The 212,394-nt window shown below is 72.7% G+C and carries 198 protein-coding genes, 1 rRNA gene, 6 pseudogenes and 1 riboswitch (1 of these 206 cut by a window edge); of the genes and pseudogenes, 116 read left to right on the top strand and 89 right to left on the bottom strand.

Annotation, left to right across the window (positions count from 1 at the left end; translation table 11 throughout):
• Positions 1–169: 169 nt before the first annotated feature.
• The 11 genes from rrf (at position 170) to ACFXGI_RS01955 (ending at position 10,595) form a co-directional block, all read left to right on the top strand.
• Positions 170–286, top strand: a 5S ribosomal RNA gene (gene rrf, locus ACFXGI_RS02005).
• A gap of 121 nt (positions 287–407) precedes the next feature.
• Positions 408–998 (top strand): CDP-alcohol phosphatidyltransferase family protein, encoded by a 591-nt coding sequence (locus ACFXGI_RS02000; protein ID WP_099893875.1) that lies wholly within the window; start codon positions 408–410, stop codon positions 996–998.
• A 100-nt stretch (positions 999–1,098) separates the two neighbouring features.
• On the top strand, positions 1,099–3,594 hold the full coding sequence (locus tag ACFXGI_RS01995; RefSeq protein WP_384701789.1) for a sugar phosphate nucleotidyltransferase: 2,496 nt from the start codon (positions 1,099–1,101) through the stop codon (positions 3,592–3,594).
• A gap of 108 nt (positions 3,595–3,702) precedes the next feature.
• On the top strand, positions 3,703–4,611 hold the full coding sequence (locus tag ACFXGI_RS01990; protein WP_384701786.1) for a DUF881 domain-containing protein: 909 nt from the start codon (positions 3,703–3,705) through the stop codon (positions 4,609–4,611).
• The gene (locus ACFXGI_RS01985; protein ID WP_030158423.1) at positions 4,608–4,940 is read left to right on the top strand and encodes a small basic family protein; all 333 of its coding nucleotides are present in this window, start codon (positions 4,608–4,610) and stop codon (positions 4,938–4,940) included. The genes ACFXGI_RS01990 and ACFXGI_RS01985 overlap by 4 nt, the downstream gene beginning before the upstream one ends.
• A gap of 5 nt (positions 4,941–4,945) precedes the next feature.
• Entirely contained in the window at positions 4,946–5,812 is an 867-nt protein-coding gene (locus ACFXGI_RS01980) for a DUF881 domain-containing protein (RefSeq protein WP_384701782.1), read from the top strand.
• 130 nt (positions 5,813–5,942) lie between these two features.
• Positions 5,943–6,839, top strand: coding sequence for an FHA domain-containing protein (locus ACFXGI_RS01975; RefSeq protein ID WP_078861325.1), 897 nt, complete (start codon positions 5,943–5,945; stop codon positions 6,837–6,839).
• A gap of 45 nt (positions 6,840–6,884) precedes the next feature.
• Positions 6,885–7,655, top strand: a complete 771-nt coding sequence (locus ACFXGI_RS01970; protein ID WP_384701778.1) for a MerR family transcriptional regulator — start codon at positions 6,885–6,887, stop codon at positions 7,653–7,655.
• Between the two features lie 63 nt (positions 7,656–7,718).
• Positions 7,719–8,192, top strand: a complete 474-nt coding sequence (locus ACFXGI_RS01965; RefSeq protein WP_030009777.1) for a bifunctional nuclease family protein — start codon at positions 7,719–7,721, stop codon at positions 8,190–8,192.
• Positions 8,193–8,384: 192 nt separating this feature from the next.
• On the top strand, positions 8,385–9,023 hold the full coding sequence (locus tag ACFXGI_RS01960; protein WP_384701775.1) for a MerR family transcriptional regulator: 639 nt from the start codon (positions 8,385–8,387) through the stop codon (positions 9,021–9,023).
• A 78-nt stretch (positions 9,024–9,101) separates the two neighbouring features.
• Positions 9,102–10,595, top strand: coding sequence for a DNA polymerase IV (locus ACFXGI_RS01955; RefSeq protein WP_384701772.1), 1,494 nt, complete (start codon positions 9,102–9,104; stop codon positions 10,593–10,595).
• On the opposite strand, the gene ACFXGI_RS01950 is transcribed toward ACFXGI_RS01955, so the two are convergent.
• Entirely contained in the window at positions 10,592–10,963 is a 372-nt protein-coding gene (locus ACFXGI_RS01950) for a PRC-barrel domain-containing protein (RefSeq protein WP_384701769.1), read from the bottom strand. The two genes, ACFXGI_RS01955 and ACFXGI_RS01950, sit on opposite strands and share 4 nt — an antisense overlap.
• Positions 10,964–11,076: 113 nt before the next feature.
• Positions 11,077–11,175: riboswitch (glycine riboswitch) on the top strand.
• Between the two features lie 196 nt (positions 11,176–11,371).
• Here ACFXGI_RS01950 and gcvP point away from each other — a divergent pair.
• Positions 11,372–14,257, top strand: a complete 2,886-nt coding sequence (gene gcvP / locus ACFXGI_RS01945) for an aminomethyl-transferring glycine dehydrogenase (protein WP_384701766.1) — start codon at positions 11,372–11,374, stop codon at positions 14,255–14,257.
• 111 nt (positions 14,258–14,368) lie between these two features.
• Here the strand turns inward: gcvP and ACFXGI_RS01940 are convergent, their stop codons facing one another.
• Positions 14,369–14,575, bottom strand: a complete 207-nt coding sequence (locus tag ACFXGI_RS01940; protein ID WP_308284656.1) for a DUF5999 family protein — start codon at positions 14,573–14,575, stop codon at positions 14,369–14,371.
• A 311-nt stretch (positions 14,576–14,886) separates the two neighbouring features.
• The gene (locus ACFXGI_RS01935) at positions 14,887–15,507 is read right to left on the bottom strand and encodes a hypothetical protein (protein WP_384701763.1); all 621 of its coding nucleotides are present in this window, start codon (positions 15,505–15,507) and stop codon (positions 14,887–14,889) included.
• Between the two features lie 494 nt (positions 15,508–16,001).
• On the opposite strand from ACFXGI_RS01935, the gene ACFXGI_RS01930 reads away from it, so the two are divergent.
• Positions 16,002–17,537, top strand: coding sequence for a glutamate-cysteine ligase family protein (locus ACFXGI_RS01930; RefSeq protein ID WP_384701760.1), 1,536 nt, complete (start codon positions 16,002–16,004; stop codon positions 17,535–17,537).
• A gap of 99 nt (positions 17,538–17,636) precedes the next feature.
• Positions 17,637–18,434: a CPBP family intramembrane glutamic endopeptidase gene (locus tag ACFXGI_RS01925; protein WP_384701758.1), complete on the top strand. Its 798-nt coding sequence runs from the start codon at positions 17,637–17,639 to the stop codon at positions 18,432–18,434.
• A gap of 86 nt (positions 18,435–18,520) precedes the next feature.
• Here ACFXGI_RS01925 and ACFXGI_RS01920 read toward each other — a convergent pair whose 3' ends face one another.
• A complete protein-coding gene (locus ACFXGI_RS01920; RefSeq protein WP_384701755.1) occupies positions 18,521–19,339 on the bottom strand; it encodes a PhzF family phenazine biosynthesis protein in 819 nt (272 codons plus the stop codon).
• Between the two features lie 180 nt (positions 19,340–19,519).
• On the opposite strand from ACFXGI_RS01920, the gene ACFXGI_RS01915 reads away from it, so the two are divergent.
• A complete protein-coding gene (locus ACFXGI_RS01915) occupies positions 19,520–20,128 on the top strand; it encodes a PadR family transcriptional regulator (protein WP_384701753.1) in 609 nt (202 codons plus the stop codon).
• An 88-nt stretch (positions 20,129–20,216) separates the two neighbouring features.
• On the opposite strand, the gene ACFXGI_RS01910 is transcribed toward ACFXGI_RS01915, so the two are convergent.
• Positions 20,217–20,645, bottom strand: coding sequence for an SRPBCC family protein (locus ACFXGI_RS01910; protein ID WP_384701750.1), 429 nt, complete (start codon positions 20,643–20,645; stop codon positions 20,217–20,219).
• A 171-nt stretch (positions 20,646–20,816) separates the two neighbouring features.
• Here ACFXGI_RS01910 and ACFXGI_RS01905 point away from each other — a divergent pair.
• Together ACFXGI_RS01905 and ACFXGI_RS01900 are read left to right on the top strand one after the other, a co-directional pair.
• Positions 20,817–21,788: pseudogene (locus ACFXGI_RS01905) on the top strand (DMT family transporter).
• Between the two features lie 164 nt (positions 21,789–21,952).
• Positions 21,953–22,993 carry a DMT family transporter gene (locus tag ACFXGI_RS01900; RefSeq protein ID WP_384701747.1) on the top strand — a complete coding sequence of 347 codons (1,041 nt, stop codon included), beginning with the start codon at positions 21,953–21,955 and terminating at the stop codon, positions 22,991–22,993.
• Here ACFXGI_RS01900 and ACFXGI_RS01895 read toward each other — a convergent pair.
• On the bottom strand, positions 22,975–23,670 hold the full coding sequence (locus tag ACFXGI_RS01895; RefSeq protein WP_384701865.1) for a pyridoxamine 5'-phosphate oxidase family protein: 696 nt from the start codon (positions 23,668–23,670) through the stop codon (positions 22,975–22,977). The two genes, ACFXGI_RS01900 and ACFXGI_RS01895, sit on opposite strands and share 19 nt — an antisense overlap.
• A gap of 64 nt (positions 23,671–23,734) precedes the next feature.
• On the opposite strand from ACFXGI_RS01895, the gene ACFXGI_RS01890 reads away from it, so the two are divergent.
• The 4 genes from ACFXGI_RS01890 (at position 23,735) to ACFXGI_RS01875 (ending at position 27,414) form a co-directional block, all read left to right on the top strand.
• Positions 23,735–25,066, top strand: coding sequence for an aminotransferase class I/II-fold pyridoxal phosphate-dependent enzyme (locus tag ACFXGI_RS01890; RefSeq protein ID WP_384701744.1), 1,332 nt, complete (start codon positions 23,735–23,737; stop codon positions 25,064–25,066).
• Between the two features lie 291 nt (positions 25,067–25,357).
• Entirely contained in the window at positions 25,358–25,681 is a 324-nt protein-coding gene (locus tag ACFXGI_RS01885) for a hypothetical protein (protein WP_384701740.1), read from the top strand.
• A gap of 3 nt (positions 25,682–25,684) precedes the next feature.
• Positions 25,685–26,980: an amidase domain-containing protein gene (locus tag ACFXGI_RS01880; protein WP_384701737.1), complete on the top strand. Its 1,296-nt coding sequence runs from the start codon at positions 25,685–25,687 to the stop codon at positions 26,978–26,980.
• Positions 26,980–27,414: a hypothetical protein gene (locus ACFXGI_RS01875; protein ID WP_384701734.1), complete on the top strand. Its 435-nt coding sequence runs from the start codon at positions 26,980–26,982 to the stop codon at positions 27,412–27,414. The genes ACFXGI_RS01880 and ACFXGI_RS01875 overlap by 1 nt, the downstream gene beginning before the upstream one ends.
• Here ACFXGI_RS01875 and ACFXGI_RS01870 read toward each other — a convergent pair.
• On the bottom strand, positions 27,411–28,370 hold the full coding sequence (locus ACFXGI_RS01870) for a DMT family transporter (protein ID WP_384701731.1): 960 nt from the start codon (positions 28,368–28,370) through the stop codon (positions 27,411–27,413). The two genes, ACFXGI_RS01875 and ACFXGI_RS01870, sit on opposite strands and share 4 nt — an antisense overlap.
• Before the next feature lie 74 nt (positions 28,371–28,444).
• On the opposite strand from ACFXGI_RS01870, the gene ACFXGI_RS01865 reads away from it, so the two are divergent.
• On the top strand, positions 28,445–29,347 hold the full coding sequence (locus ACFXGI_RS01865) for a LysR substrate-binding domain-containing protein (RefSeq protein ID WP_384701728.1): 903 nt from the start codon (positions 28,445–28,447) through the stop codon (positions 29,345–29,347).
• Positions 29,348–29,359: 12 nt separating this feature from the next.
• Here ACFXGI_RS01865 and ACFXGI_RS01860 read toward each other — a convergent pair whose 3' ends face one another.
• Positions 29,360–29,818, bottom strand: a complete 459-nt coding sequence (locus ACFXGI_RS01860; protein WP_384701725.1) for a pyridoxamine 5'-phosphate oxidase family protein — start codon at positions 29,816–29,818, stop codon at positions 29,360–29,362.
• A gap of 76 nt (positions 29,819–29,894) precedes the next feature.
• On the opposite strand from ACFXGI_RS01860, the gene ACFXGI_RS01855 reads away from it, so the two are divergent.
• The 8 genes from ACFXGI_RS01855 (at position 29,895) to ACFXGI_RS01820 (ending at position 36,686) form a co-directional block, all read left to right on the top strand.
• A complete protein-coding gene (locus tag ACFXGI_RS01855) occupies positions 29,895–30,506 on the top strand; it encodes an isochorismatase family protein (RefSeq protein ID WP_384701722.1) in 612 nt (203 codons plus the stop codon).
• 42 nt (positions 30,507–30,548) lie between these two features.
• Positions 30,549–31,388, top strand: coding sequence for a HipA family kinase (locus ACFXGI_RS01850; RefSeq protein ID WP_384701719.1), 840 nt, complete (start codon positions 30,549–30,551; stop codon positions 31,386–31,388).
• Complete coding sequence (locus ACFXGI_RS01845; protein ID WP_384701716.1) at positions 31,385–31,768, top strand: DUF3037 domain-containing protein; 384 nt, start codon at positions 31,385–31,387, stop codon at positions 31,766–31,768. The genes ACFXGI_RS01850 and ACFXGI_RS01845 overlap by 4 nt, the downstream gene beginning before the upstream one ends.
• Positions 31,769–31,947: 179 nt before the next feature.
• Positions 31,948–32,709 (top strand): 3-oxoacyl-ACP reductase FabG, encoded by a 762-nt coding sequence (fabG, locus tag ACFXGI_RS01840; protein ID WP_030860786.1) that lies wholly within the window; start codon positions 31,948–31,950, stop codon positions 32,707–32,709.
• A gap of 19 nt (positions 32,710–32,728) precedes the next feature.
• On the top strand, positions 32,729–33,502 hold the full coding sequence (locus tag ACFXGI_RS01835; RefSeq protein WP_030860785.1) for an SDR family oxidoreductase: 774 nt from the start codon (positions 32,729–32,731) through the stop codon (positions 33,500–33,502).
• Between the two features lie 152 nt (positions 33,503–33,654).
• Positions 33,655–35,238, top strand: coding sequence for an ABC transporter substrate-binding protein (locus tag ACFXGI_RS01830; protein ID WP_384701712.1), 1,584 nt, complete (start codon positions 33,655–33,657; stop codon positions 35,236–35,238).
• A gap of 159 nt (positions 35,239–35,397) precedes the next feature.
• Positions 35,398–36,066, top strand: coding sequence for a uracil-DNA glycosylase (locus ACFXGI_RS01825; RefSeq protein ID WP_384701862.1), 669 nt, complete (start codon positions 35,398–35,400; stop codon positions 36,064–36,066).
• A gap of 95 nt (positions 36,067–36,161) precedes the next feature.
• A complete protein-coding gene (locus ACFXGI_RS01820; RefSeq protein WP_384701859.1) occupies positions 36,162–36,686 on the top strand; it encodes a hypothetical protein in 525 nt (174 codons plus the stop codon).
• A 31-nt stretch (positions 36,687–36,717) separates the two neighbouring features.
• On the opposite strand, the gene ACFXGI_RS01815 is transcribed toward ACFXGI_RS01820, so the two are convergent.
• Complete coding sequence (locus tag ACFXGI_RS01815; protein ID WP_384701710.1) at positions 36,718–37,281, bottom strand: hypothetical protein; 564 nt, start codon at positions 37,279–37,281, stop codon at positions 36,718–36,720.
• Between the two features lie 172 nt (positions 37,282–37,453).
• Positions 37,454–37,978: a DinB family protein gene (locus tag ACFXGI_RS01810; protein ID WP_384701707.1), complete on the bottom strand. Its 525-nt coding sequence runs from the start codon at positions 37,976–37,978 to the stop codon at positions 37,454–37,456.
• An 82-nt stretch (positions 37,979–38,060) separates the two neighbouring features.
• On the opposite strand from ACFXGI_RS01810, the gene ACFXGI_RS01805 reads away from it, so the two are divergent.
• Positions 38,061–38,966, top strand: a complete 906-nt coding sequence (locus tag ACFXGI_RS01805; protein WP_384701704.1) for a Gfo/Idh/MocA family protein — start codon at positions 38,061–38,063, stop codon at positions 38,964–38,966.
• Here the strand turns inward: ACFXGI_RS01805 and lnt are convergent.
• The 5 genes from lnt to ACFXGI_RS01780 form a co-directional block, all read right to left on the bottom strand.
• Positions 38,911–40,527, bottom strand: coding sequence for an apolipoprotein N-acyltransferase (gene lnt / locus ACFXGI_RS01800; RefSeq protein ID WP_384701701.1), 1,617 nt, complete (start codon positions 40,525–40,527; stop codon positions 38,911–38,913). The two genes, ACFXGI_RS01805 and lnt, sit on opposite strands and share 56 nt — an antisense overlap.
• Before the next feature lie 66 nt (positions 40,528–40,593).
• Complete coding sequence (locus ACFXGI_RS01795; RefSeq protein WP_384701698.1) at positions 40,594–41,064, bottom strand: nuclear transport factor 2 family protein; 471 nt, start codon at positions 41,062–41,064, stop codon at positions 40,594–40,596.
• A 69-nt stretch (positions 41,065–41,133) separates the two neighbouring features.
• The gene (locus tag ACFXGI_RS01790) at positions 41,134–41,310 is read right to left on the bottom strand and encodes a hypothetical protein (protein WP_099893904.1); all 177 of its coding nucleotides are present in this window, start codon (positions 41,308–41,310) and stop codon (positions 41,134–41,136) included.
• A 124-nt stretch (positions 41,311–41,434) separates the two neighbouring features.
• A complete protein-coding gene (locus ACFXGI_RS01785; protein ID WP_384701695.1) occupies positions 41,435–42,313 on the bottom strand; it encodes an undecaprenyl-diphosphate phosphatase in 879 nt (292 codons plus the stop codon).
• Positions 42,314–42,361: 48 nt separating this feature from the next.
• On the bottom strand, positions 42,362–43,087 hold the full coding sequence (locus ACFXGI_RS01780; protein ID WP_384701692.1) for a TVP38/TMEM64 family protein: 726 nt from the start codon (positions 43,085–43,087) through the stop codon (positions 42,362–42,364).
• 49 nt (positions 43,088–43,136) lie between these two features.
• Between ACFXGI_RS01780 and ACFXGI_RS01775 the strand changes: the two genes are divergently transcribed.
• The 5 genes from ACFXGI_RS01775 (at position 43,137) to ACFXGI_RS01755 (ending at position 47,176) form a co-directional block, all read left to right on the top strand.
• Positions 43,137–43,853: a DNA alkylation repair protein gene (locus tag ACFXGI_RS01775; protein ID WP_384701689.1), complete on the top strand. Its 717-nt coding sequence runs from the start codon at positions 43,137–43,139 to the stop codon at positions 43,851–43,853.
• A gap of 52 nt (positions 43,854–43,905) precedes the next feature.
• Entirely contained in the window at positions 43,906–44,073 is a 168-nt protein-coding gene (locus ACFXGI_RS01770) for a hypothetical protein (protein ID WP_384701687.1), read from the top strand.
• A 93-nt stretch (positions 44,074–44,166) separates the two neighbouring features.
• Positions 44,167–45,348, top strand: coding sequence for an elongation factor Tu (tuf, locus tag ACFXGI_RS01765; protein ID WP_384701684.1), 1,182 nt, complete (start codon positions 44,167–44,169; stop codon positions 45,346–45,348).
• A gap of 107 nt (positions 45,349–45,455) precedes the next feature.
• Positions 45,456–46,301, top strand: coding sequence for a patatin-like phospholipase family protein (locus ACFXGI_RS01760; protein WP_384701681.1), 846 nt, complete (start codon positions 45,456–45,458; stop codon positions 46,299–46,301).
• Between the two features lie 83 nt (positions 46,302–46,384).
• Positions 46,385–47,176, top strand: a complete 792-nt coding sequence (locus ACFXGI_RS01755) for a spermidine synthase (RefSeq protein ID WP_384701856.1) — start codon at positions 46,385–46,387, stop codon at positions 47,174–47,176.
• On the opposite strand, the gene ACFXGI_RS01750 is transcribed toward ACFXGI_RS01755, so the two are convergent.
• Entirely contained in the window at positions 47,163–48,488 is a 1,326-nt protein-coding gene (locus ACFXGI_RS01750; RefSeq protein WP_384701679.1) for an MFS transporter, read from the bottom strand. The genes ACFXGI_RS01755 and ACFXGI_RS01750 overlap by 14 nt on opposite strands.
• A gap of 95 nt (positions 48,489–48,583) precedes the next feature.
• The gene (locus ACFXGI_RS01745; RefSeq protein ID WP_384701676.1) at positions 48,584–49,624 is read right to left on the bottom strand and encodes a hypothetical protein; all 1,041 of its coding nucleotides are present in this window, start codon (positions 49,622–49,624) and stop codon (positions 48,584–48,586) included.
• Positions 49,625–49,719: 95 nt separating this feature from the next.
• Between ACFXGI_RS01745 and ACFXGI_RS01740 the strand changes: the two genes are divergently transcribed.
• The 4 genes from ACFXGI_RS01740 to ACFXGI_RS01725 all read left to right on the top strand — a co-directional run bounded on the left by ACFXGI_RS01740 (position 49,720) and on the right by ACFXGI_RS01725 (position 53,854).
• Positions 49,720–50,172 carry a DUF4442 domain-containing protein gene (locus ACFXGI_RS01740; protein WP_181382609.1) on the top strand — a complete coding sequence of 151 codons (453 nt, stop codon included), beginning with the start codon at positions 49,720–49,722 and terminating at the stop codon, positions 50,170–50,172.
• A 137-nt stretch (positions 50,173–50,309) separates the two neighbouring features.
• Complete coding sequence (locus tag ACFXGI_RS01735; protein WP_384701853.1) at positions 50,310–50,510, top strand: DUF2191 domain-containing protein; 201 nt, start codon at positions 50,310–50,312, stop codon at positions 50,508–50,510.
• Between the two features lie 122 nt (positions 50,511–50,632).
• Positions 50,633–53,149 carry a beta-glucosidase gene (locus tag ACFXGI_RS01730; protein WP_384701673.1) on the top strand — a complete coding sequence of 839 codons (2,517 nt, stop codon included), beginning with the start codon at positions 50,633–50,635 and terminating at the stop codon, positions 53,147–53,149.
• Positions 53,150–53,206: 57 nt separating this feature from the next.
• Positions 53,207–53,854: a DedA family protein gene (locus ACFXGI_RS01725; RefSeq protein WP_384701670.1), complete on the top strand. Its 648-nt coding sequence runs from the start codon at positions 53,207–53,209 to the stop codon at positions 53,852–53,854.
• Positions 53,855–53,885: 31 nt separating this feature from the next.
• Here ACFXGI_RS01725 and ACFXGI_RS01720 read toward each other — a convergent pair whose 3' ends face one another.
• Positions 53,886–54,437, bottom strand: a complete 552-nt coding sequence (locus ACFXGI_RS01720) for a gamma carbonic anhydrase family protein (protein ID WP_030860740.1) — start codon at positions 54,435–54,437, stop codon at positions 53,886–53,888.
• 137 nt (positions 54,438–54,574) lie between these two features.
• On the opposite strand from ACFXGI_RS01720, the gene ACFXGI_RS01715 reads away from it, so the two are divergent.
• Complete coding sequence (locus ACFXGI_RS01715) at positions 54,575–55,354, top strand: acyltransferase (RefSeq protein ID WP_384701666.1); 780 nt, start codon at positions 54,575–54,577, stop codon at positions 55,352–55,354.
• Positions 55,355–55,372: 18 nt separating this feature from the next.
• Here ACFXGI_RS01715 and ACFXGI_RS01710 read toward each other — a convergent pair whose 3' ends face one another.
• Together ACFXGI_RS01710 and ACFXGI_RS01705 are read right to left on the bottom strand one after the other, a co-directional pair.
• The gene (locus tag ACFXGI_RS01710; protein ID WP_384701851.1) at positions 55,373–56,239 is read right to left on the bottom strand and encodes an EamA family transporter; all 867 of its coding nucleotides are present in this window, start codon (positions 56,237–56,239) and stop codon (positions 55,373–55,375) included.
• A 93-nt stretch (positions 56,240–56,332) separates the two neighbouring features.
• Complete coding sequence (locus ACFXGI_RS01705; protein WP_384701663.1) at positions 56,333–56,737, bottom strand: CoA-binding protein; 405 nt, start codon at positions 56,735–56,737, stop codon at positions 56,333–56,335.
• A 148-nt stretch (positions 56,738–56,885) separates the two neighbouring features.
• Here ACFXGI_RS01705 and ACFXGI_RS01700 point away from each other — a divergent pair, with 148 nt between their 5' ends.
• The 3 genes from ACFXGI_RS01700 (at position 56,886) to ACFXGI_RS01690 (ending at position 61,809) form a co-directional block, all read left to right on the top strand.
• A complete protein-coding gene (locus ACFXGI_RS01700; protein WP_384701660.1) occupies positions 56,886–57,512 on the top strand; it encodes a YigZ family protein in 627 nt (208 codons plus the stop codon).
• Positions 57,513–57,634: 122 nt separating this feature from the next.
• On the top strand, positions 57,635–58,801 hold the full coding sequence (locus tag ACFXGI_RS01695; protein WP_384701658.1) for an exonuclease SbcCD subunit D: 1,167 nt from the start codon (positions 57,635–57,637) through the stop codon (positions 58,799–58,801).
• Positions 58,798–61,809, top strand: a complete 3,012-nt coding sequence (locus ACFXGI_RS01690; protein ID WP_384701655.1) for an AAA family ATPase — start codon at positions 58,798–58,800, stop codon at positions 61,807–61,809. Before ACFXGI_RS01695 ends, ACFXGI_RS01690 begins: the two co-directional genes overlap by 4 nt.
• On the opposite strand, the gene ACFXGI_RS01685 is transcribed toward ACFXGI_RS01690, so the two are convergent.
• Positions 61,799–62,245: an Lrp/AsnC family transcriptional regulator gene (locus tag ACFXGI_RS01685; protein ID WP_384701652.1), complete on the bottom strand. Its 447-nt coding sequence runs from the start codon at positions 62,243–62,245 to the stop codon at positions 61,799–61,801. The genes ACFXGI_RS01690 and ACFXGI_RS01685 overlap by 11 nt on opposite strands.
• A gap of 94 nt (positions 62,246–62,339) precedes the next feature.
• Here ACFXGI_RS01685 and ACFXGI_RS01680 point away from each other — a divergent pair, with 94 nt between their 5' ends.
• Positions 62,340–62,879, top strand: a complete 540-nt coding sequence (locus ACFXGI_RS01680; protein ID WP_384701649.1) for a rhodanese-like domain-containing protein — start codon at positions 62,340–62,342, stop codon at positions 62,877–62,879.
• Between the two features lie 84 nt (positions 62,880–62,963).
• Here ACFXGI_RS01680 and ACFXGI_RS01675 read toward each other — a convergent pair whose 3' ends face one another.
• The 4 genes from ACFXGI_RS01675 to ACFXGI_RS01660 all read right to left on the bottom strand — a co-directional run bounded on the left by ACFXGI_RS01675 (position 62,964) and on the right by ACFXGI_RS01660 (position 69,115).
• Positions 62,964–64,691 (bottom strand): DUF885 domain-containing protein, encoded by a 1,728-nt coding sequence (locus ACFXGI_RS01675; RefSeq protein ID WP_384701647.1) that lies wholly within the window; start codon positions 64,689–64,691, stop codon positions 62,964–62,966.
• Between the two features lie 160 nt (positions 64,692–64,851).
• Entirely contained in the window at positions 64,852–66,327 is a 1,476-nt protein-coding gene (locus ACFXGI_RS01670) for a GNAT family N-acetyltransferase (RefSeq protein WP_384701645.1), read from the bottom strand.
• Between the two features lie 234 nt (positions 66,328–66,561).
• The gene (locus tag ACFXGI_RS01665; protein ID WP_384701642.1) at positions 66,562–68,157 is read right to left on the bottom strand and encodes an alkaline phosphatase D family protein; all 1,596 of its coding nucleotides are present in this window, start codon (positions 68,155–68,157) and stop codon (positions 66,562–66,564) included.
• Positions 68,158–68,263: 106 nt separating this feature from the next.
• Entirely contained in the window at positions 68,264–69,115 is an 852-nt protein-coding gene (locus ACFXGI_RS01660) for an alpha/beta fold hydrolase (RefSeq protein ID WP_384701639.1), read from the bottom strand.
• 277 nt (positions 69,116–69,392) lie between these two features.
• Here ACFXGI_RS01660 and ACFXGI_RS01655 point away from each other — a divergent pair, with 277 nt between their 5' ends.
• Positions 69,393–70,166 (top strand): GntR family transcriptional regulator, encoded by a 774-nt coding sequence (locus tag ACFXGI_RS01655; protein WP_384701637.1) that lies wholly within the window; start codon positions 69,393–69,395, stop codon positions 70,164–70,166.
• A 282-nt stretch (positions 70,167–70,448) separates the two neighbouring features.
• Here ACFXGI_RS01655 and ACFXGI_RS01650 read toward each other — a convergent pair whose 3' ends face one another.
• From ACFXGI_RS01650 to ACFXGI_RS01640, 3 genes are all read right to left on the bottom strand, one after another.
• Positions 70,449–71,606, bottom strand: coding sequence for an ROK family transcriptional regulator (locus ACFXGI_RS01650; protein WP_384701634.1), 1,158 nt, complete (start codon positions 71,604–71,606; stop codon positions 70,449–70,451).
• Positions 71,607–71,707: 101 nt separating this feature from the next.
• A complete protein-coding gene (locus ACFXGI_RS01645) occupies positions 71,708–72,358 on the bottom strand; it encodes a response regulator (RefSeq protein ID WP_384701631.1) in 651 nt (216 codons plus the stop codon).
• A gap of 4 nt (positions 72,359–72,362) precedes the next feature.
• Positions 72,363–73,538: a sensor histidine kinase gene (locus tag ACFXGI_RS01640; RefSeq protein WP_384701628.1), complete on the bottom strand. Its 1,176-nt coding sequence runs from the start codon at positions 73,536–73,538 to the stop codon at positions 72,363–72,365.
• Positions 73,539–73,645: 107 nt separating this feature from the next.
• Here ACFXGI_RS01640 and ACFXGI_RS01635 point away from each other — a divergent pair, with 107 nt between their 5' ends.
• From ACFXGI_RS01635 to ACFXGI_RS01625, 3 genes are read left to right on the top strand one after another with little or no spacing between them, the layout of a single operon-like run.
• Positions 73,646–74,557: an ABC transporter ATP-binding protein gene (locus tag ACFXGI_RS01635; RefSeq protein ID WP_384701625.1), complete on the top strand. Its 912-nt coding sequence runs from the start codon at positions 73,646–73,648 to the stop codon at positions 74,555–74,557.
• Between the two features lie 29 nt (positions 74,558–74,586).
• Positions 74,587–75,336, top strand: coding sequence for an ABC transporter permease (locus tag ACFXGI_RS01630; protein WP_384701622.1), 750 nt, complete (start codon positions 74,587–74,589; stop codon positions 75,334–75,336).
• 40 nt (positions 75,337–75,376) lie between these two features.
• Positions 75,377–75,811: a hypothetical protein gene (locus ACFXGI_RS01625; protein ID WP_384701619.1), complete on the top strand. Its 435-nt coding sequence runs from the start codon at positions 75,377–75,379 to the stop codon at positions 75,809–75,811.
• Here the strand turns inward: ACFXGI_RS01625 and mug are convergent.
• The 5 genes from mug to ACFXGI_RS01600 all read right to left on the bottom strand — a co-directional run bounded on the left by mug (position 75,808) and on the right by ACFXGI_RS01600 (position 81,105).
• Entirely contained in the window at positions 75,808–76,371 is a 564-nt protein-coding gene (gene mug, locus ACFXGI_RS01620) for a G/U mismatch-specific DNA glycosylase (RefSeq protein WP_384701848.1), read from the bottom strand. The genes ACFXGI_RS01625 and mug overlap by 4 nt on opposite strands.
• Positions 76,368–77,801, bottom strand: a complete 1,434-nt coding sequence (purB, locus tag ACFXGI_RS01615; protein ID WP_384701616.1) for an adenylosuccinate lyase — start codon at positions 77,799–77,801, stop codon at positions 76,368–76,370. Before purB ends, mug begins: the two co-directional genes overlap by 4 nt.
• Positions 77,802–77,872: 71 nt before the next feature.
• A complete protein-coding gene (locus ACFXGI_RS01610; RefSeq protein WP_384701613.1) occupies positions 77,873–78,664 on the bottom strand; it encodes an SGNH/GDSL hydrolase family protein in 792 nt (263 codons plus the stop codon).
• A 69-nt stretch (positions 78,665–78,733) separates the two neighbouring features.
• A complete protein-coding gene (locus ACFXGI_RS01605; protein ID WP_384701610.1) occupies positions 78,734–79,759 on the bottom strand; it encodes a hemolysin family protein in 1,026 nt (341 codons plus the stop codon).
• Positions 79,756–81,105 carry a hemolysin family protein gene (locus ACFXGI_RS01600; protein WP_384701607.1) on the bottom strand — a complete coding sequence of 450 codons (1,350 nt, stop codon included), beginning with the start codon at positions 81,103–81,105 and terminating at the stop codon, positions 79,756–79,758. The genes ACFXGI_RS01605 and ACFXGI_RS01600 overlap by 4 nt, the downstream gene beginning before the upstream one ends.
• Before the next feature lie 206 nt (positions 81,106–81,311).
• Here ACFXGI_RS01600 and ACFXGI_RS01595 point away from each other — a divergent pair, with 206 nt between their 5' ends.
• Entirely contained in the window at positions 81,312–81,734 is a 423-nt protein-coding gene (locus ACFXGI_RS01595) for a GNAT family N-acetyltransferase (protein ID WP_384701604.1), read from the top strand.
• Positions 81,735–81,739: 5 nt separating this feature from the next.
• On the opposite strand, the gene ACFXGI_RS01590 is transcribed toward ACFXGI_RS01595, so the two are convergent.
• Positions 81,740–82,405, bottom strand: a complete 666-nt coding sequence (locus ACFXGI_RS01590) for a class I SAM-dependent methyltransferase (RefSeq protein ID WP_384701601.1) — start codon at positions 82,403–82,405, stop codon at positions 81,740–81,742.
• Between the two features lie 198 nt (positions 82,406–82,603).
• On the opposite strand from ACFXGI_RS01590, the gene ACFXGI_RS01585 reads away from it, so the two are divergent.
• Positions 82,604–83,221: a hypothetical protein gene (locus tag ACFXGI_RS01585; protein ID WP_384701598.1), complete on the top strand. Its 618-nt coding sequence runs from the start codon at positions 82,604–82,606 to the stop codon at positions 83,219–83,221.
• Between the two features lie 87 nt (positions 83,222–83,308).
• Here the strand turns inward: ACFXGI_RS01585 and bioD are convergent, their stop codons facing one another.
• From bioD to bioB, 3 genes are read right to left on the bottom strand one after another with little or no spacing between them, the layout of a single operon-like run.
• Positions 83,309–84,028, bottom strand: coding sequence for a dethiobiotin synthase (gene bioD, locus ACFXGI_RS01580; protein ID WP_384701595.1), 720 nt, complete (start codon positions 84,026–84,028; stop codon positions 83,309–83,311).
• A 1-nt stretch (position 84,029) separates the two neighbouring features.
• Positions 84,030–85,343: an adenosylmethionine--8-amino-7-oxononanoate transaminase gene (locus ACFXGI_RS01575; RefSeq protein WP_384701592.1), complete on the bottom strand. Its 1,314-nt coding sequence runs from the start codon at positions 85,341–85,343 to the stop codon at positions 84,030–84,032.
• A complete protein-coding gene (gene bioB / locus ACFXGI_RS01570) occupies positions 85,336–86,589 on the bottom strand; it encodes a biotin synthase BioB (protein ID WP_384701589.1) in 1,254 nt (417 codons plus the stop codon). Before bioB ends, ACFXGI_RS01575 begins: the two co-directional genes overlap by 8 nt.
• Before the next feature lie 156 nt (positions 86,590–86,745).
• Between bioB and ACFXGI_RS01565 the strand changes: the two genes are divergently transcribed.
• Positions 86,746–87,918: an 8-amino-7-oxononanoate synthase gene (locus ACFXGI_RS01565; protein ID WP_384701586.1), complete on the top strand. Its 1,173-nt coding sequence runs from the start codon at positions 86,746–86,748 to the stop codon at positions 87,916–87,918.
• A gap of 4 nt (positions 87,919–87,922) precedes the next feature.
• Here ACFXGI_RS01565 and ACFXGI_RS01560 read toward each other — a convergent pair whose 3' ends face one another.
• Both ACFXGI_RS01560 and ACFXGI_RS01555 read right to left on the bottom strand, forming a co-directional pair.
• Positions 87,923–88,153: a DUF397 domain-containing protein gene (locus ACFXGI_RS01560; protein ID WP_384701583.1), complete on the bottom strand. Its 231-nt coding sequence runs from the start codon at positions 88,151–88,153 to the stop codon at positions 87,923–87,925.
• 12 nt (positions 88,154–88,165) lie between these two features.
• Positions 88,166–89,053 (bottom strand): helix-turn-helix domain-containing protein, encoded by an 888-nt coding sequence (locus ACFXGI_RS01555; RefSeq protein WP_384701580.1) that lies wholly within the window; start codon positions 89,051–89,053, stop codon positions 88,166–88,168.
• Positions 89,054–89,249: 196 nt separating this feature from the next.
• Here ACFXGI_RS01555 and ACFXGI_RS01550 point away from each other — a divergent pair, with 196 nt between their 5' ends.
• The 8 genes from ACFXGI_RS01550 (at position 89,250) to ACFXGI_RS01515 (ending at position 96,510) form a co-directional block, all read left to right on the top strand.
• Positions 89,250–89,699, top strand: coding sequence for an ATP-binding protein (locus ACFXGI_RS01550; RefSeq protein WP_384701577.1), 450 nt, complete (start codon positions 89,250–89,252; stop codon positions 89,697–89,699).
• Positions 89,700–90,013: 314 nt separating this feature from the next.
• Positions 90,014–90,316, top strand: coding sequence for an urease subunit gamma (locus ACFXGI_RS01545; RefSeq protein WP_384701574.1), 303 nt, complete (start codon positions 90,014–90,016; stop codon positions 90,314–90,316).
• Positions 90,317–90,330: 14 nt separating this feature from the next.
• Entirely contained in the window at positions 90,331–90,642 is a 312-nt protein-coding gene (locus ACFXGI_RS01540) for an urease subunit beta (RefSeq protein ID WP_384701571.1), read from the top strand.
• Positions 90,635–92,356, top strand: coding sequence for an urease subunit alpha (locus ACFXGI_RS01535; RefSeq protein WP_384701568.1), 1,722 nt, complete (start codon positions 90,635–90,637; stop codon positions 92,354–92,356). The genes ACFXGI_RS01540 and ACFXGI_RS01535 overlap by 8 nt, the downstream gene beginning before the upstream one ends.
• 30 nt (positions 92,357–92,386) lie before the next feature.
• On the top strand, positions 92,387–93,061 hold the full coding sequence (locus tag ACFXGI_RS01530) for an urease accessory protein UreF (RefSeq protein ID WP_384701565.1): 675 nt from the start codon (positions 92,387–92,389) through the stop codon (positions 93,059–93,061).
• 35 nt (positions 93,062–93,096) lie between these two features.
• Positions 93,097–93,783, top strand: coding sequence for an urease accessory protein UreG (gene ureG / locus ACFXGI_RS01525; RefSeq protein WP_384701562.1), 687 nt, complete (start codon positions 93,097–93,099; stop codon positions 93,781–93,783).
• Between the two features lie 125 nt (positions 93,784–93,908).
• Positions 93,909–94,655: an urease accessory protein UreD gene (locus ACFXGI_RS01520; RefSeq protein WP_384701846.1), complete on the top strand. Its 747-nt coding sequence runs from the start codon at positions 93,909–93,911 to the stop codon at positions 94,653–94,655.
• A 190-nt stretch (positions 94,656–94,845) separates the two neighbouring features.
• Positions 94,846–96,510: an alpha/beta hydrolase gene (locus ACFXGI_RS01515; protein WP_384701559.1), complete on the top strand. Its 1,665-nt coding sequence runs from the start codon at positions 94,846–94,848 to the stop codon at positions 96,508–96,510.
• Between the two features lie 35 nt (positions 96,511–96,545).
• Here ACFXGI_RS01515 and ACFXGI_RS01510 read toward each other — a convergent pair whose 3' ends face one another.
• From ACFXGI_RS01510 to ACFXGI_RS01485, 6 genes are all read right to left on the bottom strand, one after another.
• Positions 96,546–97,256, bottom strand: coding sequence for a lysophospholipid acyltransferase family protein (locus tag ACFXGI_RS01510; RefSeq protein WP_384701556.1), 711 nt, complete (start codon positions 97,254–97,256; stop codon positions 96,546–96,548).
• A 189-nt stretch (positions 97,257–97,445) separates the two neighbouring features.
• The gene (locus tag ACFXGI_RS01505) at positions 97,446–97,604 is read right to left on the bottom strand and encodes a hypothetical protein (protein ID WP_030860651.1); all 159 of its coding nucleotides are present in this window, start codon (positions 97,602–97,604) and stop codon (positions 97,446–97,448) included.
• A gap of 32 nt (positions 97,605–97,636) precedes the next feature.
• Entirely contained in the window at positions 97,637–98,599 is a 963-nt protein-coding gene (locus ACFXGI_RS01500) for a cytochrome c oxidase assembly protein (RefSeq protein WP_384701553.1), read from the bottom strand.
• Positions 98,600–98,707: 108 nt separating this feature from the next.
• On the bottom strand, positions 98,708–99,733 hold the full coding sequence (locus tag ACFXGI_RS01495; protein ID WP_030860648.1) for a 6-phosphofructokinase: 1,026 nt from the start codon (positions 99,731–99,733) through the stop codon (positions 98,708–98,710).
• Between the two features lie 214 nt (positions 99,734–99,947).
• Positions 99,948–100,676 (bottom strand): type 1 glutamine amidotransferase, encoded by a 729-nt coding sequence (locus ACFXGI_RS01490; RefSeq protein ID WP_384701549.1) that lies wholly within the window; start codon positions 100,674–100,676, stop codon positions 99,948–99,950.
• A gap of 31 nt (positions 100,677–100,707) precedes the next feature.
• Positions 100,708–101,946 (bottom strand): MurT ligase domain-containing protein, encoded by a 1,239-nt coding sequence (locus tag ACFXGI_RS01485; protein WP_266669266.1) that lies wholly within the window; start codon positions 101,944–101,946, stop codon positions 100,708–100,710.
• A 122-nt stretch (positions 101,947–102,068) separates the two neighbouring features.
• On the opposite strand from ACFXGI_RS01485, the gene def reads away from it, so the two are divergent.
• Complete coding sequence (gene def / locus ACFXGI_RS01480; protein ID WP_384701546.1) at positions 102,069–102,635, top strand: peptide deformylase; 567 nt, start codon at positions 102,069–102,071, stop codon at positions 102,633–102,635.
• A gap of 21 nt (positions 102,636–102,656) precedes the next feature.
• On the opposite strand, the gene ACFXGI_RS01475 is transcribed toward def, so the two are convergent.
• Positions 102,657–103,301: a TetR family transcriptional regulator gene (locus tag ACFXGI_RS01475; protein WP_030860645.1), complete on the bottom strand. Its 645-nt coding sequence runs from the start codon at positions 103,299–103,301 to the stop codon at positions 102,657–102,659.
• Positions 103,302–103,494: 193 nt separating this feature from the next.
• Between ACFXGI_RS01475 and ACFXGI_RS01470 the strand changes: the two genes are divergently transcribed.
• Positions 103,495–104,727, top strand: a complete 1,233-nt coding sequence (locus tag ACFXGI_RS01470; RefSeq protein ID WP_030860644.1) for an acyl-CoA dehydrogenase family protein — start codon at positions 103,495–103,497, stop codon at positions 104,725–104,727.
• 47 nt (positions 104,728–104,774) lie between these two features.
• On the opposite strand, the gene ACFXGI_RS01465 is transcribed toward ACFXGI_RS01470, so the two are convergent.
• Positions 104,775–105,527, bottom strand: a complete 753-nt coding sequence (locus ACFXGI_RS01465) for a hypothetical protein (protein WP_384701543.1) — start codon at positions 105,525–105,527, stop codon at positions 104,775–104,777.
• Positions 105,528–105,905: 378 nt separating this feature from the next.
• Here ACFXGI_RS01465 and ACFXGI_RS01460 point away from each other — a divergent pair, with 378 nt between their 5' ends.
• The gene (locus ACFXGI_RS01460; protein ID WP_030158228.1) at positions 105,906–106,091 is read left to right on the top strand and encodes a DUF5999 family protein; all 186 of its coding nucleotides are present in this window, start codon (positions 105,906–105,908) and stop codon (positions 106,089–106,091) included.
• 144 nt (positions 106,092–106,235) lie between these two features.
• Here the strand turns inward: ACFXGI_RS01460 and ACFXGI_RS01455 are convergent, their stop codons facing one another.
• Together ACFXGI_RS01455 and ACFXGI_RS01450 are read right to left on the bottom strand one after the other, a co-directional pair.
• Positions 106,236–108,338 carry an ATP-binding protein gene (locus tag ACFXGI_RS01455; RefSeq protein WP_384701539.1) on the bottom strand — a complete coding sequence of 701 codons (2,103 nt, stop codon included), beginning with the start codon at positions 108,336–108,338 and terminating at the stop codon, positions 106,236–106,238.
• Positions 108,339–108,422: 84 nt separating this feature from the next.
• Positions 108,423–109,373, bottom strand: coding sequence for a fibronectin type III domain-containing protein (locus ACFXGI_RS01450; RefSeq protein WP_384701535.1), 951 nt, complete (start codon positions 109,371–109,373; stop codon positions 108,423–108,425).
• Positions 109,374–109,559: 186 nt separating this feature from the next.
• Between ACFXGI_RS01450 and ACFXGI_RS01445 the strand changes: the two are divergent.
• The 4 genes and pseudogenes from ACFXGI_RS01445 to ACFXGI_RS01430 all read left to right on the top strand — a co-directional run.
• Positions 109,560–109,799, top strand: a pseudogene (locus ACFXGI_RS01445) (ABC transporter permease); the annotation flags it as partial.
• A pseudogene (locus ACFXGI_RS01440) lies at positions 109,796–110,146 on the top strand (ABC transporter ATP-binding protein); the annotation flags it as partial. The pseudogenes ACFXGI_RS01445 and ACFXGI_RS01440, both read left to right, overlap by 4 nt.
• 98 nt (positions 110,147–110,244) lie before the next feature.
• On the top strand, positions 110,245–110,439 hold the full coding sequence (locus tag ACFXGI_RS01435; RefSeq protein ID WP_384701533.1) for a hypothetical protein: 195 nt from the start codon (positions 110,245–110,247) through the stop codon (positions 110,437–110,439).
• Between the two features lie 154 nt (positions 110,440–110,593).
• Positions 110,594–112,162 carry a hypothetical protein gene (locus ACFXGI_RS01430; RefSeq protein WP_384701531.1) on the top strand — a complete coding sequence of 523 codons (1,569 nt, stop codon included), beginning with the start codon at positions 110,594–110,596 and terminating at the stop codon, positions 112,160–112,162.
• A gap of 7 nt (positions 112,163–112,169) precedes the next feature.
• Here the strand turns inward: ACFXGI_RS01430 and ACFXGI_RS01425 are convergent, their stop codons facing one another.
• Both ACFXGI_RS01425 and ACFXGI_RS01420 read right to left on the bottom strand, forming a co-directional pair.
• Positions 112,170–112,859, bottom strand: coding sequence for a cytochrome b/b6 domain-containing protein (locus ACFXGI_RS01425; RefSeq protein WP_384701528.1), 690 nt, complete (start codon positions 112,857–112,859; stop codon positions 112,170–112,172).
• Positions 112,843–113,508 (bottom strand): molybdopterin-dependent oxidoreductase, encoded by a 666-nt coding sequence (locus ACFXGI_RS01420; protein WP_384701843.1) that lies wholly within the window; start codon positions 113,506–113,508, stop codon positions 112,843–112,845. Before ACFXGI_RS01420 ends, ACFXGI_RS01425 begins: the two co-directional genes overlap by 17 nt.
• Positions 113,509–113,789: 281 nt before the next feature.
• On the opposite strand from ACFXGI_RS01420, the gene ACFXGI_RS01415 reads away from it, so the two are divergent.
• A complete protein-coding gene (locus tag ACFXGI_RS01415; protein WP_384701525.1) occupies positions 113,790–115,025 on the top strand; it encodes an acyltransferase family protein in 1,236 nt (411 codons plus the stop codon).
• Between the two features lie 535 nt (positions 115,026–115,560).
• On the opposite strand, the gene ACFXGI_RS01410 is transcribed toward ACFXGI_RS01415, so the two are convergent.
• The 4 genes and pseudogenes from ACFXGI_RS01410 to ACFXGI_RS01395 form a co-directional block, all read right to left on the bottom strand.
• Positions 115,561–116,709 (bottom strand): acyl-CoA dehydrogenase family protein, encoded by a 1,149-nt coding sequence (locus ACFXGI_RS01410; RefSeq protein WP_384701522.1) that lies wholly within the window; start codon positions 116,707–116,709, stop codon positions 115,561–115,563.
• Between the two features lie 149 nt (positions 116,710–116,858).
• Positions 116,859–117,086, bottom strand: a pseudogene (locus ACFXGI_RS01405) (SCP2 sterol-binding domain-containing protein); the annotation flags it as partial.
• A gap of 390 nt (positions 117,087–117,476) precedes the next feature.
• Positions 117,477–118,044 (bottom strand): annotated as a pseudogene (locus ACFXGI_RS01400) (transposase).
• 45 nt (positions 118,045–118,089) lie between these two features.
• A complete protein-coding gene (locus ACFXGI_RS01395; protein ID WP_384701519.1) occupies positions 118,090–118,758 on the bottom strand; it encodes a DUF6445 family protein in 669 nt (222 codons plus the stop codon).
• Positions 118,759–118,902: 144 nt separating this feature from the next.
• On the opposite strand from ACFXGI_RS01395, the gene ACFXGI_RS01390 reads away from it, so the two are divergent.
• Positions 118,903–119,562, top strand: a complete 660-nt coding sequence (locus tag ACFXGI_RS01390; RefSeq protein ID WP_384701517.1) for a DUF2278 family protein — start codon at positions 118,903–118,905, stop codon at positions 119,560–119,562.
• 11 nt (positions 119,563–119,573) lie between these two features.
• Here ACFXGI_RS01390 and ACFXGI_RS01385 read toward each other — a convergent pair whose 3' ends face one another.
• Positions 119,574–119,852: a hypothetical protein gene (locus ACFXGI_RS01385; protein WP_384701514.1), complete on the bottom strand. Its 279-nt coding sequence runs from the start codon at positions 119,850–119,852 to the stop codon at positions 119,574–119,576.
• Positions 119,853–119,982: 130 nt separating this feature from the next.
• Positions 119,983–120,387, bottom strand: a complete 405-nt coding sequence (locus ACFXGI_RS01380) for an LPXTG cell wall anchor domain-containing protein (RefSeq protein WP_384701511.1) — start codon at positions 120,385–120,387, stop codon at positions 119,983–119,985.
• Between the two features lie 178 nt (positions 120,388–120,565).
• Here ACFXGI_RS01380 and ACFXGI_RS01375 point away from each other — a divergent pair, with 178 nt between their 5' ends.
• Genes ACFXGI_RS01375 through ACFXGI_RS01365 form a run of 3 tightly spaced genes read left to right on the top strand, consistent with a single transcriptional unit; the run spans position 120,566 to position 123,251 of the window.
• Positions 120,566–121,801 carry a histidine kinase gene (locus tag ACFXGI_RS01375; protein ID WP_384701508.1) on the top strand — a complete coding sequence of 412 codons (1,236 nt, stop codon included), beginning with the start codon at positions 120,566–120,568 and terminating at the stop codon, positions 121,799–121,801.
• On the top strand, positions 121,789–122,442 hold the full coding sequence (locus tag ACFXGI_RS01370; RefSeq protein WP_384701505.1) for a response regulator: 654 nt from the start codon (positions 121,789–121,791) through the stop codon (positions 122,440–122,442). Before ACFXGI_RS01375 ends, ACFXGI_RS01370 begins: the two co-directional genes overlap by 13 nt.
• A gap of 50 nt (positions 122,443–122,492) precedes the next feature.
• Positions 122,493–123,251: a hypothetical protein gene (locus tag ACFXGI_RS01365; RefSeq protein ID WP_384701502.1), complete on the top strand. Its 759-nt coding sequence runs from the start codon at positions 122,493–122,495 to the stop codon at positions 123,249–123,251.
• Between the two features lie 188 nt (positions 123,252–123,439).
• Here the strand turns inward: ACFXGI_RS01365 and ACFXGI_RS01360 are convergent, their stop codons facing one another.
• Together ACFXGI_RS01360 and ACFXGI_RS01355 are read right to left on the bottom strand one after the other, a co-directional pair.
• Positions 123,440–124,270, bottom strand: a complete 831-nt coding sequence (locus ACFXGI_RS01360) for a hypothetical protein (RefSeq protein ID WP_384701499.1) — start codon at positions 124,268–124,270, stop codon at positions 123,440–123,442.
• Positions 124,270–125,550: a VWA domain-containing protein gene (locus ACFXGI_RS01355; protein WP_384701496.1), complete on the bottom strand. Its 1,281-nt coding sequence runs from the start codon at positions 125,548–125,550 to the stop codon at positions 124,270–124,272. Before ACFXGI_RS01355 ends, ACFXGI_RS01360 begins: the two co-directional genes overlap by 1 nt.
• A 152-nt stretch (positions 125,551–125,702) precedes the next feature.
• On the opposite strand from ACFXGI_RS01355, the gene ACFXGI_RS01350 reads away from it, so the two are divergent.
• Positions 125,703–125,981 carry a hypothetical protein gene (locus ACFXGI_RS01350; protein ID WP_384701493.1) on the top strand — a complete coding sequence of 93 codons (279 nt, stop codon included), beginning with the start codon at positions 125,703–125,705 and terminating at the stop codon, positions 125,979–125,981.
• A gap of 92 nt (positions 125,982–126,073) precedes the next feature.
• On the opposite strand, the gene ACFXGI_RS01345 is transcribed toward ACFXGI_RS01350, so the two are convergent.
• Positions 126,074–129,574, bottom strand: coding sequence for a M28 family peptidase (locus tag ACFXGI_RS01345; protein WP_384701840.1), 3,501 nt, complete (start codon positions 129,572–129,574; stop codon positions 126,074–126,076).
• Between the two features lie 160 nt (positions 129,575–129,734).
• Between ACFXGI_RS01345 and ACFXGI_RS01340 the strand changes: the two genes are divergently transcribed.
• Positions 129,735–130,694, top strand: a complete 960-nt coding sequence (locus tag ACFXGI_RS01340; RefSeq protein ID WP_384701490.1) for a LysR family transcriptional regulator — start codon at positions 129,735–129,737, stop codon at positions 130,692–130,694.
• A 38-nt stretch (positions 130,695–130,732) separates the two neighbouring features.
• On the opposite strand, the gene ACFXGI_RS01335 is transcribed toward ACFXGI_RS01340, so the two are convergent.
• The 4 genes from ACFXGI_RS01335 to ACFXGI_RS01320 form a co-directional block, all read right to left on the bottom strand.
• On the bottom strand, positions 130,733–131,362 hold the full coding sequence (locus ACFXGI_RS01335; RefSeq protein WP_384701488.1) for a TetR/AcrR family transcriptional regulator: 630 nt from the start codon (positions 131,360–131,362) through the stop codon (positions 130,733–130,735).
• Between the two features lie 108 nt (positions 131,363–131,470).
• Positions 131,471–133,534 (bottom strand): discoidin domain-containing protein, encoded by a 2,064-nt coding sequence (locus ACFXGI_RS01330; RefSeq protein ID WP_384701837.1) that lies wholly within the window; start codon positions 133,532–133,534, stop codon positions 131,471–131,473.
• 217 nt (positions 133,535–133,751) lie between these two features.
• Positions 133,752–134,945: an aromatic amino acid transaminase gene (locus ACFXGI_RS01325; protein WP_384701485.1), complete on the bottom strand. Its 1,194-nt coding sequence runs from the start codon at positions 134,943–134,945 to the stop codon at positions 133,752–133,754.
• Positions 134,938–135,924, bottom strand: coding sequence for a DMT family transporter (locus ACFXGI_RS01320; protein WP_384701482.1), 987 nt, complete (start codon positions 135,922–135,924; stop codon positions 134,938–134,940). Before ACFXGI_RS01320 ends, ACFXGI_RS01325 begins: the two co-directional genes overlap by 8 nt.
• 138 nt (positions 135,925–136,062) lie before the next feature.
• Between ACFXGI_RS01320 and ACFXGI_RS01315 the strand changes: the two genes are divergently transcribed.
• The 7 genes from ACFXGI_RS01315 to ACFXGI_RS01285 all read left to right on the top strand — a co-directional run bounded on the left by ACFXGI_RS01315 (position 136,063) and on the right by ACFXGI_RS01285 (position 144,366).
• Positions 136,063–136,521 (top strand): Lrp/AsnC family transcriptional regulator, encoded by a 459-nt coding sequence (locus ACFXGI_RS01315; RefSeq protein ID WP_030860603.1) that lies wholly within the window; start codon positions 136,063–136,065, stop codon positions 136,519–136,521.
• A gap of 71 nt (positions 136,522–136,592) precedes the next feature.
• Entirely contained in the window at positions 136,593–136,964 is a 372-nt protein-coding gene (locus ACFXGI_RS01310; RefSeq protein ID WP_384701479.1) for a DUF6193 family natural product biosynthesis protein, read from the top strand.
• 291 nt (positions 136,965–137,255) lie between these two features.
• Positions 137,256–138,764, top strand: a complete 1,509-nt coding sequence (locus ACFXGI_RS01305) for an aldehyde dehydrogenase family protein (protein WP_384701476.1) — start codon at positions 137,256–137,258, stop codon at positions 138,762–138,764.
• Positions 138,761–140,287: a GMC family oxidoreductase gene (locus tag ACFXGI_RS01300; protein ID WP_384701473.1), complete on the top strand. Its 1,527-nt coding sequence runs from the start codon at positions 138,761–138,763 to the stop codon at positions 140,285–140,287. Before ACFXGI_RS01305 ends, ACFXGI_RS01300 begins: the two co-directional genes overlap by 4 nt.
• On the top strand, positions 140,284–141,372 hold the full coding sequence (locus ACFXGI_RS01295; protein ID WP_384701470.1) for a glycine betaine/L-proline ABC transporter ATP-binding protein: 1,089 nt from the start codon (positions 140,284–140,286) through the stop codon (positions 141,370–141,372). Before ACFXGI_RS01300 ends, ACFXGI_RS01295 begins: the two co-directional genes overlap by 4 nt.
• Complete coding sequence (locus ACFXGI_RS01290; RefSeq protein ID WP_384701467.1) at positions 141,372–143,345, top strand: ABC transporter permease; 1,974 nt, start codon at positions 141,372–141,374, stop codon at positions 143,343–143,345. The genes ACFXGI_RS01295 and ACFXGI_RS01290 overlap by 1 nt, the downstream gene beginning before the upstream one ends.
• Before the next feature lies 1 nt (position 143,346).
• Positions 143,347–144,366, top strand: coding sequence for an ABC transporter substrate-binding protein (locus ACFXGI_RS01285; protein ID WP_384701464.1), 1,020 nt, complete (start codon positions 143,347–143,349; stop codon positions 144,364–144,366).
• A 12-nt stretch (positions 144,367–144,378) separates the two neighbouring features.
• Here the strand turns inward: ACFXGI_RS01285 and proC are convergent, their stop codons facing one another.
• Both proC and proB read right to left on the bottom strand, forming a co-directional pair.
• On the bottom strand, positions 144,379–145,188 hold the full coding sequence (gene proC, locus ACFXGI_RS01280) for a pyrroline-5-carboxylate reductase (protein ID WP_384701461.1): 810 nt from the start codon (positions 145,186–145,188) through the stop codon (positions 144,379–144,381).
• Between the two features lie 55 nt (positions 145,189–145,243).
• Positions 145,244–146,371: a glutamate 5-kinase gene (gene proB / locus ACFXGI_RS01275; RefSeq protein ID WP_384701834.1), complete on the bottom strand. Its 1,128-nt coding sequence runs from the start codon at positions 146,369–146,371 to the stop codon at positions 145,244–145,246.
• Between the two features lie 255 nt (positions 146,372–146,626).
• On the opposite strand from proB, the gene ACFXGI_RS01270 reads away from it, so the two are divergent.
• From ACFXGI_RS01270 to zapE, 10 genes are all read left to right on the top strand, one after another.
• Positions 146,627–147,640 (top strand): pyridoxal-phosphate dependent enzyme, encoded by a 1,014-nt coding sequence (locus tag ACFXGI_RS01270; RefSeq protein ID WP_384701458.1) that lies wholly within the window; start codon positions 146,627–146,629, stop codon positions 147,638–147,640.
• A gap of 61 nt (positions 147,641–147,701) precedes the next feature.
• Positions 147,702–148,901 carry an acetyl-CoA carboxylase biotin carboxylase subunit family protein gene (locus tag ACFXGI_RS01265; protein ID WP_384701455.1) on the top strand — a complete coding sequence of 400 codons (1,200 nt, stop codon included), beginning with the start codon at positions 147,702–147,704 and terminating at the stop codon, positions 148,899–148,901.
• Complete coding sequence (locus ACFXGI_RS01260; RefSeq protein WP_384701452.1) at positions 148,898–150,094, top strand: MFS transporter; 1,197 nt, start codon at positions 148,898–148,900, stop codon at positions 150,092–150,094. Before ACFXGI_RS01265 ends, ACFXGI_RS01260 begins: the two co-directional genes overlap by 4 nt.
• Positions 150,087–151,271, top strand: coding sequence for an ATP-grasp domain-containing protein (locus ACFXGI_RS01255; protein WP_384701449.1), 1,185 nt, complete (start codon positions 150,087–150,089; stop codon positions 151,269–151,271). Before ACFXGI_RS01260 ends, ACFXGI_RS01255 begins: the two co-directional genes overlap by 8 nt.
• 84 nt (positions 151,272–151,355) lie before the next feature.
• Positions 151,356–152,363 (top strand): RimK family alpha-L-glutamate ligase, encoded by a 1,008-nt coding sequence (locus tag ACFXGI_RS01250; protein ID WP_384701446.1) that lies wholly within the window; start codon positions 151,356–151,358, stop codon positions 152,361–152,363.
• A complete protein-coding gene (locus ACFXGI_RS01245; protein ID WP_384701444.1) occupies positions 152,360–153,691 on the top strand; it encodes a hypothetical protein in 1,332 nt (443 codons plus the stop codon). Before ACFXGI_RS01250 ends, ACFXGI_RS01245 begins: the two co-directional genes overlap by 4 nt.
• Before the next feature lie 63 nt (positions 153,692–153,754).
• Complete coding sequence (hisG, locus tag ACFXGI_RS01240; RefSeq protein WP_327131119.1) at positions 153,755–154,597, top strand: ATP phosphoribosyltransferase; 843 nt, start codon at positions 153,755–153,757, stop codon at positions 154,595–154,597.
• Between the two features lie 217 nt (positions 154,598–154,814).
• The gene (locus ACFXGI_RS01235) at positions 154,815–156,371 is read left to right on the top strand and encodes an alpha/beta fold hydrolase (RefSeq protein ID WP_384701441.1); all 1,557 of its coding nucleotides are present in this window, start codon (positions 154,815–154,817) and stop codon (positions 156,369–156,371) included.
• A 78-nt stretch (positions 156,372–156,449) separates the two neighbouring features.
• Entirely contained in the window at positions 156,450–157,994 is a 1,545-nt protein-coding gene (locus tag ACFXGI_RS01230) for an alpha/beta fold hydrolase (protein WP_384701438.1), read from the top strand.
• Positions 157,995–158,252: 258 nt separating this feature from the next.
• On the top strand, positions 158,253–159,350 hold the full coding sequence (zapE, locus tag ACFXGI_RS01225; protein WP_384701435.1) for a cell division protein ZapE: 1,098 nt from the start codon (positions 158,253–158,255) through the stop codon (positions 159,348–159,350).
• A gap of 20 nt (positions 159,351–159,370) precedes the next feature.
• Here zapE and ACFXGI_RS01220 read toward each other — a convergent pair whose 3' ends face one another.
• On the bottom strand, positions 159,371–160,894 hold the full coding sequence (locus ACFXGI_RS01220; RefSeq protein ID WP_384701432.1) for an aldehyde dehydrogenase family protein: 1,524 nt from the start codon (positions 160,892–160,894) through the stop codon (positions 159,371–159,373).
• A 55-nt stretch (positions 160,895–160,949) separates the two neighbouring features.
• The gene (locus ACFXGI_RS01215; protein ID WP_384701430.1) at positions 160,950–162,275 is read right to left on the bottom strand and encodes a GAF domain-containing protein; all 1,326 of its coding nucleotides are present in this window, start codon (positions 162,273–162,275) and stop codon (positions 160,950–160,952) included.
• Positions 162,276–162,490: 215 nt separating this feature from the next.
• Between ACFXGI_RS01215 and ACFXGI_RS01210 the strand changes: the two genes are divergently transcribed.
• Positions 162,491–162,673 (top strand): hypothetical protein, encoded by a 183-nt coding sequence (locus ACFXGI_RS01210; RefSeq protein WP_030860521.1) that lies wholly within the window; start codon positions 162,491–162,493, stop codon positions 162,671–162,673.
• 31 nt (positions 162,674–162,704) lie between these two features.
• On the opposite strand, the gene ACFXGI_RS01205 is transcribed toward ACFXGI_RS01210, so the two are convergent.
• Positions 162,705–163,160, bottom strand: coding sequence for an SAM-dependent methyltransferase (locus ACFXGI_RS01205; protein WP_384701831.1), 456 nt, complete (start codon positions 163,158–163,160; stop codon positions 162,705–162,707).
• Positions 163,161–163,203: 43 nt separating this feature from the next.
• On the bottom strand, positions 163,204–163,998 hold the full coding sequence (locus tag ACFXGI_RS01200) for a hypothetical protein (RefSeq protein WP_384701427.1): 795 nt from the start codon (positions 163,996–163,998) through the stop codon (positions 163,204–163,206).
• Positions 163,999–164,133: 135 nt separating this feature from the next.
• Here ACFXGI_RS01200 and ACFXGI_RS01195 point away from each other — a divergent pair, with 135 nt between their 5' ends.
• Complete coding sequence (locus tag ACFXGI_RS01195) at positions 164,134–165,048, top strand: oxygenase MpaB family protein (protein WP_384701424.1); 915 nt, start codon at positions 164,134–164,136, stop codon at positions 165,046–165,048.
• 116 nt (positions 165,049–165,164) lie between these two features.
• On the opposite strand, the gene ACFXGI_RS01190 is transcribed toward ACFXGI_RS01195, so the two are convergent.
• Positions 165,165–165,764: a class I SAM-dependent methyltransferase gene (locus tag ACFXGI_RS01190; protein WP_384701421.1), complete on the bottom strand. Its 600-nt coding sequence runs from the start codon at positions 165,762–165,764 to the stop codon at positions 165,165–165,167.
• 157 nt (positions 165,765–165,921) lie between these two features.
• Here ACFXGI_RS01190 and ACFXGI_RS01185 point away from each other — a divergent pair, with 157 nt between their 5' ends.
• Genes ACFXGI_RS01185 through ACFXGI_RS01165 form a run of 5 tightly spaced genes read left to right on the top strand, consistent with a single transcriptional unit; the run spans position 165,922 to position 170,940 of the window.
• Positions 165,922–166,743: an MHYT domain-containing protein gene (locus ACFXGI_RS01185; RefSeq protein WP_384701418.1), complete on the top strand. Its 822-nt coding sequence runs from the start codon at positions 165,922–165,924 to the stop codon at positions 166,741–166,743.
• 60 nt (positions 166,744–166,803) lie between these two features.
• Positions 166,804–169,446 (top strand): nitrate- and nitrite sensing domain-containing protein, encoded by a 2,643-nt coding sequence (locus ACFXGI_RS01180; protein ID WP_384701415.1) that lies wholly within the window; start codon positions 166,804–166,806, stop codon positions 169,444–169,446.
• A complete protein-coding gene (locus ACFXGI_RS01175; RefSeq protein ID WP_099894014.1) occupies positions 169,446–169,889 on the top strand; it encodes a roadblock/LC7 domain-containing protein in 444 nt (147 codons plus the stop codon). The genes ACFXGI_RS01180 and ACFXGI_RS01175 overlap by 1 nt, the downstream gene beginning before the upstream one ends.
• Before the next feature lie 17 nt (positions 169,890–169,906).
• Positions 169,907–170,287 carry a DUF742 domain-containing protein gene (locus ACFXGI_RS01170; protein WP_384701412.1) on the top strand — a complete coding sequence of 127 codons (381 nt, stop codon included), beginning with the start codon at positions 169,907–169,909 and terminating at the stop codon, positions 170,285–170,287.
• On the top strand, positions 170,287–170,940 hold the full coding sequence (locus ACFXGI_RS01165; protein WP_384701409.1) for an ATP/GTP-binding protein: 654 nt from the start codon (positions 170,287–170,289) through the stop codon (positions 170,938–170,940). Before ACFXGI_RS01170 ends, ACFXGI_RS01165 begins: the two co-directional genes overlap by 1 nt.
• A gap of 39 nt (positions 170,941–170,979) precedes the next feature.
• Here the strand turns inward: ACFXGI_RS01165 and ACFXGI_RS01160 are convergent, their stop codons facing one another.
• The gene (locus ACFXGI_RS01160) at positions 170,980–171,408 is read right to left on the bottom strand and encodes a PPOX class F420-dependent oxidoreductase (RefSeq protein ID WP_384701407.1); all 429 of its coding nucleotides are present in this window, start codon (positions 171,406–171,408) and stop codon (positions 170,980–170,982) included.
• A 107-nt stretch (positions 171,409–171,515) separates the two neighbouring features.
• On the opposite strand from ACFXGI_RS01160, the gene ACFXGI_RS01155 reads away from it, so the two are divergent.
• Positions 171,516–171,914 (top strand): roadblock/LC7 domain-containing protein, encoded by a 399-nt coding sequence (locus tag ACFXGI_RS01155; protein WP_030158066.1) that lies wholly within the window; start codon positions 171,516–171,518, stop codon positions 171,912–171,914.
• Between the two features lie 122 nt (positions 171,915–172,036).
• Positions 172,037–172,900, top strand: coding sequence for a DUF6397 family protein (locus tag ACFXGI_RS01150; RefSeq protein WP_384701404.1), 864 nt, complete (start codon positions 172,037–172,039; stop codon positions 172,898–172,900).
• Here ACFXGI_RS01150 and ACFXGI_RS01145 read toward each other — a convergent pair.
• The 3 genes from ACFXGI_RS01145 to ACFXGI_RS01135 all read right to left on the bottom strand — a co-directional run bounded on the left by ACFXGI_RS01145 (position 172,864) and on the right by ACFXGI_RS01135 (position 176,820).
• Positions 172,864–173,265: a YchJ family protein gene (locus ACFXGI_RS01145; RefSeq protein ID WP_030860500.1), complete on the bottom strand. Its 402-nt coding sequence runs from the start codon at positions 173,263–173,265 to the stop codon at positions 172,864–172,866. The two genes, ACFXGI_RS01150 and ACFXGI_RS01145, sit on opposite strands and share 37 nt — an antisense overlap.
• A gap of 50 nt (positions 173,266–173,315) precedes the next feature.
• Positions 173,316–174,218, bottom strand: a complete 903-nt coding sequence (locus ACFXGI_RS01140; protein WP_266631675.1) for an acyl-CoA thioesterase II — start codon at positions 174,216–174,218, stop codon at positions 173,316–173,318.
• A 79-nt stretch (positions 174,219–174,297) separates the two neighbouring features.
• Positions 174,298–176,820, bottom strand: a complete 2,523-nt coding sequence (locus tag ACFXGI_RS01135) for a DEAD/DEAH box helicase (protein WP_384701400.1) — start codon at positions 176,818–176,820, stop codon at positions 174,298–174,300.
• 145 nt (positions 176,821–176,965) lie between these two features.
• Between ACFXGI_RS01135 and ACFXGI_RS01130 the strand changes: the two genes are divergently transcribed.
• Complete coding sequence (locus ACFXGI_RS01130) at positions 176,966–177,757, top strand: metal-dependent hydrolase (RefSeq protein WP_384701397.1); 792 nt, start codon at positions 176,966–176,968, stop codon at positions 177,755–177,757.
• Between the two features lie 99 nt (positions 177,758–177,856).
• Here ACFXGI_RS01130 and ACFXGI_RS01125 read toward each other — a convergent pair whose 3' ends face one another.
• The 4 genes from ACFXGI_RS01125 to ACFXGI_RS01110 all read right to left on the bottom strand — a co-directional run bounded on the left by ACFXGI_RS01125 (position 177,857) and on the right by ACFXGI_RS01110 (position 185,118).
• On the bottom strand, positions 177,857–179,638 hold the full coding sequence (locus ACFXGI_RS01125; protein ID WP_384701394.1) for an ABC transporter ATP-binding protein: 1,782 nt from the start codon (positions 179,636–179,638) through the stop codon (positions 177,857–177,859).
• A complete protein-coding gene (locus ACFXGI_RS01120; RefSeq protein ID WP_384701390.1) occupies positions 179,635–181,488 on the bottom strand; it encodes an ABC transporter ATP-binding protein in 1,854 nt (617 codons plus the stop codon). Before ACFXGI_RS01120 ends, ACFXGI_RS01125 begins: the two co-directional genes overlap by 4 nt.
• Positions 181,489–181,643: 155 nt before the next feature.
• Positions 181,644–184,589 (bottom strand): FAD-binding and (Fe-S)-binding domain-containing protein, encoded by a 2,946-nt coding sequence (locus tag ACFXGI_RS01115; protein WP_384701387.1) that lies wholly within the window; start codon positions 184,587–184,589, stop codon positions 181,644–181,646.
• 67 nt (positions 184,590–184,656) lie between these two features.
• On the bottom strand, positions 184,657–185,118 hold the full coding sequence (locus ACFXGI_RS01110; protein ID WP_384701384.1) for a MarR family winged helix-turn-helix transcriptional regulator: 462 nt from the start codon (positions 185,116–185,118) through the stop codon (positions 184,657–184,659).
• 113 nt (positions 185,119–185,231) lie between these two features.
• Between ACFXGI_RS01110 and ACFXGI_RS01105 the strand changes: the two genes are divergently transcribed.
• Positions 185,232–187,088 carry an ABC transporter ATP-binding protein gene (locus tag ACFXGI_RS01105; protein ID WP_384701381.1) on the top strand — a complete coding sequence of 619 codons (1,857 nt, stop codon included), beginning with the start codon at positions 185,232–185,234 and terminating at the stop codon, positions 187,086–187,088.
• Positions 187,089–187,151: 63 nt separating this feature from the next.
• Positions 187,152–188,054, top strand: coding sequence for an endolytic transglycosylase MltG (gene mltG, locus ACFXGI_RS01100; protein WP_384701378.1), 903 nt, complete (start codon positions 187,152–187,154; stop codon positions 188,052–188,054).
• Here the strand turns inward: mltG and ACFXGI_RS01095 are convergent.
• The 3 genes from ACFXGI_RS01095 to ACFXGI_RS01085 all read right to left on the bottom strand — a co-directional run bounded on the left by ACFXGI_RS01095 (position 188,051) and on the right by ACFXGI_RS01085 (position 190,465).
• The gene (locus ACFXGI_RS01095) at positions 188,051–189,169 is read right to left on the bottom strand and encodes an FAD-dependent oxidoreductase (RefSeq protein ID WP_384701828.1); all 1,119 of its coding nucleotides are present in this window, start codon (positions 189,167–189,169) and stop codon (positions 188,051–188,053) included. The genes mltG and ACFXGI_RS01095 overlap by 4 nt on opposite strands.
• A 92-nt stretch (positions 189,170–189,261) precedes the next feature.
• Positions 189,262–189,939 (bottom strand): HAD family hydrolase, encoded by a 678-nt coding sequence (locus ACFXGI_RS01090; RefSeq protein ID WP_384701375.1) that lies wholly within the window; start codon positions 189,937–189,939, stop codon positions 189,262–189,264.
• Positions 189,940–189,985: 46 nt separating this feature from the next.
• Positions 189,986–190,465 carry an Lrp/AsnC family transcriptional regulator gene (locus ACFXGI_RS01085; RefSeq protein ID WP_384701372.1) on the bottom strand — a complete coding sequence of 160 codons (480 nt, stop codon included), beginning with the start codon at positions 190,463–190,465 and terminating at the stop codon, positions 189,986–189,988.
• A 123-nt stretch (positions 190,466–190,588) separates the two neighbouring features.
• On the opposite strand from ACFXGI_RS01085, the gene ACFXGI_RS01080 reads away from it, so the two are divergent.
• The 3 genes from ACFXGI_RS01080 to ACFXGI_RS01070 all read left to right on the top strand — a co-directional run bounded on the left by ACFXGI_RS01080 (position 190,589) and on the right by ACFXGI_RS01070 (position 194,707).
• Positions 190,589–192,229 (top strand): SDR family oxidoreductase, encoded by a 1,641-nt coding sequence (locus ACFXGI_RS01080; protein ID WP_384701369.1) that lies wholly within the window; start codon positions 190,589–190,591, stop codon positions 192,227–192,229.
• Positions 192,226–193,614 carry a cryptochrome/photolyase family protein gene (locus ACFXGI_RS01075; RefSeq protein ID WP_384701366.1) on the top strand — a complete coding sequence of 463 codons (1,389 nt, stop codon included), beginning with the start codon at positions 192,226–192,228 and terminating at the stop codon, positions 193,612–193,614. The genes ACFXGI_RS01080 and ACFXGI_RS01075 overlap by 4 nt, the downstream gene beginning before the upstream one ends.
• A gap of 124 nt (positions 193,615–193,738) precedes the next feature.
• Positions 193,739–194,707, top strand: a complete 969-nt coding sequence (locus ACFXGI_RS01070; RefSeq protein WP_384701825.1) for a MerR family transcriptional regulator — start codon at positions 193,739–193,741, stop codon at positions 194,705–194,707.
• On the opposite strand, the pseudogene ACFXGI_RS01065 reads toward ACFXGI_RS01070, so the two are convergent.
• Positions 194,634–195,220 (bottom strand): annotated as a pseudogene (locus tag ACFXGI_RS01065) (RNA polymerase sigma factor). The gene ACFXGI_RS01070 and the pseudogene ACFXGI_RS01065 overlap by 74 nt on opposite strands.
• Before the next feature lie 114 nt (positions 195,221–195,334).
• Complete coding sequence (locus tag ACFXGI_RS01060; RefSeq protein WP_384701363.1) at positions 195,335–196,066, bottom strand: YoaK family protein; 732 nt, start codon at positions 196,064–196,066, stop codon at positions 195,335–195,337.
• A 51-nt stretch (positions 196,067–196,117) separates the two neighbouring features.
• On the opposite strand from ACFXGI_RS01060, the gene ACFXGI_RS01055 reads away from it, so the two are divergent.
• The 6 genes from ACFXGI_RS01055 to ACFXGI_RS01030 all read left to right on the top strand — a co-directional run bounded on the left by ACFXGI_RS01055 (position 196,118) and on the right by ACFXGI_RS01030 (position 203,927).
• Positions 196,118–196,711 carry a histidine phosphatase family protein gene (locus ACFXGI_RS01055; RefSeq protein ID WP_384701360.1) on the top strand — a complete coding sequence of 198 codons (594 nt, stop codon included), beginning with the start codon at positions 196,118–196,120 and terminating at the stop codon, positions 196,709–196,711.
• Between the two features lie 45 nt (positions 196,712–196,756).
• Positions 196,757–198,907: an FUSC family protein gene (locus ACFXGI_RS01050; protein WP_384701357.1), complete on the top strand. Its 2,151-nt coding sequence runs from the start codon at positions 196,757–196,759 to the stop codon at positions 198,905–198,907.
• A 100-nt stretch (positions 198,908–199,007) separates the two neighbouring features.
• A complete protein-coding gene (locus ACFXGI_RS01045) occupies positions 199,008–199,649 on the top strand; it encodes a class I SAM-dependent methyltransferase (protein ID WP_384701354.1) in 642 nt (213 codons plus the stop codon).
• Between the two features lie 285 nt (positions 199,650–199,934).
• Entirely contained in the window at positions 199,935–201,428 is a 1,494-nt protein-coding gene (locus ACFXGI_RS01040; RefSeq protein ID WP_384701822.1) for an FUSC family protein, read from the top strand.
• Between the two features lie 227 nt (positions 201,429–201,655).
• Complete coding sequence (locus ACFXGI_RS01035; RefSeq protein ID WP_384701351.1) at positions 201,656–202,792, top strand: nitric oxide synthase oxygenase; 1,137 nt, start codon at positions 201,656–201,658, stop codon at positions 202,790–202,792.
• A 58-nt stretch (positions 202,793–202,850) separates the two neighbouring features.
• Positions 202,851–203,927 carry a lactonase family protein gene (locus ACFXGI_RS01030; protein WP_384701348.1) on the top strand — a complete coding sequence of 359 codons (1,077 nt, stop codon included), beginning with the start codon at positions 202,851–202,853 and terminating at the stop codon, positions 203,925–203,927.
• 90 nt (positions 203,928–204,017) lie between these two features.
• Here the strand turns inward: ACFXGI_RS01030 and ACFXGI_RS01025 are convergent, their stop codons facing one another.
• From ACFXGI_RS01025 to ACFXGI_RS01015, 3 genes are all read right to left on the bottom strand, one after another.
• Positions 204,018–204,938 (bottom strand): sirohydrochlorin chelatase, encoded by a 921-nt coding sequence (locus ACFXGI_RS01025; protein ID WP_384701345.1) that lies wholly within the window; start codon positions 204,936–204,938, stop codon positions 204,018–204,020.
• A 109-nt stretch (positions 204,939–205,047) separates the two neighbouring features.
• The gene (locus tag ACFXGI_RS01020; protein ID WP_384701342.1) at positions 205,048–205,734 is read right to left on the bottom strand and encodes a uracil-DNA glycosylase; all 687 of its coding nucleotides are present in this window, start codon (positions 205,732–205,734) and stop codon (positions 205,048–205,050) included.
• 11 nt (positions 205,735–205,745) lie between these two features.
• A complete protein-coding gene (locus ACFXGI_RS01015) occupies positions 205,746–206,849 on the bottom strand; it encodes a WD40/YVTN/BNR-like repeat-containing protein (protein WP_384701339.1) in 1,104 nt (367 codons plus the stop codon).
• A 216-nt stretch (positions 206,850–207,065) separates the two neighbouring features.
• Here ACFXGI_RS01015 and ACFXGI_RS01010 point away from each other — a divergent pair, with 216 nt between their 5' ends.
• The 3 genes from ACFXGI_RS01010 to ACFXGI_RS01000 all read left to right on the top strand — a co-directional run bounded on the left by ACFXGI_RS01010 (position 207,066) and on the right by ACFXGI_RS01000 (position 210,078).
• A complete protein-coding gene (locus tag ACFXGI_RS01010; protein WP_384701819.1) occupies positions 207,066–208,424 on the top strand; it encodes a wax ester/triacylglycerol synthase family O-acyltransferase in 1,359 nt (452 codons plus the stop codon).
• An 80-nt stretch (positions 208,425–208,504) separates the two neighbouring features.
• Positions 208,505–209,641 carry an NADH:flavin oxidoreductase/NADH oxidase gene (locus tag ACFXGI_RS01005; protein WP_384701335.1) on the top strand — a complete coding sequence of 379 codons (1,137 nt, stop codon included), beginning with the start codon at positions 208,505–208,507 and terminating at the stop codon, positions 209,639–209,641.
• Positions 209,642–209,730: 89 nt separating this feature from the next.
• Positions 209,731–210,078 (top strand): ArsR/SmtB family transcription factor, encoded by a 348-nt coding sequence (locus ACFXGI_RS01000; protein WP_384701332.1) that lies wholly within the window; start codon positions 209,731–209,733, stop codon positions 210,076–210,078.
• Between the two features lie 31 nt (positions 210,079–210,109).
• Here ACFXGI_RS01000 and ACFXGI_RS00995 read toward each other — a convergent pair whose 3' ends face one another.
• Positions 210,110–211,477, bottom strand: a complete 1,368-nt coding sequence (locus tag ACFXGI_RS00995) for an FAD-dependent oxidoreductase (protein ID WP_384701330.1) — start codon at positions 211,475–211,477, stop codon at positions 210,110–210,112.
• 52 nt (positions 211,478–211,529) lie between these two features.
• Entirely contained in the window at positions 211,530–212,198 is a 669-nt protein-coding gene (locus tag ACFXGI_RS00990; protein WP_384701327.1) for a DUF305 domain-containing protein, read from the bottom strand.
• 92 nt (positions 212,199–212,290) lie between these two features.
• On the opposite strand from ACFXGI_RS00990, the gene ACFXGI_RS00985 reads away from it, so the two are divergent.
• Positions 212,291–212,394, top strand: partial view of an LVIVD repeat-containing protein gene (locus ACFXGI_RS00985; protein ID WP_384701324.1) — the beginning only. 1,384 nt of this gene lie beyond the right edge of the window; 104 of the gene's 1,488 nt are visible here — the first part of the coding sequence; its start codon is at positions 212,291–212,293; its stop codon lies beyond the right edge, outside the window.

Raw genomic sequence — 212,394 nt, 5'->3', positions numbered from 1 at the left:
CCAGATGTGGAAGCCCGGTAACGGGTGGAGCTGACTGGTACTAATAGGCCGAGGGCTTGTCCTCAGTTGCTCGCGTCCACTGTGTTAGTTCTGAAGCAACGAACAGTTGCTGGTTTCAGAGCTGGAACACAACTATAAAGTGTGCTTGTTCGCTCGAAACCGATAGGGTTTCGGTGGTCATAGCGTTAGGGAAACGCCCGGTTACATTTCGAACCCGGAAGCTAAGCCTTTCAGCGCCGATGGTACTGCAGGGGGGACCCTGTGGGAGAGTAGGACGCCGCCGAACAATCATTGTAGAAAGCCCCGTACCGGGTATCCGGTACGGGGCTTTTCTGCGTTCTGGGCCCCTGCCGGTTCCTGTAGGGTCATGAGGCATCGTTCGTACGTTCAACAGTGGAGGCCCCCGGGTGGAGGTCCAGGAGACTCGGGTTCAGACGGACCGAATTTTCACCATTCCGAACATCCTGAGCATGGCTCGTCTCGCCGGCGTGCCCCTGTTCCTCTGGCTGATTCTGGAGAAGCACGACGGCTGGGCACTGGCCGTGCTCATGCTCAGCGGGGTCAGTGACTACCTCGACGGGAAGCTGGCGCGGCGCTGGAATCAGATCAGCAACCTCGGCCGGCTGCTGGATCCTGCCGCGGACAGGCTGTACATCCTCTCCACGCTCTTCGGCCTGACCTATCGAGACATTCTGCCGCTGTGGCTCACCGGGGCCCTGGTGGCCCGTGAGCTGATGCTGCTGGTCATGGTCTGGATCCTGCGCCGTCACGGCTATCCGCCGCCGCAGGTCAACTTCCTCGGCAAGGCCGCGACCTTCAACCTGATGTACGCCTTCCCCCTGCTGTTGCTCAGTGACGGTACGGGTTGGTTGGCCTGGATGGGGTCAGTTTTCGGATGGGCGTTCGCCGGATGGGGTACAACCCTCTACTGGTGGGCAGGAATCCTTTACGTGGTGCAAGTCCGCCGGCTTGTGAAGGCGGACGCCACGGCCGATTGAGCTCGCTCGGCGTGCGGCTGACGCGGAGGAGTTGCGGAGTCACCGTCCGGGACGGGTGAGGTCGGCGAGAACGTCGTCTCCCAAGGAGGACTCTCCCGACATGAAGGCCGTCGTGATGGCCGGTGGCGAAGGCACTCGCCTTCGCCCCATGACCTCAAGCATGCCCAAGCCGCTCCTGCCGGTGGCCAACCGGCCGATCATGGAGCACGTGCTCAGGCTGCTCAAGCGGCATGGGCTCAGCGAGACCGTTGTTACCGTCCAGTTCTTGGCGTCACTCGTCAAGAACTACTTCGGTGACGGCGAGGAGCTCGGAATGGAGCTCACCTATGCCAACGAGGAGAAGCCACTCGGCACTGCCGGCAGCGTGAAGAACGCCGAGGAGGCCCTGAAGGACGATGCCTTCCTCGTCATTTCCGGCGATGCGCTCACCGACTTCGACCTCACCGATCTCATTCGCTTCCACAAGCAGAAGGGCGCACTCGTCACGGTGTGCCTGACCCGGGTGCCGAACCCACTGGAATTCGGCATCACCATCGTGGACGAGGAAGGCAAGGTCGAGCGCTTCCTCGAAAAGCCGACGTGGGGGCAGGTGTTCTCGGACACCGTCAACACCGGTATCTACGTGATGGAGCCCGAGGTCTTCAATTACGTGGACCCGGATGTTCCGGTCGACTGGTCCGGCGATGTCTTCCCGCAGCTGATGAAGGAAGGCCGGCCCATCTACGGCTATGTGGCCGAGGGCTACTGGGAAGACGTCGGCACGCACGAGAGCTACGTCAAGGCACAGGCCGACGTACTCGAAGGCAAGGTCCAGGTCGAGATGGACGGCTTCGAGATCTCGCCCGGCGTGTGGATCGCCGAAGGCGCCGAGGTGAGCCCTGACGCCGTGCTGCGCGGGCCGCTGTACATCGGGGACTACGCCAAGGTCGAGGCGGGCGTGGAGATCCGCGAGCACACCGTCGTCGGGTCGAACGTCGTCGTGAAGAGCGGGGCCTTCCTGCACAAGGCCGTGATCCACGACAACGTCTACATCGGGCCCCACAGCAATCTGCGCGGATGTGTCATCGGCAAGAACACCGACATCATGCGGGCCGCCCGGATCGAGGACGGGGCCGTCATCGGTGACGAGTGTCTGGTCGGTGAGGAATCGATCATCCAGGGGAACGTGCGGGTCTACCCCTTCAAGACGATCGAGGCAGGCGCCTTCGTCAACACGTCGGTGATCTGGGAGTCACGCGGTCAGGCGCATCTGTTCGGCGCCCGTGGCGTCACCGGCATCCTGAACGTGGAGATCACCCCCGAGCTGGTGGTCCGGCTCGCCGGCGCGTACGCGACGACCCTCAAGAAGGGTGCCACGGTCACCACGGCCCGCGACCACTCCCGCGGCGCGAGAGCGCTCAAGCGGGCGGTGATCTCGGCTCTGCAGGCCAGCGCGATCAACGTACGGGACTTGGAGAACGTACCGCTGCCGGTGGCGCGGCAGCAGACCGCACGGGGTTCCGCGGGCGGGATCGTGGTGCGGACCTCGCCCGGAGTGCCGGACTCGGTCGACATCATGTTCCTGGACGAGCGGGGAGCCGACCTCTCGCTGCAGCAGCAGCGGAAGCTGGACCGCGTGTACGCGCGGCAGGAGTACCGGCGGGCGTTCCCGGGCGAGATCGGCGACCTGCAGTTCCCGGGCAGCGTCTTCGACGCCTATACAGGTTCCCTGCTGAGGCGGGTGGACACGACCGGTGTCGCCGATTCCGGTCTCAAGGTGGTCGTGGACGCCTCCAACGGCAGTGCCGGACTGGTCCTGCCCAGCTTGCTGGGCCGGCTCGAAGTGGACGCGCTGACGATCAACCCGGGGCTCGACGAGTCGCGGCCGACGGAGACCGCGGAGTCCCGGCGGGCCGGGCTGGTGCGGCTCGGGGAGATCGTCGCCTCGGCGCGGGCCGCCTTCGGGGTCCGGTTCGACCCGGTGGGAGAGCGGATCTCCCTCGTGGACGAGCGCGGTCGGATCATCGAGGACGACCGGGCGCTGCTCGTACTCCTCGACCTGGTGGCCGCGGAGAAGCGCAGCGGCAAGGTGGCGCTGCCGGTGACCACGACCCGGATCGCCGAGCAGGTGGCGGCGTACCACGGGACGCAGGTGGAGTGGACGACCACCTCGCCCGACGACCTGACGCGTGTGGGCCGGGCCGAGAACACGATCTTCGGCGGGGACGGCCGGGGCGGCTACATCGTTCCGGAGTTCAGCAGCGTCTTCGACGGGTCGGCGGCGTTCGTCCAGCTGATCGGACTGGTGGCGCGGACACAGCTCACGCTGAGCCAGATCGATGCGCGCATACCGCGAGCCCATGTACTCAAGCGGGACGTGCCGACTCCGTGGGCGGTGAAGGGGCTCGTCATGCGGCGGGTCGTGGAGGCGGCCGGGGACCGGCAGGTGGACACCACCGACGGCGTGCGGGTGGTCGAGGCCGACGGGCGGTGGGCGCTGGTCCTGCCGGACCCGGCGGAGGCGGTCACGCACCTGTGGGCGGAGGGTCCCGACGACGCGTCCGCGCAGGCGCTGCTGGACGAGTGGGCGGGCGTCGTGGACGGCGGCGGGCACTGAGCGCCCGCGGCTGACGGGACGGTGTCGTCCGGTGGGCGGGGTGCGGCGGATGTCGCTCCCTGTCCACCGGACGGGCGCATTCGGTGCGGGCGGCGCCGACATGCGACGATGAGCGGCATGTCGCAGCCGCCCCACAACCGGAGTTCGGCGCCGGCGCCTCCCGCGCGCCCGGACGCGTCCATGTCGCTGCTGACGCACGTGATGGACCACAGTCTCGACGAGGGCTATGCGCAAGCGTCGGCCCGGCGCGAGGCGGACGGCACCGCGGGTCTGCCGCGCACCCTGAAGGCCAAGCTTGCGCTCGCCGCCGGCCTCGTGCTCGCGGCCATGGTCGTCACGCTGGGTGCCGCCCAGGCGCGGATAGCCGCGCCGGTGCTGGCCAAGGAGCGGCAGGAGCTGATCGACCGGGTGCAGCGGGCCGACGAGCACGCGGACGGCCTGGAGCGGGACATCGAGCGGCTCCGGGAGAACGTCGCGAGCCGCCAGCGTGAAGCGCTCAAGCAGCACGGCGGGGACCAGGGGCAGCTCGTGGCGCTGCTGTCCGGTGCGACGGAGGTCCAGGGACCGGGTCTGAAGCTGGTCGTGGACGACGCCAAGGGTTCCTCTTCCGGCGGTGGCGGCAAGCCGCGCGAGAACGCCGGGTTCTCGGACACCGGCCGGCTGCGGGACCGGGACATGCAGAAGATCGTCAACGGGCTGTGGCAGTCCGGCGCCGAAGCGATCTCGATCAACGGGCAGCGGTTGACGGCGTTGTCGGCGATCCGGGCCGCGGGTGACGCGATACTGGTCGACAACAGGCCGCTGGTGCCGCCGTACGAGGTGCTGGCGGTGGGGGACAAGAAGCGGCTCGGGACGTCGTTCCAGGACTCCGCGGACGGCCAGTACCTGCATGCCCTGCAGGAGAACTACGGGATCCGCGCCACCTTGTCCCCGGCGGACGAGCTGCGGCTGCCGGCCGCGTCGAGCCTGACCGTACGTACAGCTACAGCAGAAGAGCCGAAGAAGGGTGCATCGTGATCGCGGTACTGGGCCTGGTGGCCGGAGTGGTGGTCGGGCTTCTGGTCCGGCCCGAAGTGCCGGCCGTCGTCGAGCCTTATCTGCCGATCGCCGTGGTGGCGGCGCTGGACGCGGTGTTCGGGGGCCTGCGCGCGATGCTGGACGGCATCTTCGTCGACAAGGTCTTCGTGGTGTCGTTCCTGTCGAACGTCGTGGTCGCGGCGCTGATCGTCTTCCTCGGCGACAAGCTGGGCGTCGGCTCGCAGCTCTCCACCGGTGTGGTCGTGGTCCTCGGCATCCGCATCTTCTCCAACGCCGCGGCCATCCGCCGGCACGTGTTCCGGGCGTGAGGCCGATGAGTACGAACGACAACCCGCCCGAGGAGCCGATGGGCTCTGAGCTGCCGCCGCAGGACGAGCCGGCGAAGCCCGCAGGGCCGGCGGCAGGTGAGGGAGCCGAGGCCGGCCAGGCCGCTCAGGACGCGAAGCCCGCCGAGCCCGCGCAGAGCGGTCGGCGGCGGTTGGTGGAGTCGGTGTGGCCGCCGCGCGTGAGCCGGGCCCAACTGATCGTCGCGCTGCTCCTGTTCGTCCTCGGGCTGGGCCTGGCCATCCAGGTGCGCTCGAACAGCGACTCCAGCGCGCTGCGCGGGGCCCGTCAGGAGGACCTCGTGCGGATCCTCGACGAGCTCGACGGGCGGACCAAGCGCCTGGAGGACGAGAAGCAGCGGCTGGAGGACCAGCGCAAGGAGCTGGAGAGCAGCTCGAACCAGGCCGAGGAGGCCCGTCGGCAGACGGTCGAGAAGGAACGCCAACTCGGGATCCTGGCCGGTACGGTGGCGGCGCAGGGACCGGGCATCACGCTGAAGATCACCGATCCCAAGGGCCAGGTGCAGTCGGACCAGCTGCTGGACACCCTTCAGGAGCTGCGGGCGGCCGGGGCCGAGGCGATCCAGGTCAACGGTGTGCGCATGGTGGCGAGCTCGTTCTTCTCGGAACAGGGCGGCGGGATCGGCATCGACGGTAAGAAGATCACACAGCCTTATGAGTTCAAGGTGATCGGCAAGCCGCAGGATCTGGAGCCGGCCCTGAACATTCCCGGCGGTGTCGTGCAGACGCTGGAGAAGGAACAGGCCACCGTCGCCGTCACACGGTCGGCGAAGATCGTTGTGGATGCCTTGCGGGCTGCGAAGCAGCCTGACTACGCTCGGTCGTCATCGTCGTGACGCGGGACGGAGTGCGGACGGGCTCACGCGGGCTGATGCCTGCGGGGGGTCGGCGCACTGAAGTCGTGTCGCGTGGTGGAAACTGTCTGGTGGTTACGGACGTTGTGAGAATGTCCGGGTCGGCAGGTATGTGCATTCGGAGTTCGTCCTGCCCCACGGGCGGGTCTGTTTCGTTCAAGGGGAATCGCCCGTGAAGTTGTTTGAGAAGTTGTTCGGCAAGAAGAACCGCGAGGAAAGCGGTGCGGCCAAGCACCGTGCGGGGCAGGGAGAGGTGGAAGGGCAGGGCGACCGGCCGCTCTTCCGTGACGAGGTCGCCGGCGCGGGGGATGTTTCGGGCGCGCCGGGCGCGTCGTCTGTTGACCCTGCCGGTTCCGGACGCATAGGTTTCGGTGAACCATCAACCTCAAGTTCGGGTGGAGGGTTTGCCCCCGACCCGTATGCCACCAATGCCTCCGCGGGGCAGCCGCGGCGCGAGGAGCCGTCCATGTCGGCCGAGCAGGTTTGCAGCAGGTGCGGACACCGCAGCGATGCGGCCAGCCGGTTCTGCTCCAACTGCGGCGCGCCGCTGCGGGCGGGCCTGACGCCGGAGCGTGCCTCGGAGACCACGTCCACCATCTCGATCTCGGGCCTCGAGGCCTACGAGGCCGAGGTGTCGGGACAACAGCACGTGTCGTCCTCGCTGTCCCCCGAGGCCCAGGCCGCGGTGGAAGCTCTGCCTCCGGGTTCCGCTCTGCTCATCGTGCGGCGCGGCCCCAATTCCGGCAGCCGCTTCCTCTTGGACGGTGAGCTGACCACGGCGGGGCGGCACCCGCAGAGCGACATCTTCCTGGACGACGTCACGGTCTCCCGGCGGCATGTCGAGTTCCGCAGGAGCCAGGACGGCGGATTCACCGTCGCCGACGTGGGCAGCCTCAACGGCACGTACGTGAACCGTGAGCCGATCGACTCGGTCGCCCTGCACAACGGCGACGAGGTGCAGATCGGCAAGTACCGGCTGGTCTTCTACGCGAGCCTGCGGGGCGTCTGACCTCCTCCGGACTCCGTCCGGGGGAAACCCCAGAGGGAAGGTCCCATGCTGCGTATCCCCACCGGCGGTGCCCCGAAGAGCGGCACCGCCGGCAGCGGCTCGGCCGGACGGCTGGTGAGCATCGGCACGGTGCTCACCCTGCTGCGCGACGAGTTCCCCGAAGTCACGATCTCGAAGATCCGCTTCCTGGAGGCGGAGGGACTCGTCGAACCCCGGCGCACACCTTCCGGATACCGCAAGTTCAGCACCGAGGACGTCGAGCGGCTGGCCCGGATCCTGCGGCTGCAGCGGGACCACTACCTGCCGTTGAAGGTCATCCGCGAGCAGCTGGACGCGCTCGCGCGCGGTGAACAGATCCGCATCCCCGCGCCCACGGCGCACGGGGACTCCGTCGATCCCGCGAGCCCTTGCGCCGTCTACGGCGAAGTGGGCCGGGAGCGGGCCACCGCGGCCCGGGTCAGGCGCGCCGAGCTGCTCGCCGCGGCCGAGGTGGAGGAGGCGCAGCTCGCCGAGTGGGAGTCGTACGGGCTGATCGGCGAGGCCCCGGGCGGCGGGTTCGACGCCGAGACGGTCACCGTGGCCCGGCTGGTGGCGGATCTGGGCCGGTTCGGGCTGGAGCCGCGGCACCTGCGCGCCATGAAGGCGGCCGCGGACCGCGAGGCGGGTCTGGTGGAGCAGGTCGTGGCACCTCTTCGGCGGCACCGCAACCCGCAGACCAGGGCGCATGCCGAAGCGACCTTGAAGGAGCTCGCGGGGCTGTCCGTACGGCTCCACGAGGCCTTGGTACAGACCGCGCTCGGGGTCCGTCTGCGCTGACCTCGGGGATCCCCGAGGGGGCCCGACTACCCAAACCTGCCGAGCAGGTCCTAGGGTTGCTGTGTGAACGAGCTCGACGTTGTGGGTGTCCGGGTGGAAATGCCCTCCAACCAACCGATCGTGCTCCTGCGTGAAGTGGGAGGCGACCGGTACCTCCCCATCTGGATCGGACCAGGGGAGGCGACCGCCATTGCCTTCGCGCAGCAGGGCATGGCCCCCGCCCGGCCGCTGACGCACGACCTGTTCAAGGACGTGCTGGAGGCGATCGGCGAGGAGCTCACCGAGGTCCGGATCACGGATCTGCGGGAGGGCGTCTTCTACGCGGAGCTTGTCTTCGCCAGCGGGGTCGAGGTGAGCGCGAGGCCTTCCGACGCCATAGCGCTCGCCCTGCGTACCGGAACGCCGATCTACGGGAGCGACGGCGTGCTGGACGACGCCGGAATCGCCATTCCGGACGAGCAGGAGGACGAGGTGGAGAAGTTCCGCGAGTTCCTCGACCAGATCTCCCCGGAGGACTTCGGTACCGGCCCGCAGTGAGCCGCGACCGCGCCGTCCACGCCGCGTGTCCACGGGGGAGTATCAGCCCATTCGGTGAGCCTTTCCCCGGTACAGGACACGGGAAACCACTCTCAGGGTGATTATCACTCGGCGTGCCGAGTGTGGCGATCGTTGACGCACCCCTGGTGACTGCCTACCTTCGAGGGGGCAGGTCAAGGACGGAGGGTCGGCGTGAGAGTCACGGGCGACGGTACGACCGGGGGCACCCCCGTGCGGAGTGACGGTGGGCCGTACCCGCTCCACGGCAGTGCGGCGGGTTCCGCGCGCCGTCAGCCGGACAGTGCGCCGGTCGCGCCTGCGGGCGCGGACGCGGCACCCGAGCAGGTGGGCTACCGGGGACCGACCGCGTGCGCCGCGGCGGGCATCACGTACCGCCAGCTCGACTACTGGGCGCGGACCGGGCTGGTGGAGCCCACGGTGCGCCCCGCGTACGGCTCCGGGACGCAGCGGCTCTACAGCTTCCGGGACGTAGTCGTCCTCAAGATCGTCAAGCGCTTCCTGGACACCGGGGTGGCGCTGCAGAACATCCGGACCGCCGTCCAGCACCTGCGCGACCGCGGATTCTCGGATCTTGAGCGCATGACGCTGATGAGCGACGGCGCCACCGTGTACGAGTGCACCTCGCCGGACCAGGTCGTGAGCCTGCTCCAGGGCGGGCAGGGCATCTTCGGCATCGCGGTGGGCGTGGTCTGGCGCGACGTGGAGAACGCACTGTCCCAGCTGCACGGCGAGCGGGTCGACACCGGCGAGACGGTGGTCGGCCACAACTCGACGGACGAGCTGGCCGCGCGGCGCAACCGGGCCGGCTGAGCACCCTTCCCGGCGCGGTCCGAGGACGCCGGGCCCGGCCCCGGCCGAATGTCAGTGGCATGAGGCAGCATCGGGGCTGTGAGAGCCGCGCCGACCATCCTGCACCTGGACATGGACGCCTTCTACGCCTCCGTGGAGCAGGCGTCGAAGCCGAGCCTGCGCGGGAAGGCCGTGATCGTCGGCGGGCTCGGACCGCGCGGGGTGGTCGCCACCGCCTCGTACGAGGCCCGGCGCTTCGGGGTGCACTCGGCGATGCCGACGGCCCAGGCGCGCCGGCTCTGCCCGAACGGCGCGTACCTCATCCCGCGCTTCCGGCTGTACCAGGCGGTCAGCGAGATCGTCATGGGGCTGCTGAGGGAGCTGTCCCCGCTGGTGGAGCCCCTCAGCCTGGACGAGGCCTTCGTGGACCTGGAGGCGGGCGGGACCGCCTTCGACTCGAAGAGCGCCAGGGAGACGGGGGAGCGGCTGCGGGCGGACATCCGGGCCGTGACCGGGCTGAGCGGCTCCGTGGGGCTCGCGGGGTCCAAGATGCTGGCCAAGGTGGCGTCCGAGGAGGCCAAGCCGGCCGGGCTGCTGCTGATCGAGCCGGGGACCGAGCGGGAACTCCTCGCCCCGATGTCGGTGCGGACGCTGCCCGGGGTGGGACCCGTCACGGGGGAGCACCTGCGGCGCGCCGGGATCACCACGGTCGGGGAGCTGGCCGAGGCCGGCGAGGACGAGCTGGTCCGGATGGTCGGGCGCTCGCACGGGGTCGGGCTGTACCGGATGGCGCTGGGGCTGGACGACCGGCCGGTGGTCGCCGAGCGCGACGCGAAGTCCGTGTCGGTGGAGGACACCTTCGACGTGGACCTGCACGACCGGGTACGGATCCGGACCGAGGTGCAGCGGCTCGCCGACCGGTGCGTGCAGCGGCTGCGGGGCTCGGGGCACTCGGGGCGCACGATCGTGCTGAAGGTGCGGCGGTACGACTTCTCGACCCTGACCCGCTCGGAGACGCTGCGGGGGCCCACCGACGACCCCGCGGTGGTGCGGGAGGCCGCGGCGCGGCTGCTGGAGGGGGTGGACACCACGGGCGGGGTCCGGCTGCTGGGAGTGGGCGTGACGGGCCTCGCCGACTACACGCAGGAGGACCTGTTCGCGCAGTCGATGGCCGCGGAGGCGGAGGCGGAGGCGGAGGCGGCCGCCGAGGCGGCTGCGGAGGGCACGGCCGCCGAGCCCCATGGTGCCGCGCAGACCGCGGGGCCGGGAGCGGCTGGAGGGCTTGGAGGGCCTGGAGGGTCTGCAGAGGCCGTGGAGTCCGCAGGGCCGACCGTGGAGCCCGAGCCGGCCCCGGAGCGGCGCTGGGCGGCCGGGAGTGACGTACTGCACGCCGTCTACGGGCCCGGGTGGGTGCAGGGCAGCGGGGTCGGGAGGGTGACCGTGCGGTTCGAGCAGCCCGGATCGGCGCCGGGCCGCGTGCGCACCTTCCGGGTGGAGGACCCCGAGCTGGAGCTCTCCGATCCCCTGCCCCTCGTAGGGCTGGACGATCCGGAGGCGGCCTGGGGAGCGGCTCGTCGGCAAGGCACGACCTAGGGAGCGTCGTCCCCGTTCGCCAGGTGGCCGAAGTCCCGCTGGATGTCCGACGGGAGGGAGACGTCCAGTCCGTAGTGGTGGTAGAGCTGCAACTCCTGTTCGGGGGAGAGGTGGCGGCCCACGCCGAAGTCCGGGGCGTCCTTGATGAGGGAGCGCTCGAAGGGGACCCGCAGGGTGTCGTCGACGACCTCGCTCGGCTCCAGCGGGACGAAGGCGTCCCGGCTGAACAGGCCCGTCCGGACGGCGGCCCATTCGGGCACACCCGTGGCATCGTCGAGGTAGACCTCGTCGACGGTGCCGATCTTGGTTCCGTTGCGGTCGAACGCCTTGCGGCCGATCAGGCTGCGCGGATCGATGTCGGTCTGCACGGTCCCTCCATATGGTCGCAACTCCTCCGTAATGACTACAGAAGGGCATTTCCGGAGTGCAGGCCACTCGAGGCAGGTGCCGGAACCTCGCTGGTAGGCTGGGTGACGGCTGTTGACCCTGTGCGGGAGAGTCCTCCGAGTGAGTACGACGGAGGCGCCGAAGGAGCAAATCCTCCCCGGAATCTCTCAGGCATACGTACCGCACGTGAAGAGGCCACTCTGGAAAGCAGGGGCGGGTACCGGGCGCAGTGCCGGTTCCCCTCCTCACCGACGGTGAAAGCCGGAATCCGCGGGCCATCCCCGCGACTCCGGTGAAGCTCTCAGGTTGAGATGACAGAGGGGGAGGCCGTCCGGGTGCCCGCGCCGTGGTGCCCCTCGCAGGTCGTACGACCCAGGAGGCCTCCGTACATGACCGCCAACCGCATTCCGCTCTCCCAGCTGGAGCGAGGCATCCCCTTCGAGCAGCGCCACATCGGCCCGGATGCCGAGGCGCAGGCGAAGATGCTCGCCCACGTGGGCTACGGCTCGCTGGACGAACTGACCGCCGCCGCGGTACCGGATGTGATCAAGAGCGCCGAGGCGCTGAACCTGCCCGAGGCGCGGACCGAGGCGGAGGTGCTGGCCGAGCTGCGCTCTCTCGCCGACCGCAACCAGGTCCTGGCCCCGATGATCGGTCTCGGCTACTACGGGACCTTCACCCCGCCGGTGATCCTGCGCAACGTCATGGAGAACCCGGCCTGGTACACGGCGTACACGCCGTACCAGCCCGAGATCTCCCAGGGCCGCCTGGAGGCGCTCCTCAACTTCCAGACCGTCGTCGCGGACCTCACCGGCCTGCCGACCTCCGGCGCCTCCCTGCTCGACGAGGGCACCGCGGCCGCCGAGGCCATGACGCTGGCCCGCCGCGTCGGCAAGTCCAAGGGCAACATCTTCCTCGTCGACGCCGACGCGCTGCCGCAGACCATCGCCGTGATCGAGACCCGCGCCGAGCCGATCGGCATCGAGATCGTCGTCGCCGACCTCTCCGAGGGCATCCCGGCCGAGGTCGCCGAGCGCGGCGTCTACGGTGTGCTCCTGCAGTACCCGGGCGCCTCCGGTGCCGTACGGGACATCAAGCCGGTCATCGACCAGGCGCACGGCCTCGGCGCGATCGTCGCCGTCTCCGCCGACCTGCTCGCGCTGACCCTGCTGACCTCCCCGGGCGCGCTCGGCGCGGACATCGCCGTCGGCACCACCCAGCGCTTCGGCGTCCCGATGGGCTTCGGCGGCCCGCACGCCGGCTACATGGCCGTCCAGGACAAGCACGCCCGCTCGCTGCCGGGCCGCCTTGTCGGCGTCTCCGTGGACGCGGACGGCAACAAGGCGTACCGCCTGGCGCTCCAGACCCGCGAGCAGCACATCCGCCGCGAGAAGGCCACCAGCAACATCTGCACCGCGCAGGTGCTGCTCGCCGTCATGGCCGGCATGTACGCCGTCTACCACGGCCCCGACGGCCTGCGGACGATCGCCCGCCGTACCCACCGCTACGCGGCCCTGCTCGCGGCCGGTCTGAAGGCCGGCGGGGTCGAGATCGTGCACGGCTCGTACTTCGACACCATCACCGCCCGGGTGCCCGGCAAGGCCGCCGAGGTCGTCGCCGCCGCCCGCGAGGGCGGGGTCAACCTGTACCAGGTCGACGCCGACCACGTCTCCGTCTCCTGCGACGAGACCACGCTGCGCGCCGGCGTCGAGGCCGTCTGGGCCGCCTTCGGCGTGAGCGCGGACCTCGAGGTGCTGGACGGGACCACCGCCGACGCGCTGCCCGAGGGCCTGCTGCGCTCGGACGACTACCTGGCGCACCCGGTCTTCCACCAGCACCGCAGCGAGACCGCGATGCTGCGCTACCTGCGCAAGCTGTCGGACAAGGACTACGCGCTGGACCGCGGCATGATCCCGCTGGGCTCCTGCACCATGAAGCTCAACGCGACCACCGAGATGGAGCCGGTCACCTGGCCCGAATTCGGCCAGCTGCACCCGTTCGCCCCGGTCGAGCAGGCCGAGGGGTACCTCACGCTCATCACCGAGCTGGAGGAACGTCTCTGCGAGGTCACCGGCTACGACAAGGTCTCCATCCAGCCGAACGCCGGCTCCCAGGGTGAGCTCGCCGGTTTGCTGGCCGTCCGCGCCTACCACCGGGCCAACGGCGACGAGCAGCGCACCGTCTGCCTCATCCCGTCCTCCGCGCACGGCACCAACGCCGCCAGCGCCGTGATGGCCGGCATGAAGGTCGTCGTCGTCAAGACCGCCGACGACGGCGAGGTGGACGAGGCCGACCTGCGCGCCAAGATCGAGCAGTACCGCGACGAGCTCGCCGTACTGATGATCACGTACCCCTCGACGCACGGTGTGTTCGAGGAGCACGTCGCCGACATCTGCGCCCAGGTGCACGACGCCGGCGGCCAGGTCTACGTGGACGGCGCCAACCTCAACGCCCTCGTGGGCCTGGCCAAGCCGGGTCACTTCGGCGGCGACGTCTCGCACCTGAACCTGCACAAGACCTTCTGCATCCCGCACGGCGGCGGCGGCCCGGGCGTCGGCCCGGTCGGTGTCCGGGCGCACCTGGCCCCGTACCTGCCGAACCACCCGCTCCAGCTGACCGCGGGCCCGGAGACGGGCGTCGGTCCGATCTCGGCGGCGCCGTGGGGCTCGGCCGGCATCCTGCCGATCTCCTGGTCGTACGTGCGCCTCATGGGCGGCGAGGGCCTCAAGCGCGCCACCCAGGTGGCGGTGCTCGGCGCGAACTACATCGCCAAGCGCCTGGAGCCGCACTACCCGGTGCTCTACACCGGCCCGGGCAACCTGGTCGCGCACGAGTGCATCATCGACCTGCGCCCGCTGTCGAAGGCGACGGGCGTCAGCGTGGACGACATCGCCAAGCGCCTGATCGACTACGGCTTCCACGCGCCGACCATGTCCTTCCCGGTGGCCGGCACGCTGATGATCGAGCCGACGGAGTCCGAGGACCTTGCCGAGATCGACCGTTTCTGCGACGCGATGATCGCCATCCGCGCCGAGATCGACCGGGTCGCGGGCGGCGAGTGGCCGGTGGACGACAACCCGCTCGCCAACTCCCCGCACACCGCGGCGGCGCTGGGCGGCGAGTGGAACCACCCGTACAGCCGTGACGAGGCCGTCTTCCCGGGCGGGGTCACGGCGGCGGAGAAGTACTGGCCGCCGGTGCGCCGCATCGACGGTGCCTTCGGCGACCGCAACCTGGTCTGCTCCTGCCCGCCGCTGGACGAGTACGACAACTGACATATTCGTATGACGTGACGGCATGACGGAGGGGCCGGTCCGGGAGAATCATTCCCGGGCCGGCCCCTCGTCGTTCTCTTCTGCTCCGTTCCCGTTCAGTGCTGTCGCCGACTAGGCCGCCTTCATCACCTGCGCCGCCGCGAGCGGGCGGTGCGGGGCGATGATCTGGCCGTCCGGCAGCAGCTCACCGGTGTCCTCGAAGAGCAGGACGCCGTTGCACAGCAGGCTCCAGCCCTGTTCCGGGTGGTTGGCCAACGGCTTGGCGGCCTCCCGGTCGGCGGAGTCGGCTGACGGGCACGCTGGCTGGTGCTGGCACATGGATGCGTTCTTTCGCTGCGGTGTGGTCTGTGTGCTGCGGCTCGATGCTTTGTTCATGGCCGCCCCCCGTATCAACGTCTTGGTTTGGTCAGGGTCCCAGTGTTGCCCTCCGGAGTTGCGTCCGCAGGGATTTCCCGGCAGCTGTCCTCATAGATTGATGACGCATCACTCGTGCGGGCGGTTCAGGTCAACTCCCCTGTCATTTCGGATGGTTCGGGGGTGGCCCGACTGGGCTAGACCGAATGGGCAGTATGGACCAGCAGCAGGGAACGCACCTGCTCAGACCCGCCGCACCGCGCCCCGGACCCCGCTCAGGCGGCCGGCGCGGCCAGCGACGGCGGGACGGGCGGGCTCGGCGGAGTGAGCCGGTGCGTCATCACGGGCAGCAGTTCGGACACCGGGTGCGGCCGGTACGGGGCGATGCCGGGCGGGGCCGGAGCCAGCGGAACCAGCAGATCCGCGGCGGCCGGCAGCCCGGCGGAGGGATCGGCGCCGACCGCCCCGTGCAGCCACAGCGTCAGCATGTACAGCTCCGGTACGGAGAGTAGCCGCGGCTGGTAGCTCTTGCCGAGCGATTCCGCCTGGCGCAGGGCGCGTTCGGTGGCCGCGACGTAGGGACCCTCGAAGAAATGGGAGAAGACCCAGCCGTCCGGCGTCAGCCGGGTGTCCGCGGCGGCGACGTAGCGGTCGCCGCTGCGGATCAGGAACCGCCAGGCGGTCAGCCGGGTACGGGGCGGGCGGCCCCCCGCTGCCAGCTGGGAGATGTTCAGCCGGTCCAGGACGTGGACGGGCAGTGCCAGTTCGGCGGTCATCGGGCCCTGCAGCGCGCGCAGGGCCGGAGTGTGCGCCTCGTGGACGGCGGTGGGGGAACCGAGTGCCGCGAGGACGCTGCGCAGGGCGGGCGCGGGAGCCGGAGGGACATGCAGCGGCATGGTGGGTCGCCTCTCACTTGGGAGACCTGTGGAACGGGGCAGGTGCGGACGGCGCTGTCGCATTCTGGGGCCAGAGGGGGGCTGAGGGGCAATGGCCGCGCGCCAACTCTCTGCCTCGTTTGCGGAGTTTATACGACATGTGTTCACGCAGTGTTTCGGCTAGCTGTCCCGCCTATTGCCGACAAGGCGCTTACCGGTCCCGCTGGCATGGCTTTCATGCCGGTTGCGCGCGAACATGTCGCTCTGACCTCGGAGGTTACCGGACGGGGGCTCGGCTGGAAAGCGTCCATTATCCGGAACCGGCAAAACCCATGCGGAATTTGCATACGACATCTTGCCAGGTGAATGTGCCATAGCGCCCTTCGGCCAAACCGGCGCGCGCTCCCCGCCACGCACGCCCCCTCGGCGTTATCGATCTCGCCTCCGGGGCATCATCGACCGTACACGCGCGCCTGGGTGGCATGGGCCAGGCGCAATCGAGGAGGGACGCTCCGATGGGGGAGAAGGTCGTGGCGGGCGGATTCGACCTGTCCGATCGGCAGAAGTATCGGAGGAAGCTCCACGAGTGTCTGGAGGGGCTGGAGCGGCTTCTGGCGGAGAAGAGGTTCGATCGACCGAAGAACATGATGGGACTGGAGATCGAGCTGAATCTGGCGGGTTCCGACGGGTTGCCGAGAATGGTGAATGCCCAGGTTCTGGAGCGGATAGCGAGCCAGGATTTCCAGACGGAACTCGGAATGTTCAACCTTGAGGTCAACGTACTTCCGCACCGGCTCGGCGGCCGGGTATTCGACCGGCTCGCCGAGGAACTGAGCGCGGGGCTCGGCTATGCCCACCGGCAGGCCGCGGAGATCGACGCCGGCGTGGTGATGATCGGCATCCTGCCGACGATCACCCGCTCCGACCTGGTCACCGCCAACCTGTCCGCGGTGGACCGCTACTCGCTGCTGAACGAGCAGATCCTGATGATGCGCGGCGAGGACTTCCTGCTCGACATCGACGGGGTCGAGCGGCTCACCTGGAGCACCGGGTCGATCGTCCCGGAGGCCGCCTGCACCTCCGTACAGCTGCACCTGCAGGTGACGCCGGCCCGGTTCGCCGACGTGTGGAACGCGGCGCAGGCGGTGACCGCCGTACAGATAGCCGTCGGCGCCAACTCGCCGTTCCTGTTCGGGCGCGAACTGTGGCGGGAGTCGCGGCCGCCGCTCTTCACGCAGGCCACCGATACCCGGCCGCCCGAGCTCCAGGCCCAGGGGGTGCGGCCGCGGACCTGGTTCGGGGAGCGCTGGGTGGAGTCGGCGTACGAGCTCTTCGCGGAGAACGTCCGGTACTTCCCGGCGCTGCTGCCCATCTGCGACGAGGAGGAGCCGCTGCGGGTGCTCGCCGAGGGCGGGGTGCCGAGCCTGCAGGAGCTGGTCCTGCACAACGGAACGGTCTACCGGTGGAACCGGCCCGTGTACGGGGTCGCCGACGGGATCCCGCACCTGCGGGTGGAGAACCGGGTGCTGCCGGCCGGGCCGACGGTCGCCGACGTGGTGGCGAACGCCGCCTTCTACTACGGGCTCGTCCGGACGCTCGCCGACGAGCAGCGGCCGGTGTGGACGCGGCTGCCGTTCGCCGAGGCGGAGGCCAACTTCGACGCGGCCTGCCGGTACGGGATCGACGCGCGGCTGCGCTGGCCGCGCCGGGGCCGGGGCGGTGGCCTCGCCGGCGTGTCCGCCGTGCGCCTGGTCCTGGACGAGCTGCTGCCGATGGCGGCGGCCGGGCTGGACGCCTGGGGCATCGAGCCCGCCGACCGGGACCACTACCTCGGCATCATCGAGGAGCGCTGCCAGCGGCGGGTCAACGGGGCGACCTGGCAGGTGGACACCTACCACCGCGCGCTCGCGTCCGGAATGGGAAGGGACGAGGCGCTGGCCGCCATCACCCGGCGCTACAGCGAGCTGATGCACAAGGGCGACCCCGTGCACACCTGGCCGGTCGGACTGGCGGACGAGGAGGTGAGCGCGGCGGTTCCGGTACGGCGCTGACCGGCGGCTCCGCCCGCGTTCCGGGTCCGGTGATCCCCTTCCCCGTCCGAAGAGGCAGTATGGGGTGGACGAAGCGGAACGGCGGGACGGGAGTCTGATGTGCGGGCGGATCCGGAGCCGGTGGCCAAGGCGTTGCACGAGGACGGGCGGGGGGTCCTGCGCACCGAGACGCTGCTCGTGCTGGCGCTGTCGCTCGGGGCGAGCGCCGTCTCCTCGCTGATCAGCTTCATCGGCTCGCTGACCAAGCCGGGCGGCCTCAAGGACCAGGCCGCCACGCTCAACGGCTCGTACGCCCCCGGTCGGCCCTGGCTGGACCTGGCCTGGCAGCTGTTCGGCATCGGCACCGCGCTGGTGCCGGTGCTGCTGGTCGCCCACCTGCTGACCAGGGAAGGCGTGCCGGGGCTGCGGGTACTGGGTTTCGACCGCACCCGGCCCGGCTGGGACCTGGGGCGCGGAGCCCTGGTCGCGGCCGGGATCGGGAGCGCGGGGCTGGCCTTCTACCTGGCGGCGCGGGCCAGCGGCTTCAACCTCACGGTGGTGCCGGAGGCACTGCCCGACGTGTGGTGGAAGTTCCCCGTGCTGATCCTCTCCGCCCTGCAGAACGCGGTGGTGGAGGAGATCATCGTGCTGGCCTACCTGCTGCGCCGGCTCGACCAGCTGGGCTGGTCGCCGATGGCCGCGCTGCTGGCCAGCTCGGTGCTTCGCGGCTCGTACCACCTCTACCAGGGCATCGGCGGCTTCCTCGGCAACATGGTGATGGGCGTCGTCTTCGTCCTGGCTTACCGCCGTTGGGGCCGGGTGGGGCCGCTCGTCGTCGCGCACGCGCTGCTCGACATCGTGGCCTTCGGCGGGTACGCCCTGCTCGCGGGCAAGGTGGGCTGGCTGCCGACCCCGTAGGCGGACACTCCTGCGGACCCTTCTAGGTCGTGTCGTCAAAGTCCCGTCTGGCCGGCGGGCGGCCGACGCTACTTTGACGACATTCCCTAGGGGCGGGCCAGCAGTTCGCCGTCGATGACGGTGACCGCGTTACCGGTCAGGAGCGTACGGTCGCCGGCCAGCCGGACCGCGACGCGGCCGGTGCGTGCCCCGCCCTGGAGGCCGACGAGTGAGGTACGGCCCAGCCGCGCGGCCCAGAACGGCGCCAGCGCGGTGTGGGCGCTGCCCGTGACCGGGTCCTCGTCGATCCCGAAGGCCGGGAAGAAGCCGCGGGAGACGAAGTCGTACCCGCGCGAGGGGTCCTCGGCGGCCGCGGTGACGATCACCCCGCGGCGGGCATGGCCGCGCAGAGCGGCGATGTCGGGGGTGAGCTCCCGTACGGCCCTTTCGTCCGCCAGCTCGACGAGCAGGTCGCCGATGTGCTCGGACGTGTCGTGGACGGACCTGATCTCCGCGCCGAGGGCGTCGAGCACGGCGGGCTCCGCCTCCACCGGGGTCAGTGAGGACGTCGGGAAGTCCATCGTGATCGTGCCGTCCCCGGCGGCCCGGGCGGTGAGGATGCCGCACCGCGCGGAGAACCGGATCAGCCCCGTGGCCAGGCCGCTCGTCGCGATCACGTGCGCCGTGGCGAGCGTGGCGTGGCCGCACATGTCGACCTCGGCGGTCGGGGTGAACCAGCGCAGGGCCCAGTCGGCGTCCCCGCCGGGCGGCAGCGGGCGGGCGAAGGCGGTCTCGGAGAGGTTGACCTCGGCGGCGACCTGCCGGAGCCAGGCGTCAGGGGGGAACTCCCCGTCGAGGAGGAGGACTCCGGCGGGGTTGCCGCGGAAGGGGCGGTCGGTGAAGGCGTCGACGATTCGGAGGCGCATGGACCGACGGTAGGGCCGTTTCTTGATCGTCGACAAAGGCCGTTCGCGGATGACCGGCCTGGTCACGCATGTGTTCGGTACGAGTTTCCGATATATCGTTGACGCATCGCGATGGGTCAACGATAGTAGAGGCATCGCAAGAGCGATGACATGAAACCGAAAGACGAAAGGAGCGCAGTCATGCGTTCACACGGACAGTACGAACACGAGCACGGACGGGGCCACGGCCACTGCGGGCCCGATCGTCGGGAGGAGTTCAAGGGGCGGCGCGCCGCCTTCGGCCCGTTCGGGCCGCCCTTCGGCGGCGGCCCCTGGGGCGGGCGCGGCGGACGCGGTGGACCGCGCGGCCGGGCCCGGCGCGGCGATGTGCGCGCCTCGATCCTGGCGCTGCTGAAGGACCGGCCGATGCACGGCTACGAGATGATCCAGGAGATCGGCGAGCGCAGCGGCGGGGCCTGGAAGCCCAGCCCGGGATCGGTCTACCCGACCCTCCAGCTTCTTGAGGATGAGGGGCTCATCTCCAGTGAGAGCGAGGGCGGCAAGAAGCTGTTCACGCTCACCGACGCCGGCCGCACCGAGGCCGAGTCCGGCTCGGAGGCCCCGTGGGCCGACGCCGGGCGCGGGTTCGACTTCGAGGCGATGCACGAGGTCCGTACGGCCGGAATCGGCCTGTTCGAGGCCTTCGGCCAGGTCTTCAAGACCGGCTCGCCCGAGCAGCGCGAGAAGGCCCTCGCGGTCATCAACGACGCCCGCAAGAAGCTCTACCTGATCCTGGCCGACGAGCACTGAGCCGGCCGGCCGCATGAAAACGGCGCACCCCGCGAGTCCTCTCGCGGGGTGCGCCGCCGTATCCGGGTACCCGCCGGGGGGTGGTCGGTCAGGCGACCAGGCCGGCGAGCTTGCGGAGCGACTCGTTCAGGGCCGCGGTGGCCGAGTCCTTGAGCTTGCCCGCCATCAGGGAGACGGCGGCCCCGTTGAACTCCCCGTCGATGCGGACCGTGGTGGCCGCGCCGTCGGGTACGAGGGTGTACCGGGTGAGGATGGCCACGCCCATCGGGCCCTTGCCCGTGATGGCGAAGAGGCGCTCGTCCTCCAGCTCCGAGACGGTCCAGGCGACCTCGGCCGGGAAGCCCATCATCTTCATGTTCTCCGCGAAGGTCGCCCCGACCGCGAGGGTCTCGGGTCCGCCCTTGGGGAAGTTGGTGTGGGTCATGCTCCACTCGCCGTACGCCGCCCAGTCCGTCAGCTGGGCCCAGACCTTCGCGGCGGACGCCTCGATGCGTGATTCCGCGGTCACTTCGGCCATGAGGCCACCCCTTCTCGTCGGGTACGTGCGGCGGAAGATAGCCCCGGTGGGCGGAACATTCAATACTGACGACCTGTCAGAAATCATCGGCCCGGTCACGCCCGGTCTCGGATCCGTCTCAACAGGTGTCACACCTGTGACGGTGCTGACCGACCCTGCCATGATGGCCCGATGCAAGCGTCAGGGAGAAACGCCGGACTGGGCCTCGCGCTCGTCTCGGCGGTCGCGTTCGGTGGTTCCGGTGTGGCGGCGAAGCCGCTGATCGAGGCGGGTCTGGACCCGCTGCACATGGTCTGGCTCAGGGTGGCCGGGGCGGCGCTCGTGCTGTCCCCGCTCGCCTGGCGCCACCGCCGGCTCCTGGTGCGCAAACCCCTGCTGCTCGCCGGCTTCGGCATCGTCGCCGTCGCGGGCGTGCAGGCCTTCTACTTCGCCTCCCTGTCGCGGATCCCGGTCGGCGTGGCCCTGCTGCTGGAGTACCTGTGACCGGCGCTGCTGCTCGGCTGGATCCGCTTCGTGCAGCGCAAGCCGGTGACCCGGGCCGCCGCGGCCGGCGCCGCCGTCGCCGTCGTGGGGCTGGCCTGCGTGGTGGAGATCTGGTCCGGGCTGAGCCTGGATCCGCTCGGCGTGCTGCTCGGCCTCGCCGCCGCCTGCTGTCAGGCCTTCTATTTCGTGTTCGCGGACCACGGCGCCGACGGTGGAGCCGAGGACGACGTGCCCGACCCGATCGGCGTGATCGCGTACGGCATGCTCATCGGCGCGCTCGTGATGACGGTGATCGCCAGGCCGTGGCAGATGGACTGGCAGGTGCTGGGCGGGCAGGCCGCGATGGGGGACCTGAGGGTGCCCGCGTGGGCCCTGCTCGGCTGGGTGGTGCTGGTCGCGACGGTCTTCGCGTACCTGACCGGCGTCGTCTCGGTGCGCAAGCTCTCGCCGCAGGTGGCCGGGGTCGTCGCCTGCCTGGAGGCGGTCGTGGCCACCGTGTTCGCCTGGATCCTGCTGGGCGAGCACCTCTCGACCCCGCAGATCATCGGCGGTGCGCTGGTGCTGGGCGGGGCCTTCATCGCGCAGTCGGCGCGGCCCACCCCGCCGGGTGCGGCCGATCCGGAATCGGTCGTTCTGGACCGCGAGACGACGAAAGCCTAGGGTGGCGATCGTGCACTCGACCGTCCTTCCGCCTCCCGCCGCGTAGCCGCGGGCAGCTGCCCCTGCGAAGAGGATCCGGCCCTGGGGAGTTCCCGGGCGGATGCGCGCTGCCCGCGAAGCGATGACCTTCCCTTTCATCCTTCACGCATGCGCGGAGCACCCTCGTGTCGAATCATTCGCCCGCCTCAGGGCGCAGTCTGCTGTACCTCGTCGTCGCCGGAGCCGCCTGGGGCACCGCCGGGGCGGCCGCCTCCCTCCTCTTCCTGGCCAGTGGTCTCGGCCCGCTCGCCCTGTCGTTCTGGCGGTGCGCCGGCGGGCTGGTGGTGCTGCTCGCGGTGCTCGCCGTACGCCGGCCCAGGGGAGTGGCGGCTGACGCCCGGGCCGCGGCGCGGCCGTCGCTGCCCTCGCTCATCGGGACCGGGCTGATGTTCACGCTCTTCCAGTCCGCGTACTTCGGCGCCGTGCGTGAGACCGGCCTGGCGGTCGGCACGGTGGTCACCCTCGGTGCCGGGCCCGTGCTGATCGCGGTCGGGGCGCGGTACTGGATGGGCGAGCGGCTCGGCCGGGGCGGCGTGGCCGCCGTCCTCGGGGCGCTCGCCGGGCTCGCCGTGCTCGTCCTGGGCGGCGGGGGCGGCGAGGTGCGGCCGCTCGGCGTGGGCTGGGCCCTGCTGTCGGCCGCCGGGTACGCCGGGATGACCCTGCGGGCCCGCTGGCTGGGGCGGCGCGGGGCGGGCGGGGATCCGCTGGTCACCACCGCCTGGTCGGTCGCGGTGGGCACGGTGTGCCTGCTGCCGCTCGCGGCGGCGGAGGGGCTGCTCCCGCACACCGCCGAAATCGGGCGGGTGCTGTGGCTGCTGGTGTACGTGGCCACGGTGCCGACGGCGCTGGCGTACGCGCTGTACTTCACCGGGGCCGCCGCGGTGCGGGCCGCGACCGTGTCCGTGATCATGCTGATCGAGCCGGTCAGCGCGGCCGTGATCGCCGTCCTGGTGCTCGGGGAGCGGCTGACCGGCGCCGTGGTGCTGGGCACCGTACTGCTGCTGACCGCGGTGGGTGCGCTGATCGCGGCGGAGGCGGGCAGGACCGGGGACGGCCCTGCGGGCGGGCCGGAGGTCCGGCCCGCCCGTGAGCCGCGTGAGCCGCGCGAGCCCGGTGAGCCGCGTGAGCCCGGTGAGCCCCGCGGGGCTCAGAGCGCGGCGAGGTAGTCCGGGGTGGCGATCCCGGGTGCCAGGTCGTCGGCCGGGATCGGGGTGCCGTGCACCGGCGAGACGGGGACCACACCCGACCAGTAGGGCAGGTCCATGTCCTCGGGCTCGTCGTTGGGGCCGCCCGTACGGAGCTTCGCCGACACCTCGTTCAGGTCCAGGCGGATCACCGCGGTGGCGGCGAGCTCCTTGGCGTTGGCGGGCCGGGAGTCGGCCGAGCGGCCCGGGACCACGTGGTCGACGAGGGCGTCGAGGGCCATCCGGCGTTCGGCCTCGTCGGTCACCTGGTACGCGGTGCCGTGCACGATCACCGAGCGGTAGTTGATCGAGTGGTGGAAGGCGGAGCGCGCCAGCACCAGGCCGTCCACGTGCGTCACGGTCAGGCAGACGGGCAGTCCCGGGTCGGCCTGACCGGCGGCCAGCAGCGGGCGCGAGCCGGTCGAGCCGTGGACGTAGAGGGTCTCGCCCACCCGCCCGTACAGGGTCGGCAGGACCACCGGGGCGCCGTCGCGGACGAAGCCGAGGTGGCAGACGTAGGCCTGGTCGAGTATCGAGTGCACCGTCTCGCGGTCGTAGCGCGCCCGCTCGCGGGAGCGGCTCGGGACGGTGCGGTCGGTGGGCTCGTAGCCGCCGCCGGTCGTCCCGGTCGCCCCGGTAGTCCCGTTCGTCTCGGGCATCTCTTGCGTGTCGGTCGTGGCGGTCATGGTGCGTTCTCCGTTGTACTAGTGCATACTGGTCTTTGTGCTAGGAGAGTATCGGATCACAGGGCGTCGCGCAGCGGATATCGCGGCGAGTGTCGAGGCGGGCATCGGATCGGGCGCGCTGGCGCCCGGAGCGCTGCTGCCTCCGATGCGGGAGCTCGCGGGTGTGCTCGGGGTGAACCCGAACACCGTGGCCGCCGCGTACCGGACGCTGCGCGAGCGCGGGGTCATCGAGACCGACGGCCGGCGGGGCAGCCGGGTCCGGGGCCGGCCGGCGAGCGCCCCGCGCGACGAGCTGCGGGTGGCGGTGCCTCCGGGCGCGCGTGACGTGGCGTCCGGGAATCCGGACCTACGGCTGCTGCCCGCGCTGGACGCGGCCCTGGCCGGGGCCGCCCGGCGGTACGCGCAGGCGCCCACGCTGTACGGGGACGACCCGGTGGTGCCGGAGCTGGAGCGGCTGGCCCGGGCGGACTTCGACGCCGACGGTGTTCCCGCCGGGCCGGTGGGGGTGACCTCGGGCGCACTGGACGGGATCGAGCGGGTGCTGGCCGCGCACCTGCGGCCGGGGGACGCGGTGGCGATCGAGGATCCGGGCTGGGGGTCCGTACTGGACCTGGCCGCGGCGCTGGGGCTGCGGGTGGTCCCGGTGGCGGTGGACGACGACGGACCGGTCGTCTCCGCGGTGGAGCGGGTGCTCGCGGAGGGCGCGCGGGCGCTGCTGGTCACGGCGCGGGCGCAGAACCCGACCGGGGCGGCCGTCGGGGCCGAGCGGGCGGCGGAGCTGCGCGCAGTGCTGGCGCGATATCCGGAGGTGCTGGTGGTCGACGACGACCACGGCCACGCCATCGTGGACCTGCCACTGCATTCGCTCGGCGGGGTGACCCGGCACTGGGCGCTGGTCCGGTCCACGGCGAAGGCGTACGGGCCGGACCTGCGGATGGCGGTGCTGACCGGCGACGCGGTGACCCTGGACCGGGTACGGGGACGGCAGCGGCTGGGTCCGGGGTGGGTGAGCCGGCTGCTCCAGTACGCGGTGGTCGAGCTGTGGACCTCGGAGGCGGTGGACCGGACGGCGGTCGCGCGCTCCTATGCGGAGCGGCGGGACGCGCTGGTCGCGGCGCTGCGGGAGCGGGGCGTGCCGGCGCACGGGCGCAGCGGGATGAACGTGTGGGTGCCGGTCGCGGACGAGACGGGCGCGGTGACGCGGCTGCTGGCGGCGGGCTGGGCGGTGGCCCCGGGCAGCCGGTTCCGGGTGGAGTCGGGTCCGGGCGTACGGATCACGGTGTCGGGCGTGCAGCCCGGCGAGGTGCCGGGTCTCGCGGCGGCGGTGGCGGCGTCGGTCCGCCGCACGACGGGCGGCCGCTTCGACTGACGCGCCCGCCCGGAACCGCCCCTGGGTCGTGTCGTCGAAGTCCCGGCTGGCCGGCGGGGCCTGGCACGCACGCTCGCCGCGTTGTCGTCGGTCATCGACAATCCGCGTCGGTACCTTCCTCCGCCTTGCGATCGCACGCACCAGGCCCCGCCGACCCCGCCCTTTCGGGCGGCCGACGCCACTCCCTGGCTGCCGCCCTCTTCCCCCGCACCCGAAGCCTCGCCGTGTCGCTGACGAAAACGCACGTATGAGCGAAGTTAGGCTGTTCGGGTACAACTCAGGGGGGACTGCGTGGACATAGACATCAAGACGTATTACGTGCGGCAAAGCGCGGGAGGTGCGAGCTCGGCCGCCGAGAAGGCGTTGGAGAACCTCCGCAAGTCCCTCGATTCGAGCGACACGGCAGCCGATGCGCACCACGGCTGGTCCTCCGCGGCGGCGTTGAAGCGGTGTGCGACCGCGTGGGAGGACCACATGGTCGACCTGGGGAAGCAGATGAACGCCATGGCCGACAACCTCCACACCACGGCCAACGCCTACGACACCACGGACGCCCAGGCGGAGGACGCCTTCGCCAGGCTTCGGCACGGCCTTGCCGACTTCGGGGGGAACTGACCCGTGGTCGCCTATCACGACCTGTACGACTGCCGCGTGGACCAGTGGCAGAAGGCCGCGGACGACTGGGTCGACCTCGCCCGGCGTTCCTCTTCCGCCTGCGAGGACATCCGCGCCCAGGGCAAGAAGCCGCTGGACGACCACTGGGCGGATGCCACCGGCAAGCAGGCCGGCCGGCGCCTGGAGGACCTCGCCGACCGTCTGGAGTCCGGCGGCGACATCATGAAGGGTGTGGCCATGGTGGTCGACGCGCTGGCCCATTCGATGGGCTTCGCCCAGCGCACGCTCTTCCACGCGGCCGAGCTGGCGCGCGAGCACGGGCTGAGCATCGAGGACGGCCGCGCGGTGGGCGCGTACACGGGCGCCGCACCCGTCGGCCCGAACGTTCCGCAGAACGTACGCGACGCCTACACCAAGGAACTGGGTGACATGGCGACGGTCAACGGGCTGATCGACGAAGCCCTGCGCGAGGCTGCCCAGGCGGACGTGAAGGCCTCCGCGGAGCTGGACAAGCTGGCGAAGACCATCAACGTCGCCGACACCTCGCAGGCGCACAACGAGATCCTGGTCGAGGCGTCCCACATCGAATTCGAGATGCTCCGGGCGGACATCCCGGCCGGGAAGGACCCGAACCTCCAGCGCGCCTGGTGGGACGGCCTGACGCCGCAGCAGCAGAAGGACCTCATGCGGGCCGACCCCGTGACCCTCGCCGACCTCAAGGGCCTGCCGCCCGAGGTCGGCCGCGAACTGCGCGGACCCGACGGGAAGATCGACCGGGTCGAGATGGTGCGGTACGCGCTCGACCACTGGGACAAGAAGGACGACCTCGATTTCAAGAACAATTGTGCGAATTTCACATCGTCGGCTCTGGAAGCCGGAGGGATGCGGAAGAAGTTCGACTTCTGGCTGGGGCCCGGCGGGGACAACGCCTGGGGGCGGGAGAGTGGTGTGGGGGTGGACAGGATCGACCGCCGGGTCTACCACTCCCGCTCGTGGGGTCTGGCCAAAGACCTGCACGGCTTCCTCCTGCACAACGGCGGTGAGGAGGTCACGCGATCGGAAGCACGCCCCGGCGACGTGATCTTCTACGAGCAGGTCGCTCCCGACCCGGACGAACCACCGGGGGAGATCTACCACGCTGCCGTGGTGACCTCGGTGACCCCTGACGGCGACGTCAAGTTGAGCCAGCACACCAGCTCGTTCCAGAACGTGAGTCTGGACAGCCGCGAGCACGTTGCCACCCGGAACCATGGTGAGCAGCGCGTCCACATCGTCCGACCGCACCCGAATTGGTACTGATGGACATTTCTTCCGCCGCCGCCTCGCCCGCCGCCTCGCAAGGCCGCACGGTCACGCCCAGCATGGTGATCACGGCACTGCTCGTGCCGGTCGTGGCCGTGCTCGGCGTGCTCTCCTCATTGCACGTCGAGGACATGGACATGGCCTGGGTGCACCGGCAGCAGGCGGCCTGTCGGCACATGCCCTTCCCGAAGGTGGAGTACGTCTTCGCATGGGCGGGGCCGGTCCTCGGGCTGTCGGCCATGGTCGTGTGCCTGCTGCTCGCCCGGTGGATCCGGCGGCGTTGTGGGGTCCGGATCTGGGACACCTGGCCGGGGCTCCTGGCGTTCGTCGTCGCCTCGCTCAACGTCGTGGCGATCCTGCTGGAACTGTTCATGCTGTGGACCACCAACACGCCCGACGGTTCGGGGCCGATCCTCGGCGACTGCGGTTAGGCGCGCCGCCCGCCTGGGCCCCGCGTCTGGGTGAGGGCCGCGCCCGCCAGGACGATCGCCGCGCCCACCGGGGTGTTCCAGTGGAGCTGTTCGCCGAGGATCAGGACGCCGGCCGTGGTGGCGATGACCGGGATGAAGTACGTGACCATCTGGGCCGTGGTCGGGCCGACCTCCGTCACCAGTCCGTACTGCATCTGCAGGGCCATCCCCGTGCCCAGGGCGCCCAGCGCGACCACCGACAGGGTCGGCCAGAGCGGGAACGAGGTGGGGGCCGAGGTGAACACGGCACTGACCACCAGCAGCTGGAGCGTGGAGAGCATCAGCTGCGCGCCGGTCAGTGCCACCGGCGAGCCCGGGACCGAGGCCAGCGTGCGCCGGACGTAGATCCAGCCGACCGGGTAGGAGAGCGAGGCGAGCAGGGCGAGCGCGGTGCCCTTCGCGTCGATGCCCGAGAAGCCCTGCCAGGCGCCGAGGACCGTCAGGACGCCGAGGAAGCCCAGGCCCAGGCCGGCGAAGCGGCGGCGCGTGGGCCGGTCCTCGGACAGGGCCACCAGTGACAGCGCCATGCCCCACAGCGGCGAGGTGGCGTTGCAGATCCCGGCCAGGCTCGACGGGATGCTCAGCTCGGCGTACGAGAACAGCGAGAAGGGGACGGTGTTGAGCAGCAGCGCCGCCACGAACAGGTGGCCCCAGGTGCGGCGGCCGCGGGGGAGCGGCTCGCGGCGGACCAGGAGTACGGCCAGCAGGGCGAGCGCTCCGGACAGCACCCGGCCGAGGGCCACCTGGAAGGGGGCGTAGGCCTCCGTGCCCACCTTGATCAGCAGGAAGCTGAAGCCCCAGACCACCGAGAGGACCGCGAAGCGGATCCGCCAGTCCACCCGGGCGGTGCGGGGGGCGGTGACCGGCGGGGAGAGGGTGGGGCCGGGGGCGGGGCGGGGGGTGGCGGGTGCGCTCATGAGGAGAACTCTGCTCTGCTCAACTACGTAGGACAAGCGAGATTTATTCGCAGTGACGACGTAGCATCGCTTACATGTTGAACCTGGAGCGCCTGCGCACCCTCGACGCCCTCGCCCGCCACGGCTCGGTCAGCGGAGCGGCCGACGGGCTCCACGTCACCACCTCCGCGGTCTCCCAGCAGATGGCCAAGCTGGAGCGGGAGGTCGGCCAGCCGCTGCTGGCCAAGAACGGGCGCGGGGTCCGGCTCACGGACGCCGGACGGCTGCTCGCCGATCACGCGGCCCGGATCATCTCCCAGGTCGAGCTCGCCCAGGCCGACGTGGAGGCCCAGCGGGGCTGCGCCGTCGGAGAGCTGCGGATCGGCGCCTTCCCGACCGCCATGCGCGGGCTGCTGCCCCAGGCGCTGACAGCCCTGCGCGCCGCGCACCCCGAACTGCGGACCCGGGTACGGGAGCAGGAACCGGAGGACAGCATGGCGGCGGTCGTCCGCGGGGACCTCGACCTGGCGCTGGCCATCGACTGGCACAACAAGCGGATGCCGGTCCCCGCCGAGCTCACGCGGGCGCACCTGCTCGACGACTCCTGCGACATCGCCGTGCCGGCCGGCCACCGGCTGGCCGACCGCGACCGGATCTCGCTGGCCGAGTTCGCCGACGACGACTGGATCTCCTGGAACGAGGGCCAGTTCTGCCACGAGTGGCTCGTGTACACGCTGCGCGGAACCGGCATCGAGCCGCGCATCGCGCACATCGCCGAGGAGCACCACACCCAGCTGGCCTTCGTGGAGGCGGGGCTCGGGGTGTGCGTGGCGCCCCGGCTCGGGCGCGGTCCGGTGCCGGCCGGGGTCCGGCTGCTGCCGGTGAGCGATGCCGTCCGGCGTCACGTGTACGTCGTCTGGCGGGCGGACGCGGACCGGCGGCCCTCGATCCGGGCCGCCGTGGAGGCACTTGGGCAGGCCGCCGCCGCGGTGGAGTAGAACGCCGGCACGTCAGAGCTTGCGGAAGTCCCAGGAGACGATCGACTCCGGGGTGAGGCGGATCCAGGCGTGGCGGCCGTCGTGCGGCATCTCCTCGAGACCGAAGTTCTTGGCCGGAAAGAGCCGTTCCGCCTCGGCCAGCTCCGGACAGGGCTCGCCCGTGCGCGGGGCCTCGCCCACGAAGGCGGCGCTGCCCGAGAGTTCGACCCCGCGCAGTTCGTCGTACGCCTCGCCCGCGTCCACGACCACCGAGATCCGCGGGTCCCCCCGCAGGTCCGACCAGCGCCGGCTGCGCGTGATCGAGTACAGCCACAGAGAGGTGCCGTCCCAGGCGAACCACAGGGCGCCCACGTGCGGACGGCCGTCCGCCGAGACGGTCGCCACCCGGCAGGTGCGCTGCTCGCGCAGGAAGGCGTCCACTTCCGCGTCGGTCATCATGATGCGGCGGCCCCGCCGCTGTGATCCGTCCATCCGTCCCACACCCCTTCACATCTGACTGAGTGTCAGGAATCATGCGGGATCGATCGCCGCCACGCCAGGGGGAGCCATGCCGGAACTCGATCCCGCCACCACCGCACTGCTCACCGTCGAATGCCAGAACGGTGTCGTCGGTGAGGAGAGCGCCCTGCCCGAGCTCGCCAAGGAGGCCCGGGACTCGGGGATGCTGGGGCGGGTGGCCGCGCTGGTCGACGCCGCGCACGCGGCCGGCGTACAGGTGCTGCACGCGATCGCCGAGCGCCGGCCGGACGGGCTGGCGGCCAACGACAACGCGCGGCTGTTCCGGGCCGCGGGGAAGCTGCCCGTCCGCCAGCTGTCCGGGAGCCGGGCCGTGGAGGTGGCGGCTCCCATCGAGGTGGCCGAAAACGACCTGGTGGTCCGACGGCTGCACGGGCTCTCCCCGATCACCGGCACCGACGTGGACGCGCTCCTGCGCAACCTCGGCATCCGCACCCTCGTCGTCGCCGGGGTCTCCTCGAACATCGCGATCCCGAACGCCGTCTTCGACGCCGTGAACCTCGGCTACCGCGTCGTCGTACCCTCCGACGCCATCGCGGGGGTGCCCGCCGCGTACACCGCCGAGGTGATCCGCAACACCCTGGCGCTCGTCGCGACGATCACCACGGCCGACGCCCTGCTGCAGCAGTGGGCCCGCCCCTGAAAAAGGGGGTGTCCCACGCGCCGGCCCCCGTAACCTGGGCGGATGCTGTCCGAAGTGATCGCGACCCGTTACGTCACGCCCTTGCGTGAGGGCGGCTCGCTCCCGGGGATCGTCGAGGCCGACGACCTCGGTACCTACGTCATGAAATTCACCGGAGCCGGCCAGGGGCGCAAGACCCTGGTCGCCGAGGTCGTCTGCGGGCGCCTGGCCCAGCGGCTGGGCCTGCGGGTCCCGCGGCTGGTGCAGATGCAGCTCGACCCCGTGATCGGGCTCGGCGAGCCCGACCAGGAGGTCCAGGAGCTGCTCAAGGCCAGCGGCGGGCTCAACCTCGGGATGGACTACCTGCCCGGGTCGATCGGCTTCGACCCGCTCGCGTACGAGGTGGACCCGGCCGAGGCGGGGCGCGTGGTCTGGTTCGACGCGCTGATCAACAACGTCGACCGGTCCTGGCGCAACCCGAACATGCTGGTCTGGCACGGGGACCTGTGGCTCATCGACCACGGCGCCACCATGATCTGGCACCACAACTGGCCCACCGCCCAGAGCGCCGCGGCCAAGCCGTACAACGCCTCCGACCACGTGCTGGCCCCCTTCGGCCCGGACGTCGCGGCGGCCGCCGCCGCGCTCGCGCCCCTGGTGACGCGGGAACTGCTCGAAGAGGTCGTCGCCGACGTGCCCGGCGAGTGGCTGGTCGACGAGCCCGGTTTCGACTCCACCGACGCGCTGCGCCGCGCCTACGTGGACGTGCTGCTGCCGCGTGCGGCCACGATCCACGAGAGGATCTCCATGGAGGCCGAGGTGAAGCCCCGGTCGGGCCCTCCCGGCTGGATCGCCGACCGCCTCGAACCCCGCCCCCGGAAGAACAAGAGCGACAACGAGTGACCAAGCGGGACGTGTTCGAGTACGCGCTGGTGCGCGTGGTGCCCCGGATGGAGCGCGGCGAGTGCTTCAACGCCGGCGTGATCGTCTACTGCCGGGCCCGCTCGTACGTGGCCGCGCGCACCCACCTGGACGAGGCCAAGCTCCTCGCCCTGGACCCGAAGGCCGACGTGGCGGGCGTACGGGCGGCCCTGCGTGCCGTGGCGGGCGTGTGCAGCGGCGGCGAGCGGGCAGGCCAGGCGGCGGGCGACGACCCGGGCCGCCGGTTCCGCTGGCTGATCGCCCCGCGCAGCACGGTGGTGCAGCCCGGCCCGGTGCACACCGGCCTGACGGCCGATCCTGAGGCCGAGGTGGAACGGCTGCTCGATCTGCTGGTCCGCTGATCGTACGGCCATCCGCGTGGTGATCCGGACGACGGCCGCCACGCCCTGTGGAGCCCTGACACCCAGTGCCGTTGACACCGGGTGCCAGGGCTCCTAGCGTCTCCTCAGCTGAAGCTACTAAGCGGTTGCTCACCCATGGGGAGCCGCTGACGAGGATTCCGAGGGCGAGGAGATCCACCATGTCCACCACCGAGCAGCGCGTCGCGATCGTGACCGGGGCGGCCCGGGGCATCGGCGCGGCCACCGCCGTGCGCCTGGCCGCCGAGGGCCGGGCCGTCGCCGTACTCGATCTCGACGAGGCGGCCTGCAAGGACACCGTCGAGGCGATCACGGCGGCCGGCGGGAAGGCCCTGGCGGTCGGCTGCGACGTCAGCGACGCGGCGCAGGTGGAGGCGGCCGTCGAGCGCGTCGCGAGCACCCTGGGCGCGCCGACCGTTCTGGTCAACAACGCGGGCGTGCTGCGCGACAACCTGCTCTTCAAGATGAGCGAGAACGACTGGGACACCGTCATGAACGTCCACCTGCGGGGTGCGTTCCTGATGTCGAAGGCCTGTCAGAAGTACATGGTGGAGGCCAAGTTCGGCCGCATCGTCAACCTCTCCAGCAGCTCGGCGCTGGGCAACCGCGGCCAGGTCAACTACTCCGCCGCCAAGGCCGGTCTGCAGGGCTTCACCAAGACCCTGGCCATCGAGCTCGGCAAGTTCGGCGTCACCGCCAACGCCGTCGCCCCCGGCTTCATCGTCACGGAGATGACCGCTCAGACGGCCGCGCGCGTGGGCATGGGCTTCGAGGAGTTCCAGGCCGCCGCGGCCACCCAGATCCCCGTCCAGCGCGTCGGCCGCCCGGACGACATCGCCAACGCGATCGCCTTCTTCACGGGCGAGGCCGCCGGCTTCGTCTCCGGCCAGGTCATGTACGTGGCCGGCGGCCCGCTCAACTGACGAGAGGCAGGCGCAGGTCATGACGGACAACAGCACGGAGCGGGCGGCGGACAGCGGCAAGGTCGCGCTGATCACCGGAGGGAGCCGGGGCATCGGCTACGGCATCGCCGAGGCGCTCGTAGCCCGCGGCGACCGGGTGTGCATCACCGGGCGCAACGAGGATGCCCTGAAGGAGGCCGTCGAGGCGCTCGGCGCGGACCGGGTGATGGGGGTCGCGGGCAAGGCCCACGACGAGGCCCACCAGGCCGTCGCGGTCGAGCGGACGATGGAGGCTTTCGGGCGCGTCGACTTCCTGATCAACAACGCGGGCACCAACCCGGTCTTCGGCCCGATCGCGGATCTGGACCTCGGCGTCGCGCGCAAGGTCTTCGAGACCAACGTGATCTCGGCGCTCGGGTTCGCGCAGCGGACCTGGCACGCCTGGCAGAAGGACAACGGCGGCGCGATCGTGAACATCGCGTCCATCGCCGGCGTCTCCGCCTCGCCCTTCATCGGCGCGTACGGGATGAGCAAGGCCGCCATGGTCAACCTCACCCTCCAGCTCGCGCACGAGATGGCGCCCCGGGTCCGGGTCAACGCGATCGCGCCCGCGGTGGTCAAGACGAAGTTCGCGCAGGCGCTCTACGAAGGCCGGGAGCAGGAGGCCGCGGCGGCCTATCCGCTCGGCCGGCTGGGGCTGCCGGAGGACATCGGCGGAGCGGCCGCTTTTCTTACATCTGCACAAGCGGAATGGATCACCGGCCAAACTCTGGTCGTTGACGGGGGAATGTTCCTCAATGCCGGAGTGCACTGATCGATAATCGGACGCATTTGCCTCCCAGAGGGAGGCAAATGCGTACCTAACATGCACGAAATCGGTCAAGTGTCACATGAAACCTGCCCATTGGATTTGTGAGGCACTGCGGTAGGGTCTGCCGCACCCCTGGCTGATCGAGGAGCGTGCACGTGTTCATCCGGACCAGATGCCTGCAGATCACTGCAGCCCTTGCGTCCATATCCCTGCTCGCCGGATGCGGTCTGCTTTCGGACGACAGCAGTGACGCCGCGAAGAGAATCGTCGTCGGCACGACGAGCGCCCCGAGCACCCTCGATCCCGCCGCGGCCTGGGACGGTTCCTGGGAGCTGTACCGGAACGTCTACCAGACCCTGCTGGCATTCCCGACGGGCTCCACCAAGCCCCAGTCCGACGCCGCCCAGACCTGCGAGTTCACGGACTCCGCGAACGAGTCGTACCGCTGCACGCTGAAAAAGGGCCTGAAGTTCTCGGACGGCGAGCCGCTCGACGCCAAGGCGGTCAAGCACTCCCTCGACCGGATCCGGACGATCAACTCCCAGACCGGCCCGAAGGACCTCTTCGGCAGCCTGGACAAGATCGAGACCCCGGACGCGCTGACGGTCGTCTTCCACCTGAAGACGCCGGACGCCACCTTCCCCTTCGTCCTCGGCTCGCCGGCCGCCTCGCTGGTCGCGCCCAAGGACTACCCGGCCGACAAGGTCCGCGAGGACGGCAAGATCACCGGCTCCGGCCCGTTCGTGCTCGACTCGTACAAGGAGGGCGCCGAGGCGGTCCTCGGCAAGAACGCCTCCTACAACGGCTTCGCGAACCGGCGCAACGACGGCGTGACCATCCGCTACTTCGCGGACTCCACCAAGATGGTCGCCGCGCTCAAGGCCAAGGAGATCGACGCCACCTACCGCGGTCTCTCCGCCCCCGAGATCAAGGACCTGCAGACCCCCGCCGCGCACTCGGAGGGCGTCCAGGTCGTCGAGAACGTCGGCGCCGAGATCCGCTACCTGGTCTTCAACCCCAAGGACCCGCAGGTCGCCAAGTTGCCCGTGCGCCAGGCCATCGCCCAGATCGTCGACCGCGGCGCGATCGTCTCCAAGGTCTACCAGGGCACCGCCGAACCGCTGTACTCGATGGTCCCCAAGGGGGTCGTGGGCCACAAGACGCCCTTCTACGACAAGTACGGCCAGGCCGACGTCAAGAAGGCCCAGAAACTCCTCAAGGACGCCGGGATCCCCACGCCGGTGGACCTGACCTTCTGGTACACCACCGACCGCTACGGCGCCTCCACCGCCGACGAGTTCACCGAGCTCAAGCGCCAGCTGGACGAGAGCGGCCTCTTCCGGGTCACCCTGCGCGGCCAGCCCTGGAAGGTGTTCCAGGTCGGCTACAAGAACGGCGAGTACCCGGTCTTCGGCCGCGGCTGGTTCCCCGACTTCCCGGACCCGGACAACTTCATCGCGCCGTTCGTCGGCAAGGAGAACGCGGTCGGCACCCCGTACGAGCCCAACGAGATCCTCACCGACCTGCTGCCCAAGTCCCGCCGCGAGAGCGACCGCTCGGCCGGCGTGCGCGAGTTCGAGCAGGCCCAGCAGATCTTCGCCGAGGACGTCCGGCTGCTGCCGCTGTGGCAGGGCAAGCTGTACGTCGCCGCCCGCGAGGACATCGCCGGCGCCGAGCGGGCCCTCGACCCCCAGACCGCCATGCAGATGTGGGAGCTCTACCGCAAGACCAGCTGGTAGCCGGCCCGCCTTCCCGGCGCCCGCCGTACCCACGCCGCATCCGCAGGTGCCTCCGGGCGCCCGCGGATGCGGCGTTGTCAGTGGCCCCCGGTAGGTTCTGGAGCTGTTGCACGACGCAGTTGCGCGAAACTTGTACCGGAGGTTGTAGACGTGACCCAGATGCTGCCCGAGTCCTGGCTCCCCGTCCTCGGCGACGAGCTGGAGAAGCCCTACTTCGCCGAGCTCACCGAGTTCGTCGAGAAGGAGCGGGCGAACGGGCCGGTCTACCCGCCCCGCGAGCAGGTCTTCGCCGCCCTGGAGGCCACTCCGTTCGACCAGGTGAAGGTGCTGGTCCTCGGCCAGGACCCCTACCACGGCGTCGGCCAGGGACACGGCCTGTGTTTCTCCGTACGGCCGGGGGTCAAGACCCCGCCCTCCCTGCGCAACATCTACAAGGAGATGCAGGCGGAGCTGGGCACCCCCGTCCCGGACAACGGGTACCTGATGCCGTGGGCCGAGCAGGGCGTCCTGCTGCTCAACGCGGTCCTCACGGTCCGCGAGGCCGAGCCCAACTCGCACAAGGGCAAGGGCTGGGAGAAGTTCACCGACGCGGTGATCCGCGCCGTGGCCGACCGCCCCGACCCTGCCGTCTTCGTCCTGTGGGGCGCCTACGCGCAGAAGAAGCTCCCGCTCATCGACGAGGAGCGGCACGCGGTCGTCAAGGGTGCCCACCCCTCCCCGCTGTCGGCCAAGAAGTTCTTCGGCTCCCGGCCCTTCACGCAGATCAACGAGGCCGTCGCGGCGCAGGGCCATGAGCCGATCGACTGGACGATCCCGGACCTGGGCTGACGCCCCACCGCGCCTCGGCGCCAGAATCGGCGCCTCCGGCTAGCGTCGTGACGATCAGACCGGAGCAGGTCTGGCAGAGCAGGCCGGAGGCCGCCGTGACGGAGCAGCAGGAGGCGTCGGAGGACGCCGTCATGACCAGGATCGGCCAGGCCGTCATCCTGCTGCACGCCGGTGACCGCGAGGAGGCCCGCAACCGCCTCGGGGAGATCTGGACCGAGATCGGCGAGGACGGCGACTCGCTCCACCGCTGCACGCTCGCGCACTACATGGCCGACGCGCAGGACGATCCCGCCGACGAACTGGCCTGGGACCTGCGGGCCCTGACCGCCGCCGACGGGCTCGGGCGAGGGCTGCGCGACGGTCTGCCCGCGCAGCACGAGCCCCATCCGGCGGTGCGCGTGTTCTATCCGTCGCTGCACCTCAACCTGGCCGCCGACTACGTGAAACTCCAGCGGCACGAGGCGGCCCGGCTGCACCTGGCCCGGGCCCGGGCCGCCACCGGGGCCCTGTCCGACGACGGGTACGGGAACGGCGTACGGGCGGCCATCGCCCGGCTGGAGCGGCGCCTGGCCGCGGAGCCGGGCAGGGGGCACCGGCCGTTCCCGGAGCAGCACCCGTAGCGGCCCGGAGGATCGGCGGCCCGGCGGCCGCTCAGCCGTCGTGGACGTTCGCGCAGATACGGGCCTCCGGGCTGTCGGGGTGCCACCGCCCGTGTCGGCGGCCCAGCGCGCACACGTCGGCGGGCCGGACCGGCAGCTCCTTCATCAGCTCGCGCGGAACTTCAGCCTCCGTCCCCGGGCGCTCCGTACGGCCCCCCTTGCCCCCTGGGGCGCGCCGGGAGGGCCGGTGAGGCTCGGGGATGTCCGGCACCGGCGGGACGGCCTGTGAGGCTTCCTCGGCGGCCGCGCCCGGAATGCCCGCCGCGCCTGCCGGAGCCGCCGCCCCGCGCGGTGCGGGCGCTCCGCCCGCTACGGGGGCCGCCGACCGCGCGGACTGCCCCGGAGCCGCCTTCAGGGCCTCCAGGGCGGGCGCCTGGACCTCCACCGGCACGGCCCCCGGTCCGCCGCGCGGCTCGTGCCGCGGCGGCGCCGCCGCGGTCCCGGGGGCGGCCGCCGGCTGCATCGGGGCGGGTGTCACATTCACGCAGCCGGAGACGGCCGAGACGGCACAGGCGACTCCGAGCAGCAGCTTCGTCGTGGTTCGCGTTGGATGCACTCGCGCAACTCTGCTGTGCGAGGACCCCGTTGCGAAAACCCGGAGCCGAAATTGACCCCGCACGGGTGACGGACATCCCCCGGACACCCGCCCGTCACCTGCGCGCCGCGGTCGGCGCAGGGCCGCCGCGCGGTCGGCGTGCGGTCGGCATGTGGCAGGCGTGCGACCCGCGTCAGTCGCCCGTGGCGCCGTCGATCTGCTCGCGCAGCAGGTCGGCGTGCCCGTTGTGGCGCGCGTACTCCTCGATCATGTGCGTGTAGACCCAGCGCAGGCTGAACGCCTCGCCGCGGTGGTGGCTCTCGGCATCCGACACCAGGTCCAGCGAACGGCCCGCCGCGGCCTGCCGCGCCAGCTCGACCTCGGTCTGCCAGGTCCGCTCGGCCTCGGCCCAGGTGTCCCCGGGGCCGAAGTGGAAGTCCCCGTCCGGATCCTCCTGCGTGCAGTACAGCTCGGGGAGGTCCTCGCCCAGCATGATCTCCCGGAACCAGTACCGCTCCACCTCCGCCATGTGCCGTACGAGGCCCAGCAGGCTCAGTTCGGACGGGGGGAGCGGGGCGCGGCCCAGCTGCTCGTCCCCGAGGCCCTCGCACTTCCAGACGAGCGTGGCGCGGTGGTAGTCGAGCCAGCCGTCCAGCATCTCCCGCTCGGTCGCGGTGGTGGAGGGCTCGGTGCGGTGGGATCCGGTGGTCGTGGTCATGAAGCCATCCTCGGCGAATGAAGCCCCTGCCACCAGGGATTAAGCTGCGCAGGTCCCAGAAGGATCTACCTGGAGGTTCCCGGTGAAGGTCGGCGTCATCGGACTCGGCGACATCGCCCAGAAGGCGTACCTGCCCGTCCTCACCGCCCGCCCGGGCGTGGAACTGCACCTGCAGACCCGGACCCCGGCCACGCTGGAGCGGATCGGGGAGATCCACCACATCCCGGCGGCGCACCGCCACACCACCCTCGACGGTCTCCTGGCCGAGGGCCTCGACGCGGCATTCGTCCACGCCCCGACGGCCGTTCACCCCGAGATCGTGACCCGGCTGCTCGAAGCGGGCGTGCCGACGTACGTGGACAAGCCGCTGGCCTACGAGCTCGAGGACTCACGCAGGCTCGTGGAACTCGCCGAGGAGCGCGGGGTCTCGCTCGCCGTCGGCTTCAACCGCCGCCACGCTCCCGGCTACGCGCAGTGCGCCGAGCACCCGCGCGAGCTCATCGTCATGCAGAAGAACCGGGTCGGACTGCCCGAGGACCCGCGCACCCTCGTCCTCGACGACTTCATCCACGTCGTCGACACCCTGCGCTTCCTGCTCCCCGGCGAGGCCGACCACATCGACGTCCGGGCCCAGGTCCGCGAAGGCCTCATGCACCAGGTCGTCCTCCAGATGTCGGGTCCCGGCTTCACCGCGCTCGGGATCATGAACCGGCTGTCCGGTTCCACCGAGGAGGTCCTCGAAGTGTCGGGGCAGGACACCAAGCGGCAGGTCGTCAACCTCGCCGAGATCATCGACCACCGCGGCCAGCCGACCGTGCGGCGCCGCGGGGACTGGGTCCCGGTCGCCCGCCAGCGCGGCATCGAGCAGGTCGTGGACACCTTCCTGGAGTCCGTCGCGGCGGGCAGCACGCTGAGCGCCCGAGACGCGCTGCTCACCCACGAGCTGTGCGAGCGGGTGGTGTCGTCGGCTCTGGAGCAGGCTTCCTGAGCCCGAGCGCCCTGATGCCCTCGACCGCGCAGTACGCCGCCAGCAGCGCCAGGGCGGCGCCCACGGGCCAGTCCCCGAAGCGGACGTAGTACGTCGAGCCGCGGGCGAGCGGGACCTCGTACACCTGCGCCGCGCGCGCGGAGGTGGGCAGTGCCGGGCCGATCCGCTCGCCGGACGGGCCGTGCACCTCGCTGATCCCGGTGAGGGTGGCGTGCACCATCGGGCGGCCGTCCTCGGCGGCGCGCAGCGCGGCGAGCGAGGCGTGCTGCGCCGGCGCCCAGCTGTGCTGGAAGCTGGAGGTGGCCGACTGGGCGATCAGCAGGGCGGCGCCGTCGCGGGTCAGGCGCCGGCTCATGTCGGGGAAGGCCGACTCGAAGCAGACGAGCGGGCCGATCCGGACTCCGGGCCGGCCCGGCAGGTTCATCAGGACCGGCTCCGAGCCGCTCCGGCGGTCCTCGCCGGCGGCCTTGCCGACCGAGGTGGCCCAGCCGAGCAGCGAGCGGGCCGGTACGTACTCGCCGAAGGGGACCAGGCGCATCTTGTCGTACCGGTCGCCGGTGGGCCCGTCGGGGCCGACGAGGACGGAGCTCTTGTAGATGCCGCCCTCGGGAGTGGTGGCCGCCGCGGCGACCAGACCCACGGCCGGGCCCGGGACCGGGACCACGGCCGGGCCGGCCGGCCGCCGGGCGTCGACATTGACCAGCAGCGGCGCCCCGACCTCGGAGGACAGTACGGCGAGGCGCCGGGCCAGGTCCGGGCGCGCGGCCAGGTCGGCCCCGACGCTGCTCTCGCCCCACACCACCAGGTCCACCCGCTGCCCGGCCAGCGTCCGCGTCAGCCGTTCCCCGGCGGTGAACCGCTGCTCGGCGCTGTCCGGGCCGTCCGCCACCGGGCCGGGTTGTACGACGGCCACGCGCAGCGCGCCCGACGCTTCGGGGCGCGGCACCCACAGCCACACCGCCCCCGTCAGCACCACGCACCCCGTCACCCCGGCCACCGCCGGAACCCGGGCCGCCGGTACGGAGATCAGCAGTACCAGCGCGCAGTTCACCGCCACCACCAGCAGGCTCACCAGCCACACCCCGCCCACCGAGGCGAGCCGCAGGGCGGGCGGCACCTGCCACTGGCTGGCCCCCAGCAGCCCCCACGGCCCGCCGAGGCCCTGCCAGGACCGGGCCAGCTCGGACAGCAGCCAGCCCGCCGGTACGAGGAGCAGCGCGGCCGCCGCACGTCCCGGATCCGGGACCCCGCCGAGGAACTCCCGCACCAGCAGGGCCCAGGGGATCCACAGCAGCCCCACCAGGGCCGCCACCGGCAGCAGGAACACGTGCAGGCTGGGCAGCAGCCAGTGGTGGACGGCGACGATGAACCCGGCGCCGCCGAGCCAGCCCTCCAGGGCCGCGCGCCGCCCGGTCGGCGCCGACCTCAGCAGCAGCATCCACGGCACGAGGGCGACGTACGCGAACCACCAGAGCGCGGGGGCGGGGAAGGCGAGGCACGGCAGTGCTCCCGCGGCGACGGCGGCCGCCGCCCGCCGGTACCGGATCCGCTTCGCGACCATGACGCGCCTCCGCTTCCAGTGTGGAACAGGGCCGTCCGGACGGCCTTCCGGGAAAGGTCGCCCCGCCTACGCGGTCATGTGCCGCCACTTCTCGCGGACGGTGACGCCGGTGAGCAGCCAGCCGCCGCCGGTCGTGCGGGCGAGGCCGAAGGTGTAGCGGCCGGCGGCCACGAAGTTCGGCGCGGTCACCGTCCCGTCGAACTCCGGCCCGGCGAGCCGCATGGGATTGAGGAAGTCCGCCCGCACCTCGGCCCGGTCGCCGGGCCAGCCGCCCCGGTCCTCCAGCCGGATCAGCCGGTTGACGATCAGGTGCTGGCGCACCGGGAAGAGCTCCATGGTCTCCGCGAGCCAGTCGGCGACCTCCGCGGCCGGGCCCTCGATCCCGCCCGCCGAGCTGTAGTCGGCCCGCCCCTCGGAAGTGAACAGCGCGCGGTACGCCGCCCAGTCGCCGTCGTCCACGGCCACCGCGTACCCCGTGACCACCTCGTCGATCGCCATCCGGTCCATGACCGTGGCGAGGTCCACACGCTGCGTCATCGGGTCAGTGTGGGGGCGCGCGGCGGCGAGGCCAAGGGGCGTGCGCGGTCAGGATCCGCGCGCGGTGGATCAGTGACCGGAATGCGCCTCCCGCTGCCGCACCACGACGAGGAAAGCGTCGGTGGCCAGGTCCATCACCACCTCGGCGGGCACGCCCTCGCGCATCCGCTCCGCCGCGTACTCCTCGGCGGGCCAGCTTCCCCTCGGACTTCCGGCCGGAAACCGCTCCAGCACCACTCGCCCCATGGGGCACCCCCTGCTGTTTGCCTTCAGGTCGCTTCAGGTCTCTTCAGGCACAACGACGCGGAGGCCGCCCGGGAACGTTCCCGAGCGGCCTCCGGTTCACGCGAAGCGGTGAGCGGCGGCGGTGTCAGCCGGCCGACTCGGCGGCGAAGGGGCTGAGCACGCCCATGCCGATCAGCACGAACAGTGCGATGCCCAGGGCGATCCGGTAGATCACGAACGGCATGAAGCTCTTGCTGGAGATGAACTTCATGAACCACGCGATGACGGCGTAGCCCACGAAGAACGCGATGACCGTGGCGAAGATCGTCGGCCCCCAGGTGATGTGACCCGGGGTCTCGACCACGTCCTTGATCTCGAACGCGCCCGACGCCAGCACGGCCGGAATGGCGAGCAGGAACGAGTAGCGGGCGGCAGCCTCACGCGTGAAGCCCAGCAGCAGACCGCCGGAGATCGTCGCACCGGAGCGGGAGACGCCCGGGATCAGGGCCATCGCCTGGCAGAGACCGAAGATCAGGCCGTCCTTGACGCCCAGTTCCTTGAGCGTCTTGCGCTCCCGGATGGCGCGGTGCCGGCCCCCCTCCTCGTCGCGGGCGGCCAGCCGGTCCGCGATGCCGAGGACGACGCCCATCACGATCAGGGTGGTCGCGGTCAGCCGCAGATCACGGGCAGGGCCGGTGATCTGGTCCTTGAACGCGATGCCGAGGACACCGATCGGGATCGATCCGACGATCACCAGCCAGCCCATCTTGGCGTCCTGGTCCGAGCGCAGCGACGCCGTGAACAGCGAGCGGAACCAGGTGGAGATGATCCGCGCGATGTCCTTGCGGAAGTAGATCAGCACGGCGGCCTCGGTGCCGATCTGCGTGATCGCGGTGAAGGCCGCGCCCGGGTCCTGCCAGCCGGCGAATGCCGCGGTCAGCCGGAGGTGGGCGCTGGAGGAGATCGGGAGGAACTCCGTAAGCCCCTGGACGAGACCGAGGATTAGGGATTCGAACCAGCTCATGTCGGGGTGCGCTCGTCCTTGTGATCGTCGGGCAGTTCGGGTCCGATGCTAGGGCCCGTGGGGAGCGGCGCTGACCACAGGGGGGTGCTCGGGCACCGGATCGCGCGTTTCGCACGCCGGTACGGGCGCCAGCCGGTGCCGTTTGCGCCATCCGACGACCGCGGCGGCGACCGCGGAGACGGCGATGAAGCCGAAGGAGGCGAGGAAGGCGGGGGAGTCCGGAGAGGAGGCGCTCGCGCCCGCGACCACGTACGCGGCGGTGTTCGGGACGACGCCGATCGCCGTCGCGAGGAGGAAGGGCAGCCAGCCGCAGCGGGACACCGCCGCAAGGTAGTTGGCGGCCGCGAAGGGCAGGCCGGGGAAGATCCGGACCGCCAGCATCGAGCGGAAACCGTGCCGGGCCAGCTGGTCGTCGGCCGCCTGGAGCCAGCGCCCGCGCAGCAGCGGCCGTACGGCTTCCCGGCCCAGCAGCCGGCCCAGCCCGAAGGAGATCCCGGCGCCGATGACGGAGCCGCCGACCGCCGCGGCCAGACCGAAGGGGATGCCGAAGACGGCACCCGCCGCCAGGTTGAGCAGCGGGCGCGGCACCAGGGCCGCCGTGCCCACGCCGTACGCGGCCGCGAACAGCAGCACGGCCGCGCCGACCGGGAGTCCCGGGGGCCACCCCTCCGAGAGGATGCGCTGGGGCTCGTACAGCACGACGTACACGCCGGCCGCCAGCAGCAGCACGACGAGCAGCGACAGCCGGGTCCACGGCGCGAGGAGGAGGGACATCCGGGGAGACTAGCCGACCAATGCGGCGGCGCGCCGTAATCTGGGCCTCATGCGGCCGAACGACCAGCGACCCCCGAAGGTCCCGCACAGCGCCCTCGCGGACACCCTCATCGACTGCCTCACCGCGGCGTACGGAGCGGCCGCCGACCCGGAGCAGGCCCGTTCCATGGCCGCGTACATGAAGGACGTCGCGCCCTTCCTCGGCATCCGCACCCCGCTGCGGCGCGAACTGTCGAAGGCCGTGACCGGGCAGAGCGCCAAGCCGGCGGAGGCGGACGTTACGGCGCTCGTGCTGCGGTGCTGGGAGCTTCCGGAACGCGAATACCACTACTTCGCGGTGGACTACCTGCGCCGCCACGTCCGGGTCTGCTCCTCCGGCTTCCTGCCGGTGGTGCGGCAGCTGATCGTCACCGTCCCGTGGTGGGACACCGTCGACCTCCTCGCGGCGCACGCGGCCGGTCCGCTCGTGGCCGCAGATCCGAAGCTCACGGCCGTGATGGACGAATGGATCGGGGACGAGGACCTCTGGCTCGCCCGCACCGCCCTCCTCCACCAGCTGCGCTACAAGTCCGCGACGGACACCGGACGCCTCTTCGCGTACTGCCGCCGCCAGTGCGGCCACCCGGACTTCTTCATCCGCAAGGCCATCGGCTGGGCGCTGCGCGAGTACGCGAAGACGGACCCGGACGCGGTCCGCGCCTTCGTCGCGGCGGAAGGCGACCGCCTTTCCCCGCTGTCGGTGCGCGAGGCACTCAAGAACCACTGACCGCGCGGTAATTCATTCGACGCGGCGGGGGCGGTCCGGCAGGATCCGGTGCATGTCCCGGTACGCCTTCACCGCAGCGCCGTCCGCAGTCGCGGACGCGCCGAAGGCTGCCGCATTCCCCTTCGAGGCGCTTGAAGCCCTTGAAGCCCTCGATGTCTTCGATGTCTTCGACGTCTTCGAGGCAACCGCCTTCGCCGCATTCGACGGCGCACGAAGCTGACCCTTCCCGGATCGTCCGGCGGACCCCACAGGGGGAGGGTCGGTTCGCTCCAGGGGTCCCGTCTCCGGCTTCGCAGGCATTCGGGAAGACATCATGGCCAAGACGGCCTTCGTGCGCACCAAGCCGCACCTGAACATCGGCACCATGGGTCACGTCGACCACGGCAAGACCACCCTCACCGCCGCCATCACCAAGGTCCTCGCCGAGCGCGGCGGCGCCTCCTTCGTGCCCTTCGACCGCATCGACCGGGCCCCCGAGGAGGCCCGCCGCGGCATCACCATCAACCTCACGCACGTCGAGTACGAGACCGACACCCGGCACTACGCCCACGTGGACATGCCCGGGCACGCCGACTACGTCAAGAACATGGTCACCGGCGCCGCTCAGCTCGACGGGGCGATCCTCGTCGTCTCCGCGCTCGACGGGGTCATGCCGCAAACCGCCGAGCACGTGCTCCTGGCCCGCCAAGTCGGTGTCGACCACATCGTCGTCGCCCTCAACAAGGCCGACGCCGGGGACCCCGAGCTCACCGACCTGGTCGAGCTGGAGGTCCGCGAGCTGCTCACCGCCAACGGCTACGGCGGGGACGGCGCCCCGGTCGTACGGGTCTCCGGACTCGGTGCGCTGGAGGGCGACCCGCGCTGGACCGGGGCGATCGAGGCGCTGCTCGACGCCGTGGACACGTACGTGCCGATGCCGGTGCGGTACACGGACGCGCCGTTCCTCCTGCCCGTAGAGAACGTGCTGACCATCACCGGGCGGGGGACCGTCGTGACCGGCGCCGTCGAGCGCGGGAGCGTGCGCACGGGCGACCGCGTGAGCGTCCTCGGAGGCGACGGCGAGCCCGTCGAGACCGTGGTGACCGGCCTGGAGACCTTCGGCAAGCCGATGGAGTCCGCCGAGGCCGGGGACAACGTCGCGCTGCTGCTGCGCGGGGTGCCGCGGGACGGCGTACGGCGCGGGCAGGTGGTCGCCGCTCCCGGGAGCGTCGTGCCCAAGCGCCGCTTCAGCGCGCGGGTGTACGTGCTCTCCGCGCGGGAGGGCGGCCGTACGACCCCGGTGGCGTCCGGGTACCGGCCGCAGTTCTACATCCGCACCGCCGACGTGGTGGGGGACGTGGACCTGGGTGTGGCCGGGGTGGCCCGGCCGGGGGAGACGGTCGAGATGACCGTCGAGCTCGGACGGGACGTGCCGCTGGAGCCGGGGCTCGGCTTCGCGATCCGCGAGGGCGGGCGGACCGTCGGCGCGGGGACGGTCACGGCCGTGCTCGGCTGAAGCACCGTCCGCGCCGGCGCCGACCTCCCGACGCCCCGCCGTGGTGGCGGCGGCCGGCTTGCGCCAGACTGCCGTCACCACGGGCGTACGAAGAGGGGCGGGCCGGCATGGGCGGCGATACGGCACTGGTGCTGGGCGGCGGGGGACTCACCGGCGTCGGCTGGGAGGCGGGCATCCTGTACGGGCTCGCCCGGGCGGGCGTGGACCTGAACGCCGCCGACCTCGTCGTCGGCACCTCCGCCGGCTCGGTGGTGGGGGCCCAGCTCACCTCCGGGCTGCTCAGCCCGCAGGAGCTGTACGAGCGCCAGCTCGGCGACCCCGCCGGCGAGGTCGCCGCCCGGCTCGGTATGGGGCTCATCGCCCGGTACGCCGTCGCGATGGTGCGCTCGCGGGATCCGGAGGCCTACCGCAGGCGGGTCGGCGCCCTCGCCCTCGCCGCCGACACCGGCGAGGAGGCGGAGCGGCGCAAGGTGCTGGAGGCCCGGCTCGTGTCGCACGCGTGGCCCGAGCGCAGGCTGGTCGTCACCGCCGTCGACGCGCTCACCGGCGAGCTCGCCGCCTTCGACCGGGAGAGCGGGGCCGGGCTGGTCGACGCGGTCTCGGCGAGCTGCGCGGTGCCCGGGGTGTGGCCGCCGGTCACGGTCGGCGGGCGGCGGTTCATCGACGGCGGGATCCGGTCCGCGACCAACGCCGACCTCGCTTCCGGCTGCACACGGGTGGTGATCCTCGCGCCGATGGCGCTCGGATCCGGACTCGTCCCCTCGCCGGCCGCCCAGGCGGCCCGGCTGCGCGAGGCCGGGGCTCGGGTGCTGCTGATCACCCCGTCCGCGCAGGCCCGCAAGGTCTTCGGGCGCAACGTCCTGGACCCGGCGCGGCGGGACCCGGCGGCGCGGGCCGGGCTCGCGCAGGCCGCGGAGCACGCCGCCGAGGCGGCCGCCGTCTGGGCGGGCTGACCCGCCGCCTGCCGGACAATGGTGCGGTGAGCGACGAACAGATCCCGGTCGTCCGGGACGTGGGCCAGGGCACCGCGAAACTGATGCCGGACGTGGACCGGGAGCGGGCCTGGCTGCTGACCGTCGACGGCGCACCGCAGTCGTACGTGGACCTCGACGATCCCGGGCACCTGGAATTCGAGTACGTACGCCGGCTCGGGCACGTGCTCGACAGCGTGGCGGAGCCGGGGGCCGCGCTGGACCTGCTGCACCTCGGCGGCGGCGCGCTGACGCTGCCCCGCTACGCGGCGGCGACCCGGCCGGGCTCCCGGCAGACGGTCGTGGAGTTCGACGCCGCACTGGTGGAGCTGGTCGCGGAGCACCTGCCGCTGCCGGCCGGGTCGGACGTCACCGTGCACGCCGCCGACGCGCGGGCCTGGCTGGAGGGCGCGGCCGCGGACAGCGCGGACGTGCTCGTCGCCGACGTGTTCGGCGGCTCGCGGGTGCCGGCGCAGCTGACCTCCGTGGAGTACGCGAGGGAGGCGGCGCGGGTGCTGCGGCCGGGCGGGGTCTACGCGGCGAACCTGGCCGACGGGGCGCCGTTCGACTTCCTGCGGGCCCAGCTCGCCAATTTCGGTGCGGTGTTCGGGGAGCTCGCGCTCGTCGCGGAGCCGGGGGTGCTGCGCGGGAGGCGGTTCGGGAACGCCGTACTGCTCGCCTCGGACGCCGAGCTGCCGGTGGCGGCGCTGTCCCGGAGGTGCGCCGCGGACGCCTTCGCGGCGCGGGTCGAGGAAGGCGCGGCCCTGGCCCGGTTCATGAAGGGGGCGGTGCCGGTGGCGGACGCGGACGCCGTCGCCTCGCCGGAGCCGCCGGAGGGCGCGTTCAGCCTGGGCTGACGCCGCTGCACTCGGTCGCCGGGTCGGGAGCGGCGGCGGCCGGGAACACGGCGGCCTTCGCAGGAGCGGGCCTGCGGGTCATTCGGCGGACGTCCGGGACGAAGAGGACCGCCGCGGTGCCCAGCACGACCAGCGCGGCGCAGCCCCACAGGGCGGAGGTGCGGCCGAAGGCCGACTCGACCGGGCCGGCCACGGCGGTCGCCAGCGGGAGCATCGACACCGAGCCGAACCAGTCGTAGGCGGAGACCCGGGAGAACTTCTCCTCCGGGATCTCCTGGTGCATGGTCGTCATCCAGTTCACGCCGAACACCTCGATGGCGGTCCCGCTGACGAACATCACCGCGCACAGGCCCCACACCGGCAGCGGGACCGCCAGACCCGCCGAGGGCAGGGCCAGCGGGAACACGCACAGGGTGCCGACCAGCAGCAGCCGGCGCGGTTTCCACACCATCATCAGGACGGCGCCGGCGATGGTGCCGATGCCGAAGAAGCCCAGTGCCAGGCCCCAGGGGGCCGGCCCGCCCAGCTGGTCCCGGGCGACCAGAGGCCCGTACACCGCCTCCGCGGCGCCGACGACGGCGACGACCACGGAGAACTGGAGCACGATGCTCCACAGCCAGGGCCGGGTCCGGAACTCCACCCAGCCCTCGCGCAGGTCCGCCAGCAGACCGCCGCCGGGAGCCCGGTCGGCGACGTGGCCGACGTCGAGGAAGGCGCGCATCGCCCCCGCGACGGCGAAGGCGGCCGCGTCCACGGCCAGGACCCAGCCCGGGCCGATCGCGGCGATCATGGCGCCGCCGAGGGCCGCGCCGCCGATGCCGGCTCCGTTCATGGCCATGCGGAACAGGGCGAAGGCGCGGTTGGCGTGCTCCGCGGAGACGCTGGACAGCAGCATGCCCTCGGCGGCCGGGTTGAAGAAGGCCTGGCCCGTGCCGCAGAGCGCGGTGAGCAGCATCATCTGCCACAGCTGCGGCTGTCCGGTCAGGACGAGGACGGCGAAGGCGGCCTGCGAGACGCAGTTGAGGGCGTTGGCCGCGACCATCACGCGGTGGCGCGGCATCCGGTCGGCGAGCGCCCCGCCTATGAGCAGGAAGAGGACGAGCGGGAGCGTGCGGGCCGCCGCCACCAGGCCCACGTCGCCGCCGGAGCCGCCCGTCTCCAGGACGGCGAAGGCCGAGGCGATGAGCGCTCCGTGACTGCCGAGGTTCGTGACGACCGCGGCACCCGTGAGCAGGGTGTAGTTGCGGCCCGCCCAGGCGGGCCGACGGCGGTGTGCGGTCGTACGGGGCGGGGCGGCGGGGGGAGAGCTCACCCCCGGACTATCCACGCCCCGGGCCGAGAATCCAAACGGATTAGGGTCCGGGGCGCGGGGTGGGACGAATGGTGCCGAAGGGTTCGGCCCGTGGGTCAGCTGTTGCTGGCGGTGCCGTTGAGGCGCACCGAGCTGAGGATCTTGTCCATCGTCTCCTGCGGGACCTCGCCCTGGACGCCGGCGGCGCTGTAGAGGATCCAGCTGGAGAAGTCACCGTTGGCGGTCTTGAAGCTGAACGCGATGGACTTGCCGTCGGAGGAGCACTTGTTCTCCTTGGGCACGCCGATCGCCGTCGCGGTCGCCATGTGGCCCTTGAGGCCGGAGGACGTGGTGTACTCCTTCGGCTCCGAGACCTTCACGGTGCCCTTGGGCGCCTTCTGCGCGTAGGCGGCGTACGCCCAGTTGCCGGCCTCGTTCTTCACCGCCTCGGCGGTGTCCTTGGCGCCCTGGCCGCCCTTGGTTCCGGTGCCGGCGAGTCCGGTCGACTCCTCACGGCCGTCCTTGTTGGAGTCGACCTTGCACCAGTCCTCCTTGAGGAAGGCCGGCGCGGAGAAGCTGATGATCGGCATGCCGTCGTTCTTGCTCTCGTCCTCGAAGCCCGAGATGACGCCGGCGCTCGCGACGTTCCACTCCGGCGGGACGTCGAAGGCGGTTCCGTACTTGGGGTTGAGGACGACCTTCCAGCCCGGGATCACGGGCTTGACGTCGCCGCCGGAGCGCGGGTTGGCGCCGGGCGAGGCCGGCGCCTGGGACGCGGCCGGGGCCGAGGCCGAGGAGGACGCGGCGGGCTTGTTGTCGGCCGCGTCGTTCTTCTTGTCGTCCCGGGTCAGGACGAACGCGCCGGTGCCGGCCGCCGCCACGACGACCGCGGCCGCCGCGACGATGGCCACGGTCTTCGTCGAGAAGGGGCTGCCGCCGCTCTTCGGCGGCTGCACGGGCTGCTGCGGCTGGCCCCAGGGCTGGGTCGGCGGTTGGGGCTGGTAGCCGGCCTGCGGGTATCCGTAGCCGGGCTGCTGCTGGTAGGGGTTCGGCTGCTGTTCCGGCTGCGCCGGCTGCCCCTGCTGCTGGTACGGGTTCTGATGCGCGTCCTGAGGGTTCTGCTGTCCCCCGGGCGGCTGCTGCTGTCCTGGCCACATGGCCGGTAACGATAGTGGGAGTGGATGTCGGGAGGCACGGCCGCCCCGTGTGAAGGTCTGGCCAGGGTGTCTACTCGCGGGTAACATCGCGTTTCATGAGCGCAGATCAGATGAACGTGGGCGAACTGCTCGCCGCGACGGTGCCGATGGCCCGGACCCTGAACCTCCAGTTCCTGGAGACCACCCCCGAGCGTGCGGTCGTCCGGCTGCCGGACCAGCCCGACTACCACAACCACGTGGGCGGCCCGCACGCCGGCGCCATGTTCACCCTCGCCGAGTCCGCGAGCGGCGCCATCGTCCTGGCCGCCTTCGGCGACCAGCTCTCGCGCGCCGTGCCCCTCGCCGTCAAGGCCGAGATCGGCTACAAGAAGCTCGCCAAGGGCGTCGTGACGGCCACCGCCACCCTCGGTCGCCCGGCCGCCGAGGTCATCGCCGAACTCGACGCGGGCGGCCGCCCCGAGTTCCCCGTCACCATCGCCATCCAGCGCGAGGACGAGGCCGTGACGGGCGAGATGACGGTCGTCTGGACGCTGCGCCCCAACGCGTAACCCCACGCCCGCCGGCGCAGCCGCCGGCTCGGACCCGCCCGAGGACGAGAGCACCCGCGTCCCGGGCGGGTTCCGTGTTTTCGGGGGTGGCGGCTCGGGCAGGGCTGGAGTCCGCGCGCGACGAACCGGGGGTGGCCGTGGCCAAGGTCGACATCAAGCTCGACGCCGAGCTCGTGGTGGAGGTGATGGTCCTCGCCGGGATCGGTTCGCCCCAGGACGCCGTGGAGGCCGCCGTACGGGACTGCATCGCGCGCGGGCACCGCACGGAGGCGCGCGTACAGACGCAGGACGTGCCCCGCCGCGAGGCCGGTGCGCCGGAGCAGCCGCCGCAGGGCTGAACCCGGCGTGGCGGTGGCGCGTCCGGCCGGGCCCGGACGGGGCTGCGGCGCACAGTGGACGGCGGGAGCGGTCCGGCGCGGGCCGCTCCCGCCGACCCGAGCCGCAGCCGCAGGGAGCGCCCATGAGCGAGGCCGTGTCCAGACGCCGCGCGATCGGGCTGCTCGCGGCGACGGGCGCCGCCCTGGGAGCCGGCGGCTGCGTGGCCGCGGTACCGCCCGGCGGCCCGGGCCCCCGCAAGGCCTCGGCATCCGCTACGGCGACCGGGGCCGCCGCCGGCCGGCCCGGCAGTGCCGCCCGCATCGACGCCCTGCTGGAGCGGCTCACCCTGGAGGAGAAGACCGGCCTGCTGCACGGCGGCCCGGACCCCGCGCCGCTCGGGCAGGCCGGGTACGTCCCCGGCGTCCCCCGCCTCGGCATCCCGGCGCTGCGGCTCGCCGACGGCCCGGCCGGGGTGCGGGTCGCGCGGCCCGCCACCGCACTGCCCGCCCCCGTCATGCTGGCCTCCGCCTTCGACCCGGCGCTGGCCCGCGAGTACGGCAGGGTCATCGGCCGCGAGGGCCGGGCACTCGGTCAGGACGTACTGCTCTCCCCGATGGCCAACCTGATCCGCACCCCCTACGCCGGGCGGAACTTCGAGACCTTCGCCGAGGACCCCCGGCTGACCGCGGACCTCGTCGCGGAGGTGGTCCGCGGAATCCAGGACGAGGGGCTCATCGCCACCGTCAAGCACTTCGCCCTGAACAACCAGGAGCAGGGCCGCGACACCGTCGACGCCATCGCCGCCGAACAGACCCTGCACGAGACCGAGCTGCGCGGGTTCGAGGCAGCCGTCGCCGCCGGGGCCGGCGCGGTGATGGGCGCGTACAACAAGGTCAACGGCACGTACGCCTGCGAGAACAAACCCCTGCTCGACGAACTGCTGCGCGGGCGCTGGGGGTTCGGCGGCTGGGTGATGTCCGACCGGAACGCGGCCCACAGCACGGTCGCCGCCATCGGCGCCGGCCTCGACATGGAGATGCCCGGCGGCACCCACTTCGGCGCCCCGCTCCAGCAGGCGGTGCGCGGCGGAACCGTCCACGAGGACACCGTGGACCTCGCGGTACGCCGGATCCTGGCCACCATGGACCGGTTCGGGCTGCTCGCCGCGCGCCCGCCGGCCCGGCCCGCCCGCGACGCCGCCGCCGGGGCCCGGGTCGCCCGCAAGGTCGCGGCCGCGGGCGCCGTACTGCTGCGCAACGAGCACGCGACCCTGCCGCTGACCGGCGCCTCGGCCCGCTCGATCGCCGTGATCGGCCCCACCGGGCAGGTGCCCTTCGTCAGCGGCGGGGGCAGCGCACGCGTCCACACCGACCGGGCGCCCAGCCCGATCGACGCCATCAGACGGCGAGCCGGCAACGGCAGTACGGTGCGCTACGCGCTCGGCGAGGACCTGTACGGCCGCCCGCTCCCCGCGCAGCTGCTCGACCCGGCCGCCGACCTGGCCGACCGGCGCGTGGAGGCCGGGCGGAGCTGGAGCCACCAGGGCGAGTTCACGCTCCCCGCGGACGAGGAGTGGACGCTCCTCGTCCACTACACCGGGAAGCGGCCCGGCGTACGCCTCGACGGCGAGGAGATCTTCCCCGTCCGGCCCGGCGCGGCCGAGCAGTTCGCCGGCGGCCTCCTGGGCGCCGCACCCGACGGGCTCGCCGTCCGCCGCCGCACCCTCTCCCTCACGGCGGGCACCCACCGGCTCGCCGTCTTCGCCGAGGGCGGGGCCAAGGGACAGCGCTTCCGGCTGCGGCACACCACGAACGCGACCCGCGCCGCCGACCTCGCCGAGGCCGTCAAGGCCGCCGAACAGGCACACGGCGTCGTGCTGTTCGCCTACGAGGACGCCACCGAGGGCGCCGACCGGACCTCGCTGGGGCTGCCGGGCGGGCAGGCGCGGCTGATCGAGGCGGTCACCGCCGCGAACCCCCGCACCACGGTCGTGCTGAACACCTCCTCCAGTACGACCATGCCGTGGCTCTCCCGTACCGGGGCGGTCCTCCAGATGTACTACCCGGGCCAGGAGGGCGCCGCGGCCACCGCCGACGTCCTCTTCGGGGACGTGGACCCGGGCGGCCGGCTCACCCAGACCTTCCCGGCCGACGAGCAGGCCACCCCGGTCGGCGGTGACCCGCTGCGCTACCCGGGGGTGGGCGGGCGGCAGGAGTACGCCGAGGGCGTGCACGTGGGGCACCGCTGGTACGACGCGCAGCGGGTGGCCCCGCTGTTCCCGTTCGGGCACGGGCTCTCGTACACGACCTGGGAGTACGAGAACCTGACCGTCCGGCCGGAGCGCGGCGGGCTGCGGGTCGGCTTCACGGTCCGCAACACCGGGCGCCGCAAGGGCACCGAGGTGGCCCAGGTGTACGTCGGCCCCTCCGCGGAGCTGAAGCTCGACCAGCCGGTGCGCGTGCTGGCCGGCTACCGGCGGCTCACCCTGGAGGCCGGCGAGGCGCAGCAGGTGGTCCTGGACATCGACGCCCGCGCACTGTCCTCCTGGGACCCCGAAGCGCACGCCTGGGTGCTGGGTTCAGGCCGTCGTGAAGTGTTCGCGGGCCGTTCCTCGCGCGAACTCCACCTGAGGGCAAAGGCTGTGGTCACGAGCAGATAGGCTGCCCGTTCGGCGTGTCACAGGGGGCGCGCCGCCGCGACTCGGGAGGACGTACCGGTGCACATCCAGGAATGGCTGGAGACGATTCCGGCGGTCAGCATCTATCTCCTGGTGGGTCTGGTCATCGGGCTGGAGAGCCTCGGCATCCCGCTGCCGGGAGAGATCGTCCTGGTCAGCTCTGCGCTGCTGGCCTCGCAGCACGGCGAGATCGACCCCGTGGTCCTGGGGATCTGCGCGTCCACTGGCGCGATCGTCGGCGACTCGATCGGCTACGCGATCGGCCGCAGGGGCGGCAAGCCGCTGCTCGAGAGGCTCGGGCGGCGCTTCCCCAAGCACTTCGGTCCGGATCACGTGGCCCAGGCGGAGCGGGCCTTCGAGAAGTGGGGCATGTGGGCCGTCTTCTTCGGACGGTTCGTGGCCCTGCTGCGGATCTTCGCCGGTCCGCTGGCCGGCGTCCTGCACATGCCGTACTGGCGGTTCCTCGTCGCGAACATCCTCGGCGGGATCCTCTGGGCGGGCGGCACCACGGCCGTCATCTACTCGATCGGCATCGTCGCGGAGCCCTGGCTGAAGGGCTTCTCCTGGGTCGCGCTGGTGCTGGCCCTGGTGATCGGCCTCACGGTGACGATGGTGCTGCGCAGCCGGATGAAGAAGGCGGCAGCGGCCGCTGCCGCAACGGAGACGGCGGCCGCCGCGGCCGAGTAGTCGGCCGCGGGGCACGGGCGCCGGCGCAGGGCTACTGCGGGGGCTGGACGGCGGCGCGGTGCTGCTTGGCCAGGTCCGCGTACATCAGGGCGTTGACCTTGATGCCCTCGCGCTCCTCGTCGGTCAGCTCGCGCCGCACCTTCGCCGGCACGCCCGCGACCAGCGAACCGGGCGGGACCACCATGCCCTGCGGGACCAGCGCCTGCGCGGCGACCAGCGAGCCGGCTCCGATCACCGCGCCGTTGAGGACGGTGGCGCCCATGCCGATGAGGCAGTCGTCCTCGACGGTGCAGCCGTGCACCACCGCGTTGTGGCCGATGGAGACGCGCTCGCCGATCGAGACGGGGAACCCGGGGTCGACGTGCAGCGTGCAGTTGTCCTGCACGTTGCTGTCCGCGCCGATCGAGATCGGGCCGCAGTCGGCGCGCAGCACCGCCGAGTACCAGAGGCTCGAGTTCGGGGCCATCGTGACCTCGCCGAGCACGACCGAGGTCGGTGCGGTGAACGCCGTGGGATCGATCTGCGGGCTCTTGCCGCCCACGCCCGCGACGAGTGCCTGGCCCCGGTCCGCCTGATACGTCATGTTCTCTTCCTCAGTCCTGTGTGCTGGAGTGCCCTGCGTGTCGCGCTACCGGCACGGTAGGGCACGGCCCCGGCCCGACCGGCGATGGGGTGAAGATCACGGCGCGCTCCGGGCGCTCGGCGCGTTACGGTGACCCGGTGCCGAAGAACCAGAACACGTTCTCATCGCAGACGGCCCTGACCGCCCTGGCCGGCCTTCGCCGCAGGCTCGCCAACCGCGCGGTCCACGCCGGCTGGCGCTGGATGCAGCAGGCCGGTGCGGTCACCGCGCAGACGCCCGGCCGGCTGCGCTTCGGCGCGATCGGGCACGGCACCCGCCTCGCCTTCCCGCAGGGCACGGTCTTCGGCGAACCGTGGATCCGCCTCGGCGACCACTGCATCATCGGCGAGCAGGTCACGCTGACCGCCGGGATGATGCCGGGCCTCGACCTCGGAACCGATCCGGTGCTCGTACTCGGCAACGGCGTGGTGCTCGGCCGGGACACCCACGTCATAGCCGACACCCGGATCACCATCGGGAACGACACCTTCTGCGGACCCGGGGTGTACATCACCTCCACCAACCACAGCTACGACGATCCGCACGAGCCCGTCGGCAAGCAGTGGCCGCGCAGCGCCCCGGTGGAGATCGGCCCGGGCTGCTGGCTCGGCACGGGCGCGGTGATCCTGCCGGGGGCGCGCCTGGGCCGCAACGTCGTGGTGGCCGCGGGAGCCGTCGTACGGGGCGAGGTGCCGGACCACGCGGTGGTGGCCGGAGCGCCCGCGCGGATCGTGCGCCGGTGGCAGCCGGAGACGGGCTGGCAGCCGCCGCTGCGGACCCCGGCGCCGGTCCCGATCCCGGAAGGGGTGACGCCGGAGCAGCTGCGCGCGGTGGCGCTGCTGACGGAGGCCGAGCAACCCTCGGCGGAAGCGCGCTAGCGGACACCCCCTCGGGGGTCAGCCCGCGGCGAGCAGAACCGTTCCGGCGAGGGCCAGCCCGGCGCCGGCCGCCTGGACCGTCCGCAGCCGCTCCTTGAGGACGACGAAGGCGGCGAGCGCCGTGATCACGGGGTAGAGCGAGGACAGCACGGCGGCCACGGTCACCGGTCCGTGCTGGGCGGCGACGGAGTACGTGCCGTTCGCCGCGACGTCGGCGAGGCCGACGAAGGCCAGCGCGGGCAGCAGCCCCCACAGGATCCGCGGGCCCGTCCCCGCCGGCAGGGCCGCGGCGCCGCGACGGGTACGCACCCACAGGGCCGCGCCGCCCGCGGCCACGTTGGTGACCCGCTGGACGAACAGGGCGAGGAACAGCCCGGTGACGCTGCTCGACGCCTGCGCGATCAGGGCCATCACGGCACCGAAGCCGAAGGCTGCGGTCAGCGTGAGCACGACGGCCTGGCGCTGTACGGGCGCACCGCGCAGCTCCGGGCCGCCCGCGAGGACGATGCCCACGACGGCCACCGCGATCCCGGCGAACTGCCCGGGCCCGGGCCGCTCGCCCAGCGCCAGCCCCGCCGCGACGGGCACGACCACCCCGAGCGAGCCGAGCGGCGAGACCACGCCCATCGGCCCGAGCGCCAGCGCCTTGTAGAAGCTGAGCATCGCCACCGGCCCGACCAGGCCCGCCGCGACCGCGAACCACAGCTGCGGCCCGGCCTCCCGCCAGGCCCCCGTGCCCAGGACGACCGCGCCGAGCGCGATCACCGCGAGGACCTGGGAGGCCACGACCACGGTCAGAGCCGGCAGCCGGCGGGTCAGCAGCCCGCCGCCGAAGTCGGCGAGACCCCACAGCAGAGCTGTGGCCAGGGCGAAGAGGGCGGTCATGGCAGGGGCCTCGCAGTACGGGAAGTGCAGTCGGAACACCCAGCACGGTAGTTCAGGTGCGCCTCGCCACCGCGGACGGGTCGCACGGACACCTCAGAGCGCCGGGATCTCGATCGCCGGGCAGACGCCCATCACCATCTCCAGGCCCGCCCCGCGGGTCCGGGCACAGGCGGCCTCGTCGATCACGCCGAGCTGGAACCAGACGGCGTCCGCCCCCGCGGCCACGGCCTCGTCGGCGACGGCCCCGGCCAGGTGGCTGTTGACGAAGACGTCCACCACGTCCACCTTGAACGGGATCTCCGCGAGCGAGGCGTACCCCTGCTCGCCGTGGACCGTCTCCGCCTTCGGGTGCACGGGCACGACCCGCTTCCCGAACCGCTGGAGCGTGCGGGCCACGCCGTAGGCCGCCCGCTCCCGGTTGTCGGACAGCCCCACCACGGCCCACGTGTCGCCGAGCTCGGTGAGGATCTTGCGGATGGTTGCCGGGTCGCCGTACACGGATGCCGCCTCCTGTTGCCTTCAGGTGCGGCCCGCCACCGCGGCCCGCACCTGTGACCAACCGACAGCCCGCACGCCCGATTCCCGCCGGCCCCTGCGGCCGCCGCCGCGGGCCGGGGCGGTCCCGGGCACGGCTTAGGGTGGAGCGGTGAAGGCAGACCAGTACGTGACGGTGGCCCGGGAGGGCGTGCACGAGGCGGAGATCAACCGCTCGCGATTCCTGTGCTCGCTCGCGCCCGCCGCGACGGAGCAGGAGGCGCAGGAGTTCATCGCGCGCGTCCGCAAGGAGCACCCCACCGCCACGCACAACTGCTTCGCCTATGTCGTCGGAGCCGACGCCTCCGTCCAGAAGGCCAGCGACGACGGGGAGCCCGGTGGCACCGCCGGGGTGCCCATGCTGCAGATGCTGATGCGCCGGGACGTGCGGTACGCCGTGGCCGTCGTCACCCGGTACTACGGCGGCGTGAAGCTCGGCGCCGGAGGGCTCATCCGGGCCTACGGGGGAGTCGTGGGCGAGGCCCTCGACGCGCTCGGCACCGTCACCCGCAGGCGCTACCGGCTCGCCACCGTCACCGTCGACCACCAGCGGGCCGGCAAGACCCAGAACGACCTGCGCTCCACCGGCCGGACCGTGGTGGACCTGCGCTACGGGGCCGCGGTCGAGATCGAGGTCGCCCTGCCCGAGGCGGACCTGCCCGCCTTCGAGGCCTGGCTCGCCGACAGCACGGCCGGGAGCGCCACCCTCACCCTCGGCGGGGAGACGTACGCGTCCTGAGGACGTGGCCCGGGGGCTCCGGTGACGCGTTAGCGTAGAGGGGCTCAGTGAGCGGGAGACGACCGGGACGACCAGGGGGACGGAAGAAACATGTGCGGCGAGACGTCCGGCGGGGCCGGCGAGTGAGGCTCCTGCACACCTCCGACTGGCACCTCGGGCGGTCCTTCCACCGCGTGAACCTGCTCGGGGCCCAGGCCGCGTTCATCGACCACCTGGTCGAGACGGTCCGCGCGCACGGGGTCGACGCCGTCCTCGTCGCGGGAGACGTCTACGACCGGGCCGTTCCCCCGCTGCCCGCCGTCGAGCTGTACGACCGGGCCCTGCACCGGCTCGCCGACCTCGGCGTGCCCGCCGTGATGATCTCCGGGAACCACGACTCCGCCCGCCGGCTCGGCGTCGGCGCCGGGCTGATCGGCCGGGCCGGGATCCACCTGCGGACCGACCCCGAGGGCTGCGCCGACCCCGTGGTGCTGGCCGACGTACACGGGGAGGTGGCCCTGTACGGACTGCCGTACCTGGAGCCCGCCCTGGTGAAGGACCGCTTCGGCGCGCAGAAGGTGAGCCACGAGGCCGTGCTGGGCGCGGCCATGGACCTGGTCCGGGCCGACCTCGCCACCCGCGCCCCCGGCACCCGCTCCGTCGTCCTCGCCCACGCCTTCGTCACCGGCGGGCTGGCCAGCGACAGCGAGCGCGACATCGCCGTGGGCGGGGTCGAGGCCGTGCCGGCCGCCGTCTTCGACGGGGTGGACTACGCGGCGCTCGGACACCTCCACGGCTGCCAGACGATCAACGAACGGGTCCGCTACTCCGGTTCCCCGCTCGCCTACTCCTTCTCCGAGGCCGACCACCGCAAGACGATGTGGCTGATCGACCTCGGGCCGGCCGGGGAGATCACCGCCGAGCGCGTCGACACGCCCGTGCCGCGCCCGCTCGCCCGGCTCCGCGGGCGCCTCGACGTGCTGCTGGAGGAGGACGCGTACACCGCGTACGAGGGCTCCTGGGTCGAGGCCACCCTCACCGACCCGGTCCGCCCCGAGGACCCCATGGCCCGGCTGGCCGCCCGCTTCCCGCACACCCTCAGCCTCGCCTTCGACCCCGAGGGCCGCGAGGAGTCCGGCGCGGCCTCGTACGCGCAGCGCCTCAAGGGGCGCAGCGACCAGGAGATCGCCGAGGACTTCGTCGCCCACGTGCGCGGCGGCGGGGTCGCGGACGAGGCCGAACGGGCCGTGCTCCAGGGCGCCTTCGAGGACGTACGGGCGGACGACAGCCGGCAGGAGACCCGCCGATGAGGCTGCACCGGCTCAGGATCACCGCCTTCGGGCCCTTCGCCGAACCCCAGGAGATCGACTTCGACGCGCTGTCCGGCGCCGGGATCTTCCTGCTCCACGGCCCCACCGGCGCCGGCAAGACCTCCGTCCTCGACGCCGTCTGCTACGCCCTGTACGGATCGGTGCCCGGCCCCCGCCAGGCCCCCGGCACCAGCCTGCGCAGCGACCACGCCGACGCCGGGAGCCCGACCGAGGTCGCCCTCGAACTCACCGCGGGCGGGCGGCGCCTGGAGATCACCCGGCGCCCCGAGCAGGACCGGCCGAAGAAGCGCGGCACCGGCACCACGAAGGACAAGGCGCAGAGCTGGCTGCGCGAGTACGACGGGGAACACTGGCAGGGGCTCAGCCGTTCCCATCAGGAGATCGGCGAGGAGATCGAGCAGCTGCTCGGCATGAGCCGCGAGCAGTTCTGCCAGGTCGTCCTGTTGCCGCAGGGCGAGTTCGCCAAGTTCCTGCGGGCCGACGAGGCGGCGCGGGGCCGGCTGCTGGGCCGGCTCTTCGACACCCACCGCTTCGCCGCCGTCGAGGCGCTGCTCGCCGAGCGCCGCCGGGCCGCCGAGGCCAAGGTCCGGGCCGGCGACGAGAAGGTGCTCGGCACCGCCCAGCGGCTCGCCCAGGCCGCCGGGGACAGCGCCGACCTGCGCGCCTGGCCGCTGCCGGGGCACCAGCCGGGCGACCCCGGGCTGGCCGGGGCCGTCCGGGCCTGGGCCGCCGTCGCCCGCTGCGCGGCCCGGGAGCGGCTGACGGTCGCCGAGTACGCGCTGGCCGCCGTCGAGGGCCGGCACGCCGCCGCCCGGCGGGCCGCCGGGGAGGCGCGCGAGCTCGACCGCCTCCAGCGCCGCCACGCGGAGACGGCCCGCCGCACCGCCCTGCTCGCCGAGGCCGAGCCCGAGCGGGAACGGGTCCGCGCCCTGCTGGACCGGGCCCGCCGGGGTGCCCTGGTGGCCCCCGCCCTGGAACTGCGCGGAGCCGCGTCGGCGGCCCACCTGTCCGCCGCGCACGCCGAGGCCGCCACCCGCGCGGAACTCCCGCCGTCCCTCGCCGAGGCGGGCACCGAGCAGCTGTCCGCCGTGGAGCAGCGGCTGCGGGAGGACCTCGGTGCGCTCGGCGCCGCCCAGCGCGCGGAGCAGCGCAGCGCCGAGATCGGCCGCGAGCGGGCCACCCTGGAGCGGGAGGCCCGCGACGCCGAGGAGCAGCTGCGGGACTCCGCCGACTGGCTCGGCCGCTGGGAGGCCACCCGGACCGCGCTGGCGGAGCGGGTCGACGCCGCCCAGCAGGCCGCGACCCTGGCCGAGCAGCTCGCGGGGCGGCTGGAGCCGGCCCGGATGCACCTGACCGCCGCCCGGCGCCGGGACGAGCTGGACGGCGCCGCGGAGCGCGCCGAGGGCGAACTGCTCTCCGTACGCGAGGAGTCGACCGCCGCCCGGGAGCGCTGGCTGGAGCTCAAGGAGGCCCGGCTGCGCGGGATCGCCGCCGAGCTCGCCGAGGCGCTGGTGGCGGGGGAGGCGTGCACGGTGTGCGGATCGGCGGAGCATCCCGCTCCGGCGCGGCCGGCCCCCGGGCACGTGGACCGGGCCGCCGAGGACGCCGCCCACGGCCGCTACGAGCAGGCCGAGGAGCGCCGGGCCGCCGTCGAGCGGAAACTCGCCGCCGTCCAGGAGGCCCGCGCCGAGGCCGCGGCCGCCGCCGGGGAGGCCACCACCGGTGAACTCCTCGCGCTGACCGCGGACCTGAGCTCCCGGCACGCGGCCGCCCATGCCGCGGCGGCCGGGCTGCACTCCGCCCGGGAGCGGCTGGCCGGCGCCGAGCGCGAGCACGCCGTACGCAGCTCCGACCGGCTCGACGCCGAGCGCCGGTCCGCCGGCCGGGCCTCCCGGCGCGAGGCCCTGGACCAGGAGCAGGCCGCGCTGGAGGCCGGGCTGGCCCTCGTACGGGGGGACGCGCCCACGGTGGCGGCCCGCGCCCGGACCCTGGAGGACCGGGTCCGGATGGTCACGGGCGCCGCGGCCGCGCTGCGCCGGGCCGAGGACACCGCCGGCCGGCTCAAGGAGGCCGACGCCCAGCTCGCCGACGCCGCCTTCAAGGCCGGCTTCGACACCATCGAGGCCGCCGCCGACGCGGTCCTCCCGGACTACGAACGCACCGCGCTCCAACGGAGGCTGGACGCCTGGCAGGCGGAGGAGGCCATGCTGGCGGACCGCCTCGGCGAGAGCGACACCGCCGCGGCCGCGACGCTGCCCCCGGCCGCGCCGGATGCCGCCGAGGCGTACGAGGCCCGGGCAGCGGCGAAGCTTCGCACGGCAGGGTCCGCCGTGGACGCGGCCCGGGTGCGCTGCGCCGAGCTGGACCGGCTCTCCCGGCAGGCGGAGCAGGAGCTGCGCGCGCTCGGTCCGCTGCGCGAGGCGTACGACCGCGTGGCGCGGCTGGCCGGGCTCACCGCGGGCACCTCCGCGGACAACGAGCGCAAGATGCGGCTGGAGGCGTACGTGCTGGCCGCCCGGCTGGAGCAGGTCGCCGCCGCGGCGACGGTGCGGCTCCTGCGGATGTCCGGCGGCCGCTACACGCTCGTCCACTCCGACGCCAAGGCGAGCGGACGCGGGCGTTCGGGCCTCGGACTGCACGTGGTCGACGCCTGGACGGGCAGCGAGCGGGACACGGCCACGCTCTCGGGCGGCGAGACCTTCTTCGCCTCTCTCGCCCTGGCGCTCGGCCTGGCCGACGTGGTCACCGACGAGGCGGGCGGCATGCGGCTGGACACCCTCTTCATCGACGAGGGCTTCGGCAGCCTCGACGACCAGGCGCTCGACGAGGTGCTGGACGTACTGGACTCGCTGCGCGAACGGGACCGCAGTGTCGGCATCGTGAGCCACGTCGCCGACCTCCGGACCCGTGTCCAGGCCCAGTTGGAGATCGTCAAACAGCGGGGCGGCTCACTGGTCCGCCACCGCACGGCGTCCCTCACGGACTGAGCGGGCGGCGGGAGAGCGGCGAGGAGTAGACGATGCTGGTGGTGACGGAGCCGAGGCCCGAGATCCGGCCCGCGACCTCCTCCAGATGTCCCATCGAGCGGGTGGCGACCTTGAGCACGAAGCAGTCGTCGCCCGTGACGTGGTGGGCCTCCAGGATCTCCGGGGTGGCCTCCAGCAGGTCGTGGAAGGGCTTGTAGTTGCCGTGCGGATAGCGCAGCCGGACCAGCGCGAGGATGGACTTGCCCAGCTTCTCCGGGTCCACCACGGCCGTGTACCCGGTGATCACGCCCGCCTCCTCCAGGCGGCGTACCCGCTCGGTGACCGCGCTCGCGGACATCGAGACGGCGCGTGCGAGATCGGCGAAGCTGGCCCGGCCGTCCTCTTGGAGGGCGGTCAGAATGCGCCAGTCGGTGGCGTCAGGGGAATAGTCGGTCATGAGCCAGATGTAGCAGGGGAATCCCCGGCTGAACAAGAGGAAGGCCGGGGAAAGGCGCTTCCCGGGATGATCAGCGGCTCGTAGATTCGGAGCCATGACGACGACACAGAACAGCGCCGCCCCGGCCACCGCCCCGGCTGCCACCCCCGCTCCCGCCGCCAACCCCGTGCTCCGGGTGCCCCCGGCCGCCCCGGCCGCGGCCGCCGCCTACTTCGCCGCGAGCCTCGCCTTCCACGCGGACGTGTCCGACGTCGCCGCCGCCTTCAAGGCCCACCGCGAGCAGGGCGCCGAGCTCGGCTTCCAGCTCGTCGACTCCCGCTCCACCCCGGCCTGGGACCAGGCCCACGTACCCGGCGCGGTCCACCTGCCGACCGCCCTCGTCCCCGAGCAGGCCGAGCAGCTCCTCGACAAGGCCCTTCCCGTGGTCACGTACTGCTGGGGCCCCGGCTGCAACGGCGGCGCCCGCGCGGCGCTCGCCCTGGCCCGGCTCGGCTTCCAGGTCAAGGAGATGCTCGGCGGCATCGAGTACTGGATCCGCGAGGGCTTCGAGGTCGAGACCTGGCAGGGCAGCGAGCAGCGCGCCGAGGCGGACCCGCTGACCGCGCCGACCGACTCCGACGACTGCGGCTGCTGAGGGTCGGCCCCCCGTCCGGAACGCCGTACGGGCCGCCCGCCCCCATGGAGGGAGCGGGCGGCCCGTGCGCGTGAGCGCCGCCGGTCAGAGCTTCGACAGCTCGTCCACCAGATCGTCCAGACCCAGCGAGCCCTGCGACAGCGCCGCCATGTGCCACGCCTTCAGGTCGAAGGAGTCCCCGTGCGCGGCGCGGGCGTTGTCCCGCCCGAGCAGCCAGGCCCGCTCGCCCAGCTTGTAGCCGATCGCCTGTCCCGGCATCGACAGGTAGCGGGTCACCTCGCTCTCGATGAAGTCCGCCGGCCGGCCGCTGTGCAGGCCGAAGAACTCCTGGGCCAGGTCCACCGTCCAGCGCTCGCCCGGGTGGAACGGCGAGTCCGCCGGGATCTCCAGGCCCAGGTGCATGCCGATGTCCACGATGACCCGCGCGGCGCGCATCATCTGGCAGTCCAGGTAGCCCAGGCGCTGCTCGGCGTCCTTGAGGTAGCCCAGCTCGTCCATCAGGCGCTCCGCGTACAGCGCCCAGCCCTCGCAGTTGGCGCTGACCCAGCCGACGGTGGACTGGTAGCGCGAGAGCTGGTCCGCGACGTGCGTCCACTGCGCGAGCTGCAGGTGGTGGCCGGGAACGCCCTCGTGGTACCAGGTGGAGACCAGGTCGTACACCGGGAAGCGGGTCTGGCCCATCGTCGGCAGCCAGGTGCGCCCCGGACGCGAGAAGTCCTCCGAGGGGTTCGTGTAGTACGGGGCCGCCGCGCCGCCCGGCGGGGCGATCATGGACTCCACGCGCTTGACACGCTCGGCGAGCTCGAAGTGGGTGCCGTCGAGGTTCTCGATGGCCTCGTCCATGATGCCCTGGAGCCAGGCCTGGACCTCGTCGACGCCCTCGATGTGGGTGCCGTGCTCGTCGAGGTGGGCCAGCGCCTCCCAAGGACCCGCGCCCGGCAGGATCTTGGCGGCCTCGGCGTTCATCTCCGCCAGCAGCCGGTGGTATTCGGACCAGCCGTAGGCGTACGCCTCGTCCAGGTCCAGGTCCGTGCCGTTGAAGTACCGCGACCAGCGGGCGTAGCGCTCGCGGCCCACCTGGTCCGGCGCGTCGGCGACGGCGGGCGCGTAGACGTCGCGCATCCAGTCGCGGAGTTCGGCGACGGCCGCCGTGGCTCCGGCGGCCGCCTCCTCCAGCCCGGCGAGCAGCGCTTCCGGGCCGCGGGACGCGAGTTCGCCGAAGAAGGCCTCTCCGCTGCCGTCCGCCCCGTCGCCGCCCTCGCCGTCTTCGCCCGCCCAGGTGGTGAGCTGGTCGATGAAGGTGGCCGTGGCGCGCGGGCCCCCGTACAGGCCGCGCTGCAGGCCCAGTGCGAGGCTCTCGCGGTAGCCGGCGAGGGCGGCGGGGACCGCGCGCAGCCGCTCGGCGATCGCTGCCCAGTCCTCGTCCGTGTCGGCCGGGGTCAGGGTGAAGACGTCACGGACGCCGTGCGCGGGCGAGTGGATGTTGCTGACGGTCCGCAGGTCCTCGTCCGCCTCGTACACCGCGAGTTCGGCGGTGAGGCGCTCGCGCAGCAGGCGGCCGCAGCGGCGCTCCGCGTCGCTGTCCGCGCCGGGCAGCCGCTCGGCGGCGTCGAGGCGGGCGAGGGTGGAACGGGACAGGTCGGCGGCGGCCGCACGGCCGGCCGGCGAGAAGTCCGGGAGCCGGCTGGAGCACGCGGCGACACCGAGATAGGTGCCCGTGATCGGATCGATGGCGATGAGGTCGTCGACGTATGCGTCGGCGACCTGGCGGGGCAGCCGGGAGGCGCTGTCGCTGCGAAGGGTCTCTGACATGCCGCCATCTTCGTACGAGGGAAGGCTCCGCGTCATCACCGTTCGCTGTCAGCCTCCTGACGTGCACGGGAGCGGCGGAGCCCGGCTCCGCTCCCGTGCCGTCAACGGCGTTGCCCCGGGGTGGGTTCACGCCACTTGGCCGGGCCCCGGTGCAGCCCCCTCAGCGCGGGTGCTGCTGCCCGCCGTACGACTGCTGCGCGCGCGGGGCCCCGTACGCGCCCCGGGCGGCGGCCGGCGCCGCGTCCAGCCGGGCAGTGATCACCAGAGTGCCGTCCTCGATCTGGTAGTCGAGGGGGAGGCCGAGGCCGCGCATGGCCGCGACCATGCCGGTGTTGGAGGCCTGGGTGACGGCGTACACGCTGTTGCAGCCGGTCTCGACGGCCATCGCGATCAGGCGGCCCAGGAGCTCGGAGCCGATCCCGCGGCGCTGCCAGTCGTCCTCGATCAGGAGCGCGACCTCGGTCTCGTCCCCGTCCCACAGCAGGTGGCCGAGTGCGACGAGCTTGCCGGACGCGGTGGTGGCGGCGAGCGTACGGCCGAACCGGGGGCTCAGCAGGTGGCCGAGGTAGCGGTCGGCGTCGGCCACGGGCCCGTGGTAGCGCAGGCCCAGGGTGCGCTCGGAGCAGCGGTCGTGCATCGCGCGGGCGGCGGCGAGATCGGAGCCGTCGGCCCGGCGGACGGTGATCTCGTTGCCCTCGGGCAGGGTCAGCACGTCCTGGCTGCGCGGGACGCGCGGGCCGAGCCGGGCGTCGAGCTCGACGAGGGCGCGGGCCCGGGCGAACTCGGTGGGGGTGAAGGGCAGGTAGGGGCGCTCCACGGTGATGGCACCGCCCGAGGGATCGCGCAGCCGCATCACCGTGGCCTCCAGGACGCCCTCGACCGGGGCGTCGGCGCCCGCGTTGGGGCGGCCGGAGAGGGTGGTGGCCGGGATCGAGTGGATGGTGCAGCGGCCGAGCAGCTGGCGCAGCGCGAGGGGCAGCTCAGCGGCGTCCAGGGCGGTGCGGGTGGCCAGGCCCAGGACGCGGGTCGGGGTGTCGACGAGGTCGTGGGCGTCGGCGCGTTCGATCCACGTGCTGTGGCCGCCGGACCTGGCGATGGCGCGCGAGAGCTCGGCGGCGGCCAGCCGCTGCGGGGCGCGCAGCAGGAACTCGTCGACGGTGCCGCCCTCGGGGAGCGGATGGGTCTGGAGGGTCAGGATGTCGACCTCCTGGCGGGCGAGGGCGCTGCAGATCGCGGCCAGGCTGCCGGGCTCGTCCCGTACGGTCGTCCGCATCCGCCACAGGGAGGTCGTGGCGGCGGTGGCGCTCTCCGAGGCGGACTCCGAGGCGGACTTCGGCGCGGCCTCGGACGCGGACGGGACCGGGACGGCGCCCGGGGCCCGATCGGAGGGCGCTGTGCTCGGCGGCGGCGCATGGCTGTTGTGGCGGCGTGCCCACCAGGTGTGGAAGGCCGCCGTGACGAGGAGCGCGACCGCCGAGGCGATGAGCAGGATCGGGCCGTGCGCGCCGTGCGCGACGAGATTGGCGATGCCGTCGGCGACCGCGACGGCGCAGAACAGCGCGGCCAGTTCGACGACGTCGCGGCGCCAGTGGTGACGGTGGTGGCGGTGAGCGGGGGCGTGGTTGCGTTCAGTCATGCATGCCACTGTGACGCAGGGGTGTTGCGTGATCACGAACGATCTGTGTCCGCTTGGTTAAGTATCCGTCTGGCCGATTTCGCCCGGTTTTCGAGTGGGGTGCGGCCATCCGGAATCCGTGGCGGCGGATGGCGGATGACGGATGGCGACCGGGTCCGGGGCCCCGGGAGTTCCGGGCCCCGGACAGGCGGCGCCCGGGCCCGGCAGGTCCAGGGGCCCCGGGACCTGCGGTGGTTACTGGCCCACGCGTCCCGGCCGGAGCGAGGTGGCGAAGAGTACGCCGCCTCCCAGGCGCCGCAACCGGACGGTGAGCTCCCCGCTCTCGCCGTCGATCTCGACCTCCCCGTAGTACGGGGGGTTCTCGGACGGTGACATGTTGGCGAGCGGAGCCGACTGGACGTACGCGGTCTCGGGGCCGAAGGTGGCGTCGAGCTTCCCGGCGGGGAACCCGCCCGCGCCGATGGGGCCGGAGACGAACTCCCAGAACGGCGCGAAGTCGGCGAACGCCGCCCGCTCCGGGGCGTAGTGGTTCGCGGCCGTGTAGTGGACGTCGGCGGTGAGCCAGAGGGTGCCCGTGATGCGCTGGTGCTTGATGTGGCGCAGAAGTTCGGCGATCTGGAGCTCGCGGCCGAGCGGGGCGCCCGGGTCGCCCTGGGCGACGGCCTCGAAGTTCTCGGTGCCGTCGGCCACGACGATGCCCAGCGGCATGTCGGAGGCGATGACCTTCCAGGTGGCGCGCGAGCGCGACAGCTCGCGCTTGAGCCAGGCCAGCTGCTCCTGGCCGAGGATGCCGATCGGGTCCACGGTCTGGCGGCCGGGGGAGTTGGGGTCGCGGTAGGTGCGCATGTCGAGGACGAAGACGTCGAGCAGCGGCCCGTACCGCATCACCCGGTACATCCGGCCCTCGGCGCGGCCGCCGCGGAGGTCGGTGACCGGGAAGTACTCGCCGAAGGCCCGGCGGGCGCGGCCCGCGAGGGTGTCGGCGTCGCGCACGGTGTAGCGGGGGTCGTCGATCACCTGGCCGGGGTACCAGTTGTTGCGCACCTCGTGGTCGTCCCACTGGGCGAGGATCGGCACCTGGGCGTTGAATTCGCGCAGGTTGCGATCGAGCAGGTTGTAGCGGAAGTTCCCGCGGAACTCGTCGAGGGTCTCGGCGACCTTCGCCTTCTCCTCGGTGGTGATGTTGCGCCAGATGCTGCCGTCGCGCAGGGGGACGGAGGCCAGGATCGGTCCGTCGGCGTAGATGGTGTCCCCGCTGAACAGGAAGAAGTCGGGGTCGCGCCGGCGCATCTCGTCGAAGACGCGGTAGCCGCCGAGGTCCGGGTTGATGCCCCAGCCCTGGCCCGCGAGGTCGCCCGACCACAGGAAGCGCACGTTGTGGCGGCGGGAGACGGGGGTGGTCCGGAACGTGCCGCGGACCGGCTCGCCCGTGCGGCGCGGGTCGTCCGGGTCGGCCAGGACCACCCGGTAGTGGATCTGCTGCCCGGGCGGGAGGTCGCGCAGGGTGGTGGTGCCGGTGAAGTCGGTGGCGGGGCCGAGGAACGGGCCGCCGTGCCGTCGGACGCCGTAGCGGAACGACTCGCTCGGGGAGGTCTCGACGTACATCCGCGCCGGCCGGTCGGAGCGCGTCCATACGGTGGCCGAGTGCGCGGTGATCTCACCGGACTGGGTGCCCCACGGCGCGTTCGGGCGCCCGGAGCGGGTGAACGCCGCGGCGGTGGTGGGCGCGGCGAATGCGGGCGCGGCGAGCGCCCCGGACAGGGCGAGGCCCACCGGAACGGCGAGTGAACCGCCGAGCAGGGACCGTCGGGTGTGCGGAATCGGTGCCATCGGAGCGTCTCCAGGGGCCGGCGGGGACGGGTCGGCCCAGTGTGTCGTCGCACACCGGCCCGCCCGCGTCGCCCAACCGAACCGTGGATGAACAGCCGTCAGCCGCTCAGGCCGATTGGCCGGTTGTGGCGCGCACCGTGTCCAGAACCACGCGGCAGACCAGCGCCGGGTCGTCGTTCATCGGTACGTGGCCGCAGCCGCGGAGCCGGACCAGCCGGGCGCCCGGGACCGTGTGCTTGGCGCGTACGCCCTGGCGGGGCAGGAGCAGCCGGTCGCGGGAGCCCCAGGCGATGGTGACCGGCAGACCGGGCACGTCCGAGGTGAACCGTACGGAGCGGCCGGCGGCCAGAGTCTCCTCGAAGCCGGTGGCCTCGCGCAGGGCGAGGGTCTCGGCGACCACGGCCTCGGGGGAACGGCGCGCCGGGTGGGCGTAGATGGTGCCGGTGAGCGCGGCCCGGCCGGCGGCGCTGCGCGAGAGCCGCTCGAGCGTGGAGTGGGGCAGCGTGAGCGCGCCGACGCGCATCGCGCGCAGGGTGGCGAAGGCGTACTTGCGCTCGGCCTCGGTCCAGAAGCCGGCGGGGGAGAGCGCGGTGACCGAGCGGGCCAGGTTGCTGCGGCCCATCTCGAGGGCGAGGAGCCCGCCGAGGGAGTTGCCCACGACGTGCGGGCGCTCGAGGCCGAGGGCCGCGCAGAGTGAGCCGAGCGCGGGGACGAAGGCGCCCAGGTCGTACGGGACTCCCTGCGGCAGAGGCTCCGAGGCGCCGAAGCCGGGCAGGTCGACGGCGATGACGTCGTGCTCGGCGGCCAGGATGTCGGTCACCGGGTGCCAGGCCTGGAGGTGGTGGCCGATGCCGTGCAGCAGGAGAAGCGGAGCGCCGGCGCCCTTGCGCTCGTAGGCGACGGTGGCGGTTCGGGGGCCCAGCGGCGATTCGACCGGGAAGGAGACCGTGGCGGTCATGCTGCTCCTTGCTCCTCGTGTGAGACAGGCTGTCAGTAATGATTACCGTCCGGTAGCCCGCCGGTACAAGCCCTTGGCGCGTGTCGGGAGAGCGAGAACATCGCATGAACGGCTTGATACGTATGCCCGATCTGCCCGGTAAAGGGGTGAGGATTGGTCTTGACCAAGGGGGTGCGCCGTCCTATCGTCGCAGGGATAGTGCAGGAACCTTTAATAAACAAAGGCGCGGAACTGCCGCTGGAACACGGCGATTGCAGCGATGGCAGGAGGAGTCAGGGTGGGGACCACGCAGCTCGAAACGGTGCCGGAGCCTAAGTACTGGCACCTCAAGACCGTCCTCAGCGAGGCGCTCGACCAGGACTTCGCGGTGGGCGAGGTCCTGCCGAACGAGCGTGAGCTCGCCGCCCGCTTCGGAGTCGCCCGCGCGACCCTGCGCCAGGCCTTGGAGCAGCTCGAACTCGAAGGGCGGCTGCAGCGCCGCCGCGGGGTCGGCACCACCGTGGCCCCGCCGCGGGTCGGCGTGGCCGTCGGCAGCGCGGGGCAGAGCTGGCCCGGCGAGAGCGCCGACGGCTGGGAGGTCGTGGACGCGGACGTGGCCGACGCCGCCCTGCCGTCAGCCGCCGTCCTGAAGCTCCTGGCCGCCGCCGGCGCCGCCGACCAGCCCGTGCACACCGTGCGGCGGACCCGGGTCTCCCACGGGCAGGCCGTCGCCGCCGAGCTGCTGTACGTGCTGGCCGCCTCCGTACCCGGACTCTCCGCCATCGACGCCCCGGCCGGACCGGCCCGCGCCCGGGCCGTGCTGCGCGAGCTCCAGCGGCTCGCCCTGGACGGGCAGGACCGCTCGGTGGAGCTCGGCTCGGCGCGCGCCGACGATGCCAAGGAGTTGGACCGGCTGCCGGGTGCGCCGGTGCTCGTGGTCACCACCCGGTACTTCACCGCCGCGGGAACGGCCGCCGTCTCGGTGGCCACGTACCGCGCGGACACCTGCCGCCTGACCTTCGGAGACTCGGGCGACGTGGAGATAACCCACGAAGCCCGCGTCGCCTCCTGATCTCCGCGGCTGCCCCGCCCCGACCCGAATCGGCCCGTCCCGGCTCCTGCCGGGGCCGGGCCGTTCGCGTTTCCGGCCGCCGGTGGGGAGGGAAAGCCGCTTCGAGCGCGGGACGCCGTGTCTGCCGGGGCATGGGGGTGTCTTGCCGATCAGGCCGGGCTCGCGGTGCCGATCCGCCGGACAGGTCCTGGTCCGCGGGAGTCGGCCGTGACGCGGTCGGCGCCGGGCGGCAGGCTCGCGCACACCGGTGGCAGCGGCCGGCCGGAGTGCGCCGGGGCGGGGTCAGCGGCGGCGGGTCGTGACCGTCTTCTCCACCGCGAAGAGTTCTTCCTCCACGTGGTCCAGCGCCAGGCGCAGGGCTCCGGTGGCCACCGCGGCCTCGCCGAGCAGGGACTGCGCCACCCGCGGGGGGCGCAGGCAGTAGCGCTCCAGCTCGCGGCGCAGGGGGTCCAGCACGCCGGACAGGCCGGCCGCCCAGCCGCCGACCACGACGAGCTCCGGATCCATGGCCAGGACCAGCGCTGCCACGTCGTGGACCAGCCTTTGGATGAAGCGCTCCACCGCGGCCACCGCCCGCTCGTCACCCCGGCGGGCCATCGCGAAGACCTCGGCCACCGCCTGCTCGTCCAGCGGGTGGAGCGGTTCCCCGGTCGTGGACAGCAGTTTCTCGGGCGTGACGTCGCGGCCCAGCAGGTGCAGGGCGCCGATCTCGCCCGCCGCCCCGCCGAACCCGCGGTGGAGCCGGCCTCCGATCAGAGAGCCCGCGCCGGGGCTGAGCCCCGCCATCACGAACACGATGTCGTCGGTGTCCTGTGCGGCGCCCTTCCAGTGCTCGGCGACCGCGGCCGCGTTGGCGTCGTTCTCCACCCGCACCGGGCAGCGGAACGAGCGCCTCAGCCGCTCACCGAGGGGCAGTCCCGTCCAGCCGGGCAGGGCCGTGCCCAGGCGTACGGTGCCGTCCGCCTCCACGATCCCGGGGCTGCCGACGCCGACCGCCCGCAGGGAGTCCCGCGATACACCGGCCCGGCGCAGCAGATCCGCCACCGCCGCCCGCACCCGCTCCAGCCGCTCGTCGGCGGAGGCCGTCTCGGCGACGTCCTTGGTGCCGGCGCCGATCACCCGCCCGTCCAGCCCGGACAGCAGCACCGCGATCCGGTGCGAGCCGATCTCGATGCCGAGCAGATGCCCCGCCTCGGCCCGGAACCGGTAGCGCCTGGCCGGCCGCCCCTGGCGGCGCGCACCCTCCTCGGCGCCGGCCTCGACGACGAGCCCGGTCCCGATCAGTCCTTCGACCACGCCTTCGACGGTGGGCCGGGACAGCCCGGTCACCCGGGTGAGGTCGGTGAGGGTCGGCGATTCGGCCGCCCGCAGTGCGCGCAGCACCACGGCCGAATTGATCCGTCGGAGCAGAGAGGGATCCCCGCCGGTCAGCTGCCCCAACGTGTGTCCTCCCAGCTAGCGAGCTTGTCTGCCGGATCGTACTGTGCCCCCGGGGCGACTGCGAGACGCAGCCCCCCAACGGCCGGAACCGGACCCTCCCGTCAGGCCGGGGCGACGAATCCGGACTCGTAGGCCGTGATCACCGCCTGGGTCCGGTCCCGCGCCCCCAGCTTGCCCAGAATCGCGCTCACGTGGGACTTCACCGTCTCCGTGCCGACGATCAGCTCCTTGGCGATCTCGACGTTCGTCAGCCCGCGCGCCATCGCCCGCAGCACCGCCTCCTCGCGCTCGGTCAGCGCCGCCCGCTTCAGCGCCGCCCGCGCCTGCCGGTTCCCGTACTCCGCGGCCAGCGCCCGTACGGCCGCGGGGAACAGCAGCGTCTCGCCCTCGGCCACCAGCCGCACCGCGTGCACGATCTCGGAGGGCCGGGCCCGCTTCAGCAGGAAGCCGTCCGCCCCCGCCCGCAGCGCCTGGTACACGTACTCGTCGTTCTCGAACGTGGTCACCACGAGGATCTTCGGCGGGGAGTCCACGGTCCGCAGCACGGCCCGCGTCGCCTCGATCCCGTCGAGCAGCGGCATCCGAACGTCCATGGCCACCACGTCCGGCCGCAGCTGCCGCACGAGCGGGACCACGGAGGCCCCGTCGGCCGCCTCACCCACCACTTCGATGTCGGGCTGGGCATCCAGGACGGCACGCAGACCCGCGCGCACCAGGGGTTCGTCATCGACGAGCAGAACGGTAACCGGCATCCGGTCAGCGTATTCGCTCCAGCGGAAGCCGGGCGCGCACCCTCCAACTGCCCTCGAACGGCCCGGTCTCGGCCTCCCCGCCGAGCAGCGCGGCCCGCTCCCGCATGCCGCGCAGTCCGCTCCCGCTGCCGGGGATGAAGACGGGGCCCTGCGGCAGCGGGTTCATGACCTCCAAGTCCAGCCTGCCGACGGCCATCTCCACCCGGACCCGGACCGGCACCGGGCCGCAGTGCCGCAGCACGTTCGTGAGCGCCTCCTGCAGGATCCGGTAGCCCTCCCGGGTCACGGGGCCAGGCAACTGCTCCAACGGTCCCGTCAGTTGTGCGTCGACCTCCGACCCCGAGGCCCGGGCCGACTCCAGCAGCCGGTCGGCCTCCGCGAGCGTCGGCCGCTGGGAGACGGGCTGCGCCGACTCCCGCAGGACCAGCAGGACCCGCTCCAGGTCCTCCAGCGCGGCCCGCCCCGTCTCCTCGATCGCACCCAGTGCCCGGTCGGTGAACTCGGGATTGCCGGCGGCCCGGGCCGCCCCCGCCTGCACCACGGCCACCGTCAGGGCGTGCCCGATCGAGTCGTGCAGCTCCCGCGCGATGCGCGTGCGCTCCAACAGCTGCTCGGTGCGGGCCTCCAGGGCGGTGAGCCGTTCGGCGGCCGAAGGCCCCAGCAGCCGGCGCGCGACTGTGGTGACCAGCTCGCCCAGCAGCACCACGATGACGATGAGAAGGACCAAGGGAACCGGAACGAGCAGTGCGGCGGCCCAACGCGGCGGTGCGTGGAAGAACATGAGGTCAGAGCCCAGCGGATGCCCGAGCGCCGCCGCGACCAGTTCGACCGTCGCCACCGGGAGCCACACGGTCGCGGCCATCGCGGCGAGCGCGATCACGAGCCGGGCCTCGAGCCACACCAGTGTCCGCCACCGGTCGCCCCACCGGGCCGACGGTGCGGCACTGATGCCGCTGTCGGGGGTGCCGTGGTCGTGCGGAGTGAGCAGGAACTGGGCCTGAAGCCCCTCCGCCAGCCGCACCCACGGCACCAGGCCGAACGGTATGACGATGACCAACGGCATCCACGGCCACGCCGGCTCTATGAACATCCACAGGGCGAGCAGCAGCACGGGCACGCACAGGTGCAACCAGCGTGAGTAGGTCACCGGTTGGAGCGGGGCACGGAGCAGTCGGTACATGCCCCCATCGTGGCAGTGACCGGCCCGGACGCGTCTCCCCCACGTGGGGGGACGGGACCCTCGCATGGGGGAGGAAGGGGGGTGAGGAGGGCGGCGAGTCTTGAGCCATGAACAGCATCGAGATCCGGGAACTGACCAAGGAATACGGACGCACCCGGGCCGTGGACCACCTCACCTTCGATGTCCTGCCCGGGCGGGTCACCGGATTCCTCGGCCCCAACGGCGCCGGCAAGTCCACCACGATGCGCCTGCTGCTCGGCCTGGACCGGGTCACCTCCGGGACGGCCACGATCGGCGGGGCACGGTTCACCGACTTCCCCGACCCGCTCCACCGGGTCGGCGCGCTCCTGGACGCCCAGGCGGCCCACGGCGGGCGCACAGCCCGGGACCACCTCCGCTTCCTCGCCGCCGCCAACCGCATCCCGGTGCGCAGGGTCGAAGAGGTACTGGAGCAGGCGGGTATCGCCTCGGCGGCGAAGCGGCGGATCAAGACCTTCTCGCTCGGCATGCGCCAGCGCCTGGGCATAGCGGCCGCGCTGCTGGGAGATCCCGCGGTGCTGCTGCTGGACGAGCCCACCAACGGGCTCGACCCCGAAGGCATCATCTGGATCCGCGAGCTGATGCGGGGCCTCGCCTCCGAGGGCCGCACGGTGCTCGTCTCCAGCCATCTGATGTCCGAGACGGCGGCGCTCGCCGACCACCTGGTCGTGCTCGGGCAGGGCAGGCTGCTCGCCGACTCCTCCATGGAGGATTTCATCGAGGCCCGCAGCACCCCGAAGGTGCGTCTGCGCACCTCGGATCCGGTCCGGCTCCGGGCGGCCCTGGCGCGGGACGGCTTCGAGATGGCGAGCGCCGACGACGGGCGCTGGACCGTGGAGGGCATACGGGCCGAGCAGCTCGGCGGCATGGCCGCCCGCGAGGGCATCCCCGTGCTGGAACTCGCCGACGAACGCGCCTCGCTGGAGCAGGCCTACCTCGACCTCACCGCCGACCACGCCCAGTTCGCCGCCACCCACTGACGTTCCCCACCACCCAAGGAGGCTTCGCCATGAGCGCCGCTCTGCCCACCGTCCCCGTCCTGCACTCGGAATGGATCAAGATACGGTCCCTTCGCGGCACGTTCGGGGCGCTGATCGCCATACTCGTGGCCACCGCCGGGATACAGGCCCTCGCGGCCGCGGCCGTGGGGCAGGCCGAGGCCGGCAGCATGGGGGAGGACCCGCTGCTCGGAGCCTTCTACGGCATCAACTTCGGCCAGATAGCGGCGTTCGCCTTCGGGGCGAGCGCGTTGTCCGCGGAGTTCCGCGACGGCGCCCTGCGCACGACGCTGACCGCGGTGCCGAACCGTACGCGCTTCTACCTGTCGAAGATCGCCCTGGTGGGCGGTATCGCCTTCCTGGTGGGCCAGGTCACCGGAGTGCTCACCTTCGTCCTGGGCCAGGCGTTCATGGGCGGGTACGCACTGTCGCCGGGGGACCCGGGCTCCCTCCGTGCCGTCTTCGGCAGCGGTGTGTACCTCATGCTCATGGCCCTGTTCGCAGCCGGTCTGACGGCGGTGCTGCGCAGTGCGGCGGTCGTGCTGAGCGTGCTCATACCCTTCGTCGTCATGGTGCCGTTCATCGTCGGCCAGGCGGCGGGCGGTGTCGCGGAGTTCCTGCCGGACCAGGCGGGGCAGCTCGTGATGCATCTGGAGTCGAGCGGCCGGCTCGGTCCCTGGAGCGGTCTGGGGGTGCTCGCGCTGTGGGCGGTGGCCGCGCTGGCCGGCGGCTGGCTGGCGGTGCGCCGGCGGGACGCGTGACGCCGGGCCAGTTGTCAGACCTCGCCGCGATACTGACGGCATGACCACGGCAGAGCATCTCGACACGATCGACCGGCTCCGGACGCGTGCCTTCCCCGACGTCCGGGGCAGGTCCGAAGTGGGCACCAGCGGGCCCGGCTACCACCTCGCCGAGCTGGGCGGCAGCCGGTGGTACGGGGACGAGGACGCGGCCGACCGCCTGGCGCACGAGGAGCAGGTGACCGCCGAGTTCGAAGCCCTGGCCCAGCGGCTGGAGGAACGCTGGGGCAAGCCGGACCGGTTCACGCTCGACAGCCTGAGACTGCCCGCGAAGGCCGGGGATGTGGCGCAGCCGTGGCAGGAGATCGGCGACACCAGCGACCACCTCCACCTGTGGCGGGCAGGGGACCGCTGGGTCGCCGTCTACGAGGCCCGGTGGGGGGCCGACCACTCACCGCAGCTGATGGCCGCGGTGACCGTGATCGACCCGCCCTAGAGGGTGTCCGGGGTCTGGTCGGAAGTCGATTCGGCGGCTGTGCGGAGGCGGGCGTACTCCTGGGCCATGGACTCCGCGGTCCAGTGGGCGTTGAGGCCGCTGGGGTTGGGAAGCGCCCAGATGCGGGTGGAGCCGATGGTCCGGTCCTGGGGTCCGATCTGCGCCTTCCGTTCGCCGAAGGCCGTGCGGTAGGCGGTGACGCCGACGACCGCAAGCCACTGTGGGCGCAGCAGTTCCACCTTGGCGGTCAGGACGAGGCCGCCCTCGCGGAACTCCTCGGCGCTCAGCTCGTCGGCCCGGGCCGTGGCGCGGGCGACGACGTTGGTGATGCCGAGCCGGTAGGTCAGCAGCTCCTCCTGCTCCGCGGGGTCCAGGCGGCGCGGGGTGAAGCCCGACAGGTGCAGGACGGGCCAGAAACGATTGCCGGGGCGGGCGAAGTGATGGCCCGTCGCGGCGGAGAGGAGGCCCGGATTGATCCCGCAGAACAGCACACGCAGACCGCCCGCGACCACGTCCGGGAGGACGCGGTCACGGGCGGCGCTCAGCTCCTCGGGGGTCAGAGGATCGACCCCGGCGCGTACCCGGCGGCCTCCGGGTGCTGCTTGGCGATCGCCTCGATACGGGAGACCACCACGGCCACCTGGTCACCGGCCGCGCCCGTGAAGGACAGCTTGTCGGCCATCAGGGCGTCGAGCTGGGCCCGGTCGAGCGGCATCCGCTCGTCGGCGGCCAGCTTGTCCAGCAGCTCGTTGCGCTCGGCGCCCTGCTCACGCATGGCGAGCGCGGAGGCCACCGCGTGCTCCTTGATGACCTCGTGGGCGGCCTCGCGGCCGACACCCGCCCGCACCGCGCCCATCAGGACCTTGGTGGTCGCGAGGAAGGGCAGGTAGCGGTCCAGCTCGCGGGCCACGACGGCCGGGAAGGCGCCGAACTCGTCGAGGACCGTCAGGAAGGTCTCCAGCAGGCCGTCGAACGCGAAGAACGCGTCGGGCAGGGCCACCCGGCGGACCACGGAGCAGGACACGTCGCCCTCGTTCCACTGGTCGCCGGCCAGCTCGCCGGTCATCGAGGCGTAGCCGCGCAGGATCACCATCAGGCCGTTGACGCGCTCGCAGGAGCGGGTGTTCATCTTGTGCGGCATCGCGGAGGAGCCGACCTGGCCGGGCTTGAAGCCCTCGGTGACCAGCTCGTGGCCGGCCATCAGGCGGATCGTCTTCGCGATCGACGAGGGAGCGGCGGCCAGCTGCACCAGGGCGGTGACCACGTCGTAGTCGAGCGAGCGCGGGTAGACCTGGCCGACGGAGGTGAAGGCCTGGGCGAAGCCGAGGTGGGTGGCGATCCGCTGCTCCAGGTCGGCCAGCTTCGCGGCGTCGCCGCCGAGCAGGTCGAGCATGTCCTGGGCGGTGCCGACCGGGCCCTTGATCCCGCGCAGCGGGTAGCGGCCGAGCAGGTCCTCCAGCCGGTCGTAGGCGACCAGCAGCTCGTCGGCCGCCGTCGCGAAGCGCTTGCCCAGGGTCGTCGCCTGCGCTGCGACGTTGTGGGAGCGGCCGGCCATGACCAGCTCGGCGTGCTCGCCGGCCAGCTTGCCGAGGCGGGCGAGGACGGCGACCGTACGGTCGCGGGCCAGCTCCAGCGAGAGCCGGATCTGGAGCTGCTCGACGTTCTCGGTGAGGTCGCGGGAGGTCATGCCCTTGTGGACGTGCTCGTGGCCGGCGAGGGCGTTGAACTCCTCGATGCGGGCCTTCACGTCGTGCCGGGTGACCTTCTCGCGCTCGGCGATGGAGGCGAGGTCGACCGTTTCCAGGACGCGCTCGTAGTCGGCGAGGGCGGCGTCCGGGACCTCGATGCCGAGGTCCTTCTGGGCGCGGAGTACGGCGAGCCACAGCCGCCGCTCCAGCGTCACCTTGTACTCGGGGGACCACAGGACGGCGAGCTCCGCGGAGGCGTAGCGGCCGGCCAGGACATTGGGGATGCGGGGCTTGGCAGTCACGTGTAGGGATTCTACTTGGGCCACAGCTGTGCGTTTACGCAGGTAGGGACCCCGCCTCGGATTGTGCCTTGCTACGAGAGCGGCTCGCCCGCCGTGGCCCCGTACGGCAGCAGCTCCGGGCGCTTGGCCGGGCGGCCGTCCCCGGAGGAGCGGCCGGTCAGCCGGCGGCCGACCCATGGCAGCAGGTGCTGCCGGGCGAAGCTCAGGTCCTGGGACCGGCGTACGGCCCAGCCCGGGGGCACCGCCGCGGGGAGCTCGGCATGCCAGTCCTGCTCGGGCGGCAGGCCCAGCGTCTGCCACACCGCCTCGGCCACCCGTCGGTGGCCCTCGGCCGTCAGGTGCAGCCGGTCCACGTCCCACATCCGCGGGTCGGCCAGCACGCCGGCCCCGTACAGGTCCACGACCAGGGCCCCGTGCCGGGCGGCCAGCTCCTCGATGATGCCGAAGAGCTCCTCCATGCGCGGCCGGAAGCGGTCCATCACCGGCCCGTTGCGCCCGGGAGAGCGCATCAGCACCAGCGTCTTGCACGCGGGGGCCAGCAGCTCCACGGCCTCCTCCAGGTGCCCGCGCACCCGGCCCATGTCGACCTTCGGCCGCAGCGCGTCGTTCAGACCGCCGACCAGCGTCACCACGTCCGCGCCCATCTCGGCCGCGACCGGGGCCTGCTCCTCGGCGATCTGCCCGATCAGCTTCCCGCGGACCGCGAGGTTCGCGTAGCGGAAACCGGGCTCGCGCGCCGCGAGGCGGGCGGCCAGCAGATCGGCCCAGCCGCGGTAGGAGCCGTCGGGCAACAGGTCGGACATGCCCTCGGTGAAGGAGTCGCCGACCGCGACAAAACTGGTGTAAGACGCATTCATCTCCATGGCGGAGCGATGCTACCGCGCGGTACCCCGGCCGCGCAGGGCCGGGGCACCACCGCGGCGGCAGCCGCGTCAGGCGGAGGCCGGCCTGCCGAACAGCTCGCGCAGCACGTCCTCCATCGTGACCAGGCCCGTCATCGCCCCGCCCGAGCCCATGACCGCCGCCAGGTGCGTCCGGCTGCGCCGCATCGCGGTCAGCACGTCGTCGAGCGGGGTCTCCGCCCGTACCTGCGCGATCGGACGCAGCGCGGACACCGGGAACGGCTGGTCCCGCTCCGGCCCTTCCGCGTCGAGGGCGTCCTTGACGTGCAGGTACCCGAGGATCCCGGCCTGTGCGTCGATCACCGGGAAGCGGGAGTACCCCGACTCGGCCGACAGGTGCTGCAGAGCCGTCGGCGTGACGCCGTCCCGGGCCACGACGACCCGGTCCAGCGGCAGCACCACATCGGTGACGGGCCTGCGGCCCAGCTCCAGGGCGTCGTGCAGCCGCTCGCTCGCCCGGTCGTCGATCAGTCCCGCGGCGCTGGAGTCCTTCACGATCCGGGCCAGCTCGTCGTCGGAGAACGTCGCCGAGACCTCGTCCTTCACCTCCACCCGCAGCAGCCGCAGCAGGAGGTTGGCGAAGGCGTTGATCGCGAAGATCACCGGCCTCAGGCCCCGGGTCAGGGTCACCAGCGGCGGACCGAGCAGGAGTGCGGTGCGCACCGGCTCGGACAGGGCCACGTTCTTCGGCAGCATCTCGCCGAAGAGCATGTGCAGATACGTGGCCAGCGCCAGCGCCACCACGAACGAGATCGCGTGGGTCAGCCCCGAGGGCACCCCGACGAGGTCGAACAGCGGGGTCAGCAGGTGCGCGATGGCCGGCTCGGCCACCACACCCAGCACCAGGGTGCACAGCGTGATGCCCAGCTGGGCCGCCGCCATCAGCGCCGACACGTGTTCCAGGCCCCACAGCACGGCGCGGGCCCGCCGGTCGCCCTGCTCGGCATACGGCTCGATCTGGCTGCGCCGCACCGAGATCAGTGCGAACTCGGCGCCGACGAAGAAGGCGTTGACGACCAGGGTCGCCAGGCCGATCAGCAGTTGGAGCACCGTCATCGCGCTCCCTCCCCACCCTGGTCCGAGGACTCCTGCGCGGGCTCGACCGGCGCGTGCAGCAGCACCCGCGCGGCCCGCCGGCCACTGGCGTCCTCCACGTCGAGCCGCCAGCCGGCCAGCTCCATGCTGTCGCCGACGGCCGGGATCCGGCCCAGCTCGGTCGCTATCAGCCCGGCGAGGGTCTCGTACGGGCCGTCCGGCACGCGCAGCCCGATCCGCGCAAGCTGATCGGTGCGCACGGCGCCGTCGGCGGAGTAGAGGCGGCGCCCGGAGGCGTCCGTACCGGCCGGGGCCAGGTCCGAGGTCTCGTGCGGGTCGTGCTCGTCGCGCACCTCGCCGACGACCTCCTCGACGATGTCCTCCAGGGTCACCACGCCGGCGGTGCCACCGTACTCGTCGATCACCACGGCCATCGTCTGGCGGCCGGACAGCAGGTCCAGCAGCCGGTCCACGGTCAGCGACTCCGGTACCAGCAGGGGATCGCGCAGCAGCCGGGAGACGGGGCGGCGGTGCCGCTCCTCGGCGGGCAGGGCGAGCACGTCCTTGATGTGGACGGTGCCGACGACGGTGTCGAGGCTGCCCCGGTAGACCGGGAAGCGCGACAGGCCGGTCGCGAGCGTCGCGTTCGCCACGTCTTCGGCGGTGGTCTGCACGTCGAGGGCCGTGACCTGGACCCGCGCGGTCATGACGTTCTCCGCGGTCAGGTCGGCCAGGTTCAGGGTCCGTACGAACAGCTCGGCGGTGTCCTTCTCCAGCGCGCCCGCCTTCGCGGAGTGCCGGGCCAGGGCCACCAGCTCCTGCGGGGTGCGCGCCGAGGCCAGTTCCTCGGCCGGCTCCATGCCGAGCCGGCGGACCATGTGGTTCGCCGTGGTGTTCAGGTGGCTGATGAACGGCCGGAAGGCGCGGCTGAAGACCCGCTGCGTGGTGGCCACGCGCTTGGCGATGGCCAGCGGGGAGGAGATCGCCCAGTTCTTGGGCACCAGCTCGCCGACGACCATCAGGACGACGGTCGACAGCACGGTGCCCAGGATCAGGGCGGTGGAGGAGGCGGCGGTGGCCGAAAGCCCCATGGCCTCGAACGGGCCCTGGAGCAGGGCGGAGATCGAGGGCTTGGAGATCATGCCGATGACCAGGCCGGTCACGGTGATGCCGAGCTGCGCGCCGGAGAGCTGGAACGTCAGGCTCCGGACGGCCGCGAGGGCGCTCTCGGCGCCGCGCTCGCCGCGCTCGGCGGCCTGTTCGAGCTCGCTGCGCTCGACGGTGGTCAACGAGAACTCGGCCGCGACGAAGACCCCGCAGGCTAGGCAGAGCAGCAGCGCCACGAGGAGCAGGAGCACTTCGGTCATCGGTCGGTCACCTCCGTCCCATGATCGGCCAGGAGGAGGGGTATCGCGCGATGTCGGGTACTGGGAGGCTCGCCCATGGGCGGACGCTCACACCTTTCGTTCAGGTCGGTTTCGGGTCGGTCGACCCGTGGCCACCATAGTAAAGGAAAGGCAAAGGGGTCGGATCATTCTTTTGGCGGAGCGCAACCGGATGATGGGATCCGGCCATGAGTGATCTTCATATAGGCCCCGCGTCCTCCGTCGATCTCACCGCCGTGCTCGGCTTCTGGAAGACGGCTGCCGAGGGAACGAGTATCAGCGACGACCTCGCGGGGGTCGAGCGGCTCCACGCCCGCGATCCGCACTCCCTGCTGCTGGCCCGGCGCGAGGGTGAACTGGTCGGCACGGTGATCGCGGGCTTCGACGGCTGGCGCTGCCACCTCTACCGGCTCGCGGTGCACCCGGACCACCGCCGCCAGGGCATCGGATCGGCGCTGCTGGCCGCTGCCGAGGAGCGGTTCCGCGAGCTCGGCGGACGGCGCGCCGATGCCATGGTGCTCGACCGCAACGAGCGGGCGCACGGCGCGTGGGCGGCAGCCGGCTACCACCGCCAGGACCAGTGGACGCGCTGGGTCAAGCCGCTGGGCTGAAGGGTTCAGGAAGGACCGCGGCGGGCCGTGCCGAGCACGCAGTACGAGCTCGGGAGCCCCGGGCCGCGCTCCGGCACCCGGAGGGTGCGGTACGAGGTGACCCGGAAGCCAGCGGCCTCGATCGCAGCCACCGGATCCCGGGACGTGTGGCACCCGCCGAAGAGGCGGGGCCAGACGGTCCGGTCCAGCGTGCGCTGGACGGCGGCCATCCCGGCGGTGGGCGCGCGGCCGTGCTCGAAGAAGCGGAGCTCGGCGTCGGGGCGGAGCACCCGGTGCAGCTCCGCGAGCGCGCGCGGCAGGTCCCGTACGGTGCACAGCACGAGGGAGGCGACGGCCGCGTCGAAGGCCTCGCTCTTCACGGGCAGGGCCTCCGCGACGCCCGGCACGACGTCGACCGGGACCTCGGCGCGCCGGGCCGCGTCGGCCGCGAGCCTTCGCAGGCTCCGCTCCGGTTCGACGGCGACGACCTCGGAGACGGCCCGCGGGTAGTGCGCGAAGTTCAGGCCGTTGCCGGCGCCGATCTCGATGACCCGGCCGGACACACCGTGCAGGAGCTCGCGGCGCAGTTCGCGCACACCGCCCCGGGTGTCGGCGGTGGTGCTGAGCCTCGCGTAGAACCGGGCGAAGAGCGGGTGCTCGACGGAATCCGGGTCGCGGTGCGGTGAGGGCATGGCGGACCTCCGGGCAGGGTGGCTACGGGTGCGGTTGCCCTGCCGGGCTGTACCCCATGCGCGCGGAGGGCAAAACCGGTGCCGGCGGACGGCTGAGTACGCGTACTCAGGAGTTCGGGGCGGTGCCGTGACGACAATCGGGTGATCAGAGCATGCGGGCCCCGGCCGCCGGGGCCCGCCCCAGGAAGTGGAGACCCAGTGACATCCCCTACGACACCCGCCCGTGCCGTGCCGCTCTCCGCAGGGCTGCTCGTCATGACCGCCTGCGGCACGACGGTGTCCGGGAGCGGCGCGGTCGTGGACCCGTCCCCGGTGCCGAGCCGGACCCCGGACCACGCCGCGCAGGAGGCGGCCGCGGTGGCCCGCCACGACAGGCTCTTCCCCGAGGTGGCCGCGGCGTGCGAGGGCCGGGCGAGCGTGGCGCCGACCGGATCGGCGGCGCCGGACGACCTGCCGACGGACCCCGCGGCGCGCAAGTACGCGGAGAACCACGCGTACAGGAACGAGGCCGCGCTCACGCCCGCCGCCCGGTGCCGGGGCGATGCCCACGCCGCACGGATCAAGGCGGCGCTGGGCGGCTCGGGCGGGAAGGGTGCACCGCGGACGACCCAGGAGCTCGGGGGGCTCCTGACCGGGATGGGCTACAAGGTCGAGACGGGCGACGTGTACGCATCGAGTACCGGCGACCTCTCGTTCGTCCTGTCGATTCCGGAGAGCGGGCCGTGCGTGACGGGCCAAGTCGGCCCGCCCGCGAGCGTGAAGGCGCACGGCCCCTACATGGAGGGCGGCTGCCACGAGCCGCGCGGCGGCCACTGAACGCACCCCGGCTCGCAGACGCCCGGCGGACGAAGCGGCCCGGCGTGCCGGACGGCGCCGCCGGGCCGGTTCGTCCGCGGGTGCCGGTCAGGGCTGCCAGGTCTCCAGGAAGGTCTCCGGGGACCACGTGCCCGAGAGGCCGGCGGCGAGCCATGTGGGGGCCGCCGCGCGGAAGGACTCCGGGGACAGGGATCCCGAGGCCTCCGGTACGACGCCCAGCAGCGGGAGCCCCGAGGACGACGGCAGGTCCGCCAGGTTGCAGCGGCAGGCCAGGTCCGGCTCCGCCGGCCAGCTGCCGATGACCACGCCCGGCGACTGCAGCCCCCGGGCCCGGAGGGCCTCCGCCGTCAGGGTGGTGGAGTTGAGGGTGCCGAGGGCCGGCGGGGTGACCACCAGGACCGGCGCGTCGAGCAGACGGGCCGCGTCGGCGAGGGTGTGGCCGGCCTCGTCGAAGCGGACCAGCAGCCCGCCCGCCCCCTCCACCAGGACCAGGTCGTGCGAGCGGGACAGGTCCCGCGCCGCGTCCGCGATCTCGCCGGGCGAGAGCGTCGGCAGGCCCGAGCGGCGGGCCGCCGTGTCCGGGGCCAGCGGCTCGGGATAGCGGGCCAGTTCCACCGCCGTGATCGTCGGTCCGGCCAGGCGGACCACCTCGGCCGCATCGCCCGCGGCGCCGGGCTCCATGCCCGTCTGAGCCGGCTTCAGGACCGCCACCGAGCGGCCCGCCGCCAGCGCGGCGGCCGCGACCGCCGCCGTGACCACCGTCTTGCCGATCTCCGTGCCCGTGCCCGAGACCATCAGTACGGCCATGTCAGCCCTCCTGCGCGGCCGCGCACACCGCGCGGCAGATGCGGGCCACGTCGCCGTCGCCCGTGACGAACGGCGGCATCACGTAGATCAGATCCCGGAAGGGGCGTACCCACACGCCTTCGCGGACCGCGGCCCGGGTCGCCGCCGCAACGTCGACCTCGTGCGTCAGCTGGACCACGCCGATCGCGCCCAGGACCCGTACGTCCCGTACACCGGGCAGCTCCCGTGCCGGAGCCAGACCCTCCAGCAGGCCCGCCTCGATCCGCTTGACCTCGCGCTGCCAGTCCTGGCCGAGGAGCAGGTCGATCGAGGCCAGCGCCACGGCGGTGGCCAGCGGGTTGCCCATGAACGTCGGCCCGTGGGCGAGGATCGGGACGGCTCCCCGGGAGATCCCGTTCGCCACCCGCTCCGTGCACAAGGTGGCCGCCAGCGTGAGGTAGCCGCCGGTCAGGGACTTGCCGAGGCACATCACGTCCGGGGTGATCCCGGCGTGGTCCGCCGCGAACAGGGCGCCGGTGCGGCCGAATCCCGTCGCGATCTCGTCCAGGATGAGCAGGACGTCGTACTCGTCGCACAGTTCGCGCATCACCCGCAGGTATCCGGGGTTGTGGAAGCGCATGCCGCCCGCGCCCTGCACCACCGGTTCCAGGATCACCGCGGCCAGCTCGTCCGCGTGGGCGGAGAGCAGGGAGCGCAAGTGGTCGACGTACGCGGGGTCCACGGGCGCGTCGAAACCGCTCGGCGGGACGTCGGCGAAGAGCTGCTGCGGGAGGATCCCCGACCACAGCTCGTGCATGCCGCCCTCGGGATCGCAGACGCCCATCGGCGTCCAGGTGTCCCCGTGATAGCCGCCGCGCCAGGTCAGCAGCCTGGTCTTGCCGGACCGGCCGATGGAGCGCCAGTACTGCAGGCACATCTTCACCGCGACCTCGACCGAGACCGACCCCGAGTCGGCGAGGAAGACGTGCTCCAGGCCGGGCGGGGTGATCTCGACCAGCCGGGCGGCGAGGCGGACGGCGGGCTCGTGCGTGAGTCCGCCGAACATCACGTGTGACATCCGGCCGAGTTGGTCGGTCACGGCCTCGTTCAGCGCCGGGTGGTTGTACCCGTGGATCGCCGACCACCAGGAGGACATGCCGTCGACCAGCTCGTCCTGGCCCTGCGCGGGCTCGGCCAGCCGCAGCCGCACGCCCGAGGCGGAGGAGACCACCAGGGGCTCCTGCCGCCCGGGCATCGGACCGTACGGGTGCCAGACGTGCTGCCGGTCCAGCGCGAGCAGTTCCGCGGCCGGCAGCGAGTGGTGCTGGTCAGGCATTGGGGGCGAGGTCCGTTCCCGCGCCCCGGCGGCGGACCGCCACCAGGTCCGGACGGACATCGCCGGCCGGAGCCTGGGCCGGAGCCCCGGCGGGCACGGGAGCAGACGCCGCGACCGGCGCCTGGGCCGGGACGGCCTCGTGGCCCGAGCAGCCGCCGCACGCGGAACCACAGCCCGCCTCGGCCGCCGAGGACCCGCACGGGCCCTGACCGGCCGCGGCCCTGGCCGCCGCCAGCGCGTCCGCGCGGTGCGCCGGCAGGGTCGTCGTCCCGGCGCCCTCCACCTCGAAACCGGCGTCCGCGATCATGTCGAGGTCGGCCTGGCCGGCCTGGCCCTCACTGGTGAGGTAGTCGCCGAGGAAGATGGAGTTGGCGATGTTCAGCGCGAGCGGCTGCATCGAGCGCAGGTGCACCTCGCGGCCGCCGGCGATCCGGACCTCCACGTCGGGGCAGACGAACCGGACCATCGCCAGGATCCGCAGGCAGCGCTGCGGGGTGAGGTTCCACTCCTTGGCCAGCGGGGTGCCCTCGAAGGGGATCAGGAAGTTCACCGGCACCGAGTCGGAGTCCAGCTCGCGCAGCGAGTAGACGACATCGACGAGGTCCTCGTCGCTCTCGCCCATGCCCGCGATCAGGCCGGAGCAGGCCGACAGGCCCGCCGCGTGCGCCTTCTGCACCGTGTCGACCCGGTCCGCGTAGGTGTGGGTCTTGGTGATCTGGCCGTACGTGGCCTCGGAGGTGTTGAGGTTGTGGTTGTAGGCATCGGCGCCCGCGTCCTTCAGGCGCTCGGCCTGGCCGTCCGAGAGCAGGCCGAGGCAGGCGCACACCTCGACGCCCTCGTTCTGCTCCTTGATCGCCTCGATCGTCTTGCCGACCCGGTCCACGTCGCGGTCCGTCGGGCCGCGCCCGCTCGCCACCAGGCACACGCGCTTCGCGCCGCCCGCGACACCCGCCGCGGCGGCCTGCGAGGCCTCGTCCGGCTTGAGCCACGTGTACTTGAGGATCTCCGCCTTCGACCCCAGTCGCTGGGAGCAGTAGGAGCAGTCCTCGGGGCAGAGCCCGGACTTCAGGTTGACCAGGTAGTTCAGCTTGACCCGACGCCCGAACCACTGGCGGCGCACCTTGCCGGCCGCGGCCACCACGTCGAGCAGTTCGTCGTCAGAGGTCGCCAGTACGGCAAGCGCCTCTTCGCGGGTCGGCAGCTCGCGCCGCAGCCCCTTGTCCACCAGGGTGTTCAGCAGGTCCATGACGCCGATCCTGGACTACACGAGCACTCCCGGCCAAGGAGAGATCGCACAACATGGCCTGAACGGAGTGTGTGGATCGCCACACCTGGCACTCAAGTGACGGCCGTTAGGGTCAGGCAGGTCTGTGGACTGCCGACAAAAAACGAGGACCCGCCGATGAGCCAGCACAGCCCCGAGCCCGATGACGTGTTCGCCTGGATCGACGACGCGGAGCGGGCCCGTGAGCAGGCCGGTCTCGTCCGGACGCTGCGCCCCCGCCCGGCGTCCTCGCCGCTCCTGGACCTCGCGAGCAACGACTACCTCGGCCTGTCCCGGCACCCGGAGACCGTACGCGGCGCGCGCGAGGCGGCCGAGCGGTGGGGGGCCGGGGCCACTGGATCACGCCTGGTGACCGGTACGACCGAGCTTCATGCGGAGCTCGAGCGGGAGCTGGCGGCGTTCTGCGGATTCGAGGCCGCCCTCGTCCTGTCCTCCGGGTACGCAGCCAACCTGGCGGCGGTCACGGCGCTCAGCGACCGCGGCACCCTCGTCGTGTCCGACGCGGGCAATCACGCCTCGATCGTCGACGGCTGCCGGCTCTCGCGCGCCGGGATCGAGGTGATCCCGCACTCCGATCCGGAGGCCGCGCGCAAGGCGCTCGGCGCGCAGGAGGGCCGGTCGCTGCTGGTCAGCGACTCGGTGTTCTCCGTGGACGGGGACGCCGCCCCGCTCGCCGCGTACGCGGCTGCCTGCCGGGAACGGGGCGCGGCCCTGGTCGTGGACGACGCGCACGGGCTGGGCGTCCTGGGGGAGGGCGGCCGGGGTGCCCTGCACGCCGCCGGACTCGCGGGCGCGCCCGGAGTGGTCGCCACCCTCACTCTCTCGAAGTCCCTGGGCAGCCAGGGCGGGGCCGTGCTCGGTCCGGCCAAGGTGATCCGGCACCTGGTCAACACGGCCCGGACGTTCATCTTCGACACCGGGCTGGCACCGGCCGCCGCGGGTGCGGCGCTGGCGAGCCTGCGCCTGCTCCGGCGGGAGCCGGAGCGCGCCGGCCGGGCCCGCGAGGTGGCCGACCGGCTGTACGGGCGGCTCACCGCGTCCGGCCTGACCGCGGCCCGGCCGGACGCGGCCGTGGTGTCGGTACGGGCCCCGTCGGCCGCGGCGGCACTGCGCTGGGCCGCCGACTGCCGCGAGGCAGGTCTGTCCGTGGGGTGCTTCCGTCCGCCGTCGGTGCCGGACGGCATTTCCCGGCTGCGGCTGACCGCACGGGCCGATCTCACGGGGGACGAGATCGACCGGGCCGTCGAGACGATCCTGAAGACCGCCCCGCCCGGAGCCACGGACTGCTAGGGCCTCACGCGAGTACGTCCGCGCCTGCCCGTACGGCTGCGAGGAAGCCGTCCCAGGCCGGCTCGGTGAAGAGCACGGCCGGGCCGGCCGTCCGCTTCGAGTCGCGGACGGCCAGCAGGCCGCCGCCACCGAGGACGGCGGTTTCCACGCAGTTGTTCATTCCGGTGCTGCGGCTGCTCCGCCGCCACCGCGCGCTGATCAGAAGTCCGCTGGTGGAGAGGGGGGTTGCGGACACGGGGGTGCCTCCTTACGCGTCGTCAGCGAGTGAGCTGATGAGATCCGACGAGTCCTGGGGCGGGAGGGCGTGCGCCTGGATGGTGCGGAATGCGGCGCTGTACGCCTCGAGGTCTTCCTTCCGCTCCAGGTAGAGGCTACTCGTCAAATGGTCGAGTACCACCACATCCAGATCGGCGATGTTCGGAAATGAGAAAATTACGAACGGTCCTGTCAGGCCGAGATGACCCCCCACACTGAACGGCAGTACCTGCAGCCGCACTTGGGGCAGCCGGGCCACCTGTCCCAGGTGCCGCAACTGCGCCGCCATCACCCCGGGCCCGCCGATCTGCCGCCGCAGCACCGCCTCGTCCAGTACCGCGCTCAGCTCCAGCGGCGGATCCGCCCGCAGCACCGACTGCCGGGCCAGCCGTACGTCGACCAGCGCGTCGACCTTGGGCTCCGGCAGCCCGCCCAGCGCGGCCCGGGTCACCGCCCGCGCGTACTCCGGGGTCTGCAGCAGGCCCGGCACCACGGAGAGCTCGACCGTACGGGCCGAGCGGGCGCTCGCCTCCAGGCTGATGAAGTCCCGGTACTCCTGGGGCAGCAGGCCCCGGTAGTCGTGCCACCACTGGCGGCCGCGCCCGGCCTCGCCACCGCGCGCCGCGGGTCCGGCCGCCGAGGCGGACAGGGCCTCCAGCAGCGCCCGCTGTTCGGGGCTGACGACCTTTCCGTACACGTCGAGGAGGAGGCGGATGTCCTCCGGTTTCACGCCACTGCGCCCCGTCTCGATGCGGCTGATTTTCGATTGGTGCCACCCCGCGATCCGGGCGGCCTCACCACTGGTGAGTCCGGTCCGGTCGCGCAGCGCGCGCAGTTCCTCGCCGAGCTTGCGCCGACGTACCGCGGGACCGTGCTGCATACCCGCCTCCTTCCACCGGCACAGCTCGCACCAGTCTGCCGTCCAAATACGCTCTTCCGTAGCAGAGTTCACCGCATTGGGCGACAGATATATGCATATCTTGAGGGAACAGCAGCACCGGCGGGACGATGGGTGGCACTCTGGCGTCCAGCACAGATCCGGGGCGTTTCGCCCCGGTGGGAAAGGGACCGTCGCCATGGCAGACCACCAGGAAGCATCCGTCACTCTGCCGAGCGATCCCGCCTCGGTCGCCACCGCCCGCCGCTACGTCGCGGAGGTGCTCGGTGAATGGGGACTGCCCGACGAGGCCGACACCGCGGACAGCGTCCGGCTGATCGTCTCGGAGCTCGCCACCAACGCCGTCCAGCACACGTTCGGCCAGTCGCCCACCTTCACCGTCGACGTCCGCCTGGAGCGCGGGGAGTGGCTGCGCGTCGGGGTGACCGACAGCCATCCGCGCTGGCCCAGGCGCCTGCCGGCCGCCGTCCAGCAGGACAACGGGCGGGGGATGGTCATCATCCGCTGGCTGACCGCCGAGACGGGCGGCCGGCTCTCGGTCAGCCCCACCGAGGACGGCGGCAAGACCGTCTGGATCGCCCTTCCCTGGCCCGTCGGGGCCCCCGCGAAGAGCGCCTCGGGCTGCTGAGCCCTTACGGCCACGGGGCCGGTGCGCGTTCCGTATACGGAACCTGGTGCGGGCGGCCGGGGAGTTGAACCGGGTGCCTTCCCGAAACGTGGGTTAACGCGGCGGAAAAACACGCCGCCTAGCGTGGCGGACACGGGCTTCCGTCAATGATCACCCATCCTTCGGCAAAGCGCCGGTGCGCGGGACGGAAAGCCTTTCTCTGCGTTGGGCAAGAGAGGCTTGGCTCGGATATGCGCAGGTCAACAAAGTGTTGAAGGCCGCTAAGGTCGGCCCGGCGCGACGCTGATCTGGTCCCCGGAAACTTGGTGATACGAGTGCAACTGACACCGCACGAGCAGGAACGACTGCTCATCCACGTGGCTGCGGACGTGGCCGAGAAACGCAAGGCGCGCGGCGTGCTCCTCAACCACCCAGAGGCGGTCGCCCTGATCACGTCGCACATCCTCGAAGGGGCGCGCGACGGGCGGACCGTGGCCGAGCTCATGGCCTCCGGTCGCACCGTCCTCGCGCGCGACCAGGTGATGGAGGGGATCCCCGAGATGATCCACGACGTCCAGGTCGAGGCGACCTTCCCGGACGGCACCAAGCTCGTCACCGTCCACGACCCGATCGTCTGAAGGGGGGAACCAGCATGATCCCCGGCGAAATCGTCCACGGGGACGGCCCGGTGCGCCTCAACGAGGGCCGGCCCGTCACCCGCCTCACCGTGCTCAACGCCGCCGACCGGCCCGTACAGGTCGGCTCCCACTACCACTTCGCCGAGGCCAACCCCAGCCTCGACTTCGACCGCGCGGCCGCCCGCGGGCTGCGGCTCAACATCGCCGCCGGCACCGCCGTGCGCTTCGAGCCGGGCATCCCGGTCGCCGTGGAGCTCGTACCGCTGGGCGGGCTGCGCACCGTACCGGGCCTGCGCGGGGAGACCGGGGGGCCGCTCGATGGCTGAGCTCGACCGCCGCGCGTACGCCGACCTCTTCGGGCCGACCGCGGGCGACCGCATCCGGCTCGCCGACACCGACCTGTTCGTCGAGATCGAGCGGGACCTCAGCGGAGGCCCCGGACGCTCCGGCGACGAGGCCGTGTTCGGCGGCGGCAAGGTGATCCGCGAGTCCATGGGCCAGGCCCGCACCACGCGCGCCGAGGGCGCCCCGGACACGGTGATCACCGGAGTCGTCGTCCTCGACCACTGGGGCATCGTCAAGGCCGACATCGGCATCCGCGACGGCCGCATCTGCGGCATCGGGAAGGCCGGCAACCCCGACACGATGGACGGGGTGGACCCCGCGCTCGTGATCGGCCCCGAGACCGAGATCATCGCGGGCAACGGGAAGATCGTCACGGCGGGCGCCGTCGACGCACACGTGCACTTCATCTCGCCGACCGTCGTCGACGAGGCCCTCGCCTCCGGCATCACCACCCTCGTCGGCGGTGGCACCGGCCCCGCCGAGGGCACCAAGGCCACCACCGTTACGCCCGGACCCTGGCACCTCGCCCGGATGTTCGCGGCCCTGGAGTCCTACCCCGTCAACATCGGCCTGCTGGGCAAGGGCAACACCATGTCCCGGGAGGCCATGCACTCGCAGCTGCGCGGCGGCGCCCTCGGGTTCAAGATCCACGAGGACTGGGGGGCCACCCCCGCCGTCATCGACGCCTGCCTGAGCGTCTGCGAAGAGACCGGCGCCCAGGTCGCCGTCCACACCGACACCCTCAACGAGGCCGGATTCGTCGGCGACACCCTCGCCGCCATCGCCGGACGGACGATCCACTCGTACCACACCGAGGGTGCGGGCGGCGGGCACGCACCCGACATCATCACCGTGGTCTCCGAGCCGAACATCCTGCCCAGCTCCACGAACCCGACCCGGCCGCACACCGTCAACACCATCGAGGAACACCTCGACATGCTGATGGTCTGCCACCACCTCAACCCTGCCGTCCCCGAGGACCTGGCCTTCGCCGAATCCCGGATCCGGCCCTCGACCATCGCCGCCGAGGACGTCCTGCACGACCTCGGCGCGATCTCCATCATCTCCTCCGACGCCCAGGCCATGGGCCGCGTCGGCGAGGTCGTGATGCGCACCTGGCAGACCGCCCACGTCATGAAGAAGCGGCGCGGCTTCCTGCCCGGCGACGGACCGGCCGACAACCACCGCGCCCGCCGCTACGTCGCCAAGTACACGATCAACCCCGCCGTGGCCCAGGGCCTCGCACGGGAGATCGGCTCGGTGGAGACCGGCAAGCTCGCCGACCTCGTGCTGTGGACGCCCGCCTTCTTCGGGGTCAAGCCCGAAGTGGTCATCAAGGGCGGCCAGATCGCCTACGCGCAGATGGGCGACGCCAACGCCTCCATCCCGACCCCTCAGCCGGTGCTGCCCCGCCCGATGTTCGGAAGCCACGGCCGGGCCCCTGGGCTGAACTCGGTCAACTTCACCGCGCAGGCCGCGCTCGACGACGAGCTGCCCGAACGGCTGGGACTCGGCAAGCGGTTCGTGGCCATAGAGAGCACCCGCAAGGTGGGCAAGGCGGACATGCGCAACAACGACGCCATGCCGAGGGTCGAGGTCGACGCCGACACCTTCACCGTCACCATCGACGGCGAGGTGGTGGAGCCGGCGCCCGCCGCGGAACTGCCCATGGCGCAGAGATACTTCCTCTTCTGACATGGAGTCTCTGCCGACGGCGGCGGCCCCATGAGCCTCGCCGCCCTCCTCGTCCTCGCCGACGGACGCTTCCCCGCCGGCGGCCACGCCCACTCCGGCGGGGCCGAGGCCGCCTGCAAGGCCGGCCGGATCCACGACGCCGCCACCCTGGAGGAGTTCTGCCGCGGCCGGCTGCACACGGCCGGACTCACCGCCGCCGGACTCGCCGCGGCCGCGGCCCTCGGACTCGACCCGGCGGTCCTCGACGCCGCGGCCGACGCCCGCACGCCCTCGCCCGCACTGCGCACCGCGGCCCGACGGCTGGGCCGGCAGCTGCTGCGGGCCGCCCGGGCCACCTGGCCCGCCGCCGAACTCGACGCGCTCGCCGCGGCCTTCCCGCGCGGGGCGCACCAGCCGGTGGTGCTCGGGCTCACCGCCCGGGCGGCGGGGCTCGGGCCGCCGGAGGCCGCGCACGTGGCGGCGTACGAGAGCGTGAGCGGACCGGCGACCGCGACGGTACGGCTGCTCGGCCTGGACCCCTTCGAGGCGAGCGGGGTCCTGGCCCGCCTCGCCCCCGAGCTCGACGCGGTCTCGGACCGGGCCGCGCGAGCCGCCCACCGGGCCGGGCGGGAAGGGCCAGAGGCCCTGCCCGCGGCCTCTTCGCCGCTGCTGGAGATCGCGGCGGAGGTCCATGCCGACTGGCCGGTCCGGCTGTTCGCCTCCTGACGTCCCTCCCCACACCTCCACTACCGGAGATCCCCATGCACCTCGACCACGGCGTGACCTACCCCCAGCGCCACACCCACAGCGCCGAGCCCGTACGGGCGGACGGCTCGCGGCGCGCCCTGCGCATCGGACTCGGGGGTCCCGTCGGCTCCGGGAAGACGGCCACCGTCGCCGCGCTCTGCCGCGTCCTGCGCGCCGAGCTGTCCATGGCCGTCGTCACCAATGACATCTACACCCGGGAGGACGCCGAGTTCCTGCTCCGCGAGGCCGTCCTGTCGCCCGAGCGGATCAGCGCGGTGGAGACCGGCGCCTGCCCGCACACCGCCATCCGCGACGACATCTCCGCCAATCTGGAGGCGGTGGAGGAGCTGGAGGAGACGGTCGGCCCGCTCGACCTGATCCTCGTCGAGTCCGGAGGCGACAACCTGACCGCCACCTTCTCGCGCGGCCTCGTCGACGCCCAGATCTTCGTCATCGACGTCGCGGGCGGGGACGACATCCCGCGCAAGGGCGGCCCGGGTGTCACCACCGCCGACCTGCTGGTCGTCAACAAGACCGACCTCGCCCCCTACGTGGGCTCCGACCTGGACCGGATGGCCCGCGACGCCGCCGAGCAGCGCGGTGAACTCCCCGTCGCCTTCCAGTCGCTGCGCGGCGCCGAGGGCGTGGCTCCGGTGGCTGCCTGGGTGCGCGAGCGGATCGCCGCCTGGGCCGCCCGGTGAGCCTTACGGTGGCCGGGGCGCCCCCCGCCGCGCCGCCGGCCCCGGCTCCGCCCGGCCCCGCCCCGTCGGAACCGGCCGCTCCGACCGGGCCCGCTCCGACCGGGCCCGCCCCGGCCCGCACCGGCGTGCGGGCCACCGCCCGGATCTCCGCGGTCGCCGACGGTCGCGGCGGAACCGCCCTGCCCCTGCTGGCCGGCGAGGGGCCGCTCGCGCTGCGCCGCACCCGCGGCACGCCCGTCGAGGCCGGCGTGATGCTGGTCGGCGCGATGAGCGCCCCGCTCGGCGGGGACCACCTCACCGTCGAGGCCGCCACCGGTCCCGGGGCCCGGCTCGCCCTGGCCTCGGCGGCCGCCACCCTGGCGCTGCCCGGCCGCGGTGGCGCGCCCGCGCGGTACGACGTACGGCTGACCCTGGCCGGGGACTCGGCGCTGCGGTGGCTGCCGGAGCCGCTGGTCTCCGTACGCGGCAGCGACCTGCGGGTGCGCACCCGAGTCGAACTCGCCCCCACGGCCCGGCTGCTGCTGCGCGAGGAGCAGGTGCTGGGCCGCACGGGGGAGTCACCGGGGCTCCTGCGCAGCCGGCTCACCGTGACCCGGGGCGGGCGCCCGCTGCTGGACCAGGAGCTGGCCTGCGGACCGGGTGCTCCCGGCGGCTGGGACGGTCCGGCGGGGCTCGCGGGCCACCGGGCGCTCGGTCAGCTCCTGGTCGTGGACCCGGCGTTCGCCGCGTCGGCACCGACCGCCGCGGTGCTCGGGGAGTTCGCGGCCGTCACCCCGCTGGCCGGTCCCGCCGTCCTCGTGACGGCTCTGGCGCCCGACGCGCTGCGGCTGCGCGAGGTACTCGACGCGGCGTGTCGCACGTACGGCTGGTAATCGCCGAGCGAACCTGGGACGAATGGGACACCGCTCAGCGGTACACGCCTTTCCGGTTATCGGGTTGGCAAAGAACGCGACCTTGCCCTGTTGTCAGGTGTCGGTCAGGCGAAAGGATCCCACTGTTCGACCGACCGACCCGACCAACCCGGCCTCCTCCGGCCGGGTCTGACGCAGGGGGAACAACCACGTGATACGCACTGCAGCGCTGGGGAGCGCTGCCACTCTGATCACCGGAGCGCTGGCCGCGGGTCTGCTGCTGGCCCCGCCGGCCGCCGCGGCCTCGTCCAGCCAGAACAGCGGGTTCCCGGAGGCGCTGGGCGTCCAGCTCGCCGCCGCCCGCGCGGCCTCCACCGGGGTCGAGTGGAAGGACTGCCCCGCCGACTGGGGCTTCGAGGCCCCGATCCAGTGCGGCTGGGTCAAGGTCCCGCTGGACTACTCCAAGCCGTTCGGCAAGACCATCGACCTCGCGGTCGACCGGATCGGCAGCACCGGCACCAAGGAGGAGCGCCAGGGCGCGCTCATCTACAACCCGGGCGGCCCCGGCGGCTCCGGCATGCGCTTCCCGCGCCGGGTCACCACCAAGAGCCCGCTGTGGGTCAACACCTCCAAGGCCTACGACTTCGTGGGCTTCGACCCCCGCGGTGTCGGCCACTCCGCCCCGATCTCCTGCATCGACCCGCAGGAGTTCGTCAAGGCGCCCAAGGCCGACCCGGTCCCGTCCAGCGAGGCGGACAAGCGTGCCCAGCGCAAGCTCGCCGCCGAGTACGCGGACGGCTGCAAGGAGCGCAGCGGCGAGATGCTGCCGCACATGACCACGCCGAACACCGCGCGCGACCTGGACGTCATCCGGGCCGCCCTCGGTGAGAAGAAGCTGAACTACCTCGGCGTCTCCTACGGCACCTACCTCGGCGGCGTCTACGCGACGCTGTTCCCGACCCACGTGCGCCGCATGATCGTCGACAGCGTGGTCAACCCGGACACCGACAACATCTGGTACGAGGCCAACCTCGGCCAGGACGTCGCCTTCCAGACGCGCTGGAACGACTGGCAGGACTGGGTCGCCAAGTACGACTCCGTCTTCCACCTCGGCGACAGCCGCGCCAAGGTCGAGGCCAAGTACCAGCAGCTGCGTGCTCAGGCCAAGGCCAACCCGCTCGGCGGCGTCGTCGGCCCGAACGAGCTCATCGGCTTCTTCCAGGGCGCCCCGTACTACGACTCCTCGTGGGTCCCGGTCGCGCAGGCGTTCAGCGCCTGGGCCGCCGGTGACGAGAAGCCGCTGATCGAGGCCATCGCCCCCGACATGTCGGACACCAAGGGCAACGCCGCGTCCGAGAACAGCAACGCCGTCTACACCGCGGTGGAGTGCGCCGACGCCAAGTGGCCGACCAGCTGGGCCAAGTGGGACCGGGACAACACCAAGCTGAACGAGAAGTACCCGTTCCTGACCTGGTCCAACGCGTGGATGAACCTGCCCTGCGCGACCTGGAAGGCCAAGCAGAGCAACCCGATCGAGGTCGGTGCCAAGCGCGGCCTGCCGCCGGTCCTGATCGTCCAGTCCGAGCGTGACGCCGCCACGCCGTACGAGGGTGGCGTCGAGATGCACCGCCGTCTCGCCGGCTCGCGTCTGATCACCGAGCAGAACGCCGGCTCGCACGGTGTCACCAGCCTGGTGAACCCCTGCATCAACACCCGGGTGGACGCCTACCTGCTGACCGGCAAGGTCGACGCCAAGGACGTGAAGTGCGGCCCGCACGCCACTCCGGTCCCCCCGGCCCCGGCTGCCGCGAAGTCGCTCGCCAAGGCGCCGGCCTCCGCGCTCCCGGCGCAGGAGGAGCTGCCGGCCGTCCGCTAAGCCGGACGATGGCATGAAACGGCACGGGAGGAGGCTCAGCGCGTTCTGCGCCGGGCCTTCTTCCGTGCTTCCTCCTCTTCCGCCTTGACCTCGGCGGCGTACCGGTCGACGTACTCCTGGCCGGACAGTCCGAGGACCGCGTACATGATCTCGTCGGTGACGGCCCGCAGAACGGCCCGCTCGCGTTCCATCCCGGCGTAGCGGGAGAATTCCAGCGGCTCGCCGAAGCGGATGGTCACCCGCCGGATGTTCGGGATCTTCTGACCGGGCGGCTGGATCTCGAAGGTGCCGACCATCGCGCACGGGACGACGGGCACCCCGGCCCCGAGCGCCATCGCGGCGACGCCCACCTTGCCCTTGTAGAGCCGCCCGTCGTGGGAGCGGGTGCCCTCCGGGTAGATCCCCAGCAGCTCGCCCTTGGCCAGTACCCCGAGTCCCTCGCGCAGCGCGGCCTGCCCGGCGTCCTTGCCGGAGCGGTCCACCGGGATCTGCCCGGCGCTGCGGAAGAAGAAGGCGGTCAGCCGCCCCTTCACGCCGGGACCGGTGAAGTACTCGGCCTTCGCGAGGAAGGTGATCCGGCGTTTGAGGATGGCCGGCATCAGGAAGTGGTCGGAGAACGACAGGTGGTTGCCCGCGATGATCGCGGCTCCCTCCGCCGGGATGTTCTCCAGTCCCTCGATGCGCGGCCGGAACAGCAGCCGGAGCAGCGGACCGAGCAGCACGTGCTTGAGCAAGTGGTAGAACACCGGGGCATTTTCCCTTCACCTGGGGTCAGGTCAGTGTGCCGGACACGGTGCCGGATGGGCATGGCGAACCAGAATCCCACCGGCCGGGCCGGCACAGGATGACCGCGGCCGCCGGCCCGGACCCGCAGCCGGCGGGCCTGGGAGGGGCGGCCGGGGCGGGAGGCGGGGGCGAGGTGCGCGGGCGCCGGTTCAGGGCTTGCGGGACGCGGCCATGCCGGCGGTGAGCAGGCCGAGGACCACCCAGCCGAACCACAGCCAGCCGTTGCTGCCGAGGGCCACGGAATACGTGGCGACGGCCACCAGAGCGGCGAAGGTCATGACGGCCATCGCCTTAACGGATCCGGTCATGCCCCATGGTCGCGCGCGAAGGTCCTGCCGCGCTACTGGCCACGCGCTTGGAGCGAGGCGAGATAGGAGTTGTACGCCTCAAGCTCCCGGTCGCCGTCGCGGTCCGCGGCCCGGTCGGAGCGCTTCGCCGCCCGCTGCTCGGAGTGGTACCACTGGTAGACCAGCGCGATCAGCACCAGTACCGACGGGATCTCGCTGAAGGCCCAGGCGATGCCGCCGCCCCACTGCTGGTCGAGCAGCGGGTCGATGCCGAGGGAGGCCGGCGGGTTCGCGTACGTCTTGATCATCGGCTCGCTCGCCATCATCAGCGCGATGCCGAAGAAGGCGTGGAACGGCATGCCGGCGAAGAGCTCCAGCATCCGCATCACGTAGCCGGGGCGGTGCGGACCCGGGTCCACGCCCATGATCGGCCAGAAGAAGACCAGGCCGACGGCCAGGAAGTGCACCATCATGCCGATGTGCCCGACCTTGCTCTCCATCAGGAAGTCGAAGAGCGGGGTGAAGTACAGGGCATAGAGGCTGGCGATGAACAGGGGGATCGTGAACACCGGGTGGGTGATCACCTTCATGTAGCGGCTGTGCAGCAGCATCAGCAGCAGCTCGCGCGGCCCCTTGGTGCCCCGCGCCGCCGGCGGCAGCGCGCGCAGCGCCAGCGTCACCGGCGCGCCGAGCAGCAGCAGGATCGGGGAGAGCATGCTGATGACCATGTGCTGGACCATGTGCACGCTGAACATGACCATGCCGTAGTCGTTCAGCTTGGTGCACATCACCAGGGCCACGGTCAGCACGCCCGTGGTGAAGGCGACGGTCCGGCCCGGCGGCCAGGCGTCCCCGCGGCGGCGCAGCCGCACCACGCCCCACAGGTACAGGCCGAGGCCCACCAGCGAGCCGATCAGGAAGAACGCGTCGAAGGAGAACTCCAGCCCGCGCCCGAGAGTGAACGGCGGCAGGTCCATGTCCATGTTCATGTCCATGCCGTGACCGCTGTGATCCATCTGTTCACTCCCTTGACCTGTGGTGCCCCACCACAGTAGTGCCGCCCCCGAACGCGATCGCGTTCGGGGGCGGCCATTACGTGGTTATGGCGCAGAAGGGGGGAAACATCACAGAACGTTCTGAGCCTCGGCGTACCGCTCGGACGGGACCGTCTTGAGGGTCTGCACGGCGTCGGCGAGCGGGACCATCTCGATCTCGGTGCCGCGCAGCGCGGTCAGCATCCCGAACTCGCCGCGGTGCGCCGCCTCCACCGCGTGCCAGCCGAAGCGGGTGGCCAGGACCCGGTCGTACGCGGTCGGCGTACCACCGCGCTGGACGTGGCCCAGGATGACCGGACGGGCCTCCTTGCCCAGACGGCGCTCCAGCTCGACCGCGAGCAGGTTGCCGATGCCGGCGAAGCGCTCGTGCCCGTACTGGTCGGTGCCGCCCTCCTGGAAGTCCATGGAGCCGGCACGCGGCTTGGCGCCCTCGGCGACCACGACGATCGCGAACCGCTTGCCCGCGGAGAAGCGCTCGCCGACGATCGCCGTCAGCTCGTCGATGTCGAAGGGGCGCTCCGGGACGACGATGGCGTGCGCGCCGGCCGCCATGCCCGAGTGCAGGGCGATCCAGCCGGTGTGGCGGCCCATGACCTCCACGACCATCACGCGCTGGTGGGACTCGGCGGTGGTCTTCAGCCGGTCCAGGGCCTCGGTGGCGACCCCGACGGCGGTGTCGAAGCCGAAGGTGACGTCCGTCGAGGCGATGTCGTTGTCGATGGTCTTCGGCACGCCCACGATCGGCAGGCCGGCCTGCGAGAGCAGGTTCGCGGCCTTCAGGGTGCCCTCGCCGCCGATCGGGATGATGGCGTCCAGGCCCAGGTCGGCCACGTGCCCGCGGGCCCGCTCCACGCCGTCGCGCAGGTGCGCGGGCTGGACGCGGGAGGAGCCGAGGATGGTGCCGCCGCGGGCCAGGATGCCGCTCACGGCGTCGAGGTCCAGCTTGCGGTAGTCGCACTCCAGCAGGCCGCGCCAGCCGTCGTGGAAGCCGATGACCTCGTCGCCGTGGTCGACGACGGAGCGGTGCACGACGGAGCGGATGACGGCATTGAGGCCGGGGCAGTCGCCTCCGGAAGTGAGCACACCAATGCGCATGGCAGGGGGAACCTTTGCAACGTGGGCCGACGACCGGACCACGTCGTCCGGTTGGAACTACGGCCACCCTACAAGCGCTGGAGCGGTGGACTGAACCATCCTCCACATGCTGGTCATACTCGTCGTACGAAACGACGTCGGCCCGGTTCCCCCTAGGGAAAACCGGGCCGAACACATGATTGCGGGGCCGCCCCGATGAGCGGTCCGCGCGGCGTTACGCGGGCTGCGTGGCCGCCGCGATCCGCTCGGCGCGCAGCGCCTCGTACCACCGGTCTTCGATGGGCGGCAGCGCGTTCACGTCGAGGGCCAGCTTCAGCAGCAGGTCCGCGATCTGCGGGTTGCGGGCCATCACGGGGCCGTGCATGTAGGTGCCGAAGACCGTGTCGTTGTACGCGCCCTCGGTGCCGTCGCCGGTGCCGTTGCCGCGGCCCATCGAGACCCGGGCGAACGGGCGGGCGGTCGGCCCGAGGTGCGTGACGCCCTGGTGGTTCTCGAAGCCGGTCAGCTGCGGCAGGTTCAGGCGCGGGTCGATGTCCGCGAGGACGTCGCCGACGCACCGCTCGCCCTCGCCGCGCACCGTGACCACGTCCAGCAGGCCGAGGCCCTCCTGGCGCTCGCCCATGTCGTTGACGAACTCGTTGCCGAGGATCTGGTAGCCGGCGCAGACGGAGAAGACGATCGCCCCGTTCGAGACGGCCCGCTCCAGACCGCCGTCGCGCAGCAGCCGCTCCGCGGCGAGCCGCTGCGGGCGGTCCTCACCGCCGCCGATCAGGTAGATGTCGCCCGAGGTGGGGATGGGCTGGTCGCTGCGCACGTCCACGCGCTGCACGTCCAGGCCGCGCTGGCGCGCCCGGCGCTCCACCACGAGGGCGTTGCCTTGGTCTCCGTACGTGCTCAGCAGGTCCGGGTAGACCCACACCAGACGCAGGCTGTTGTCGCTCATGCTCTTGTCCTCTGCGGTTCAGGTGAGAGTTCTAGTTGCCGACGCGGCGGCGCACGTCCTGGAAGGCGGTGTAGTTGGCGATCAGCTCGATCTGTCCGGGCGGCGCCAGCTGCACGGCCTCGTCGAGGGTCTCGCACACGCGGAAGTCCAGGCCCGCGACCTCCAGGCGGACCGCCAGGTCCAGCTTGCGGTCGCCGATCACGAAGATCGGGTGGCCGGCCAGGCGCGGGTAGTCCACGTCCCACAGCCAGGAGGTGTCCGTGCCGTCGGCGCCGCGTGCGTTCACCGAGAGGATCACCGGGGTCGGCGGCGGGTCGATCAGCGAAAACGTCTCGAGCCAGCCCGCCGGGTTCTTCGCGAGCAGCAGCCGCAGCTCACGGCCCTGGAAGTTCACCACGTCGTAGCGGCCGGCGACGGCCTGCACCTGGTACATCCGCTCCAGCGCCACCTGCGGCGGGACGCCGAAGACGGCGGCCACGGCGGCCGAGGTGGCGGCGTTCGCCTTGTTGGCGCGGCCGGGCAGCTGGAGGTGGATCGGCCAGGCCGAGCCGTGCGGGTCCAGTACGTGGTCCCCGGACAGCACCCAGCTCGGGGTGGGGCGCCGGAATCCGCACTCGCCGCAGAACCAGTCGTCGCCGGGGCGCTGCATGACGCCACCGCAGGAGGGGCACGACCAGGCGTCGTCCTTCCACTCCTGGCCGGCGGCGACCCACACCACGTTCTGCGAGGACGAGGCCGACCACACGATGAGCGGGTCGTCGCAGTTGGCGACGATGACGGCCTTGGAGCCCTGGAGGCCCTCGCGCCACTTCTCCGCGAGCATGCGGGTCTCGGCGGCGCGGTCCAGCTGGTCGCGGGAGAGGTTCAGCAGGGCGATCACCTTGGGGGTGACGTCCCGGGCGACTCCGGCGAGGTACTTCTCGTCCACCTCGATGACGCCGTACTTGGCGTCGGATCCGCCCGCGAGGGCGGAGGTGATGCCGGCCGGCATGTTCGCGCCGAGGGCGTTGGAGACGACCGGTCCGCTGGCCCGCAGGGCCTCGGCGATCAGCCGGGTGGTCGTGGTCTTGCCGTTCGTCGCGGAGACGAGGACGACGTCGAGATGCTGCGCGAGCGCTCCGAGGAGATCGGGGTCGAGTTTGAGTGCGACCTTGCCACCGATCACCGATCCGCTTCCGCGTCCCGCGGCCCGCGACACCGCCGCCGCGGCCTTGCCCGCCGTCACGGCCAGCTTGGCCCGCGGCGAAAGCGGCTCTGTGTTGCCTGCCATCGTCCCTTGTCCTCCTTGCGTCGGTCGGCCCCAGCCTATCCAGTACCGGCCGGGGCCTTGACCGCGGCGCCCTGAGGCGCCGCGGATCTCCTCATATATTCGCCCGTCGTACGCTTACGGCCATGCGACAGCGCCCCATCCCCGGTACCACCGGCCTCGTCCGCACCATGAGCCTGCTGGGCGACCCGGTGCTCCACTCGCCGTGCGAGGAGGTCACCGCGTTCGGCCCGGCCCTCGACCGGCTCGTCGAGGACATGTTCGCGACGATGTACGCCGCCGAGGGCGTCGGCCTCGCCGCGAACCAGATCGGCGTCGGGCAGCGGGTGTTCGTGTACGACTGCCCCGACGACGAGGACGTCCGCCACGTCGGGCACATCGTCAATCCGCGTCTGGTGGCGGCCGACGGGGACGAGTTCCGCGGCCCCGAGGGCTGCCTGTCGCTGCCCGGCCTGGAGGCGGGCACGGTCCGCTTCGACCGCGCGGTCGTCGAGGGGGTCACCTCCGCGGGCGCGCCCGTACGGATCGAGGGCACCGGGTTCTTCGCGCGCTGCCTGCAGCACGAGTGCGACCACCTCGACGGCACGGTCTACGCGGACCGGGTCACCGGGATGCGCGCCAGGCGGCTGCGGCGGGCGATCCGCAAGACGCCGTGGGGCGCGCGGGCCGCCGCCGGGGCCGCGCAGAGCTGAGTGCGGCCCCGGCGGAGGCGCTCAGAACCCCGGGCCGTCCACACGGTTGCCGGCCGTGGCCAGCCGGCCCCACAGCAGGTCGGTGAGCCCGGTGACCAACTCGGCGCGATCGCAGGGGCGTTCCCCCAGCCACCAGTCGCCGGCGGCGTGCATCATGCCGACGATGCCGTGGCCCCAGATCCGGGCCAGGCGTTCGCCGCCGGGGCCGAGGTCCACGCGCTCGCCGATCACGTCGGCGAGCTCCTCGCCGAGCCGGCGCAGCAGCGGCGCCGAGTGCAGGCCCACGTCGAAGCCCCGCTCGGCGGCGTGCGAGTCCTCGGCCGGGTGCATGAGGAACCGGTACACCTGCGGTCGGGCCTCGATGGCCGCGAGGTAGGTGTCGAGGGTGGACTCCACGCGACTGCGGCGCTCGGCCGGGGCATCGAGCGCGGCCCGCAGCGAGTCGAGCAGGGCGTCGGTGTGCCGGACGGCGAGGGCCTGGTAGAGCCCGGCCTTGTCGCCGAAGTGCCGGTAGAGGATCGGTTTGGTGATGCCGGCCTCCGCCGCGATGGCGTTCATGGACGCCTTGGGGCCGTCCCGGAGGACGACCCGGTCGGCCGCTTCGAGCAGCTCCCGCCTGCGGCGCTCGGCCGCTCCCGGTTCGCCGGCCTGCTGAGTGGTCTCCATGACGTGTTTCTCTCCCCGCCCTTGCGATGGTGCGTGACGCCCACGCAACGTAACACCCCGCACACCCTCGCGATCGAATCGGCTGCGCCGCGGGCTGCGCTGCTTGACAGTGCCTACTCGCCGGTAACAGACTGTGGTCACCGTATGGGTTACCGCTAGTAACGCACTGGTGGACGCACAGCTGGAGGGAAACATGGCGGAGTTCACCATGGAGCTCAATGACGACCAGAAGCAGGTACGCGACTGGATCCACGGCTTCGCGGCCGAAGTGATCCGGCCCGCCGCCGCGGAATGGGACGAGCGAGAAGAGACTCCGTGGCCCGTCATCCAGGAGGCCGCGAAGGTCGGCATCTACTCGCTCGACTTCTACGCCCAGCAGTTCTTCGACCCTACCGGCCTGGGCATCCCGATGGCCATGGAGGAGCTGTTCTGGGGCGACGCGGGCATCGCCCTGTCGATCGTGGGCACCGGGCTCGCCGCCATCGGCGTCGTCGCCAACGGCACCGAGGAGCAGATCGGGACCTGGATCCCGCAGATGTACGGCACCCCCGACGACGTGAAGGTCGCGGCCTTCTGCTCCTCCGAGCCGGACGCCGGTTCCGACGTCGGCTCGATGCGCACCCGCGCCGTCTACGACCAGGCCAAGGACGAGTGGGTGCTCAACGGCACCAAGACCTGGGCGACCAACGGCGGCATCGCCAACGTCCACATCGTCGTCGCCGTCGTCGACCCCGAGCTCGGCACCAAGGGCCACGCCTCCTTCATCGTGCCGCCGAACACCCCCGGCCTGTCCCAGGGCCAGAAGTTCAAGAAGCACGGCATCCGCGCCTCCCACACCGCCGAGGTGGTCCTGGAGGACGTCCGCGTCCCCGGTTCCTGCCTGCTCGGCGGCAAGGAGAAGCTGGACGAGCGGCTCGCGCGGGCCCACGAGCGGGCCAGGGCCGGCGGCGGTGGCGAGCGCGTGAAGAACGCCGCCATGGCCACCTTCGAGGCCTCCCGCCCGGCGGTCGGCGCCATGGCCGTCGGCACCGCGCGCGCGGCGTACGAGGTCGCCCTCGACTACGCCAAGACCCGTACGCAGTTCGGCCGTCCGATCATCGACAACCAGGGCGTCGCCTTCCAGCTCGCCGACATGCGGACCTCCATCGACGCGGCCCGGCTGCTCGTGTGGCGGGCCTCCTGGATGGCGGTCGCGGGCAAGCCCTTCACCTCGGCGGAGGGCTCCATGTCGAAGCTGTTCGCGAGCGAGATGGCCAAGAAGGTCACCGCCCAGGCGGTCCAGATCCTCGGTGGCAACGGCTTCACCCGTGAGTACCCGGTGGAGCGCATGCACCGCGACAGCGCGATCTACACGATCTTCGAGGGCACCAGCGAGATCCAGCGTCTGGTGATCGCCCGCACGATCTCGCAGATGCCGATCCGCTAGCGGACGGGCCCCGGCCGCCCGCGCGCCGTGCCTCATGCGCGAGTCCGTCAGTGCACGGGCGTGAGGCACAGCGAGTGGGCGCCCTCGGCCCACTTGTCGGGGACGCTGATCAGGTCGCCGTCGGCGCAGTCCGCGCCGCCGGTGCCCCGCTCCATGGTGACCAGGTACTTGGCCAGCGGGGAACCGCAGGCTTCCGGCACCAGCTTCTCGTTGCGCAGCTTGTCCGCGTCGCGCACGCACGTCCCGATGGCCGGGCCGGTCGGCAGACCGTCGTTGCCGGCCATCAGGCCCAGCAGCACGAGCAGGGGCGGTGCGAAGGCGATGAGCACGGTCGCCGTGAGGAAGACCAGCGCCGGTGGGCGGCGCCACAGCGGCTTGCCGGGGCTCAGCGAGGGCACGATGGCGCCGACCGGGGGAGTGAGCCGGAGGAAGCTCGCCCGCGCGCCGAGGTTCAGCAGCACGGTGACCGGTGTGATGAACACCGACAGCGGGCCCCACCACCCCTGCCACAGTGTGTCCGCGGACATCTTGCGGTAGGTGGCGAGCCCGCAGTCGCGGCAGAACGGCCCCTCCTGGCGCAGGAACCGCATCAGCACCACCATCCCCTGGTGCCCGCGCACGGTGGCCCGCACGGCCGGCTGGGCTCCGCACACGCGGCAGCCGTACGGGGCCTGCGGCACCTGCCGGTGGCCGTACGGGACCGGCTGCGGCGGCACGCCGTACGGGGAGTGGGGGACGCCCTGCTGCGGGCCGTACGGGTGGTAGGGGCCGGCGCCGTGCTGCGGTGGCGGAGTGGCCACGGATCTCTCCTCGGGTCTCGCGGGGTCGCGCGGGGTCGCGCGGTGATCGCCGGGCGGCCGGTGATCACCGGCACCCTAGCCCGCGCCGTCGCGGCGGCAGCCGGGCGAGGGCCCGCGCCGGACGTGATCCCGGCCACGCCCGCGCCGGACGTGAACACCCCTGCGGGGCACGGCGGCGGCGCCCGCCAAGGGGCGTCGGGTGAACGATCCGGATACCGGGCATGAGCGCATGGTGAGCGGGCATACACACCCTGAACTGGACCGCCGAAATGGGTTCCGTACGGGGGCGGTGATCAGCAATACTCACCGCCACCGTGGATCGCGGATTCGACCGGGTGACCACCGGCCCTCCCGCCCCACACTGCGAGGAGGTGCGCCATGTGCTCCCACCAGCCCCCCTGCCCGTCCGCCGACAGCGCCGATCACGACGCCGCCCGCACCGTGGCCTTCCGCCCCGAACAGGGCTGGAGCCTGCTCTGCAACGGCCTGGTGGTCTTCGACGACACCGGTGAGCTGCTCCCCGACGGCCGCGCGGTGGAACCCCGCCGCCCGGCCCTGGTCTGAGCTAGGAGGCCGCATGCGCCAGCAGCTGATCCGCAAGCCCGTCCCCAAGCCCGCACCACGAGACCTGGACCTGCGCACACCGTCGGGCAGACCCCTCCCGTACTGACGGGAGCCCCGACGTTATAGCGGCCCACCGGCTGGTGTTCAGCCGGTGGACGCCGCGGTTCCGCCCTGGAACGCGGCCTCGTACGCCTCGTCCCCGATCGCCGCGCGGGCCTGCCGCTCGCCCCGGTCCCGCAAGGCCGTCAGCGAGGGTGAGCCCATCTGCGGCCGGCCGACCGTACGCCACCAGGCGTGCCCGGTGCCCAGCAGCCGCGCCGCGAGTTCCCCGTCGCCCAGCGCCGCCACCGCCGCCGCGAGCAGGTCCAGGCCGAGCGCGATGCCGAACCGGTCGCCGAGCAGCCGCTTCCCGGAGAGCATCGCCCGTACGTGGCGCGCCGCCTCCCCGTGGTGGCCGAGCCCGAGCGCCGCGACCGCGAGCACGTAGTCCGCGTACGCCCGCAGCCAGCGCTCGCCCAGCTCCGCGCAGGCCTCGCGCAGCCCCCGGGCCTCCTCGGCGGCCTCCTCGAAGCGCTCCAGGTCGCACAGGGCATAGCCGGTGGCCAGCCGGCACAGCAGCCAGCCCGGGCCGCTGGTCCGGCCGCCGTGGCCGGCCCGTGCCCGGGGGCCGGTGAGCTCCAGGGCCCGTACGGGATCCCCGGGCATCAGCACCGAGGCCCCGTGCAGGTACGCGGCGCGCAGCTCCGGCTCGGGATCCGCCAGCCGGGCCGCCGCGCGGGTGCACTCCGCGCCCAGCTCCCGGGCCGCGTCCATGTCCCCCTGGAGCAGGGCGGTCAGCCCGAGCGCCCACAGGGCCTGGGTGTACGCGGCGCCCGTCCCCGGGGCCGTCCGCAGGGCCCGTTCCAGGAAGCCCCGGCCCTCGTGGACGTGTCCGCACGAGAACCAGAAGAACCACAGGGCCCCGGCCATCTCCAGCGCGGCCGCCGGGTCCGCGCCGAGGAGGTGCTCCAGCGCCGTCCGCAGCTGGGCGTGCTCGACGGTCATCCTGCGGTACCAGTCCACCTGTTCCGGGCTCATCCAGCCCCGGTCGGCGGCCTGGCAGAGCGCCGCGTACCAGTGGGCGTGCCGGTCGGCGACGGTCTGCATCTCGCCGAGCTCGGTCAGCCAGTCGTGGCCGTACTCGCGGATGGTGTCCAGCATCCGGTAGCGGGCGCCCGCCCCCCGCTCCAGGGTGCGCCGTACGACGGACTTCGCGACCAGGCCCGCGAGCACCCGCTCCACCCGGGAGGCAGGCAGCGGGCCGCCCGAGCACACCGCGCGGGCGGCGGCGATGTCGAAGTCCCCGGTGAAGACCGACAGTCGGGCCCACAGCAGCCGTTCCACCGGCTCGCACAGCTCGTGGCTCCAGCCGATCGCGGTCCGCATCGTCCGGTGCCGGGGCTGCAGGCCGGGCCCGCTGTCGGACAGCACGGCGAAGCGGGTGCCGAGCCGCTGGGCCATCTGCTCCAGGGTCCACAGCCGCAGCCGGGCGCCGGCGAGTTCCAGGGCCAGCGGGATGCCGTCGAGGCGGCGGCACACCTCGGCCGCGAGCCGCGCCCGTCCGGGGTCGTCGAAGGCCGCCGCGGCATCGGGGGTCGCGGCCACGGCCCGGGCGCGGAACAGGGCGAGGGCGTCGCTGTCGGGTCCCTCGCAGGGCAGCGGGCAGACCTCGACGACCCTCTCGCAGGGGCTGTCGAGGGGCTCCCGTGAGGTGGCCAGCACCGTCAGGCCGGGGGCGGACTGCAGGAGTTCACCGACGAGGTGGCGGCATTCGGCCACCATGTGCTCGCACGTGTCGAGGACGAGGAGCAGTTCCTTGTCGGCCATCCACGCGCACAGCTCCTCGTCGAGGGGGCGGGCGGAGTGGTCGGCCAGGCCCACGGCGTGGGCGACGGTCATGGTGAGCAGGCCGGGATCGCGCAGCGGCGAGAGCTCCACCCACCAGACCCCGTCGGGCCGGGCCTGTCCGGGATCGCTGACGGCCCGCAGGGCGAGGCGGGACTTGCCGACGCCGCCCACCCCGGTGAGGGTGGTCAGCCTGCGGGAGCCCAACACGCCGTGCAACTCGGCGAGTTCGCTCTCCCGCCCGATGAACCCCGCCGGGTCGGGCGGCAGGTTTCCCGGCGGGGCGCAGGGAGCCGGATCGGGATCGCCGTCGGCTTCCGCGGAATCCGGCCGTTTTCTGTTGGACGCGTACTCACCGAACACGGTTGTATTGTGCGCGATCTTCTCGTCCGGACGTGCCGTTCCGTTCGGATTGCCGTCACGTTGACGGGAGACCGGCCGCGCGCCTCATGCCGCGAGTACGATGCTCCGCTCCGCGGAGAAGGCCCCCCAGTTGCCGTCGGGCAGCCGGGCGCGCAGCTTGAGCGTCCACCGGGTGCCGGCCGGTTCGGTCACCGTGAGCCGGTGCTCCACCCCGGCGGCCCCGGACGCGGGCACGGCGCCGGCACCGAACTGGATGGCGGTGACGGGCCGTCCGTTGACGTGGAGCTCGTACTCGGTGGTCGGGCGGCCGGTGTCCGGGGCGGTCCAGGTCAGCGTGACGGCGCCCGGAGAGGCGGTCGCGGTGAACTCGGCGGGCGCGGTGCCCGGGCCCTGTCCGGCGGAGGGCGGGGTGGTCACCTCCACCGCCGGGCCGTCGGGGGAGGAGTTGTCCGCACCGTCGCGGGCCCGGACGGTGAAGGTGTAGCCGGTGTCCGGCTGGAGGCCGGTCAGGGCGGTGCCGGTCTCGCCGGGGCCGGCGGTGTGGATCCGGATGCCGCCCTGGTAGACGTCGTACGCGGTCACGCCCGTGTCGTCGGTCGCCGTGGACCAGGACAGCGTGGCGGACCGGGGGCCGTCCGCCCGGCCCGTGGTGCGGGCGGGGGCGGTGGGGGCCTGGCGGTCCTCGGCCTTGGCGGCCGGGGTGGTGGCCTCGGCGGAGGCGCTCGGGGCGGAGGTGTTCCCGGCGGCGTCGCGGGCCCGGACCGTGAAGGCGTAGCCGGTCTGCGGGCTGAGGCCGGTGATGTCCACCATCGTCTTGTCGGCGGGGAGTTCGCGCACCAGCCGGCCCGCCTGGAAGACCTGGTAGTTGGTCACCGCGTCGGCCGCCGCCTGCCACATCACGTGCACGGAGGTGGCGCTGCCGGCCTGTGCGGTGATCCCGGCGGGGGCCGCGGGGGGCGTGGTGTCGGCGGCGGTGCAGGCGGTGAGCCCGGTGGCGGCCAGGCAGAGGGCGAGCAGGGGGGCGGTGCGTCGCACGGGGGGCCTTCCTCGGCTTCCGCTTCCTCGTAAAGGTCTAGACATATATGGCACGGGTGCGGGCGGCGCGGCAAGACCCGCGCGCGCCGGGCTCGCACCGTCCGCCGATGTGCCCGGGTTCGTGTTCTTCCGATCCCGTCTGGCATGATTGCGATCCCTTTGCGATAGCGGCCGATCGCAAGCTGCAGCGACGTGGTCACCGCGGGCCAGGTGGGCCCGCCACCTCGTCCTGCCTGCCTTGGTGCCGAGCTTCTCCCAACTCCCCTGGTTCTTCCCGTACGTCCGCCAGGGGGTGGCCGACGCGCTTGACGAGGACCCCGTACGGGGAGCCCGCGCGCGGCGACCTCGGTGGACTTCCCGCTGCCGGCGGCGCTGACCGTGCCGGTCACGGCCGCCGTCCTCGCTGGGAGCCTCCTCTCCGACCTGCGCGGGCGACGGGCCGCCGTGGAGAAGCGGACGGGGCGGTCCCCGAGTTGGCCGCGCGTGTCGGACTCGGCGCGGATCCGCTCGCCCGGCGCCCCCCCCACGAGGTCAGCGACGGCCGGCTGCAACGCGTATGTCCGGCCCGGGCTTTGGTGCTGCGCCCGCGCCGGCTGGTCTGCGACGAGATGACCGCGATGCTGGACGCCTCCACCACTGCCGCCCTGGTGGGGGTGGTCGAGGAGTGCCGCGCCGAGACCGGGGCCGGGCTCCTCGCCGTCGGCCACGATCCGGTCCTGCTCGCCCGCTGGTGCGACCGTACGACCCACTGGGACGAGATCGTCAAGCACTGACCGCCCGTCACGGACGGTCAACACCCGTACGGCGGACACGGGTTTCGCCCGAAGGCACCCCCTCCTGCGCCACGATGGCGCCGCCTAAGGAGGTATCGATGGTGATTTCGCTCTCCGTGGTCGTGCTGCTCCTCGTCCTCGCGTGGATCTTCATGCGCAGCGGCGGCCTCAAGTTCTCCCACGCCCTCGTCTGTGCGCTGCTCGGCTTCCACCTGGCCGGCAGCAGCATGGCGGCGACCATCCACGACGGTCTGACGGCCACGGCCCAGGTGGTCTCCGGGCTGCGCCCGTAGGCCGCGGGGGTCCGGGGCGGACTGATCAACTGTTGCGCGTTCGTGAATCATCCGGCTCCTCCATGGACTCCTCAGGCCGTGCGATCTAGCGTCTGGCGGCGGCGCGATGTCATACGCACTGTCAATAAAACTGAAGAGAACGGAGGAAGCCCGGATGTTCCGAAGAGCGCTGAACTGCGCCGTGGTCCCCGCCCTCATCGTGTTCACCGCGATGTACGGGATCTCCCCGGCGCAGGCCGCGGAGATACCCCAGGCCCCCGGCCACCGCCTGGTCAGCCACTACGACGGCGCCCCCGCGGCCGCCGTCCCGCTGCCCGGCGCGGCCCCGCACCAGCATCCCTTCCTCGCGCCCAACGGCCGCAGCGGCATGCACTCCGACGCCGGGGGCAGCGCCACCTCCCCGTGGTCCGGGCCGCTCGGCAGGAACCCGCGGGTGAGCAGCGAGAAGATCGCCGCTCTGGGCGGCGAATGCGCCACCGCCACCTTCGACGCGGGAGGCCGGCTGGTCACCGTGTGCGGCACCTTCACCGGCTTCAAGGTCAAGCTCCTTGATCCCCGTACGCTGTCCACGCTCGCGGAACACCAGCTCCCGCAGCGTTCCTCGACGGTCGAGGCGATCACCTCCCTCGACTTCTCGAAGATCTTCAAGGACACCTCGGGCGGCGCCTACTTCTACCTGGACGACCAGGACCGGGCGGTGCTGGCCGACTCCCGCCAGCACATCCTGCGCCTCTCGCACACGCAGCGGCCGGACGGCAGCTGGACGTTCGCCGTCGACGACGACTGGGACCTCACCGGCCAGGTCCCGCACGACTGCGTCACCTGGACCAACCTGCGGCCCAGCGGCACCTGCGACCCCGTCACCTCCGTGATGCCCGACTGGAACGGCCTCGTCTGGTGGGTCACCCGCCAGGGCCGCGTGGGCACCGTGGATCCGCAGACCTCGCAGATCCGCTCGATCCGCCTCCCGGGCGAGGAGATCCAGAACTCCTTCTCGGTCGCCGAGGACGGTGTGTCGATCGTCTCCGACCACGCCCTCTACAGCTTCCGCGCCACCGCCGACGGCACCCCCGAAGCGCAGTGGCGCCAGACGTACGACCGCGGTACGGGAACCAAACCCGGCTCCGTGAACCAGGGTTCGGGCACCACCCCGGACCTCTTCGGCGACGGCTACGTCGCCATCACCGACAACGCCGACGACCGGATGAACGTCCTGGTCTACCGGCGGGGCGCCGACGTACCCGCCGACCGGCGGCTGGTCTGCAAGGTCCCGGTGTTCGCCAGCGGCGCCTCGACCACCGACAACTCCCTCATCACCTGGGGCAACAGCATCGTCGTCGAGAACAACTACGGCTACGAGAACCTCACCAGCCTGCTGCTCGGCAAGTCCGTCGTCGGCGGGGCCAGCCGGATCGACGTCCGCGCCGACGGCAGCGGCTGCGACACGGTGTGGCAGAGCTCCGTCCGCTCGCCCTCCGTCGTCCCGAAGCTCTCCACCGCGAACGGGCTGCTCTACTTCTACGAGAAGGAGCCCAACGCCTGGGGGATCGACGCCTGGTACCTGACGGCGGTGGACTTCCGCACCGGAGAGCGCCGCTGGCGGCAGCTGACCGGCACCGGGCCGCTGTACGACAACAACTGGGCGCCGATCACGCTCGGACCCGACGGCACGGCGTACGTCGGAGTCTTCAACGGCATCGTCGCCGTACGCGACGGCGGCTGACGGCGACTCACACAGGGTCGGCCGGCGCGCGATCCGCGTCGGCCGGCTCCCCCCGGTCCGCGGGGCCGGGTCGCCCGGTCCGCCACAGAGGGTGCTCGCGCTCGGCCCACCCGCGGTCGACGGAGCCGGTACGCAGGCCCCGGCGCGCCTCGGGGTCGGCCAGGGCCTTGCCGATGTGCGCGGCGAGCACGACGCCCACGGTGAGGGCCAGCCAGTCGTGGACGAAAGTGGCGGCCGTGCGCCGGACCAGCGGGACGAGGCCGGTCCACCACATGAGCATCCCGGTGCCCGCCATCACCAGCACCGCCCCGGCCAGCCAGCCCGCGTACACCTTCTGCCCGGCGTTGAACTTCCCGGCGGGCCGCCTGGTCACCCGGTCCCGTCGCAGAGCGGCCCGCAGCCAGACCCGGTCGTGCGGCCCGAAGCGGCCGAGGCGCCGCAGATCGGCGCGGAAGGCGCTCGAGGCGAGCCCCAGCAGGAACGGGACGACCAGCAGCAGCCCGGACCAGACGTGCACGGTGACCAGGAGGTGGCGGCGGCCGACGAGCTCGGCGAGCGCAGGCAGGTACAGACAGGCCGCCGTGCCCGCGCAGAGCCCCGTCAGCGCGGCCGTGGACCGGTGGATCCACCGCTCGGCGCGGCTGAACCGGTGGATCCGCTCGGCGCGCCGCGGCGCCGGCTCAGACGGTCGGGGCATCGTCGCGTCCGTTCGACCGGCCGACCCATGCGTCGACGTCGTAACCGAGGTCCTCCCAGTAGCCCGGCTCCACGTCACGGGTCAGGGTGATGCCGGAGAGCCACTTCGCGGACTTGTAGAAGTACATGGGGGCCACGTACAGGCGGACGGGGCCGCCGTGGGAATGGCTCAGCGGCTTGTCCTGCATGCGCAGCGCCACCATGACGTCGTCCCGGCGGGCCTGGGGGAGGGTCAGGCTCTCCGTGTACGTGCCGTCGAAGCAGCTGAAGCGGATGGCCCGGGCCTCGGGGCGCACCCCGGCGGCGTCGAGCAGCCGCGTCAGCGGCACCCCCTCGAAGGGGGTGCCGGGAACCCGCCAGCCGGTGACGCACTGCACGTCCCGTACGACGCGGGTCTGCGGAAGCGCCCGGAGCGCGTCGAGGGTGTACGTCATGGGGCGGTCGACGAGGCCGTCGACGGTGAGCCGGTAGTTCTCGGGGCCGCGCTCGGGGACGGAGGCGGTCACCGAGTAGTAGCGGAACCCGCCGCCGTTGGGCAGCAGCCCCGTGAGGCCGGTGGGGTCCTTGGTGGAGGCCGCGCCGAGGAAGGCCTCGAAGCCGCCCTGCAGGTACGGGGCGGTGACCAGCCCGGCGGCGCCGAGCCCGACCATGCCGAGGACCAGGCGGCGCCCGATCGGCGTGCCCTGACCGTCGGGGGCGGGGTCGCGGTCGGGGTCCGGTGGCGGCTGGGGTGCGGGTTCGGCCGCGGGTGCTGGGCTCACAGCCCGATTCGACCACCGCCGACGCGCCGGCGCCAGGCTCGGCGGCGGTCCGTCAGACTTCCGTCACACCTCGCCCGGTGAACAGGGGTGGGCCGGTGGGGTGACAGGTAGGGTGCCCGTTGATCAAATCCGTTCATCGGGCAGTCACACAAGGAAGCGGCAATCACGGTATGAGCGCGTCGAGAGCCATCGGACACCCCGGGCAGGGAACCGTGCCGGGTAGCGGCGCCCGCCTGGCCGCCCTGGACGGCCTCCGGATCGTCGCCGCGCTGGGCGTCCTGTGCTACCACTACCTGGCGCTCGACAGCGGCTGGGGAGAACCGGCCGCCGCCGTCTTCCCTGTCGCGAGCGCCTACGCCGTCTACGGCTGGCTGGGCGTCGAGATCTTCTTCGTCGTCAGCGGGTTCGTCATCTGCATGAGCGCCTGGGACCGCGGTGTGGGCGAGTTCGCCGCCTCCCGCATCGCTCGTCTCTTTCCTGCCTATTGGGCGGCCGTCCTCTTCACGGCCGGCGTCCTGTTCGCCTGGCCGGAGGTGCGCGGGGTCAAGGCGTTCGTTGACGTCGTGGTCAACTTGTCGATGCTCCAGGGCGGCATCAAGGTGCCACACATCGACGACGCGTACTGGACCCTCTTCGTCGAGCTGAAGTTCTACGCGCTGTTCGCGCTGGTGGTCCTGCGCGGCGTCACCTACCGGAACTGCGTGGTCTTCTGCACGGTCTGGACCGTGGCCGGCGTGGTGGCACCCACCGCTGACAGCGGAGTGCTGTCCTTCTTCGCGATCCCGACGTTCTCGCTGTACTTCATCGCGGGAATCGCCTTCCACCTCATGCGCCGCTTCGGGCCCAATGCCGTCTTGTGGGGCATCGCGGGCCTTCAGTTCGTCCTCGCGCAGAGCTACGTCCAGGGCCGGATGATCAGCAATCTGGGGGGCGGCGTCGCCGCGCAGACGCCGGTCTGGCCGGCCCACCTCGTCATCGCCTGCGGGTTCCTCGTCATGGCGGGGATCGCCCTCGGCACCTTCGACCGTATCCGGTGGCGCTGGCTGCGGCACGCGGGGGAGGTGACGTATCCGCTGTACCTGATCCACATGATGGCCGGGCTGACGGCCATCCACCGCTTCCGCCACGACGTGCGGCCCGTCCCCCTCGTCCTGGGCGTCACCGCGTTCATGGTGGCTCTCGCCTGGCTCGTGCACCGGCTCATAGAGCGCCCCCTGGGGCGCCGGCTGCGCACGGGAATGCGCCGTGCGGTGCACGACATCCGCCGGATGTCGGCGCCGCCGGTACCGGTCCCCGCGGTCCCGGCCCAGGCCCCGGCCCCCGAGTCGGAGGGCATTGTCACGTCGGCTGGGCCGGGTGGCAGGAGCGGAGAAGACAGCCGCCGTCATCCGTGGGGCCGGCGGTGAGGGTGCCGCCGGCCAGCCGGGCGCGTTCGCGCAGGCGATCAGGCCGTAGCCGCTGCACGGGAGGTCGACGGTGGGCCGCCTCGTGCCTGTGATCACGCTCGCGCCCAGGCTGTGGAGTACCTGCCAGGGGACGATGTCGGCCGTCGCTCCCGGCTGCATGGCACCGTCACGGACGAACCGCTTCAACTCGAACACCTGATGTGTGGTGAGGCCGGCACAGGCGTGCCGTGCGACGAGGTCGACGCGGTGAGCATGTTCGGTGCCGAAGCGCATCCGGGCGGGGTCGTCCACGGCCAGGGGCAGATGGTCCTTGGCACGGTCCAGCCCGATGTGGCCGCGGATCCTTCCGGTGCGGGTGCACAGGCAGAAGGGCGGGCACGACCGAGGTCCTGGTCGGCGGGCTCGTGGAACATGGCCCTCTCGTAGACCAGCCGCTCCGACATCCATCCGAGCCGCAGGTATTGAGCGAGTCCGAAACCGAGTACGCCCAGCAGATAGTGCTGGGGCAGCTGGTCCTCGACCACGGTGAAGGTGATCAGCCGGTGCCGGTCGTCGTGCCGGAAATGGAGGGGTTCACCGATGAGCTGGTCGGGCAGCCGCCGGAAATCAAGGCCGGCGTGCAGGCGGACCATTTCGTCGGCGTATCGTCGGTGAGCAGTGCGCGGCCGGGCCGGGAACGCTGTGCGGGGTCTTGCCGGATGTGGGGATGGGCCCGCCGCGGGTGCCGCTCACTCAGTTCTCCGAGTAGAGGGACTCGGTGATCACGAGAGCGAGGACCTCGGGGGTGCCTTCGTAGATACGGGCGCCGTAGGCGTCCCTCAGCCGCTTTTCCATCGAAGGAGCGCAGGTAGCCGCGAGCTCCTGCCAGGGACATGGCCAGGTCGGCGACTTCGATGGCGGTCCGGTCGGCAAAGAGCTTGGCGACGGCCGGTTCGTACTGCGGTGCGGGCAGCTCGTTGTCCGCCTTGTGTGCCGCCTTCAGGTAGAGCAGTCGCGAGGCATCGACCTTGGCGGTCATCTCGGCGAGTTTGGCGGCAGTGAACTGATGGTGCTGCAGCTGCCTTCCGCCTTGTACCCGGGTGCCGCACCCGTTCAAGGCCATCTCCAGGGCGCCGCGGGCGACTCCTGTGGAGATGCCGGCGACTGCGGCCCGGGCCATGTTGCTCTGAGCCATGTTGATGCGCATGCCGTCACCTTCGGCACCGACCCGGTTCTCCACCGGTACCCGGACGTCCTCGAAGATCAACTCGCTGCCCAGGCAGAGCCGGTATCCCATCTTGTCCGCCACTGGGCCCCGTGTGACGCCCGGGCTGTCGAGGGTGACCATGAACGAGGTGAGGCCGGTGGCTCCCGGGGTGCCCTCCATGTTGGCGAAGACCGAAGCGAACCTGGCCACTTGGGTGTTGGTGATGAAGCGCTTCCGGCCGTTGACGGCGCAGACCGAAGCCATCTCCTCCAGGGCGACAGCGGTCCCCGGCATGCCGAGCCCCAGGCCGCCGAAGTCGCGGGGTATCGCTACACGGGTCAGGCCGAGGGCGTGGCCCTGTTCGACCAACTCCCAGTCGAAGCCGTCGGCGGGCGCAGCATCGAGCTCCAGTACCCTGGGTGCGATACTTTCCTGAACGAACTCGAACACCTGGTTACGGAATTTCTCCAGCTCATCGGGAAGGCTGTCGAAGTTCAATTCCGTTGCGAATCCGGATACATTTCTCCCTTTTGGGGATCGTGTGCGAGGTGCCGGCGGGGAGGAAATCCCTGCCGAGGACCGGCTGTGCCGCACCGGAGCGGACGCCGTCCGGCAGCCGATCGGGATCGGGGCGGGCGCGCAGCGCGTCAGACGGGGAGCCCGGCTGCCTGCGCGACCGCAGGGTAGTGATCGAACGCCGGGCGCAGCATGGGCACTAGGTCCAGCACCCGGGCCGCATTCCCCTGGATCCGGACCTTGCGGGTGGCAATTGCCGTGGGGGCCAGCAGTTTTCCGAGCCAGAGGGCATGGGCTACGTCACACGACATGCGGATGGTGATCGTCGCCTGCTCAGGGACGCTCTCCCCGATGTGGAATTCGTCGGCGGAGGCGAAGAAACTGCAGAAATGTAGGAGAAATCAAGAGGAAAGGAGGCATCGCTTCAGGGGATTGATCGGCCCTTTTCCTCCTCTGCTCCCGGAGCTGAGCGGTGATTCGCGCTCGATGAACGGCCGACCCGCACGGCCGTATCCGGGTCTCCTGTCCGAGGGCGGGTTTGGTTGCCCCGGTCAGGAGGGCTCCCGTGTGGGAGGCGTGAACTGAAGGCTCTGCGTGAGCGTTTCGTGCACGGCTTCTTCAGCCGCGGGAGTCGGCTGAACAAGGGAGTCCGCCCGGCCCCCGCCCGGCATCGACCACATCCTGCACCGGTCATACCGGCGATGCAGACGACACCGAGCGCTGCAGTAAGAGGAGTTGTCGTCAGAGTGTCACGCCCACATCAGGAGCGATCCGAGGATGACGGCTGCTTGGTAGGACTGGGCAGTCTTGTCGCAGCTGGTGGCGAGGTCATGCCATTGCTTGAGGCGGTCGAAGCACCCTTCGACGACGTTGCGGTGCTTGTGGACGCTGCGGTCGAAGGCCGGCGGGCGGCGGGCGGCCGTCGGCTCTGCCGCGCCGGGTCCGGTTGGCGACCTGGTCGGACCGCGGCCGAGGGCCGGGCCCCGGAGCCCCTTTTCGGGCCCCGGCCGCGTGCTGACGATGGTGGAGCCGACCGACACCGGCCACTCGATGTCGCCCGCGTCGTCTGCTTGCGCCTGCGCAGCCGGAGCATCCGCTCGAAGGTCGCGTTCGCCGCCCACCGGCGGAAACGCATGTGGAGGCCGGCCCGCGACCCGTATCGCTCGGGCACGTCCCGCCGGGCGACCCGGTGCGGAACTTCCGCACGATCCCGTTGAGGGCCGCCCGGCCATCCGGACGCGGCTGCCCCAGTACGGGATGGGGCGGCAACGGCTGCACGAGTTCCCACTCGGCATCGGACAGTTCATGGCGACGTATCGCGACTCCGTGAACCACAATCCAAGATCACTTTGGCGGCAGACCCTAGGCCTTCCAGAAGAAGACGGCCGTCATCCGCTTCTCCTCCAGCGTCCGGCCCCAGTAGCCGGTGGCGCTGTGGATCAGGTTCGCGGAGTACAGCAGCAGCCGGTTGGCGCGATGGGGGACCCGTACGTCCTCGGTGAAGGAGTCCGGGGAGACGAAGCGGGTTCCCAGGGCGTCGACCAGGTTGTTGTGCGGGGCGATCACCTGGTTGCCGCCCAGCGCGCCGCCGGGCAGGCTCTGCCGGTAGAAGCTGGTCCCGCAGTCCTTCGGCACCTTCGGGTTGAGGTAGAGCACGGCGGCATAGCGGCACAGGCTCCGCGAGTCGGTGTGCGGGCGCGGCTCGGACTCGCCCTCGCCGACGACCTGGACGCAGTTGTGGTTGAACGTGCCGCCGCCCGCGAGCCGTTCGGCCCAGAGCTTCGGCGCGCCGGTGGACTTGCGCACCAGCCGCTCCACCAGGGCCAGTTCCTCGGGCTCCAGGCCCGGCATCGCGCGCAGCCCCGGCCAGCTCTCGGGCTTGTGCGGATAACCCTCGGTCCAGTCGTCCTTGGCCAGGCAGCGCTCCCGTACGGCGTCCGGGTCCGGCAGTACGTCGTCCAGTACCCAGTAGTCGCGCCCGCGGGTCGGCTTGCGGTACGGGAGGACCGGGAGGGGGGGAGGTAGGGGCATGGCAGGGACGGTAGCCACCGGGTGCGGTGCGGCTCGCTCCGGAAGGAGTCAACGTTCCGTCAAGTGTTCACCATGGCTTGGGAGATCGTCGGGACACGCCTGCGGGCGCCCGCGGTCGGGCGGCCCGGGTGGTTCACTGGCGGCATGCCGCTCGAAAACTACGGAGTGCTGTCCGGAACCCTGCACCGCCACTTCCGAGACCGGCCCGACGACCAGGGCCGCTGGTTCCACGTACACCTGGAGGTCGACGCGCCCGCCGGCCGCTACGAGTGCGCCGTCGACGTGGACAGCAAGCACTCCGCCGTGGGGGTGCAGTGGAAGGTCTTCACCCTGCACGCCTCGGTGCTCGACCCCGTCGCCTCGCCCGCGCCCGGCTACCACGACCTCGCCCGGACCTCCGGATCCGGCGCGCTCGACTACCTGCGGCACCCGGCGCTCGCGGACCGCCCCGGCTGTCTCCTCGGCGGCCACCCGCCGCGGTGGTTCCAGCGGATCCTGGACCGGCTGAACCCGCCCCGGCCCTGGGTCTCCGGCTCGTACCTGGAGGCCTCGGCGGCGCTGGAGCCGATCCTCGTCGTGGGCCGGCCCGTCCTGGTCTTCGGCGAACCCTTCGACGAGGGGCTCGGCATGCACAACGTCCACCAGAACCAGGGCGATCCCCACGACAGCCAGTGGTGGCCGGACAACGGGATCTGGCAGGACGGGGCCACGCTGACCCGGCGCCCGGACGGCCTCTTCGACGTGTTCGTCTCCAAGTTCTCCACGCAGAAGGAGCCCACCGACGAAGACGGCCACCCGGTGTGACGTCCGGGGGTCTAATGAGCCGCGCGGCAGGCCCCGGACGCGACGTCCGCGGAGATGCCGACCGCCTGGAGGCTCGCGGCGCAGCTGGTCTGGTTGCCGATCTGGCCCTCGTAGCAGGCCTGCCCCACTCCGTCGGGGGTGACCTTCTTGCCGTGCTGTGCGACGTACTGCTCGCACTCCTGGATGCTGGTGGGGGTGGCCGCGCCGGCGGCCGGGGCGGCGAAGAAGGCGCCGCCGGCGGCGAGGACGAAACCGGCGAGGACGCTGGGTATACGGGCCGACGGACGCATACGGACGCACCTGCTCTCTCGGTCGGTCGCGCGGCCCGCCGAGGCGCCGGGCCACGGGCGGGGGCGGCACGGCGCGGGCACTCCGGGGGAACGGCCGGCGTGGCGCATCGGTCACCCCGCCCTTCCGACGCTAGAACACCGGACGGCGGACCGCCACCGCCGCGCAGGCCGCCGCCAGGGGCAGTTCCGCGCAGACCGCCAGGGCCACGGCCGCCGCCCGGGCGCTGCCCGGAGCCGCGGTCGTCACGTCGAACCAGGCGTCCATCACCAGCAGCGCGGCGGTCGCCGCGGCCAGCGGCGCCGCACGGGGATCGTGGCGCCCCAGCAGCAGCCCCGTACCGCTCAGCCCGGCCGCCAGCATGGCGTCCAGCCCGATCCAGGCGGTCGACCAGTTGGAGACCTCCGCGGTCTGCGGCAGCGTCTTCGCCAGCACCACCATCCACGGCAGCAACGCCACCCCGGCGCCGGTGAGCAGCGTGGCCAGCCGGGGCCGGGACGTGTGGCGGGTCCGCAGGCGCGGGGCGACCAGGGTCATGGCGGTGGAGCTCCTTCCGGCCCCGGTGGTCCGTCCTCCGGGTACGGACATCACTCTGGTCGCGCGGAGGACCGGAATCAGTAGCGGCACTGTCCGAACCGGGGGTGGCACTGGCTACACCCCCGACCGGGTACCAGGGTGGTGGAGCGGCCCTGACCAGTGCGATTACCGTACGGGCATGGGACTTTCCGGGGCGCTGAGGCGTACCACACGGTGGATCGCCGGCCACGCGCCCTGGTCGGCGTGGGCCTGGCGCAGCACCGCCTTCACCGTCGCCGCGATTCCGATGGCCCTGCCCGCCGCGGCCGCGTTCGTGTTCCCCAAGGGCGCCGCGCTGACGCTGCTCGTGCTGCTGATCCTGACCCCGCTGCTCACCCTGCTGCAGCGCAGCCGGTTCCGGGAGCTGCTGGAGCGGGAGATCCCGGCCGTCGCGCACGGACAACGGACGCTGCACCCGAAGGCGTTGCTCGCATGGCTGCGCGCGGAGTCGACCTGGCGGCAGTACGGGTACCACCTGCTGGTCAGCCCGCTCGCGGGGATCGGCGGGGCGCTGGTCGTCCTGGCCTGGGCGTGCGGGATCGCCGGGGCCGCCGTGTACGGCTGGTCGTGGATGCTGCCCGCAGAGTACGGCGGCCCCGGCTGGACCGGGCGCTACGACACCATCACCGCGCTCGGCGCCCTGCTGCTGCTCGCCACCCCCTGGCTCGCCGCCGCCCTGTCCCGTCTCGACGCCTTCGCCGCGGCCGCCCTCCTCGGGCCCAACCGGGCCAAGGAGTTGGAGCGGCGCGTCGAGGACCTCGCCGAGAGCCGGGCCGACGTCCTCGACGCCGCGGACCTCGAACGCCGCCGGATCGAACGGGACTTGCACGACGGCGCCCAGCAGCGCCTGGTCGCCCTCGCCATGAACCTCGGCATCGCCCGCGCCACGCTCACCGATCTGCCGCCCGAGGCCAAGGCCGTGATCGACGAGGCCCACCGCGAGGCCAAGGAGGCCATCGAGGAGCTCAACAACCTCGTACGCGGCCTGCATCCGGCCGTCCTGGAGGACCGGGGACTCGACGCGGCCCTGTCCGGGATCGCGGCCCGGGCGCCGCTGCCCGTCGAGCTGACCGTGGAGCTGGCGCGCCGGCCCGGCCCCACCGTGGAGGCCGTCGCCTACTTCGTCGTCTCCGAGGCCCTCGCCAACGTAGCCAAGCACGCCGAGGCCTCCCGCTGTCGCGTGGACGCCCGCCGGGACGCCGACCTGCTGCGCATCACCGTCACCGACGACGGGGTGGGCGGCGCGGACCCGGCCCGCGGCACCGGGCTGGTGGGCCTGCGCAAACGCGTAGGGTCGGTCGACGGAACCATCTTGATCAACAGCCCCCTCGGGGGCCCGACCGTCGTGACTGTGGAGCTGCCGTGCGGGCTGTGATCGCCGAGGATTCGGTGCTGCTGCGAATAGGGCTGGTCAAGGTCCTCGAAATGGCCGGATTCGAGGTGGCCGCCGAGACCGGGGACGCCGAGGCCCTGCTCGCCGCCGTCGCCGCGCACGAACCCGACCTCGCCCTGGTCGACGTACGCATGCCCCCGGGCTTCACCGACGAGGGCGTGCGCGCGGCCCTGATGATCCGCCAACAGTGGCCGGGAACCTCGGTCCTGCTGCTCTCGCAGTACGTGGAGGAGCGTTACGCGGCGGATCTGCTGGCCGGTCAGGCCGGGGGCGTCGGGTACCTGCTCAAGCAGCGCGTCGCCGACGTCGAGGAGTTCATCGACGCCGTCAGGCGGGTCGCGGCCGGCGGCACCGCCCTCGACCCGCAGGTGGTTTCGCAGCTGCTGCTGCGGCGCGGCGGGGGCATCGACCCGCTGGAGCGGCTCACCCCGCGCGAACGGGAGGTGCTCGCGCTGATGGCCGAGGGGCGCTCCAACGCGGGGATCGCGGCACAGCTCGTGGTCGGCGAGAGCGCGGTCGCCAAGCACATCAACAACATCCTGGCCAAGCTGGACCTGCCGCAGGCCGACGGCGACCACCGGCGGGTGCTGGCGGTCCTGCGCTTCCTGGACGGCACCTCGTGAGCGGGGGCGGCGGCGGGAGGCCCCGGCGTCCTCGGCGTACGGCGTGGGTCGTGGCCGCGGCCCTGAGCGCCGCGTTCGTCGTCGCCCCCGCCACCTGGCAGGTCTGGTCGTACGCCTCCGGCGAGAGCGGGAGGGCGACGCTGAGCGGCGGCAGCGGCGAACGGCCCGTGTCCGCCGTGGAGATCGACGCGGGTGGCGCCGACGTGCGCATCACCCCCCGCTCCGACGGACAGGTGGTCTACCGGGCCGAGACGCGCTGGTCGATGGTGGCTCCGCACATCGAGGAGAGCTGGCTCGGCGACACCCTGAAGCTGACGCCGCGCTGCCCGGCGGCCGCGGACTTCGTGGCCTCCGGCATCGGCTGCTCGGTCGACCTGGGCGTCACCGTGCCCGCCGGCATCCCGGTGAAGGTCACCGCGGGCTCCGGCACGGTGGTGGTCAGCGGGCTGGGCGGGGCCGTCGACGCCTCGGTCGGTGCCGGGACGCTCCGGCTGAGCGCGCTGCGCGGGCCGCTGCGGGCGAGCGTGGGTGCGGGCTCGCTCGAAGCCACCGGGCTCAGCTCGCCGGAGGCCGAGATCCGGGCCGGGGCGGGCTCGGCCGTCGCCCGGTTCGCCGCCCCGCCGGAGCGGGTCACCGCCCGGGCGGGCTCGGGGCGGCTCCGGCTCACCGTGCCCGCGGAGACCCGCTTCCGGGTCACGGCCCGGGCCGGGGCGGGCCGTTGCGACATCGCGCCCGGCATGCACGATCCGGCGGCGCCGGGCCGGCTGGACATCGCGGCGGACGCGGGCCGCGCGGAGGCGGGCTACTGAGGACTGCCTCCGCTGGGTCGTGTCGTCAAAGTCCCGTCTGGCCGGCGGGGCCCGGCACGCGCTCTCGGCGCACCGGGAGCACGCACCGGACGCCGTGGGACCGCCCTCCGGGCGCACGGCGCTACTTTGCGGACACCCCCTGGCGGGTGCCCGGCGGCCACGGCGGGGTGCCGTGGCCGCCGGGGCGGTCAGGCGCGGGGCGGGACCCCGGAAGGGCGGCCCCTGCCGCGGGTGAGGGAGTACCCGAAGATGCCGGCGAGGGCGCCGAGGATCCCGCCCGCCGCCGTCCAGATCCAGCGGTCGGACCACCGGCCGCCGGACCAGCCGTCGGCCGGCTCGCCCATGGCCGCCGACCGGTCCGAACCGCCGGTGCCCGCCTGCTCGGTCTTGCCGATGCCGGGTACGAGCGGCTTCGCCACGGCGCCGTCCACCGCGAAGGCGCCTCCGGTGTTCCGGGTGGAGGCCTCGACCTCGGCCCGCACCGGAAGACCGAGGTCCTCCTGCGCCACGCCGACCACCGTCAGGCGGACGTAGTAGCTTCCGGGCAGCGGGTCGTTGGCCCAGGGTTCCGCACCCGGGCGGACGGTGCGCAGCGTGCAGGACAGCTCCACCGAGGCGGCCTCCTTGGCAGCCGCGGCCTGCTGCGTGCCGTAGGTGCACGCCTGGCGGCGGCGCAGCCCGTCGTAGACGTCGAGCTGCCACGTCGAGGCGCCGTGCCGGTTCGCCGCCGGAGGCAGTTTCACCGTGGCCTTGACCGTGGCCCGCTGGCCCGAGTCCAGCGGGACCACCCAGTACAGGTAGTCACCCGTGGAGGCCTCGGCCGTGGCCCGCTGGCCCGGCTGGAGCGCCGTGGCGGTACGGAATGCCGTGCCCGCCTCGGTCGGCCCGGAGGCCTTGCCGCCCGGGCTCGCGCTCGTACTCGCGCTCGCCGACGGGGTGTCGGCCAGGGCGGCGCCCGCCATGCCGAGCACACCGCCCGCGGCGAGGGCGGCGGCGGTCAGTATGCGTACGGTACGCATCAGTTGGTCCTCCAGACCGAGATACGCCAGCGGGAGATCCAGCCCCACAGCAGACCGGCGACGAGACCGGCGAGCACCAGCACGCCGAGCAGCCACCAGCCGCGGCCGAGACCGAACGCCGCCGCGTCGGACGCGTCGTCGGGCCCGTCCACCACGTCGATGGTGAGCTCGACGGGCAGGCCCGGCGTGGTCTTGACCGAGGCGGGCGCCGCGAAGGAGTTGCTGACCTGCAGGCAGACGGTCTCCACCGCCGGCTTGCCGTCGCCGTGCTCGTCGGAGTCGTCGGCCTCGGCCTTCGGGTAGCGCAGACCGGTCGAGATCATGTCGGTCCGTCCGTCGCCCGCCTCCGAGCCGCGGACGATCTCCCGCCCGTGCACGGTGGTGGCCCGCAGCATGACCCCGTAGTCGTTGTTGACGGCCCGGTCGGCGGCGATGCTCACCGAAGCGCGCAGCTCCTGGCCGGGCTTGACATCCACCCGGTACCAGCGGTGCTCGCCGAAGGTCTCGCGGTCGGTGTACAGGCCCGCGCCGAGCTGCGGGGCGCCGGCGCACTGCTTGGCGCCCTCGGTCGCCACCGGGGTGACGACCGGGGTCGCCGCCCGGTCCACCAGCTGCTTGACCCGGCCGGAGAGCTCGGCGGTGTGCTGCACCGAGGTGTAGGTGCCGCCGGTGGCCTCGGCGATGCAGATCAGCTGGTTGCGCGTCTTGGCGTCGGGGACGAGCCCGAGCGTGTCGATGACGAGGTGGATGCCCTGGGCCGCGATGTCACGGGCCACCTCGCACGGGTCGAGCGGGGCACAGGTGTCCTCGCCGTCGGTGATGAGCACGATCCGCCGGGTGGCGTCGCCTCCCTTGAGGTCCTCGGCCGCGCCCAGCAGGGCCGGCCCGATCGGCGTCCAGCCGGTGGGGGCCAGGGTGGCCACCGCCGTCTTCGCCTCGGTCCGGTCGAGCTTGCCGACCGGGTAGAGCTGCTTGGTGTCCTTGCAGCCGAGCTGCCGGTCGTCACCGGGATAGGTGGCCCCGAGGGTCCGTATCCCGAGCCGTACCTCGTCCGGCGTGGCGTCCAGCACCTCGTTGAACGCCTGCTTCGCCGCGGCCATCCGGGACTTGCCGTCTATGTCGGTCGCCCGCATCGAGCCGCTGACGTCGAGGACCAGCTCGACCTTGGGGGACTCCTTCGCCACCGGTTCGCCGGCGGCGGCATTCGCCGGGAAGAGCCCGACCGCCAGAGTGGCCAACAGGCCACAGGCCCCGGCCGCCACCCATTTTCTTGTGATCATCGCCGGATCGTATTGAGGATCCGGCCCGGGGACCAAAACGCTCCGGGGAACCCTGCCCGCCCCGCGCCTGCCGGGGCCGACCTGCCGTCCGCGGCGGGCGCGGCTACCCTGGACGGGGGGACGGTTCGCAGTGCCCCCAGGGAGGCGATCCCATGAGACGACGCCATCACTTCCACATCGATCATGCGGGGCACTCCGTCAGCGCCACCGTCGAGACCGGCCATCACGTCGAGGTGGAGATCCTGGTCGACGGCAAGGAGACCGGGCACGGCTCCACGCACCACGACCGGCCCGTCACCGTGCAGGTGGAGCTGCCGACCGATCCGCCGACACCGGTGTCCGTGCGCGCGACACCAGGGCCCGGCCTTCCGCGCTGTGTCCTGGAGGGCCCGGACGCCGTGCCCCAGGTCATGTCCCCGCGCCGCTACTGACGACGGCCGACGGCCGCCGACGCGGCCGGGCGGCACGCGCCCCGGCCGCGAGGGCCGGGGCTCATGCCGCCCGGGAGGGGATCGGACGGGCGTCAGCTCGCCTGGAGGGTGACGTCGTCGACGACGAAGGAGGTCTGGAGGGACTGGTCCTCCACGCCCTGGAACTTCAGGGTGACGGTCTGGCCGGCGAACCGGGACACGTCGTAGCTCTTGAGCACGTAGCCCGGGGCCGCGTCCAGGTTGGACAGGGTCTCCAGGGTCTGGCCGCCCACCGAGACGGTGAACCGGTCGTAGACCACGCTCTCGTCCTCATCGGTGTCGATGTGGAGGTAGAAGGCGAGCCGGGCCGTGGCGCAGCCGGCCGGGAGGGCCAGCGACTGCGACGCGCTGTCCGTGTGGGAGGCGCCGTAGCCGTTCAGCCACGCCATGTACGCGCCGCTGTGCGAGACCTGGCCGGACTGGTTGGTGACGACCCCCGCGGTGGCGGTCCACGGGCTGCTGCCGCTCTCGAAGCCGCCGTTGACCACGACCTGCTTCGGGGTGCACGTACCCCCGCCTCCGCCGACGGTCAGGGTGTAGGTGGTGCTGTGCGCGACCGTGCCGGTACCGGTGACGGTCAGGGTGTAGGTGCCCGCCGCGGTGGCCGCGCCGACCTGCACGGTGAGCGTCGAGGAGCCGCCGGACTGCACGGAGGAGGGGCTGAGCGCCGCGGTCACCCCGGACGGGGCGCCGGAGACGGACAGGGCGAGGGTCTGCGGGCTGCCGCTCACGGTGGTGGTGTTCACCGTGGACGTGACGCTGGTGCCCGGGGTGGCGGAGCCGGCCGCCGGTGAGGTGGCGATCGAGAAGTCCTGCGCCGGGGTGTCGCCGCCGACGGCCTGCTTCCAGATCGTGTAGGCGACGCCGTCGGCGCTGCGGTCCAGCACCGTCGCGTTGATGTTGCCGGTCGTGTCGCAGGAGCTGTGGTAGCAGGCGTCGTACGCCGCGTTCGCGGTGCCGCCCCACTTGGTCGCCTGTGCCGAGGTCTTGCGGGCGCTGGCGCCGGCCGCGTAGCCGGAGGTGGGGATGCCGCCCTGCTGGAAGGAGTAGTCGTCACTGCGGCCCTGGCCCTCGGTGTTCTCCTCGGGGGCGAGGTTCAGCGAGGCCCAGTACGCCTTCAGCGGTGCGGCCGTGGTCGAGTTGAGGTTGTTGATGAAGTAGCCGCCGTTGGGCGAGCCGACCATGTCGAAGTTGTAGTAGCCCTTGATGGCGGCCTTCTCGGCGCTGCTGAGCCGGCCCACGTAGAACTCCGAGCCGTTCAGGCCCTGCTCCTCGTCGGTCCACCAGGCGAACCGCACGTGCTTGGTCAGGGTGGGGTTCTTCTGCGCGAGGACGAGCGCGTTCTCCAGCAGGGTCGCGGAGCCCGAGCCGTTGTCGTTGATGCCGGGGCCCGCCGAGACGCTGTCGAGGTGGGCGCCGAACATGACGGTCTGGTCCGCCGGGCCGCCGGGCCAGTCCGCGATCAGGTTGCTGGACGGGTAGGTGCACGAGGTGCAGTTCTGCTCGGTGACGGTGAAGCCGGCCGCCTGCAGCTTGCCCTTGATGTACGCCACGGACTGGGTGTAACCGGCGCTGCCCGCGCGGCGGTTGCCGCCGTTCTGCGAGGCGATGGTGTTCAGCTGGGTCAGATGCGCCTGGACGTTCGCCACGTTGATGTTCGGCGGGTCGTTCCCGGGCTGGGTGCTGCCGACGTTCAGCGCGTAGTCGACGGTGTGCGCGAGGCTCGGGCCCTGGCCCTTGACCGTGATCGTGGAGGACCCGGGCGCCGCGTTGGCCGTGGCGGACAGGGTCAGCGTCGAGGACTGGCCGGACTGCACCGTGGCCGGGTTGAAGGAGGCGCTCACCCCGGACGGCAGGCCGGTGGCGGTCAGCGTCACCTGTTGCGCCTGGCCGGTGGTGGTGCTGGTGGTCACGGTGGTGGTGACCGAGGCGCCCTGCTGGACGCTGCCCGCGGAGGGGTTCAGCGCCATCGAGAAGTCGTCGTTCTGCCCGCTCGGGGTGCAGGTCGGGTCGCCGGACTGGGCGGGCACGCTGATCGCGTCCCAGGCGGCCTTGGTCTTGGTGAAGAGGTTGCAGGTGGCCGGGTCCAGCGACTTGGCGGAGCTGAGGGTCGCCGTCCGGTACTTCTTGTACGACATGCTGCTGGTCTTGAGCAGCATGCCGCCGTAGAAGATCTTGCCGGCGGTCTGCACGCCCACGCCGGTGACCGTGGACTGGTTGCAGGTGGGGCTGGTGGGCTTGCCGCCACCCGGGTTGCTGCCCTCGGCCAGCAGGTAGAACCAGTGGTTCAGGGGTCCCGCGGCCGCGTGCACCTCGGTGCCGGGTATCGCGGAGCTGTAGCAGGCCGGGTCGTTGTTGACGGCCGGCGGGTTGTACATGTTCCGGATCGGCCCGCTGCCCTGGAGATTGATCATCTCGCCGACGGTGTAGTCCGGGGTGTCGTACGGGGCCGGCTCGTTGGCGTACGCCTCGGTCAGCGCGCCGAAGATGTCGCCGGTGCCCTCGCCGAGCCCGGACTCCTGGCCGCTGGTGCCGCCGGGGGTGTTGGAGTCGATGGCGTGCCCGTACTCGTGGCCCACCACGTCGATCCCGGCGATCCACTCGTTGGCGCTGTTGTGCCCGATCGTGACCGAGCTGCCGTCCCAGTACGCGTTGAGGTCGCCCAGGCCCACCTTGCCGGGGAAGCTGCGGCCGTTGCCGCTGACGCCGTTGCGGCCCAGCCACTGGCTCAGCATGTCCCACTGCTTCTGCGCGGCGAACATCAGGTCCGTACAGCCGGTTTCCTTGGACGTGGCGTTGCCCGTGCCCCAGGAGTCGGAGGACTTCGTGAACACGCTGCCGGTGCTGTAGTCGGCGCAGCTCAGACCGGGCCGGTTCGGGTCGCGCAGCGAGTACGAGCCGCCCGAGGCCGTGGTGTCGAGCGTGAGCGGGTTCGGGCCGTTCCACTTGCTGGTCCCGCTGCCGGCGACGACCTCGTCGTGGCGGTCGACGACCTTGCCGGTGCGGGCGTCCACGAAGACGTGCAGCTTGCTGGGTGCGGTCTTGGTGTTGCCGGAGAGGACGGTCTCCCAGGCGAGCACCTGCCTGTCGTCCTTGATCTTGACGACGAGCCGGCTGTCGAGCACCTTGTCGACCTTGGCGAGCTCCGCGCGCGAGACGGTCTCCGCCGCCTTCGCGCTGACGGAGGGGGTGGTCGCGATGTCGATCGCGGCGGCCGAGGCCGACTGGACGGCGCGTACACGGCCCTCGCCGTCGGCGAGGACGACGGCGTCGCCGCCGACGACCGGAAGCCCGCGGTAGCTGCGCTCGTAGGAGACGGAGTACAGGTCCTGCACCCAGGGGGTGACCAGGCGCCGGTCGTACTGCTGCTGGGGCGAGTTGACCAGGGTGTCGAGGCCGCTGCGGACCGCTGCGTCGGCGGCGGCGACCGCGCGCTCGGCGGATTTGGCCTGCGGGGAGGGTGCGGGGGGCTGGGCCTGCGCCGAGGCGGACGCGGCGGTGGCCAGCGTGCCGGCGAGGCTCGCCGTCAGCGCCATGGCCGCCACGGAGGCCATCCATCTGGTGGGCTGCAAGAGTCCACTCCGATCGTGTGGGGGGTGTTCCGGGTGGGTGTTGGCGCCGAGTATGGGCGTGGACATGGCGAGATTGGGACATCCCTGCGCACATAAGGTCCGCGTTATGGTGCCGTGGGATCACGCTGCGTAAGCTGCCGGAATGCAGCTGGAGTTGAGGCATCTGCAAGCCGTGTGCCAGATAGCCGAGTCCGGGAGCCTGGGGGGCGCGGCCCGCCGGCTGGGGGTCTCCCAGCCCGCGCTCTCCGCGCAGCTGCGCAGGATCGAGCGGGTCGCGGGCGGCGAGCTCTTCGTCCGCGGCCGCAGCGGGGTGGAGCCCACGCCGCTGGGCCAGTTCGTCCTGGCCAAGGCGCGGCGCGTGCTCACCGAGATGGAGAGCCTCGGAGCCGAGACCCGCGCGATGGCTACCGACGCCCCGCTGCGGCTCGGCTGCATCCTGCTCGTCCTGATCGACGGACTGCTCGCGCGGACGGACCTCGTCCTTTCCGGGCGGGAGATCACCGTCGACGTCGAGCACTCGGTGACCGCGCTCGTACGGATGCTCGGCGCGGGCCGGTACGACGTCATCGTCTACGGCGAGGTCAACGACCACGAGGTGGCGCTGCCCCAGGGCGCCCTGGCCCGGACCCTGGTGCCGAAGGAGCCGTTCTGCATCCGGATGTCCACCCGGCACCCGCTGGCCGGGAGGGAGGTCCTGGACCTCGCCGAACTGGCCGGCGAGCAGTGGATGACCCTCGTGGAGGACGACGACGGCGGCCCCGAGGCGCTGGTCGGGGCCTGCGCCAAGGCAGGCTTCGTCCCCTCCCTGCGCCACCGGATCACCGACCGCAAGATGCGCCACGACCTGGTGGCGGCGGGCCGCGCCATCTCCCTCACCCAGCCCACGGCCCCCGCGGTGGAGGGCACGGTGATGCGCCCGCTGCTCGGCACCCCGATCACGGGGCGTATCCGGCTCGCCTGGAACCGTTCGGCGGTCTCCGCCGGACAGGCGGACGTCCTCTACCGCGCGGCGGCCGGCGCGTACCTGGCCAACGTGGACAACAACCCCTTCCACCGGGCGTGGTGGAACGCCCACCCGGAGGCGCACCCGGTCCTGGGATGAGAGCGGGGCCAGAGGCGCTCAGCGTGCCTCGGCGGGCCTCAGGGGAGCGACGGGCCGGACGACGGCAGCGGCCGCTCGTCGTGGACGAGGCCGGCCACGTGGTCGGACACCATGTCGAGGATCGCCTCCGCCGCGGCCGCGTCGCCGAGCACGAGGAAGTTCAGGGTCAGCCCGTCCGTCATCGCCGCCAGGTAGCGGGCCAGCACGGGCACGGGGACGCGCAGTCCGGCCTCCATGTCGAGGCAGACCTGCTCCAGCAGCTGCGCGTACGTCGCGCAGTACAACTGGTGCTGGCGCCGCGCCAGGTGCTCGAACCCCGGCTCGCGCAGGGCGTACTGGGTGAGCTCGTACGTGAGCATGTGCTCGGCGGGGTGGGCGCGGACGTGGTCCCAGTAGGCCCGGAAACCGGCCCTGACGGTCTCGCGGAGGGTGGTGCGCGGCAGGATCGCCTCCCTCACCACCGCCAGGTAGTGCTCGGTGATGGTCTCGATGACCGATTCGAGCAGCGCCTGCTTGGAGTCGAAGCAGTAGTGGAAGACGCTCAGCGACACGCCCGCCTCGGCGGCGATCGACCGGGTCGTCGTCCGCGGGACGCCGTCGCGGGCCATCGCCCGGATCGCGGCCTCGGTCAGTTGTCTGCGCCGCTGCGCCAACGGCATCCGTGCCATGCGGAATCGGTTCCCTTCGTGCGGGCGGCGGTACGGCCGAGGCCGGGGCCGGTGGGATCGGACGAGCCGATCCCACCGGCCCCGGCCTGCGGGCGCCGCTTCGGGCCGTCAGCTGCTGTAGACGCCGACTTCGTGCAGGGAGTAGCCCCACTGCGTGCCGCGCCCCGCTCCGTGGACGCGTACGTACCGGGCCGGGACCCCGGCGAACCGCGCCGTGTCCAATCCGCCGTCGCCGGCGGTGGTGGACCACACGGTCTGCCAGTTCACGTCGTCCGTCGAGACCTCGATCCGGTAGGACTTGCCGTACGCGCGCTCCCAGTCGAGGGTGACGCGCTTGACCACTCCGGCGGAGCCGAGGTCGATCCGCAGCCACTGGTCGTCGTTCCAGTCGCTCGCCCACCGGGTTCCCGTGTCACCGTCCACGGCCCGGCCGGGCGCGTAGCTGACGAACGGGTTCCACTCGGCGGAGCTGGCCGAGGCGGGCGCGCCCGCGGCGAGGTTGACCCCGGCCTTGTGCTGCTCCGACGCCCCCCAGGTGTGCAGGTAGGACTCGGCGCCCTTGAAGAGGTCGTCCACGACGCCCTGGCCGCCGACCTGCCGGATGTCCTCGATCCAGTCGGGGACCAGGCCGTAGTGCGCGGCGCCGTCGGTGTTGAGGTCCCAGGTGCGCTGCCCGGTGGTCTGCCTGTCGATGACGGAGCCGCCGTCGGTGCTGCGGAACGGGTACTTCACCGGGTTCGGGGTGTTGGCGCCGCGCGGGCCCGGCCAGCCGCCGACCCCGTTCATGTCGGTGCCGTACCCGTAGCCGACCTGGTACTTGTCGCGCAGCGCCTTCGTACGGGCGGCTTCGCCGCTGAACCCCTCGGCCCCGTTCATGTACTGGGCGGCGAACCCGCCGAGCTTGTAGAGGCGTTCGGTCCAGCCCAGGTCCATCCAGCTGTGGGAGGAGATCACGCCCGGGTAGGACTCGGATTCGAGGATGTCGAAGGCCCGGCCCGCGGCCTTGACGCTCATGTGGTCGACTTCGAGCATCATCTTGCGTTTCATCATGCCGCGCACGGCGTACTCGCCGAGATCGGTGAGACCGCGGGAGTTGCATTGCGCGCCGGCCGCGTACGAGGGGACCGCCACTCCCGCCGGCAGCTCCTTCTGCGCCGCGGGCGCGGGTGCCAGGCCGATCGGGTTGTCGTGCTGCGGGCCCGCGCACTGCTCGGTCTTCCAGAAGGTGCCGGTGGACAGGAACTGCCCGACGTTGATCGCCGTTCCCAGGGCGCCCTCGTCGAAGCGGACCCCGCACAGCGCGTTGTCGAACTTGTGGCAGAGGAACATGCTGCGGACGCCGAGCCGGTACAGCTCGTCGAGGCCGCGGTCGATGTCCTCCTTGCTGCACTGGGAGATGTCCAGGATCTGCTTGCAGCCGAACGGCTCGGAGGTCTCCACGCCCAGCACCACGGCCAGCTTGCCCTGCTGGACGACGTCGCGGGCCTGCGCGGAGTCGGTGACGATCCGGAACCAGCCCTTGCCCGGGCCGCCGTACATCTTGTCGATGTAGGCCTGCATGTCGTACGTCTTCTGCGCCTCCAGGCGGATGGCGGTCATCTCGTCGCAGCTGCGGTCCTTGAAGAAGTAGACCGAGCAGATCACCCCGTTGGTGACGAGGTCGTTGACGAGGACGCGCTGGCCGCCGCGCCAGGCGCGCTCGATCCAGGCGTAGTAGTTCTGCTGGTGGGTCAGGGAGTCGTGGGCGGGCCAGTCCTTGAACGTCGGCCAGCCGTTGGGGTCGTGCTTGCCGTCCCCGCCCTTGGTGATGAAGTCGAAGATCGCGAGGGAGCCGTCGGGGTAGTGCTCGGGGCAGTCCTTGAGGGCGTCGGCCACCCCCAGGTCGGAGAAGGCCTTGCCGCAGATGAGCCGGCCGCCGAAGCCCTCGTTGGACATGATGTGGTCGTGGGCGTCGACGAAGCCCCGGACCCGCCCCTGGGCGTCGGTGCCCTTGAACGGCTCGCCCGTGACGTTGATCTGGGAGTCGGGCGCGGGCCGCGCGGTCGGGTTCCACCAGCCGGCATCGCCGTCGGCCGCCGCGCCGGGCGCGGGGCCGAGGGCCATGGCCACCATGGCGAGGAGAAGGGCGAGCAGCGCGAGGGGCCTGCGCCTTCGGTGCGGGACTCGGGTCATGGTCATCACTCACGTCATCGGTCGGCGGATGGCGCGGTCGAGGACGCAGACCGTCTGAGGGAGCCGGCTGATTGTCATGTCCCGCGCAGACAGTGTGACGAGAATGGCTACCGGCGGTAACAGAGTCAAGGGTCCGGGACGGATGACCTGATGGAATGTCAGCTGCCGGGCCGGGCCCGCCTGGGGGAGAGCCCGCCCGGCGGAGGGCGCGGCGCCGCTACTCGGCGCCCTCGTCGAGGACCGCCGCGACGCCCTGCGCGAGGCAGGGGATCCGGTGCGCCGGGATCCCCGCGATGTTGATCCGCCCGGCCGTCGTCCCGTAGATGGCGAACCTGCTGCGCAGCCGCAGCATCTGACGCGCGGTGAGCGGCAGCATCGAGAACATCCCCTTCTGCCGCGCCAGCACATCGGCCTGCGCGTTCCACCCCAGCGCGGTCAGCTCCGCGGTCAGCCCGCGCCGGTTGTCCTCGATCCGCGCCCGCATCCCGTCCAGCTCCGCGCGCCACAGGGCCCGCAGTCCGTCGTCCTCGAGGATCGCCGTCACCACCGCGGCGCCGTGCTCCGGCGGCATCGAGTACAGGGTGCGGGCGGCGTTCTGCAGCGCCGTCTCCACGTGCCGCAGCGACTGCCGCGAGGCGCCGACCACGACGGCGCAGCCGGTCCGGTCGCTGTAGAGCCCGAAGTTCTTCGAACAGCTGATGGCGACGAGCATCTCCGGCACGCGCTCCGCGAGCATGCGCGTGGCCGCCAGATCGGCCTCCAGGCCGTCGCCGAGCCCGTGGTACGCGAGGTCCACGAACGGCACCCAGCCGTGCTCGGCGGCGAGCTCGGCCACGGCCCCCCAGTCCTGCGCGGACGGGTCGACCCCGGTCGGATTGTGGCAGCAGCCCTGGAGCAGGACCACGTCGTCGCGGCGCGCCCCGCCGAGGTCGCGCAGCATTCCCGCCGTGTCGAAGCGGCCCTCGGCGTCCTGCCAGCCGTACGTCCGCACGGTCAGCCCGGCGGCCTCCAGGATGGGGCGGTGGTTGACGTACGCGGGGTCGCTGATCCACACGGTCGTGCCGGGCCGGGTCCGGCAGATCAGGTCGGCCAGCAGCCGCAGCGCGCCGCTGCCCGCGACGGTCTGGACGGCCACCGCCCGCTCGGCCGCGCCACCGGAACCCAGGACCAGCGACAGCATCGCCCGGTTGAAGGCCGTGTTGCCGGAGAGCCCCCGGTACTCCTTGGAGGCGGAGCGCTCCGCCAGCCGTATCTCGGCCTCGCGCACCGCCGCCATGACGGGGGTGCCACCCGTCTGGTCGCGGTAGACGCCGAGGACGAGGTTCAGGCGCTCGGGCCGGGCGTCGGCTCCGTACGCCTCGGTGAGGTCCCACAGCGGGTCGACGGGCGGCGGGAGGAGGAGCTCAAGCATGGTCGGGAACCTCGGGCTGCTGGATGCGGGCGGTGGTACGAGGGCGCCGGTTGGCGAGGGCGACGCCCGCGGTGATGAGGGGGACGCCGACGAGCACGGCCGCGGTCGGCGACTCGCCGAGCAGGGGGATCGCGAGCAGGACCACGGCGACCGGGCTGAGGCTGCCCACGGTGGAGCTGCGCTCCGCGCCGAGGCTGCGGATGGCGAAGGCGTACAGCAGGCCGGCACACAGGCCCACCCCCAGCCCCTGCACCACCAGGAACAGGGCGATGTCGCTCCCCGCGGCCGAGGCCAGGCCGGTCGGCAGTACCCCGGTCAGGACCAGGAGTGCCATCACCGCGAACGAGGGCAGGCACAGGAGGCCGATCGATCCGACGGGATCGAGCTCCACTTCCTTCAGTCCGACCGTGTACAGGGCCCACAGCCCGCTCGCGACGAGCAGGATCCCGGCGCCGGCCAGCACCTGCGTGTTCAGCGGGACGACGTAGCGCCAGACCAGGGCGACCACGCCGACCGCGATCAGCCCGAGCCCGGCCGCCTGCGTGCCCCGGGGCAGGCCCTTGCCCGCGGCGACCATCAGCGCGGAGACGAAGAGCGGGACCATCCCGGGGACGATCGAGCCGACGAAGGCCGCCGAGGTGAGGGAGCCGCCGTACATCGCGGCCAGGAAGAACGGCACCCCGGCCCCGCAGGCGATCTTGAGTGCGGTGGCGGGGCGGACGGCGGCCATCTGCCGGCGCCGCCGCCACAGCGCGGGCGCCAGGACGAGCAGCGGCACGCCGAAGCGGAGCAGGGCCGCGTCGGCGGGCAGCAGGGAGGAGGAGCTCAGGGCCCGGGCGCTGAGCGCGAAGGCGGCCCAGATCAGGACGGTCACGGCCAGGGCCACGGCGCCCTTCGCCTGCGGGGAGAGACGTGGGCGGACGGCGGCGCCGGCGGCCGGCGGGGGCGCCGTCGCGGGACCGGCATTCGTGGTGACCAAGGGGGCTCCTCCAGCCTCGGGGGCCGGATCCGGCCATGGAGCAACGCTAGGGCTTCTGCCGGGGCAGCCGATTGCCAGTTCTGCCTCTCGGACATACGTTTGAGGCAGAATCTGCCAAAGAGAGGCCAGGGAGGGGCGATGGACGCAGTCGATCTCCAGATCATCCGCGAATTGCAGGCCGACGGGCGGTTGTCCAACCAGGACCTCGCCGACCGGGTCAGGCTGTCCCCGTCGCCCTGCCTGCGCCGCGTGCGGCGCCTGGAGGAGGCCGGCCTGATCCGCGGCTACACGGCCATGGTCGACCAGGTGGCCTTCGGTCTGCCGATCACGGTCTTCGTCCGGATCCGCCTGGACCGCCACACGAAGGAGGCGGTCGGTGTCTTCGAGGGGCACGTCGCGCTCATCGAGCACATCCAGGACTGCTACCTGATGGCCGGAAGCAGCGACTACCTGCTCCGGGTGGTCATCGAGAGCCTGGAGGCGTACGAATCCCTCGTCCGCAACCGCATCCACGCCATCCCCGGCATCGCGTCGATCGAGTCGAGCTTCGCCTTCGGCAGCGTGAAACAGTCCCGGGTCTATCCGACCCCCGCGTGACACGGGCGATCGTGCCCGGTCACCGCCGGCGCCGGCGGTCGATCCCCGCCGGGGAACGCATACTTGACCGTATGTCAGAGGAGATGCCTGCCGCGCCGTGGGCTCCGGTCGACGGTCTCGGCGAGGTCGTCGAGGAGCGGTGGCGGCGGCTGCACGAGCGGCTCGGCGTCCGGGACGCCTCCCGGATCCGGGAACTGGTCGAAGCCGCCCGTGCCGAGCCCCGGCTGCGCGTGTTGTCCCCGGGGATGACCCTGTGCTGGCTCCGCTTCAGCCGCCGGGCCACTCCGCCCATCTGTTTCGACCTGCCGTTGGTGCGGGCGCTGGGCAACGGCCGCTACGAGGTGCGGACCTGCGACGGCCGGCTGCAGGAGGGCCCGGGCACGGCCGAGGCCGTGGCCCTCGTGGTCGCCGAGCTGCCGACGGACGTTCCCGCTCCGCTCTGAGCCCTTCACCGTCCTGACCGCGCCGACGCCCCGTACGGGGGTGGCCATTTCACGCGGCCGGAGCCGAACGCCCGCCTTTACCCTGCGTGACGGCCTGCGGCAGCGGTAGACCTCTGTGAATTCCAGACCGTGCCACCTGCGTTACATGTCCCTATTTGCCCCTCCTTCGAGCGTGAACAAGAACACTCTCCGCTAGGTATTGCGCATGGATGTGGGGACCCGGGGCAGGCGGCCGGTTCGTGTCGGTGCAACCCGGCAGGGGGATTCAGAGGACGAAAGGCAATACGCAACGTGACCGCAGCACAACAGAGCATCCATGTGGGCGGAGAGTGGCGCACAGCCCTCTCCGGCGCCACCCGCGAGATCATCGACCCCGTCGACGCGACCGCGTTCGCGGTCGTGGCGGAGGGCGGCGTCCAGGACACCGACGAAGCCGTCGCCGCGGCACGAGCCGCCTTCGACGACGGTGCCTGGCCCCGTACGCCGGTCGCCGAGCGGGCCGCCCTGCTGCGACGGGTCGCCGCCCTGCTGGAGCGCGACCGCGAGCGGATCGGCGCCCTGGAGAGCCAGGACGCGGGCAAGACCCTGGAGGAGGGCCGCGTGGACGTCGACTGCGTCCGCGACGCCTTCCTCTACTTCGCCGACCTCGTGGCGAACGAGAACGGCGCACGGGTCGTCGACGCCGGTTCGGACGAGATCCGCAGTGTCGTCGTGCACGAGCCGGTCGGGGTCTGCGCCCTGATCACGCCGTGGAACTATCCGCTGCTCCAGGCCAGCTGGAAGATCGCTCCCGCACTCGCCGCCGGCAACACGTTCGTGATCAAGCCCAGTGAGATCACCCCGCTGACCACCGTCGCGCTGATCGAACTGCTCCTGGAAGCCGGACTCCCGCTCGGCGCGGCCAACATCGTCACCGGCCCCGGCGGTACGGTCGGCGCCCGGCTCGCCGAACACCCCGATGTCGACCTGATCTCGTTCACGGGCGGTCTCGTCAGCGGTACGAAGGTGGCCAGGGCGGCCGCCGACAGCGTGAAGAAGGTCGCCCTCGAACTGGGCGGCAAGAATCCCAACGTGATCTTCGCCGACGCCTGTTCGACGCCCGACGCGTTCGACACCGCCGTCGACCAGGCGCTCAACGCCGCCTTCATCCACAGCGGCCAGGTCTGCTCCGCCGGCTCCCGCCTCATCGTCGAGGAGCCGCTGCGCGATCGTTTCGTCGCCGAGCTCGCCCGCCGGGCCGAGCTGATCCGGCTGGGGCGCGGCACCGACAAGGGCGTCGAATGCGGTCCGCTCGTCTCTGCGGCCCAGCTGGCCCGGACCGAGGAGTACGTGGCCTCCGCCCTCGCCGAGGGCGCGGTCCTGCGCGCGGGCGGCGAGAAGCCGGCCGGCCCCGGCTACTTCTTCCGGCCCACCGTCCTGGACCGGTGCCACCGCGGCATGCGCGTCGTCCGCGAGGAGGTCTTCGGCCCCGTCCTCACCGTGGAGACCTTCCGCACCGAGGAGGAGGCCGTCGCCCTCGCCAACGACACCGAGTACGGCCTCGCCGGAGCGGTGTGGACCTCCGACGGGGACCGTGCCCGCCGTGTCGCGGCCGCGCTGCGCCACGGCACCGTATGGATCAACGACTTCCACCCCTACCTGCCGCAGGCGGAGTGGGGCGGCTTCGGGAAGTCCGGCATCGGCCGCGAACTGGGCCCCGGCGGCCTCGGCGAATACCGCGAGGCCAAGCACATCTACCAGAACCTCGCCCCGCGCCCCGTGCGCTGGTTCGCGGGCGCGAAGGAGAAGGACCGGGCATGAACGACCAGCACGTGTACGACTACGTCGTCGTCGGCGGCGGCACCGCCGGTTCGGTGATCGCCTCCCGGCTGACCGAGGACCCGGACGTCAGCGTCGCCGTCATCGAGGGCGGCCCCAGCGACGTCGGCCGCGACGACGTCCTCACCCTGCGCCGCTGGATGGGCCTGCTCGGCGGCGAACTGGACTACGACTACCCCACCACCGAACAGCCCCGCGGCAACTCGCACATCCGCCACAGCCGCGCGCGGGTGCTGGGCGGCTGCTCCTCGCACAACACCCTCATCGCGTTCAAGCCCCTGCCCTCCGACTGGGACGAGTGGGCCGAAGCCGGCGCCGAGGGGTGGGACGCGGCAGCCATGGACCCCTACTTCGCCCGGCTGCGCAACAACATCGTCCCCGTCGACGAGGCCGACCGGAACGCGATCGCCCGGGACTTCGTCGACGCGGCGCAGACCGCGCTCGGCGTTCCGCGCGTCGAGGGCTTCAACAGGGCTGCGTTCCACGAGGGCGCAGGCTTCTTCGACCTCGCCTACCACCCGGAGAACAACAAGCGGTCCTCCGCCTCCGTCGCCTACCTGCACCCGTTCCTGGACCGGCCGAACCTGCACATCGCCCTGGAGACCTGGGCGTTCCGGCTGGAGGTGGAGGGCACCCGCGCGACCGGTGTGCACATCCGTACCAAGGAGGGCGCGGAGCACGTCGTACGCGCCCGGCGCGAAGTCCTGGTGTGCGCCGGGGCCGTGGACACCCCGCGCCTGCTGCTGCACTCCGGCATCGGTCCGCGCGCCGACCTGGAGAAGCTCGGCATTCCCGTCGTGCACGACCTGCCGGGCGTCGGCGAGAACCTGCTCGACCACCCCGAGTCGGTCATCGTGTGGGAGACGCACGGCCCGATCCCGGAGAACTCCGCGATGGACTCCGACGCCGGGTTGTTCGTCCGCCGGGACCCGGCGGCCGAGGGCCCGGACCTGATGTTTCACTTCTACCAGATCCCCTTCACCGACAACCCCGAACGCCTGGGCTACGAACGGCCCGCGCACGGCGTGTCGATGACCCCGAACATCCCCAAGCCGCGCAGCCGCGGCCGGCTCTACCTGACGAGCGCCGACCCCGAGGCCAAGCCCGCCCTCGACTTCCGCTACTTCACGGACGAGGACGACTACGACGGCCGGACCCTCGTCGACGGGATCCGCATCGCCCGGCGGATCGCGGCGAGCGAACCGCTGGCCGGATGGCTCAAGCGCGAGGTCTGCCCGGGGCCGGAGGTGACCTCCGAAGAGGAACTCAGCGCGTACGCGCGCCATGTCGCGCACACCGTCTACCACCCCGCCGGCACCTGCCGGATGGGGGCCGTCGACGACGAACTCGCCGTCGTCGCACCCGACCTGCGGATCCGGGGCCTCGACGGCATCCGGATCGCCGACGCTTCCGTATTCCCCACCATGACCGCCGTGAACCCGATGATCGGCGTCCTCATGGTCGGCGAGAAGTGCGCCGACCTGCTGGGAGGCACCACCCGATGAACACCGCACATCACACCGCGACCGAGCTCCGGCCCCCCGCGGACTCCGTCTTCTCCGTACGCGACCTGTGGAAGGTCTTCGGTCCCAAGGCCGACCGCGTACCCGCCGACAAGGAGCTCGCCTCCCTCGACGCCGCCGAACTGCGCGAGCGCACCGGCTGCACCGCCGCCGTCCGGGACGTCTCCTTCGACGTCCGCAAGGGCGAGGTCTTCGTCGTCATGGGCCTGTCGGGCTCGGGCAAGTCGACGCTCGTACGCTGCCTGACCCGGCTCATCGAGCCGACCTCGGGCACGATCTCCATCGACGGGGAGGACGTGCTGTCCATGGACACCGGCCGGCTCCGCGAGCTGCGCCGGCACCGGGCGGCGATGGTCTTCCAGCACTTCGGGCTGCTGCCGCACCGCACGGTGCTCGACAACATCGCCTACGGGCTGGAGATCCAGGGCGTGGGGCGCGCCGAACGGCGCGAGCGCGCGGCGGAGTTCGTCGCCAAGGTCGGCCTGGACGGCATGGAGCAGCGCAGGCCGAGCCAGCTGTCCGGAGGCCAGCAGCAGCGCGTGGGCCTCGCCCGCGCACTCGCGGTGGACCCCGAAGTCCTGCTCTTCGACGAGCCGTTCAGCGCGCTCGACCCGCTCATCCGGCGGGACATGCAGGAGGAGGTCGTACGCCTGCACCGGGAGGAGGGGCGCACGATGGTCTTCATCACGCACGACCTGAGCGAGGCGCTGAAGCTCGGCGACCGCATCGCGCTGATGCAGGGCGGCCGGATCGTGCAGCTCGGCACGCCGGAGGAGATCGTGGGCGCCCCCGCCGACGACTACGTCAGGGACTTCGTCCGGGACGTGCCGCGCGAGCAGGTGCTGACCGTCCGCTCGGCGATGCGCCCCGCCCTCGCAGGCGAGCGCGACACCGGCCCCGCGCTCGACCCCGGTGCCACCGTCCACGAGGCCATCGAGGCCGTCGCCCGTACCGGCGAGAACGCGCGGGTCGTCGAGGACGGCCGCTGCCTCGGTGTGGTCGACCACGCGGGACTCCTCGGTGTCGTCGCCGGGGTACCGGTCGCGCCGGGGAAGGCGGTGGCCTGATGTATGCCCATACGACCTGGCCGCCGCCGGGCGGCACGACCGCCGATGCCACCCGGCCCGGTGGGCTGCGCGCGCTCGTGCGCCACCGCGGCCGGCTGATCGGCGCGGGCGCGGCCCTCGCGCTCGTCCTCGGCTCCGTGCTCCTGGGCGGAGGCAGCTGGCCGGCTTCGCTCTCCGTCGACCTGTCCGGGCCGCTCGACCGCACGAGTGACTGGATCATCGACAACCGGGACGGCCACCCGCTGTTCCTCTACTTCCTCGGCCATGTCAGCAACCTCGTGGTCGTCTCCGTCCGCGCGGTGTACCTGCTGCTGCTCGCCCTCGGCTGGGCCGGCGTCACCGCCGCCGCCGGACTGGTGGCCTGGCGGGTCGCGGGAGTACGCCTCGCACTGACCTCCGTCGCCGCGTTCGCCGCGTGCGGACTGCTCGGCATGTGGGTGCCCACCCTGCAGACGCTCGCCCTGATGGTGGTCGCCGTCGCCGCGTCCGTACTGGTCGGAGGCCTGCTGGGGCTGGCCGCCGGGCTGTCGGAGCGCATGCACCGGATCCTGCGGCCCGTGCTGGACACCATGCAGGTGTTGCCGGCCTTCGCCTACCTCCTGCCCGTCGTCCTGGTCTTCGGCATCGGTGTGCCCGCCGCCGTCCTCGCGACCGTCGTCTACGCGGCTCCGCCCATGGCCCGTCTCACCGCACTCGGGCTGCGCGGCGCGGACGCCGGAGTCGTGGAGGCGGCCACCTCCCTCGGCGCGACCGGCAGGCAGCGGCTGCTGACCGTCCGGCTGCCGCTGGCCCGCAAGGAACTGCTGCTCGGCGTCAACCAGTCGATCATGATGGCGCTGGGCATGGCCGTGATCGCGTCCGTCATCGGCGCGGGCGGCCTCGGCGACCGCGTGTACCAGGCGCTCGCCTCCGTCGACGTGGGCGCCGCGCTCGCCGCCGGTGTGCCGATCGTGCTGCTCGCCGTCGTCCTGGACCGGGTCACCGCCGCGGCGGGGGAGCGGATCGGCACGGCCGGTCCCGGCCGGTCCCGGCTCGGCTGGCCCGTCGCGGCCGCGGTGACCGCCGCCCTCGCCGTCGGCGGGCGCCTGGCGGACCGGCTGTCGTGGCCCGACGGGTGGACGGTGGACATCGCCGGACCCGTCAACCGGACGGTCGACTGGATGACCGCCCACCTCTACTCCGGCGTGCCCCTCGTCGGCGGCACCGCCGACTGGGCGGCGCGGTTCACCACCTGGGTCCTGGGCCCGCTGCGCGACGGCCTGCAATGGCTGCCCTGGTGGGCGGTCCTGCTGGCCGTCGCCACCCTCGCCCTGCTCATCGGCACCTGGCGCACCGCCGTGACCGCCGTCCTCGCCATGGCCGCCATCGGCGTGCTCGGCGTCTGGGACCCGGCGCTCGACACGCTGTCCCAGGTGCTGGCCGCCGTCGCCGTGACCCTGCTGCTCGGCTTCGCACTCGGGGTCGCCGCGGCGCGCAGCACCCGCCTGGGGCGCGCGCTGCGTCCGGTCCTCGACGTCTTCCAGACGATGCCGCAGTTCGTGTACCTGATCCCCGTGGTCGCCCTGTTCGGCGTCGGCCGCGCCCCGGCGGTCGCCGCCGCCGTGGTCTACGCGCTGCCCGCCGTGGTGCGGATCACCGCCCAGGGCGTACGCGCGGTGGACCCGGCCGCGCTGGAGTCCGCGCGCTCGCTGGGCGCCACCGGGCGCCAGCAGCTGTTCCAGGTCCAGCTGCCGCTGGCCCGCCCCGCGCTGCTGCTGGCCGTCAACCAGGGCGTGGTGCTGGTCCTCGCCGTGGTCGTCATCGGCGGCCTCGTGGGCGGCGGGGCGCTCGGCTACGACGCGGTCTTCGGCCTCGCCCAGGGCGACCTGGCGACCGGTCTGGTCGCCGGCGCCGCGATCGTCTGCCTCGGCCTGATGCTCGACCGCGTCACGCAGCCGACGGACCGTCGCGACCTCGCCGGAAAGGGGGCCTGACATGGCTCGCACACGCCTCACCGCCCGCACACGCCTCACCGCGGCCCGCACGGGCCGCGCCGCACCCCGTACCCGCTTCGCCGCCCTCGCGGCCGCCGTGGCCCTGACCGCCCTCACCGGCTGCGGCGCCGCCGACATGACCCGCCAGGCCTCCCCGTACGCCGACGCGAAGGGCTCCCGTACGGTGACGCTGTCCGTCCAGTCGTGGGTGGGCGCGCAGGCCAACGTCGCCGTCGCCCAGTACCTGCTGGAGCACGAGCTCGGCTACCGGGTGGACACCGTCCAGATCGACGAGGTGCCCGCCTGGGACGCGCTCAGCCAGGGCCGGGTGGACGCCCTCCTGGAGGACTGGGGCCACCCCGAGCAGGAGAAGCGGTACGTCGACGACAAGGCGACGATCAAGCCGGGTGGCGAGCTCGGGGTGACCGGCCACATCGGCTGGTTCGTACCGACGTACTTCGCCGAACAGCAGCCCGACGTCACCGACTGGAAGAATCTGAACAAGTACGCGAAAGACTTCCGTACGGCGGAGAGCGGCAGCAAGGGCCAGTTGATGGACGGCTCCCCGTCCTACGTGACGAACGACAAGGCGCTCGTGAAGAACCTGGGCCTCGACTACCAGGTCGTGTTCGCGGGTTCCGAGGCGGCGCAGATCACGCAGATCAAGCAGTTCGCCAAGGAGAAGAAGCCCTTCCTGAGCTACTGGTACAAGCCCCAGTGGCTGTTCGAGAAGGTCCCGATGACGGAGGTGAAGCTGCCCGCCCACGAGGAAGGCTGCGACGCCGACGCGGAGAAGGTGGCCTGCGCGTACCCGCACACCCCCCTGCGCAAGTTCCTCAACGCCCGCTTCGCGGACGGCGGAGGCGACGCCGCCGCCTTCCTGAAGAAGTTCCGCTGGACGACCGAGATGCAGAACGACGTCTCCCTGATGATCGCGGAGGAGAAGCTGGCGCCGCAGGAGGCGGCGGCCCGCTGGGTGAAGGCGAACGAGGCCACCTGGCGGGCGTGGCTTCCGTCCTGACGCCCGTTCGGCTCACCCGTACGAGGCGGCCAGCTCGCTGCTGCGGTCGCGAGCGGCCTCCAGGGCCGCCATCAGCGCGGCGCGCACGCCGTGCCGTTCCAGCTCGCGCACCGCGCTGATGGTGGTGCCCGCCGGTGAGGTGACCGCCTCGCGGAGCTTGACCGGGTGCGTACCGGAGTCGCGCAGCATGACCGAGGCGCCCACGGAGCTGCGTACGACGAGCTCGTGGGCCTTGTCCCTCGGAAGCCCCAGCAGGACGCCCGCGTCCGTCATCGCCTCGACGAGGAAGTAGAAGTAGGCGGGCCCCGACCCCGAGAGGGCCGTCGCGGCGTCCTGCTGGGCCTCCGGCACGGTGAGGGTGTGGCCGACTCCGCGGAACAGCTCCGCGGCCTGCTCCACGTGCTGCTGCGAGGCGTGGCTGCCGCCGGAGAGCACGGTCATCCCCTCGTCGACCAGCACCGCCGTGTTGGGCATCGCCCGGACCACCGCGACGCCGGCCGGGACCCGCTCCTCGAAGAAGGCCGTCGTCAGCCCGGCCGCCACGCTGATCAGCAGGGCCCCGGGCGCGATCGCGGGGGAGACCTCCTCCAGCAGCGCACCCATGTCCTGCGGCTTCACCGCGAGGATCAGCACGTCGGCCCACGCGGCGGCGTCCGTGTTGCCCATCGGCGCGACCCCGTGGCGCGCCTCGATCTCGGCGGCCCGCTTCTTGCCGCGGCAGGTGACCCCGAGCGCCTGGGCAGGCCAGCCGGAGCGCAGCAGACCGCCGAGAAGTGCCTCACCCATCTTGCCCGCGCCGAGCACGGCGACCTTGCACGTCATGACTTGCTCCCTCGTGGTGGAAGTGACGGAAGAGAAGCGGGGGCGGCCGGCCCGGTCACCCCGAGCCCGTCTCCGCGTACGGGTGCGGTGCGTACAGGGCCACGTCCTGCGCGCCGACGACCTCGGGACACGCCGGAGCGGCGGGCCCCTCGTCCGGTACGGGGAGACCGGCGAGCAGCCGGATCAGGTCGCCGGAGGCCAGCCGGGCGAGCCCGCGGGCGACGGGCCTGCCCGCGCCGTCGGCGAGGTCCACCGGGTCGCCCGCCGTGAACTGCCCCTCGACGGCGGTGACTCCGGTCCACAGCACGGGCCGGCCCTGCTCCCGTACGCCCCGCACCGTGTCGGCGTCGAGGGCGATCCGGCCCTGCGGCGCCGTGGCGTGGGCGAGCCAGAACAACTGCTCCGCGGGCCGCTGCCGGGCGGCGTGGAAGTACGTTCCCGTCTGCCCGCCCGCCAGCGCCGGCGCGGCGTGCCAGGCCGCGGCCAGCACGACGGGGATCCCGGCGCTCGCCGCGGTCATCGCCGCCTGGACCTTGGCCCCCATGCCGCCCGTTCCGACCCCCGAGCGTCCCGGGGTGCCCGTACGGATCCCGGCGAGGTCGGCCGGTCCGCGGATCTCGGCGATCGGGCCGGTTCCGGGGGCCAGCGGGTCCCCGTCGTACAGGGCCTCCACGTCGGAGAGGAGGACGAGCAGGTCGGCGCCGATCAACTCGGCGACCAGCGCCGCGAGTCGGTCGTTGTCCCCGAAGCGGACCTCGTGGGTGGCGACGACGTCGTTCTCGTTGACGACCGGCACGATCCCCATGAGCATCAGCTTCTTCAGGGTGCGCCGGGCGTTGTGGTAGTGGTCGCGGCGGGTGATGTCGCCCGCCGTGAGCAGCACCTGCCCCACCTGGATGCCGTACCGGCCGAACTCCGCGCCGTAGGTGCCCATGAGCAGCCCCTGCCCGACACTGGCGGCCGCCTGCTGCGCGGACAGTTCGGCGGGCCGCGCGGTCAGTCCCAGCGGGGCGAGTCCCGCCGCGACGGCGCCGGAGGAGACCAGGACGACGCTCTTGCCCTGCCCGTGCAGCCCGGCCAGGACCTCGACCAGCGCGGCCAGCCGGGCCGGATCGAGCCGTCCGGAGTCCGAAGTGAGTGAGGAGGAGCCGATCTTGACCACGATCCGGTGGGCCTCGGCCACATCCGCGCGCTCGGTGCGCGGCTCGTCCGGCGCGGCTTCGGGTGTCACGAGAGCTCTCCTCGGGGCGGTGGGGCGACGGCTGCGGGGATCCGATTCAGCCACATGCCGTTCCCGTTTCGTTCCCGGCCTCCGGGAATCGTTCAGGATCGATTCAGTAGCCACCTGCCCCATTTTTTGCGGGGCATCTGATAGGCCCGCAGCCCAGAAACGAAGAAGGGAGTACGGAGTACGGTGTATTCGTCATTCACTGAGAAAATGGCCCAACCGGATCTGATAGATCTCGGCGACGGCATATACGTTCTCCGGTTCGAGGTCATGAAGGTGACCTCGGTCTACCGGGCGGTCAAGGAACTGCTGGCGCGCGGGGTGATCCGGCACGGCCAGACCCTCGTCGACAGCTCCAGCGGCATCTACGGCCACGCGCTCGCCCTGGTCTGCCGCGAGCTGGGTCTCAAGTGCCACGTCTTCGCGTCCGTCGCGGTCGACGACGGCATCAAGACGCAGCTCAAGTACCTCGGTGCCACCTACGACCAGGTCTCCGGCGGCGGCGCCAACCTCCAGCACGACCAGGAGGCGCGCGTCCGGCTCGTCCACGACTACCTGCGGCGCAATCCGGACGCGTACTGGATGCAGCAGTACCACGACGACGTGCACTACGCCGGCTACGAACACGTCGCGGAGCTGCTCCTCAAGGAGCTGGGCTGGGCGGAGATGACCCTGGTCGGCGGCGTCGGGACCGGCGCGTCGACGAGCGCGATGAGCCGCTACCTGCGCGAGTCCTGCCCCAACGTCCGGGTGGCCGGAATCCAGCCGTTCGGCAGCCGCTCCTTCGGCTCCGAGAACTTCCCGCTCGACGGGTTCATCATCGCCGGGATCGGCAGCGGCATCCGCTTCGACAACATCGACTACAGCGCCTACGACGACATCCACTGGGTCGACTTCGACGTGTCGGCCGCGGGCTGCCGCCACCTGCTCTCCACCACGGGCGTCTTCGCCGGACTGTCCGCGGGCGCCGGCTGGCAGGCCGCCCGGTACATCCGGTCGACGGCGCCCTCCGGCGGTCCCGTCGTCTTCATGGCGGCCGACCCCGGACACCGTTACATCAAGCAGGTCTTCCCGCCCGACGGCCCGCTCGTCGAGGACCCCGAATACCGGCCCGTGGTCATATCCGCGCTGGAGGAGATGACCGGACCCTGGTGCACGATGAACTGGGGGCGAAGGCCGTACAGCGTCCAGGACGACCTCCCGGTGCTCGCCCTGCAGGGCTGAATGCCCGCACAGCCGACCCTGGCTCGCCTAATTCCACCGTAAAGAATCCGAGGCAGCACCCATGACCGATGTCGCCATCATCAATTATGGCGCCCAACACGACTATCCGGCCATGCTCCACGAGCTGGCGGGCGGGCTCCACGTCTACAGCCACAACCCGCTCGCGCACACCGCGGGGCTCGGCTCCTACGAACACGTCCAGGACTGCGAGTTCGTCCCCTACGCCGAACTGCGCATCCGGCAGCTGGCGCGGACCCGCCGCTTCGCGCACGTCATCACCGACAACGAGTACGACCTCGAGCGGGCCGCGCGCATCCGTGAGGACCTCGGCATCCCCGGCCAGTCGGCGCGCAGCGCACGGCAGTTCCGCGACAAGGTCGTCATGAAGCAGACCGCCGGCCGTACGGTCGCCACCCCGCGCTACGCCCGGCTGAAGACGATCGTCGACCTCACCCGGTTCATCGAGGAGAACGACTACCCGGTCGTCGTCAAGCCGGTGAGCCAGGGCGGTTCGCGCGACATCGTGGTGCTGCGCGACGAGGACGACCTGATGGGGTTCAGCCGCCGCCACTGGCGCGAGGACCTCATGGTCGAGGACTTCGTCGACGGCGAGATCTACCACGTCGACGCGATCCTGGCGCCCGGCTACCGGTTCGTGGCCTCCTCCCGGTACCTGCGGGACTGCCTCGGCGTCCTCTCGGGCCGGAACAACGGCTCGCTCCAGCTCGACCCGGGTGACAAACGGGCACAGCGGCTGGAGGAGTTCCTCGACCGGGTCCTCGAAGCCTTCGACACCCCGGAAGTCGGCGCCTACCATCTCGAGGTGTTCCGCACGCCCGAGGACGAATTCGTGCTGTGCGAGATCGCCTCCCGCGTCGGCGGCTCCCGCATCCCCGCCCTCACCCGCATGACCTACGGCCTCGACCTGCACGCCACCTGGCTGAGGCTGTCCTGCGGTCTGCCCGTGGACCCCGCGCCGACCGCCCCGCCGGCCGAACTCCGGGGCTCCATCGGCATCGTCCCCCCGGGCCGCCCGGTGCGCGCACCGCAGACCCTGCCGTTCGACTGGGTCGAGCACTACCAGGTCAACGAGCAGCTCGCGCCCGGCGCCGTGGCCCAGAACAGCACCTCCAACCTCTGCTTCGCCCTGGTCCGCGGGGCCGACACCGCCGAGGTGGAGCAGCGCCTGCTCCAGGTCGAGGAGTGGATCCTGGACAACCTGACCGAGGCCGACGAACCCGCCCGGGTCCCCGCGCCGTGAACGCCTGGCGCGAGGCGTCCCCCACCGCGCGCCTCCTGCTGGTGGCGGTGCTCTTCACCGGCCTCACCACCTTCATGTTCCTTCCCCTGCTGGCCATCGAACTGACGGCGCAGGGCATACCGGCGGGCCGCACGGGCTTCCTGGTCGGTCTGCTCGCCTTCTCCGGCCAGGCGTTCTCGCTCCTGACCGGGCTGCTGGTCGACCGGTTCGGCGCCCACAGGGTGATGTCCGCCGGCTTCCTTCTGCGCGTCCTGGGCTACGTGCTCCTAGGGCTCGGAGGCGGCGGCGATCAGGCGCCGCTCGTGGCGGGAATCGTGGCGGTCGGGGTCGGCGGCTCGCTGCTGGGCCTGTCGACCAAGACACTGCTCGTCTCGCAGGAGGGCGCCGATCCGCGCACGATGCTCGCGCTGCGCTCGACGTTCGTGAACGTCGGGGTCGTGGCCGGGCCCGCGCTCGGCGCCGCGGTGTATCCGCTCGGGTTCGGCTGGATCCTGGCGGCCTGCGTGCTCTCGCACCTCGTCCTCGGCACCTGCCTGGTCCTGCGACGGTCCGTGACGGCCTCCCGGTCACGGCCCGCCGCGGGACGGGCGCCCGCCCCGGCGCCGGACGGCGCTCCCGCCACGCCGTGGACCCTGCGCCAATGGCTGCCCCTGTGCGGGCTGGGGGTCGCCTACTGGGCGATCTACAGCCAGCTCAACGTCCTGCTCCCGATCACCGCGAACGAGATGACCGGCAGCACCGCCGCGATCTCGGTGGTGTTCACGGCCAACGGCCTGCTCGTCGTGCTGTTCCAGTACACCCTGCTGCGTCACGTGTTCCGCCGCACCACCGCCCGAACCCTGCTGGTCCTCGGCTTCCTCGCCTTCGCCTGCGCCTACGCCACGCTGATACCGCTCGCCGGGTGGTACTCGCTGCTCGCCTTCGTGGTGCCGGTCACGCTGGCGGAGATGCTGATCGGCCCCAGCCTCGACGAACAGGCGGTGAACGCCGCCGCCACCCGCCGCACCGGGCTCGCCCTCGGCGCGATGAGCGCGGCCGGAGCCCTCGGCAGCCTGTTCGGCTCCAGCGCGAGCGGCTACCTGCTGCAGACCGCGCGCGGCGGCAGCGAGGTCTGGCTGGTGCTCGTCGGCTCCTCCCTCGCCGCCGCGGCGATCTGTCTCCTCCTACCGAAAGTGCGTACGCGCCATGCCTGACACACAGCCGACCGTCGTGCTGCTCAATCCGCGCAGCCATGTCCTGGCCGCGGCCCGGAAGCTGGGCGCCGCCACCGTGACCGTCCCCGAACCCGGCAGGCCGCTGCCCGCGGACGGTCCGGGACTGGCCTTCCACTCCCCGTGGACGACCGACCCCGAGGACCTCGTCGAGCGGCTGCGCGCGCTCGACCTGCCCGCCCCGGTCAGCTGCTTCGGTTTCGGCGAACTGGGCTGCTCCGTGGCCGCGCTGGTCAACCGCCGCCTCGGCTGGCCCGGCAACCCGCCCGAAGCCATGGAGGCGTTCAAGGACAAGGCGAAGCTGCGCTCCGCGGTGGGCGACCGGGCCGGCGCGCCCGTCGCGTACCGGCTGTGCACGCAGAAGAGCCAGATCGCCCCGGCCGTCGAGGCCATCGGCTACCCCTGCATCGTGAAGCCGGCCGACGGCACCGGCAGCGCCGGGGTGCGCCACCTCGCGGGGCCCCGGGAACTCGAAAGCCACCTGGCCTCGCTGGACTTCAAGACCCCGCACCTCGTCGAGGAGTTCCTCGTGGGGACCGAGTACAGCGTGGAGGCGATGAGCTCGTCCGCCGGCCACCGGATCCTCGCGATCACGGAGAAGGCGACCACCGGCGCACCCGGATTCGTCGAGACCGGACACACGCTGCCCGTACGGCTCGACCCGCAGGACGAGGAGGCGGTCGCCGCCCTGGTCACCGCGACCCTGGACGCGGCGGGCTACCGTACGGGCCCCTCGCACACCGAGGTCATGCTCACGGCCAAGGGGCCCCGCCTCATCGAGTCGCACGGCCGCCCCGGCGGCGACCGGCTCAGCGACATGCTGGACCTGGCACTCGGCGAGGACGTCTTCGAACAGGCCATGGCGGACCTCCTCGGCCTGCCCGTCCCTGGCGCCCCCACCCGCGACCGCGTCGCCGGGATCCGCTACGTCACCTTCGACCGCACGGTGCCGCTCACGGTCACCGACGCGCAGACCGCGGCGGTCGCCGCCCTCCCCGGGGTCACGGAAGTCGCCATCGCCGTCACGGCGGGCCAACTCCCCCCGGAGATCCACCGGTCCGGAGACCGGCACGGCTTCGTGGTCGCCTTCGGGGCCGACCGCGAGGAGCTGGAGAGCCGTCTCGACCTCGCCGTACGCACCCTCACCACCGGCCGCTGAGCCTCCCCGCCCGCTCCACCGACCCACCCATCCCCCCCCGTGCACCCGGCACGCCGACACGCCAGCGCCCGAAAGGCACTTCCCATGTCGTACAAGATCCTGGTCCTCGTATCCGAGGCAGCGAAATTCCGGCTCGACAACCACTCGATCATTCCGAGTGCGCTCCACCGCGAAGGGCACGACGTCCACATCGGCGACATCGACACCCTCTGCCTGCACGACAACACCGTGGTCGTCGACCGGGTGCAGCTCAGCGAGGAGTACCTGACCGGCCACGACTTCCCCGCACTGAGCGAGTCCTACGCCTCCGCCGAGGACTTCGACCTGGTCTGGGTGCTCACCGGCACCCACCCCGAGGCGCTCGCCGACTCCTTCCAGCTGCTGTGGCTGCTCAACCAGCGCGTGCCGTTCGTCAACGACGCCTCCGCCCTCTTCTACCTCAACTCCAAGATCACCCTGGGTGCGGCGGTCCCCGCGGAACACCTGCCCGCCTCGTACGTCTCGAACGACTTCGAGTACCTCACCGAGCTGGTCGAATCCGACGAGAACCGCACCTGGGTGCTCAAGCCGACCAACGAGGGCTGCGGCGCCGGCGTGTACTTCGTCAACAAGAACGAGCGCAACCGCCCCGCACTGCTCCAGGCCGCCACCGGCAACGCCGTGCCGCGCTACGAGATGTACAGCCGCAACATCATCGGGCTCTCCAAGCGGTACACGGCCGTGCAGGAGTACATCCCCAACGTCCGCAGCAACGAGAAGCGCGTGATCATCGCCGGCGACGTCCCGGTCTGCGGCTTCCGCCGCTTCCACTTCGACAACGACGACCGGGCCAACGTCACGCTCGGCACCAAGTTCGAGGGCCTCACCCTGACCCCGGAGGAGGACGCGTTCGTCCGCGACCTCGGCAAGCGCATGATGGACCTGGGCATCTTCTACTCCGGCATCGACATGGCCTACCCATACATCATGGAGTTCAACCTGGTGAACCCGGGCGGGCTCAACTACTCCTTCCGGGCCACCGGCGTCGACCAGTCCTCCGAGACCGTCAACGCCGTCCTCGCCGCACTGCGCACCGCCGGGAAGATCTCGTGACCGCCTGGTCATCGCTCGACCCGCGAGCCACCGTCGCCTGGACGGAATTCGCCGCCACCGGCGCGGCCGACGCGGACAACGAGCGATTCCAGAAGCGGCTCCACCGCCCCGGCTGGGTCCACGCGTACCCGCCCGTCGTCTTCCACGGAGCGGCAGCCGACGAGGTCACCGACCTCGGCCTGCGCCTCGCCGAGCTGGTCTCGGACTTCCCCCGCCGCGCCTTCGGCGACGACCTGGAGGCCTGGGCCGGGTACCTCGGCGTCCCCGCCGAGGACGCGGATCTGATGGTCAGCGCGCTGCGCCACCCGCGCACGGGCCGCGCGGCCACGTCGATCATGCGGCCGGACCTGGTCGTGACCGACCACGGACTCCAACTGGTCGAGCTCAACGTCTCCACTCCGATGGGAGGCATGAGCACGATCGCCCCCTACACCGAGGCCACGCTCGACACGGACTACGCCCGCTTCCTCGCGGAGCGCGGCCTCATCCCGGAATCCGCCGCCACCTCGCACATCTGGCTGGACATGTTCGTCGGCCTGCTGCGCGACCACGACACGGAGCGGCCGCTGCACGTGTTCGAGGCGATCGCGAACCCCGCGGACTCCGACTCGGGCCGGCGGTTCTTCGTCGACATGATCCGCTCGGGCGGATACGAGGTCAGCTGCGGCCTCGTCACCGACCTCGAACTCGACGAGGAAGGAGCCTCCTTCGAGGGCAGGCGGATCGACGTGGTCGTCACCATGTACACCTGGCACGAGACCAAGAAGTACGTACCGCCCGCCCTCACCCGCAAGCTGATGGAACTCGACATCGCCGAGAAGCTCGACTTCATCGGCGCCCCGGCGACGGCCCTCCACGACAACAAGGCCAACCTGGCCCTGCTCACCGAGCCGGAGTTCGACCACCTCCTGAGCGACGAGGAGCGGGCCCTGGCGCGGGCACACGTCCCGCTGACCTTCCGGCTGCGGGCCGACACCCTCGACCGCGCCCTCGCGGAACGCGAGGAACTCATCTGCAAACCCGCCTCGGCCTACGGGGGCAAGGACCTGGCCTTCGGATTCACCCAGGACGACGCGCAGTGGCGGGCCCTGCTGGAGGAGCGCCTCGCCGACCCGAGCGAGACCTACGTCCTCCAGCGCCGGCTGCGCCCCGCCGTCGTCGACGTGCCCGGAGCGGAACCGGCCGGGCGCGAGGTGGTCCTGGCCCCGCTGGTCTTCGGCGGACGCTTCGCCGGCACGTTCCTGCGCCAGGCCCCGCCGAGGTCCGCCTCGGCGATCAACGCCTCCAGCGGTGCGGAGGCGGCCGGTGTCCTGACCTTCGACACCTGAGCCGTCTCTTCCGGATCCAGCCCATGCCCACCCTCGTCGTGCGCACGCAAGGAGTTCAGACGGATGCTAAGGATCGCGGTTCCCAACAAGGGCTCCTTGTCCGAGCGGGCCTCGGCCATGCTGAGGGAGGCCGGCTACCGGCAGCGCAAGGAGGCGAAGGAGCTCGTCACGGTCGACCCCGGAAACCGGGTCGAGTTCTTCTACCTCCGCCCGCGCGACATCGCCGTGTACGTCGGCACGGGGCGGCTCGACCTCGGCATCACCGGCCGCGACCTGCTGCTGGAGTCGGGCGTCAACGCCGAGGAGGTGCTGGCGCTCGGCTTCGCCCGCTCGACGTTCCGTTACGCGGTCAAGCCCGGCTCGGCGCGGGGCACGGCCGACTTCGACGGCATGACGATCGCCACCTCGTACGAGAACATCGTGGCCAAGCACCTGGCGAACAACGGCATCCAGGCCACGGTCGTCCACCTCGACGGCGCCGTGGAGACCGCCGTCGAGCTGGGCGTGGCCCAGGTCGTCGCGGACGTGGTGGAGACCGGGACCTCGCTGCGCAACGCCGGTCTCGAAGTGATCGGCGAGCCCATCATGGAATCGGAGGCCATCCTCGTCCGCCGCCCCGGCACCGACGATCCGAGGGCCCGGCAGTTCCTGCGGCGCCTCCAGGGCGTCCTGGTGGCCGGCGCCTACGTGATGATGGACTACGACTGCCGGGCCGAGCACCTGGAGGACGCGGTCGCCCTGACCCCGGGGCTCGAAGCACCCACCGTCTCCCCGCTGCACAACGAGGGGTGGGTCGCCGTCCGGGCCATGGTCCCGGCCAAGGAGGCGCAGCAGATCATGGACGACCTCTACGCGCTGGGCGCCCGCGCGATCCTCACCACGGCGATCCACGCCTGCCGGCTCTGAAGGACCGCCGCCGCCCCGCCGCCGCCCCACCGCCCCGCCGCCGCCCCGCCGCCCGCCCCCGGTCGGCGGACCGGCGGGGCGGGGCCGGACGGGCCGCCGGTCGCTCCGCGTGCGCGCGTACGGTCCACCGAGTAGCGTCGGGAGGGAGCCTTCCGTCCACACCGCTGCGGCCCGGCCCGGCGGTCCCGCCGCAGGTACGGCAGAGGGACGAGATCACATGCCGAAGCACAGCACCCACGCGGTGACCGCCGCGGCCGCTCTGGTCTGCCTGGCGGCATTCGGCCCCGTACCGAACAGCGCCGCGTCATCGTCCGCCCGGTCCGCCGGGCGGTCCGGTGCGGCGGCCCCGTCCCGGTTCGTTCCCGGCCCCTGCCCCAAGACGCCCGAGCCGATCGAAGCGCTCGCCGGCGCACGGTGCGGCTTCCTCGAGGTCCCCGAGAACCGCTCCCGCCCCGGAGGCCGGACGATCAAGCTGGCCGTGGCGGTCATTCCGGCCGTCAAACCGGCGAAGCCGGCGCAGGACCCCTTGGTGTTCATGGCGGGCGGCCCCGGTGGCGACACGTTCGACGACATCCCGTTCCTCGTCGAGTCCGGCCTGAACAAGGACCGCGAACTGATCCTCATGGCCCAGCGCGGCAACCTCTACGACCAGCCGAACCTCGCCTGCCCGGAGATCGACCGCTTCAACGGGCAGTCCGTGGGCCTGGGCTACGACGCGAAGCAGGCCGAGCAGCTCATGCTGAAGGCGGTGAAGGAGTGCCGGTCCCGCCTGACGGCCGCCGGTGTCGACCTGGGCGCCTACAACAGCACCGAGAACGCCGCCGACTTCGCCGACCTGCGCACCGCGCTGAACATCCCCCGGTGGAACGTCTACGGGTACTCGTACGGCAGCGACCTGGCCCTCACCTACCTGCGCCTGCACCCCGAGGGAATACGCGCCGTGGCGCTCGACTCGGTCACGCCTCCCCAGAGCGCGGTCCTGCCGTGGGGATGGCCGAGCGCCGCCGAGGGGATCGACAACATCTTCGCGGCATGCGCGGCGCAGCCCGCCTGCAAGAGCCGGTACCCGGACCTCCCGCGCACGCTGACCGAGCAGGTGCGCAAGCTGGAGGCTCACCCCCTGACGCTGAACGTCCCGCCGCCGGGCGGGGGCAAGCCGGTCAAGGTCGTCCTCGACGGGGGCGCGCTGCTGAACCTGATCGTCGCCTTCACCCCCCGGCCCAAGGACCTCCCGGCGGCACTCGACGAACTGAGCCGCGGAAACCCGCAGCGCTTCGCGCAGGCCCGCGCGGCCGGCTCGGTCCAGAACACCGGCGCGTTCGCGCACGGCCTGACGAACTCGGTGGCGTGCAGCGAGTGGGCGCCCGGGTACTCGGAACCCGACGTGCTGAAGGCGGGGCGCGAGGCCTTCCCCGGCTGGCCGGACACGGTCCTGGCCCAGGTGCCGCAACTCCCCTTCCAGTACCCGGCGTGCCGGATCTGGAACGTTCCGGACCGCGCGTCCGTCCAGCGGGTGGCCACGGTCAGCTCGGTGCCGGCGCTCCTCATCTCCGGCACGTTCGACGTGAAGACCGGGGCGAGTTGGGCGAAGGGAGTGGCTCGAAACCTGTCCCGCTCGACCTCCGTGGAGGTCCCCGGAATCGGTCACTGGGTGGTACCGCAGTCGCCCTGCGCGCAGCGCGTGCTGGCCTCGTTCCTCGCCCGCCCGACCGCGCCCGACACCGCTTGCGTGGACGGCCTCGAACCGGCACCGTTCACGATCGTCCCGAAGTGACCGGGAGGCCAGATGACACGCCATCAAGATCCCCGTCGCCGCCGTGGCGTACGACGAGTCCGGGCCGCGTCGGCCGGCATGGCAACCGGACTCCTCGTCACCGGACTGCTCGCGGCGCCCGCTCAGGCGCTGTCCCGCACCGACGGCACTGCCGACCCTTCGGCGCCGATCGGCACGGCCGCCCGCACGGTGGGCGACGCCAGGTACGAACCGGGCCCCTGCCCCAGGACGCCGGAACCGGTCGAGGCGCTCAAGGGGGCCCGCTGCGGAACCCTCACCGTGCCCGAGAACCGCGCCGAGCCGACCGGCAAGACGATCACACTCGGTGTCGCGATCGTGCCCGCCAAGGCCGACAAGCCGAAATCCGACCCCATCGTGTGGCTCGCGGGCGGCCCCGGCGACGACGCCGTGGGGGAGGCGAAGATGGCGATCGACGGCGGCCTGAACCGCGACCGTGACGTCATCTTCATGTCCCAGCGCGGCACGTACTCGGCCCGGCCGAACCTCCTGTGTCCCAACATCGACGAGTTCAACGCACGCGCGGTCGGCCTCGTCCACGACGCCCCGTCCACCGAACGCCTGCACGTCGAGGCCACGAAGGCCTGCCGCGACCAGCTGGCGGCCCGCGGGATCGACCTCAGCGCCTACAACGACGTCCAGAGCGCCGCCGACTACGAGGACCTGCGTACCGCGCTGGGCCTCAAGCAGCGGAACCTGTACGGGATCTCCTACGGCACCCACCTCGCGCTGGCGTACATGCGCCTGCACCCCGAGGGGCTCCGCTCGGTGGGCCTCGACGGCATCCTGCCGCCGTCCAGGAGCGGCTCGGCCGCGACCTGGAGCAGCGCCCGGCAGGGCTTCGACGGCCTGTTCAAGGCCTGCGCCGCCCAGCCCGCGTGCAACAAGCGCTACCCGAACCTGTCGGCCACCTTCGACCAGCTCGTCCGCCGGCTCGAAGCCAAGCCGGTCACCACCACCGTCACGCTCCCCGGCAGCGACAAGCCGGTGAAGGTCGTACTGGACGGCGGGGCCCTGCTGAACTGGATGACCTCCGCCACGCACGTGGCACCCCAGGTCCCCATCGCCCTCGACGAGCTGGCACACGGCAAGCCGCAGCGGATCGCGCAGCAGTGGGCGGGCGGAAAGCTCAGCCCGCAGGCCATGGGCAGGGTCGCGCACGGTCTCGTCTACGGAGTCTTCTGCAGCGAGTGGACCCCGTACGAGACCCAGGCCCAGGCACTCAAGGGCGGTCAGGAAGCCTTCCCGACGTTCCCCCGCTCGGTACTGGACCAGGCCCCGCAACTCGCCTTCCTCCGTCCGGACTGCGACGTCTGGAACGTCCCCGCGGCCCCGAGCTCGATCCGGGACGCAACGCGCGGCGACATCCCGACGCTCGCCCTGTCGGGCGGCTTCGACTCCCAGACCGGCGCGGACAACGGCCCGTACGTCGCCCGGACGCTGAGCAAGGCCAAGGTCGTCACGGTCCCGTACGAGCCGCACGTGGTGTTCGCCACCTCGAAGTGCGCCCAGGAGATCGCCGTCTCGTTCTTCGACACCCCGTCCGCCCCGAAGACCGCCTGCCTGAACACCCTCAAGGCCCCCCGGTTCGAAACGGGCCCCTAAGGATCGGGGCGCCGAGCGTCACCGCTGCGCGGTCGGCGGACAAGCCTGTTCATGGGGCCGGTCCAGGTGCGATCATGATCCGTTCTCGGAGGTCGAGTCGGGGGATCGGATCATGGGCTTTGTACTGTCGTCGGACGCCGCGACCGCGACGGCGGAGACGGCGGGCGGCAAGGGAGCGGCCCCCTCCGGGCTCGCGCGCGCAGGGCTGCCGGTACCACCGCGACCCGAAGCCCGGCGTACGAACGGATGAACCGACCGGTGCCCCAGCACGCCCAGGCCATGCGCCGCCATTTCCACGAGGCCGCCGCACGGCGCGGCTTCTCCGTCGCCCCCGCCCAGGAGGCCGCCGTCGAACGGCTGGCCCACCTGGCGGGCGAACTCGGCCGGCCGGCCTGGACCTTCCCCAGGCCGCCGCGCGACCTGTACGTCTGGGGCCCGGTGGGCCGGGGGAAGTCCTGGCTCGTGGACACCTTCTACGAAGGGCTGCCCAAGGGGCGCAAACGCCGCCTGCACTTCCACGACTTCTTCCGCCGGCTGCACGACGGAGTGACCAGGCCGGGCGCTCGCCACGACGGGCAGAGCGCTGTCGACAGCGCTCTCGACGAGCTGATCGGGGACAGCCGGATCCTGGTCTTCGACGAGTTCCACGCGCACGACGCGGGCGACGCGATGCTGATCGCACGCCTCTTCCGTACGCTGCTCGACCGCCGGATCACGCTGGTCACCACCTCGAACTACCCGCCCGCGGGGCTGATGCCGGACCCGCTCTACCACCACCTGTTCGAGCCGACCATCCAGCTCATCGAGGAGCGGATGGACGTCCTGGACGTCTCGGGTCCGGTGGACTTCCGCCGCGTAGCGGCGCCCGCGTCGGCGGACGGCGGCCGCCGGTTCGCGACAGGCCTGTGTCTGCCACCGGGTGCCGCAGGCCTGGAAGCGCTCGGCCTCAGTGCCCCGGAGCCCGGCGAGGCCACCCCCGTCCAGGCCCACCTGCGGGAGCTGCCGGCCCGCGCGGTGCGCGGTGACACGGTCTGGTTCGCCTTCGACGCCCTGTGCGAGGCCGCGACGGGGGTGCCCGACTACCTGGCCCTCGCCGAGCGGTTCGGCACTCTGGTCCTGGACGGCGTCCCCCCGCTGACCGAGGCCTCCGCGGACGGACGGCAGCGGTTCGCGAACCTCGTCGACGTCGCCTGCGACCGCGACATCCGGCTCGCCCTCATCGGCTCCGACCCCCTGGCCGCCCTCCCCGACGGCCAGGCCCTGACCCGCGACCTGGACCGCACGACGAGCCGCCTCGCGATGCTCGGACGCCCGAGCCGAACCCGGCCACCCGGGCAACACCCGGCGCGGTCCTGACCGAGCACGCCTCCTTCGGCCTAGAAGAAGCCGAGCTTCTTGGGGGAGTAGCTGACCAGGAGGTTCTTCGTCTGCTGGTAGTGCTCCAGCATCATCTTGTGGGTCTCGCGGCCGATGCCCGACTGCTTGTAGCCGCCGAAGGCCGCGTGGGCCGGGTAGGCGTGGTAGCAGTTCGTCCAGACGCGGCCCGCCTGGATCGCGCGGCCCGCGCGGTACGCGGTGTTGATGTCGCGGGTCCAGACGCCCGCGCCCAGCCCGTACGCCGTGTCGTTGGCGATGCGGACGGCGTCGTCGAAGTCCTGGAACGAGGTCACGGACACCACCGGGCCGAAGATCTCCTCCTGGAAGATCCGCATCCGGTTGTCCCCCTCGAAGATGGTCGGCTGGACGTAGAAGCCGCCCGCCAGCTCACCGCCCAAGTCCTGCCTCCGGCCGCCCGTCAGGACCTTCGCACCCTCCTTCTGCCCGATCTCCACGTACGACAGGACCTTCCGCAGCTGCTCCTCGGAGGCCTGCGCGCCGATCATGGTGTCCGTGTCCAACGGGTGCCCCGGCACGATCAGTTCGGTACGGGCCACGGCCGCGTCGAGGAAGTCCCCGTACCGGCCCCGCTCGATCAGCGCGCGTGAGGGGCTCGTGCACACCTCGCCCTGGTTCAGGGCGAACATGGTGAAGCCCTCCAGCGCCTTGTCGCGCAGGTCGTCGTCGGTGGTCCAGATGTCGTCGAAGAAGAGGTTGGGGCTCTTGCCGCCGAGTTCGAGGGTGACCGGCTTCAGGTGCTCTGCCGCGTACTGCATGATCAGCCGCCCGGTGGAGGTCTCCCCGGTGAACGCGATCTTCGCCACGCGCGGGCTGGACGCCAGCGGCTTGCCCGCCTCCTCGCCGAAGCCGTTGACGATGTTCACCACGCCCGGCGGCAGCAGGTCCGCCACCAGGCTGAGCCAGTAGTGCACCGACGCCGGGGTCTGCTCGGCGGGCTTCAGCACCACCGTGTTCCCCGCGGCCAGCGCCGGGGCCAGCTTCCACACCGCCATCAGGATCGGGAAGTTCCACGGGATGATCTGCCCGACCACGCCCAGCGGCTCGTGGAAGTGGTAGGCGACGGTGTCGTCGTCGAGCTGGCTCAGCGCCCCCTCCTGGGCGCGCAGCGCACCCGCGAAGTAGCGGAACTGGTCGATGGCCAGCGGTATGTCGGCGGCGAGGGTCTCGCGGACCGGCTTGCCGTTCTCCCAGGTCTCCGCGACCGCCAGGGCCTCCAGGTTCTGTTCCATCCGGTCCGCGATGCGCAGCAGGAGCGTGGACCGCTCGGCGACCGGGGTGCGGCCCCAGGCGGGCGCGGCCGCGTGCGCCGCGTCGAGTGCCCGCTCCACGTCCTCCGCCGTGCCGCGTGCGACCTCGGTGAAGGTCTGGCCGTTGACGGGGGAGGGGTTGGCGAAGTAGGCGCCGAGGGCGGGATCGACGTACTCGCCGCCGATGAAGTGGCCGTAGCGGGACGCGTACGACATGAGCGCGCCTTCGGTACCGGGCGCAGCGTAACGGGCCATGGTGTCCTCCCCTTGCCGGGCGCCGGCCGCCGTCGGACAGCGCTCGGGGAGGAGGCTAGGAGCGGGCAGGTTGCGGATACGTTGCACGGCGCGGCGGCGCGGCCGACCCCGCGCGTACGAGGGCGGATCCGGCGCCGAGTTCACCGTCGAGGTCCCGTACGCGGGCCAGCGCGGCCGGGCGTCCCTCCGGCGGCAGCGCTTCGGCCAGCGCCCGCCACGCCGCCGCGTCGTCGGCGCCCCACGGGGAGCACACCCAGTCGGTCAGCAGTCCCGCGTCCGCCCGGGCGATCACCGCGGCCCGCGCCTGGTCCTCGATCCGGCGCCGCAGCCGGACGATGCCCGGCGCGGTCGAGCCGGGGAGCAGCGGGCCCGCGTAGTGGCGGAGGGCCGCCGAGACGGCGCCGGCCGCCAGGTGGCGGGTCACGACCGTGAAGTCCGCCTCCAGCGGCGCCGCCGTCCGGTACGGGCGGGAGAGGGGAGCCCGGTCCCCCGACAGCCCGCGCAGGCGTGACATCTCGGCGCGCAGGGTCACCGGTGACACCGACTCGTCCTCGTAGAGCGCGATCGCCAGTTCCTCGCCCGACAGACCCGCCGGGTGGTGCGCGAGCAGTGCCATGATCTCGCTGTGCCGTCTGCCCAGGCGGACCCGGGCACCCCCGCCGACCAGCAGTGCCTCGTCCCGGCCGAGGGCGGCCAGGGTGTCCCCGGCGGCCTGCGGGACCGGGTCCAGCAGCGCCAGCTGTGCCTCCGCGGCGCGGGCCACCGCCTGCACGAAGGCGAGCGAGTGCGGATGGGCCAGGCCGTCCCCGCCGGTGATGTCGACCGCGCCGAGCACCCGGCCGGTCCGGGGATCGCGCACCGGGGCCGCCGCGCAGGTCCACGGGTGTACCCGCCGGCTGAAGTGCTCGGCCCCGAAGACCTGGACCGGTTCGCCGACCGCGACCGCCGTGCCGGGTGCGTTGGTGCCCATCGCCGCCTCCGCCCAGCGCGCCCCCGGCACGAAGCCGAGCCCCTCCGCCCGCCGGAGCGTCGCCGACTCGCCCTCCACCCAGAGCAGGCTGCCCCGCGCGTCGCACACCGCCAGCAGATGGGCCCCGTGCGCCGCGTACGACCCGACGAGGTCCCGGAACACCGGCATCACCCGGGCCAACGGGTGCTGCGCCCGGTACGACCGCAGGTCGGCCTCCGCCAGCTCCACCCGGGGCGTGCACTCCGGGCTGACCCGGGCCCGGGCGCACCGCCGCCAGGACTTCGCGATCACCGCCCGGACCGGGTCCTCGACCCGCCCGTCCTGGGTGAACGCGGTGTGCGCCCGGCGCAGTACGCGCGTGCGCTCGGCGGGATCGGCCCCGCCCGGCAATGCCACCGGCGGATCGTCCATTCACCCTCCCGTGGTGCCGCGGTACCCGGAGCGCCCCCCATCGTCGTGCCGGTGGCGGGCGCCGACAAGCGCTGCGTCGGCCACGGCACAGCCGAATCGCCGCCGAGCGGTGTCCGCCCGGTCGCGTTCGGTATCCGCCCGCGGGGGCCGGGAACGCGCGGTCGCGGCGGCGCGTTGTGGGGGTAGTGGACGACGACAGGTGGAGGTGTCCGCAGATGTCCAAGCGCGGCAAGGTCGCGGTTGCCGGAGTCGCGGCAGCCATCGTGTTGTTCTGGACGGTCGGGTTCTGGGCGGGACTGCTGGTCCTGATCGGTGTGCCGGCGGCCGCCTACCTGCTGCTGGACCCCTCGCAGCGGCGTCGCCTGCGGGGTGTGTCCAGGAAGCAGCTGGGCCGCTGAGCGGGCGGCGCGGGCCGGCGGACGGCGCGGCTCAGTAGTAGTCGCTCATCAGCGTGGTGGCCCACCGGGGCTGGTGCAGTTCGCCTCGCGGGCCGAATTCGGCCATGTACGGCTTCAGGTCCAGGACCGGGGTGCCGTCGACCGCGTCCAGGCCCTCCACGTGCACGTCCAGACCGTCCACCTTCAGGATCCGGCACCGGGAGACCCCCAGCCGGTTGGGCCTGTTCTTGCCGCGCTGGGCGAAGATGCCGACCAGCGGCCAGTCCGTGTTGCCCCGGGGATGCCGCGCGCCCGTCTCGATCTTCTCCACCGGGACACGGTCGAAGTGGTAGACGACCTCCAGGTGCGAGAACTCCGCCAGCCCGTAGAGGGCCTCCGGGCCGAACCGCCCGGCGTCCAGGCGGATCACCGCCGTCTCCCGCCCCCAGTCGTCGTCGACCGCCTCCGCGCGGCCGCCCACCACCACGGCCACCGGCTCCGATTCCACCAGCACAGCGTCTCCCTCGGTCCGGCCCCGGTTCGGGACCGGTTCAGGCCGGGCGTACGGCGACGCGGTCCAGTGCCGCGAGCAGCTCCGGCAGTTTCGGCAGGCCGAGATCGGGATCCCCCTCGCGGGGGACCGTGAGGACCTCGCTCGGCTCCTCGTCCAGCAGTACGAAGGCCGCGTCGCCGGTCCGCGCCACCAGCGACCATCCGGGGCCGTCGACCCGCAGCGTCCGTACGCCCTCGCCCGCGAACGAGGAGCGGACCCGTCCGGGCGGCGGCGGGCTCTGCGTGTACTCCAGGGCCTCCCGGAGCGCCCGCGCGAGCCCGGGGTGCGCCGCGGCGGCCGCGCCGCCGTCCGTCGCGACCTGCTCGCGCCACCCGGTCCACTCCCGGGCGATCTGGTCCGCGCCCATCCGCCGCTGCACCGGCCCCCACACCTCGGCGGACGGCGGTGCCAGCGGCACCCGCCCCGTGCCGTCGGCGCCCTGCTCGGGGTCGTGCGGATCGGGGATGCCCGGCGCCGCCACGGACAGGGCCAGCGGCCAGCCCGCCAGCGAGACCACGATCGACCGCTCGTCGGGTGACAGGTCGTACTCCATGCCGCAGTCCCAGGAGGCGATCGCCATGGCCACGAGCGAGACGTCGTCCACGACGACGGTCCAGCGCGCGCCCTCCTCGTCCTGGCCGAGCACCAGCCCGTATCCCTGCGCAGCAGGCTTCACACCCAGCAGCGCGCAGGCCTCCGGGAAATCGTCGCCCAGGATGCTCGGAAACTGCGCGGGGGTCAGCAGCACTGCGGTCAGCACGTAGAGCGCACCGCCCCCCTCCTCGTCCGTCACGTGGCCTCCCGGTCGCTCTCTCGTCGGCGCACCCTAACCAGCGGGTAACCCCCGCGTCGAGAGCCTGCGGCCGACGATTTCCAAGCCCGCCACCTGCACGTAGAGTTGGCCACCCGCCACAGAAAGGGACACCCGGTGCAGCGTTACGACCGGCTGAGGGAGATCCTCCGGCTCGACCCCGACAAGGACTTCCTCGCCATCTACCGGCTCACCGCCACCTTCGAGTTCCCATGGGACTTCACCCGCGCCCTGGAGCTCGCCCTCTTCCGCACGTACGCCGTCCCCAGCATCGGCAGCCTGCTCGCCGAGACAGCCGAGTTCACCGAGCGCCCGCAGAAGCGCTACGACGACACCTCGCTGCTCCTCGACGCCGTCGTGGAGCACGGGTTCGAGAGCGAGACCGCGCGCACCGCGATCCGCCGCGTCAACCAGATGCACCGCGCCTACGACATCACCAACGAGGACATGCGCTACGTCCTGTGCACGTTCGTGGTGATTCCGGCGCGCTGGCTGGACGCCTACGGCTGGCGGCCGCTGACCCACCACGAGCGCCGCGCCAGTGCGAACTACTACGCCGAGCTCGGCCGGCACCTGGGCATCACGGACATCCCGGGCTCCTTCGAGGAGTTCGAGGAGACCCTGAACTCCTACGAGGAGGCCCACTTCGGCTGGGACGAGGGCGGCCGCAAGGTCGCCGACTCCACCATCGCCCTGATGGCCTCCTGGTACCCGGCGGCGCTCACCCCCGCCGTGCGCGCGCTCAGCCTCTCCCTCCTCGACGAGCCGCTGCTGTCCGCCTTCCGCTACGAGAGCCCCCGCCCGCAGGTCAAGCGGCTGTTCCAGGGCGCCCTCAAGCTGCGCGGGCGCGCGATCCGGCTGCTGCCGCCGCGCAAGGCCCCGCACTACGCCCGGCAGAACCCGGAGATCAAGGGCTACCCCCACGGCTACGACGTGGGCGAGCTCGGCACGTTCCCGGTGCCCGGCTCGGGGGGATGCCCCGTGCCCCATCCGCGCCGACCGGCCGGGGCCGAGGCTCAGCCTCCGGCGTGATCCGGGGCACCTCCGCGGGTCCCGGGCCAGGTGCCGACGTACGAAGTGTCCGACACGAGTCCCTGTTACGCGTGTCTGTTCCGGATGCCTGTTCCAGGTGTCTGCGGGGAGGGCGGTCAGGGGCGGCGCAGCGCGAGTGCCAGGAAGCGGGCGTCGTCGTCGGCGTACGAGGTCATGTCCCAGCCCGAACCCGCGAGCAGCGGGCCCAGGTTGTGCTCGGCCCGCATGTCGTCCGGCGTCAGCTCGCGGCCCTGTCGCGCCGCCAGGGCCGCCCGGCCGATCGGGTGGAACAGGGCGAGCCGGCCGCCGGGGCGCACGATGCGGGCGAGCTCGCGCAGGTTCGCCTCCGGGTCGGGCAGGTGCGCGACGAGCCCGGCGGCGAACACGGCGTCGAGCACCCCGTCGCGCAGCGGCAGCCGGGCCACGTCCGCCAGCAGCAGCGCGCCCGCGGCGTCCCGCCCGGCCCGCCGTGCGGCGGCCAGCATCTGCGGGGTGAGGTCCGCTCCGAGCACCGTGCCGGCCGGGCCGACGGCGGCGCGCAGCGCCGTCAGCGCCCGCCCGGTCCCGCAGCCCGCGTCGAGGACGCGGTCTCCGGGGCACAGGCCGAATTCGGCCACGGCCGCCTCGAACGCGGGGCCGTCCGACGGGAACTTCCGGTCCCAGTCGGCGGCGCGCGTCCCGAAGAACTCCTGCACGTGCGTGTGGTCTTCGCTCATGTGGACATGATCCCCCATGGGCTCCGCGCGGTGCGTGTGCAAGGTGGCACGTGGCGTGATCGAAGACGAACGTAGCTCTGTCATATTCCAGCAGTTCCAGCTGCTTTCGAAATGCGCCCCTTGTTCGCGCCCTCACCCGGACTAGCGTCCCGGGGCCATGGGACACCTCGACCACGCGGCCTATGGCTGGCTGACACCCGTACTGTCATACGTGATGGCATCCATCGGCGCGGCCCTCGGGCTGCGCTGCACCGTCCGCGCGCTCGCCGCGACGACCGGCTCCTCCCGCCGCAACTGGCTCCTCACCGCGGCCTCCGCCATCGGCACCGGCATCTGGACGATGCACTTCGTCGCGATGCTCGGCTTCAACGTCACCGGCACCGAGATCCACTACAACGTGCCGCTGACCATCCTCAGCCTCCTCGTCGCCGTACTTGTCGTCGGCGCCGGGGTGTTCGCCGTCGGCTACGGACGGGCCCGCGGCCGCGCCCTCGTCCTCGGGGGCCTCACCACCGGTCTCGGCGTCGCCAGCATGCACTACCTCGGCATGGCCGCCCTGCGCCTGCACGGCAGCGTCTCGTACGACCCGCTCGTGGTCGCACTCTCGGTCGCGATCGCCGTCGTCGCGGCCACCGCCGCGCTGTGGGCCGCGCTCAACATCAAGGCACCGGTCGCCGTGGCCGTCGCCTCGCTCGTCATGGGCGCCGCCGTCAGCAGCATGCACTACACCGGGATGCTGGCGGTCGCCGTCCGCGTCGTCCCCTCGGACCAGGCCCTGCCCGGCGCCACCGCGATGCAGTTCATCTTCCCGCTCGCCGTCGGGCTCGGCTCGTACCTGTTCATCACCGCCGCGTTCGTCGCGCTCTCCCCGACCGCCGACGAGCACGCCGCCTCGGCATCGGCCGCCCGGCACCTGGGCGGGCAGGCACCGGCGCCGGCTCGGGCGGCCTCCGCGGTGCCGCCCGCTCCGGCCCGCTGAGCTCCCGAGCCGACCTGCCCCGCACCCCCCCCGCTGGACCGCACCCGGAACGAGGAGCCCATGCGCCCACCCCGCAGACGACCGGAAGCAGCTGCGCCGCAGCTGCCCGCGCCCCCGGCGCGCGGCCGCCGGGCCCACGCCGGACCGCCCGCCGAGGAACCGGCTCCGCCGGACGACGGACGGTCCGGCGGACCCGGCCTGGTGACGGCGGCCGGGGCCGCCGCGGCTTCCGGCGGCGGGTCCCGCAGGCCCACGCTGCGCCCCGCCTCCGTCCGCGCGAAGATCGTTTCCCTCCTGATGGTCCCGGTCGTCTCCCTCCTCGCCCTCTGGGGCTTCGCGACCGTCAGCACCGCCCAGGACATCGCCCGGCTCACCAGCGCCCAGCGCGTCGACGAGCAGATTCGCACCCCCGTCGCGGCGGCCGTGACCGAGCTCCAGGCCGAACGGCGCGCCGCCGTCCGCTACCTGGCCGATCCCGGCTCCGACCAGGGCGCCGCGCTGGAAGCGCAGACGCGGCGCACCGATGCCGCCGTCCGGCGGCTGCGGCTCGGCGACCGGCACACCGTCGCCGAGTCCGGCGACCACCGCTCCGACGTCGTGGTCCGCGTCGGCGCCTTCGTGGCCGCGGCGGAGGGGCTCGGCGCCACCCGCAAGGACGTCACGGACCGGCGGGCGACCCAGGACGCGGCGCAGGAGGCGTACGCGCGCGTCGTCGACAGCGCCCTCGCCGTCGACGGTTCCCTCACCGGCGGCGCCGAGGCCGAACTGGGTCCCGAAGCCCGCGTCCTGCTCGAATTCGCCCGGGCCGGGGAACTCCTCTCCCGCGAGGACGCGCTGATCGCCGCGTCCGGCCCGCGCACCGCCGAAACGCTTCGGCGCCTGACCGGCGTCATCGAGACCCGCCGTGCCCTCACCGCGGGCAGCGCCGACGATCTGCCCGCCGCCCAGCAGGCCGCCTGGCAGTCCGTCGCGAAGAGCGCCGCCTACGCCGAACTGACCGCCGCCGAGGACCGGGTGCTCGTCGGCGCGGCAACCACGGGAGCGGCCGCGGGCACGGCCAGGGAAGCGGCCACCGGGCAGGCCAGGGACGCGGCCATCGGACAGGCCAGGGACGCGGCCCGCGGCGCGCCCGCCGGCTGGGACGCCGCGTACACGAGCATCAGCACCTCGATGCGCGAGATCGCCGCCGCCGCCCACGCCGGAGCCGTCGACCGCACCGACCCCCTCGCCCAGGGCGGTCTCAGCCCCGCCGGAGCCGCCGTACTGCTGGGCCTCGCCGCCGTCGCCGCCTCCCTCGTCATCTCCGTGCGCATCGGCCGCGCCCTCGTCGTGGAACTCGTCTCGCTGCGCAACACCGCCCTGGAGATCGCCCACCGCAAGCTCCCGCAGGCCATGGACCGGCTCCGGGCCGGCCAGGACATCGACGTCGAGGCCGAGACCCCGCCCCCACCCCCGGCCGACGACGAGATCACCCAGGTCGGCGAGGCCCTCGCCACCGTCCACCGGGCGGCGCTCAGCGCCGCCGTCGAGCGTGCCGAGCTCGCCAGCGGCGTGAGCGGCGTCTTCGTCAACCTGGCACGCCGCAGCCAGGTCCTGGTGCACAAGCAGCTCACCCTGCTCGACTCGATGGAACGGCGCTCCGACGACCCGGGCGAACTCGGCGACCTCTTCCGCCTCGACCACCTCACGACGCGGATGCGCCGGCACGCGGAGAGCCTGATCATCCTGTCCGGAGCCGCTCCCGGGCGGGCCTGGCGGATGCCGGTCCCGCTGACGAACGTCGTACGGGCCGCCGTGTCCGAGATCGAGGACTACCCGCGGGTCGAGGTCCGTCAGCTGGCCGAGGCCGCCGTGCTCGGCGGCGCGGTCGCCGACCTCACGCACCTGCTCGCCGAACTTATCGAGAACGCCACCCAGTTCTCCCCGCCCCACACCAAGGTCCGCGTCAGCGGCGAACCCGTCGGCGCCGGATACGTCCTGGAGGTGGAGGACCGCGGGCTCGGCATGGGCCGCGACTCCCTCCACGAGGCCAACCGGCGCATCGAGCAGTCCGAGGCCCTCGACCTCTTCGACAGCGACCGGCTCGGGCTCTTCGTGGTCAGCCGGCTCTCCGCCCGGCACGGTGTGCGGGTGCACCTGCGCACGTCGCCGTACGGTGGTACGACCGCCGTGGTGCTCCTGCCGAACTCCCTGCTCCAGGGCGCGATCGAGACCGGCTCCGGGCAGGCGCCGGACCCGGCCGCGCTCTTCGAGGCCCCCGCGGAGCCGGGGGAGCGGGCGCCGCAGCCGCCCGCGATGACCGTCGTGCGGGAGGACGCGCGCAGGTCGGCGGTACGGGAGGACGCGCGCCGGTCCCCGGTACGGGAGGAACCCCGCGGCATCCCGGCGCCGGAGCGGGTTCCCGTACGGGAGGAGGAGCCGCGCCCGGCCCCGGTGGCCTCCCTGCGACCGCGGGGCCCCGGGGGCGCGGAGGCCGCCGAACTGCCGCGCCGCGTACGCCAGGCCAGCCTGGTCCCGCAGCTGCGCGAGGCCCCCGCTCCGAAGGACCCGGCCGGGACGCGCCTGCCCGAGGAGCCGCCGGGGCTCAGCCCTGAGCAGGCCCGGGACCGGATGGCGTCCTACCGGGCCGGCTGGGTCCGCGGCGCCCAGGAGACCGGCGCCCAGGAGACCGGCACCCACGCAGGCAGCGAAGGAGAAGTGTGATGATCGAGCACCAGAGATTCAACCCCGACGGAATCCGCCGGTCCGGCGAACTGGACTGGCTGCTGGACGATCTGGTGGTCCGGGTCCGCGAGGTCCGGCATGCCGTGGTCCTGTCCAACGACGGCCTGGCGGTGGGCGCATCGAGCGCGCTGAGCCGGGAGGACGCGGAGCATCTGGCCGCCGTCGCCTCCGGCTTCCACAGTCTCGCGAAGGGCGCGGGCCGGCACTTCCACGCCGGGGGCGTGCGTCAGACGATGGTGGAGATGGACGAGGGGTTCCTCTTCGTCGCGGCCGCGGGGGACGGCTCCTGCCTGGCCGTGCTGAGCGCGGCGAGCGCCGACATCGGGCTGATCGCGTACGAGATGGCCCGGCTCGTGAAGCGGGTCGGGGAGCACCTGTACACCCCGTCCCGGTTCGCGGCACGGCCGCCGGCCGCGGGCTGATGGCGGCGGTCCGGTCCATGAACGGCCAGTGGTACGACGCCGACGCGGGCCCGCTCGTCCGTCCGTACGCGATGACGGGCGGGCGTACGAAGCCGGGACCCCACGGGGTCCGGTTCGACCTGATCGCGCTGGTCGTCGTGGACGGCGAAGGCGGGGGCGCGGCGGCCGAGTCGCTGCTCGGCCCCGAACACCGGGCGCTGCTCGGGCTCTGCCGGTCCGTGACCCAGTCGGTGGCGGAGCTCGCCGCGGACGCGGACCTGCCGGTGGGCGTGGTGCGGGTGCTGCTCGGGGACCTGCTGGAGGGCGGCCACGTCAAGGTGAGCCGTCCGGTGCCGCCCGCCCGTCTGCCGGACGAACGGATTCTGCGTGAAGTCATCGAGGGATTGCGAGCGCTGTGATGGGACAACACCACGACGGGACCGGCGGACCGGACGTGCATGCGGATCCGGAGGACGACGGGGAACTGGCGGCGCTCTCGCTGAAGATACTCGTGGCGGGCGGGTTCGGTGTCGGCAAGACGACGCTGGTCGGCGCGGTCAGCGAGATCCGGCCGCTGCGGACGGAGGAGCTGCTCAGCGAGGCGGGCGAGCTGGTCGACGACACGGGTGGGGTCGCCCGGAAGACGACCACGACCGTGGCCATGGACTTCGGGCGGATCACCATCCGGTCGGGGCTGTCGCTCTACCTGTTCGGGACGCCGGGACAGGACCGGTTCTGGTTCCTGTGGGACGAGCTGTCGCAGGGCGCCCTCGGCGCGGTGGTGCTCGCGGACACACGCCGGCTGGAGGACTGCTTCCCGGCGGTGGACTACTTCGAGCACCGGCGCATCCCGTTCGTGGTGGCCGTCAACTGCTTCACGGACGCACGGCGGTTCGGGGCGCACGAGGTGGCGAGGGCACTGGATCTGGAGTCGGGAACCCCGGTGGTGCTGTGTGACGCGCGGGACAGGGACTCGGGGAAGGAAGTGCTGATCAGGCTGGTCGAGTACGCCGGGCGGGTGCACACCGCCCGGCTGCTGGACTCGGTGGAGCCGCAGGCCGATTCCGTGTGAGGGGGCCGGACCGCGGCAGGGGAAGGGGCGGCGCGCGGGTCAGTGGGTGATGCCGTCGACGGAGATCACCTTGTCGACGGAGACGCGGACGAGGAGTTCGCCGGGGACGGCGTTGCGGCGGCCGAAGGCCTCGGCGCGCTCCTCACCCATGTAGCGGGCGGCGATCTGCGTCGCCCAGGGGAGCATCTCCTCCAGGTCCTCGCCGATCTCGGCGCGCCCCTGGAGGACGACGTAGGAGTACGGCGGACGGTCGTCGTCCACGCAGAGCGCGACGCGGCCGTCGCGCAGCAGGTTGCGCCCCTTCACCGTGTCCTTGCCGGTGTTGAACACGAAGGTGTCGCCGTCGAGAACGAACCAGACGGGTGCGACGTGCGGGCTGCCGTCCTCGCGGACGGTGGTCAGCTTGCCGGTGCGGGTCCCGTACGAGACGAATGCCCGCCATTCCTCTTGAGTCATCTTCTTCGCCATGGGCACATCCTCCTTGCCCGAAAGGCGCTGGTGGGGAAGGCTTGCGGCACTTACTACGAGGGGTGGGGCGCGGCCATGCCGGCGGCGTCGACGGGGAGGGGCTCGAAATGGCACTGGACAAGCAACTCGACTGGCTGCTCGATGACCTGACGCGCAGGGTCCAGCAGGTCAGGCATGCGGTGGTGCTCTCCAACGACGGCCTGGTGACGGGTGCGAGCGCGGGGCTGGCCCGGGAGGACGCGGAGCATCTGGCGGCGGTGGCGGCGGGGTTGCAGAGTCTGGCGAAGGGGTCGGGCCGGCACTTCCGGGCGGGCGAGGTGCGTCAGACGATGGTCGAGTACGACGACGGCGCGCTGTTCGTCATGGCGGCGGGCGCGGGGAGTTCGCTGTGCGTGCTGAGCGCCGCCGAGGCCGACATCGGCCAGGTCGCGTATGAGATGACGCTGCTGGTCAACCGGGTGGGGGAGCACTTGGGAGTGGCTGAGCGGCGGATCACGGGGGGCTGAGGCCCCTGGGTTTCCGGGGGTTTCCCGGGTTTTCCGGAGTTGTCCACAGGCCTCGCGGGGTGTCGTAGCGCTGAGTTACGGTTTTCACACAGAGTAATCGTCTCGTGTGGGGGAGGACCGTCATGGAGGTCGCGACGCAGGTCTTGTCGGATGTACGGGGGCAGTCCTCGCCGGCGGTACGGGCGGCGGCCGGGCCGTCGGCGGTGCGGGCGGAGCCGCTGCCGGATGCGGCGGTGGGCGGCGCCCGGGCGGCCGAGGAACTGAGGCTGACCCGGACCGAGTTCGCCCGGGCCGTGCAGCTGGGCATCGTACGGGCCGGGCCGCCGGCGCCGGGAGGGGCCGCGCGGTACACGCGGGCCGAGCTGGAGCGGGTCCGGTCGGCCGAGGGGTTCCCGGACGTGCTGCGGGAGCGGGTCGAGACCGTGGCCGGAGCAGAGGCCGCCGGTGCGGTGCTGGGGGTCAGCCCGGGCCGGTTCACCCGGCTCGCGCGGTGCGGGCACGTCACCCCGGTCGGCTACCGGATCAATCGCTACCGGGTGGTGGTGTGGCTCTATCTGGCCGCGGAGCTGAGGGAGTTCGCCGGCCGGGAGGCGGGGATGCTGCGCGGGAGCGCACCCCCGGCCGACCGGGAACTGCTGGCCGTCAAGGCGGATCTGCGGGCTCGGAAGTGGCGCGGTCGGCATGTGGGGCTGCTGCTGAGACGAACCGCCGACCCCTGGGAGCGGGCCGCGGTGCTGGCCTCCGTCCTCCCGGAGGAGGAGCTGCGGGAGGCCGTGACCGATCCGGCGGAGCGAATCCTGCTGGCCGCGCTCGCCCCGCCCCCGCCGTACGGACATCCGCAGATCCCCGCCGCGGCGGCCGTGGCGCTGCGGCTGCTGCGGGCGGAGCCGCCGGACGAGGCCCACTGGTACCGCACCAGCCTGGACTTCGCGCTGACCGGGGCCCGCGGTCAGTCGAAGTCGACGGGGGAGAGGGGGCCGACGTAGACCCAGGCCCCGGCCTCCCGGGCGAAGGCGCTGTGCTCGTGCAGGGAACCGGCGTGCCGGCCCTCGCGGTAGTGCGCCCGGAACTCCACCGATCCCTCCGTCTCGAACATCCCGCCGCGCTCGGTGGCGAGGATCTCCAGACGCTCCCAGCGCTGGCCGGGGTCCAGGTCGAGCCGGCCGGGCCGGGTGCTCGGGTGCCAGGAGCGCAGCAGGTAGGCGGTGTCGCCGACGGCGAACGCGCTGAAACGGGAGCGCATCAGCAGCTCGGCGGTGGGCGCCTGCTGCGCACCGGAGTGGAAGCGGCCGCAGCACTCCGGGTAGGCGGCGGGCAGCCCGCAGGGGCAGGGGAGGGCCGGGGTGGGCATCGGGGCGCTCAGCTCTTCGTGGACGGGGCGGACTGGCGGAAGGGGGTGGGCTACTGGGGTGACACGGGAGGCTTGGCCGCGTTCTCGGCGTACGGGCGGAAGAGGCCTTCCTGGACCACGGAGACCAGCAGCCTGCCCTCCAGGTCGTAGATGCGGCCCCGGGCGAGGCCCCGGCCGCCGTGCGCGATGGGCGACTCCTGGTCGTACAGGAACCACTCGTCCGCGCGGAACGGCCGGTGGAACCACATGGCGTGGTCCAGCGAGGCCATGTCGAAACCGCGCATGCCCCACAGGGGCTCCACGGGGATGCGCACGGCGTCGAGGAGGGTCATGTCACTGGCGTAGGTGAGGGCGCAGGTGTGCACCAGCGGGTCGTCACCCAGCGGGCCGACCGCGCGCATCCACACCGCGCTGCGCGGATCGGCGTCCTTGAGCTCCTCGGGAGTCCAGCGGAGCCGGTCCGTGTACCGGATGTCGAACGGCTGGCGGCGGGCCATCCGCTCCAGCGCCTCGGGCAGCGCGCCCAAGTGCTCGCGGATCTCGTCCGCGACCTTCGGGAGCGTGTCCGGGTGGGGGAAGTCGAGTCGGGGAGGCAGCTGGTGCTCGATGCTGCCCTCCTCCGGATGATGGAAGGAGGCGGTGAGATTGAAGATCGTCTTGCCCTGCTGGACCGCGGTGACCCGGCGCGTGGTGAAGGACCGCCCGTCGCGCACCCGCTCCACCTGGTACACGATCGGCACCCCGGGGATGCCGGGGCGCAGGAAGTACGAGTGCAGCGAGTGGACCGGGCGGTCGCTCTCGGTGGTACGGCCGGCGGCCACCAGGGCCTGGCCGGCGACCTGCCCGCCGAAGACCCGCTGGAGGGATTCCTGCGGGCTGGCGCCGCGGAAGATGTTGACCTCGATCTGCTCCAGGTCGAGCAGATCGACGAGTCTCTCGGCGGGATTCGTCATCAGAGCTTCTCCACTGTCGGGTCCGGCGGTTCCGGCGGGTCCGGGTGCTGGGGTGGGTCGGGTCGCTTGCGGGGGTGGTTCAGAGCGCGCCGAGCTCACCGACCGAGGTCAGCCGGATGATCGCACGGCCTTCCTCGTCGGAGGCCGCGAGGTCGACCTCGGCACTGATGCCCCAGCCATGGTCCCCGTTGGGGTCCGCGAAGGTCTGGCGGACGCGCCACAGCCCGTGCGCCGGGTCCTCCTCGATCTGGAGCAGCTTCGGTCCGCGGGCGTCGGGACCCGTGCCCAGGTCGTCGTACTCGTCCCAGTACCCGTCCATGGCCTCGCCCCAGGCGTCGGCGTCCCAGCCGGCCTCGGCGTCCAGCTCGCCCAGCTGGTCGACGTGGTCCAGGGCGGCGAGCTCCACGCGGCGGAACATGGCGTTGCGGACCAGGACGCGGAAGGCGCGGGCGTTCGCCGTGACCGGCTTGACCTGGTCGGCCTTCTCCTGGGCCTGCTCCGCCGTCTCCACCTCCGGGTTCGCCAGCTGCTCCCACTCGTCGAGCAGACTGGAGTCGACCTGGCGGACGAGCTCGCCCAGCCATGCGATGAGGTCCTGCAGGTCCTCGGACTTGAGGTCGTCGGGGATGGTGTGGTCCAGCGCCTTGTACGCGCCCGCCAGGTAGCGCAGCACGATGCCCTCGGTGCGGGCGAGTTCGTAGAAGGAGGTGAACTCGGTGAAGGTCATCGCGCGCTCGTACATGTCGCGGATGATCGACTTCGGGGAGACCGGGTGGTCGCCGACCCACGGGTGGCTCTTGCGGTACACGTCGTAGGCGTGGAAGAGGAGCTCTTCGAGCGGCTTGGGATAGGTGACGTCCTGGAGACGCTCCATCCGCTCCTCGTACTCGATCCCGTCGGCCTTCATCGCACCCACGGCGATGCCGCGCTCCTTGTTCTGCTGCGCGGCCAGGATCTGGCGCGGGTCGTCCAGCGTGGACTCGACCACGGAGACCATGTCCAGCGCGTAGGAGGGGGACTCGGGGTCCAGCAGGTCGAAGGAGGCCAGGGCGAAGGTGGACAGCGGCTGGTTGAGCGCGAAGTCCTGCTGGAGGTCGACGGTGAGCCGGATGGTGCGGCCCTCCGCGTCCGGGGTGTCGAGCTTCTCGACCACGCCCCCGTCCAGCAGCGAGCGGTAGATCGCGATCGCCCGGCGGATGTGCCGCAGCTGCGCCTTGCGCGGCTCGTGGTTGTCCTCCAGGAGGTGGCGCATCGCCTTGAAGGCATCGCCCGGGCGGGCGATGACCGACAGCAGCATGATGTTGGTGACCTTGAACCGGGAGGTGAGCGGCTCCGGGTCGGCGGCGATGAGCTTCTCGAAGGTGGTGTCCGACCAGGCGACGAAGCCCTCGGGAGCCTTCTTGCGCACCACCTTGCGGCGCTTCTTCGGGTCGTCGCCCGCCTTCGCGAGGGCCTTCTCGTTCTCGATGACGTGCTCGGGCGCCTGGGCGACCACATAGCCCGCCGTGTCGAAGCCGGCCCGGCCGGCGCGGCCGGCGATCTGGTGGAACTCGCGGGCGCGCAGCGTGCGGACCCGGTTGCCGTCGTACTTGGTGAGCGCGGTGAACAGCACCGTGCGGATGGGGACGTTGACGCCGACGCCGAGGGTGTCGGTACCGCAGATCACCTTCAGCAGGCCGGCCTGGGCCAGCTTCTCGACCAGGCGCCGGTACTTGGGCAGCATGCCCGCGTGGTGGACGCCGATGCCGTGCCGGACGTAGCGGGAGAGGTTCTGGCCGAACTTGGTGGTGAAGCGGAAGTTGCCGATCAGATCGGCGATCTTGTCCTTCTCCTCGCGGGTGCACATGTTGATGCTCATGAGCGACTGCGCCCGCTCGACCGCCTGGGCCTGCGTGAAGTGCACGATGTACACCGGGGCCTGCCGGGTCTCCAGCAGCTCGGTGATGGTGTCGGTGATCGGCGTCGTGACGTACTCGTACGACAGCGGCACGGGCCGGCTCGCGGAGCGCACCACCGAGGTCGGCCGGCCGGTGCGCCGGGTCAGGTCCTCCTCGAACCGCTTCATGTCGCCGAGCGTCGCCGACATCAGGACGAACTGCGCCTGCGGGAGCTCCAGCAGCGGGATCTGCCAGGCCCAGCCGCGGTCCGGCTCGGCATAGAAGTGGAACTCGTCCATCACGACCTGGCCGATGTCGGCGTACTTGCCGTCGCGCAGGGCGATGGAGGCCAGCACCTCGGCGGTGCAGCAGATCACCGGGGCGTCCGCGTTCACGGAGGCGTCGCCCGTCAGCATGCCGACGTTCTCGGTGCCGAACAGCTTGCACAGGTCGAAGAACTTCTCCGACACCAGCGCCTTGATCGGGGCGGTGTAGAAGGTCACCTTGTCCTGGGCGAGGGCGGTGAAGTGCGCGCCCGCCGCGACGAGGCTCTTGCCGGAGCCGGTCGGGGTGGACAAGATCACGTTCGCGCCGGAGACGACCTCGATCAGCGCCTCCTCCTGAGCCGGGTACAGGGTGATGCCCTGATCCTCCGCCCACGAGGAGAAAGCCTCGAAGAGGGCGTCGGGGTCGGCGTTCGGCGGGAGCTGATCAATGAGGGTCACACCCCCCATCTTGCCTGGTTTCCCGTCGGAAGAGGGAACCGGCGGACGGATCGAAGATCACCGCCGGTACGCTGTGCCGTTGACCGGGCCCGAACGAAACCGTCAACAGGGTCCGACCACCACACGACTGGGGCGGGGAACGACCATGATGGGTCCGGCGCACTCACTGTCCGGGGCGGCAGCCTGGCTGGGGGTGGGAGCGGCGGCCGCGGCCGCCGGGCACCCGATGCCCTGGCCGGTCCTCGTCGTCGGAGCGCTCATCTGCGCCGGCGCCGCGCTCGCCCCCGACCTGGACCACAAGTCGGCGACGATCTCGCGCGCCTTCGGCCCGCTCTCCCGGGGCCTGTGCGAGGTGGTCGACAAGATCTCCTACGCGGTCTACAAGGCCACCCGCGCCCCCAAGGACGCCCGTCGGACCGGCGGCCACCGCACCCTGACGCACACCTGGCTGTGGGCCGTCCTGATCGGCGGCGGCTCCTCCGCACTCGCGGCCACCACCGACCGCTGGGGTGTGCTGGTCCTGCTCTTCGTCCACCTGGTCCTGGCCGTCGAGGGCCTGCTGTGGCGGGCGGCCCGGATGTCCAGCGACGTCCTCGTCTGGCTGCTGGGCGCCACCAGCGCCTGGATCCTGGCCGGCGTCCTCGACCAGCCCGGCAACGGCGCCGGATGGCTGTTCACCGGCCCCGGACAGGAATATCTCTGGCTCGGCCTGCCGATCCTGCTCGGCGCCCTGGTCCACGACATCGGCGACGCCCTGACCGTCTCCGGCTGCCCCGTCCTGTGGCCCCTCCCGATCGCAGGGAAGCGCTGGTACCCCATCGGCCCGCCCAAGGGCATGCGCTTCCGGGCCGGCAGCTGGGTGGAGCTCAAGGTGCTGATGCCCGTGTTCATGCTGCTCGGCGGCATAGGCGGAGCCTCCGCCCTCGGCTTCATCTAGAGCCTGTCCGGGAGTTCCTCCGGCACGGCGAAGGCCCCGGCCCCCCCCCCGCAGGTCAGCGGGGGGCCGGGGCCTCGTACGACAGGCGGTGCGGGCCGGTCAGCCGTGCCAGGAGCGCCAGAGCGCCGCGTACGCGCCGTCCGCAGCGACAAGCTCGTCGTGCGAGCCCAGTTCGCTGATCCGGCCGCCCTCGACCACCGCGATCACGTCCGCGTCGTGTGCGGTGTGCAGCCGGTGGGCGATCGCGATCACGGTACGGCCGTCGAGCACCCGGGCCAGCGAGCGCTCCAGGTGCCGTGCGGCCCGCGGGTCCAGCAGCGAGGTGGCCTCGTCCAGCACCAGCGTGTGCGGGTCGGCCAGCACCAGCCGGGCCAGCGCGATCTGCTGTGCCTGCGCCGGGGTCAGCGCCGTACCGCCCGAGCCCACCTCGGTGTCCAGACCGGTCTCCAGCGCCCGGGCCCAGCCGTCCGCGTCCACCGCGCCCAGCGCCGCCCACAGCTCGGCGTCACCGGCCCCGGTGCGGGCCAGCCGCAGGTTGTCCCGCAGCGAGCCCACGAACACGTGGTGCTCCTGGTTGACCAGCGCCACCTGCTCGCGCACCCGCTCCGCGGGCATCCGCGACAGCTCCGCCCCGCCGAGGGTGACCTCGCCGGTCCGCGGCGCGTAGATGCCGGCCAGCAGCCGGCCCAGCGTGGACTTGCCCGCGCCCGAGGGGCCGACCAGTGCCATCCGGGTGCCCGGCGGCACGGACATGGACACCTGGTGCAGCACGTCCACGCCCTCCCGGTAGCCGAAGCGCACCTCGTCGGCCCGTACGGCACGCCCCTCCGGGGAGACGCCCGCGTCCCCCGCGTCCGGCTCGATCTCCCGTACGCCCACCAGGCGGGCGATCGAGACCTGGGCGACCTGCAGCTCGTCGTACCAGCGCAGGATCAGGCCGATCGGGTCGACCATCATCTGCGCCAGCAGCGCGCCGGTGGTCAGCTGGCCCACGGACATCCAGCCCTGCAGCACGCAGTAGCCGCCGATCATCAGCACGGAGCCGAGGATCGTCACGAAGGTGACGTTGATGACGGGGAAGAGGATCGTCCGCAGGTACAGCGTGTACCGCTCCCACGCAGTCCACTCCTTGATCCGCCGCTCCGACAGCGCGATCCGGTCCGGGCCGAGGCGGTGCGCCTCCACGGTGCGCCCGGCGTCCACCGTCTCGGTGAGCACGGCCGAGACCGCCGCGTACCCGGCCGCCTCGGAGCGGTACGCCGACGGCGCCCGCCGGAAGTACCAGCGGCAGCCGACCACCAGCACCGGCAGTGCCACCAGCGCGGCCAGGGCCAGCGGCGGCGCGGTCACCGTGAGCGCCCCGAAGAGCAGCGCGACCCAGACCACGCCGATGGCCAGCTGCGGCACGGCCTCGCGCATCGCGTTGGCCAGCCGGTCGATGTCGGTGGTGATCCGCGACAGCAGGTCACCGGTGCCGGCTCGCTCCAGCACGCCCGGGGGAAGGCCCACGGACCGCACCAGGAAGTCCTCGCGAAGGTCGGCCAGCATCTCCTCGCCGAGCATCGCGCCGCGCAGCCGGACCAGCCGGACGAAGAAGGTCTGGGCGACGAGGGCCAGCGCGAACAGCAGGGCCACGCGCCCAAGATGGAGCTCGCGCGCCCCCGCCGCCAGCTGGTCCACGACCCGGCCCAGGAGGTACGGGCCGACCATGGAGGCCGTCACCGCGGCCGCGTTGACCGTCACCAGCACCACGAAGGCCCGCCGGTGGCGGCGGAACAGGCCGCGCACGTAGCCCCGTACGGTCGCCGGCGTGCCCACGGGCAGGGTGGCGGCCGATGAGGGGGCCGCCGGATCGTATTGCGGCGGCGCCACGCCGATCATGCGGATTCCTCGATCTCTGTCAGTGCCTTTTCCAGCCGGTCTTCTTCCAGCCGGGTCAGTTCGATGGGGGCCACCCGCTGTTCCTCGTCGGTCTCGCGGGTGACGACCGCCCGGTAGAGCGGTTCGCCGTGCAGCAGTTCGCGGTGCGTACCCGTCGCGGCGACCGCGCCCTCGTGGATCAGGACCACCCGGTCGGCGCGGTCCAGGAGCAGCGGCGAGGAGGCCAGTACCACCGTCGTCCGCCCGGCGCGCAGGGCGCTGATCCCGTCCGCGATCCGCGCCTCGGTGTGTGAGTCGACGGCCGAGGTCGGCTCGTCCAGCACCAGCACCTCCGGGTCGGTGGCCAGGGACCGCGCCAGCGCGAGCCGCTGCCGCTGCCCGCCGGAGAGCGACCGGCCGCGCTCGGTGATCCGCGCGTCCATCGGGTCGTCCACACCGTCCGGCGCCGACTGCAGCAGCGCGTCCAGGACGTCCGTGCACTGGGCGGCGGCCAGCGCCGCCCCGGGCTCGACCGCTCCGGACGCCGGTACGGCGAACAGCTCGCGCAGCGTTCCGGACAGCAGCACCGGGTCCTTGTCCTGTACGAGGACCAGCGTGCGCGCGGTGTCCAGTGCCAGCTCGTCCAGCGCGACCCCGCCCAGCAGCACCGAGACCCGCTCGGACGCCGGGCCGTCGTCCGCCGGATGCCCGCCGAGACGCTCGGCGAGCCTGCCCGCCAGGTCCGGGTCCCCGCAGACCACGGCGGTGAACCGGCCCGTCGGGGCCAGCAGTCCCGTCGCGGGGTCGTACAGGTCTCCGCCCGGCGCCGGAGTCCCGGGGATCCGGGCCTGCGCCGCTTCCGGCTCGGGGGCGTCCGTACGCCTCAGCGACAGCACCCGCGCCGCCCGCGCGGCGGAGGGCCGGGAGAAGGAGTACGCCATGGCGATCTCCTCGAAGTGCCGCAGCGGGTAGAGCATCGTGGCCACCGCGCTGAAGGCGGCGACGAGTTCACCGACCGCGAGGCGGCCGTCGAGCACGAGCCCGGAGCCGTACCAGACCACGGTGATCAGCAGGGCGCCCGGGAGCAGCACCTGGATCGCGGAGATCAGCGCCCACATCCGGGCGCTGCGCACGGCGGCCTTGCGGACCTCCTGCGAGGCCTCGCGATAGCGGCCCAGGAACAGCTCCTCGCCGCCGATGCCGCGCAGCACCCGCAGGCCGGCGACGGTGTCGGAGGCCAGTTCGGTGGCCTTGCCGGCCTTCTCGCGCTGGATGTCGGCGCGCCGGGTGGCACGCGGCAGCAGCGGCAGCACGGACAGGGCCAGCACGGGGACGCCGATCGCGACGACCACGCCGATCGAGGGCGCGTAGAACAGCAGGCCGACGCAGATGGCGACGACGGAGAAGGCGGCGGCGAGGAAGCGGGAGACCGCCTCGACGAACCAGCCGATCTTCTCCACGTCGCCCGTGGAGACCGCGACCACCTCGCCCGCCGCGACCCGCCGGGTCAGGGCGGAGCCCAGCTCGGCGGTCTTGCGGGCGAGCAGCTGCTGCACCCGCGCGGCGGCCGTGATCCAGTTGGTGACGGCGGTCCGGTGGAGCATCGCGTCGCCGACCGAGATGGCGACGCCGATCAGTGCCAGCAGCGCGCCGACCAGCAGGAGCCGGGTGCCGTCGCGCTGCACGACCGCCTCGACTCCCATGCCCACCGCGTACGGCAGCCCGGCGACGCCGCCGAAGTGCACCAGTCCCCAGCACAGGCTTTTGGCCTGTCCGCCGAGTTGGCCGAGCCCCAGCCACACGAGAAAGCGCGGGCCGGAGCGGGCGTCGGGTGCTCCGGGGTCCGGATACGGAAGATCGCTGATCTGCATGACGCCTCATGACTGGTCGAGTGGTTCAAACCGAGCAAGGTTCGCCTTCCGGACCGGTCCCGGGCAATCGATTTTGCGTTGGCCAGGGCCTCACACGACGGGATGTGCGGCTCGGGCTGACGCAAACCGCCAGGTCAACGCCTCGTACCCGGACGTCAAGGGCGAGTGGCCCACTCCAGTTCCAGCAACGCCGAGTGGTAACTGCGGCCGGTGGCCCGGTCCATGCCCACCTCGCACATCCGGTTCGCCGACAGATGCGCGTCGAACGCCCGCGAGGTCACCTCCGCCGCCTCGCGCTCCGTCGCCGAGGCCGTCAGCTCCGGATGCAGCATGCCCCGGTCGCCGGCGAAGGCACAGCAGCCCGCATCCTGCGGAACCACCACCTCCGCCGCGCAGGCCTCGGCCACCGCCCGCAGCTGCGCCACGTCGCCCAAGTGGTGCATGGAGCAGGTCGGATGGAGCACGGCCGAGCCGACCGTGCGCCGGATCTCCAGGTGCGCGAGCAGCTCGTCCGCCGCCCACACGAGGGAGTCGACGACCGTCAGCTCCGCGTGCAGCGCCCGGTTGTCGTCCGTCAGGAACGGGACCACCTCGTGCGCGATGCCCAGCGTGCACGAGGAGGCGTCGACCACCAGCGGCAGCCGCCCGCCGGCGGTCCAGCCCCAGGCGGCCTCCACGATCCGGTTGGCCATCACCCGGTTCCCCGCCTCGTACCCCTTCGAGTGCCAGATCGTCGCGCAGCAGGTGCCCGCGACATCGCCGGGGATCCACACCGGCTTCCCGGCCCGCTCCGACACCGCCACCACGGCCTCGGGCAGCGAGGGGCCGGGCCGGCCCCCGGGGCCGCGGAAGATCCGGTTCACGCACGCCGGGTAGTACACCGCCGCCGCGCCCACCCGCTCGGTGCGGGGCAGTTTCCCCGCGGCGCCGGGGAGCTGCGGCAGCCACTTCGGCACCAGGTCGGGCCGTACCGCCTTGCGGGCGGCCCCGGTGACCGTCTCCAGCAGCCGGTCCCCGACCGGGTCGGGCAGCCGGTCGACCAGCTTGTCGGCGGCGGCCACGGCCAGCCGGGCGGCGCTCTCCACGGCCTTGAACCGCTGCGCGGCGAGCTCGGCGGCGCGCTCCTCGCGCGGGCTGTGCCGGCGGTGGCGGAACTCCCGCATCAGCGCGCCCGTGTCGATGCCGACGGGACAGGCCAGCTTGCAGGTGGAATCCCCCGCGCAGGTGTCCACGGCGTCGTGGCCGTAGGCGTCGAGCAGGCCGTCCAGCACCCGGGATCCCGGCTGCTGGCGCATCATCTCCCGGCGCAGCACGATCCGCTGGCGGGGCGTGGTCGTCAGGTCCTCGCTGGGACAGGTCGGTTCGCAGAAGCCGCACTCGATGCACGGATCGGCCACCGCCTCGACGTGCGGGATCGTCTTCAGCCCGCGCAGATGGGCCGCCGGATCGCGGTCGAGGAGGATGCGCGGGGCGAGCAGCCCGTCCGGGTCCACGACCCGCTTCGTGCGCCACATCAGCTCGGTGGCCTTGGGCCCCCACTCCAGTTCCAGGAAGGGGGCCATGTTGCGGCCGGTGGAGTGCTCGGCCTTCAGCGAGCCGTCGAACCGCTCCACCGTCAGCCGGCAGAACGCGTCCATGAAGGCCCCGTACCGCTCCACGTCGGCGGGCTTCGCCGCGTCGAAGGCGAGCAGGAAGTGCAGGTTGCCGTGGGCCGCGTGGCCGGCGACGGCCGCGTCGAAGCCGTGCTCGGCCTGGAGCGCGAGGAGCGCCTCGCAGGCCTCGGCCAGCCGGGAGGGCGGCACCGCGAAGTCCTCGGTGATCAGGGTGGTGCCGGGGGCGCGGGCTCCGCCGACGGCGGTGACGAAGGCCTTGCGGGCCTTCCAGTACCCGTTGATCGTCTTGGTGTCGCGGGTGAACGCATTGGTGATCGAGGCCGCCGGAGCGACCAGGTCCAGCCCGGCGAGGACCTCGGCGGCGCGGCGCTCGTACTGCGCGCGGCCCGCCTCGTCCGGGGCGCGGAACTCCACCAGCAGGGCGGTGGTGTCCTTCGGCAGCCCGGCCCAGTCGGCGGGGACGCCCTCGACGCTGACCGAGGCGCGCAGGGTGTTGCCGTCCATGACCTCCACCGCGAGGGCGCCCGCCTCGTTGAACAGCGGTACGGCGGCGGCCGCGGCGGGCAGCGAGGGGAAGAAGAGCAGCGCGCTGGTGAGCTCGCGGTCCAGCGGAACGGTGTCGAAGACGACCTCGGCGATGAAGCCGAGGGTGCCCTCCGAGCCGACCATCAGCCCGCGCAGGATCTCGACGGGGCCGGCGCCGTCCAGGTACGCGTCGAGGCGGTAGCCGGTGGTGTTCTTGATCTCGTGCTTGGACCGGATCCGCGCGACGAGCTCCGGGTCGGCCTCGATCTCCCGCTTGATCTGCATCAGTCCGCGGCACAGCGCCGGTTCCGCGCGCGCCAGCTCCTCGTCCGCCGACGGGTCGGCGGTGTCCACGACGGTCCCGCCGGGCAGCACGAAGGTGAGGGAGGAGAGGGTGCGGTACGAGTTCCTCGTGGTCCCCGCGGTCATGCCGGACGCGTTGTTGGCGACGACCCCGCCGAGCGTGCAGGCGACGGCGCTCGCCGGATCGGGGCCGAGGACGCGGCCGTGCCGGGCGAGCGCGGCATTGGCCCGCGCCACGGTGGTGCCGGGCCGGATCCGGGCGCGGCGGCCCTCGTCCAGCACCTCGACGCCGGACCAGTGGCGGCGTACGTCGACCAGGATGTCCTCGCCCTGGGCCTGGCCGTTCAGCGAGGTGCCGGCGGCACGGAAGACGACCTCACGGCCGCGGCCGTGCGCGTACGAGAGGACCGCGGAGACGTCGTCGATGTCCTCGGCGACCACCACCACCTGCGGCAGGAACCGGTACGGCGAGGCGTCGGAGGCGTAGCGGACCAGGTCGGAGACCTTCCACAGCACCTTGTCGGCGCCCAGCAGCTCCGTCAGATCGGTGCGCAGCGGCTCCGGGGTGCCGTCGGCGTGGTGGTCGCGGACCCGGTCGGGGGCGGGGCCGGTGACGCCGTGCGGCCGCAGGGCCCCGGGCTTCGGTTCCAGCAGCGGCATGCGCGACCCCTCGACTACTCGTTCGGCCCAGTCCGCGGAACCCTCTGCCGGCCCCGGAGCGGCCTACTCAGCAGCTGCCCTCCAGCGGGGCGTCCGTCAGAGCGTTCAGCAGGCCGCCGAGCACCTCGCGCTGTTCGGCGGTCAACGGAGCCAGGATCTCCTCTGCCGCGTCGGTTCGCGCGTTGCGCAGCCGGCGCAGCGTGGCGCGGCCCGTGTCGGTCAGCTCGATCCTTATGACCCGTCGGTTCGCCGGATCGGGCGCGCGGCGCACGCATGCGGCGGCCTCCAGGCCGTCCACCAGCGTGGTCACGGCGCGGGGCACGACTTCCAGGCGGGCGGCGAGGTCCGCCATCCGGGGCGGCCGGTCACCGTCGTAGTGCGAGACGAGGCGCAGCAGCCGGCTCTGGGCTGGGGTGATGCCGAGCGGTTCCAGATGGTGCTTCTGGATGCGGTGGAGCCGGCGGGTCAGCCGCAGCAGCTGCTCGGCGAGCACGCCGTCCGTGCTGTCGGTTTCGGAAGCGGTCCTCATACTGGGAAACAGTACCAGGACCACGTTCATTGTGAGCATAGGTAACAATGAGCTATGCTCATTCGAGTCTCATCAGGTCTGGTACTCAGACAGGTCCCGCCAGAAGGAGGCCCATGCGCCCCGAAGAGCCGAAATGGATCCCATCGAAAGAAGCCCTCGACCCCGACCGGCCCGCCCCCGCGGAGCAGCCGCGTGAGCTGCGCCGCATCGTGGGCCTGTTCCGCCCCTACCGCGGCCGCCTCGCCGTCGTGGGGCTGCTCGTCTGCGCCTCCTCGCTGGTGGCGGTGGCCTCGCCGTTCCTGCTGAAGGAGATCCTGGACGTCGCCATCCCGCAGGGGCGCACCGGGCTGCTCAGCCTGCTCGCGCTCGGCATGATCCTCACCGCGGTCGTCACCAGCGTCTTCGGCGTGCTGCAGACGCTGATCTCCACCACCGTCGGCCAGCGCGTCATGCACGACCTGCGCACCGCCGTCTACGCCCAGCTCCAGCGGATGCCGCTGGCCTTTTTCACCCGCACCCGGACCGGCGAGGTGCAGTCCCGCATAGCCAACGACATCGGCGGCATGCAGGCGACCGTCACCTCCACCGCGACCTCGCTCGTCTCCAACCTGACGGCGGTGATCGCCTCCATCGTCGCGATGCTCGCGCTCGACTGGCGGCTCACCCTCGTCTCGCTGCTCCTGCTGCCCGTGTTCGTGTGGATCAGCCGGCGTGTGGGCCGCGAGCGCAAGAAGATCACCCTCAAGCGGCAGAAGCAGATGGCCGCCATGGCCGCGACGGTCACCGAGTCGCTGTCGGTGAGCGGCATCCTGCTCGGTCGCACCATGGGCCGCGCCGACTCGCTGACCCGGTCCTTCTCCGACGAGTCCGAGAAGCTCGTCGATCTCGAGGTGCGCTCCAGCATGGCCGGACGCTGGCGGATGTCCACCATCGGCATCGTCATGGCCGCCATGCCCGCGCTCATCTACTGGGCCGCGGGCATGACCCTCCGGCCGGGCGCCCCCTCGCTGTCGGTCGGCACCCTCGTCGCCTTCGTCACGCTCCAGCAGGGCCTGTTCCGGCCCGCCGTGAGCCTCCTGTCGACCGGCGTGCAGATCCAGACCTCGCTCGCCCTGTTCGGCCGCATCTTCGAGTACCTCGACCTGCCGGTGGACATCACCGAGCGCGCGGACCCGGTACGCCTGGAGCGGGCGCGGGGCGAGGTCCGGCTGGAGGACGTGCACTTCGCGTACGACGCCAAGCACGGGCCCACCCTGACGGGGATCGACATCACCGTCCCGGCCGGCGGCTCGCTCGCCGTGGTCGGCCCCACCGGCTCCGGCAAGAGCACGCTGAGCTACCTGGTGCCCCGGCTCTACGACGTCACCGGCGGCCGGGTCGCCCTCGACGGGGTGGACGTCCGCGATCTCGACTTCGACTCGCTCGCCCGCTCCATCGGCGTGGTCTCCCAGGAGACGTACCTCTTCCACGCCTCCGTCGCCGACAACCTCCGCTTCGCCAAGCCGGACGCCACCGACGAAGAGATAGCCGAGGCGGCCCGCGCGGCCCAGATCCACGAGCACATCGAGTCCCTGCCCGACGGGTACGACACCCTCGTCGGCGAGCGCGGATACCGCTTCTCCGGAGGAGAGAAGCAGCGCCTCGCCATCGCCCGCACGATCCTGCGCGACCCGCCGGTGCTGATCCTCGACGAGGCCACCAGCGCGCTCGACACCCGCACGGAGCATGCCGTGCAGCGGGCCATCGACAACCTCTCCCAGGGCCGCACCACGATCACCATCGCGCACCGTCTCTCCACCGTCCGCGACGCCGACCAGATCGTCGTCCTGGACGAGGGGTGCATCGCCGAGCGCGGTACGCACGAGGAGCTGTTGGAGGCCGACGGCCGGTACGCGGCCCTGGTCCGCCGGGACCGGGAAGCCGCGCTCACGCCGGAGGCGGTCGTACACCCCGCACCGGTAAAAGTGTGATCGTATGACCGATGCCCGGGCGTGATGCCGGGAATGTGGCGCTTCGCGGGTTAGCGTGCCCGCATGCGCCATGAGTACCAGCCGCCACGGCGTCGCTCCCGGCTCACCCGCCGGGGCCGTCTGGCGTTCTTCCTCGGCATGCTGCTCGCCATCGGCGTGGCCGCCCTGTTTCCGCTGCTGCGGAGCGGGGGAGCCCCCGAGAAGCCGCGCCGGCTGACCATCCCGGAGGGCTGGCGGACACCCCAGGTGTACGCCGCGATCGACCGCGAGCTGAAACTCCCCGCCGGGTCCACCAAGGCGGCCGTGCCCACGGCCGCACTGCCCCTGCCCGCGGAGGCGAAGGGCAATCCGGAAGGCTTCCTGTTCCCGGCGACGTACCCCGTGACCTCCGAGTCCACCCCGGCCACCCTGCTCGCGTACATGGTGGACACGGCGAACCGGAAGCTGGCGACCAAGGCCGTCGCCGATGGCGCCAAGGCACACGGGATGACCCCGTATCAGACGGCCACGCTCGCCAGCATCATCGAGGCGGAAGCCGAGTCCCGCACCGACCGGGGCAAGGTCGCCCGGGTCGTGCACAACCGGCTGGCGCGCTCGATGCCCCTCCAGATGGACTCCACCATCAACTACGCGCTGAACCGCAGCACGGTGGACACCAAGCTGAGCGAGACCCGGATCGACAGCCCCTTCAACACCTATGAGCGCCAAGGACTCCCGCCGACCCCGATCGACAGCCCGGGCCTGGAGTCGATGGCCGCGGCCGTCGCGCCGACCCCGGGCGACTGGCTGTTCTTCGTCACCGTGAAGCCGGGGGACACCCGCTTCTCGGCGACGTACGAGGAGCACAAGAAGCACGTCGCCGAGTTCAACCGGATCCGTGCCGGCGCCGGCGCAGGTACGGGGTCGGGTTCGGGGACCAGCGACGCGGCGGCCGGGCACGCCCGGGCGGGCTCCCGCGCCGGCTAGGCCGGGGCGGCGGCCGGTTCGAGCACGCCTTCGGTGCCGTCCGTACGGTCCGCGGCCTCGGTGCCGCGGGCCAGCAGGCGGCGGATCTCGCGGACCGCGGCGCCTCCGGCGCGGTTGGCGCCGATCGTCGACGCCGACGGGCCGTAGCCGACCAGGTGGATGCGCTCGTCGCGGACCGCGCGGGTGCCCTCGACCCGTATGCCGCCGCCGGTCTCGCGCAGGTGCAGCGGCGCCAGGTGCTCGATGGCGGCGCGGAACCCGGTGGCCCACAGGATCACATCGGCCTCCACCTGCCGTCCGTCCGCCCAGGCGACACCGGTCGCCGTGATCCGGTCGAACATCGGTTGCCGGTCCAGCACTCCGGAGGCCAGCCCGGCCCGGACGGCCTCGTTCAGCGGGAGCCCGGTCACGCTGACCACGCTCTGCGGCGGCAGCCCCCGGCGCACCCGCTCGTCGACCAGGGCCACCGCGGCCCGGCCCTCGGCCTCGCCGAAGCTCCCGTCGCGGAACACCGGGGGCCGACGGGTCACCCAGGTGGTCTCCGACGCCACCTCCGCGATCTCCAGCAGGTGCTGCACCGCCGAGGTGCCGCCGCCCACCACGACCACCCGGGCCCCGGCGAACTCCTGCGGCCCCGGGTAGTTCGCGGTGTGCAGCCGGCGGCCCCGGAACGTCTCCTGACCCGGGTAGCCCGGCCAGAACGGCCGGTCCCAGGTCCCGGTCGCGTTGATCAGCGCCCGCGCGGACCAGATCCCGGCCGAGGTCTCCACCCGCAGCTGCCCGTCGCCCCCGTCCCGTACGGCCGAGACGTCCACGGGGCGCCGTACCCGCAGCCCGAACCGCTCCTCGTACGCCGCGAAGTACTCCCCGATCACCGCCGAGGAAGGTCGCAGCGGGTCGGCGCCCGTGAGCTCCATGCCCGGCAGCGCGTGCATCCCGTGCACCTTGCCGTACGTGAGCGAGGGCCAGCGGAACTGCCACGCGCCGCCGGGGTGCGGTGCGTGGTCGAGCACCACGTGCCCGATCCCGGCCCGCGCCAGGTGGTAGGCACTGGACAATCCCGCCTGCCCGGCCCCGACGACCACCACGTCGACGTCCCCCGCACCCCGCACCATTTCGTTCACGGTTCTACCAACCCGCCGCCCCGGCGAGATCTTCCCCGGGGGTGCCTTGTGGATCGGGCCCGGCCTGATCGGCAAGACACCCTCTAGGCGGCCGGGTGTTCGCAGAGCCAGTCGTAGGCCGCCTCCGCGCTGAAATCGCGCTGGCCGCCGCGGAACATCAGGCCGGCGCCGGTGAAGGCCGGGTCGTGGGCCGTGGCAGGCACGTACGGGATCGCCACGCAGGCCATCCCGGCCGCGTGGGCCGCCCGGGCGCCCGGGGCCGCGTCCTCGACGACCACGCAGTCGGCGGGGTCCGCGCCGAGGCGGCGGGCCGCCTCCAGGAACACGTCGGGGGCGGGCTTGCCGTGCGCCACCTCCTCGGCGGAGACCGCCGTGGTCAGCAGCGCGTCCAGGCCCGTCCCCGCCAGCACCGCGTCGATCGCCTCGCGCGAGGATCCGGACGCCACCGCCATCGGGACCCCCTCCGCGTGCAGCCTCTCCACGAACTTCCGCATCTCGGGGAAGGCCTCGGTCCCGTTCCGGGCCAGCTCCAGGTACGCGGCGTTCTGCTCGGCCAGCAGCTGCTCCACCGGGGCCTGGATCCCGTACCGGTCCCTGAGGATCTCCAGCGTCTCCAGGGTGCCGATGCCGATGAAGCGCGCGTGCTGCTCCCAGGTGAAATCGGGGACGCCGTGCCGCGCCAGGGTGCGGCGACCGGACTCGTAGTAGTTCGGCTCGCTGTCCACGAGGGTGCCGTCGAGATCGAATATGACGGAAATCATCCGCTCTGCCCGTCCTGCCGGTTACGTACCTGTCCCAGCCATCCTGTCAGGGTTTGCGCGCCGCTCGTCCCACGGACTCCACCAGCGGCAGCAGCCGGTGTGCGACGCGCTCGCGCAGCGCCACCTCCGTACGGGTGCGGACCACACCCGGCAGCCGGATCAGCCGCTGGATCACGTCCTCGAGATGCGCGTTGTCCCGGGCCGCCACCCGGGTCAGCAGATCCCCGCCGCCGGTGATGGAAAAGGCCTCGATGATCTCGGGTACGGCGGCCAGTGCCTCGCCGACCTCGTCCAGGTGCCCCTGCGTGACCTCGATGTGCACGAAGGCCAGCACCGGATGCCCGAGCGCCGCGGGGGAGAGGACGGGACCGGTTCCGGTGATCACCCCGATGCGCTCCAGCCGGTCCAGCCGGGCCTGCAGGGTGCCGCGCGCGACCCCGAGGATCCGGGCGTACTCGCGGACGCTGGTGCGCGGCTGTTCGATCAGCAGACGCAGGATCCGGGTGTCGAGCTCGTCCACCGCCATGCCGCGACTGTACCAATGGCCCAGAGAGGTGCCTTTCCGGCGGACCGGTGCATCCGCGGGCGGCGGTCCGCCGGAATGCCCTTACGGGTACACGTCGAGCAACGGCGAGGAACGGAGAGAGCGATGAAGGCCACCACCGGTCTGCACTGCCTGGTCACCGGGGCCACCGGCTACATCGGAGGCCGCCTGGTGCCCGAGCTCCTCGACGCCGGACACCGTGTCCGCTGCCTGGCCCGGTCCCCCGAGAAGCTGCGCGACCACCCGTGGGCCGGGCGCACGGAGATCGTCCGCGGCGACGTCACCGACGCCGCGTCCGTCGCGGAGGCCCTGCACGGAATCGACGTCGCCTACTACCTCGTGCACGCCCTCGCCGGCGGATCCGGATTCGAGGACCGCGACCGCCAGGCCGCCCGTATCTTCGCCGAACAGGCCCGCGCGGCCGGCGTCCGCCGCATCGTCTACCTCGGCGGGCTCACCCCGGCCGGGATCCCGGTCCGCGACCTGTCCCCGCACCTGCGCTCCCGCGCCGAGGTCGGGGAGGTCCTCCTCGCCTCCGGGGTGCCGACCACCGTCCTGCGCGCCGCCGTCATCATCGGCTCCGGCTCGGCCTCCTTCGAAATGCTGCGCTACCTGACCGAACGGCTCCCCGTCATGGTCACCCCCAGCTGGGTCGGCACCCGCGTCCAGCCCGTCGCCGTCCGCGACGTCCTGCGCTACCTCGTCGGCAGTGCCGCCATGCCGCCCGAGGTCAGCCGCGCCTTCGACATCGGCGGCCCCGACGTGCTCACGTACGAGGAGATGATGCGCCGCTACGCGGTCGTCGCCTCCCTGCCCCACCGGCTCATCCTGCGCGTCCCGATGCTGACCCCGCGGCTGTCCAGCCACTGGATCGGCCTGGTCACGCCCGTGCCGCGGGCCCTGGCCCGGCCGCTCGCCGAGTCCCTGCGCCACGAGGTCGTGTGCGCGGAGCACGACATCGCGCGGTACGTACCGGATCCGCCCGGCGCCCCGATCGGCATCGACCGGGCCGTGTCCCTGGCCCTGCGGAAGGTGCGCGAGGCGGACGTGACCACGCGCTGGTCCTCCGCCTCCCTGCCCGGTGCGCCCAGCGACCCGCTGCCGACCGACCCCGACTGGGCGGGCGGCAGCCTCTACACCGACCGGCGCGAACGTGCGGTCGACGCCTCGCCCGCCGCGCTGTGGCGGGTGGTGGAGGGCATCGGCGGGGAGAACGGCTGGTACTCGTTCCCGCTGGCCTGGGCCGTACGGGGATGGCTCGACCGGCTCGTCGGTGGGGTCGGCATCCGGCGCGGCCGGCGCGACGCGGCCCGGCTGCGGGTGGGGGACTCCCTGGACTTCTGGCGGGTGGAGGAGATCGAACCGGGCCGCCTGCTGCGGCTGCGCGCGGAGATGCGGCTTCCGGGGCTGGCCTGGCTGGAGATGTGCGCGGACCCGGCGCCGTCCCCGCCGGCGGACCGGGCACCGGGCGCCCGCTACCGGCAGCGGGCCCTGTTCCATCCGCACGGGCTGCTCGGCCATGTCTACTGGTGGAGCGTGTCGCCCTTCCACGCCATCGTCTTCGGCGGGATGGCCCGCAACATCGCCCGCGCCGCGCGCCGCCTGGACGACGAGGCCGCCGCGACCCGTGGCACCGCATCCGAACGGCCGCCATCCGAACGGCCCGCATCCGAACGGCCCGCACCCTCCGAAGTACCCGAAGACAGCCGTCCCCCCGGTCCCGACGCGGAGCGAGAGAACCCATGAACGTCGCGGTGGTCCTGTACACCTCCGACCTGCGCCTGCACGACCACCCGCCGCTGCGCGCGGCCCTCTCCTCCTGCGACCGGGTGGTGCCGCTCTTCGTCCGGGACCGGGCCGTCGACGCGGCCGGTTTCGCCGCGCCCAACCGGCTCGCCTTCCTCGCCGACTGCCTGGCCGACCTCGACGCCGGACTGCGCGAGCGCGGCGGCCGGCTGGTGCTGCGTTCCGGCGACGTCGTCGCCGAAGTCGGCGCCCTGGTCCGGGAGTGCGACGCCGACGAGGTCCACATGGCGGCCGGGGTCAGCGGCTACGCCCAGGCCCGCGAGGAACGGCTGCGCGCCGCGCTCGAAGCCGAGGGCGTGCGGCTCTACGTGCACGAGGCGGTGGTCACGGTCGCCGCCCCCGGGGCCGTACTCCCCGCGGGCTCCGACCACTTCGCCGTGTTCACCCCGTACTTCCGCCGCTGGTCCGAACTCCCGCCCCGCCCCGTCGCCGCCGCGCCGCGCTCCGTCCGCGTACCCGAGGGCATCGGATCCGACCCGCTGCCGCGGCGTGCGGACGTCACCGGGGTCTCCCCGGGCCTCGCCCGCGGCGGCGAGCACGAGGCCCGCGAACTCCTCAGGCGCTGGCTGCGGGCGGGCCTCTCCCGCTACGCGGACGCACACGACGACCTGGCCGGCGACGCCACCTCCCGGCTCTCCCCGCACCTGCACTTCGGCACGCTCTCGCCCACCGAGGCCGTCCACCGCGCCCGCACCGCCGCCACAGGTCCCGCCGCGGACCCCGGCGCCGAGGCTTTCGTCCGGCAGATCTGCTGGCGCGACTTCCACCACCAAGTGCTCGCCGCCCGCCCCGAGACCGCCGTACGGGACTACCGCGACCGCCGTGACCACTGGCGCACCGGGGCGGACGCCGAGGAGGAGACCGAGGCCTGGAAGGAGGGCCGCACCGGCTACCCCGTGGTCGACGCGGCCATGCGCCAGCTCCGCCACGAGGGCTGGATGCACAACCGGGGCCGGCTGCTCACCGCCAGTTTCCTCACCAAGACCCTCTACGTGGACTGGCGGATCGGCGCCCGGTACTTCCTGGACCTCCTCGTGGACGGGGACCTCGCCAACAACCAGCTCAACTGGCAGTGGGCGGCCGGGACGGGCACCGACACCCGGCCCAACCGCGTCCTCAACCCGGTGCGCCAGGGCCTGCGTTACGACCCGGCGGGCCGCTTCGTGCACCGCTGGGTGCCGGAGCTCGCCGGGCTGGACGCACCGAGGGTGCACGAGCCCTGGCGGCTGCCCGCGCCCGAGCGGGCCCGCTACGCCTACCCGGACCCGATCGTGGAACTCGCCGACGGGCTCGACCGGTTCCGGCGCGGACGTGACACGGAGTGAGGCGGGCCCGTCCCCGGAGCCCTATCGTGAGCGGGTGGACCGCGTGCCCCAGACACCCCCGCAGCCCCAGACACCCCCGCAGCCCCAGGGATCACGCCAGCCCCCGCCCCGGCCCGCCGCCGCATTGAGCACCGGCGCGGTCGCCCGCCGCCTCGGGGTCTCGCCGACCACGCTGCGCTCCTGGGAGCGCAGGTACGCGATCGGCCCGGCCCGTCGCGAGCCCGGCCGGCACCGCCGCTGGACCCCGGGGGACATCGCCCGCCTCGAGCTCATGTGCCGGCTCACCGCCGACGGGGTGCCGCCGGCCGAGGCGGCCCGGGCCGCGCTCGGCGGCGCCCCCGGAGCGCGCGGCGCCGTAGCGTCGGGGCCGCCGGCCACACCCGGCGGCCCCGACGCCCTGCCGCTCGGGGCGGTCCGTCCGGAGTGCCGGGGGCTCTCGCGGGCCGCCGTACGCCTGGACGCGCCGACCGTGGCGGAGCTGCTGGAGGCGGCTCTGGCCGAGAACGGCCTGGTCACGGCATGGGAAGAGGTCATCGCACCGACCCTGCACGCGGTGGGCCGCAAGTGGGCCACCGCCGGGGAGCGCTACGTGGAGGTCGAACACCTGCTGTCCTGGCAGATCTCCGCGGCGCTGCACCGGATCCGGCCCCTGCCCGAGCCGCCCCGGAGCCCGCCGGTACTCCTCGCCTGCGTCCCCGGCGAGCAGCACAGCCTCCCCATCGAGGCGCTGACCGCGGCCCTCGGCCAGCGCGGCGTGCCCGCCCGGATGTTCGGGGCCGCCCTGCCCGCCGAAGCCCTGCACGACGCCGTGCGGCGTACCGGCCCGCGCGGCGTCGTCCTGTGGGCGCAGTCCCGTACGACCGCCGACCCGGCGCTGGCCCGGTCGGTGGCCGGCATCGAGTGGGGGCTGCGCGGTGCCCGGGCCCGTCCGGCGCTGCTGCTCGCCGGACCCGGCTGGGGAGCGGAAGCGCGGGGGCCGCGCACCGAGCGGCTGTACGGGCTGCGCTCGGGCCTCGCGGTCATCGAGTCGCTGGCTCGGCCGAGGGCAGGGACCGGCGCAGCCGGTGCAGAGCCCGCCGCATATGGCTCTTGACGGTGCCCAGCGGCAGTCCCGTGCGGTCCGCGATCTGCGTCTGGGTCAGGTCCCCGTAGAAGGCGAGGTGCAGCACCCTCCGCTGCTCCGAAGGCAGTCTGGCCAGCTCCCCGAGGACCAGTACCCGGTCCAGGACCTGCTCCGCCTCCTGGAGCGCCGGACCTCCGGGCGGGCCGGCCGTACCCGGGGAGGCGCGTACGGCGGCCGCGGCCGCCCGGGTCCGCCGGGTCCGCGCCTCCAGCGCGTCCGCCACCTTGTGGCGGGTGATGCCGGTGATCCAGGCCCCGAGCCCGCCGGGGCCGGGCCGGTAGCGGAGCCGGCCGTGCCAGGAGGCCAGGAAGACCTGCTGGGTGACGTCCTCGGCTTCCCGCTCGTCGCCCAGGCACCGGTACGCGATCGAGTGGACCGCGGCCGCCAGCGCCGGTAGACGGCCTCCACGCACCGCTCGTCGCCCGCTGCGAAGCCCGCCGCCAGGTACTCCTCGCGCTCCCTCTCGTCCATGGCCTCGTCCATGGTCCGAGCCTCGCGAGCGCGCACCGAACCGGCCACTCGCAGCGTTTGCGCATCGATTTTGCCCAGCCCGACCGGCACCCGGCACCCGCCACCCGGAACCCGCCGCCCGGCGGCTCAGAGCGCGTGCAGCCTGGGCTGGGGCAGGTAGGCCAGGGCCACCGCCAGCACCAAGGCGCCCGGCGGCACCAGCAGCCAGTTCACCGGCCAGCCGGCCCGCACCAGCAGCGCCCCCGCCATCCCGCCCGCGAACATCGCGAGGACCGCCGCGGCCCGCCGCACCCAGGCTCCCGTCCCGTACCCGAAAGCGCCGTCCTGCCCCAGGGCCGAACCGCCGAGGAAGGAGGTCATGGACCGGGTGACCAGAGTGGTCGGCAGCCCGGGCACGTTCACCCGCATGCTCGTGACATTGCGCATGCCCATCGTCGCGGCCAGCACCGCCGCCACCGCCATGTGCCGCCCGGTCGGCGCCCCGTAATGGGACGCCAGGTTCCAGCCCGCCCCCGCCGCGACCAGGATCAGGCCTCCCTCGATCCCCAGGCCGATCACGAACCAGCGCCGCCCGAGCGCCTCCGACGCGCCTTCGAGCCGGGCCCCGCACACCGCCCCGAAGGCGAAGGCGGCCAGCGACACCGCGGGAGCCAGGGCGGGCAGGCTCCCCTCCCGTACGGCCCCGAAAGCCAGGAACAGCACGTTGCCGGTCTGCATCGCCGTGAACACCGGTCCGAGGGCGAGCAGGCTGACCGCCTCGATCATCCCGGTCACGAAGGTCAGTACGACCAGCAGCGCCGTCAACGGCGGCAGCCGTGACGGGTGCGTGCTCACGTCCATGACGCCCGACAGTGACATGCCGTGCAAATCCTCCGGCGCCGACATGCCGAAGGGCTTAGGGTCCGGAGCATGAGCGACCTGCTGCTGGTGAGGCACGGTGAGACGGCATGGAGCGCCGACGGGCGTCACACCGGACGGACCGACATCCCGCTGACCGCGGCCGGGGTCGAGGAGGCCATCTCGCTGGCCCCGTACTTCCGCGACCGGCACTTCGCCCTGGTGCTGACCAGCCCGCTGCGCCGCGCCGTCGCCACGGCCCAACTCGCCGGACTGAGCGGCGGCGTCACCGACCCCGACCTGTACGAATGGGACTACGGCGGCTACGAGGGCGTCACGACGGCCGAGATCCGGCGGACCCGGCCGCACTGGTCCCTGTGGACCGACGGCGTCCCGCCCGGCGACGCCGAACACCCCGGCGAGAACGCCGCCCAGGTCGGCGCCCGCGCGGACCGTGCCCTGGCCCGGGCGGCCGCGGTCCTCGCCGAGGACCGCGGCGATGCCGTCATCGTCGCCCACGGCCACTTCCTGCGCGTCCTGACCGCCCGCTATCTGGGCCTGCCCCCGCAGGACGGCCGGCTCTTCCTCCTGCGCACCGGCACCGTCAGCGTCCTGTCCACCGAACACGGCCTCCCGGTGATCGCGGGCTGGAACACCCACCCCTGAGCCCGTCCCCAGGTCCCGCGGCCGTCCGCGTGGGATTCTGAAACCGTGCGAGCCCTTGGGGAACTCGAACGGGAACTCCGGACGGGCACCGGCCCGGTGCCGGCGGCCGCGCGCCGCGCCGTCCGGACCACGTTCGCCTCCTGCACCGGCTTCTTCGTGTTCCTGTACGGATTCGACCGCCCGGTCGGCGCCACGTACGCGCTCTTCGGCGCCGTCTCCCTGGCCGGGCTCGCCCGGATCCCGGGCACCGGACGGCAGCGGGCCGCCGTCATGGTCAGGCTGCTCCCGGTGGCCTGCTTCCTGGTGACCCTCGGCACCTTCCTCGCCGTGCGGACCTGGAGCGCCGTCCTCGGCATGGCGGTCGTCGGCTTCTGCCTGGCCTTCTCCGCGGCGGCCGGACCGCGGGCGGCGGGCGCCGCACCCGGCCTCCAGCTGCTCTACATCCTGCCGAGCTTCCCGCCGTACCTCCCGCACACCCTCGGCGAGCGGCTGGGCGGCACCCTCACCGGCCTCCTCCTGCTGATCATCGCCGAGGCGTGGATGCTGCCCGACCCCCGCGTGCCCACGTACGCGGAGCGGGCGGCGGGCGCCGTGGCCGAGGCGGTCCGGTGCGCCGCCGCGCTGCAGCGGCCGCCGTACGTACTGACCGTTCCGGCGTCCGACCGCGCCCGGGCGGCGGCCGAGTCACTGCGCTCCTCCCGCGTCCCGGAGGCGGAGCGGCCCGCCGGACCCGGGCTGCGCGAGCGGGCCCTCGTCCACACCGGACTGACCGCGCGCACCCTGCTCTCCCGGCTGCGGAACCTGCCCGGGCCGGCGGCCGGGCGGGAGCCGAGACGGGCGGGGATCGACCTCCTCGACGCGGTCCGCGCATCGGCGTGCGGTACCGCGACCCTGCTCCACGACGGGCGGCCGCCCGCCACGGACTCGGCGGAACTGCTCCGGCTGCGCGCCCGGAACTCCCGCACCCCCGCCGACCTGCCCGAGTCCCGCCGCCGGCAGGCCGCCCTGCTGGAGGTCGCGGACGCCGCCGTGGCGCTGCGCACCGCGGCGGAGATCGCCGTGCACGGGCGCGGGGCGCATCCGGACGCGGACGCGGCGGACCGGTTCTGGTACGTCCGGCAGAGCGCCGTCCGCCTCTGGTGGCACCGGCTCGCCGCCCACACCGGGCCGCGCTCGGTGTACTTTCAGAACGCCGTACGGATCGCACTGGCCCTCGCCGTGGCCCGTACCGTGGCCGGGATCGACTCCCTTCCGCACGGCTTCTGGGCGATGCTCGCCGTCGTCAGCCTCACCCGGACCACCGCCGTGCAGACCCGGGGCACGGTGCGCAGCGCACTCATCGGCACGTGCGTGGGCGCACTCGCCGCCGGCACGGTCCTCGCCCTGGCCGGCGGGGAGACCACCGTGTACGCGATCGCGCTCGTGCCGCTGATGCTGTTCACGTTCACCGTCGGGCCGGTACGGGGCGTGGGCTGGTCGCAGGCCCTGTTCACGCTGGTCGTCTCCGTCGTCTTCGCCCAGCTGTCCCGGGTCACCTGGCAGCTGGCCGAGGTCCGCTTCCTCGACGTGCTCATCGGCAGCTCGATCGGCATCGTGTGCGGGCTGCTCGCCTGGCCGCGCGGGGCCCAGGACGAACTGGGCCGGGCGGTCGCCGGGATGCTGCGCGCCTGCGCCGACGACGTCGAGTCGACCACTGCCGTGGTCACGGCGCCGGGGCGGCCCGCGGAGCCGCCCGGAGACGAGGAGCACCGGGTCCGGGTCACGCTGGTGATGGCCGAGTCGGCGTACGCCCAGTACCAGGCCGAGACGCAGCGCCCGGCGGGTCCGGGCCCCGACTGGCAGGCCGCGCTGATGACCGGGCATCACGTGCTGTGGGGCGGCGGCCGGGTGCTCGGCAGCGCGGACGGGACACCGCTCGCCCGCGGCGAGGCGGCGGGGCTGCAGGAATACGCGGGCCGCGTCGCGGCCGGACTGCGCCGCGCGGCGGCGGTCGCCGACACCCCGTACAAGAGCCGGGAGGTCCGCCCACCGGGCGGCTCGGGAACCCTCCTGCCGGACGCACTGCCCGCGCCCGGCGAGGCGGCGCCGCCCGACGCCGGGCTCGCGTACTTCGCCACGACGGCCTGGCTGGACTCCCTGACGGCGGACCTGGAGCTCATCGACGCGGGCCGCGCCGCGGCCCGCGTCCCGGGGTGAGCGTCCGGGCCGCGCCGTTTCGGCCGTTTCCCGGCCGCCCGCCCGGGCAGAACCTCCACGGCGTCCGGGCCGGCCGGGCGGCGCAGATCACGGAGCGAGGGTGACGGTGGGGGAGCCGAACAAGCGCGGCACATCCGCGGCGGAGGTCTTCGACGAGGTCGGCGGACGGTACGAGGAGGTGTTCGCACGCGTCCCCGGACAGCTCGCCGCACTGGACTGGCTCACCGCCCGCCTCGCCCCCGGCGCCCGCGTACTGGACGTGGGCAGCGGTACGGGCCGGCCGACCGCCGAGGTGCTCGCACGGGCGGGCTGCGCGGTGACCGGCATCGACGTCTCGGCGCACATGGTCGACCTCGCGCGCACCCGGGTCCCGCAGGCCCGCTTCGAGCAGGCCGACGTCCGCACGTACACGCCCGCGGAGGGCGGCTTCGACGCGGTGTGCTCCTTCTTCCCGCTGCTCGTGATGGGCCAGCGGGAGGTGGCTGCGGCCCTGCCGCGGATGGCCTCATGGGTGGCGCCCGGCGGGTTCCTCGTACTGGGCACCGTGCCGGGGGACATCAGCGACCTCGACATCGTGTGGATGGGCCACGAGGTCACCGTCAGCAGCCTTTCCCCGGCGGAGCACCTGCGGCTGCTGGGCGAGGCCGGGCTGGAGGTGGTGGAGCACCACACCGCGCTGTTCCGCCCCGAAGGCGCCGAGCCGGAAGAGCACTTCTTCTGCCACGCCCGCCGCCCCGCCTGAGCGGGCGGGCGCCGGGCGCTGGTCCGTTGGCCGCGGGTGGCCGAAAAATACCCTCCGGTACTGGGCCAATGGACCAGTGATGCGGAGCTGTGTTGAGCCAGTGGGCCTCCGGATGCTTATCTGTGTCGTATCCATGTACTTACGGCGCCGCGCAGCGCCGGGCGGCAACGAGGCCGGTCCGGAGCGCGGTGCCTTCGCCGTGCCCGCCTGCCGCCCACCACCCCCGGGCGGACGCCGGGCCGGCGCGCACCACTGCAAGGGGGGCGGCACACCGCCGTGAAGAGGATGTTCGTGGCTCCGGATCCGGGGCGCCTGAGAATGCGGAACTCGCTGCGGGCCGTGCTGGGCATCGGGCTCGCCGTCGCCGTGTCCGAGGTCTGCGGCCTCTCCCTCACCGCCTCCATCACCGGTGGACTGGCGGCCCTGCTGACCCTGTTCACCGTGCTCGACCCGACCGTGCGGGCCCAGCGGGTGACCAGCGCCCTGCTGCCCGCCGCCGGATTCCCCGTCCTCGCGCTGGCCACCACCCTCCACGGGACGCCGCTCGCCCGGGACGCCGCCTTCCTCGCCGTCGTGTTCGCCGGGGTCTACGCCCGCCGCTGGGGGCCGCGCGGGCACGCCCTCGGGATCTTCGGCTTCATGATGTTCTTCGTCACGCAGTTCCTGCACGCCGTACCCGCCCAGCTGCCCGAGCTGTACGCCGCCGTAGGGCTGTCGCTGCTCTCCGCCGGAGCGGTGCGGTTCGTCTTCTGGCCGATCGAGCGGCGTACCCCGCCGCCGGCCGCGCCGCCGGGCCTGCCCGGCACCGGCCTGGCCCGGCCGACCACGCGGCAGGCCTTCCAGGCCACCGCCGCCTGTGCCTTCGCGCTCGGCATCGGCCAGGCGCTCTCCGACGACCGCTGGTACTGGGCCGTCGGCACCGCCTGGTGGATCTTCGTCAACACCGCCTCCCGCGGCGAGACCCTCGTCCGCGGGTTCCGCCGGGTCGTCGGCACGGTCGTCGGCATCGCCGCCGGGCTGCTGATCGCCGTACCCCTGCACGGCGCGCCCGCGCCCACCGCGGCCCTGGTCGCCGTATGCGTCTTCGGGATCTTCTACACGGCGGCGCCCTCGTACTCCTGGATGATGTTCTTCGTCACCGTCATGGCCGGACTGCTCTACGGACTCCTCGGCGTCCTCCACCCCGGCCTGCTGCTCCTTCGCTTCGAGGAGACCGCGATCGGCGCGCTGGGCGCGGCCCTCGCCGTGGTGCTCGTCCTCCCGGTGACCACGCACGCCGCCAACGACGCCTGGATCCAGCGCGCCCTGCACTGCGTACGGGCCTCCACGGCGGCCGCCCTCGACCGCCTCGCCGGGGACCCTGACGCCGACCCCGCCCCGCACGCGGCCGAACTCGAACTGCTGCTGGCCCGGGTGCGCATGGCCCTCGCGCCCCTCGTCCACCCGCTGAGCCCGCTGCGCGCCCGCAAGGCCCGGGCCCGCCAGGTCCTCGCGCTGCTCGACGACTGCGCCCGAGAGGTGCGCGGACTGGCGGCCGTCGCCGCCGACCCGCAGGCCTCGCACGACGCCCGCCTCGCCGCCGCCTGCTGGCGGGTGGAGACCGCCGTCGAGGCGCTGACCGCCCCGCGGGCCGCGACGGAACGAGCCGTTCCCGTCCACCCCCGGCCGGCCGGATCGGAACCGGCCCTCGCGCACCTGCACGGCCTGGAGCACGCCCTCGCCGCCCTGCACACCCCCCTGCGCACCGACCCGCGCGCCCCCCTCGCCGTCGGCGCCTGACCCCGCCCCGCGCCTGATCCACGAGGTCAGGGCCCTGATGGCGGCGGATCTTACGCCCTGTCAGGCCCCCTCCGCAGGGCAATGGCCCGAAGATCACCCGGTGGAGTTGTTCCGGCCGCACGTGCGGTATCCCGCTGACCTGCGGCATGTACAACGGGTGTCTGTTGGTAGCACGTTCATCCGGCACGCAAGGGTGGATCTGGTCGGACAGGGGGTAACCGCCCGGGATGGAAATACTTCAACAGCGCTCGACCACAGCCCAAGTGTGGGAAGCGGCCGAGGAGTTCATCCGACTCTTCCACCGGGAGAGTCCGCAGGCGGGTGATCCGCGGGCCCGGCTCGCCGCCGTACGGGCCGAGCTCGCGGACACCGGAAGCTACCGGCACACCCCGCAGGAGCTCGTCCACGGGGCTCGTGTCGCCTGGCGCAACAGCAACCGCTGTATCGGCAGGCTGTACTGGAACTCGCTGCGGGTGCGCGACCGCCGCGATCTCACCGACGCCGACGAGATAGCCGCCGAGTGCTTCGAGCACCTGCGCGACGCGACCAACGGCGGCCGGGTCAGACCCACCATCACCGTCTTCGCCCCGGACGCCCCGGACCGCCCCGGCCCGCTGATCTGGAGCGAGCAGCTCGTCCGGTACGCCGGCTACGGCGACCACCACTCCGTCACCGTGGGCGACGCCCGCAACGCACCGCTCACCAGCGCGCTGCTCGGCCTCGGCTGGACCGGGGGCGCGGGCACCCCCTTCGATCTGCTGCCGCTGGTGGTCCAGGGCGCCGACGACAAGCCCCGCTGGTTCGACACCCCCGCGGACGCCGTGCTGGAAGTCCCGATCGAGCACCCCGACGACGCCGGCTGGGCGGGCTGGGGGCTGCGCTGGCACGCCGTACCCGCCATCTCCAACATGTGCCTGGAGATCGGCGGCATCCACTACCCGGCCGCGCCCTTCAACGGCTGGTACATGGGCACCGAGATCGGCGCCCGCAACCTCGCGGACACCGACCGGTACAACCTCCTCCCCGCCGTCGCCCGGCGCCTCGGCCTCGACACCGCCAGCGACCGCTCGCTGTGGAAGGACCGCGCGCTCGTCGAGCTCAACCGGGCCGTGCTGCACTCCTTCGACCGGGCCGGGGTCACCATCGCGGACCACCACACCGAATCCCGGCGCTTCCTCAGCCACATGGAGCGAGAGGAGCGCAAGGGGCGCGAGGTGGGCGCCGACTGGTCCTGGATCGTGCCGCCGATCTCGGGCTCCGCGACCCCGGTCTTCCACCGCACGTACGAGGACCGGCCCAGCTCGACGGCGTACGTGCACCACCCGGGTGCGCAGGAACGGGCCCAAGGACGGGATCTGGTCTAGACCCTTCTGTTACCGTCGGCTCCGCACGGATCGATCCGGACGGTGGAGAGGGGATCTTGTGGACGGCACCGAAGGCGCGGACGGCAGGGGCCGGAGCGGCGGACTGCGGGCCCACATCGGCTCGTTCACCTCGGGAGGCGGCCGCGGCATCACCACCGCGGCCGTGGACCCGGCGACCGGTGCGCTGACCCTCCTCTCCGCCACCGACGCGGTCGCGGACCCCTCGTACCTCGCCCTCGACCGGGCCGCCGGGGTGCTCTACGCCGTGAGCGAGACGGAGCGGGGCGCGGCCGCTGCCTTCCGGCCCACCCCCGAGGGCCTCACCGCACTCGGCCCCGCCGTCCCCGTCGGCGGCTCCGGACCGACCCACCTCAGCGTGGCCGGACGCCGGCTGCTGACCGCCAACTACAGCTCCGGCAGCGTCAGCAGCCTGCCCCTCGCCGCGGACGGCAGCCTCTCCGGGCCCCCCTCGGTCCTCGCGCACGAGGGCTCCGGCCCCGACACGAGCCGCCAGGAACGGCCGCACGCCCACCAGGTGCTGCCCGATCCGAGCGGCCGCTGGGTGCTCAGCGTGGACCTCGGCACCGATTCGGTCCGGGTCTGCGCGCCGGACCCGGCCACCGGGGCGCTGCGCCTGCACGGCGAGACCGCGCTGCGCGCCGGGACGGGCCCGCGCCACCTCGCCTTCCACCCGGGCGGCGAGGTGGCCTACGTGCTGCACGAGCTGGAGCCGCAGCTGACCGTCTGCCGCTGGAACGCGGACTCCGGGCAACTGGAACCGATCGTCGAGGTTCCGGTCGCGCCTGTGGCCCCTCCGGGGGCCGTACGGGCCTACCCCTCGGCCGTGGTGGCTTCGCCCGACGGCCGCTTCGTGTGGGCGGCCGTGCGCGGCGCCGACGCCATCGCCACCCTCTCGCTCGCCGACGGGGCCGGGAAGCCGCAGCTCACGAGCAGCGTGGACTGCGGCGGCAGCTGGCCGCGGGACCTCGCCGCCGACCCCTCGGGGCGCCGGCTGTACGCCGCCAACGAGCGCTCCGGCGACGTCACCTGGTTCGACGTGGACCCGCTCACCGGCAGGCCGCGCCGGGCCGGCTCGGTGGCGGTGCCCGCCGCGGCCTGCGTGGTCTTCGCCTGACCCGGCCGTACGCGCAAGCACGGACGAGGGCCCGCGCCCCGGGAGTCGAAACCCGGGCGCGGGCCCTCGTACGAGCGGATCCGTGCGGGATCAGTGGGCGGCTGCGCCCTGGGCGAGGCCGAGCGCCGCGGAGTACTGGGTGACGACCAGCTTGCCGAGCGCCGAGTAGGCCCCGAGCACCTCGGCGGCCGCGCAGTCGGCCTCCTTGCAGGCCGTGTCCAGCAGCCCCTCGGCGGCCTCCGGGCCGATCAGGTAGGGAGCCAGCGCGAGCTGCGTCGAGCCCTCGCTGCGCAGCTGCTCGGCGACCGCGGCCACCGAGCCCTCCTGGTCGAGCGCGGCGGCCTTGACCGGCACCGCGAGGCGCGCGGCCAGCAGCATGCCGGTGACCGCGGCGGCCTGGACGGCCTCGTCGCCACCGGTGGTGGCCACGATGATGCCGTCGGCGGCGGTGGTGACGGTGAACAGCCGGGCGCGGTCGGCGCGGGCCAGACCGGCCTCGGAGAGCCGTACGTGCAGGCCCTCGGCGAGCAGCGGGTGCGGGCCGAGCACCTCGGCCAGCTCGACGGCGGCCGAGGAGTCCATGACGGCCTGGCGCATCCGGCGCAGCAGGTCGGCGTCGGTGCCGGCGAGCAGCGGGACGACCACGGCGTCCGGGCCGGTCGGCGCGGGTACCTCGTGGCCGGCGGCGCGCGCGAACTCCGCGCGGGCGATGCGCTCGGCCGCGACCGAGGTCAGGACACGGGAGAGGGCCGGGAACTCGGAGCCGTCGGCGTCATCGCCCTCGAGGAAGCCGATGCGGGCGTCGAGGCCCGGCAGCTCGGAGCGGCCGATGCTGACGATCTCTTCCGCGAGCCCCCGAGAGGCGGCGGAAGGGGCACCGGGCACGGCGAGCACCAGCGCGGGCGCGCCCTCGGGCGCCACCGCGGGCTCGGGTCGGCGGTGCCGTCCGGCAGGGCGGGGACGCGGCATTCGTACGGGCAGGCCATTCGCGGGCCCAGTGGGGGAGCTCATGGCGCCGCATGCTACTGGCTTATCGGAACCGAGTGTTCGGGCAGGGCCTCAACGGGCGGCTTCTGTCCGTATTTATCCAGGGAATGTCGTATACCGTTCAACCGAAAGGTCAACCTGCGGCCGGAAGCCGCCAGTCCACCGGCTGGGCTCCCTGGCGGACCAGCAGGTCATTGGTCTTGCTGAACGGCCGCGAGCCGAAGAAACCGTTGGCGGCGGACATGGGGGAGGGATGGACGGACTCCACGGCCGGCAACTCGCCGAGCAGCGGCCGCAGATTGCGGGCGTCCCTGCCCCACAGCACCGAAACGAGCGGCTTCCCGCGCGCGGCCAGCGCCCGGATGGCCTGCTCGGTGACGGCCTCCCAGCCCTTGCCCCGATGGCCCCCGGTCTTGCGCGGGGCGGTGGTCAGCGCACGGTTCAGCAGCAGCACGCCCTGCCGGGCCCACGGGGTCAGGTCCCCGTTCGCCGGGCGGGGCACCCCGAGGTCGGCATACAGCTCGCGGAAGATGTTGTCGAGGCTGGGCGGCCACGGGCTGACCTCGGGCGCCACGGAGAAGGACAGGCCCATCGCGTGCCCCGGGGTGGGGTACGGGTCCTGGCCGACGATGAGCACCCTCACCTCGTCGAAGGGCTGCTGGAAGGCGCGCAGTACGTTCGCCCCGGCGGGCAGGTACGTCCTCCCGGCCGCGATCTCGGCGCGCAGGAAGTCGCCCATCGCGGCGATCTGCGTCGCCACCGGCTCCAGAGCCCGGGCCCAGCCCGGCTCGACGATCTCGTTCAACGGTCGTGCTGCCACGGCGAGTCACTCTACTGGCCGATCGGGCGCGGGACGACCGCCGCCCGGACGCACAGGACGTCGGGCAGGTGCTCGGCCATGAGCCGCCAGCTGTCCCCGTCGTCGTGGCTGGCGTACAACTCGCCGTTGCGGTTGCCGAAGTAGACCCCGGCCGGGTCCCCGTCGTCCGTGCACAGGGCGTCCCGCAGCACCGTCCCGTAGTGGTCCCCGGCCGGCAGCCCGCGGGTGAGCGGCTCCCAGGTCGCGCCCGCGTCCCGGGTGCGGAACACCCGGCACCGGTGCTCCGCCGGGACCCGGTCGGAGTCGGCGTTGAGCGGGAAGACGTACGCGGTGTCGGGCCGGTGCGGGTGCGCCGCCACCGCGAAGCCGAAGTCGGAGGGCAGGCCGGCGCCGATGTCGGTCCACCGGGCCCCGCCGTCGTCGCTGCGGTACACGCCCCAGTGGTTCTGCAGGTAGAGCCGCTTCCGGTCCCCGGCGTCCTGGGCGACCTTGTGCACGCACTGGCCGAACTCCGGATGCGGATCCGGCAGGAACACCGCCGAGACGCCTTCGTTGGACGGGGTCCAGCGGGCGCCGCCGTCCCGGGTCCGGAACACCCCGGCGGTGGAGACCGCCACCATCACCTCGTCGGGGTCGGCCGGATCCGTCAGCACCGTGTGCAGCCCCTCACCGCCGCCGCCCGGTACCCAGCTCCCGCGGCTCGGGTGCTCCCACAGGGGCCGGACCAGCTCGAAGGACTCCCCGCGGTCCGTCGAGCGGAACAGGGCGGCGGGCTCGGTCCCCGCGTACACCACGTCCGGCGCCTCGGGGCCGGCCGGATGCAGCTGCCAGACCCGCTCCAGGGAGGCCCCGGTGTCCTTCGGGAACTTCACGGCGGGGGCGGCGGGCTCGTGCCAGCTCGCCCCGAGGTCGTCGGAGCTGAACATGGAGGGCCCCCAGTGCGAGCTGTCCGCGCCGACGAGCAGCCGGGGTACGGGGCCCCGCCGGTCGACCGCGACGGCGTACACGGCCTGGGCGTTGAAATGGGGCCCGTCGAGCTCCCAGGGGCCTTCGCCGCGCCTGCGGCCGATGAACAGCCCCTTGCGGGTCCCCGCGAGCAGGATCACATCCGACATGATCGACACCTCCGGACTTCGTCGTCCCGGCCGTCGTGCTGCGTACCGTTCCCGCCAGTCTGCACCCGGCCACCGACAGCGGCCGGTCCGCCGATCCGGTGCTCCGAGCAGTCGGTCGGCATCGATCAACAGGCGTATTCAAAGGGTGGCTACTTGATCGTAGGAGGCCGAAAGGGGTTGACTTCCACCTCTGCCACCGCACGCGAGAGGCAATACGTGCCCACCGAGCACCTGTCACCGCTCGACCTCGCCTTCTGGCGGATCGAATCCGCCGCCCACCCCATGCACCTCGGCGCCCTCGTGGTCTTCGAACCCGCCCCGCAGGACGCCGCCGGCGCCGGTCCGGGCCCCGACGCGGGCCCGGACCCCGCCGTCCGCGCCGCCGCACTGCTCGCCGCCCGCTGCGCCACCGTCCCCGGCCTGCGCCGGCGCATCCACGACGTGCTGCTGCCGATCGGCGCGGCGGCCTGGTCGCCCGACGCGGACTTCGACGCCGCCCGGCACGTGTTCCTCGTCCGCACCCCCGACCCGCGGGCCGCCGCCGGGCCCCTCATGGCGCGGCCGCTGGACCGGGGCCGGCCGCCCTGGGAGGCGCACGTCCTGGCCGGACCCGATCCGGGCTCCTTCGCGGTGCTCTTCAAGTTCCACCACGCCCTCGCCGACGGACTCGGGGCCCTCGCGCTGGCCGCCATGCTCTTCGACGAGGGCCCGGCCGCACGGGGTCCCGCGCGCCCGGTCCCGGATCCGCAGCCCACGGCCGGCTCTGCCCTGCGCAGCCTCCCCGGCATGCTGGCGGCCCGGGTCCAGGACGTCGGCCAGGCCCTGGAGATCGGCGCCTCCGTGGCCCGCGCCGGACTGCCCCTCGGGGTCCCGGCGGCCCTGACGGCCGCCCCGGCGCGGACCGGCACCCGCGCGGTCGCCGGCCTCGCGCTCGACCTCGACGACGTCAACCGCATCCGGAAGGTAGCCGGGGGCACCGTCAACGACGTGCTGATCGCCCTCGTGGCCGGCGCCCTGCGGCGCTGGCTGCTGGGCCGCGGCGACCCGGAGCCCGAGGGGCCCGGCCCGCGCGCCCTGATACCGGTATCCCGCCGCCGGCCCGGCGGTGCGGCGAAGTACGGCAACCGGCTCTCCGGCTACCTGCTCCGGCTCCCGCTCGCGGAGCCGGACCCGCTGCTGCGCCTGGACCGGGTGCGGCTCGGCATGGACCGCAACAAGGAGGCCGGACCCGCCCGCGGCGCCGGAGCCGTCGCCCTGCTCGCCGACCACGTCCACCCGCTCGGCCACCGGCTCGGCGGCCCCCTGGTCGCCCAGGCGGCCCGGATGCTCTTCGACATCCTGGTCACCAGCGTCCCGCTGCCCGGCTTCACCTTCTCGCTCGGAGGCAGCCGGGTCCGGGAGGTCTATCCACTGGCCCCGCTCGCCCGCGGCCACTCCCTCGCGGTCGCGGTCTCCACATACAAGGGCACGGTCCACTACGGCCTGGTCGCCGACGCGGCCGCCGTACCGGATCTGGCGGCCCTCGCGGAGGCGCTGCGCGCCGAGCTCGACGAGCTTGTACGAGAGGTCTCGTAGTACGGAAGGAATCGTAGTACGCTGACTCTCGTACAAGTCGCCGATCCGCGGCGTGCCCGGCCACCTCCGGAGAGTCCTTCATGAGTGCTGCCCCCATCGCCCCCGCCACCCACGCCGAGGCCCTCTTCGCGCCCTTCGCCCTGCGCTCGGTCACCGCGCCGAACCGGGTCTGGATGGCGCCGATGTGCCAGTACGTGGCCGAGGCCTCGGGTCCGGACGCGGGCGTGGCCCACGCCTGGCACTTCGCCCACTACGCCGCCCGCGCGGTGGGCGGCACCGGGCTGATCCTCCAGGAGGCCACCGCAGTCTCCCCGGAGGGCCGGATCTCGCCGTACGACCTCGGCATCTGGAACGACGCGCAGGTCGAGGCGCTGCGCCCGATCACCTCCTTCATCAAGGCCCAGGGCGCCGTCCCGGGCATCCAGATCGCCCACGCCGGGCGCAAGGCCTCGACCGGCCGGCCCTGGGAGGGCGGCGGATACGTCAGCCCCGAGGCGGGCGGCTGGCTGCCGAGCGCCCCGAGCCCGGTGCCGTTCGCCGAGGGCGACCCGGTGCCGCACGAGCTGACGGCCGCCGAGATCCACGAGATCACCGGCCAGTTCGCGGCTGCCGCGCGGCGCGCGCTGGCCGCCGGCTACGAGGTCGTCGAGATCCACGGCGCCCACGGCTACCTCATCGGCCAGTTCCTCTCCTCGCAGATCAACCGGCGCACCGACGCGTACGGCGGCTCCTTCGAGAACCGGGCCCGCCTCGCCCTCGAAGTCGTCGACGCCGTACGGGCGGTGTGGCCCGAGGAGCTCCCGCTGTTCTTCCGGATCTCCGCCACCGACTGGCTGGAGGAGACCGGCTGGACCTCCGAGGACACGGTCCGGCTGGCCGCACTGCTGCAAGGCCGCGGCGTGGACCTCCTGGACGTGTCCACCGGCGGCATGGCCCCCAAGGCGGACATCCCGGCCGCGCCCGGATTCCAGGTGCCGTTCGCGGCCGAGGTCAAGGCCCGGACCGGCCTCCCGGTGGCCGCCGTCGGGCTGATCACCGAGCCGGGGCAGGCCGGCGGGATCCTGGCCGACGGGCAGGCGGACGCGGTCCTGCTGGGCCGCGAGCTGCTGCGCGACCCGTACTGGGCGCGCACCGCGGCCGCCGCCCTGGGCGCCGAACGGGCCCTCGAAGCGGGCGCCGGGGTACGGGTGCCCGTCTCGTACCACCGCGCCTGGTAGCCGGGCCCGCTGCCGGTCCTTCGGGTGGCAGTCGATGTACTACGGTGGCTCTCGTACAAGCAGGGGAGCCGGGCGAGACGAGGGCAGACGTGACGGATACGGCCACCACCCGCACGCTCGCCCATCCCGGGCTCGCCGAGATCCGGCTCGAAGCGGTGCTGCACGCGCTGTCGGACCCGATCCGGCTGTCCATCGTGCGGGACCTCGCGGCCACCCCGGACGAGCTGGCGTGCTCGTACTTCGACCTGCCGGTCACCAAGTCGACGACCACGCACCACTTCCGCGTCCTGCGGGAGGCCGGTGTGGTCCGCCAGGCCTACCGGGGGACGGCGAAGATGAACGGCCTGCGCGGCGCGGAGCTGGAGGGCCTGTTCCCGGGGCTGCTCGACAGCGTGCTCGCGGCGGCCGCCGCGGAAGAGGCCCGCCGGGCCGGCTGAGAGGTGTCCGCGAGCACCGGCCCGGCCCGGTTCAGGCGCCCGCGGCCGCGTTCGCCGCGGCCAGCAGGCCCGGCCAGTCCGGGATCTTCACCGAGCGGCGGCCCAGCGAGCGCCCGAGATCGGCCTCCGCCGTCTCGATCGCCAGCCAGCCCGGCCACTCCACCGGGTGCAGCCCCGCCGCCCGCAGCGCGTCCAGCGGGTCGCCCGGCAGCTCCCGCCGGGCCAGCGCCGGCGCGTCCTGGAGCAGCGAGGACGCCGTCTCCTTGGCGCAGGGCCGGTTGGTGCCGATCACCCCGGTCGGGCCGCGCTTGATCCAGCCCGCCACGTACTCGCCCACCGAGGCCCGGCCCTCGCGCAGCACCCGGCCCGCGGCGTGCGGGACCGTGGCCCTGACCGGGTCGAACGGCAGACCGGGCAGCGGAACCCCCTGGTAGCCCACCGAGCGCAGCACCAGCTGCGCCTCGACGTCCTCGTACGCGCCCGTCCCGGTGACCCCGCCCCGGCCGTCCGGGGCGGTCCGCTCGAAGCGCATCCCGGCGACCCGGCCGCCGGGGCCGGCCAGCACCTCCACCGGGCGCAGGTAGAACCGCAGGTCGATCCGGCGCTGCGCCGCGCCAGGGTCCTGCCCGGCCCAGCCGCGCAGCACCTCCAGGTTGCGCCGGGCCACCGCGGGCAGTGCGGCGGCCGCGCCCTGGTCGGCGTACGCGGGGTCGAGTGCCAGCTCGGCGGGGTCCACGACGGCGGCCACACCCGGCAGCGTGCCCAGCTCCCGCAGCTCCTTGGTGGTGAACTTGCCCTGCGAGGGCCCCCGTCGGGCCACCATCGACACGGACTGCACCCCGCTGTCCGCGAGTGCGCCCAGGGCCGGCTGCGGCATGTCGGTCGGGGCCAGCTCCGGCTCGCCCCGGGCCAGCATCCGCGTCACGTCCACCGCGACGTTGCCCGCTCCGACGACCACCGCCGAGCCCACTCCGGGCAGGTCGAAGGCCTCGGCCACGGCGTCCGGATGCCCGCTGTACCAGGCGACGAAAGCCGTCGCGGAGTGCACTCCGGCCAGCTCCTCGCCGGGGATGCCGAGCAGCCGGTCGCGCGCCGCGCCCACGCAGTACACCACCGCGTGGTACAGCTCCAGCAGCCGTGCGGTGCTCAGGTGCTCCCCGCCGACCTCGACGTTGCCGAGGAAGCGGATCCGTTCGTCCTCCAGCACGGTGCGCAGGCTGCCCTGGAGCGATTTGATCTTCTCGTGGTCGGGGGCCACCCCGTAGCGCACCAGCCCGTACGGCGCCGGCAGCCGGTCCAGTACGTCGACGCGGACGCCGGGCACCTCACGCTGCTGTACGAGTGTCTGAGCGGCGTAGACCCCGCTGGGGCCCGAACCGACGACGGCGACACGAAGCACGGCGGAGCTCCTCCCGCAGGTGCTCCCAGCATGCCACCGGGTCCGGCGGCCGTCAGCCCATCGCGCGCATCCGGTGGATCTCGGCGGTCTGGGTGGCCACCACCTCGTTGGCCATCTCCTCCACCGCGCCGTTGTTCCCGGCGGCCAGCGCCTCGCCCGCCATCTTCACGGCGCCCTCGTGGTGGGCGGTCATCAGGGTGAGGAAGAGCCTGTCGAATTCGGGGCCCTTCGCCGCGGCGAGCCGGCTCAGCTGCTGCTCGGTCGCCATGCCGGGCATCGCGCCGTGGTCGTGGTCGTGGTCGTGGCCGGCGGCCGGGGCCCCGGAGGGCGCCGGGTAGCGGGCCAACCATTTCTCCATGGCGCCGATTTCGGGCTTCTGGGCGGCCGAGATGCGCTCGGCGAGCCGTTTGACCCCGTCCGCCGAGGCCCTCTCCGGGGCCAGCGCGCTCATGGTGAGGGCCTGCCGGTGGTGTTCGACCATGTGCCGCACGTAGGCCCGGTCGGCCGCATTGGGGCTGTCGTCCGGCTGCGCCTTCGCGGCTTCCCCGGGGGAGAGGGTGCGGGCCTTCTCGCCCGGTCTGCCGGGGGCGATGACCGCCGCGCCGCCGTCCTTCGACCCGCCGCCGCCGTCCCCGCCGTCGCAGCCGGCCAGGGCGAGCAGGATCCCGGCGGCCACGGCCGCCGCGGTCGTCCGGCCGAGTGACCCTTTTGCCATGTCCATGAAGGGAACATACTGCCGGGGTCCGCTCCAGTACCCCGGCGGGCACGTTCCCGTCACGAGCGGAACCGATCGGATTCCCCTGGGAGGGCGCAGTGACCTCGAAGCACACCACCAGAGTGCGGCACAGGAGCCTGGGAGCGGCCGTGGCCGCGGCCGGGCTGCTGACCACGCTGTTCGCGGCCGGTCCCGCGGCCGC

Origin of the sequence: Streptomyces sp. NPDC059355 (assembly GCF_042752335.1) — a bacterium.
Taxonomy (GTDB): domain Bacteria; phylum Actinomycetota; class Actinomycetes; order Streptomycetales; family Streptomycetaceae; genus Streptomyces.
Note: the sequence above shows the minus strand (reverse complement) of the source record. Positions and strands in the feature narration are given on the sequence as shown.

Excerpts from the sequence above, each read along its gene's own strand:
- ACFXGI_RS01995 (WP_384701789.1), top strand. The coding sequence starts at position 1,099 with ATGAAGGCCGTCGTGATGGCCGGTGGCGAAGGCACTCGCCTTCGCCCC.
- ACFXGI_RS01990 (WP_384701786.1), top strand. The coding sequence starts at position 3,703 with ATGAGCGGCATGTCGCAGCCGCCCCACAACCGGAGTTCGGCGCCGGCG.
- ACFXGI_RS01980 (WP_384701782.1), top strand. The coding sequence starts at position 4,946 with ATGAGTACGAACGACAACCCGCCCGAGGAGCCGATGGGCTCTGAGCTG.
- ACFXGI_RS01970 (WP_384701778.1), top strand. The coding sequence starts at position 6,885 with ATGCTGCGTATCCCCACCGGCGGTGCCCCGAAGAGCGGCACCGCCGGC.
- gcvP (WP_384701766.1), top strand. The coding sequence starts at position 11,372 with ATGACCGCCAACCGCATTCCGCTCTCCCAGCTGGAGCGAGGCATCCCC.
- ACFXGI_RS01940 (WP_308284656.1), bottom strand. The coding sequence starts at position 14,575 with ATGTGCCAGCACCAGCCAGCGTGCCCGTCAGCCGACTCCGCCGACCGG.
- ACFXGI_RS01935 (WP_384701763.1), bottom strand. The coding sequence starts at position 15,507 with ATGCCGCTGCATGTCCCTCCGGCTCCCGCGCCCGCCCTGCGCAGCGTC.
- ACFXGI_RS01930 (WP_384701760.1), top strand. The coding sequence starts at position 16,002 with ATGGGGGAGAAGGTCGTGGCGGGCGGATTCGACCTGTCCGATCGGCAG.
- ACFXGI_RS01920 (WP_384701755.1), bottom strand. The coding sequence starts at position 19,339 with ATGCGCCTCCGAATCGTCGACGCCTTCACCGACCGCCCCTTCCGCGGC.
- ACFXGI_RS01915 (WP_384701753.1), top strand. The coding sequence starts at position 19,520 with ATGCGTTCACACGGACAGTACGAACACGAGCACGGACGGGGCCACGGC.
- ACFXGI_RS01910 (WP_384701750.1), bottom strand. The coding sequence starts at position 20,645 with ATGGCCGAAGTGACCGCGGAATCACGCATCGAGGCGTCCGCCGCGAAG.
- ACFXGI_RS01895 (WP_384701865.1), bottom strand. The coding sequence starts at position 23,670 with ATGCCCGAGACGAACGGGACTACCGGGGCGACCGGGACGACCGGCGGC.
- ACFXGI_RS01875 (WP_384701734.1), top strand. The coding sequence starts at position 26,980 with ATGGACATTTCTTCCGCCGCCGCCTCGCCCGCCGCCTCGCAAGGCCGC.
- ACFXGI_RS01870 (WP_384701731.1), bottom strand. The coding sequence starts at position 28,370 with ATGAGCGCACCCGCCACCCCCCGCCCCGCCCCCGGCCCCACCCTCTCC.
- ACFXGI_RS01865 (WP_384701728.1), top strand. The coding sequence starts at position 28,445 with ATGTTGAACCTGGAGCGCCTGCGCACCCTCGACGCCCTCGCCCGCCAC.
- ACFXGI_RS01860 (WP_384701725.1), bottom strand. The coding sequence starts at position 29,818 with ATGGACGGATCACAGCGGCGGGGCCGCCGCATCATGATGACCGACGCG.
- ACFXGI_RS01855 (WP_384701722.1), top strand. The coding sequence starts at position 29,895 with ATGCCGGAACTCGATCCCGCCACCACCGCACTGCTCACCGTCGAATGC.
- ACFXGI_RS01850 (WP_384701719.1), top strand. The coding sequence starts at position 30,549 with ATGCTGTCCGAAGTGATCGCGACCCGTTACGTCACGCCCTTGCGTGAG.
- fabG (WP_030860786.1), top strand. The coding sequence starts at position 31,948 with ATGTCCACCACCGAGCAGCGCGTCGCGATCGTGACCGGGGCGGCCCGG.
- ACFXGI_RS01835 (WP_030860785.1), top strand. The coding sequence starts at position 32,729 with ATGACGGACAACAGCACGGAGCGGGCGGCGGACAGCGGCAAGGTCGCG.
- ACFXGI_RS01825 (WP_384701862.1), top strand. The coding sequence starts at position 35,398 with ATGCTGCCCGAGTCCTGGCTCCCCGTCCTCGGCGACGAGCTGGAGAAG.
- ACFXGI_RS01810 (WP_384701707.1), bottom strand. The coding sequence starts at position 37,978 with ATGACCACGACCACCGGATCCCACCGCACCGAGCCCTCCACCACCGCG.
- lnt (WP_384701701.1), bottom strand. The coding sequence starts at position 40,527 with ATGGTCGCGAAGCGGATCCGGTACCGGCGGGCGGCGGCCGCCGTCGCC.
- ACFXGI_RS01795 (WP_384701698.1), bottom strand. The coding sequence starts at position 41,064 with ATGACGCAGCGTGTGGACCTCGCCACGGTCATGGACCGGATGGCGATC.
- ACFXGI_RS01790 (WP_099893904.1), bottom strand. The coding sequence starts at position 41,310 with ATGGGGCGAGTGGTGCTGGAGCGGTTTCCGGCCGGAAGTCCGAGGGGA.
- ACFXGI_RS01785 (WP_384701695.1), bottom strand. The coding sequence starts at position 42,313 with ATGAGCTGGTTCGAATCCCTAATCCTCGGTCTCGTCCAGGGGCTTACG.
- ACFXGI_RS01780 (WP_384701692.1), bottom strand. The coding sequence starts at position 43,087 with ATGTCCCTCCTCCTCGCGCCGTGGACCCGGCTGTCGCTGCTCGTCGTG.
- ACFXGI_RS01775 (WP_384701689.1), top strand. The coding sequence starts at position 43,137 with ATGCGGCCGAACGACCAGCGACCCCCGAAGGTCCCGCACAGCGCCCTC.
- ACFXGI_RS01770 (WP_384701687.1), top strand. The coding sequence starts at position 43,906 with ATGTCCCGGTACGCCTTCACCGCAGCGCCGTCCGCAGTCGCGGACGCG.
- tuf (WP_384701684.1), top strand. The coding sequence starts at position 44,167 with ATGGCCAAGACGGCCTTCGTGCGCACCAAGCCGCACCTGAACATCGGC.
- ACFXGI_RS01760 (WP_384701681.1), top strand. The coding sequence starts at position 45,456 with ATGGGCGGCGATACGGCACTGGTGCTGGGCGGCGGGGGACTCACCGGC.
- ACFXGI_RS01755 (WP_384701856.1), top strand. The coding sequence starts at position 46,385 with ATGCCGGACGTGGACCGGGAGCGGGCCTGGCTGCTGACCGTCGACGGC.
- ACFXGI_RS01745 (WP_384701676.1), bottom strand. The coding sequence starts at position 49,624 with ATGTGGCCAGGACAGCAGCAGCCGCCCGGGGGACAGCAGAACCCTCAG.
- ACFXGI_RS01740 (WP_181382609.1), top strand. The coding sequence starts at position 49,720 with ATGAGCGCAGATCAGATGAACGTGGGCGAACTGCTCGCCGCGACGGTG.
- ACFXGI_RS01730 (WP_384701673.1), top strand. The coding sequence starts at position 50,633 with ATGAGCGAGGCCGTGTCCAGACGCCGCGCGATCGGGCTGCTCGCGGCG.
- ACFXGI_RS01720 (WP_030860740.1), bottom strand. The coding sequence starts at position 54,437 with ATGACGTATCAGGCGGACCGGGGCCAGGCACTCGTCGCGGGCGTGGGC.
- ACFXGI_RS01710 (WP_384701851.1), bottom strand. The coding sequence starts at position 56,239 with ATGACCGCCCTCTTCGCCCTGGCCACAGCTCTGCTGTGGGGTCTCGCC.
- ACFXGI_RS01690 (WP_384701655.1), top strand. The coding sequence starts at position 58,798 with ATGAGGCTGCACCGGCTCAGGATCACCGCCTTCGGGCCCTTCGCCGAA.
- ACFXGI_RS01685 (WP_384701652.1), bottom strand. The coding sequence starts at position 62,245 with ATGACCGACTATTCCCCTGACGCCACCGACTGGCGCATTCTGACCGCC.
- ACFXGI_RS01680 (WP_384701649.1), top strand. The coding sequence starts at position 62,340 with ATGACGACGACACAGAACAGCGCCGCCCCGGCCACCGCCCCGGCTGCC.
- ACFXGI_RS01675 (WP_384701647.1), bottom strand. The coding sequence starts at position 64,691 with ATGTCAGAGACCCTTCGCAGCGACAGCGCCTCCCGGCTGCCCCGCCAG.
- ACFXGI_RS01670 (WP_384701645.1), bottom strand. The coding sequence starts at position 66,327 with ATGACTGAACGCAACCACGCCCCCGCTCACCGCCACCACCGTCACCAC.
- ACFXGI_RS01665 (WP_384701642.1), bottom strand. The coding sequence starts at position 68,157 with ATGGCACCGATTCCGCACACCCGACGGTCCCTGCTCGGCGGTTCACTC.
- ACFXGI_RS01660 (WP_384701639.1), bottom strand. The coding sequence starts at position 69,115 with ATGACCGCCACGGTCTCCTTCCCGGTCGAATCGCCGCTGGGCCCCCGA.
- ACFXGI_RS01645 (WP_384701631.1), bottom strand. The coding sequence starts at position 72,358 with ATGCCGGTTACCGTTCTGCTCGTCGATGACGAACCCCTGGTGCGCGCG.
- ACFXGI_RS01640 (WP_384701628.1), bottom strand. The coding sequence starts at position 73,538 with ATGTACCGACTGCTCCGTGCCCCGCTCCAACCGGTGACCTACTCACGC.
- ACFXGI_RS01635 (WP_384701625.1), top strand. The coding sequence starts at position 73,646 with ATGAACAGCATCGAGATCCGGGAACTGACCAAGGAATACGGACGCACC.
- ACFXGI_RS01630 (WP_384701622.1), top strand. The coding sequence starts at position 74,587 with ATGAGCGCCGCTCTGCCCACCGTCCCCGTCCTGCACTCGGAATGGATC.
- ACFXGI_RS01625 (WP_384701619.1), top strand. The coding sequence starts at position 75,377 with ATGACCACGGCAGAGCATCTCGACACGATCGACCGGCTCCGGACGCGT.
- ACFXGI_RS01610 (WP_384701613.1), bottom strand. The coding sequence starts at position 78,664 with ATGGAGATGAATGCGTCTTACACCAGTTTTGTCGCGGTCGGCGACTCC.
- ACFXGI_RS01605 (WP_384701610.1), bottom strand. The coding sequence starts at position 79,759 with ATGACGGTGCTCCAACTGCTGATCGGCCTGGCGACCCTGGTCGTCAAC.
- ACFXGI_RS01600 (WP_384701607.1), bottom strand. The coding sequence starts at position 81,105 with ATGACCGAAGTGCTCCTGCTCCTCGTGGCGCTGCTGCTCTGCCTAGCC.
- ACFXGI_RS01595 (WP_384701604.1), top strand. The coding sequence starts at position 81,312 with ATGAGTGATCTTCATATAGGCCCCGCGTCCTCCGTCGATCTCACCGCC.
- ACFXGI_RS01590 (WP_384701601.1), bottom strand. The coding sequence starts at position 82,405 with ATGCCCTCACCGCACCGCGACCCGGATTCCGTCGAGCACCCGCTCTTC.
- bioD (WP_384701595.1), bottom strand. The coding sequence starts at position 84,028 with ATGGCCGTACTGATGGTCTCGGGCACGGGCACGGAGATCGGCAAGACG.
- ACFXGI_RS01575 (WP_384701592.1), bottom strand. The coding sequence starts at position 85,343 with ATGCCTGACCAGCACCACTCGCTGCCGGCCGCGGAACTGCTCGCGCTG.
- bioB (WP_384701589.1), bottom strand. The coding sequence starts at position 86,589 with ATGGACCTGCTGAACACCCTGGTGGACAAGGGGCTGCGGCGCGAGCTG.
- ACFXGI_RS01565 (WP_384701586.1), top strand. The coding sequence starts at position 86,746 with ATGAGCCAGCACAGCCCCGAGCCCGATGACGTGTTCGCCTGGATCGAC.
- ACFXGI_RS01555 (WP_384701580.1), bottom strand. The coding sequence starts at position 89,053 with ATGCAGCACGGTCCCGCGGTACGTCGGCGCAAGCTCGGCGAGGAACTG.
- ACFXGI_RS01550 (WP_384701577.1), top strand. The coding sequence starts at position 89,250 with ATGGCAGACCACCAGGAAGCATCCGTCACTCTGCCGAGCGATCCCGCC.
- ACFXGI_RS01540 (WP_384701571.1), top strand. The coding sequence starts at position 90,331 with ATGATCCCCGGCGAAATCGTCCACGGGGACGGCCCGGTGCGCCTCAAC.
- ACFXGI_RS01535 (WP_384701568.1), top strand. The coding sequence starts at position 90,635 with ATGGCTGAGCTCGACCGCCGCGCGTACGCCGACCTCTTCGGGCCGACC.
- ACFXGI_RS01530 (WP_384701565.1), top strand. The coding sequence starts at position 92,387 with ATGAGCCTCGCCGCCCTCCTCGTCCTCGCCGACGGACGCTTCCCCGCC.
- ureG (WP_384701562.1), top strand. The coding sequence starts at position 93,097 with ATGCACCTCGACCACGGCGTGACCTACCCCCAGCGCCACACCCACAGC.
- ACFXGI_RS01505 (WP_030860651.1), bottom strand. The coding sequence starts at position 97,604 with ATGACCGGATCCGTTAAGGCGATGGCCGTCATGACCTTCGCCGCTCTG.
- ACFXGI_RS01500 (WP_384701553.1), bottom strand. The coding sequence starts at position 98,599 with ATGGATCACAGCGGTCACGGCATGGACATGAACATGGACATGGACCTG.
- ACFXGI_RS01495 (WP_030860648.1), bottom strand. The coding sequence starts at position 99,733 with ATGCGCATTGGTGTGCTCACTTCCGGAGGCGACTGCCCCGGCCTCAAT.
- ACFXGI_RS01490 (WP_384701549.1), bottom strand. The coding sequence starts at position 100,676 with ATGAGCGACAACAGCCTGCGTCTGGTGTGGGTCTACCCGGACCTGCTG.
- ACFXGI_RS01485 (WP_266669266.1), bottom strand. The coding sequence starts at position 101,946 with ATGGCAGGCAACACAGAGCCGCTTTCGCCGCGGGCCAAGCTGGCCGTG.
- def (WP_384701546.1), top strand. The coding sequence starts at position 102,069 with ATGCGACAGCGCCCCATCCCCGGTACCACCGGCCTCGTCCGCACCATG.
- ACFXGI_RS01475 (WP_030860645.1), bottom strand. The coding sequence starts at position 103,301 with ATGGAGACCACTCAGCAGGCCGGCGAACCGGGAGCGGCCGAGCGCCGC.
- ACFXGI_RS01470 (WP_030860644.1), top strand. The coding sequence starts at position 103,495 with ATGGCGGAGTTCACCATGGAGCTCAATGACGACCAGAAGCAGGTACGC.
- ACFXGI_RS01460 (WP_030158228.1), top strand. The coding sequence starts at position 105,906 with ATGTGCTCCCACCAGCCCCCCTGCCCGTCCGCCGACAGCGCCGATCAC.
- ACFXGI_RS01435 (WP_384701533.1), top strand. The coding sequence starts at position 110,245 with ATGGTGATTTCGCTCTCCGTGGTCGTGCTGCTCCTCGTCCTCGCGTGG.
- ACFXGI_RS01430 (WP_384701531.1), top strand. The coding sequence starts at position 110,594 with ATGTTCCGAAGAGCGCTGAACTGCGCCGTGGTCCCCGCCCTCATCGTG.
- ACFXGI_RS01425 (WP_384701528.1), bottom strand. The coding sequence starts at position 112,859 with ATGCCCCGACCGTCTGAGCCGGCGCCGCGGCGCGCCGAGCGGATCCAC.
- ACFXGI_RS01420 (WP_384701843.1), bottom strand. The coding sequence starts at position 113,508 with ATGGTCGGGCTCGGCGCCGCCGGGCTGGTCACCGCCCCGTACCTGCAG.
- ACFXGI_RS01415 (WP_384701525.1), top strand. The coding sequence starts at position 113,790 with ATGAGCGCGTCGAGAGCCATCGGACACCCCGGGCAGGGAACCGTGCCG.
- ACFXGI_RS01395 (WP_384701519.1), bottom strand. The coding sequence starts at position 118,758 with ATGCCCCTACCTCCCCCCCTCCCGGTCCTCCCGTACCGCAAGCCGACC.
- ACFXGI_RS01390 (WP_384701517.1), top strand. The coding sequence starts at position 118,903 with ATGCCGCTCGAAAACTACGGAGTGCTGTCCGGAACCCTGCACCGCCAC.
- ACFXGI_RS01385 (WP_384701514.1), bottom strand. The coding sequence starts at position 119,852 with ATGCGTCCGTCGGCCCGTATACCCAGCGTCCTCGCCGGTTTCGTCCTC.
- ACFXGI_RS01380 (WP_384701511.1), bottom strand. The coding sequence starts at position 120,387 with ATGACCCTGGTCGCCCCGCGCCTGCGGACCCGCCACACGTCCCGGCCC.
- ACFXGI_RS01375 (WP_384701508.1), top strand. The coding sequence starts at position 120,566 with ATGGGACTTTCCGGGGCGCTGAGGCGTACCACACGGTGGATCGCCGGC.
- ACFXGI_RS01360 (WP_384701499.1), bottom strand. The coding sequence starts at position 124,270 with ATGCGTACCGTACGCATACTGACCGCCGCCGCCCTCGCCGCGGGCGGT.
- ACFXGI_RS01355 (WP_384701496.1), bottom strand. The coding sequence starts at position 125,550 with ATGATCACAAGAAAATGGGTGGCGGCCGGGGCCTGTGGCCTGTTGGCC.
- ACFXGI_RS01350 (WP_384701493.1), top strand. The coding sequence starts at position 125,703 with ATGAGACGACGCCATCACTTCCACATCGATCATGCGGGGCACTCCGTC.
- ACFXGI_RS01345 (WP_384701840.1), bottom strand. The coding sequence starts at position 129,574 with ATGGCCTCCGTGGCGGCCATGGCGCTGACGGCGAGCCTCGCCGGCACG.
- ACFXGI_RS01340 (WP_384701490.1), top strand. The coding sequence starts at position 129,735 with ATGCAGCTGGAGTTGAGGCATCTGCAAGCCGTGTGCCAGATAGCCGAG.
- ACFXGI_RS01335 (WP_384701488.1), bottom strand. The coding sequence starts at position 131,362 with ATGGCACGGATGCCGTTGGCGCAGCGGCGCAGACAACTGACCGAGGCC.
- ACFXGI_RS01330 (WP_384701837.1), bottom strand. The coding sequence starts at position 133,534 with ATGACCCGAGTCCCGCACCGAAGGCGCAGGCCCCTCGCGCTGCTCGCC.
- ACFXGI_RS01325 (WP_384701485.1), bottom strand. The coding sequence starts at position 134,945 with ATGCTTGAGCTCCTCCTCCCGCCGCCCGTCGACCCGCTGTGGGACCTC.
- ACFXGI_RS01315 (WP_030860603.1), top strand. The coding sequence starts at position 136,063 with ATGGACGCAGTCGATCTCCAGATCATCCGCGAATTGCAGGCCGACGGG.
- ACFXGI_RS01310 (WP_384701479.1), top strand. The coding sequence starts at position 136,593 with ATGTCAGAGGAGATGCCTGCCGCGCCGTGGGCTCCGGTCGACGGTCTC.
- ACFXGI_RS01300 (WP_384701473.1), top strand. The coding sequence starts at position 138,761 with ATGAACGACCAGCACGTGTACGACTACGTCGTCGTCGGCGGCGGCACC.
- ACFXGI_RS01295 (WP_384701470.1), top strand. The coding sequence starts at position 140,284 with ATGAACACCGCACATCACACCGCGACCGAGCTCCGGCCCCCCGCGGAC.
- ACFXGI_RS01290 (WP_384701467.1), top strand. The coding sequence starts at position 141,372 with ATGTATGCCCATACGACCTGGCCGCCGCCGGGCGGCACGACCGCCGAT.
- ACFXGI_RS01285 (WP_384701464.1), top strand. The coding sequence starts at position 143,347 with ATGGCTCGCACACGCCTCACCGCCCGCACACGCCTCACCGCGGCCCGC.
- proC (WP_384701461.1), bottom strand. The coding sequence starts at position 145,188 with ATGACGTGCAAGGTCGCCGTGCTCGGCGCGGGCAAGATGGGTGAGGCA.
- ACFXGI_RS01270 (WP_384701458.1), top strand. The coding sequence starts at position 146,627 with ATGGCCCAACCGGATCTGATAGATCTCGGCGACGGCATATACGTTCTC.
- ACFXGI_RS01265 (WP_384701455.1), top strand. The coding sequence starts at position 147,702 with ATGACCGATGTCGCCATCATCAATTATGGCGCCCAACACGACTATCCG.
- ACFXGI_RS01255 (WP_384701449.1), top strand. The coding sequence starts at position 150,087 with ATGCCTGACACACAGCCGACCGTCGTGCTGCTCAATCCGCGCAGCCAT.
- ACFXGI_RS01250 (WP_384701446.1), top strand. The coding sequence starts at position 151,356 with ATGTCGTACAAGATCCTGGTCCTCGTATCCGAGGCAGCGAAATTCCGG.
- hisG (WP_327131119.1), top strand. The coding sequence starts at position 153,755 with ATGCTAAGGATCGCGGTTCCCAACAAGGGCTCCTTGTCCGAGCGGGCC.
- ACFXGI_RS01235 (WP_384701441.1), top strand. The coding sequence starts at position 154,815 with ATGCCGAAGCACAGCACCCACGCGGTGACCGCCGCGGCCGCTCTGGTC.
- ACFXGI_RS01230 (WP_384701438.1), top strand. The coding sequence starts at position 156,450 with ATGGCAACCGGACTCCTCGTCACCGGACTGCTCGCGGCGCCCGCTCAG.
- ACFXGI_RS01220 (WP_384701432.1), bottom strand. The coding sequence starts at position 160,894 with ATGGCCCGTTACGCTGCGCCCGGTACCGAAGGCGCGCTCATGTCGTAC.
- ACFXGI_RS01215 (WP_384701430.1), bottom strand. The coding sequence starts at position 162,275 with ATGGACGATCCGCCGGTGGCATTGCCGGGCGGGGCCGATCCCGCCGAG.
- ACFXGI_RS01210 (WP_030860521.1), top strand. The coding sequence starts at position 162,491 with ATGTCCAAGCGCGGCAAGGTCGCGGTTGCCGGAGTCGCGGCAGCCATC.
- ACFXGI_RS01190 (WP_384701421.1), bottom strand. The coding sequence starts at position 165,764 with ATGAGCGAAGACCACACGCACGTGCAGGAGTTCTTCGGGACGCGCGCC.
- ACFXGI_RS01185 (WP_384701418.1), top strand. The coding sequence starts at position 165,922 with ATGGGACACCTCGACCACGCGGCCTATGGCTGGCTGACACCCGTACTG.
- ACFXGI_RS01180 (WP_384701415.1), top strand. The coding sequence starts at position 166,804 with ATGCGCCCACCCCGCAGACGACCGGAAGCAGCTGCGCCGCAGCTGCCC.
- ACFXGI_RS01175 (WP_099894014.1), top strand. The coding sequence starts at position 169,446 with ATGATCGAGCACCAGAGATTCAACCCCGACGGAATCCGCCGGTCCGGC.
- ACFXGI_RS01170 (WP_384701412.1), top strand. The coding sequence starts at position 169,907 with ATGAACGGCCAGTGGTACGACGCCGACGCGGGCCCGCTCGTCCGTCCG.
- ACFXGI_RS01165 (WP_384701409.1), top strand. The coding sequence starts at position 170,287 with ATGGGACAACACCACGACGGGACCGGCGGACCGGACGTGCATGCGGAT.
- ACFXGI_RS01160 (WP_384701407.1), bottom strand. The coding sequence starts at position 171,408 with ATGGCGAAGAAGATGACTCAAGAGGAATGGCGGGCATTCGTCTCGTAC.
- ACFXGI_RS01155 (WP_030158066.1), top strand. The coding sequence starts at position 171,516 with ATGGCACTGGACAAGCAACTCGACTGGCTGCTCGATGACCTGACGCGC.
- ACFXGI_RS01150 (WP_384701404.1), top strand. The coding sequence starts at position 172,037 with ATGGAGGTCGCGACGCAGGTCTTGTCGGATGTACGGGGGCAGTCCTCG.
- ACFXGI_RS01145 (WP_030860500.1), bottom strand. The coding sequence starts at position 173,265 with ATGCCCACCCCGGCCCTCCCCTGCCCCTGCGGGCTGCCCGCCGCCTAC.
- ACFXGI_RS01140 (WP_266631675.1), bottom strand. The coding sequence starts at position 174,218 with ATGACGAATCCCGCCGAGAGACTCGTCGATCTGCTCGACCTGGAGCAG.
- ACFXGI_RS01130 (WP_384701397.1), top strand. The coding sequence starts at position 176,966 with ATGATGGGTCCGGCGCACTCACTGTCCGGGGCGGCAGCCTGGCTGGGG.
- ACFXGI_RS01125 (WP_384701394.1), bottom strand. The coding sequence starts at position 179,638 with ATGATCGGCGTGGCGCCGCCGCAATACGATCCGGCGGCCCCCTCATCG.
- ACFXGI_RS01120 (WP_384701390.1), bottom strand. The coding sequence starts at position 181,488 with ATGCAGATCAGCGATCTTCCGTATCCGGACCCCGGAGCACCCGACGCC.
- ACFXGI_RS01115 (WP_384701387.1), bottom strand. The coding sequence starts at position 184,589 with ATGCCGCTGCTGGAACCGAAGCCCGGGGCCCTGCGGCCGCACGGCGTC.
- ACFXGI_RS01110 (WP_384701384.1), bottom strand. The coding sequence starts at position 185,118 with ATGAGGACCGCTTCCGAAACCGACAGCACGGACGGCGTGCTCGCCGAG.
- ACFXGI_RS01105 (WP_384701381.1), top strand. The coding sequence starts at position 185,232 with ATGCGCCCCGAAGAGCCGAAATGGATCCCATCGAAAGAAGCCCTCGAC.
- mltG (WP_384701378.1), top strand. The coding sequence starts at position 187,152 with ATGCGCCATGAGTACCAGCCGCCACGGCGTCGCTCCCGGCTCACCCGC.
- ACFXGI_RS01095 (WP_384701828.1), bottom strand. The coding sequence starts at position 189,169 with ATGGTGCGGGGTGCGGGGGACGTCGACGTGGTGGTCGTCGGGGCCGGG.
- ACFXGI_RS01090 (WP_384701375.1), bottom strand. The coding sequence starts at position 189,939 with ATGATTTCCGTCATATTCGATCTCGACGGCACCCTCGTGGACAGCGAG.
- ACFXGI_RS01085 (WP_384701372.1), bottom strand. The coding sequence starts at position 190,465 with ATGGCGGTGGACGAGCTCGACACCCGGATCCTGCGTCTGCTGATCGAA.
- ACFXGI_RS01080 (WP_384701369.1), top strand. The coding sequence starts at position 190,589 with ATGAAGGCCACCACCGGTCTGCACTGCCTGGTCACCGGGGCCACCGGC.
- ACFXGI_RS01075 (WP_384701366.1), top strand. The coding sequence starts at position 192,226 with ATGAACGTCGCGGTGGTCCTGTACACCTCCGACCTGCGCCTGCACGAC.
- ACFXGI_RS01060 (WP_384701363.1), bottom strand. The coding sequence starts at position 196,066 with ATGTCACTGTCGGGCGTCATGGACGTGAGCACGCACCCGTCACGGCTG.
- ACFXGI_RS01055 (WP_384701360.1), top strand. The coding sequence starts at position 196,118 with ATGAGCGACCTGCTGCTGGTGAGGCACGGTGAGACGGCATGGAGCGCC.
- ACFXGI_RS01040 (WP_384701822.1), top strand. The coding sequence starts at position 199,935 with ATGTTCGTGGCTCCGGATCCGGGGCGCCTGAGAATGCGGAACTCGCTG.
- ACFXGI_RS01035 (WP_384701351.1), top strand. The coding sequence starts at position 201,656 with ATGGAAATACTTCAACAGCGCTCGACCACAGCCCAAGTGTGGGAAGCG.
- ACFXGI_RS01025 (WP_384701345.1), bottom strand. The coding sequence starts at position 204,938 with ATGAGCTCCCCCACTGGGCCCGCGAATGGCCTGCCCGTACGAATGCCG.
- ACFXGI_RS01015 (WP_384701339.1), bottom strand. The coding sequence starts at position 206,849 with ATGTCGGATGTGATCCTGCTCGCGGGGACCCGCAAGGGGCTGTTCATC.
- ACFXGI_RS01005 (WP_384701335.1), top strand. The coding sequence starts at position 208,505 with ATGAGTGCTGCCCCCATCGCCCCCGCCACCCACGCCGAGGCCCTCTTC.
- ACFXGI_RS00990 (WP_384701327.1), bottom strand. The coding sequence starts at position 212,198 with ATGGACATGGCAAAAGGGTCACTCGGCCGGACGACCGCGGCGGCCGTG.